The 167,495-nt window shown below is 38.3% G+C and carries 141 protein-coding genes, 3 tRNA genes, 6 rRNA genes, 1 pseudogene and 1 other annotated feature (1 of these 152 only partly in view); of the genes and pseudogenes, 110 read left to right on the top strand and 41 right to left on the bottom strand.

Going from position 1 to position 167,495, the window contains the following annotated elements:
- Positions 1–220: 220 nt before the first annotated feature.
- The 6 genes from ACSYTJ_RS06810 (at position 221) to ACSYTJ_RS06785 (ending at position 6,780) form a co-directional block, all read left to right on the top strand.
- Positions 221–1,796 (top strand): 16S ribosomal RNA (locus ACSYTJ_RS06810).
- 86 nt (positions 1,797–1,882) lie between these two features.
- Positions 1,883–1,956: transfer RNA gene (locus ACSYTJ_RS06805), tRNA-Ile, on the top strand.
- A 39-nt stretch (positions 1,957–1,995) separates the two neighbouring features.
- A tRNA-Ala gene (locus tag ACSYTJ_RS06800) sits at positions 1,996–2,068 on the top strand.
- A 177-nt stretch (positions 2,069–2,245) separates the two neighbouring features.
- Positions 2,246–5,160 (top strand): 23S ribosomal RNA (locus tag ACSYTJ_RS06795).
- Positions 5,161–5,231: 71 nt separating this feature from the next.
- Positions 5,232–5,348 (top strand): 5S ribosomal RNA (rrf, locus tag ACSYTJ_RS06790).
- The 16S, 23S and 5S rRNA genes sit together here with 2 tRNA genes alongside, the layout of an rRNA operon.
- A 157-nt stretch (positions 5,349–5,505) precedes the next feature.
- Positions 5,506–6,780, top strand: coding sequence for a dicarboxylate/amino acid:cation symporter (locus ACSYTJ_RS06785; RefSeq protein ID WP_491716836.1), 1,275 nt, complete (start codon positions 5,506–5,508; stop codon positions 6,778–6,780).
- Positions 6,781–7,313: 533 nt separating this feature from the next.
- On the opposite strand, the gene ACSYTJ_RS06780 is transcribed toward ACSYTJ_RS06785, so the two are convergent.
- From ACSYTJ_RS06780 to zwf, 3 genes are all read right to left on the bottom strand, one after another.
- Positions 7,314–8,858: a multicopper oxidase family protein gene (locus ACSYTJ_RS06780; RefSeq protein WP_491719823.1), complete on the bottom strand. Its 1,545-nt coding sequence runs from the start codon at positions 8,856–8,858 to the stop codon at positions 7,314–7,316.
- 155 nt (positions 8,859–9,013) lie between these two features.
- On the bottom strand, positions 9,014–10,438 hold the full coding sequence (gnd, locus tag ACSYTJ_RS06775) for an NADP-dependent phosphogluconate dehydrogenase (RefSeq protein WP_491716834.1): 1,425 nt from the start codon (positions 10,436–10,438) through the stop codon (positions 9,014–9,016).
- 130 nt (positions 10,439–10,568) lie between these two features.
- On the bottom strand, positions 10,569–12,044 hold the full coding sequence (gene zwf, locus ACSYTJ_RS06770; protein ID WP_491719822.1) for a glucose-6-phosphate dehydrogenase: 1,476 nt from the start codon (positions 12,042–12,044) through the stop codon (positions 10,569–10,571).
- A gap of 269 nt (positions 12,045–12,313) precedes the next feature.
- On the opposite strand from zwf, the gene ACSYTJ_RS06765 reads away from it, so the two are divergent.
- The 3 genes from ACSYTJ_RS06765 to ACSYTJ_RS06755 all read left to right on the top strand — a co-directional run bounded on the left by ACSYTJ_RS06765 (position 12,314) and on the right by ACSYTJ_RS06755 (position 15,630).
- Complete coding sequence (locus ACSYTJ_RS06765; RefSeq protein WP_491716832.1) at positions 12,314–13,078, top strand: Ig-like domain-containing protein; 765 nt, start codon at positions 12,314–12,316, stop codon at positions 13,076–13,078.
- A gap of 85 nt (positions 13,079–13,163) precedes the next feature.
- Positions 13,164–14,339, top strand: coding sequence for an MDR family MFS transporter (locus ACSYTJ_RS06760; protein ID WP_491716831.1), 1,176 nt, complete (start codon positions 13,164–13,166; stop codon positions 14,337–14,339).
- Between the two features lie 49 nt (positions 14,340–14,388).
- Positions 14,389–15,630 carry a zinc ribbon domain-containing protein gene (locus tag ACSYTJ_RS06755; RefSeq protein ID WP_491719821.1) on the top strand — a complete coding sequence of 414 codons (1,242 nt, stop codon included), beginning with the start codon at positions 14,389–14,391 and terminating at the stop codon, positions 15,628–15,630.
- 47 nt (positions 15,631–15,677) lie between these two features.
- Here ACSYTJ_RS06755 and nrdI read toward each other — a convergent pair whose 3' ends face one another.
- The gene (nrdI, locus tag ACSYTJ_RS06750; RefSeq protein WP_491719820.1) at positions 15,678–16,145 is read right to left on the bottom strand and encodes a class Ib ribonucleoside-diphosphate reductase assembly flavoprotein NrdI; all 468 of its coding nucleotides are present in this window, start codon (positions 16,143–16,145) and stop codon (positions 15,678–15,680) included.
- 90 nt (positions 16,146–16,235) lie between these two features.
- Complete coding sequence (locus tag ACSYTJ_RS06745; protein ID WP_491716828.1) at positions 16,236–17,651, bottom strand: hemolysin family protein; 1,416 nt, start codon at positions 17,649–17,651, stop codon at positions 16,236–16,238.
- Positions 17,652–17,868: 217 nt separating this feature from the next.
- Here ACSYTJ_RS06745 and ACSYTJ_RS06740 point away from each other — a divergent pair, with 217 nt between their 5' ends.
- The 4 genes from ACSYTJ_RS06740 to ACSYTJ_RS06725 all read left to right on the top strand — a co-directional run bounded on the left by ACSYTJ_RS06740 (position 17,869) and on the right by ACSYTJ_RS06725 (position 21,009).
- Positions 17,869–18,291, top strand: coding sequence for an Hsp20/alpha crystallin family protein (locus tag ACSYTJ_RS06740; protein WP_491716827.1), 423 nt, complete (start codon positions 17,869–17,871; stop codon positions 18,289–18,291).
- A gap of 172 nt (positions 18,292–18,463) precedes the next feature.
- On the top strand, positions 18,464–19,693 hold the full coding sequence (locus tag ACSYTJ_RS06735) for an ammonium transporter (RefSeq protein WP_491719819.1): 1,230 nt from the start codon (positions 18,464–18,466) through the stop codon (positions 19,691–19,693).
- 86 nt (positions 19,694–19,779) lie between these two features.
- Positions 19,780–20,094: a hypothetical protein gene (locus ACSYTJ_RS06730; protein WP_491716825.1), complete on the top strand. Its 315-nt coding sequence runs from the start codon at positions 19,780–19,782 to the stop codon at positions 20,092–20,094.
- A gap of 114 nt (positions 20,095–20,208) precedes the next feature.
- Positions 20,209–21,009, top strand: a complete 801-nt coding sequence (locus ACSYTJ_RS06725; protein ID WP_491719818.1) for a CPBP family intramembrane glutamic endopeptidase — start codon at positions 20,209–20,211, stop codon at positions 21,007–21,009.
- Positions 21,010–21,056: 47 nt separating this feature from the next.
- Here the strand turns inward: ACSYTJ_RS06725 and ACSYTJ_RS06720 are convergent, their stop codons facing one another.
- Entirely contained in the window at positions 21,057–21,905 is an 849-nt protein-coding gene (locus tag ACSYTJ_RS06720) for an aldo/keto reductase (RefSeq protein WP_491716823.1), read from the bottom strand.
- Between the two features lie 133 nt (positions 21,906–22,038).
- Here ACSYTJ_RS06720 and ACSYTJ_RS06715 point away from each other — a divergent pair, with 133 nt between their 5' ends.
- Both ACSYTJ_RS06715 and ACSYTJ_RS06710 read left to right on the top strand, forming a co-directional pair.
- Entirely contained in the window at positions 22,039–24,387 is a 2,349-nt protein-coding gene (locus ACSYTJ_RS06715) for an HAD-IC family P-type ATPase (protein WP_491719817.1), read from the top strand.
- 155 nt (positions 24,388–24,542) lie between these two features.
- Positions 24,543–25,161, top strand: a pseudogene (locus ACSYTJ_RS06710) (HD domain-containing protein).
- On the opposite strand, the gene ACSYTJ_RS06705 reads toward ACSYTJ_RS06710, so the two are convergent.
- Both ACSYTJ_RS06705 and ybaK read right to left on the bottom strand, forming a co-directional pair.
- Positions 25,158–25,907 carry a hypothetical protein gene (locus ACSYTJ_RS06705; protein ID WP_491719816.1) on the bottom strand — a complete coding sequence of 250 codons (750 nt, stop codon included), beginning with the start codon at positions 25,905–25,907 and terminating at the stop codon, positions 25,158–25,160. The pseudogene ACSYTJ_RS06710 and the gene ACSYTJ_RS06705 sit on opposite strands and share 4 nt — an antisense overlap.
- 1 nt (position 25,908) lies before the next feature.
- Positions 25,909–26,445 (bottom strand): Cys-tRNA(Pro) deacylase, encoded by a 537-nt coding sequence (ybaK, locus tag ACSYTJ_RS06700; RefSeq protein WP_491719815.1) that lies wholly within the window; start codon positions 26,443–26,445, stop codon positions 25,909–25,911.
- Positions 26,446–26,532: 87 nt separating this feature from the next.
- On the opposite strand from ybaK, the gene ACSYTJ_RS06695 reads away from it, so the two are divergent.
- Together ACSYTJ_RS06695 and ACSYTJ_RS06690 are read left to right on the top strand one after the other, a co-directional pair.
- Complete coding sequence (locus tag ACSYTJ_RS06695; protein ID WP_491716818.1) at positions 26,533–27,255, top strand: GntR family transcriptional regulator; 723 nt, start codon at positions 26,533–26,535, stop codon at positions 27,253–27,255.
- Between the two features lie 228 nt (positions 27,256–27,483).
- Complete coding sequence (locus ACSYTJ_RS06690) at positions 27,484–29,883, top strand: phosphoketolase family protein (RefSeq protein WP_491716817.1); 2,400 nt, start codon at positions 27,484–27,486, stop codon at positions 29,881–29,883.
- Between the two features lie 66 nt (positions 29,884–29,949).
- On the opposite strand, the gene ACSYTJ_RS06685 is transcribed toward ACSYTJ_RS06690, so the two are convergent.
- Complete coding sequence (locus ACSYTJ_RS06685; RefSeq protein WP_491719814.1) at positions 29,950–30,816, bottom strand: RluA family pseudouridine synthase; 867 nt, start codon at positions 30,814–30,816, stop codon at positions 29,950–29,952.
- Positions 30,817–30,917: 101 nt separating this feature from the next.
- Here ACSYTJ_RS06685 and ACSYTJ_RS06680 point away from each other — a divergent pair, with 101 nt between their 5' ends.
- Positions 30,918–31,313, top strand: a complete 396-nt coding sequence (locus ACSYTJ_RS06680; protein ID WP_491716815.1) for a hypothetical protein — start codon at positions 30,918–30,920, stop codon at positions 31,311–31,313.
- Between the two features lie 18 nt (positions 31,314–31,331).
- On the top strand, positions 31,332–31,814 hold the full coding sequence (locus tag ACSYTJ_RS06675; RefSeq protein WP_491719813.1) for a hypothetical protein: 483 nt from the start codon (positions 31,332–31,334) through the stop codon (positions 31,812–31,814).
- A gap of 34 nt (positions 31,815–31,848) precedes the next feature.
- On the opposite strand, the gene ACSYTJ_RS06670 is transcribed toward ACSYTJ_RS06675, so the two are convergent.
- Positions 31,849–32,727 carry an SAM-dependent methyltransferase gene (locus tag ACSYTJ_RS06670; RefSeq protein WP_491716813.1) on the bottom strand — a complete coding sequence of 293 codons (879 nt, stop codon included), beginning with the start codon at positions 32,725–32,727 and terminating at the stop codon, positions 31,849–31,851.
- The gene (locus tag ACSYTJ_RS06665) at positions 32,705–33,142 is read right to left on the bottom strand and encodes a helix-turn-helix domain-containing protein (RefSeq protein WP_491719812.1); all 438 of its coding nucleotides are present in this window, start codon (positions 33,140–33,142) and stop codon (positions 32,705–32,707) included. The genes ACSYTJ_RS06670 and ACSYTJ_RS06665 overlap by 23 nt, the downstream gene beginning before the upstream one ends.
- Positions 33,143–33,275: 133 nt before the next feature.
- Between ACSYTJ_RS06665 and ACSYTJ_RS06660 the strand changes: the two genes are divergently transcribed.
- Together ACSYTJ_RS06660 and rny are read left to right on the top strand one after the other, a co-directional pair.
- Positions 33,276–33,959, top strand: a complete 684-nt coding sequence (locus ACSYTJ_RS06660) for a type 1 glutamine amidotransferase (RefSeq protein ID WP_491719811.1) — start codon at positions 33,276–33,278, stop codon at positions 33,957–33,959.
- 51 nt (positions 33,960–34,010) lie between these two features.
- Positions 34,011–35,612 (top strand): ribonuclease Y, encoded by a 1,602-nt coding sequence (rny, locus tag ACSYTJ_RS06655; protein ID WP_491719810.1) that lies wholly within the window; start codon positions 34,011–34,013, stop codon positions 35,610–35,612.
- A 40-nt stretch (positions 35,613–35,652) separates the two neighbouring features.
- On the opposite strand, the gene ACSYTJ_RS06650 is transcribed toward rny, so the two are convergent.
- Positions 35,653–37,206: a bifunctional metallophosphatase/5'-nucleotidase gene (locus ACSYTJ_RS06650; protein WP_491719809.1), complete on the bottom strand. Its 1,554-nt coding sequence runs from the start codon at positions 37,204–37,206 to the stop codon at positions 35,653–35,655.
- Between the two features lie 246 nt (positions 37,207–37,452).
- Between ACSYTJ_RS06650 and spx the strand changes: the two genes are divergently transcribed.
- The gene (gene spx, locus ACSYTJ_RS06645) at positions 37,453–37,851 is read left to right on the top strand and encodes a transcriptional regulator Spx (RefSeq protein WP_260116952.1); all 399 of its coding nucleotides are present in this window, start codon (positions 37,453–37,455) and stop codon (positions 37,849–37,851) included.
- Positions 37,852–37,926: 75 nt separating this feature from the next.
- Positions 37,927–38,730 (top strand): Cof-type HAD-IIB family hydrolase, encoded by an 804-nt coding sequence (locus tag ACSYTJ_RS06640; RefSeq protein WP_491719808.1) that lies wholly within the window; start codon positions 37,927–37,929, stop codon positions 38,728–38,730.
- A 27-nt stretch (positions 38,731–38,757) separates the two neighbouring features.
- On the opposite strand, the gene ACSYTJ_RS06635 is transcribed toward ACSYTJ_RS06640, so the two are convergent.
- Entirely contained in the window at positions 38,758–39,720 is a 963-nt protein-coding gene (locus ACSYTJ_RS06635; RefSeq protein ID WP_491716807.1) for a nucleoside hydrolase, read from the bottom strand.
- Positions 39,721–39,825: 105 nt separating this feature from the next.
- Here ACSYTJ_RS06635 and ACSYTJ_RS06630 point away from each other — a divergent pair, with 105 nt between their 5' ends.
- Positions 39,826–40,902, top strand: coding sequence for a PrsW family intramembrane metalloprotease (locus ACSYTJ_RS06630; protein ID WP_491719807.1), 1,077 nt, complete (start codon positions 39,826–39,828; stop codon positions 40,900–40,902).
- A gap of 89 nt (positions 40,903–40,991) precedes the next feature.
- Entirely contained in the window at positions 40,992–41,645 is a 654-nt protein-coding gene (locus ACSYTJ_RS06625) for a helix-turn-helix domain-containing protein (protein ID WP_491719806.1), read from the top strand.
- Positions 41,646–41,695: 50 nt separating this feature from the next.
- Here ACSYTJ_RS06625 and ACSYTJ_RS06620 read toward each other — a convergent pair whose 3' ends face one another.
- Positions 41,696–42,490, bottom strand: a complete 795-nt coding sequence (locus ACSYTJ_RS06620) for an alpha/beta fold hydrolase (protein WP_491716804.1) — start codon at positions 42,488–42,490, stop codon at positions 41,696–41,698.
- A gap of 98 nt (positions 42,491–42,588) precedes the next feature.
- Between ACSYTJ_RS06620 and ACSYTJ_RS06615 the strand changes: the two genes are divergently transcribed.
- The gene (locus tag ACSYTJ_RS06615; RefSeq protein WP_491719805.1) at positions 42,589–43,578 is read left to right on the top strand and encodes an NAD(P)/FAD-dependent oxidoreductase; all 990 of its coding nucleotides are present in this window, start codon (positions 42,589–42,591) and stop codon (positions 43,576–43,578) included.
- Here the strand turns inward: ACSYTJ_RS06615 and ACSYTJ_RS06610 are convergent.
- Together ACSYTJ_RS06610 and ACSYTJ_RS06605 are read right to left on the bottom strand one after the other, a co-directional pair.
- A complete protein-coding gene (locus tag ACSYTJ_RS06610; RefSeq protein WP_491717264.1) occupies positions 43,575–44,321 on the bottom strand; it encodes a potassium channel family protein in 747 nt (248 codons plus the stop codon). The genes ACSYTJ_RS06615 and ACSYTJ_RS06610 overlap by 4 nt on opposite strands.
- A gap of 74 nt (positions 44,322–44,395) precedes the next feature.
- Positions 44,396–46,531, bottom strand: a complete 2,136-nt coding sequence (locus ACSYTJ_RS06605; protein WP_491716802.1) for an LTA synthase family protein — start codon at positions 46,529–46,531, stop codon at positions 44,396–44,398.
- A 184-nt stretch (positions 46,532–46,715) separates the two neighbouring features.
- Here ACSYTJ_RS06605 and ACSYTJ_RS06600 point away from each other — a divergent pair, with 184 nt between their 5' ends.
- The gene (locus ACSYTJ_RS06600; RefSeq protein ID WP_491716801.1) at positions 46,716–47,000 is read left to right on the top strand and encodes a hypothetical protein; all 285 of its coding nucleotides are present in this window, start codon (positions 46,716–46,718) and stop codon (positions 46,998–47,000) included.
- Positions 47,001–47,030: 30 nt separating this feature from the next.
- Complete coding sequence (locus tag ACSYTJ_RS06595) at positions 47,031–47,687, top strand: histidine phosphatase family protein (protein WP_491716800.1); 657 nt, start codon at positions 47,031–47,033, stop codon at positions 47,685–47,687.
- A gap of 50 nt (positions 47,688–47,737) precedes the next feature.
- On the opposite strand, the gene ACSYTJ_RS06590 is transcribed toward ACSYTJ_RS06595, so the two are convergent.
- A complete protein-coding gene (locus tag ACSYTJ_RS06590; RefSeq protein WP_491719804.1) occupies positions 47,738–48,208 on the bottom strand; it encodes a C40 family peptidase in 471 nt (156 codons plus the stop codon).
- Between the two features lie 232 nt (positions 48,209–48,440).
- Between ACSYTJ_RS06590 and ACSYTJ_RS06585 the strand changes: the two genes are divergently transcribed.
- Complete coding sequence (locus ACSYTJ_RS06585; RefSeq protein WP_491719803.1) at positions 48,441–48,878, top strand: MerR family transcriptional regulator; 438 nt, start codon at positions 48,441–48,443, stop codon at positions 48,876–48,878.
- 55 nt (positions 48,879–48,933) lie between these two features.
- On the opposite strand, the gene ACSYTJ_RS06580 is transcribed toward ACSYTJ_RS06585, so the two are convergent.
- Both ACSYTJ_RS06580 and ACSYTJ_RS06575 read right to left on the bottom strand, forming a co-directional pair.
- Positions 48,934–51,633: an MMPL family transporter gene (locus ACSYTJ_RS06580; RefSeq protein WP_491719802.1), complete on the bottom strand. Its 2,700-nt coding sequence runs from the start codon at positions 51,631–51,633 to the stop codon at positions 48,934–48,936.
- Between the two features lie 20 nt (positions 51,634–51,653).
- Positions 51,654–52,568: a magnesium transporter CorA family protein gene (locus ACSYTJ_RS06575; protein ID WP_491719430.1), complete on the bottom strand. Its 915-nt coding sequence runs from the start codon at positions 52,566–52,568 to the stop codon at positions 51,654–51,656.
- Positions 52,569–52,735: 167 nt separating this feature from the next.
- On the opposite strand from ACSYTJ_RS06575, the gene ACSYTJ_RS06570 reads away from it, so the two are divergent.
- From ACSYTJ_RS06570 to ACSYTJ_RS06530, 9 genes are all read left to right on the top strand, one after another.
- On the top strand, positions 52,736–53,452 hold the full coding sequence (locus ACSYTJ_RS06570) for a glycoside hydrolase family 73 protein (protein WP_491716795.1): 717 nt from the start codon (positions 52,736–52,738) through the stop codon (positions 53,450–53,452).
- A gap of 92 nt (positions 53,453–53,544) precedes the next feature.
- Positions 53,545–54,306 (top strand): TerC family protein, encoded by a 762-nt coding sequence (locus ACSYTJ_RS06565; protein ID WP_491717263.1) that lies wholly within the window; start codon positions 53,545–53,547, stop codon positions 54,304–54,306.
- Positions 54,296–54,619, top strand: coding sequence for a thioredoxin (gene trxA / locus ACSYTJ_RS06560; protein WP_491719801.1), 324 nt, complete (start codon positions 54,296–54,298; stop codon positions 54,617–54,619). Before ACSYTJ_RS06565 ends, trxA begins: the two co-directional genes overlap by 11 nt.
- A 324-nt stretch (positions 54,620–54,943) precedes the next feature.
- Entirely contained in the window at positions 54,944–56,332 is a 1,389-nt protein-coding gene (gene nhaC, locus ACSYTJ_RS06555) for a Na+/H+ antiporter NhaC (protein ID WP_491719800.1), read from the top strand.
- Positions 56,333–56,774: 442 nt separating this feature from the next.
- Entirely contained in the window at positions 56,775–57,443 is a 669-nt protein-coding gene (gene apf, locus ACSYTJ_RS06550; protein WP_491716792.1) for an aggregation-promoting factor, read from the top strand.
- Between the two features lie 141 nt (positions 57,444–57,584).
- Positions 57,585–58,439 (top strand): SDR family oxidoreductase, encoded by an 855-nt coding sequence (locus ACSYTJ_RS06545; protein ID WP_491716791.1) that lies wholly within the window; start codon positions 57,585–57,587, stop codon positions 58,437–58,439.
- Between the two features lie 184 nt (positions 58,440–58,623).
- Complete coding sequence (locus ACSYTJ_RS06540) at positions 58,624–59,370, top strand: hypothetical protein (protein ID WP_491716790.1); 747 nt, start codon at positions 58,624–58,626, stop codon at positions 59,368–59,370.
- Complete coding sequence (locus tag ACSYTJ_RS06535; protein ID WP_491716789.1) at positions 59,363–60,163, top strand: hypothetical protein; 801 nt, start codon at positions 59,363–59,365, stop codon at positions 60,161–60,163. Before ACSYTJ_RS06540 ends, ACSYTJ_RS06535 begins: the two co-directional genes overlap by 8 nt.
- Positions 60,164–60,173: 10 nt before the next feature.
- The gene (locus ACSYTJ_RS06530) at positions 60,174–60,812 is read left to right on the top strand and encodes an ABC transporter ATP-binding protein (protein WP_491719799.1); all 639 of its coding nucleotides are present in this window, start codon (positions 60,174–60,176) and stop codon (positions 60,810–60,812) included.
- Positions 60,813–61,081: 269 nt separating this feature from the next.
- Here ACSYTJ_RS06530 and galE read toward each other — a convergent pair whose 3' ends face one another.
- The gene (gene galE, locus ACSYTJ_RS06525; RefSeq protein WP_491719798.1) at positions 61,082–62,113 is read right to left on the bottom strand and encodes a UDP-glucose 4-epimerase GalE; all 1,032 of its coding nucleotides are present in this window, start codon (positions 62,111–62,113) and stop codon (positions 61,082–61,084) included.
- A 241-nt stretch (positions 62,114–62,354) separates the two neighbouring features.
- On the opposite strand from galE, the gene ACSYTJ_RS06520 reads away from it, so the two are divergent.
- Positions 62,355–62,597, top strand: coding sequence for a type II toxin-antitoxin system Phd/YefM family antitoxin (locus ACSYTJ_RS06520; RefSeq protein ID WP_491719797.1), 243 nt, complete (start codon positions 62,355–62,357; stop codon positions 62,595–62,597).
- 76 nt (positions 62,598–62,673) lie between these two features.
- Here ACSYTJ_RS06520 and ACSYTJ_RS06515 read toward each other — a convergent pair whose 3' ends face one another.
- Positions 62,674–63,633: a GMP reductase gene (locus tag ACSYTJ_RS06515; RefSeq protein ID WP_491719796.1), complete on the bottom strand. Its 960-nt coding sequence runs from the start codon at positions 63,631–63,633 to the stop codon at positions 62,674–62,676.
- A 44-nt stretch (positions 63,634–63,677) separates the two neighbouring features.
- Entirely contained in the window at positions 63,678–64,973 is a 1,296-nt protein-coding gene (locus ACSYTJ_RS06510) for an adenylosuccinate synthase (protein WP_491719795.1), read from the bottom strand.
- Positions 64,974–65,205: 232 nt separating this feature from the next.
- Between ACSYTJ_RS06510 and purB the strand changes: the two genes are divergently transcribed.
- The 7 genes from purB (at position 65,206) to ACSYTJ_RS06475 (ending at position 73,669) form a co-directional block, all read left to right on the top strand.
- Positions 65,206–66,504: an adenylosuccinate lyase gene (gene purB / locus ACSYTJ_RS06505; RefSeq protein WP_491719794.1), complete on the top strand. Its 1,299-nt coding sequence runs from the start codon at positions 65,206–65,208 to the stop codon at positions 66,502–66,504.
- A gap of 114 nt (positions 66,505–66,618) precedes the next feature.
- On the top strand, positions 66,619–67,599 hold the full coding sequence (locus ACSYTJ_RS06500; protein ID WP_491719793.1) for an ABC transporter ATP-binding protein: 981 nt from the start codon (positions 66,619–66,621) through the stop codon (positions 67,597–67,599).
- Positions 67,583–68,353 (top strand): ABC-2 family transporter protein, encoded by a 771-nt coding sequence (locus tag ACSYTJ_RS06495; RefSeq protein ID WP_491719792.1) that lies wholly within the window; start codon positions 67,583–67,585, stop codon positions 68,351–68,353. Before ACSYTJ_RS06500 ends, ACSYTJ_RS06495 begins: the two co-directional genes overlap by 17 nt.
- On the top strand, positions 68,350–69,132 hold the full coding sequence (locus ACSYTJ_RS06490) for an ABC-2 family transporter protein (protein ID WP_491719791.1): 783 nt from the start codon (positions 68,350–68,352) through the stop codon (positions 69,130–69,132). Before ACSYTJ_RS06495 ends, ACSYTJ_RS06490 begins: the two co-directional genes overlap by 4 nt.
- Before the next feature lie 21 nt (positions 69,133–69,153).
- Positions 69,154–69,513 (top strand): nuclear transport factor 2 family protein, encoded by a 360-nt coding sequence (locus tag ACSYTJ_RS06485; RefSeq protein WP_491716778.1) that lies wholly within the window; start codon positions 69,154–69,156, stop codon positions 69,511–69,513.
- A gap of 106 nt (positions 69,514–69,619) precedes the next feature.
- On the top strand, positions 69,620–71,635 hold the full coding sequence (locus tag ACSYTJ_RS06480; protein WP_491719790.1) for a glycoside hydrolase family 68 protein: 2,016 nt from the start codon (positions 69,620–69,622) through the stop codon (positions 71,633–71,635).
- 24 nt (positions 71,636–71,659) lie between these two features.
- Positions 71,660–73,669 (top strand): glycoside hydrolase family protein, encoded by a 2,010-nt coding sequence (locus ACSYTJ_RS06475; protein WP_491719789.1) that lies wholly within the window; start codon positions 71,660–71,662, stop codon positions 73,667–73,669.
- 36 nt (positions 73,670–73,705) lie between these two features.
- Here ACSYTJ_RS06475 and ACSYTJ_RS06470 read toward each other — a convergent pair whose 3' ends face one another.
- Both ACSYTJ_RS06470 and ACSYTJ_RS06465 read right to left on the bottom strand, forming a co-directional pair.
- A complete protein-coding gene (locus ACSYTJ_RS06470) occupies positions 73,706–74,647 on the bottom strand; it encodes an alpha/beta hydrolase (RefSeq protein ID WP_491716775.1) in 942 nt (313 codons plus the stop codon).
- A gap of 21 nt (positions 74,648–74,668) precedes the next feature.
- On the bottom strand, positions 74,669–75,451 hold the full coding sequence (locus ACSYTJ_RS06465) for a tyrosine-protein phosphatase (protein WP_491716774.1): 783 nt from the start codon (positions 75,449–75,451) through the stop codon (positions 74,669–74,671).
- A 179-nt stretch (positions 75,452–75,630) separates the two neighbouring features.
- On the opposite strand from ACSYTJ_RS06465, the gene ACSYTJ_RS06460 reads away from it, so the two are divergent.
- From ACSYTJ_RS06460 to ACSYTJ_RS06445, 4 genes are all read left to right on the top strand, one after another.
- Positions 75,631–76,227, top strand: coding sequence for a TetR/AcrR family transcriptional regulator (locus ACSYTJ_RS06460; RefSeq protein WP_491719788.1), 597 nt, complete (start codon positions 75,631–75,633; stop codon positions 76,225–76,227).
- A 1-nt stretch (position 76,228) separates the two neighbouring features.
- Positions 76,229–77,299, top strand: coding sequence for an ABC transporter permease (locus tag ACSYTJ_RS06455; RefSeq protein WP_491719787.1), 1,071 nt, complete (start codon positions 76,229–76,231; stop codon positions 77,297–77,299).
- Positions 77,300–77,304: 5 nt separating this feature from the next.
- Entirely contained in the window at positions 77,305–78,000 is a 696-nt protein-coding gene (locus ACSYTJ_RS06450) for an ABC transporter ATP-binding protein (RefSeq protein WP_491719786.1), read from the top strand.
- Between the two features lie 81 nt (positions 78,001–78,081).
- Positions 78,082–78,330 carry a hypothetical protein gene (locus tag ACSYTJ_RS06445; RefSeq protein ID WP_491716770.1) on the top strand — a complete coding sequence of 83 codons (249 nt, stop codon included), beginning with the start codon at positions 78,082–78,084 and terminating at the stop codon, positions 78,328–78,330.
- A gap of 37 nt (positions 78,331–78,367) precedes the next feature.
- Here the strand turns inward: ACSYTJ_RS06445 and ACSYTJ_RS06440 are convergent, their stop codons facing one another.
- A complete protein-coding gene (locus ACSYTJ_RS06440; protein WP_491716769.1) occupies positions 78,368–78,757 on the bottom strand; it encodes a hypothetical protein in 390 nt (129 codons plus the stop codon).
- 72 nt (positions 78,758–78,829) lie between these two features.
- Complete coding sequence (gene rlmD, locus ACSYTJ_RS06435; protein WP_491719785.1) at positions 78,830–80,227, bottom strand: 23S rRNA (uracil(1939)-C(5))-methyltransferase RlmD; 1,398 nt, start codon at positions 80,225–80,227, stop codon at positions 78,830–78,832.
- Between the two features lie 125 nt (positions 80,228–80,352).
- Between rlmD and ACSYTJ_RS06430 the strand changes: the two genes are divergently transcribed.
- Positions 80,353–82,470, top strand: a complete 2,118-nt coding sequence (locus tag ACSYTJ_RS06430) for a hypothetical protein (protein ID WP_491719784.1) — start codon at positions 80,353–80,355, stop codon at positions 82,468–82,470.
- 90 nt (positions 82,471–82,560) lie between these two features.
- On the opposite strand, the gene ACSYTJ_RS06425 is transcribed toward ACSYTJ_RS06430, so the two are convergent.
- Both ACSYTJ_RS06425 and ACSYTJ_RS06420 read right to left on the bottom strand, forming a co-directional pair.
- Positions 82,561–83,133, bottom strand: a complete 573-nt coding sequence (locus ACSYTJ_RS06425) for a TetR/AcrR family transcriptional regulator (RefSeq protein ID WP_491719783.1) — start codon at positions 83,131–83,133, stop codon at positions 82,561–82,563.
- A gap of 185 nt (positions 83,134–83,318) precedes the next feature.
- On the bottom strand, positions 83,319–83,762 hold the full coding sequence (locus ACSYTJ_RS06420) for a GNAT family N-acetyltransferase (protein WP_491719782.1): 444 nt from the start codon (positions 83,760–83,762) through the stop codon (positions 83,319–83,321).
- Positions 83,763–84,029: 267 nt separating this feature from the next.
- Here ACSYTJ_RS06420 and ACSYTJ_RS06415 point away from each other — a divergent pair, with 267 nt between their 5' ends.
- Positions 84,030–85,973 carry an ABC transporter ATP-binding protein/permease gene (locus ACSYTJ_RS06415; RefSeq protein ID WP_491719781.1) on the top strand — a complete coding sequence of 648 codons (1,944 nt, stop codon included), beginning with the start codon at positions 84,030–84,032 and terminating at the stop codon, positions 85,971–85,973.
- Positions 85,974–86,015: 42 nt separating this feature from the next.
- On the opposite strand, the gene ACSYTJ_RS06410 is transcribed toward ACSYTJ_RS06415, so the two are convergent.
- Complete coding sequence (locus ACSYTJ_RS06410) at positions 86,016–86,909, bottom strand: LysR family transcriptional regulator (RefSeq protein WP_491719780.1); 894 nt, start codon at positions 86,907–86,909, stop codon at positions 86,016–86,018.
- 18 nt (positions 86,910–86,927) lie between these two features.
- Positions 86,928–87,536 carry an SGNH/GDSL hydrolase family protein gene (locus ACSYTJ_RS06405; protein WP_491716762.1) on the bottom strand — a complete coding sequence of 203 codons (609 nt, stop codon included), beginning with the start codon at positions 87,534–87,536 and terminating at the stop codon, positions 86,928–86,930.
- A gap of 264 nt (positions 87,537–87,800) precedes the next feature.
- Between ACSYTJ_RS06405 and ACSYTJ_RS06400 the strand changes: the two genes are divergently transcribed.
- The 17 genes from ACSYTJ_RS06400 (at position 87,801) to ACSYTJ_RS06320 (ending at position 110,620) form a co-directional block, all read left to right on the top strand.
- Positions 87,801–88,631, top strand: a complete 831-nt coding sequence (locus ACSYTJ_RS06400; RefSeq protein ID WP_491719779.1) for an alkaline phosphatase family protein — start codon at positions 87,801–87,803, stop codon at positions 88,629–88,631.
- A 103-nt stretch (positions 88,632–88,734) separates the two neighbouring features.
- The gene (locus ACSYTJ_RS06395; RefSeq protein ID WP_491716760.1) at positions 88,735–89,988 is read left to right on the top strand and encodes a NupC/NupG family nucleoside CNT transporter; all 1,254 of its coding nucleotides are present in this window, start codon (positions 88,735–88,737) and stop codon (positions 89,986–89,988) included.
- A gap of 143 nt (positions 89,989–90,131) precedes the next feature.
- On the top strand, positions 90,132–90,812 hold the full coding sequence (locus ACSYTJ_RS06390) for a helix-turn-helix domain-containing protein (protein WP_491719778.1): 681 nt from the start codon (positions 90,132–90,134) through the stop codon (positions 90,810–90,812).
- A gap of 140 nt (positions 90,813–90,952) precedes the next feature.
- Positions 90,953–92,374, top strand: coding sequence for a CAP domain-containing protein (locus tag ACSYTJ_RS06385; RefSeq protein WP_491719777.1), 1,422 nt, complete (start codon positions 90,953–90,955; stop codon positions 92,372–92,374).
- Between the two features lie 156 nt (positions 92,375–92,530).
- On the top strand, positions 92,531–94,264 hold the full coding sequence (locus ACSYTJ_RS06380; protein WP_491719776.1) for a hypothetical protein: 1,734 nt from the start codon (positions 92,531–92,533) through the stop codon (positions 94,262–94,264).
- Positions 94,265–94,398: 134 nt separating this feature from the next.
- Entirely contained in the window at positions 94,399–97,044 is a 2,646-nt protein-coding gene (locus tag ACSYTJ_RS06375; protein WP_491719775.1) for a glycoside hydrolase family 70 protein, read from the top strand.
- 12 nt (positions 97,045–97,056) lie between these two features.
- Positions 97,057–101,037 (top strand): glycoside hydrolase family 70 protein, encoded by a 3,981-nt coding sequence (locus ACSYTJ_RS06370; RefSeq protein ID WP_491719774.1) that lies wholly within the window; start codon positions 97,057–97,059, stop codon positions 101,035–101,037.
- Positions 101,038–101,398: 361 nt separating this feature from the next.
- A complete protein-coding gene (gene rsmG / locus ACSYTJ_RS06365) occupies positions 101,399–102,127 on the top strand; it encodes a 16S rRNA (guanine(527)-N(7))-methyltransferase RsmG (protein WP_491716754.1) in 729 nt (242 codons plus the stop codon).
- Positions 102,128–102,141: 14 nt separating this feature from the next.
- Positions 102,142–102,921, top strand: a complete 780-nt coding sequence (locus ACSYTJ_RS06360; protein ID WP_491716753.1) for a ParA family protein — start codon at positions 102,142–102,144, stop codon at positions 102,919–102,921.
- Complete coding sequence (locus tag ACSYTJ_RS06355) at positions 102,911–103,792, top strand: ParB/RepB/Spo0J family partition protein (RefSeq protein ID WP_491716752.1); 882 nt, start codon at positions 102,911–102,913, stop codon at positions 103,790–103,792. The genes ACSYTJ_RS06360 and ACSYTJ_RS06355 overlap by 11 nt, the downstream gene beginning before the upstream one ends.
- A gap of 15 nt (positions 103,793–103,807) precedes the next feature.
- Positions 103,808–103,996 (top strand): DUF951 domain-containing protein, encoded by a 189-nt coding sequence (locus tag ACSYTJ_RS06350; RefSeq protein WP_491716751.1) that lies wholly within the window; start codon positions 103,808–103,810, stop codon positions 103,994–103,996.
- Positions 103,997–104,019: 23 nt separating this feature from the next.
- Positions 104,020–105,120: a redox-regulated ATPase YchF gene (gene ychF / locus ACSYTJ_RS06345; RefSeq protein ID WP_491719773.1), complete on the top strand. Its 1,101-nt coding sequence runs from the start codon at positions 104,020–104,022 to the stop codon at positions 105,118–105,120.
- 15 nt (positions 105,121–105,135) lie between these two features.
- Entirely contained in the window at positions 105,136–105,885 is a 750-nt protein-coding gene (locus ACSYTJ_RS06340; protein WP_491719772.1) for a DUF1129 family protein, read from the top strand.
- 187 nt (positions 105,886–106,072) lie between these two features.
- Entirely contained in the window at positions 106,073–107,212 is a 1,140-nt protein-coding gene (gene guaB, locus ACSYTJ_RS06335; RefSeq protein ID WP_491719771.1) for an IMP dehydrogenase, read from the top strand.
- 201 nt (positions 107,213–107,413) lie between these two features.
- Positions 107,414–108,103: a response regulator transcription factor CroR gene (gene croR, locus ACSYTJ_RS06330; protein WP_491716747.1), complete on the top strand. Its 690-nt coding sequence runs from the start codon at positions 107,414–107,416 to the stop codon at positions 108,101–108,103.
- Positions 108,104–108,122: 19 nt separating this feature from the next.
- The gene (locus ACSYTJ_RS06325; protein ID WP_491716746.1) at positions 108,123–109,346 is read left to right on the top strand and encodes a sensor histidine kinase; all 1,224 of its coding nucleotides are present in this window, start codon (positions 108,123–108,125) and stop codon (positions 109,344–109,346) included.
- A 2-nt stretch (positions 109,347–109,348) separates the two neighbouring features.
- Positions 109,349–110,620, top strand: a complete 1,272-nt coding sequence (locus ACSYTJ_RS06320; RefSeq protein WP_491716745.1) for a D-alanyl-D-alanine carboxypeptidase family protein — start codon at positions 109,349–109,351, stop codon at positions 110,618–110,620.
- A gap of 42 nt (positions 110,621–110,662) precedes the next feature.
- On the opposite strand, the gene ACSYTJ_RS06315 is transcribed toward ACSYTJ_RS06320, so the two are convergent.
- Positions 110,663–111,859, bottom strand: a complete 1,197-nt coding sequence (locus tag ACSYTJ_RS06315) for a class I SAM-dependent methyltransferase (protein ID WP_491716744.1) — start codon at positions 111,857–111,859, stop codon at positions 110,663–110,665.
- Positions 111,860–111,999: 140 nt separating this feature from the next.
- Between ACSYTJ_RS06315 and ACSYTJ_RS06310 the strand changes: the two genes are divergently transcribed.
- From ACSYTJ_RS06310 to ACSYTJ_RS06295, 4 genes are all read left to right on the top strand, one after another.
- A complete protein-coding gene (locus tag ACSYTJ_RS06310; RefSeq protein WP_491719770.1) occupies positions 112,000–112,641 on the top strand; it encodes a hypothetical protein in 642 nt (213 codons plus the stop codon).
- 19 nt (positions 112,642–112,660) lie between these two features.
- Positions 112,661–113,731, top strand: a complete 1,071-nt coding sequence (locus ACSYTJ_RS06305; RefSeq protein WP_491719769.1) for an AI-2E family transporter — start codon at positions 112,661–112,663, stop codon at positions 113,729–113,731.
- Positions 113,732–113,794: 63 nt separating this feature from the next.
- On the top strand, positions 113,795–114,487 hold the full coding sequence (locus tag ACSYTJ_RS06300) for a 2,3-diphosphoglycerate-dependent phosphoglycerate mutase (protein WP_491716741.1): 693 nt from the start codon (positions 113,795–113,797) through the stop codon (positions 114,485–114,487).
- A gap of 83 nt (positions 114,488–114,570) precedes the next feature.
- Positions 114,571–116,292 (top strand): hypothetical protein, encoded by a 1,722-nt coding sequence (locus ACSYTJ_RS06295; RefSeq protein WP_491719768.1) that lies wholly within the window; start codon positions 114,571–114,573, stop codon positions 116,290–116,292.
- A 48-nt stretch (positions 116,293–116,340) separates the two neighbouring features.
- Here the strand turns inward: ACSYTJ_RS06295 and ACSYTJ_RS06290 are convergent, their stop codons facing one another.
- From ACSYTJ_RS06290 to ACSYTJ_RS06280, 3 genes are all read right to left on the bottom strand, one after another.
- Positions 116,341–117,231, bottom strand: a complete 891-nt coding sequence (locus ACSYTJ_RS06290; RefSeq protein WP_491719767.1) for a polysaccharide deacetylase family protein — start codon at positions 117,229–117,231, stop codon at positions 116,341–116,343.
- A gap of 294 nt (positions 117,232–117,525) precedes the next feature.
- On the bottom strand, positions 117,526–118,740 hold the full coding sequence (locus ACSYTJ_RS06285) for a glycosyltransferase (protein WP_491716738.1): 1,215 nt from the start codon (positions 118,738–118,740) through the stop codon (positions 117,526–117,528).
- A 218-nt stretch (positions 118,741–118,958) separates the two neighbouring features.
- Entirely contained in the window at positions 118,959–119,417 is a 459-nt protein-coding gene (locus ACSYTJ_RS06280) for a MerR family transcriptional regulator (protein WP_491716737.1), read from the bottom strand.
- A 182-nt stretch (positions 119,418–119,599) separates the two neighbouring features.
- Between ACSYTJ_RS06280 and ACSYTJ_RS06275 the strand changes: the two genes are divergently transcribed.
- From ACSYTJ_RS06275 to ACSYTJ_RS06245, 7 genes are all read left to right on the top strand, one after another.
- Positions 119,600–121,072: an MDR family MFS transporter gene (locus ACSYTJ_RS06275; RefSeq protein WP_491719766.1), complete on the top strand. Its 1,473-nt coding sequence runs from the start codon at positions 119,600–119,602 to the stop codon at positions 121,070–121,072.
- Positions 121,072–121,872, top strand: a complete 801-nt coding sequence (locus ACSYTJ_RS06270) for a DUF4811 domain-containing protein (protein WP_491719765.1) — start codon at positions 121,072–121,074, stop codon at positions 121,870–121,872. The genes ACSYTJ_RS06275 and ACSYTJ_RS06270 overlap by 1 nt, the downstream gene beginning before the upstream one ends.
- A 49-nt stretch (positions 121,873–121,921) precedes the next feature.
- Positions 121,922–122,120: a binding site (T-box leader), on the top strand.
- Positions 122,121–122,169: 49 nt separating this feature from the next.
- The gene (gene tyrS, locus ACSYTJ_RS06265; RefSeq protein ID WP_491719764.1) at positions 122,170–123,429 is read left to right on the top strand and encodes a tyrosine--tRNA ligase; all 1,260 of its coding nucleotides are present in this window, start codon (positions 122,170–122,172) and stop codon (positions 123,427–123,429) included.
- A 390-nt stretch (positions 123,430–123,819) separates the two neighbouring features.
- A 16S ribosomal RNA gene (locus tag ACSYTJ_RS06260) occupies positions 123,820–125,395 on the top strand.
- A 221-nt stretch (positions 125,396–125,616) separates the two neighbouring features.
- A 23S ribosomal RNA gene (locus tag ACSYTJ_RS06255) occupies positions 125,617–128,533 on the top strand.
- Positions 128,534–128,604: 71 nt separating this feature from the next.
- Positions 128,605–128,721 (top strand): 5S ribosomal RNA (gene rrf, locus ACSYTJ_RS06250).
- Positions 128,722–128,776: 55 nt separating this feature from the next.
- Positions 128,777–128,849: transfer RNA gene (locus ACSYTJ_RS06245), tRNA-Thr, on the top strand.
- A 57-nt stretch (positions 128,850–128,906) separates the two neighbouring features.
- Here ACSYTJ_RS06245 and helD read toward each other — a convergent pair.
- Positions 128,907–131,228 carry an RNA polymerase recycling motor HelD gene (gene helD / locus ACSYTJ_RS06240; protein ID WP_491719763.1) on the bottom strand — a complete coding sequence of 774 codons (2,322 nt, stop codon included), beginning with the start codon at positions 131,226–131,228 and terminating at the stop codon, positions 128,907–128,909.
- A 322-nt stretch (positions 131,229–131,550) separates the two neighbouring features.
- Between helD and trpS the strand changes: the two genes are divergently transcribed.
- The 15 genes from trpS (at position 131,551) to ACSYTJ_RS06165 (ending at position 146,540) form a co-directional block, all read left to right on the top strand.
- The gene (gene trpS, locus ACSYTJ_RS06235; protein WP_491719762.1) at positions 131,551–132,570 is read left to right on the top strand and encodes a tryptophan--tRNA ligase; all 1,020 of its coding nucleotides are present in this window, start codon (positions 131,551–131,553) and stop codon (positions 132,568–132,570) included.
- Positions 132,571–132,609: 39 nt separating this feature from the next.
- Positions 132,610–133,548: a Ppx/GppA phosphatase family protein gene (locus ACSYTJ_RS06230; RefSeq protein ID WP_491716731.1), complete on the top strand. Its 939-nt coding sequence runs from the start codon at positions 132,610–132,612 to the stop codon at positions 133,546–133,548.
- A gap of 55 nt (positions 133,549–133,603) precedes the next feature.
- Positions 133,604–134,857 (top strand): hydroxymethylglutaryl-CoA reductase, degradative, encoded by a 1,254-nt coding sequence (locus ACSYTJ_RS06225; RefSeq protein ID WP_491719761.1) that lies wholly within the window; start codon positions 133,604–133,606, stop codon positions 134,855–134,857.
- A gap of 12 nt (positions 134,858–134,869) precedes the next feature.
- Positions 134,870–135,835 (top strand): IpaB/EvcA family protein, encoded by a 966-nt coding sequence (locus ACSYTJ_RS06220; RefSeq protein WP_491716729.1) that lies wholly within the window; start codon positions 134,870–134,872, stop codon positions 135,833–135,835.
- A gap of 21 nt (positions 135,836–135,856) precedes the next feature.
- Entirely contained in the window at positions 135,857–136,564 is a 708-nt protein-coding gene (locus ACSYTJ_RS06215) for an NAD-dependent protein deacylase (RefSeq protein WP_491716728.1), read from the top strand.
- The gene (locus tag ACSYTJ_RS06210; RefSeq protein WP_491719760.1) at positions 136,564–137,409 is read left to right on the top strand and encodes a DUF72 domain-containing protein; all 846 of its coding nucleotides are present in this window, start codon (positions 136,564–136,566) and stop codon (positions 137,407–137,409) included. Before ACSYTJ_RS06215 ends, ACSYTJ_RS06210 begins: the two co-directional genes overlap by 1 nt.
- 70 nt (positions 137,410–137,479) lie before the next feature.
- The gene (metG, locus tag ACSYTJ_RS06205; protein WP_491716726.1) at positions 137,480–139,510 is read left to right on the top strand and encodes a methionine--tRNA ligase; all 2,031 of its coding nucleotides are present in this window, start codon (positions 137,480–137,482) and stop codon (positions 139,508–139,510) included.
- Between the two features lie 66 nt (positions 139,511–139,576).
- Complete coding sequence (locus tag ACSYTJ_RS06200; protein ID WP_491719759.1) at positions 139,577–140,350, top strand: TatD family hydrolase; 774 nt, start codon at positions 139,577–139,579, stop codon at positions 140,348–140,350.
- Positions 140,350–140,907, top strand: coding sequence for a ribonuclease M5 (gene rnmV / locus ACSYTJ_RS06195; RefSeq protein WP_491719758.1), 558 nt, complete (start codon positions 140,350–140,352; stop codon positions 140,905–140,907). The genes ACSYTJ_RS06200 and rnmV overlap by 1 nt, the downstream gene beginning before the upstream one ends.
- Entirely contained in the window at positions 140,907–141,797 is an 891-nt protein-coding gene (rsmA, locus tag ACSYTJ_RS06190; RefSeq protein ID WP_491719757.1) for a 16S rRNA (adenine(1518)-N(6)/adenine(1519)-N(6))-dimethyltransferase RsmA, read from the top strand. Before rnmV ends, rsmA begins: the two co-directional genes overlap by 1 nt.
- Positions 141,798–141,906: 109 nt before the next feature.
- On the top strand, positions 141,907–142,755 hold the full coding sequence (ispE, locus tag ACSYTJ_RS06185; protein WP_491716722.1) for a 4-(cytidine 5'-diphospho)-2-C-methyl-D-erythritol kinase: 849 nt from the start codon (positions 141,907–141,909) through the stop codon (positions 142,753–142,755).
- Positions 142,756–142,865: 110 nt separating this feature from the next.
- Positions 142,866–143,687 carry a pur operon repressor gene (purR, locus tag ACSYTJ_RS06180; protein ID WP_491716721.1) on the top strand — a complete coding sequence of 274 codons (822 nt, stop codon included), beginning with the start codon at positions 142,866–142,868 and terminating at the stop codon, positions 143,685–143,687.
- A 16-nt stretch (positions 143,688–143,703) separates the two neighbouring features.
- Positions 143,704–145,077 carry a bifunctional UDP-N-acetylglucosamine diphosphorylase/glucosamine-1-phosphate N-acetyltransferase GlmU gene (gene glmU / locus ACSYTJ_RS06175; RefSeq protein WP_491719756.1) on the top strand — a complete coding sequence of 458 codons (1,374 nt, stop codon included), beginning with the start codon at positions 143,704–143,706 and terminating at the stop codon, positions 145,075–145,077.
- 130 nt (positions 145,078–145,207) lie between these two features.
- Complete coding sequence (locus ACSYTJ_RS06170; RefSeq protein ID WP_491716719.1) at positions 145,208–146,167, top strand: ribose-phosphate diphosphokinase; 960 nt, start codon at positions 145,208–145,210, stop codon at positions 146,165–146,167.
- A gap of 19 nt (positions 146,168–146,186) precedes the next feature.
- Entirely contained in the window at positions 146,187–146,540 is a 354-nt protein-coding gene (locus tag ACSYTJ_RS06165) for a DUF3899 domain-containing protein (protein WP_491719755.1), read from the top strand.
- A gap of 42 nt (positions 146,541–146,582) precedes the next feature.
- Here the strand turns inward: ACSYTJ_RS06165 and yidA are convergent, their stop codons facing one another.
- A complete protein-coding gene (yidA, locus tag ACSYTJ_RS06160) occupies positions 146,583–147,398 on the bottom strand; it encodes a sugar-phosphatase (protein ID WP_491716717.1) in 816 nt (271 codons plus the stop codon).
- Between the two features lie 18 nt (positions 147,399–147,416).
- Positions 147,417–148,769, bottom strand: a complete 1,353-nt coding sequence (locus ACSYTJ_RS06155) for an HD domain-containing protein (RefSeq protein ID WP_491719754.1) — start codon at positions 148,767–148,769, stop codon at positions 147,417–147,419.
- Positions 148,770–148,902: 133 nt separating this feature from the next.
- On the opposite strand from ACSYTJ_RS06155, the gene ACSYTJ_RS06150 reads away from it, so the two are divergent.
- The 5 genes from ACSYTJ_RS06150 (at position 148,903) to ACSYTJ_RS06130 (ending at position 153,666) form a co-directional block, all read left to right on the top strand.
- The gene (locus tag ACSYTJ_RS06150) at positions 148,903–149,349 is read left to right on the top strand and encodes a YwiB family protein (RefSeq protein ID WP_491716715.1); all 447 of its coding nucleotides are present in this window, start codon (positions 148,903–148,905) and stop codon (positions 149,347–149,349) included.
- Positions 149,350–149,423: 74 nt separating this feature from the next.
- Complete coding sequence (gene rpoE, locus ACSYTJ_RS06145) at positions 149,424–149,990, top strand: DNA-directed RNA polymerase subunit delta (protein WP_491716714.1); 567 nt, start codon at positions 149,424–149,426, stop codon at positions 149,988–149,990.
- 191 nt (positions 149,991–150,181) lie between these two features.
- Complete coding sequence (gene pyrG, locus ACSYTJ_RS06140) at positions 150,182–151,792, top strand: CTP synthase (RefSeq protein ID WP_491716713.1); 1,611 nt, start codon at positions 150,182–150,184, stop codon at positions 151,790–151,792.
- A gap of 234 nt (positions 151,793–152,026) precedes the next feature.
- Positions 152,027–153,313, top strand: coding sequence for a UDP-N-acetylglucosamine 1-carboxyvinyltransferase (gene murA, locus ACSYTJ_RS06135; RefSeq protein WP_491716712.1), 1,287 nt, complete (start codon positions 152,027–152,029; stop codon positions 153,311–153,313).
- A 104-nt stretch (positions 153,314–153,417) separates the two neighbouring features.
- Complete coding sequence (locus ACSYTJ_RS06130; RefSeq protein ID WP_491716711.1) at positions 153,418–153,666, top strand: type B 50S ribosomal protein L31; 249 nt, start codon at positions 153,418–153,420, stop codon at positions 153,664–153,666.
- A 49-nt stretch (positions 153,667–153,715) separates the two neighbouring features.
- Here the strand turns inward: ACSYTJ_RS06130 and ACSYTJ_RS06125 are convergent, their stop codons facing one another.
- Positions 153,716–154,189, bottom strand: coding sequence for a low molecular weight protein-tyrosine-phosphatase (locus tag ACSYTJ_RS06125; RefSeq protein WP_491716710.1), 474 nt, complete (start codon positions 154,187–154,189; stop codon positions 153,716–153,718).
- A gap of 105 nt (positions 154,190–154,294) precedes the next feature.
- Here ACSYTJ_RS06125 and ACSYTJ_RS06120 point away from each other — a divergent pair, with 105 nt between their 5' ends.
- The 8 genes from ACSYTJ_RS06120 to ACSYTJ_RS06085 all read left to right on the top strand — a co-directional run bounded on the left by ACSYTJ_RS06120 (position 154,295) and on the right by ACSYTJ_RS06085 (position 161,719).
- Complete coding sequence (locus ACSYTJ_RS06120) at positions 154,295–154,876, top strand: LemA family protein (RefSeq protein ID WP_491716709.1); 582 nt, start codon at positions 154,295–154,297, stop codon at positions 154,874–154,876.
- A gap of 8 nt (positions 154,877–154,884) precedes the next feature.
- Entirely contained in the window at positions 154,885–155,778 is an 894-nt protein-coding gene (htpX, locus tag ACSYTJ_RS06115; RefSeq protein ID WP_491719753.1) for a zinc metalloprotease HtpX, read from the top strand.
- Between the two features lie 70 nt (positions 155,779–155,848).
- Positions 155,849–156,634, top strand: a complete 786-nt coding sequence (locus ACSYTJ_RS06110) for a hypothetical protein (RefSeq protein ID WP_491716707.1) — start codon at positions 155,849–155,851, stop codon at positions 156,632–156,634.
- Positions 156,635–156,699: 65 nt separating this feature from the next.
- Positions 156,700–158,079 carry a UDP-N-acetylmuramoyl-tripeptide--D-alanyl-D-alanine ligase gene (locus tag ACSYTJ_RS06105; protein ID WP_491719752.1) on the top strand — a complete coding sequence of 460 codons (1,380 nt, stop codon included), beginning with the start codon at positions 156,700–156,702 and terminating at the stop codon, positions 158,077–158,079.
- Between the two features lie 153 nt (positions 158,080–158,232).
- On the top strand, positions 158,233–159,762 hold the full coding sequence (gene cshA / locus ACSYTJ_RS06100) for a degradosome RNA helicase CshA (protein ID WP_491719751.1): 1,530 nt from the start codon (positions 158,233–158,235) through the stop codon (positions 159,760–159,762).
- A gap of 129 nt (positions 159,763–159,891) precedes the next feature.
- Positions 159,892–161,013, top strand: a complete 1,122-nt coding sequence (gene alr / locus ACSYTJ_RS06095; RefSeq protein WP_491719750.1) for an alanine racemase — start codon at positions 159,892–159,894, stop codon at positions 161,011–161,013.
- 39 nt (positions 161,014–161,052) lie between these two features.
- A complete protein-coding gene (locus ACSYTJ_RS06090) occupies positions 161,053–161,364 on the top strand; it encodes a hypothetical protein (protein ID WP_491716703.1) in 312 nt (103 codons plus the stop codon).
- Positions 161,345–161,719: a type II toxin-antitoxin system PemK/MazF family toxin gene (locus ACSYTJ_RS06085; RefSeq protein WP_491716702.1), complete on the top strand. Its 375-nt coding sequence runs from the start codon at positions 161,345–161,347 to the stop codon at positions 161,717–161,719. Before ACSYTJ_RS06090 ends, ACSYTJ_RS06085 begins: the two co-directional genes overlap by 20 nt.
- A gap of 58 nt (positions 161,720–161,777) precedes the next feature.
- On the opposite strand, the gene cbpA is transcribed toward ACSYTJ_RS06085, so the two are convergent.
- From cbpA to ACSYTJ_RS06070, 3 genes are all read right to left on the bottom strand, one after another.
- Positions 161,778–162,419, bottom strand: coding sequence for a cyclic di-AMP binding protein CbpA (gene cbpA / locus ACSYTJ_RS06080; RefSeq protein WP_491716701.1), 642 nt, complete (start codon positions 162,417–162,419; stop codon positions 161,778–161,780).
- A 4-nt stretch (positions 162,420–162,423) separates the two neighbouring features.
- Positions 162,424–163,833 (bottom strand): hypothetical protein, encoded by a 1,410-nt coding sequence (locus tag ACSYTJ_RS06075; RefSeq protein WP_491719749.1) that lies wholly within the window; start codon positions 163,831–163,833, stop codon positions 162,424–162,426.
- Between the two features lie 231 nt (positions 163,834–164,064).
- Positions 164,065–165,015, bottom strand: coding sequence for an L-lactate dehydrogenase (locus ACSYTJ_RS06070; RefSeq protein WP_491716699.1), 951 nt, complete (start codon positions 165,013–165,015; stop codon positions 164,065–164,067).
- 160 nt (positions 165,016–165,175) lie between these two features.
- Here ACSYTJ_RS06070 and pth point away from each other — a divergent pair, with 160 nt between their 5' ends.
- Positions 165,176–165,733, top strand: coding sequence for an aminoacyl-tRNA hydrolase (gene pth, locus ACSYTJ_RS06065; protein ID WP_491716698.1), 558 nt, complete (start codon positions 165,176–165,178; stop codon positions 165,731–165,733).
- A 21-nt stretch (positions 165,734–165,754) separates the two neighbouring features.
- Positions 165,755–167,495 carry the beginning of a transcription-repair coupling factor gene (gene mfd, locus ACSYTJ_RS06060; protein WP_491719748.1) on the top strand. It continues 1,784 nt past the right edge of the window, so the window shows 1,741 of its 3,525 coding nt (coding positions 1–1,741); its start codon is at positions 165,755–165,757; the stop codon falls past the right edge of the window.

Here is a 167,495-nt window from a genome sequence, read left to right as displayed (position 1 = left end):
TAATTTTAAAAAATCGTTGACATCCAGTTAGCAATTTGATATTATTAAATAGTTGTCGTTAAGAGCGACGCGCAAAAGTAGATCTTTGAAAACTGAACAAAATTATGACAAAAAATGTGTAAGGAACTTCATTTTAAATGAAGTACAAAAAACTTATGCGAAGTCAATTCGCTTTAAAAAGTAACAAAATTAAGAAGAGCTAACGTTAAGCTTTTCATCATAAGATGAGAGTTTGATCCTGGCTCAGGACGAACGTTGGCGGCGTGCCTAATACATGCAAGTCGAACGAACTTCCGTTAATGATAGTTGATGCTTGCATTAACTTGACTTAACATCGAAGTGAGTGGCGAACTGGTGAGTAACACGTAGGTAACTTGCCCTAAAGCGGGGGATAACATTTGGAAACAAGTGCTAATACCGCATAACAACAAAAACCGCATGGTTTTTGTTTAAAAGATGCGTTTGCATCACTTTAGGATGGACCTGCGGCGTATTAGCTTGTTGGTGGGGTAATGGCCTACCAAGGCAATGATACGTAGCCGACCTGAGAGGGTAATCGGCCACAATGGGACTGAGACACGGCCCATACTCCTACGGGAGGCAGCAGTAGGGAATCTTCCACAATGGACGCAAGTCTGATGGAGCAACGCCGCGTGAGTGAAGAAGGGTTTCGGCTCGTAAAACTCTGTTGTTAAAGAAGAACAAGTTTGATAGGAAATGATCAAGCTTTGACGGTATTTAACCAGAAAGTCACGGCTAACTACGTGCCAGCAGCCGCGGTAATACGTAGGTGGCAAACGTTGTCCGGATTTATTGGGCGTAAAGCGAGCGCAGGCGGTTTTTTAAGTCTGATGTGAAAGCCTTCGGCTTAACCGGAGAAGTGCATCGGAAACTGAGAAACTTGAGTGCAGAAGAGGACAGTGGAACTCCATGTGTAGCGGTGAAATGCGTAGATATATGGAAGAACACCAGTGGCGAAGGCGGCTGTCTGGTCTGTAACTGACGCTGAGGCTCGAAAGCATGGGTAGCAAACAGGATTAGATACCCTGGTAGTCCATGCCGTAAACGATGAATGCTAGGTGTTAGAGGGTTTCCGCCCTTTAGTGCCGCAGCTAACGCATTAAGCATTCCGCCTGGGGAGTACGACCGCAAGGTTGAAACTCAAAGGAATTGACGGGGACCCGCACAAGTGGTGGAGCATGTGGTTTAATTCGATGCTACGCGAAGAACCTTACCAGGCCTTGACATCTCCTGCAAAGCTAAGAGATTAGCCGTTCCCTTCGGGGACAGGATGACAGGTGGTGCATGGTTGTCGTCAGCTCGTGTCGTGAGATGTTGGGTTAAGTCCCGCAACGAGCGCAACCCCTATTATTAGTTGCCAGCATTAAGTTGGGCACTCTAGTGAGACTGCCGGTGACAAACCGGAGGAAGGTGGGGACGACGTCAAATCATCATGCCCCTTATGGCCTGGGCTACACACGTGCTACAATGGACGGTACAACGAGTCGCAAAACCGCGAGGTCAAGCTAATCTCTTAAAGCCGTTCTCAGTTCGGATTGCAGGCTGCAACTCGCCTGCATGAAGTTGGAATCACTAGTAATCGTGGATCAGCATGCCACGGTGAATACGTTCCCGGGTCTTGTACACACCGCCCGTCACACCATGAGAGTTAGTAATACCCAAAGTCGGTGCAGTAACCTCTTTTGAGGAGCTAGCCGCCTAAGGTAGGACTGATGATTAGGGTGAAGTCGTAACAAGGTAGCCGTAGGAGAACCTGCGGCTGGATCACCTCCTTTCTAAGGAATAATTCGGAACCTTACACAGTCATAGTTTTGTTTAGTTTTGAGAGGTCTACTCTCAAACTATGGAACCACGCTTCTTTGGGCCTATAGCTCAGTTGGTGAGAGCGCACGCCTGATAAGCGTGAGGTCGATGGTTCGAGTCCATTTAGGCCCATTATTAATCACTTGTTGATTAATTTAATTTAAATGGTATGGGGAATTAGCTCAGCTGGGAGAGCACCTGCTTTGCAAGCAGGAGGTCAGCGGTTCGATCCCGCTATTCTCCATTGACACGTAAGTGTCATAATACTTGGTTCTTTGAAAACTAGATAATATTTTAATTTTTCCAAATTATTGAATTGTATTAAATACAATTTCAACCGAGAACACCGCGTTATTTTGAGTTTTTTAAATTAGTTTTATTCGTATTTACTCAATTAACCAAATACCACTTCGTGGTAATAGGTTAAGTTATTAAGGGCGCATGGTGGATGCCTTGGTACTAGGAGCCGATGAAGGACGGGACTAACGCCGATATGCTTCGGGGAGCTGTACGTAAGCTTTGATCCGGAGATTTCCGAATGGGGAAACCCAATAAATTTAATCGTTTATTATTCAATGACGAATTCATACTCATTGAAAGGCAGACGTGGGGAACTGAAACATCTAAGTACCCACAGGAAGAGAAAGAAAATTCGATTCCCTCAGTAGCGGCGAGCGAACGGGGAACAGCCCAAACCATCGAGTTTACTCGATGGGGTTGTAGGACTGAACATTTGAGTTACCAAAGAATTAGATAGTCGAAAGATCTGGGAAGTTCTGCGACACAAGGTGATAGCCCTGTAGACGAAATCTAATTCCCTCAGTTCAGGATCCTGAGTACGGCAATACACGTGAAACATTGCCGGAATCCGGGAGGACCATCTCCCAAGGCTAAATACTCCCTAGTGACCGATAGTGAACCAGTACCGTGAGGGAAAGGTGAAAAGCACCCCGGAAGGGGAGTGAAATAGTTCCTGAAACCATGTGCCTACAAGCAGTTAGAGCCCGTTAATGGGTGATAGCGTGCCTCTTGCAGAATGAACCGGCGAGTTATGATAACATGCAAGGTTAAGATGAAAAGTCGGAGCCGTAGCGAAAGCGAGTCTGAATAGGGCGATATAGTATGTTGTGATAGACCCGAAACCAGGTGATCTACCCATGTCCAGGCTGAAAGTGTGGTAAAACACACCGGAGGGCCGAACCCGTGTACGTTGAAAAGTGCTGGGATGAGGTGTGGGTAGCGGTGAAATTCCAAACGAACTTGGAGATAGCTGGTTCTCTCCGAAATAGCTTTAGGGTTAGCCTTGGAGTCGAGAATCATGGAGGTAGAGCACTGTTTGGGTGAGGGGCCCGTCTTGGGTTACTAAATTCAGATAAACTCCGAATGCCATTGATTTATATCCAGGAGTCAGACGATGAGTGATAAGATCCACCGTCGAAAGGGGAACAGCCCAGACCACCAATTAAGGTCCCTAAATATATGCTGAGTGGAAAAGGATGTGGAGTTGCATAGACAACTAGGATGTTGGCTCAGAAGCAGCCACCATTTAAAGAGTGCGTAATAGCTCACTAGTCGAGTGATTCTGCGCCGAAAATTTACCGGGGCTAAGCATATTACCGAGATTGTGGACGCAACTATGTTGCGTGATAGGAGAGCGTTCTAAGGGCAATGAAGCTAGACCGTAAGGACTAGTGGAGCGCTTAGAAGTGAGAATGCCGGTATGAGTAGCGAAAGATCAGTGAGAATCTGATCCACCGAATGACTAAGGTTTCCTGGGGAAGGCTCGTCCTCCCAGGGTTAGTCGGGACCTAAGCCGAGGCCGAGAGGCGTAGGCGATGGATAACAGGTTGAGATTCCTGTACTAGTTAACTATGTTTGACCGATGGAAGGACGTAGGAGGCTAAACGTAGCATCCTGTTGGATATGGATGTTCAAGCACTAAGTCAGGTATTGAGTCAAATGCTTAATACCGTGTTGACAAGGTGTGATGAGGACCGAAATTTAGTAGGGAAGTCGTTGATGTCACACTACCGAGAAAAGTTTCTAGTTAGTAGTTAACTACCCGTACCGCAAACCGACACAGGTAGTCGAGGAGAGAATCCTAAGGTGAGCGAGTGAACTCTCGTTAAGGAACTCGGCAAAATGACCCCGTAACTTCGGGAGAAGGGGTGCTGCACTATGTGCAGCCGCAGTGAAAAAGCTCAGGCGACTGTTTATCAAAAACACAGGTTTCTGCAAAATCGTAAGATGAAGTATAGGGGCTGACGCCTGCCCGGTGCTGGAAGGTTAAGTGGATGAGTTAGCTTCGGCGAAGCCCAGAAACGAAGCCCCAGTAAACGGCGGCCGTAACTATAACGGTCCTAAGGTAGCGAAATTCCTTGTCGGGTAAGTTCCGACCCGCACGAAAGGCGTAACGATCTGAGCACTGTCTCAACGAGAGACTCGGTGAAATTGAGATACCTGTGAAGAAGCAGGTTACCCGCGACAGGACGGAAAGACCCCATGGAGCTTTACTGTAACTTGATATTGGGTGTTTGTATAGCTTGTACAGGATAGGTAGGAGCCATAGAAGTCGGGACGCTAGTCTCGATGGAGGCATTGGTGGGATACTACCCTCGCTGTATGAACACTCTAACCCGCACCACTAATCGTGGTGGGAGACAGTGTCTGGTTGGCAGTTTGACTGGGGCGGTCGCCTCCTAAACAGTAACGGAGGCGCCCAAAGGTTCCCTCAGAATGGTTGGAAATCATTCGACGAGTGTAAAGGCAGAAGGGAGCTTGACTGCGAGACATACAGGTCGAGCAGGGACGAAAGTCGGGCTTAGTGATCCGGTGGTACCGTATGGAAGGGCCATCGCTCAACGGATAAAAGCTACCCTGGGGATAACAGGCTTATCTCCCCCAAGAGTTCACATCGACGGGGAGGTTTGGCACCTCGATGTCGGCTCATCGCATCCTGGGGCTGTAGTTGGTCCCAAGGGTTGGGCTGTTCGCCCATTAAAGCGGTACGCGAGCTGGGTTCAGAACGTCGTGAGACAGTTCGGTCCCTATCCGTCGCGGGCGTAGGAAATTTGAGAGGAGCTGCTCTTAGTACGAGAGGACCGGAGTGGACATACCGCTGGTGTACCAGTTGTGCCGCCAGGCGCATCGCTGGGTAGCTATGTATGGATGAGATAAACGCTGAAAGCATCTAAGTGTGAAACCCACCTCGAGATGAGATTTCCCATTCCTTTATGGAAGTAAGACCCCTGAAAGATGATCAGGTAGATAGGCTGGAAGTGGAAGTGCAGTGATGCATGGAGCGGACCAGTACTAATTGGTCGAGGACTTAACCAAGTAAGGTTGTTCTCATGGAAGAATAAGATATTATCTAGTTTTGAGAGAACGAAGTTCTCACAGATAAATAGTGTGGTGATGATGGCCAGAAGGATACACCTGTTCCCATGTCGAACACAGAAGTTAAGCTTTTGAGCGCCAAAAGTAGTTGGGGGATCGCCCCCTGCAAGGATAGGACGTTGCCACGCAAACAAAAAAACATTCGTAATTAATTTTACGGATGTTTTTTATTTGTTTTAATAAATATACAAAAATATCACCTATTTATGATAAAATATAATAAGTCATGCAAATTATAATGATAATAATTTACATATAGTATATTAATATGGGAAGAGGATTTTTATGAAGAGGTTTAAGCTAACGATTGGTTGGCAAATCATGATTGGATTAGTGTTAGGGATTGTATTAGGAATTGTCTTTTACCAGAATCAAACGGCGATTACTACAATGTCTAATATCGGAACGATGTTCATTAATCTGATTCAAATGATTGTGTTGCCGATCGTTCTTTCTTGTTTAACTGTTGGAATTGCCAGTATTGGTGATATTAAAAAGCTAGGGCGAATTGGTGGAAAAACCATCATCTACTTTGAAGTTATGACCACGATTGCAATTGCATTGGGGTTAGTAGTTGCTAATTTTACGCATCCAGGTGACTTTATTAATATTCATGCCTTAAAGGGTGAGGACATTAGTAAGTATGTATCAACTGCCAATGCTGCTAAGGAAAGTGGCGGTTGGGGAACGATTATGAACTTGATTCCAACGAATATTTTTAAATCATTAAGCGATGGCAATATGATGCCAGTAATTGTTTTCTCAGTATTCTTTGGACTAGGAACTGCCGCAATTGGTGAACGTGGTAAGATCATTATTGATTTTCTAACTGCTGTTTCAGAAGTAATGTTTAAGGTTACTAACTGGGTAATGAGTTTAGCACCGATCGGGGTCTGTGCACTGATTGGTGCGACCCTTGCACAAATGGGGGTAGGGGCATTAGCGCCACTTAGTTACTTTGTATTTTTAGCCTATGCGACGATGTTAGTATTTATCTTAGTATTTATGGGATTAGCTGCAAAGCTATTCGGATTTAGCCTTAAAAACCTTTTATTTGTAATTAAAGATGAGATTGTATTAGCATTTTCAACTGCTAGTTCGGAAGCAACATTACCAAGGTTAATTGATAAAATGCAGAAATTCGGGGTTGATAAATCGATTGTTTCATTTGTAATTCCAACTGGATATACATTTAACCTTGATGGATCCGCAATTTATCAATCATTAGCAGTTATTTTTCTTGCCCAAGCCTATAATATTCACTTATCAATTGGCCAACAAATCATGGTGTTATTGGTATTAGTCATTACTTCTAAGGGAATGGCAGGAGTCCCTGGAGCATCATTTGTGGTGTTGCTTGCAACTGTTTCTACAGTTGGGATTCCAGTAACTGGCCTTGCGTTTATTGCTGGAATCGATCGAATTGTTGATATGGGGCGGACCGCAGTTAACGTGGTCGGGAATTCACTTGCTACCGTTATTATTGGAAAGTCTGAAGGAGAATTCAATTCAGAACAGTCCGATAAGTATGTTCAAGAATACTTACCAGTTAAAAATTAAGAACTAAAAAAGCATTCAAACAAAAGTTTGAATGCTTTTTTAGTTTATCAGATAAAATGTAAAATTAAAATTTAGTTTAAAATTAAAATTGTTGTTCAGTACCTCCCCAAATGGTTCCCCATCTAGTAGAGCATCATAAGCAACGTGATTACCTTTTCAATTATAAGTACGTCAATACCTTAGAATAATTGAAGACACCGAGATAATCAACAACAACTAATTTTCCTATAGGACACGCTTCATAATTATTTTAACCATCGATTGCTTGATAATTACTTTTTCAATATGAAAAAGATTGATTAGATTAAAACAATTAAATTAATGTTTTTCGGGAAAATCGGCTGTCATTAATTATCTACCATGAAAACTCCTTGGCGACTTATTAAATGACTTCGACTTTCCCATCATCGACTCACTCGTCGCTCCAGGATCAAATGTTAATTCTGTCATTTTGTCCACCTCCGATTTAGTAATCTTTTCTTTTTTCCATCTTTATTACTATAATATCTTTTCAACGGAATGTCAAACTATTTTTACATTTTCATGTTCATTTTATGGTAAGATTCCATTCCACCTAAATGAAGATCTTCCATCTTAACGCCCCGTTCCTTTGCGAAGGCGCTCATTAATGTATGGTGATCCATTAATGGTTGTGGTAATTCATCTGGATGTTTTGGATCTGGAACTTCAAATTGAAGCATCATCCCACCATCTTCATGTTCAATGATGTGGCAATGGTACATAAACACTCCAACACATGGGAACCAAACTTTAAGACGGACAGTTTCACCAGGATTAACTTCAATCGTATCTTTAAGGCCAAGTTCATTTGGATGAGGAGCTTTACCATCACGAGAAACGACTTTAAATACACATCCATGCATGTGGTAAGGGTGAAGCATCCCACCATCCATATCGTTGGAGTTAGTAACATCCCAGTATTCAACATTGTTCAACTTGGTCTTGGTATCGATCCGACTCATATCAAATTTCTTACCATTAAGGGCAACTGATTCGTCCATTCCAGACATTACAACCTTCCGAATTGGTGCATCAGGGGTTACTTCTGGATCTGGAAGGGTGCTGGTCAGTGTTTCTGGAATTTCAGTATCGTCCTTGGCGAATTCGTGGATTCTAAAACGAACGATTGGAACGTTATCAGAGTATAGGGCGACTTCATCACCTGGCTTGTATTGACCAAAGTCAACAACAAATTCCATTCTTTCAGCACAACCAATTAAAACCTTCGTAAAGTCAACGGGGTGGGGTAACAAGCTACCGTCCCCTGCAATTTGGGTGAATTTCAAATCATCACTAAAGTGGAGTCTCCATTCTCTTCGGTTAGCACCATCAAGAACCCGAAGACGAACCTTTTGGGTAGTAACGTCAAAGTATGGATTGATGGTTCCGTTAATCATTGGGGTTGGTCCAGCAACACCATCTGGATCATAATCAGCTTGGTAATCCCATTGGTTATCTTCGTGGAAACGACGGTCTTGTAAGATCAAAGGAATGTCATCAACACCGTAGTTCCGTGGTAATGGGAGCTTAGCTTCTTCTTCATCCTTAACCACGACAGCGGTAGCTAAACCGTGCCAAACTTGTTCGGCAGTGGATGGACATGGATGGGCGTGCATCCAAAGGGTAGCAGCTGGTTGATCGATATCAAAATCAATTTGTTTGGTTTCACCAGGGTAAACGGGGGTGTGACAACCACCGTCAGCAACCCCAGGAATTACAGAACCATGCCAATGGTATGTAGTTAGTTCTGGTAATTCATTTTTCAATGTAATATGGATATGCTTACCACGTTTGAAAATAATTGTTTTACCAAGAAGGGGAGCATTGTAACCCCACGTCTTGGTCTTTTCCCCTGGTAATAATTGAACTTCACCAGTTTGGGAAACAACGGTGTAGTACATATCAGTATCAGTTTCCTTGTCAGGAGCTAATACTTCAGGAATTTTCAATTTTTGTTGAGGAACTTTAGGTTCTTCTAAAGGAACGTAGCCACCATCTTGGGTGTCATAATCTTCCTTATTGTAAAAATAATCAGTAAATAATTGTCTGTCACTCATTTTGATCATCCTTTCAATTTGGGTTCAACTGTATTTTACACCCTTTGCACTGAAATTTAATTTATAATGCTTATAAATTAAGAAATACTTTAGATAAATGCATAAAAAAAGATCCCATCAGAGATGAGATCTTTTTTAAAATTAATAAATTAATTTTATTGTTCTTTGTACCATGGGTAATGGAAAGTACCTTCACGGTCAACACGCTTGTAAGTGTGAGCACCGAAGTAGTCACGTTGAGCTTGTAGTAAGTTAGCAGGAAGAACTTCAGTTCTGTATGAGTCGTAGTATGATACAGCTGCTGAAAGGGTAGGTACTGGAATACCAGCCTTAGTAGCAAGTGCAACAACTTCACGAGCTGAGTCTTGGTACTTCTTAGCAATGTCAGTGAAGTAAGGGTCTAATAGTAAGTTAGTTAACTTAGGATCCTTTTCAAAGGCATCAGTAATGTTTTGTAGGAATTGTGCACGAATGATACAACCTTCACGCCAGATTTGAGCTAATTCACCAAATTTGAGGGCCCAGTCGTATTCTTCGGAAGCGAAACGTAATTGTTCGAATCCTTGTGCGTAACTCATAACCTTACCGAAGTAAAGTGCTTCACGAACCTTTTCAACAAGTTCCTTCTTGTCAAAGTCTAATTCAAGACCTGGCTTTGGAAGAACCTTAGAAGCAGCAACTCTTTCATCCTTAAGCATTGAGATGAAACGAGCGTAAACTGATTCAGTGATAACTGATTGAGGAACACCTAATGCTAAAGCATCTTCTGAACTCCACTTACCAGTACCCTTGTTAGCACCTTCATCTAAGATTAAGTCAACGATTGGCTTACCTGAACCAAGGTCATCCTTACGGCTTAAGATATCACCAGTGATATCGATTAAGTAACTGTTAAGTTCACCCTTGTTCCATTCTTTGAAGATGTTTGAAAGTTCATCAACATCGATTCCAGCAACGCGACGTAAAATGTCGTAACTTTCGTCGATTAATTGTTCATCACCGTATTCGATACCGTTATGAACCATCTTTACGTAGTGACCTGCACCGTTAGGTCCGATGTAAGCAACACATGGCTTGCCATCTTCGGCCTTAGCAGAGATCTTTTCCAAGATTGGGGCAACTAAGTCATAAGCTGACTTTTGACCACCAGGCATCAATGATGGACCGTGCAATGCACCAAGTTCACCACCTGAAACACCCATTCCGATAAAGTTAATACCAGACTTGTCTAGACGAGCGTTACGAGCCATAGTGTCGTGGAAGTTAGTGTTACCACCATCGATTAAAACATCACCCTTGTCAAGAAGTGGTAATAATTCATCGATAACAGCATCAGTAGCCTTACCAGCTTTAACCATGATAAGAATCCGACGTGGAGTTTCTAGTGACTTAACGAAGTCTTCCACTGAGTAACTTGGAACTAACTTCTTGTCACTGTGGTCCTTCATAACTTCTTCAGTTTTTGCACCAGTACGGTTGTAGATACCTACAGTGTAGCCGCGGCTTTCAATGTTAAGGGCAAGGTTTTTACCCATAACAGCCATCCCAACAACACCAATATTTGCTTTTTGATCAGCCATTGAAATAAACCTTCCTTTATAAAAGAATTCATCAAGTAACGTAAACGCTTACTTTGATATGATTATTTGTTTTAATACAACTCTATTTTAACATTTAGAGCGTTAAAAGTGAATTAACTTATTCAAATCATTAATCTTCAGCTCTGAATGCCCAATTCCGACCGGAACGAGTGAGTAATTCCTCAGCAGACTTAGGACCCATTGTCCCTGGTGTGTAGTTAGGGAAATCAGCCTTAGTGCTGTTCCAAAGCTTTTCGATTTGGTCAACGAACTTCCAAGCTTGACCAACTTCAGCCCAACTAGCGAAGTTAGTGTGGTCACCCTTCATTGCGTCGTTGATTAGTCGTTCGTATGGAAGTGGAACTTCCTTCATTTCATCATCAGTAAGATCATGAGTGAACTTGAAGCTGTCGGTCGTGTAACCTTGGCCAACATGCTTCTTGTTTAATTGCATTTCAAAACCAGAGTCTGGTTCGATCTTAATCGTAATTACACTTGGTACCAATTGAGGATCAGTGCCATTTGCGCGTGCAAAGTCATCCAATGCAGGTTTCTTAAATACAACGTCGATTCGTGCGAACTTATCAGCTAATAGCTTTCCAGTCCGAACGTAGAATGGTACGCCAGCCCAACGATTGTTTTGGAATTCAAGCTTTCCAGCAACGAATGTTTCGGTGTTGGAGTCTTCTGGAACGTTGTCTTCATGACGGTAGTCCTTTTGGTCACCCTTAGAACCGTATTGGCCACGAACAAAGTTTTTAGCAACTTCTTCTTCATCGTAAATATGAAGTGATTGTAATGCCTTAACCTTTTGAGCACGGATTTCAGTATCCTTGTACTTGTTAGGTTCGTCCATTGCCAATAGGCTTAGGATTTGCATGATGTGGTTTTGCACCATATCACGAAGGGCTCCTGAAGTATCGTAGTATCCAGCCCGTTCACCAACCCCCATGTTTTCAGCAAGGGTCACTTGGACGTTATCGATGAATTGGTTGTTCCAAACTGATTCGATCATTGGGTTACCAAAACGAAGGGCGGCGATGTTTTGAACCATTTCCTTCCCTAAGTAATGGTCAATTCTAAATACTTGGTCTTCATCAAAAGCGGAACTCAATGAATCGTTTAGTTCTTGAGCAGATTCAAAGTCGTGTCCGAATGGCTTTTCAATAATGAGGCGGTTAAAACCATTATCTGAGAAAACATCTTGTTGTTTTAAGTTGTTAGCAACTAAGCTAAAGAAACGAGGGGCTAATGAGATGTAGAAAATCCGATTACCCTTTAAGTCGTACTTAGCATCTAATTGATCTGCTAATCCCTTTAATACCTTGTAGTGTTCAGGATTAGTAACATCGTGTGCCTTGTAATAAAAATGACTAGCAAAGTCACTTACTTGTTGATCATTTTCAGCAGCGCCTTTAACTGAATCGGAAACAACGGAACGAAACTTATCATCATCCCATTCTCTTCTACCAGTACCGATTAATGCAAAATGTTCCTTAATTTCTCCCTTTTTATATAAATTGAAAAGGGCAGGATACAACTTCCGTGAAGCTAAGTCACCAGTTGCACCAAAAAGCGTTAGCAAAGCAGTTTGTTCAGTTGCCAATACTGTCACACTCCCTAGATTTAAATTATTAATTCAATATTTATCATACAGAATACACGTTGCTTATTATATACCACATGCAAAATCAAAGAAAGAGTTTACACTAATAATATGTAAACGCTATCTTAAATAATAAGGGGAAGTAAAATTAATTAAATTTACATAATATAAGAACGATTTTGTCATTTTTATATTGCTATTAATTTCTAAAATGATTAATATATAATAAAAGTATATACTAGTCACGAATGACAAAAAGGAGAACCATCATGAAAAAACCATTATTTTTTGCAATTGGCGCACTGTTCCTAGCTTTCTTTGCATTTGGGAATGGCGCAAACGCTGCTAAGGTCAATACTAAAGAACCTTCAATTACAGTGCCAACTGTTACTACTTCAGATAATGAAATCTCAGGAACTGCTACTAAGAACGTCAATGTTTATGTTAAGTTGAATAATAGTAAAAAGGTTGCCTCAACTACCTCTGATAGTAAGGGTAATTACACGATCAAACTTCCTAAAAAGTATGCAGTTAATACTAAACTTTACGTTTATGCTCAGGCATCCAATGCATATAACTACTTTTACCGAATCGTAACTGTTAAGGATGGATCTACGGATACTAGTAGTTCAACCACTAGTTCATCAAGTTCGACTACTAGTAGCTCAACTTCTTCAAGTAGTGTCAATACAGCAAAGGTCAATGAATTAATGGGTAGTTGGAAGTCCAGTGCCAGTGGTAAATACACACAACTCTGGGTATTTAATAATGAAACTGGTTTAAATCAAACCCTATACAAGAGCAAGACCTATGATAGTAAATTGCTTAACAACGCTGTTTTTAACGTTAAAAACGTCAATGGAAATGTAATTACCTTAACTTATCGTGGTAAAGGCATTAAGAAGACCAGTACAATGTACATTCGGTTAGTAAGTAAGAATAAATTCTACTTGGTAACCAGTGATAATAAGTTAGCTAAGGTTAAGTTTGGATCAGCACCGGCTGCTACTTATACGTTCACTAAAATTAAATAATTAATTTTAATCTTTTTGGCCACCCTAGTAAACGCGAGGGTGGTTTTTTGTTAGAATGGGTTTTAACGTGGAATGGGGTGAGATAATGGGAAAGCCAAAAGAAGTTGGAATGAAATCAGTATTGATTTATTCAACGCTTTTAAACGCAGGTTCATCATGTTTGTGGCCGCTAACAACCATGTATATGCACGATTACTTACATCGCTCTTTAACTGAATCCGGGTTGATCTTATTTTTAATGTCAGCCTTTATGATATTAGGAAATTATATTGGTGGGTTCTTATTCGACAACTGGTCGGCTTATAAAACCGCCCTAATCAGTATCTTTATTTCAACGGCATCGATTGTTACGTTGGTCTTCTTTCATGGTTGGCCAATGTTTGCAATTTTATTGCTCATCCATGGACTAGGGGATGGGGGCAGCTTGACCTTGATTAATTCTTACGCCACGACGATTAAGTCGAAAAGTCCTAGGTACGTTTTTAATACCCTCTATATTGGGATGAATATTGGAGTGGTGCTAGGGACTGCGATGGTTGGCTACCTGTTGAAATATGGAGTAACAACTGTGTTCACGGTGACTGCTGGTTTTTATTTGATCTTATTGCTAATGGCGATCAAGCTCTTTAACATTGACTTTACAGGATATGACCATAACCATCAGGTAAAGAACGTTGACGGCCCCAAGGCAAATACGATGCATTTACTGTTGGCAATTTGTTTTCTGATATTCAGTATTTACTTAATTTATGCGATTTGGGGCAGTGTCATGCCGATTCATATGACGCAATTAGGGATGTCTTTTGAGGAGTATAGTTCTATTTGGACGATTAATGGGTTAATGATCATATTCGGCCAAACGATCGTTAGCAAAATTGGACGTAAATTTGAAATTAGTAAACAGATTTCATTTGGAATCTTTATTTTTGGATTAGCCTTTTTATTCTTGGTATTTGATCGTTCTTACCTATCATTTGCATTTACAATTGCATTCCTTACGATTGGAGAAATGATTGGCTTTCCAGATTTACCAGCTTGGATCGATACGTTAGCAAATGACTCGCAAAAGGGGCTTTACCAATCATTCTTTAGTATTTCAATGTCGTTAGGGCGCGCAATCGGTCCGCTTTATGCTGGCGTCTTTGTTGAATATTTAAATTATAATTCACTATTTATCTTTTCATTTGGTTTGATTATATTTGCAATCATAATGGTCTTGATTCGCAATCGAATGCTAAAACAAAATGAGAAATTAAAATAAATATAGTATAATTAGATTATCTATCATTTTTTAGGGGGGAGGTGATTAAATGGCAGCCGAAAAACAGGTTCAATGTCCACGTTGTCAACATTCCAATGATGCTGAAAATCAATTCTGTGATTACTGTGGATTTAACTTAACTGCCTTTTTTAGTAAGGATGAAGAAGCGGAAAATCCGACTCCTGAAGATTTATACGCTTTTCCACAAATGCCATCGCGGCTACAAGAGTACAGTAATAAAACTCATTTAGACCACTCTCATTTAGATACGAAAAGGGTACGTCTAACGTTCAAAACGTTTAAGCATAAAAAACGGTGGGCGTTTGCAGCTGCCATTATTATCTTCGTGGTTGGTGGGTATAGTTATGGTCATTTTTACTACTCTAAGTCGGTTACTCTAAATCGATTGGTAGCAAGCGTTTCCAATGGTGTCCCTGATCATGATTTTGTTTCTAAACGCACTCACCATGATGATACGAAAATGATCGCTGGCTATTTTAAAGCCAATCCCAAATTAGTGGAACATTTAAAAAGTGATTTAGGTTCTGGGAACCATACTAGTGATGGTTTTTTTACATATCAGAAAACGGGGACTCATTTTGGTATTTTTCCTAAATATCAAGTGGTGATTGATAATGACTTGATCGCTCAAAAAACCTATGCGGTGAAAATTAAAACGATGCCATATGCTTTGATCTTATTAAATGGGAAGGTGATGAGCTATGCAGATGCCGATGGAAATTATCATTTAAAGCACCTAACGAGTGCATCGCTCAAAATAAGCGCCAAGTATCATTACGCTAATCGGGGTGTGACCACAAAGCAAATTAAAGTGACCCAAAAGGATGATAATAGTACCATCATGTTGTTCAAAAAGCATTTGCAAAAGCGTTCTGATGGCTCACAACAAGCACAAACCACATTGGCTGCAATGTATGCGAAGGTAGGGCGCTTAAATAACAAGGGTTCTGATGCTGGTAAATTAAGGCATTACTTTGTTGATGGCAAAGATAATCGTTTCTATCAATCAATCTATCAACTCGCTTATTCATTTTATCAACGTCAATTTAAGGCTACATATCGGCCAAGCGTAAGTAGTTTTAAACGCATCGGACGGAATCGATACGTAGTTATTTATAAATTAACCTATCATTTTGATATTGGTGATCAGATTCATATGCAGGTATTTAAAACCACCGCAGTAATGCAAAAAGCACAGCGTGGCTACCAAGTGATTTCAATTATTTCTGATGGAACGCCGATTAAGGATAAGTATTATAAAAAAGATTAGCCCGATTTGGGCTAATCTTTTTTAGCTGACTGCTAAAATATTGATATTTAAAAGTTGCTCTCATTAAGTCGATTTACCATTGTTTGATACACTCTTTTAACATCGACATTGGTGCCCCGTAGCTCATAATCATCAATAAATGGAAAGCCAAAGTCACGAGCGTAACGCTTGGCAGTGAGGCAGTATTGTTCATTAAAGTTTTTATTACCACTGCCGATGACGCCTAGACAACGGGTGCGATTATCTTCATATGCAATGTATTCACCGAGGACGTTAGTCATTAGCTCCTTGACGCCATTATCAATTCCGTTGCCACCATCCAAATATGTGGGGACGAATGCAAAATAAGGCTTTGCTTCAATTGCAAAATCACTCGCATCACTAATTTCTCGTGCCTCAAATAATGGCATTGATTTATTGTTGGTGTGTTGGGTACTTGCGTATTCAGTTAATGATTCCATGAAATTTCTGGTATTACCACTAATTGAAATGAAGAGGGCTTGAATTGGTTCCAATAATATCACGTTCCTAACTTAATTTTGTTGACTGTTAATATTGTATCAAATTAAAAAAACGAACGGGATTGACCGCTCGTTTTTGATATTTTATTTAGCGTTACTTTGATCTGCAGCTTTGGCTTTTGCAGCGGCTGCTTCAGATTCATGCTTTTTAACTTGGTCTAAAGTCGATTTTTGAATCTTAGGTTTGGCTTCGTTCAAGTTCGTAACTTCGAACCAGTTAATGAATGAGTTTTCATAATCCAAAATCTTAAATTCAAAGTTCATGATTTTAATTACTTTGCCAACCTTAAGGTCATCATAATTATCAATGATGAACCCGGCAATTGTAACGATGTCTGACCGATCAAAAGCTTTAATATCAGTATTAAAGTATCTTTCAAAGTCATAGGTCGTTAATCGACCGTTTACTTGGTAGGTCCCCTTAGGTTGCTTAAAAATAAATTCGTTGGTAGCTGGATCGATTTCATCACGGACAGTTCCGAATAATTCTTCGTAGATATCCTTATCGGTAATAATTCCAGAAGTCCCACCGTATTCATCCACCACAACCACGATTGGAGCGCGGTTCTTGATCATTTGTTGAAGAACCTCTGTGATCGGCGTGTTCTCAGAGGTCGTCGTAATATCACGAAGCAGTTTATCAATTCCAATGTTTGGATCAACACGGGATTGCCGAACTAAATCGTAATTATAAACGTACCCTAAGATGCGATCCTTATCACCATTAGCGACCACAGGAATTCGACTGAATTTCATTTGTAGGTACAGGCGCAATGCTTCCTTGACCGTTGCAGTGATGTCTAACACCACTAATTGAGTTCGGTCGACCATGATATCACGAGCAACCTTATCATTAAGATCAAAAGCCCGCCGCATATATAGGTAGTCATTCTTTTCTAGTTCCCCAGATTGAACGGCATTTCTGGATAACATTAGAATTTCGTTTTGTGAATAAGTATCATCGTTTTCATCTGCCATCTTGATCCCCATCATTTTAACTACCGCACCAGCAGAGATGTTAAGTAGCCAAACAAATGGGTAGAACATGGTGTGCAGATAATGAAGTGGTCCGGATACGACATCTAGCATCTGCCGTGGTTTATCAGTACTTAAGTTCTTTGGTACAACTTCAGTAAAGACCACTTCTAAGTAAGTTAGCAATCCAACCCCGATAATAACACTGATTCCCTTTGCTGATGCTTCGCTGATGTGAACTAAATCTAAAACATCAGAAAGCATGTGATCAATAAATGGTTCACCAATCCACCCTAAGATGATTCCAGCAAGTGAAACACCCACTTGAGTGGTTGATAGGTAATCATTAAGATGTGTAACCATGTAAATTTGGCGATCCAACTTTTTTTGATTACCGTTGCCACTAGCTTTATCATCTTCCAATGAACTAAGTCTTGTTTGCACTAATGCAAACTCACTCGCAACGGAAAATGCGGCAAAGAAAAACGTAAATAGAATAATTACTAATTGTATCCCACTAGACAATAAGGTTCCCTCATTTCTGAATCTATAATATATATTTTATTTATATAATATGTTAATTATACAGCTAAACTAGCGATATTAAAATAAATATTGCAGTCTGCTTTTTAGCAGTCTCAATTAACGAGTGCTAAATATTTGAATTCTGAGTTAAAGCGACTATCATAGATAATGTAATCAAGGTTACAAACAATTTAATGACAAAGGGAGTCTTATGATTATGACAAATGATTTAAGAAGTATTGATTCTGCAATTGATCCAATGGATGATTTCTTTGGTAATTTTGGCAAGAGTTTCTTATCTTCTGTGTCAGGTAATCAAATGAAGACTGATGTCGTTGAAAATGATGATAACTATGAAGTGGATTCAGAATTACCAGGTTTTAAGAAAAATGACATTAAGTTAGATTATAATGATGACACACTCAGTGTTCGTGCGGTTCACGATTTGACGAAGGAAGATAATGACAAGGATGGCAACGTCTTACGGCGCGAACGTTCTTCTAGCAATGTTGCGCGTTCCTTCTACCTACCAGGTATCGATGACGAAAAGATTACCGCAAGTTATGATGGTGGAATTTTGAAGATTACGTTACCAAAGCGTGCTAATAATAAAAAGAATACGCATATTGAAATTAAATAATTAATGGTTCAATTAAAATAAGCAGTTAGTCATTATTGGCTAGCTGCTTATTTTTATGTCATAAGAAATAACATTTAAGGCTAGTTTTTAAACATTTGATTAAAAAAGGACTGGTAAATAAAAAAATCAGTGTTATAATATCTAACATAAAGTTAAAAGGATGTGGATTGTGATGAGTTTAGGAAGTACAGTCTTTGTTTTGATTTCTGCAATACTAGTGTTATTAATGACCCCTGGGTTAGCTTTCTTCTATGGTGGATTAGTTTCCAAGAAGAACGTTGTTAATACTATGTTCTTAGTTTTCATCATGACTGGTATGATTGCTATAATGTGGGTGATTTTTGGTTATGGATTTTCATTTGTTGGTAACGGGGCTTTTATTGGTGATTTTAAGCATTTCTTCTTGAGTGGGATTGATTTAAATTCTCTGCAGCCAAGTAAAATTCCAACGGGAGTTTACATGTTATTCCAAATGATGTTTGCGATTATCACTCCTGGATTATTTATTGGTGCGATCGTTGGCAGAACCAAGTTGAAATTTATCTTACTATTTATCTTCTTTTGGTCAATCGTAGTTTACTACCCAATGGTACATATGGTTTGGAGTTCAACTGGATTCTTAGCTAAGATGGGGACTTTAGACTTTGCTGGTGGAACGGTTATTCATATTAATGCTGGGGTGACTGCCTTTGTATTAGCCAAGCTAATTGGTAAGCGTCTTAACTATGGCAAACCATTCCAAGCTTACAGTGTTCCACTAGTTCTAATTGGAACAACATTGCTTTGGATCGGTTGGTATGGATTCAATGCTGGTTCAGCATTAGCAATGAATGATGTTGCAATGCAAGCCGCAGTGACAACGACCGTTGCGACTGCAGCATCGATGATGACTTGGTTCTTATTGGATGTATGGGTAAACAAAAAAGCTAGTTTGATGGGGGTATGTACAGGAACGCTCTGTGGATTAGTTGGAATTACCCCCGCTACTGGGTACGTAACCGTTGCTGGAGCATTTTGGATCGGAATTATCGCAACGATTGCCAGTTTTACGTTCATTACCTACGTTAAACCTAAGATTCAATTGGATGATACCCTCGATGCTTTTGGTTGTCATGGAATTAGTGGGATGGTCGGCAGTATCGCAACTGGATTATTTGCATCTAAGTTAGCGAACCCATCGATTGCTGATAATGGACTATTTTACGGTGGTGGTGCGCACCAAGTATTAGTTCAAATCGGCGCAACGTTGTTCACGATTGTTTTTGTAGCGATTGCTGCTTATGTAATTGCTAAACTTCTTAGTTTTGTAACTCCAATGAGAGCAACCAAGGAAGAAGAAACCAAGGGAATGGATCTCATTGACCATGGCGAAATGGCAGATGACTCTGTTCATACCGAATAAGAAGTAATTTCAGACCGCTAAACAATTATGGTATACTTACTATATGTAGATATTTCAAATTGTTTCTCGGAGGGAGGATTTATTACTTGAAAGTAGACAACTACGTCCCAAAAGATAAGCGCAAACAGGTTTCCGAACAAAAAGTGCGGCGGTTAAAGAACTTAAGTAAGGTAGCAATCGTTACCTGTTCACTTATGTACATCTTTTACTTTCCACAAATCATTGCGAACTTAAACGGGCAACCCGGCTCACCAATTCAATACGCAATTGCGACAATTAATGCTTCGCTATGGGTATACTATGGATGGGCTAAAACTTATCGTGATTGGCCATTGATTATTTCGAATATTCCAGGAGTTATCTTTGGTTTAGTCACCTTTATCACAATTTATATTCATTAATTAAAATGATTCAGTAACTAAATTGGTTACTGGATTTTTTTGATGATTGCAAACGATTTTAAATAAGCATATTCTTGTATTTATCAATTTTATTTTAGGAGTGGTGATTCTTAAATGCGTTCCAAATCGGTCACCTGGCTTTTACTGGTAATTTCAATTGCCTTGTTACCAATATCGTCATATTTATTCGACCTAGTGTTGCCAGTTCGTTTTGGCTATGAATTGAATACTTTTAACATCATGATGCTTTTAGCCCATGAATGGCTTTGGATTATTATCATTTTGGCTTTTAACCATTGGGTAATTAAACAAAGATTATCATTTAAGTTTAGTCGGTTTGACTTTAAAGTCCCATTTATTTTTATAGTCTTGTTGATTTTATTAGCCCTGTTTTCAGAGGTGCTCAGTAATCAGGTGCATCATTCAATCTTAGTGGATTTGTTGATAGCCATATTGGTGGGTTCCGTAGGGCTTTTAGAAGAAACACTTTTTCGGGGGATTATCTTCCCACAGGTATTAGGTACGCTTAAAAACTTGACGAATCGATCTGTTTACATCGCAGTCGTTGTTTCAAGCTTAATGTTCGGCGGCCTTCATGGCTTGAATCTTTTACACCAAAGTATCCCGACAACGTTGGTCCAAATTATTTTCGCAATTGGCATAGGATGTTTTTTATGTGCAATGTACATTCGTTCGGAATCATTGCTGGTGCCGATGCTGATCCATGGATTGTGGGATTTTAACTCTGCATTTGTTACGAGCAGCATTAGTGAAAAAGCAGTGAAGTCATTTATGCAAGAGGGACTGCAATCCTTGATGATATTGGCTATTTTTTCCTCAATTGCTTTTACGATCCTACGTCCTAGCATGTTGAAAACCCACCAAAAGTGGTTAAAACAAATTACTGGGCACTAATTGAAAAACAGCTTAATTAGCAATGATTTGCTAACTAAGCTGTTTTTTTAATGGTATTGGTGTTCTAATTCATATACTAATTCTGGATCGTCACCGGTTCTTTGGTTCTTATTTAATTCGTTAATTAATTTCATTTCGGTATCTGAAAGGGTGAAATCATAAACATCAGCATTTTGTTTTACTCGTTCGGGTTTGTTGGACTTTGGGATAACCGCCACCCCCCGTTGGAGATGCCATCTTAAGATTACTTGGGCAACTGACTTATCATGAGCTGCACCAATCTTAGCAATGACGGGGTCGTTTAAGACTGCCCCACGGCCAAGCGGACTCCATGCTTGGGTTAAAATCCCAGCTTGGTGGTTGAAATCAACCATCGTGGGTTGGCTGAGGTAGGGATGGAGTTCGATTTGGTTCACCACGGGCATTTCACGGGCTTGTGTCTTCAGGAATTCCAAATGGGTACGATGGTAATTACTAACCCCAATTGATTTAATTTTACCAGCGGCCTTAGCATCTTCTAACGCCCGCCAGGTATTGAAAAATTCAGAGTGGATTGGCCAGTGAATCAATACTAAGTCAAGGTAGTTAGTTTGCAGTCTTTGTAGTGATTCGTCAACGGCTTTAAGGGTTGAATCATACCCCTGCTTTGGTTCTGGAATCTTAGTCGTAATAAAAACGTCACTCCGACTTAAACCAACGTTTTTAATTGCCTGACCTAAAACGGCTTCATTGCCATAAAATTGAGCAGTATCGAAAAGCCGATAACCGACTTCATAGGCCATTTTAATAGCGGCATCCATTTCAGCTTGTTCGTTGATTTTATATGTTCCGAATCCCTCCATTGGAATTTCGTTTCCATCACGTAACTTAAAAGTATCCATAATTGAATTATCCATGAAGAAAAAATCCTCCTCTTATTTAATAAGAATATAATAAGACGAATGGTTTTATGATAGCAAACATTTTCACCTCTGCACTAAAGTATTATACAATAGGTATTAGAACTATTATTAGGAAGGGTGGTCATCTATGGCTATCGATTGGCATCAAGTCGATTTTGATCGCGGATTAACCGCAGATCAAGTCAAGGCTAAGGTTGAAGCTGATGAAATTAATCATTCGCCCAAGACGTTAACGAAGAGCGTCTGGCAGATAATTAAAATTAACACATTTACGTTATTTAATTTAATTAATGTTGTTTTAGCAGCTTTTGTTATTTACACAGGGAGTTATAAAAACTTATTATTCCTGGTGGTTGCAGTTATTAATACGGTAATTGGTTCGTTTCAAGAAATTCGTTCGAAACGCCAAATTGATAAGATGACTTTGTTATCGCGTGATAAAACAACGGTGATTCGGGACGGACAAACCGTGACGATTGACCCGAATCAAATTGTGGTCGGGGATGTGATCGAATTAACGCGTGGTAGTCAGGTGCCAGTTGATGGAATCGTCCTCACCACTAGCGCTTTAGAGGTTGATGAATCCCAGATTACTGGTGAGTCGGATTCGATTTCCAAACAACCAGGGGATGAAATCACCTCGGCCAGTTCGGTCGTTAGTGGCAATGCTAAAATGGTTGCTGTTAAGGTAGGGCAGGCTTCGTTCGTTAATCAAATTTCAGCGGTAGCAAAAGATGACGGTGATTCTAACGGTAAGATGTTGAACGCGATTAATCGCATCATTAAGATCTTGACGTTTATCATCATCCCATTAGGGATTATCCTTTTTACTTCCAAAATTTTACGGGGCAGCGATGTTAATAACGCAATTTTAGGAACGGTGGCGGCCGCAACTGGAATGATTCCGGAAGGACTGGTTTTGTTATCATCAATGACGCTTGCGGTTTCTGCAATGAAATTAGCCCACAAACGGGTATTGGTTCGTAACCTCCCCGTAATCGAAACGTTAGCACGGGTCGATACGATTTGCCTTGATAAGACCGGAACCATCACGAGTGGTCAATTAGCGTTTGAAAAATTAGTCCCGTTTACTGGTTATTCAACCAACGCTTTAAAGGAAATGGTTGGTGCTGCTGTCCACAGTATCGGTGATGATAATGAAACTGCGACCGCCTTGAAAGCTGCGATGCCTAATCCTGGTTGGCAGGCGACTGAGGTCCATCCGTTCTCATCGGCTCGAAAGTGGAGTGGTGCATCGTTTAACAATGGTAGTTTTATGGTGGGAGCGCCTCAATTTGTGGTGGATCACCTATCCGATGACCAAGCAGCGCTTGTGAAAAAATATGCGGCCCAGGGCAATCGGGTGCTAGCGATTGCTAAAGCTGATCGCTTTGCAGATGAACGCCCCGTTAATCCGTTAATAATTGGCTTGATCTTGATATCAGATGTGATCAGACCAAATGCTGAACGAACGTTAAAATTTTTTGCATCGCAAGATGTTGATATTAAAGTGATTTCTGGTGATGATCCCGTTACCGTATCGAGCATTGCTAGACGAGTAAAAATTAAGAATGCCGATCGATACATCGATATGTCAACGGTGGGGTCCGATCCTGACTATCAACAATTAACTAAAACATACACTGTTTTTGGACGGGTGACACCCAACCAAAAGCGCGAGTTAATTAAGGGGTATCAAAATGATGGGCATACGGTGGCCATGACTGGAGATGGAGTTAATGACATGCCTGCCTTGAAACAGTCTGACTGTGGAATTGTAATGGCTTCAGGAAGTGAAAGCGCAAAGAGTATTGCAAACTTCGTTTTGATCGACTCGAATTTCGATTCAATGATCGATGTCTTAAAAGAAGGCCGTCGAGTAATCAATAATATCGGAAGTGTGGCCTCGCTTTATTTGATCAAGACGATTTATTCAACGATTCTGACGGTGCTATTTATTTTTGCAACTCATGACTATCCATTCTTACCGATTCAATTGACCCCAATCTCTACGTTCATGATTGGGTTACCTTCGTTCATCTTAGCGTTGGAGCCTAATTACCAACGAGTGACCGACCAATTTACCAAGAAGATTATTGATATTGCAGGCCCAGTGGCAATTAGCATTGTCTTTTACGTGTTAGCAATTTTATTTGCGTCGCGAGAATGGCCGATGGCATATTCGCAAACTTCAACCCTAAGTGTATTAGCAACTGGGGTTTGTTGTTGGATCGCATTACTGATGGTCTCACAACCGCTTAATAAATTTAAGGCACTGGTGGCAGCTGCAACTGGTCTGATCTTCCTATTTACTTTTATGGTAGTTGGTAACTTTTTCTCACTAGTTTCGGTGTTCAATAGTCCACTATGGGTATTTGCTTTGATTATCGTTGTGAGTGCTTATCCACTGATTTTACTAATGCAATGGGTTCGAACACAGTTGGGGATGCTCTTTGATAAATTTAGGACCAATTAGCATCGAACGGTGAATTTAAATCATGATAATTAAAAAAGCAATCCATTTTGCGGCAAATTGCCAACTGGATTGCTTTTAATTTCTAATTGGTATAATTTAGAAAATAAACTATGATAAACTATTGATATTTATTATTGAGAAGGAATGAATAAACAATGGAAACTGCTTTTAATCAAGTTGCGCCATATGTTAAAAATCAGATGCGAAACGATCGGACTGGCCATAGCTTTGACCACGTTGAACGGGTAGTGAACAACGTTCAATCGATCTTGGTGAACGAATCACGTGCAGATGCGCTCGTTGCCCTAACAGCTGCTTATATGCATGATTTAATTGACGATAAACTAGATTGCAATCGTTAAGTCTAAGTTGCAAGAATGGCATTATTCTGGGTCTAAAATTGATGCCATTTTAGATATCATTGAACACATGTCATTTAGTAAAAACCTAGAACATCATTATGAATTAACCGTTGAGGGGCAGATCGTCCAAGATGCCGATCGATTGGATGCCATTGGTGCGGTCGGAATTGCTAGAGCCTTTTACTACGGGGGTCACTTGGGTGAAAAGATGTATGATCCATCCTTAAAACCGCGTTCTCAAATGACGATTGAAGAATATCGAAACCCTACAACGATCGTAAATCATTTTTATGAAAAACTATTGAATATCAAAAATAGTTTAAATACCGATACAGCACGTGAAATGGCACGAGTTCGTCAAAAAGTAATGCAGGAATTCTTGACTGAATTTAAGGTCGAATGGGGGGACTAATGGTTCGTAATAAGGCGAATCAACCCGTTGCTTAATACCGTAACGATCAGTGATAGGCAAAGGACCCCGTTGATAATCATGCTAGTTGTGTGCATCCAATTTAGATAAATTGGGGCAACGCCCAGTAGGGTGGCAAAACTAGATACCACGATGATTAAGATCAAAAGGATGAATAACCCAAATTTAATATTGCTTAAATCATCTGCACTTAGGTCGAATCCACCAATTGCAATAGAACTAGCAACTAATATTAAAACTAATAGCTTCCAGATAGATGAAATTGAAAGAATGCTGATTGGAAATGACCAGTTTGGCAGGGTGGATAAGCTGTTGAGTAGCGCTGGTTCTAATAACCAAGTTGCAATGAATAGGATTGCTGTACAGCCGAAAATGGGCGCAATGCCGATCATGAGGTTACCAAATCGTTGGTAACCACTTTTCGGGTTGAAGGAGTGGTTAACATATCCTAATTTATTATCTTCTGCTCCTCTGGGAACGTGGATTAAGCGAACCCCTGTGATTTTATGACCAAACAAAATTGCAACTATCATGTGACTGAGTTCGTGGATAAAAATCCCTAAGCTACCAAAAAGCACTTGTCCTCGCACCCCATAGCGATTAGCAATTAGCTGTTTGCAGCCATGACTGACTTTTCTTAACGCACAAATAATGATGATGGGAAATATTAATATTTCTACCATCACAATTGCGTTTGTGCTAATTAATAACTGGATAATATCTGTCATGTTAATTTTCCGTTGCGATATCAGCAAATTCTGCATGAACGAGATTTTTTAAATCCACTGCTTCTAATTCTACAGATCTACCAATTTTACCTGAAGAAACAAGGATTTTACCCTGTTTTTCCGCCGAACAATCGATGTAAATCGGGTATTCGAATTTTTCCCAGATCCCGATTGGGGTATTAGCACCGTGTTCATAACCAGTGGTTTTTTCAAGTTCTTTTAATGGCACCATGTTGACCTTTTTATTTCCAGAGACACGGGCGAGTTCTTTTTCGTTGAGATGCTTGTCCAACGGAACGACTCCGACAACAGGGCCGGTCGTCTTACCAGTCAACACAAGGGTCTTGTAAACCCGATGTTCATCAATATCACCATGATTTACGTCAAGTTGAGCAACATCGCCTTGCATGTGGGTCGCAAATTCAAATTGTTTATAGCTAACCTTAGCCTTATCTAGAATTTTTTCAACCAGCGTTTTTTTTAATTTTGATTTTTTAGACACATTAATTACCACCTTTTTATTTATATATTCTAGCATATTGAATTTTCATTTTTAAAAAGCGTTTAATATTCTGTTATACTGAATACAATTATGATTAATTGGACGTTTTCGAGGAGTAGTGAAATGGCAGATTTAGTTTATCACAAAGTGATGCAAGATTTAAAAACGCGAATTAGCCGCAATGAATTTCCCAACAATCGATTACCAGATGAACGTTCTTTGAGTGAATCTTACGGAGTTAGTAGAAGCTCAATCAAACGTGCGTTATCATTTCTGGCTGATCAGGGAATTATTTTCAAAAAGCGGGGCGCAGGAACATTTGTTAATCCCCTTTTTATGAAAGCAAAAACAATTTTTCATTATGATGGTTCTAATATTGGAATCACAGATAGTATGGAAAGTCAGGGAGAATCCCCACAGATCAAGTTACTGGATTTTAAGGTGGTGCCTGCTAGTGAGGATTTACAGCAAGACTTATTTTTAGATGAAGATGATTTTGTTTATGAAATTAAGCGCCTACGTTCTTTTGGTAACCAACCGTTTATGATCGAAACGGGGTACATTCCGATTAGTATTACCCCGAAGTTAACAAAACAGATTGTCTCTGGATCGATTTTTAACTACTTGGAGTCAGAGGTCGGTAAAACGGTGACCAGGTCGTTTATGTCAATTATGGCTGAGCCATCAACTGAGGATGATCAAAAGCTATTGGGACTAAAGCCAAATGAACCCGTTGGAGTTATGGAAGGGATTTTTTTCCTTGATGATGGAACCCCGTTTGAATTTTCTAATATGCGATTACACTATCAATATCTGAAGTATAATACGTTTGTTCAAATCAGTTAAGAAAAGGTTAATAATTATCATAAAAGATTGGACTATTTAACCGTTTTCATTCATAATATACGTAATGATTAAAAGTCGACTTTCAAATTGGTGCGTATCAATTTGCAAAAAGGTTGACTTTTAATTTAAATCTATTATCATAGTGATTGTAAATAAAATTAATCGTATTTGGTTAATTTTATGTTGACGTTAATCTATGTATTTAATTTACTAAAGGAGTGTTATTAAATGGCAGAAAATTTCGATTCCAAAGAATATTTGGAAGAAGTTGACAAGTACTGGCGTGCTGCTAACTACTTATCAGTAGGTCAACTTTACTTGCGTGCCAATCCATTATTAAAGAAGCCTTTGACTTCTGATGATGTTAAAGTTAAACCAATCGGACATTGGGGTACTATTACTTCCCAAACTTTCATTTACGCACATTTAAACCGTGCAATTAAGAAGTACAACCTTAACATGTTCTACATCGAAGGTTCAGGTCATGGTGGCCAAGTTATGGTTTCCAACTCATACCTTGATGGTAGTTACTCAGAAATCTACCCTAACATCTCACAAGATGAAAAGGGTATGGCTAAATTGTTCAAGCAATTCTCATTCCCAGGTGGGGTTGCTTCACATGCTGCTCCTGAAACTCCAGGTTCAATCCACGAAGGTGGGGAACTTGGTTACTCACTTTCACACGGTGTTGGTGCAATCCTTGATAACCCAGACGTTATCGCTGCTACTGAAATCGGTGATGGTGAATTCGAAACTGGTCCATTAGCTGCTGGTTGGTTCTCAAGCAAGTTCATCAACCCAATCACTGATGGTGCCGTTTTACCAATCATTAACTTAAATGGGTTCAAGATTTCAAACCCTACTTTATTAAACCGTATGACTGACGAAGAAATTTCTGATTACTTCAAGGGTCTTGGCTGGAAGGCTACCTTTGTTGAAAATGGTACTGACTTCGACGATCATATGGCTTACCACGAAAAGATGGCTAAGGTATTGGATGCTGCTATTGAAGACATCCAAGCAATCCAAAAGCATGCTCGTGAAAACGAAACTCCTGACCACGTTAAGGAACCTGTATGGCCAGTTATCGTTGTTCGTACTCCTAAGGGTTGGACTGGTCCAAAGAAGAACCTTGAAGGCGAACCAATCGAAAACTCATTCCGTGCTCACCAAGTTCCACTTGACATCTCTGCTGAAAAGATGGAACATGCTGACATGCTTGTTGACTGGTTGAAGTCATACAAGCCAGAAGACTTCTTAAACGATGATGGTACTATCAAGCAAGAAGTTATCGACATGGCACCTAAGGGTGACCAAAGAATGGCTATGAACCCTATCACTAATGGTGGGATCAAGCCAGAACCATTGAAGTTACCTGACTACCGCGACTTTGCCGTTGACGTTAATGCTGAAGGTCACGGTCAACCAGTTGCTCAAGACATGGTTGTATGGTCAAACTGGTTAGGTGAAGTTGTTAAACTTAACCCAACTAACTTCCGTGCATTTGGTCCTGATGAATCAATGTCAAACCGTCTTTACGGTGTGTTTGAAAACACTAACCGTCAATGGATGGAAGAAATTGAAGAACCAAACGATGCTTACATGGCTAACCATGGTCAATTAATTGACTCACAATTATCAGAACACCAAGCTGAAGGTTGGTTAGAAGGTTACGTTCTAACTGGTCGTCATGGATTCTTTGCTACTTACGAATCATTCGGTCGTGTTGTTGACTCAATGTTAACTCAACACTTCAAGTGGTTACGTAAGGCTGCTGAACAAACTTGGCGTAAGCACTACCCATCATTGAACTTTGTTGATACTTCCACTGTATTCCAACAAGATCACAATGGTTACACTCACCAAGATCCAGGTATGCTTACTCACTTGGCTGAAAAGAAGCCTGAATTCATTCGTGAATACTTGCCAGCCGATGCTAATACTTTATTAGCTGTTGGTGACGTTGCATTCAGAAGTTACGAAAAGATTAACTTAATCGTTACTTCAAAGCACCCACGTCCACAATGGTTCTCAATCGAAGAAGCTACCAACCTTGTTAAGGATGGTTTAGGTTACATCGACTGGGCATCTACTGACCAAGGTGAAGAACCTGACGTAGTTATCGCTGCTGCTGGTACTGAACCTACTTGGGAAGCTTTAGCTGCAATTTCATTATTAAACGATGAATTCCCAGAAATGAAGATTCGTTTCATCAACGTTGTTGATTTATTAAGACTTCGTACTCCTGAAAACGACCCTCGTGGTTTGAGCGATGCTAAGTTCGATCAATTGTTCACTACTGACAAGCCAGTGGTATTCGCATTCCACGGCTTCGAAGACATGATCAAGGGTATCTTCTTCGATCGTCACAACCACAACGTTCACGTTCACGGTTACCGTGAAAATGGTGATATTACTACTCCATTTGACATGCGTGTTCTTAACCAACTTGACCGTTACGACCTTGCTAAGGAAGTTGTTAACGACGTTCCAGAATACGCCGTTAAGGGTCAATCATTCGTTCGTCGGATGGAAGACATGGTTGCTAAGCACAATGCTTACATCCGTGATGAAGGTACTGATTTACCAGAAGTTAACGACTGGAAATGGAAGCCTTTAAAGAAGTAATTAATCTTAAACATTAATTGCTGACAAGCAAAAAAGTTCCGAACCTGAATGGGTTCGGAACTTTTTTTACATAATGAAATCATCTGGTATCGGGGCTTCAATTAAATGATGTTGCATTTCAAATGGTTGAATTAAATCTAACCGATATGAATGGAGTTGAAGCGGGCCATTGCTTGTGGGATTATATAATGGATCACCAATCAATGGGTGCCCAATTGCTGCTAAATGGACCCGAATTTGGTGGGTGCGGCCAGTTGCTAGGTGGACTTCCAGCAATGTTTGGTTCGTTCGCTGCTGAATTACTTGATAGTGGGTGATAGCTGAAACGGCGTTTTGACCGTTGACCATGCGCTTTCTTTGATCATTTGGATCCAATCCAATTGGCATTTCAATGGTTCCAGCCATGGTGTTCATTGTTCCTGTAACCCAAGCTAGGTATGTGCGTTTGATTTGTTTCTCACTAATTAAACGGGTCAAAATTGGGACAACGACCGGATTTTTACCAAAGATGATTGCCCCAGATGTTTGTTGATCGAGTCGGTGAATGATATATGGTCGTTGTTGTTTATCAGCTAAGTAGGCTGCCACATGATTAATGGTGGCCCCTGTTTCGCCAGGTTGATTCGGATGCGTTTTATCACCACGCTGTTTGTTGATAACGATTAGATCGTCGGTTTCATAAATTGGTTCTACGCCGGTCGATGAATCGGCAATCGGAATTTGAACGGGTTGAAAGTCAGTGGGCTCAAAGGTTAAGTCCACTTGGTCGCCATCTTCAACTGTAAAATTCATTGGCAGATAACGGTCATTAACCAAAACCCGCTGGGCCCGTCTTAGTTTAAAAATAAGGTGTTTGGGAATTAACAGTTGTTGACTTAATAATTCACGAACTGTGCAAGTTCTCCTTGCGGTTAAATGGTATTGCCAACTCATTCGAAGTCCTCCCGACTAATAAAAATTAGTAATAATAGTTGTTTATGTTAATGGATTGTGGCATTGTTATACTAGATAATGATTCAGAATGGATGGGGAAAATGCAAAATAAAGAGTTGAATATCGGAGCCATATGCTCACTATTTGTGTATATTTTAATTAATGTAGTGATGTGGGTGGGGTCTTCGTTACTTAGCGGAGACGCACTAATTAAAACGGTCCTGATTGCGTGTGTGTTATACTTATTGCCAATTGGACTAGCTTACTTGAAAATTCAATTTGCTTATCATATTTTAGGATTAATAATGATTTTTTACACGCTTAGTTTTATTACATCGGTTACTTTAATTACTGATGGTTCTATTAACATCTGGATTAGAATTATTAACCTCTTGTTTGGAATTTTAGGCATCTTGATTAGTGTTGTGTGGTTTCAAATGGTGTTTAAAAATTCTCAAAAACGAGTTGCTGCTAGGTTAAAACGAAAAAATAAATAGGAAACGGTGAAAATAAAAATGGAAATGGATGTTCAAAAATTTATCGATCAGGTGACTAACGAACAATTTGCTGCTACTAATTTTACAATTAAAAAATCTGCATTGGAAAATGATTTAGCTTCTGTTTTTGCACCAATGCTTAAATTTATTACTGAACAAATTCAAAGCGATCAAATTGCTCAAGCACGTTTAATTGTAGATGATTCTGATATTATTTTTAAGTTGGAAACGGGAATTATCAATTTGCCTTTCAACTATGTAAAAGCAATCAGTAAGATTATGTCAGGAGATGGGGTGCAACCCATTAACGTTTACATGATTGTTGAATCACCAGAAGTTAATCGCTCTAAGCTTAGAATTGATGAACTAGCTTCTGCTAATGAATTTATCGCTGATCAATCTGAAATGTTAAATAAGGTGACCCAATGGGCCCAACTTCAAATTGACAAAATTAATTCTAATGATGAGGCAATCGATACAGATGCCGAGCAGACAAATTAATTTAATAAAAAGACCCCGTCTTAGACAGGGTCTTTTATTTTACAATGTATAACTGATCATGAATCAAATCAAATGGTTGGTGGTGTAAATTAAGTTCTTTGGCTGCCTTCTGATCAGTAAATTCAGCATTTTGCCAGAATTGCTTTGAGTTGGTAGCACCGTTTTTTTCACCAATTACGATTAACTTAATTTTACGTTCAGCTTTACGAATTGCTTGTAACAGCTCCCAGTCAACTGGAACCCCGTCTGGTGACCAACACATGATAATGGTATCAACGGTCGATTCATACTTATGAAAAGCCGTTAGTGCATCTAGTTTTTCGACATTAGTCACTGGATGCTTACCAGTTTCGTTCTCATTGACCCATTCTAAACTATCGGTTGCAATTACGTTTGTATTATTATTCCTGAGCCCCTTTGAAATATAACCGTTGCCAGCCATTACTTCCAACACCGTTTCATTGCCAACGTATTCAGAAATTGCCTTTGTGAATGGAGCTGAAATATAAGCCCACATCCCGTACTGTTCTTCGAGGTAATCACGATAAGAACGTAATTGTTTATCTAGTTTAGGAAGCGCATCTGAATATTGATTCCATAATTGATCGCCCTCATCACTGTCGGCTGGAAATTGTTTATTAACGGTTTGAAAAATGGTATCTTGGATATTATCTGGCAGTAATAAATTAGGCATATCCTGCGGTAGATTGCCAGCACTCAATAGCTGATCACTAATTAACACATTATTGATTAAAAATTTAATTTCACCAAAATCGCTGAATAGGTCAGCATATTGTTTTAATTGTTCAATATAACTAGGCCGATGGGTAACTTGGTTGTTTTTTTTCAGCTTTTTGATTAATTTTTTACGGTTAATGGGTGAACCCTCCTTATTCTTCTGTTTCAGGACCAAAGTCAAGGTTTAATTCTTCTTGGCGGTTATTAGCTTGCTTTTTATCGTTATGATTTTGTTGACCAATCATGTATGCACGAATTAATTCAAAAATCTCGCGCTTATCGTTTCTGGAAAGTGGGTTTTCATCGAATTGTAAGTCGTCTGCACTAATTAATGAACGGGCGATATCTTTGATATTATCGTCGTTTCTTCCAACTAAAAAATCAATGCTGACGTTAAAAAAGGTCGCTAATTTGATTAGTTCTGGAATCGAAGGTGAACGAAGGCCTAGTTCCCATTTGCCCAATTGTGCTTCCGTATTGGGATGGGGCTTAGACTCAAACTGTTTGTTTAAAGCGGCGGCTAATTGGCTCTGGGTCAAATTATGTCCCCGTCTTAAGGCCCGTAGTCTTTGTCCGAAAATAGATAACATAAGATCACTCCTTAGCTGTATTATACAGCCAAAAGTGATTTCTGAATACTAGAACGGGCCAAGTAATCGACCTAATAGCAAATTTTAGTTATAATTATAATGTATGAACTTAAATTTAAAGAGGGTTATTAAAATGAAAATGTTAGTTTTACAACATAATGAGGTAGAAGGGCCTGGATTAATTCAGGATTGGGCCGAAGACAATAACTACGATGTGTTTACGATCCGCCCCGATATGGGAGCACTTGTGAATCGTTTTCGGGTCGACCAATTTGATCTACTAGTCATTATGGGTGGTGGCAACAGTGCTGAAGATAGTGATTCATGGCTTGCTGATGAACGAGATTTAATTCATCGTGCTCATGACGCCCATAAGCCGATCTTTGGGGTTTGTTTGGGAGCTCAACAAATCGCGCTTGCTTTTGGTGGGATGATTGATAACACGATCGTACCTGAAATTGGTTGGTTCCCCGTTCATTCAGATAGCCAAAGCCCACTGGAGTTACCAGAAGAGTTGACCGTTTTGCATTGGCATGGCCAACAATTTACATTGCCTCCCGATGCCAAAAGATTATTTGCTAATCAAATCGATCAAAATCAAGGTTTCATGTTGGGAGATAACATCATCGGGCTTCAGTTCCATTTTGAAATGAAACCAGATATCGTTAGTTCATTAATTGATTTTGACCATGATTTTATTGCCGATACTGACGCTCCCAACCAAGTTCAACAAACGCCTGAACAAATTGGTAGCTTTGAAGTGGCGCCGCAAAACAAGGCTGTCCTTTACCAATTATTGGATTCCATCACAAAATAAATATGTTATCATATTATATAGGATTTTAAAGTAGAAGGGAGGGGATATTTGTTGTACCCATTAGTAGGATTATTAATGCTAGTTGTGGGGGGAATGTGCGGTATCATTGCCAGTAATAAGCAAACAGACAAAAAGTTAGCTGAAGCAAAAAAACAGGCAAGTGATTATTTACAAGCGAAGCGAACCCATATTGAAAACAAAAAGCAACGGATCATTAAGAAAAATCAAGCCCAAACTGCTGATTATGAACAGACCATTTTAGAGGACCTGAACACTCAAAGGGCTGATAATCAGACTAGGGAAGTTCGGATTCGGCAACATGATGAATATCTGAAGCAGCTTAGTAATCGGATTGATGATGATGAAAAACGGTTTAATGAGATGAAAACGCTGAACTCACAAAGCAAGCAAAATGTTAAAAAAACCCAAGCTGCTGCTGATCAGTTGGTTACTAAGCGGCACTTAATTTTAAATCAAAGCAGTCAGCTTGATGATGAGACCGTTAAACGAATCGTTCTTGATAACACTGCTCATGAATTGAAACGGGAAAGTGATATTGAGGTCAAATACCTACGTGAATCCACTGAAACCTACGCAAATCGAATAGCAGATAATATTATTATTGAGGCGATTCAAAGGGGTCCTGAAGATGTACCACGAAGTCACATTGAACGAAGTGTTAACGTTCCAACTGCAGAAATTAAAAATCGCCTGTTAAGTCATGATGAACAACACCTTCGTTTAATTGAATCATTGACTGGGACGCATCTAATGTTTGATCCAGATGATTATTTGATGCTTCATATTGTTACCCATGATCCAATTCGACGCGAGGTAGTTCGTCGGACACTGAATTCACTGATCGTTTCACGTCAAATTAACAATAATAATATTGAAACTCAGGTTAGCAATGCGACTCATGATGTAAATGATGAACTACGTGAAACTGGTGAAGATGTGGTGCTTTCGCTGCATTTAGGGACTATGAATCCTGATTTAATGAAGATTATTGGGCGCTTAAAATTTCGGACCAGTTATGGCCAAAATGTTCTTTACCATTCAATTGAAGTTGCCCAAATTGCGGGGGTCATTGCTAGTGAGTTGGGGTTGAATTCACAGTTAGCTCGTCGTGCTGGGATGTTACACGATATTGGAAAATCAATCGACCATGAAGTTGAGGGCACTCACGTTGAATTAGGGGTCAAACTTGCTGAGACCTATCACGAGGATCCAATTATTGTAAACGCAATTGCTGCTCACCATGGTGATGTTGAGCCAATTAGTTTAATTGCAACCATCATTTCAACCGCTGATGCTATCTCAGGAGCTCGTCCTGGGGCACGAAGTGAATCAGTTGAAGAATATGTTACTAGGCTTAAGAACCTTGAAAAAATTGCAAATACGCAATCTGGTGTTAAAGAAAGTTATGCTATTCAAGCTGGACGAGAAATTAGAATTATCGTTGATCCTAAGAAGTTAAGTGATTCTGATATGGCTAATATGACTAGAAAAGTTCAATCTAAAATTGAAAATGACTTAAGTTACCCAGGTAAAATTAAAGTAACTTCGATTCGGAAGCTAAACGTAGTCCAATACGTTGGTGATATTCCGAACCGTTCAAAACGCAAACGTTACGCAAATGCTTCTAATTAAAAAGACATCATAATCAGTTTTGATTATGATGTCTTTTTAATTACTCAATCACTTTAAAGTTATGATTATTAGTGGCTTGAATGGTGGGATGGTTACGAAGATAATTAGCAATTAGTTGACTCATCATTACTGAATCCTTAGCAATGATCTTATCATTTTGATACATTGGAAAGTGACCACCACCAGAAGCACGGTATTGATTCAATACAATCTTTAACTTTTGATCAGGGCGCACCGGTTGGCCATGGTAAGTTAAATTAATAATGCGATTACCGACGGGATTGCTGACCTTAATCGTGTAGTCGACGCCCTCATACATATCGTAATTATAATGGCGCGCCTTTGGATAAACGAATGCCTCGTTGACTACGATTTGATGGTTTTTAACGGCAAAATACTTCGCACTAATTTCCATGGCAGCTTTTAGGTCCGCTCCGCTGATTTCTAAGACGGCTAATTTATTTGGATAAACATAGTTAGTCATAATATTACGCATGGTAATGGGGTTTTCAAATCCATGGGCTTCGTTATTGAATAGTGCGGTTGCTGAGATATCGACCCCCATCGTTTCCATCTGGACCTTTTGAATAAATTCAATAAAACTAGTTTTATGAATCCTTGCATCGAACGCATCATCGAAATAAAGCGAACCATTAATTTTAGAAAGGGGTTCATCTAACCAGTCGTTCACTCGGTTACTCAACGGCTTAATGTAGTTCTTAATTTCAGCATCGGGTTCATAGTCAGCAGTTTTAATTAGTTGAGCATCGCTATTAATTACTTGATAGCGATCATTGACCTTTTGAATGTCTAATTCGATTTTACCAACGAATTCACCACGATGCCCAGGCTGGGTGATCGGCACGTTAAATAATTTTTCAGCAATTTTACGATGCTGATGGCCCGTCACTAATGCATCAATCCCAGGGACGTCCTTTAGCATCGCATAGCTTTCGTTTTCTGAATCTTCTAGTGGCTCGGTCGCCACGCCCTTACTATTTCGTTCAAATCCACCATGATAAGCAATGATAACAATATCAGCTTTTTGACGGACGATCGGCACGTATTTTTTGGCGGTTTCTGCGACAGAAAGAAACTTGAGCCCAATTATATTTTCGGATGATTCCCACTTGGTTGCACCACGGGTAGTCATTCCAATGATTCCGACATTGACGCCCCCGATGTTTTGGATCGAATACGGGTCGCCCAATATGTGATTTCCTTCACTGTCAACGATGTTAGCGCATAGTATTTTGCGATCAGTGTTTTGAATCGATGTTTGCATATACTTTAATCCATAATTAAATTCATGGTTACCTAACACCCCATAGTCGTAATCAATCATATTAAAGGCGTGGTCAATTTGATCTGGGCCATTTTGTTTTTTGATCTTAGCAATGTAGTAAGCCAATGGGGAACCTTCAAGGTAATCACCATTGTCGATTGTAATGGTATGATCGTTTTCCGTTTGTAATTTGCTAATGCATGAAGCAGCTCTTTCTAACCCGAATGGTTTATCGTTTTGGGCACTGACATAATTAGTAGGTTCGATAAAGCCATGGGTATCGCTAGTTGATAGAATCGTCAATTTCATACATATACCTCCATTACATTAATATTTAGTTAATTAAAATTATAATCGGATTTAACTTTAATGTAAATTTATTTAGTATCTGGTTGCAAAACAATTTATAATGTTTTATTAATTAAGCTGTCGATTATCTTGACTATCTATTAAACTATGATAATATAAAATTGTTATAAGTGAATTTTGTGACTGATTCACATATTTCGCTTATAACCGTCGATATATCCAATACACTTAAAGGAGTGGATGTTCATGTTAAATCTTTATGTAGCACCTAGTAGTGCATCAAGTCGGAAAGCTCGCGCTTGGCTTAAGGAACACGATATTCCTTTTAAGGAACGTAATATCAATTCCAATCCATTGAACGCTGATGAAGTAAAGCAAATTCTTCGTCTAACTGAAAATGGTAGTGAAGATATTATTTCTACTAGATCTAATATCTTTAAGAAGCTAAACTTAAACTTGGATGACTTATCAGTTTCACAATTAATTAAATTGGTTGTGAAATATCCTGATTTAATTAGACGTCCAATCATCTTTGATGATAAACGCCTAGAAGTTGGCTATAACGAAGAAGAAATTCGTCGTTTCCTACCTCGTAAGGTTAGAGAAGCAGAATTGCGTCAATTAGAAGCTCAATTGGGTGCCTAGTTTCGTGATTTGAAAAACCAAGCATTAATTTCTGTGATGAAATTAATGCTTTTTTTGTAATAGGAGAGAATAAACATGATAAAAATGATTGCACTGGATTTAGATGCAACTTTGTTAACAAGTGATAAAACAATTAGTCCCTTTAACACTCAGGTGATACATAGGTTACATGCAGCGGGAATGAAAATCGTAGTTTGTACGGGACGACCAATTAATGTGATTAAGGGTTATCTTGATCAATTGGGGTTAAATCAAGCTGATGACTATACGATTACTTTTAATGGTTCACTAGTAATTAATAATCGGACTAAGGAGCCGATTTTTAAATCAGGGATGCAGAAGGCTGATTTTGAACCCATCTATAAATTTGTTAAACAAAATCATTTACCGTTGAATATTTTAGATTTTGATTCCATTTATGAATTGACCGAGTTGGCACCATCCCAATATTATAAGATCATGAATGCAGATGTAAAATTCATCCCCCAAACGTTTGCAATGTTACCAGATGATCAACAGTATAGTAAGGCGATTATGTCTGATGATCCAGGTGTATTAGATGCGGCCCGCGCTAATTTTGATAATCAGGGGCATTATCATATCGTCCGTTCCCAACCCAATATTTTAGAGTTTTTAGCTCCGTCCATAAATAAAGCCGTTGGCCTAGAGGCTTTACTTAACCATTTTGGGTGGACCTTTGCAGACCTGATGGCTTTCGGGGATGCTGAAAATGATTTAGAAATGCTTTTAGCCGCTGGCATCGGAGTAGCAATGCAAAACGCTCAGCCTAATATAAAGCAAATTGCGAACCAAGTCACTGAATTTGATAATGATCATGATGGGGTCGGTAGATTCTTAAACCAAGCCTTTAATAAATAAATACCGCTATTGCTAGCGGTATTTTAATTACTTGTTATTCTTGAATAGGGTTGTTAAGTAGTTCATGAATGTTTCTAGGTAGCGGTCCGCATCGACTTCGATAGCAGCACTGACTGATGGATTGGGATCATCCAATCTAGTGTTGTCGCCAATGGTGCGGCCGTACTTTTCCTTATCGGTATTCACGATCATGTCAATGTCTAAGGTGCGGACGAACGATGGGTCTTCAGCTACCCCGACAGCAAGTGGATCATGAAGTGAACAACCATCTAAATGCGGGTATAATTCAGCGTAAATATCAATGTAATAATCAACAATATCAGCGAACTTAGCACCAGCATTGGTACCTAAATCACGCCATTGTTGAGTTTCTTTTTTGGTCAGCAGTGTCCGAAGGGTGACATCCAATCCGACCATCGTGTCATGTAGCTTGCTGGTGAAAACTGTGTTAGCTGCTTCTGCATCTTGGTTGATGTTCGCCTCAGCAAATGGCGAAACGTTTCCCTGGACCGTTAAAGCCCCACCCATTAGGGTAACATCGCCAATTAAATCGACAATGCTAGGATCTTTTTCGATTGCTTTGGCAACGTTGGTTAATGCCCCAGTGGGGACAATGACTAAATCCTTGCCATATTTATGAGCTGATTCAATCATAAAGTCCACGGCGCTTTGCTTTTCTGGTTTACGGGTTGGGGTTGGCAATTCAACTTCTCCGATTCCATTTTCACCATGAATATGAGCGCTAACTGGAAGGCGGTCAAAGTGATCGGAATTAACGGGGTGGGCTTCACCAACGAACACGGGAATGTCAGTATGGCCAAGTAGTTCTAAAATTTTCAACGAATTTTCAGCGGCTCCCTCTACGACCAGATTTCCGTATGAGCTAGCCACCCCAATTAGGTCTAATCCAGGAGCAGCAACGGCATAAGCAAGGGCCATCGCATCGTCAATACCAGTATCTAAATCTAAAATTACTTTTTTATTTGTCATAAATCATTCTCCCAATCGATTTGATCATAAAAATTAACTATTAACTGTAATAATACTTTAAATTCATCCTAAACACAAACAAAAAAATAAGAAGGTAGTAAATAAGTGGTAAAAAGCAAACTAATTTCTAATTTTCAGCGCATCATAATGTCAACGACCCTGATGGGGGTGCAACGAAATTACTCACGGATTAAAAACGATCTTAAGGATGAGGCCCACAGGAGTAACCAATTTGTTGAAATTCACCTCTTGCGATTGTTCCAACAGGTGTTTCACCGTCACAGTCGCGATGAAGCCGATCGCATCTTGATTGCGGGGACCAAGTTAACGACACCCTCTTTGGTCAAGGTATCATCCGCGCCCGTTAAGCCCTGGTTATTCTCACGCTTTTTTGCGCTTTTGAGCTTTAGCTTCTTGTTGTTAGTGATCTTAGACCTCGTTTTCGGCAGCACCAAGGCAATCCCAGGTATGATGGTGGTCGGATCACTAGTAGTCCCGTTTTCTTTGTTGATCATGTTTTATGAAATGAATGTTTACCGCAACATTTCGTTGATGCAGGTTAATACGACCCTGCTAATCGGTGGGGTGGCCTCTTTGATCCTAACGATGGTGTTTTACGACGTGATTCCATCGGGGAACGGGGTGTCACTAGCCTCGGCATTTTTAGTCGGCTTGATCGAAGAAACTGCCAAAACAATCATTATCATTACCTTCATTAATCGCTTCAAACTTAATTATATTTTGAATGGCATCTTGATCGGTGCAGCGATTGGGGCGGGATTTGCGATTTTTGAAACCGCTGGTTATTCGAATGAATTTGGGTTGGCAACGATTTTTCTACGCAGTTGGCAGGCCATCGGCACCCATACCATCTGGGCGGCAATTATTGGCGCGGCCGTCATTTTGGGTAAACAACGGCACCATCAATTTACCTTCCACGATGCATTTACTAATCTGCACTTCATTGGCTTTTATTTATTAGCGGTCTTTTTACATGCAATGTGGGATTGGAACATCCCCATTTGGTGGGTCGATGAATTCTACGTTCAAAAAATCGTATTAATTGTGATCGGCTGGTTGGTCATCTTCATTTTGATCGATGCTGGCTTGCGCGAGGTTCGCACCCTGCAGGGGCAACGCATTCGACAACGCTTGAAACGGTCATTTAATAGGGCTAAGTAGCTTAGCAATCGTTAATGTAACGCTAGCTTAGCTTGGCTAACTGAAGAAAAGCAGTAATAATTATAACAAGCGAAAGGGGAGGTGTAATGATGCCGTTTGGCGAAAATATTAAGCAACTTAGAAAGCAGCATTCATTAACGCAGGAACAATTGGGTCAAAAACTCAATGTTTCGCGTAAAACGATTTCCAGTTGGGAAAACCAACGCTCATATCCTGACATCCCAATGCTGCTAAAAATTAGTAGTGATTATGATATCGATTTAAACGCGCTATTACGGAAAAGTAGCGATATCGTAAATAATTATCAAAAACAGGGTGATATGATGAAAAGGACTAACGTTATAAGTAAGATCAGTTATGGGTTAAATATTTGCCTACTATTTTTGTTTTATTTTAATTCCGTTAATTATTGGCATATTCAATTGCCATTTGTAACTTTGTTGTTACTGATTAACGTGATTATATTCAATGTGACCCAAAGTGATTTTCATCCATTAGCTAGTAATAATCAATTAGTGATGATTACAGCGGGCTTGTTCTTGATTTTCCAATTGGGGTTAAGCATCGCTGTAAACCCAAGCCTTTTTTCACTGATTCGCACTAGTTCAATGAGGGCTTATCAACTTGGTGAAATATTTGGATCATTATTGGCAGTGATATCAATGAGCTTTTTGGCGTTATTTAGCTTTTTGATCATTGTATTTGGCTACAGTAAGCCGAAACCATATCAATATAGTAATTAAAAAGAGATGCTAGTCGTAAATTTAACGATTAGCATCTTTTTTGGTTGAAATTATTTTTTGAATCCGAATAAGAATCCAGCAATGTGTTTATCGATCACTGGGTTTTCATGCAGCATTGAGTGTTCAGCACTTAATGGATCACTGCGGTAAAGCCAGAATTGGTATGACTTAACGTGGGGTTTAACTAAATCACCCATTGGTTTCACAATGTCGACTGCTTCTTCAGCATCACTCTTTAAGTTCCAAATTTCTCCAGCGATGTTTAAGACTTCCAAGTTTTTAGGAAGGTTCTTAGGGCCACCCTTGGCATATGGATCGTTAGTTGGGTAATCATTAGCAATCGATACGAACTTAGAAACTACTGGAACGTCCTTTAGGTGGGGATGGTTAACCATGTAGTAATAAGCAATACTTCCACCAGATGAGTGCCCGATTAGGTTAACGTGGGTGATATTGTACTTGTTCTTTAGATACTTCATCACGTTGACCATTTGGTTGCTTTCCTTGTACGGATGGGTATTGTCCTTAAAGACTAATTGGACTAGCGGGTTATCCGCCTCCACTTTTTTATATTGCTTGGCAGTAGAAACCTTACCATCTTTAGAGATATTAATTTTAAGGGTCCGACTGGCAATGTTGTGTTCACTGTATTGTTGAATGAAGTCGTCAGTAGAAACTGCATTACCAGCGAAACCAGGAATGAAGACCGTCGCGGTACGACTTTTATTAACGGCAACATCGTTTAAAACGTTCCCACGGAATTGCCAATTAATAGTAAAACAGAAAATAATTGCTTCAATAAAAAGGATAATTGCAATCCCAATGTGTTTTTTACCAATACGCATGATAAACTTCCTTTACTTATCTTAGGTTTATGACCTATGTTAATATAATATTAACATGATATTATAAAACATTTTAAAAGAAAAGTGGTAATAATAAAATGCAAGATAATCTTTACGATATTACAATCATTGGCGGTGGGCCAATCGGGATGTTTGCCGGTTTTTATGCGGGGTTGAGAAACTTAAGGGTTCAATTAATTGAAAGCTTACCAGAACTGGGTGGACAGCTAAATGCAATTTACCCGGAAAAGACGATTTTAGATGTTGCTGGTTTTACTGGTGTTACTGGTAAACAACTAGTTGAACGGCTCAAAGTGCAGTTAGAAACAATGGATGTGGATGTTAAAACTGGTCAGGCGGTTACGGACTTAAAGAAGCAATCGGATGGATTTGAAATCACAACCACGAGTGCAACTAGTTATTCAAAGACGGTGCTGATTGCGACGGGTGGGGGCTCATTTGAACCTCGTAAATTAGCGGTTGCCGATGTTGATCGCTTTGAAGGAAGCAATATTATTTATAGTATTCAAAACCGAGCTGATTTTAAGGGTAAGACGGTGATTGTTGCAGGTGGGGGGAATTCTGCTGTTGATAATGCATTATTGCTTGAGGACGTTGCTAAACAGGTTTATTTAGTTCACAGACGGAACGACTTTCGGGGCCTAGAACACATGGTCGAGACGCTAAATGCATCTTCAGTTAAGTTGATTACCCCATATTTAATTAAAAAAATATCCGCTCAAGATGATCAAGTGTTAGTAACTGCCAAGAAAATGCGGACAGCTGATGAAACAATTGACATTTTAGCGGATAAAATTTTAGTGAATTATGGATTTATTTCTAGTAATAAGGTTACCAAGGGTTGGGCAATCGATTTAGATGAATCACATCACATGTTCAATGTGGACACAGAGATGGCGACCAGCGTTGCTGGCATCTATGCCGTCGGTGATAGCGCAACCTATGAGGGGAAGGATACGTTAATTGCGACCGGGTTTGGTGAAGTTCCACTTGCGATTAACCATATTGCAAAGTCGCTATATCCTGACCGTCATGAACCCATTCATAGCACATCGATTAGACGTTAATGATGATTACGTTTCTTAGGTTTCTTTTGATTCCGAGAAACGTTTTTTTGATTTTGGTCCAGTTCTTTCCGCATATAGCGGACTTCTTTATTCAGTAGCTCTACTTGTTTCATCAAGCGGTCCAATTTATCTGAAGTTCCTTCATTTTGAGCGTTATTTTTAGTGAAGAAATCGGTGATAGAAGAGGTTAACAAACCGATAAAGCCGACCCCACCAATCATTAAGAAGGCAGCGTCAATTCTGCCGCCAGCAGTTTGGGGAGCAATATCACCATATCCAACGGTAGTGGCAGTTGTGATCGCCCACCACATGGCGGTTTTTAATGGATAATGTTCAAAATGAGAGAAGATAAGTGCCGCAATAATTAAGATAATGATACTGACTGAAAAGATATATATAAAACCAGTATCGTATATAAATTGATGGATCTTTTTGGTTAATTTACCATCCCAACCCAAGTGCCAAAAAATATGGTACCCCCGAATGATTCTAATGACCCGATAAATGCGAAAAAATACGAAAATCGGGTGGCCAGGGATGAGTGAAACTAGGTCCAAACAAGTTGATATGAAAAACCGTTGTTTATTTTGACTAATAACCAGGTTAATAATGTAATCGAGAATAAAGATAATCCAAATTCCATAATAAATCCCCATTATCCAGCCACGGTACAAGTAAATAATTCGTGAATAATCTAAAATTACCATCACGATTGAAGTAATGGCCAAAATGACGATTGCAATATTATAAAATAATTGCCACTTTTGCTTTTTGATTTTAGTAATGATAATTCACTTCCTTAATGATTAACGGGATACTACTTATTTGCATCTGGGTTGGTAACCTTTAGGCGGTTAGAATCAGTTGATTTATGGCTTACTTCTGGTGCATCGGTCTTGTATAAATCAACAGTTGATTTACCACCGTGTTTAGAAAGAACGCTGGTTGATTTTTTGCCCAGTTCTTTTTCAATCTTTTCAGCTTTTTGGAGTCCATTAGCATAGTTATAATCACTAGCATCAACTGCAGTAAAGCCCTTTGGTTTATAGAACCTTAATAGATTTTGTTCGTTTAGGGTATCAGAAAGCGATAGTTCAAGGCCAACTTTATCCTTGATCTTTTGTACCGCTTTGATCTGTGCTTTGTTCAACTTAGCTGGTTCACCTGTTTTATTGTCATAAATGGTACCACTAATGGAAGTGTATTGTGGATCGACCCAATCACGATTTCTAAACGCAACGACTTGATCATGTTTACTTGAGAATAAATCAGTTCCAAATTGAACAAATGGCTTAGAATTAACACCTAAAATGTGAAGGAGTGTCGGTAAGACGTCAATTTCACCACCGTACTTGTGGCTGATGAATCCCTTTTTAGTTCCAGGGATGTTCAACATGAATGGGACCCGCTGCATTTGGGTATTATCGAAGTCATTCCATTTTTCAGGATCATCACTTACCACCTTAGCGAGATTTGCATTTTCAGAATCAGAAATTCCATAGTGGTCACCATAAATCATGATGACCGAATTCTTCAGTAGTCCCGCTTTTTTAAGGTAGGCATAGAATTCCTTAACGGCTTCATCTAGATAGTGGGCGGTCTTGAAGTAGTTATCAACGATCGTATCGCCCGTATCGGTAGTTTTAAAATCATCGTCATTATCTTCGGAATCCAAGGTAAATGGGAAGTGGTTAGTAACTGTAATATACTTCACATAGAATGGCTCTTGTAGGTTTTGTAGATATTTGACCGAGTCTTTGAACAATAATTTATCCTTTAGTCCGTAACCGGTTGATTTATCACCTGAAACATCATAGTAACTAGCGTCAAAGAAATATTGATACCCCATATTCTTGTAGGTATTATTACGGTTCCAGAAACTAGCAACGTTACCATGGAAAACGGCACTGGTGTAGTTACCATTTTGCTTTAGGATCGCAGGAGCAGCTTGGAACGTATTGTCACTGCCGACTTGGGCAAATAAAGATCCTTGGGGGAGACCATAGGTACTAGTTTCTAGCATGTTTTCAGCATCAGATGTTTTCCCTTGGCCCACTTGGTGGAAGAAATTATCAAATGCATAGGTTGATTTACTGTGATAGATCTTGTTTAAAAATGGAGTCACTTCTTGACCATTAATCTTTTTATCAATTAAAAATTGTTGAAAACTTTCCAAGTGAATCACGATTACGTTGCGGCCCTTTGCAATCCCCTTCATTTTAGGGTTTGCTGGGGCGTAGTGTTTACGAGTAAAGTTTAAGACGGTCTTTAATTCTGACTTAGTCGCCATTGCCCTTAAATCTTTTGTATGTTGTGATTTAGCAGCATCATATCCGGTAAATGCATCGATTCCTAAGTATTTAACAATGTAGGTCCGATCAAAGGTTCTAGTAACCAATTGGGGTCGATCCATTTCACCAAGGCTAAGATTGAAAGCAAATAATAATACACCAATTGAAGTCATCATAAAGCCAACCTTGGGGCGTAGTGGACGGTTATCAATTTTAATGACCCTAAAAATTAGTAGTAATAATACTAATACGATATCGATCCAATAAATGAAATCATGGAAATTAGTGAGTGCAAGGGAGCTGCCGCTGAGCCCTTGATTAACCTTTGAATAACCAGTGATCGTATTAATGGTCATAAAATCGGTAAATTCACGGAAATAAATTACGTTCAGGTACAGAAGTAACGTATTTAAAATATCGAGAATAAATAATAATGGATAAAAAATCCGTGATCGTTTAAAATATAGCGCGATTCCAAATATTAAAACGGTAGTAGCAAGTGGGTTAATGATAGCGATAAACATTTCAAAGCCACCTGTAATTCCAAGTTGGAAGTCAACAAAATATGCAACGATTGTTTTGATCCAAAATAAAATAACCAGTAGCCAAAATAAGCCCATTCTAGTATTTAATTTTTTAATGGTTTGTTTAAGAAGTGACAAGATCAAGTCTCCTTTTTTGCATATAACTTATTTAATATTATCAAAATATCTGTTAAATAGCATGATTTGATTACGAAATATTAAAAAAATTAATCTAATCAGTGCGTAAAACACAATATATTGTTATAATAATAGAAGAATGTCCTATATATAGAAATGAGTTAATAGATGAAGGAGGGTTATTGTGGATTTAGCTAAATCAATTACAAATGCTAAGCTTAAGGTTATCAAAAACGATGGCGCTGTAGTTGAATTTCATCCAGATCAATTACGAAATACGTTGAACGAGTTCACTGATAGCCCTGAGGTAATTAAACGTTCTGAAATGTTAATCTTTGCGCAATTATTATCTTATTCCGAGATTAAACAATTTGACTTAAAATGCATTGTTTATAGAACCCTTCGCCAGTTGAGATACTCTAAAATTGCAAATCAATATTATCGAAAGAAACTCGCTCGTGAATTATAATTAAGATTATAATTACGGGGAGATGAAAAAATGGCCTTTAATGTATATATTGTCCGTCATGGACAGACTTATTATAATATTTACAATAAATTACAGGGATGGAGTAATTCACCATTGACCCAAAAGGGAATCGATGGCGCCAAAAAAACTGCTGAAAATCTATCGCAGGTCAATTTTAAAGCTGCTTATTGTAGTGATACTACCAGAGCACAACAAACGGCTGATATCATATTGCGAGCCAACCAGGTATCTAATGCTAAATTGACGGTTTCGCCATTCTTTCGGGAAGAATTTTATGGTTATTTTGAGGGCACTGATATGAATCAAGCGTGGTACCTAGCTGGTGCTCCGCATGGTAAGCCTACTTTTAAATCCATTGTGGAAAGTTCATCAATTGGGCAAGCTAAGGATTATTTGAAAGAAGCAGATCCGTTCCATGATGCTGAAAATAACGAAGAATATTGGCAGCGATTGAATCAGGGCTTGGATCTAATTAAAAACAATGCGCAGTTGCAAAATGATGATAACGTTCTTTTGATAAGCCATGGTAATACCGTTTTAAGCATTGTAGAACGTTTCGGGCATGGTAAATACGATGTGACCGAACGACCTGCAAACGGCAGTATTACTAAATTGAGAATTAGTGATGACGATGCTGAAATTACAGCTTACAATCTAAAACCATAAAAAAAGACGTAACGATTATAATCGTTACGTCTTTTTTGATTAATTAATAATTAATCACCAACACGGCTAGCACCAACAAGGTTCCACCATGAAGCGTGAATGCTTTCCTTGATCACACCGCGATTTTGTGCATCGATCATCTTACCGTTACCGATATACATACCAACGTGAGTGATACTTCTAGCACTTGAACCAAAGAATACTAAATCACCTTTTTTAAGGTTATCAACTGATACTTTTTTGTTTGAGTTATATTGAGCTTGGGCAGTTCTTTGTAAGTTAATGCCCAATGCCTTTTTGTAAACGTACTTAGTAAAACCAGAACAATCAAATGATGATGGTCCAGTAGCACCCCAAACGTATCTAGCACCCATGTGAGTATCTGCTTCACTCAATAGTGAGCTTGCATCATCAGCAGTAGCTGCATGAGCTTGTTTTACTGAAGTGAGTGATGCACCTGCAGTAAAGAGTGTGAATGCGGTTGCGATGCTTACAAAGATTTTTTTCAAATGATTATTCATGACTAAGTTAATTCCTTTCGATTTCTGGTTTTATTATTTATTTATTTATAATGTTTAAATCAACAGTTATAAGATTACCAATTTTATGTTACAGAAATATAACACGGTCTTTGCAAGTCAGTTAAATCATATAACAAGGCTGTAATTTAACTGTGTTTATCATAAATACTAGTTTAATTTCATCATAATATGATAAAGTATTGTTATATATATTCGAATGGAGATAATGCGTATGAATTGCAACCATAAGTTTATTAGCCCCATTGACATCCATAAATTAATTTTTCGAATTGGTGAAGTAAGTAAGATTTGTAATGTGTCGCCACGTCAATTACGTTACTGGGATCAAAAGGGTTTTATTCAATCAAATCGCCATGATGAAAGCAGCTCGCGGGTATACGATTTTCCAAACCTCCTTAGGATTGGTTTGATTAAGGAATTTTTAGATCAAGGATATACCCTTAGGGCTGCTGTAGAACGGACAGATCAGCGTCAAGAAACAATGCGCAAATTACACCGCTTTTTAAACCAAGCTGTTCATGGGATTGAAAATATCGATGGACATACAATGCTTAATTTAGGCTATTTTGATAAACAAAAAAAGAACTATCTTTATGGCTATTTAGATGATAATAACGATCCAGTATATCAAGTCGTGCCGGTGGATTAGGATTAACATAAAAAGACCCCGTAGTAATTTACTACGGGGTCTTTTGGTTTCTAAATTAGTCTTTATTTTTGGTAGTGGGGATTTGTTCAGCTAACTTACTTAATGCGATTGCTAGGATTGGGAAGATAATGTTAAAAATAATCGTTCCATAAACGATGAAGATTCCAGCCTGCCTAATTGCTTGAATATCAACGCTAATCAATGCTAGTCCGACTAAGATTGTAAATCCAGCGAAGTAGCGAATGATTTGTCCTAATGCATCCATCACATCGGCAAGTGATTCGAAGAATGGCAATTCTCGATTGCGATAATGAATTGCAATCCATGCGATTTCTAATAGCGCCACAGTCCCTAAGACGGTGCTACTAATAATTAAGGTTTCCCAACTGGTACGATCAATGCCCATTGCATAACTAGTCGTTAGGTTAGTTAGTTGTAACCCAGTTATTAAACTAAGTGCAAATGCACCTACCCAATAAATCGGGTGTAAGATGGAACGACTAATGATGAATAACACAATTAATGCGAAGAGGGTAATTAAAGTGATACTCATAATGCCGTATTTTGCAAAGTTTGATTTCAGTTCGGTTTGTTGAGCTGGTTGTCCAGCAATTGCAACTTCTGAGTTTTGTAATGGGGTGCCTTGTAACATTACATCGATATTCGTTTGGATATTATCGATCGTTTGAGCAGTTTGCTTAGCGTTAGTCGGATCTGATTGTAGAATCACCGTTATTTTAGTGGTCTTGTTATTGGCACTATTATAGTTATAAAGTGATTGTTGGAAATCAGTATCGGCTAGTTGATTAGGGGTAATGTAATAAACTGCCCCGACGCTACTCTTAGCCAGTCCATCCAAATAATCATAAATTGAATCAAGCTTTTGGTTAACGGCCTTGGTAGCAGTACTAATTCCGTTAAAGATATCTTTAGCTTCTTGCAGTTTGGATGCGTATCGATTGAGCTTAGTGGAAATACTGTCCGTGGAGTTAGCAATTTGTTGGCCCTTTGCTTGAATGGAACTCAAGCTTGAGGCGGCACTTGAAATCGTGTTATTTAAATCATTAACTTCATTTTGATAGTCACGGATGTTGCGAGATGCAGTTCTTCGATTAGCGATACTGGAACGCGATGCCGTTCCCGAAAGTTGACTCGATAACTGACTGTTTTCTGCAATTAACTCACTCGCAGCCGATTTTAATTGGCTAACCGTACTAATTTCAGATGTTAATCCATCCGGATCGATATCCTTTTGGCCCTCATTTGCCTGCTTGATGGTTTGATTTAAGCTAACCTGAGCTTGGTCAATCTTTCTGGTAATACTATTGAGTTGGCTTTGTACATAATATTTATTGATTGGTACCCCACTAGGTTGGGTAACGGAATAAACAGCATTGACGTTATCAACTGACTTTAATTTAGTCGTTAGTGAATCGATTTTTTCAAGATTATCCTGTTGATTCAACGCTTGATTATTATGGATATAGATAGTGATCGGAGTGGCCTTTCCTTGGCTAAAGTGAGCCTGGAGGATGCGTGCCCCGACTGCAGCTTGTTGACTACTTTTAGCATTATCTAAATCACTATAGGTAACGTTATTCCGATAAGAATATGCAAATGGTCCTACAATGTAAGCAACAAGAATGATTCCTACGAATGGTTGCCATAACGATAGGCGCATTAATTGATGCCAGAAACGGTGATTTTCAACATTGATTGGGTTATGGCGTGGCCAAATCAATTCAGGCCCCATCAAACTAGTGAAGATTGGGTTGATCGTAAAGACAGCGACCAGTAGAATCAAGAATACGATTGATAGGGATGCTAGAGCCTTTAATGGGTAGAATGGAACGAAGTAAAGACCAGCAAACCCAATTGCTAAGACTAAACTTACTGTGATAATCGAAGGAGCGACCCGTCCCAATCCACTTGAAGTGGCGTTGAATGAATCCCGATGGCTGCTGTTTTCCTCACTGACTGCCTTAATGATCATAAAATTAAAAATACTGCCTAAAATGATGGTGATCAAAGTAATTAGCAATGGGGTTAATTCTGAAAACAAGAAGTTTTTATGAATGGTTAAATTACCAATCAAGCTAAGTGCAGTTAGCTCTGTGATTAACAGGGTCACTGCTGAAATGACTGGTGCGATGATTGAACGGAAGAAAATCATCATTAATACGATCGCAATTACAAATGCAATCAACATGAATGTTTTAGATGCACTAGCTAATTTTTGAGCGTTGGCATTTTCAATTAAGGCAGGATTAGTAACGTATGTATTTAATCCTGAAACATTCATTTGTTCTTGTAACTTACTAACCAAAGCATTGGATGTTAAATAAGCTTTATCAACAGTTACCTTTACGATCTGAGTGGTTTGATCGTTAGAAAATAATTGTAATTTACCATTAGGACTATTATTAATGGAGCTAATTTGTTTAATGCCAAGGCTGCGATTATTTTGCAATTTGTGAGTGACCGTATCGATTCGATCCTGTTGGTTACTATTGATCTTACCGTTAGGATTATTGTAAACAACATCTAAGGTCGTTGAGTTTGCTAATCCATGGCCCCATGAATTTTGTAATCGTTCAGCCTTCATAACCTGTGATGATTGGTTAAATTTTGGTTGACCATAGTTAGTAATTAAATCTGTAACGTTTGGTAATTTAGCTAGGGCGAAAAAAACAGCTACTAGCCACAAAACAATTACAATTAGCCAATTTTTATTAATTCTTTTTAGTAATTGCACTTAAAAGACTCCTTTTTGTTTTATGAAAAATGTTTGTGGTACATAATCCAAATGAGAACACAGATAATGACGGAAATTAAAATTGAAATGATCCACCCAATTGGTGATTCTGCAAATGGAAGCTTAACGTTCATTCCATAAAACGCAAACACGATATTGGGAACCGATAAAATTAATGAAAAGATTGTTAAGAACTTCATCGTAGCATTTAGGTTACTATCGAGTAGGTTAGAATATGCATCTGCAACTTCACGGGTAACACTGCTTGAGACCTGGGCCATTGAAAGTCCCTGGTTCGCTTCAATGACAATATCTTCTAATCGATCACTTTGAAATTCTGTCAATTGACCCTTTAGGGTTCTTTGGACCGTTGAAAGCATTTCCTGATTTGAAGTGAGCGCCGTAAGAAAATAAACCGTTTTGGTCTGCAGTCCTAACAACTGATTGATTGAATCCCGATTAGCTTGGTGCGTTAAATGGGTTTGAATGTTAGTACGATCTCGATTGGCAGCATTAATATAATCAAAAAATTTAATCGTAATTTGAAACATGGTTTCTAAAATAAGATCAAAAATGAAGTTCGGATCCTTAATATTAGGGTTATTAATAATTGAAGTAATTAGTGGGACCACGTACGCAGTTCTTTTTCTGGTGAAAGTAAACAACATATGGTCGCTAATTAATAAACCAACGGGTTCAATGCTAATGTCACCCTTAAATCGAGGTTGGATTGGCGAATCGTAGATAAATAAACGGTAGTTATTTTCCTCATCGAACTCAACACGGGGTCGCTCATGAATATCCATCGCATAATCTAAGATATCATGTCTAATTTGATAGGTATCACGGAGCTTAGCACGATCTTTTTCATCCGGATTTTCCACTCTTATCCAGTTGAACTTATTATTGACCATCTGGGTTGTTATCAAAATCATCTTTCCTTTATCTTATAATTACCTATTATTATAGTTTATCAAAGTATGGTTTTGGTGTGATTTTTATAAAAAAGTTGAAAAAAAGTAAAATTTTGTTTCCGTTTAGCTAATTTATTACTATAATAAAGGTTGCTGTTTAAAAGCACGATTGATAGAGGGGAAAATAAGTGAATAATAGAAATGATAAAAAGTTTACACCAAGAACTAATCCGTTAAAGCAAAAAAAGGGTCAACTCAGTGATGCTAAGCATAGTAAGAAGCGAGGCAGGGGGATGATTGCGATTTTGATCATTATCGTAATTTTAGCTGTCCTTGTATTCGGATTTGCAGTTAGAAAGATTAGTAATAAGTTAGAAAATAAACAACAACTACAATCACAGTCAAGCAACGTATTGACCTCAGAGCAGATTCAACAGATTAAGCAGCGTAGAACGTTTGCAAAGACAATTGCGGAACCAGCAATAAAGGTTTATCAAAATAACTTTCATGTGCTACCTAGTATTGTAATTGCTCAGGCCATTTTGGAATCCGACTGGGGTAATTCCAAACTGTACCAGGTTGCTAAAAATCCATTTGGAATCAAGGGAACATACAATGGGCAATCGATTTCATATGACACGACTGAGTACGTGAATGGTAAAAAAATTACGGTTGCTGCTCAATTTAGAAAATATCCAACCTTAGAGGCTGCGATTAAGGATCATGATAAATCAATTAAGACTCATTTCATAAAAGAAGAAAACGTTACTAGTTATGTTAAGGCTGCTAATTTATTACAAAAGAATACTTATGCTACTGATCCACAGTATGCTAAAAAGTTAATTAGTGTCATTAAACAATATGATTTGAGTCGTTATGATCTGCAAGCTTTGAATAATAATTAAACTATTAGACTAGCTATTTAGGGATTACTTGTAATATAATTTATTTAGTATTTTGTATATTTTGTTATTAATTAAAAATGAAGGGAAGATCAATGCTGGATATATTGTCTAAAATGTATGGGCCATTCTTTGACCCCCATAACTGGACTTCAGTTATTACATCGGGGAGCGATTGGCTCGTTATACTTTCGTTGGTTTTGATAGAGTGTTTATTATCTGTTGATAATGCGGTGGTATTAGCTGCACAGACGCAGTCGTTACCAACTAAGAAACTCCAAGAAGAGTCACTATTTTATGGAATTTGGGGTTCTTACATCTTTCGGTTCTTAGTGATTGGATTGGGAACGTTCTTGATTCATCTTTGGGAAATCAAGGTAATTGGAAGTTTGTACTTGGTTTATCTGGTTTACAAACATTTCTCAAGCCATGGCAAAAAGAAACAACGGACGCAAAAGACACATTCGACTGATCCAAAGAATCATCGAAAGTTATTTTGGATGGTAGTAATTCAAATTGAAATGATGGACATCGTCTTTTCAGTTGATTCAGTACTAGCTTCATTAGCAGTTTCACCGAACCCAGTGATTGTATTGATTGGTGGGATGATTGGAATCTTATCGATGCGTGGGGTAGCTGAAGTAATTATGATATTAATGAAGAAGATTCCAGAACTAAAGTCAATGGCCTATGTCTTGATTGGAATCATTGCAATTAAGCTATTTATTTCAATTCCTGCAATCGATATTGAAATTCCACCACTACTTTTTAGTGGAATTGTATTATTAACGGTAATCATTACGATGATTATTCATGTTGTTAGAAAGAAACGGGGGCCTGTTAATAATGATCAATAAACTAACCCGTGATAATTTTTCAGAAGGCGTCGCTGCACCATTAACGATCGTTGATTTTTGGGCACCATGGTGTGGGCCCTGTAAGATCATGGATCGAATTATCAAAAACTTAGCAGCCGAATATGGTGACCGCGTTCAATTCGCCAAGTTTAACGTCGATGATAACCAAGATATCGCTGAAAAATATAAGGTCTTTAGCATTCCGACCCTAGTTGTCTTTAAGGATGGTAAGGGTGTTGAAAAGGTCTCTGGTATTTTTCCTGAACCCATGTTAGCCAAATTCATTGAAAAAAAGATTGCAGAGATCAGCTAAAAATTAAATTGACATCCAGATTAAGAAATGCTAATATTTTTAATAAATCAATTAAGAATAATTTAAATTCCATTTAAGTAGAGCATTGTCTGGGGGTCAGGAAGTCGGTGGTTGCTGCGAACCGATCAGGATAATGAATTCGAAATACCGGAATTAAGCGTCGTTATTAATCGGAATTAGATCCGTTACCATCTAATGAGTGAATAGCTACTTTGTTGTGGCTATTAAATCGGGTGGTACCACGGTATAAAAGTCGTCCCAATTACATTAATTTGTAATTGGGACTTTTTGTTTGTTTAAATATAGAAGGGATTTGTTATTGTTATGGAAAAGAAACGACCAACCATTGGATTGAAAGAGGGCATCTTAGTATTATTTGTACTATTATCAATTATGGCTTTCGGAATCATCGGATTAAAGATTAGTCCTGAAGTGCCGATTTTAATGGGGATTATGCTATTAATTTTTTGGGCTAAATTACGAGGCTTTTCATGGGATGATATTCATGAAAGCTTCGTGATTGGAATTAAAAATGGGATTGTACCATTATTTATCTTTCTATTAATTGGCTCATTGATTGGGGTTTGGATTGCTACTGGAATCATCCCAAGTTTAATGGTTTTTGGTTTCAAATTAATTAGCATTCGGTGGTTCTTACCATCAGTATTCGTGGTGTGTGCACTGGTGGGTTCGATCATTGGAAGTGCATTTACCATTATTTCTACTTTAGGGATTGCGTTCATGGGAATTGGCCTAACGATGGGGATCAATCCAGCGATGGTTGCTGGAGCGGTCCTCTCTGGTGCCGTATTTGGTGATAAATCGTCACCACTATCTGCAACGAATAACCTTTCCGCCGCAGTCTCTGATGCGGACTTGATTACCCACATTAAAAACATTATGTGGTCAACTTTACCAGCTAGTATTGTGGCATTCTTTATTTATGCTTTTATGAGTCATGGAAATGGAGAGGCTAACTTGGGCCGTATCCAAGATACCGTGTTAACACTTCATCAAAACTTTACCATTTCATTTTGGGCAGCAATCCCGGTCCTACTGCTTTTTATTTGTTCATGGTCCAAGATTCCAACCATCCCCACTTTATTTATTAACATTATTGTTTCTTCTATTATTGGGATGGTTCAAACTCCTGGGTTGAACCTAGTCAAACTGAATAACGTAATTCAAAGCGGCTACATTGCGCATACACGCAATCCACAGGTTGATGTATTATTGACTCGCGGTGGCATTTCAGGAATGATGGGAACAATGTCATTGATTTTTGTGGCCCTAGCCCTTGGTGGGATTTTAATGCATCTTGGGATTGTAGATGCCGTAATCAAACCATTAACTGACAAACTTGAAACAGAAGGTAATTTAATCACGACTGTGATCGCTACTTGTATCGGGGTCAATATCTTTATTGGTGAACAATACCTATCGATTATTTTACCTGCGAACGCTTTTAAAAAGACGTTTGCTGAAAATAACTTAGCACCAGTGGCATTAAGTCGGGCTCTTGAAGATGGGGGAACGGTTATTAACTATTTAATTCCATGGGGGGTCGCTGGAGCATTTGCTACTAATGCATTAGGGGTTCCTACGATTCACTACCTACCATTTGTATTTGTTAGTTTATTATCACCCGTTTTTTCCATTATTTCAGCTTATACTGGGATTGGAATCAAGCATTTAAAACCCGTTCAAAAATAAATTCAAATGATTTATTAACTAAATATTCCTTTTGAGCGATAGCATGTTGTTAATACTTAGCATGCTATCGTTTTTCATTCTCTCGATAATGATATTTTACATACTATTTACGTAAAATATACAGTTTTTGATTAAGTGTTTTTATTAAAAACTGATTAAATAAGGATTTTAATAAATTTAAAAAGTAGAAATATTACAAAATATGCAAAAATGCATAAATAAAATGTATATTTTAGACTGATTTATAGTCAGCAATGACAATGAAAAAACAACTAATTGTTACAAAACTGTTACAATATTACAAAAACACCCCGTTTATTTAATATTCACGATATTTTGGTGTAACACCTGGTAGGTAGAATACTCACAGTTAATCAAATCAGATTAGCTGTTTTCATGTAAACGATCCAGAAAACGATATCAAGGAAACGATATCCAGATTATGTTTTATATAGAAGGAGAGATTTTTATCTTACGGAATAAGAATTTAAAGAAGGTTTTAGCTTCAACTACTGTTGCTGCTGGATTATTTGTCGCTGGTGTCGGTGCTGTTAATGCCGATGCTTCTACTAAGGTTACTGTTCAATCAGGAGATACTCTTTGGGGTATTGCTCGTCAATATAACGTTGACTTAACAGCCCTAGAACAAGCTAACGATTTAAATGACAACTCAATCATTTACGTTGGTCAAAGATTGAACTTACCAGATAACGGAAACACAACTGCTACTGCAACACAAAGTGCAACTACTCCACAAACTAGTGGTGCTACTCAAAGTAGTTACGCTAACACCCAAGCAAATACTGTTACTACTAGTTCAAGCTACAGTGCTAATACTGCAGCTGCTACTACTAGCAACAACACTGCTGCTACTACCACTACTTCAAGTGACGATGCATCCGCTAAGGCATGGATCGCTAACCGTGAATCTGGTGGTTCATACACTGCTACTAACGGTCAATACGTTGGTAAATATCAATTATCTTCATCATACCTTAACGGTGACTACTCAGCTGCTAACCAAGAAAAGGTTGCTGATTCATACGTAGCTTCTCGTTACGGTTCATGGGCTGCTGCTAAGGCATTCTGGCAAAGCCACGGTTGGTACTAAGATTTAGGACTAATCTAAAATTTAAATTCATTATGAGCGTCGGATCTGATCCGACGCTTTTTTTTGGCTAAAATGCTTGCAGGCTTACAAAAAGTAAGTTAGTATAAAGACATCAATTATATTAATAAGGAGCCACTAACTATGAAATATGGAATTACCGCAGCAACTGGTCATTTTGGTCAAGCCGCATTTAAATCATTAGCAGAATTAGTTGACGCATCAGACATCGTTGCGTTGGTCAGAAACGTTGATAAGGCTAAGGATATTTTTCCAGCGGGGACCGAAATTCGGCCAGCCGATTACACTAAGCCAGAGCAATTGAATGAATCATTTAAGGGAATCGACAAGTTGCTATTTGTTTCTTCCCAACCAGGCCCTGGAATGCCTCGGGACGAACAACATCATAACGTGGTCAACGCTGCTAAGCAAGCTGGGGTTCAATTCATTGCCTACACTAGTTTCCCAGATGCGGACCATGCTGAATCATTTTTGGCTGCAGACCACAAGAAGACTGAACAATGGATCAAGGAATCGGGCATTAAGCATGCTTTCTTGCGTAATAACTGGTACCTACAAAATGATTTAGGGACCATCCAAATGGCCCTTAAAACGGGTAATTTCCCATATTCTGCTGAAGACGGCAAGGTTGGTTGGACCCGCGAAGAAAATTACGCTGCTGGGGCTGCCAAGGTATTAACATTAGATGATCCAAAGGCGGTTTATGAATTCGGTGGTAAGCCAATTTCATACCCACAATTAGTTGACTTCTTGACCGATGGGACTGGCCAAGAAATTTCACCAGTGCCATTGACCGATGATGTTTACAAGCAAGAATTGCTGAAGAGCGGTTTGGATGAACAAACTGCTGGCTTTGTAATCGGGGTTCAAGACCTCATTAAGGCTGGTGAACTAGACGTACCATCAAATGACTTGAATGATGTTTTAGATGGTAAGTTGGAAGCACTACCTGAAGGAATTGCAAAGTTATTGAAATAGATTTTAAATTTAAATCTGAAAAAGCCCGATCCGAAGTGGATTTGGGCTTTTTTGGTATAATTAGACTCTTGTATTATTTTTAATAAATATGATATAGTTCTGATTAGTAATTTATAATGATTTAAAGTAGATTCAAAAGCCTAGGGGCCAAAAATAAATACACTCAACAGTAGGGAGCTGGAGAATGAAATACTTTGTTTTAGAAACTTTCAAGAAAGCAAATTTTATTAATATAATATTTGCAGCACTAATTTTAGTTGCCAGTATTGCTCTGAACGTATTAACTTCTAACACTACTAATAACAACGTTCTATTATTTATCCATGGAGTAACTGGGGTAGGAATCCCCAGTTTTGCAATTATTTTCGTTGTTGTTTTACCTGCATCGTTATCATTATACGAAGATATGAATCATGGCTTTTTACAATTTATTTTAACCAGGATGAATTTTAAAAAGTATTATATCTACAAACTATTATCAGTTGGAATTATCAATGGATTATTGGTAAGCATCATTTTAATGCTTTTTTTATTAGTATCTTTATTTTATAGTCCGCTTCCTGATCATATTTTGAATAATTTTACTGTGGGTGCTTTCAAAGAATTATATCCTAATAATAAGGTCTTATACTCACTTATATTCATTTTTAACAGTTTTGTATTTAGCTTTGTTTTTTCAATTTTGGGATTGGTAACGACCCTTTTTTGGAAGAATAGTTATGCTCCATCAATCATAACCTTTGTTATTTATTTAATCTCAGAACCATTTTTTGGAATCATAAATTTAAACTGGTTAGGGTTTACAAATCTCTTTAATTATTCAGATAACTCTTTAACAACACCGGCTTCAATTTATTCTACGTTTGCATTAATCTTACTTGTTGAAACACTAGTTGGGTATTTTAAATTCAAGGAAATATTGTATGAATAGAAAAAACATAATCATCTATAATATTATAAAACATAAAATTATATACTTAACTGTCTTGATAGTATTATCGCTTTTTATAATAGCTAATTTATTGGGCTACTTGAGTTATCATAATCACTTTTTTGCAATGAACTGGGTACTTTATTCTTTTAGTCAAAAGTTTACTAGTGTTTTTATAATTCCAATTATCTTTATCGTTTTAAATAATTTTTTAATATCAATCCTTGATTCAAATCGGTTTATTTTAATCAGACTTGGGAGTAGGGAACGGATTGTTAATGTAAAAGCAAAAACATTGATTTTAAATGCATTCTTCTTTGTGTTTAGTGTTTTAATTGTTACTTTAATAATTTCGATCTTAATTGGTAATTTCCAACTTACTTGGAATTATCAAATGATTAAATCATTTACTAGATCGTTTGATGGAATTGAACCTTACACCGTTAATCCATTGATTCAAATTTTTATTTCGATGATTTTATTACTAATGTCACTAATTTTCTGGGGAAGTATTAATCAGGTTTTAGTTAGTACTTTTAAAAATCGAGTTATTCCCACATTAATAACTATTTTTTTTATTATGTTACAAGGGAAGATGACTTCGATTCCTGGATTCCCCAAATGGTTAATTAATGTATCACCAGGGAATCATTTGTTGATTTATTCACTTGATTTCCAAATGAGCCAATCTCTTTATTTGGAATTTATAGTTGATCTAGTTTATTGGGTTATTTTAATCGGAATTGTTTTTTATGTTTTTAAATTAATATATCGTCACAAACAGTTTAGCTAGGGGAAAATAAATGAAAAGAATTGAAATTAATAATTTAAGCTTTAGCTTTAAGCATCAATTAATATTTAATCAGGTTTCTTTATCTGTTGAGCAGGGAGAAATTATGGGGATTACTGGCCCCAATGGGGTGGGCAAGAGCGTCTTTTTTAAACTAATTGCAGGATTGTTATTCCCACAGTCGGGAGAAATCATTGTTAATGGGATGAAATTAGATAATAACTCTTTTCCTCATTCCCTGGGTGTAATGATTGAAGATCCTGGATTTATTGATCGGTTGTCTGGATATGATAACTTACAAATGTTAGCTTCAATCAATAATGTTATTGGCGATTCTGAAATTGAGGCAGTTTTAAAATTAGTGGGGCTATGGGATAGCCGAAATAAAAAAACTAAATTTTATTCACTGGGGATGAAGAAAAAACTAGGCATTGCTCAAGCAATTATGGAAAATCCACATGTTATTATTTTAGACGAACCAATGAACGCACTGGACAGCGAGAGTGTATTCAAGATTAAATCAATTATTAAAGATCTTGCTCACAATCAGGGGGCAACCATCTTAATTGCTAGTCATAATCAATCGGATATTAATGATCTATGTGATGTTGTTTATAAAGTGGAAAATCATGATGTTCAACGAATCAATTAAATATTAATTCAAAAAAGACCCTTCAATGACATTCATCATTGAAGGGCCTTTTTCAAACAACGACTGGCTATATTAGCATTAAATCATCATCCTTAGCTAATGATTTAATGCTGTGACATTGCTTTAACAGTGAAATAATTATTTTGAATATGATTTTGGAAAAAAGCCCCCATTTAATAATAATACAGACTATAAAAATGATTTGTATTATCATCATAGGAGCAATTTTTAATATTCTAACTTATTAACTAAGTATACTTTCTTAAAATTTATAGTTTAACACTCGCAAATCCATCAGGATGTTTATGTTGCCAATTCCAAGCATCTTGGCACATTTCGTTTAATTCTTTTGTTTGGTGCCATCCAAGGATTTTATTAGCTTTCGTTGAATCTGCACGAAGTTCTGGTACATCTCCAGGGCGTCGATCAATAACTTCATATGGGATTTTTTTTCCAATTACCTTTTCAAAAGCATGTAATATATCAAATACACTATAGCCATTTCCACTACCAAGATTAAACACTTCAAACCCAGCAGGATTATTAAATAACTTATCTAGGGCATTCATATGTCCTGCGGCCAAATCCATAATATGCACATAGTCCCTAACACATGTTCCATCATGAGTTGGGTAATCTGTACCAAAAACTTTTAATTTTGAAAATTTACCAACGGCAACTTGAGTAATAAATGGTGCCAAATTTTTTGGAACTCCATTAGGTTCTTCACCTAACTCACCACTTGGATGTGCACCAAGTGGATTGAAATAACGCAAACAAATGCAATTAAGTTCTGAATCTGCATTGGCTTCATCGTGCAGTATTGATTCAATTACTTGTTTCGTTTTTCCATAAGGATTGGATTCCTTAAGTGGTTCATCCTCAGTAATTGGAATTACTTCTGGTTTACCATAAACGGTTGCTGAAGAGCTAAATACTAAATTATTGACATGATATTTTTTCATAACCTCAATCAGTCTGATTGTTCCGAATACATTATTATCATAGTATTTGATTGGATTTTCAACAGATTCGCCAACAGCTTTATAACCAGCAAAATGAATAACTGCATCAAAATTATTATGTGAAAAAATAGTACTTAGAGCAGCTTCATCTCTTAAATCAGCTTCAAAAAAATCTACATTTTTTGAGGTTAATTTTTCAATCACTTTATATACTTTTTTATGAGAGTTACTTAAGTTATCAACAATTGTGACATTATATCCATGATCCAGCAAATAAACTGCCGTGTGTGAACCCATATAACCGGTTCCACCGGTAATTAAAATGTTTTTTATCATTAATTTTCACCGTACTTTATCTTATTTTTTAATTTATTTTAATTCGAACTTCTTTTTGATTATTCAATTAGTGATTCTACACCCTATAAGTTGCTTTAATAGGTAATTAGAAATAACTTTAACTTAACTTTATTATTATGTTTTCATTGATGATTGGAACATTATAATTGGTTAGTTAGTAATTTTTGGATTATATTTTTACAAAATGAGGCACAATATAAATTAGTAGGGATGATTAGTGATGGAATCAACAACTTATTCTAACTTTAGTAAACAATTAAAGATGTACATGGATAAAGCAACCGATAGTTTTGGACCGATCACTATTACTCGTAAAGATAATAAAAACGCTGTATTAATTTCTGAAGTTGAATATAACAACATGTTAGAAAATCAATACGTTCTTTGTAATCCTGCTAATTTAAAGTGGCTTGAAAAGGGAAAGTCACAGGTAGATAATGATCAATTAATTACTAAATTATAATTTGAATAAAATAATAAACAATTCCAACCAAAAAAACTGACCAACGCCATTCGGCATTGGTCAGTTTTTTCATATCTTAATCATCTGAGTCTAAAACCACGTAGTTCACAGTCTTGATCGCAGAAATATCCTTGCCACCAGCGTATGAAATTGATGATTGTAAATCTTCTTGCATTTCGCGAAGGGTGTCCTTAATGTCGCCTCGGTAAGGGATCAACATTTGACGGCCTTCAACGTTCTTGTATTCACCCTTTTGGGTGTCAGAAGCAGAACCCCAGTATTGCTTGTATTGCTTACCATCAATGGTAATAACACTACCAGGTGATTGTTCGTGACCCGCAAAGAGGGAACCAATCATGGTCATGGTAGCACCAAAGCGAATTGACTTGGCAATGTCACCATTAGTTCTTAAACCACCATCAGCAATGATTGGCTTTCTAGCAGCCTTTGAACACCACTTGAGGGCGGATAATTGCCAGCCCCCAGTCCCGAAACCGGTCTTTAGCTTAGTGATACAAGCTTTCCCAGGTCCGATTCCGATCTTAGTTGCGTCAGCGCCGGCGTTTTCGATTTCACGAACGGCATCGGGAGTTCCTAAGTTACCAGCAATCAAGAAGGTTGATGGAATCTTTTCCTTGATGTACTTGATCATCTTAATTACATAATCAGAGTGACCATGCGCAACGTCGATGGTGATGTATTCAGGCTTTAGGCCTTCGTTCACTAATTCATCGATAAAGTCGTATTCGCTGTCCTTAATTCCAACACTGATTGATGCGAAAAGTCCCTTGGCTTGCATATCCTTGATGAATTGAGCCCGCTTTTTAGGTTGGAATCTGTGCATTACGTAGAAGTAGTCGTTAGATGCTAACCATTCTGCTAATTCTTCGTTGATTACAGTTTGCATGTTGGCAGGAACGACTGGTAATTTAAAAGTCTTAGGACCGAATTTAACGGTCGTATCGGCATCGTGCCGACTTTTAATAATACATTTACTAGGGATTAATTGGATGTCTTCATAGTCAAATACTCTCATTTGAACGCCTCCATAATTCTAAAAAACAATTGCAACAATAATGATTACTTGTCAGCAGTATCCCATGCATTGATCATGATGTTAGTCGCATCACGGTCGGGACCCACGGCAAAAGTATCAAGTTTGATGCCGACAAGTTCACTGACCCGCTTTAAATAATTCTGAGCATTTACTGGGAGTTCATCGACCGTCTTACACTTGGTGATGTCTTCGTCCCATCCGGGAAGTTCTTCATACACTGGTTCACAGCGTTCAAGAACGGAATTATTAGCAGGGTAGTTTTCAATCACTTCGCCGTCAACCTTGTACTTGGTAGCAATTTTGACGGTCTTTAAACCAGAAAGCACGTCTAAACAGTTCAAGGAAAGATAAGTCAATCCAGAAACCCGTTTAGCATGACGTAAAACAACGGCGTCTAACCAACCGATCCGACGGGGCCGTTTAGTAACGACACCGTATTCATGAGCAATTTCACGAATCCGATCGGCAACTTCATCATGAAGTTCGGTTGGGAATGGACCATCACCAACTCGGGAAGTGTAGGCTTTACAAACCCCGATGACTTCGTTGATCCGACTAGGCCCCACACCAGCACCGACTGCAGCACCACCAGCAATTGGATTGGATGATGTAACAAATGGGTAGGTCCCATGATCGACATCTAACATTACCCCTTGCGCACCTTCGAATAAAACGTGTTTGCCTGCGTCTAAGGCATCGTTGATTAATAATGAAGTATCAACAACGTATTTCTTAATTTGTTGACCATATTCGTAGTATTCATCGAAGATATCATCGAACTTCAATGGTTCTTCGTCGAATAACTTGGTCAAGAATTGGTTTTTAATCTTGAGGGCTTGGTGTAATTTTTCAGCAAAAGTATCCTTATCAATTAAGTCCGCCACTCTAATTCCGATTCGTTCGACCTTATCCATGTAGGCCGGACCGATTCCTTTATTAGTAGTGCCAATTTTTTCGTCTTTGAGCTTTTCTTGCAAGCCGTCGAATAAAATGTGATAAGGCATAATTACATGACTTCTACTGGAGATGCGAAGGTTATCAGTATCAATTCCATTATCATTAAGATATTTCAATTCGCTGAGCAAGGATTTCGGGTTCACAACGACCCCGTTCCCAATTACGCTCAACTTATCATTGAAGAAGATTCCAGAAGGAATTAAGGAAAGGTGGAGTTCTTTCCCGTCGATAACGATAGTGTGACCGGCATTGTCACCACCGGAGTAGCGAACGATCATGTCAGCGCGCTGACTTAAAAAGTCAGTAATCTTTCCCTTTCCTTCGTCTCCCCATTGGCTTCCAACGATAACAATTGATGACATATAAACACCTCGTAGAATTTTTTGGGTTGCTATTAAATTTAAGCAACCTATAAGATTTTACCATTAAAAAAATAAAAATCAAGAACAATGCCCCTTTTTTAAAAAATAAAGTTCGGATTTAATTTAATATTAAACATTTTCAAGAATAATATTCACTTTTTTCCGAAAATTAGCGATTAATGTGGTATAATAATGGCGGAAATCGAAATTTAAATAAAAGGTGATTAAACTAATGATAGATCGATATACACGAAGTGAAATGGGCCAAATCTGGTCTAAGCACAACCAGTTCAAAGCTTGGTTAGAAGTTGAAGTTGCGATTGATGAAGCTTGGTCAAAATTAGGCCACATTCCTGCTGAAGATGTAGAAAAGATTAGAAAGAACGCCAAATTTGATGAAAAGCGGATTTCAGAAATTGAAGCCGTGACCCATCATGATGTCGTTGCATTTACTAGAAATGTATCAGAATCATTAGGACCTGAAAAGAAGTGGGTTCACTTTGGGGTTACCAGTACTGACGTTGTTGATACCTCATATGGACTTCGTTTCAAACAAGCAAACGAAATTTTAAGAAAAGATATTCAAGAATTAATTGACGTGATTGCTAAACAAGCAGTTAAGTACAAGGACACGGTTATGATTGGGCGGACCCACGGGGTGCAAGCCGAACCAACCACCTTTGGGCTTAAGATTGCGCGTTGGTATTCAGAAATGAAGCGGAACCAAAAGCGCTTTGAAGAAACTTCGCGTGAAGTTGAAGCTGGTAAGATTTCTGGTGCCGTTGGAACTTTTGCAAACATTCCTCCATTTGTTGAAGAATACGTTTGTGACAAGTTGGGCATCCGAGCACAAGAAATTTCGAGCCAAATTTTGCCTCGGGACTTACATGCTGATTACGTTGGCACGCTCGCTTTGATCGCCACTAGTTTGGAAGAATTTGCTACTGAAATTCGGGGGCTCCAACGTTCAGAAGTCCACGAAGTTGAAGAACACTTCAATGCTGGGCAAAAGGGATCTTCCGCAATGCCACATAAGCGTAACCCAGTTGGTTCAGAAAACATCTGTGGTTTAGCACGGGTCGTTCGTGGTCACATGGTAACTGCTTATGAAGACGTTCCATTATGGCACGAACGTGATATCTCCCATTCATCTGCTGAACGAATCATCATGCCAGATACCACCATCCTATTGGATTACATGTTACACCGTTTCACTGGCATCTTGAGAGACCTAACCGTCTTCCCAGAACGGATGAAGGCTAACATGCAAATTACCCATGGTTTAATTTACAGCCAACGGGTAATGTTGAAGTTGATCGATAGTGGAATGGCTCGTGAAGCTGCTTATGATTTAGTGCAACCACTAACTGCTAAGTCATGGGACGAAAGCCTTCCATTCAAGGGATTAGTTGAAAACAACAAGGAAATCACTAGTCACCTTTCAAAGGAAGATATTGAAGATGCTTTTGATTACCACTACCACATCCGCCGAGCTGATGAAGTTCTTAAGCGCGTGGGCTTATTAAAATAATCATGATTAACTTAAAACGGCAAGCATATTCGGTTATGCTTGCCGTTTTTGTGTTGAAAAAATTAAAATTAAGTTATAATATTATTAGCTAATTATTAGAAGGGAGGGCCGAATATGTCGTATGTACAGATTAGTGATCTTAGCTACCAGTATAAAATCTTTAATAAAAAGGTGGGGCTAAAAAATAATCTAAGGGACTTCTTTTCACGTAAGTATACTTTGAAATCAGTTTTAAAGGGAATTTCATTTCAAATTGCAAAGGGTGAAAAAGTCGGTTTATTGGGGCCGAACGGTGCGGGAAAATCAACGCTAATTAAGTTAATGACTGGAATCATTCAAACCCAAAATGGGATGATCAAGGTGGCTGGTACCATTCCAGATACTAATAATAATTCCTTTTTGCAAAAAATTGGGGTCGTGATGGGACAAAAGGGTCAATTAAATTGGAATTTGCCAGCGCTTGATACGTTTCGGGTAATTAAATCGATTTATAAAATTGCTGATGATGTATACGACCAGCGATTGAATCAATACTTAAAGATGTTTAATTTGCAAAGCGTAGCCTCCACACCGGTTAGAATACTTTCCTTAGGTGAACGAACCAAGCTAGAGATAATTGCTTCTTTATTACACGGCCCAGAGATTTTAATCTTGGATGAGCCGACATTGGGAATGGACATTGTTAGTCAGTATGCACTTTATGACTTTATAAACCAATTAAATGAATCTAATGGTACAACGGTGCTAATAATTAGTCATCAAATGCAAGATATTAAAGCAATTACAGATCGAATCATGGTTTTATTGGATGGCCAGATTAAATTTAACGGGTCCATTGATAATTTGAAGAGCCTGCAAAAACAAATTGATCCACAAATCGTGGTTAGGGCAAAGGGTGGCAACCCAATTACTAGTTATGAAGATGCTCAAGTTAAGACCGATGTTGATGGTAATTATGTTGTAACTAACTATTCTAATGGGGGCTCCATTACGCTTAACCTGGATCAGATCGATAACGTTAATATTAAACAGCCTTCGCTAGAGGATTCAATTTATCAAATGTTTAGGGGTGGTGAAAGTGAAGTATCTAACTAGTGCTAAGGCTAGTTTCTTAAATTCAATCATTTATCGTTCTAACTTTATCATTTCTTTGTTATCCAGGATTATTCAACTTTCGCTATCTTTTTTTATGTGGAACGCCATTTATAGCACAAGTAACGGGACCATAAACGGCTATAATAAATCAGAAATGTTTAAATACTTACTCCTTACGGGAATGCTATCACTTATTTTTACCTTTGAACCAGTTTTTAAACTATCCGCTAAGGTAAAATCTGGGAACTTAAGCGTCCTTCTTTTAAGGCCAATTAGCATTAATTTGGAAAGCCTTTCTGACTTTGTTGGTTCCAAAGTTATTTTCATTAGTTCCTTTTTATTCATAATGTTAATCTTTTTAGGAATGAACTTATTAACGTTCGGATTACTAATTGGGTATCTAATCATCTCATTACTGCTTTGGCATGAAATGATGTTTATCGTAGGGACGCTGTCATTTTGGGTAATTCAAATGTGGCCATTACGACCAATGATTAATGCTTTTTATTTGTTTTTTGGCGGGCTACTCTTTCCGTTAACGGTTTTACCAGAGACCCTATACCAGTTTTTTCGTTTTTCCCCGATTGCGTTAGTTTCTAGTGACTATATTCAGGCGTTGATCATGGTAAATTCAAATGTAGGAATGCTAATAGAATATGGCATTGTTTCAATATTTTGGTTCGGCATCTTTAAAATTTTTTCCATGCGGTTGTTTAAAAGCGGACTCGCAACGTTTGAGGGGGTGGGGTTATGACGGTTAAGATTTACCTTTCATTAGCACGACAAAGCTTCAAGGAGTTTATAGTTTATCGAACGACCTCTGTTCTAGTTGTGTTATTCGGATTTTTGTTTACCATTATTGAGCTGCTAGCCGGCAAAATTTATTATGGACTGACTGAATCGATCGGCGGGTTGAGCTATCTTCAGTATCAACTTTTGATTATTACCTTGAGTGCGATTACATACACTTACCAATTTTTATTTATTGGCGCCCATGAATCGCTGTCTGAAGATATTATTGAGGGCAATTTAGATTATCCGTTGCTCTACCCGACGAATTCATACTTTTATTACACCCTAAGGAAACTAGATTTCCCCAGTTTGATCAATTTAATGGTTTATTTACCCCTGACGATTTACCTACTAATTAGGTTTGAACCCCAGTCTAGTTATCTTTTGATATTATTGTTCTACGTAGTTAGTGTTTTATTTGTTTTTGCTATCAACCAAATCGTAGTTGAAGTTGCATTTTGGAAGGATAATATGACCGCATTGAACGGGGTTCCAGAATATCTAATTGATGCTTCTAATCGACCAGCAGCAATTTATCCCAAGCCCATCAGAATGATTTTAACCAACTTAATTCCAGTATTACCATTATCCAACGGAATTATTTATTTAAATCAGAATAATATGACGCTTGCTCACTTAGAATCACTATTTGCCCCGTTGATTATAATTACAATTATATTATTATATTTTTCATATTATTTATGGAAAAGGGGCGTTAAACGTTATTTCTCAGCTAATTAATATTTTTAAGGAGGCATCACTATGAACGATATCACCACCGCCATTATTACCAAGTACCGCGAACTATACCAAGCAATGGTAACTAGCAACATCCTATTGTTAAAGCAAATTTTAGCTGATGATTTTGTATTGACCCATATGACCGGAATTAAACAAACGAAACCGGAATGGATAGCAGCAATTGAAGACCATTCAATGACCTATTATTCCCATCAAGAAGAAAGCGTGCGGATCGATGATCAGGGGACTTTAACTTGTCGCAACGTGGTTAGTGCAAAAATTTATGGCATGCGGGGGGATTTCAGTCTTCAAATGCGAATCCGATTTAAACAAGTAGATGGTGAATGGTTAATCAAATCAGCAGTTACGAGCAGCTACTAGTGCATAATTATTAAGATTATTAGCTTTTGGATATATACTGGGAAGCAGTACTTTTTATATGTTAATATAGGTTAGTTAAAAAGTTTAATTAACGGAGATGAACAAGTTGCAAAAAAGAAGTCAACAGGACCGTCGGGGCCATTGGAAATATTGGATTAGTGGCGCCGCGGTTGCACTAGTGGCAATCTTAGTTGCTGGTGGTTTTTATGGTTATCATGAATTAAAGTACTCTACGAATACTTATTACGTCAATAGTTCTGCAATTTTATATACTAAGGCTGATGCTAACAGCACTCCTTTGTCATATTTAGGGCGTAATTCTAAGGTGACGCGCAAGGGGCGTGGCTTTTCTAAATGGATGAAAGTAACTTATAAAAATTCATATGGAACTAAGCACGGTTACATCCAAGGAACTAAATTATCTAAGGTTGGTTTTAAGTACGCTCAAAAGGGAGCCCAATATTATAAGAGTGCAGACTCAGATAAGGCTGCTGGTAAACTTATGGATCATAATGTGTTAGTACAGACTGACGCCACTTCTGGGAAGGTCGTTACTAATTATGATGGCAAGAAAGTTTATGTTGATGCTAGCAAGTTGACTACTAAACCAATTACCTTTAGTGATACCTACGGAACTAATCACTACACTCGGTATAATATGAAGAAAATTCCAGCTGCGGCTAAGGAAACTAAGAATCAAGTTCCTAGCTTCAAAAACGTTGCGATTTCTGATATAACGAATGCGAGAATCACGAATCGACTCCATAAAGATCGAACTGATCAATTGGACGTCTGGGATAGTTGGCCACTTCAAGATGGGAAGGGTAACTTAGTAAATTACAATGGTTATCACGTGGTCTTTGCGATGGCTGATGATCCTACCACTAATAAGGATAACGGGGCTGAATTTGGTGCTGCGATTTACATGTTCTATCAAAAAATCGGGACTGACACCAGCGATATCTCATCATGGTACAACGGCGGGAAAGTATTTACCTCTCGGACAGATGGAAGTGATGGAAAGAGCAAGTATCTGAAACTCCAAACCGATGAATGGTCTGGGTCTTCCGTTCTCCAAGATGATAACCACGTGCGGTTATTCTACACTGCGTTTTCTGGTGCCAAAAAGCATGGTGGAAATGGCCATAACCAACAAGTTTTGGCAACTGCTAAGCTAAAAATAGATGCTACTGGTAATGGATTGAGTATTGATCACAGTGCAACTACTGATCATAAGACGATTTTCTTCGGTGATGGTAAATACTATCAAAATGCAGATCAAACGGTTGGAGAAGCCCTTCAATATACCGCTGATGATTTTACGCTTCGTGATCCCCATTACATTGAAGATAACGGGCATAAATACTTGGTCTTTGAGGGGAATACTGGGACTAAGTTCAGCGGAGCTGCTTATAGTGACAATAATAACTATAATTATGCTAATATTGGTGGCAGCAAGAAGTATCAAAAAAAGGTCCAAAAGAAGTTGGTTAAGAATCGCAATACTTGGAACGGCCTTAGAAATCAATATACAAATGGTGCGTTGGGAATCCTTGAGTTAAACAATAACTACACCGTTAAGAAGGTCATGAAGCCATTGGTGACTTTCAACGGGGTTGATGATGAAACAGAACGACCAAACTTATTTAAGAAGAATGGTAAGTGGTATTTATTCACCGATACCCGTGGGACCCATCTATTGAAGGGGACCATCAGTAGAAAGGGAATCTTTATGCTAGGGTTCGTTGCTGATAAGTTGACAGGTCCATACAAGCCATTGAATGGTGGTAGTGGAGTGGTTCTTTCATCAACTGAATTAAACCCTGATAATAGAAGGTTTACCTACTCTTACTTTGTGATTAATAACCCTGATAGCAATAACTTGGTCGTAACTAGTTATATGACCAAGGCGGGGGATGCAAAGTTACGTGGGGGTCATGCTACATTTGCCCCTAGTTTTATGATCAACATTAATGGTGATACCACAAGTGTGGTCGCAAACTCAATCTTGCCACAGGGGGCCCTTACGGCAAGTACATTTGCCGATACCACGGGTACTAGTGGGACAACGACCAATACGGCGACTAACATGACGAGTCCGTTTTCACAGAGCACTAAGTAATTAACAGTAAGGGTGGGAATTAAAATGAAATTAAAATATCGATATAAGATTAAAAGTAATTTAAAATGGTTAATTTTTTCTGCTTCTACATTCGCATTATTTTCGTTCATTGAAACAGATACTACCTTAACTAGCCCTGCCGCTGCTGATATTATTCCCACGTTTAATTTTGGCCAGAGTGCTGTTCAACTTGCCCAATCACAAGTCAATAGCGCTGCATTTGCTAGCTCTCAGATAGTTGGTCAAGTTGATAAAAAGCAACAAAGTCAATTTAGTGTTTCTGCTAACGCTGCCAATAATACAATTGCGACTGATCCAATGAATGCCGTACCGTTAGGTCAAAATGCTGCCAATTCAATTATTCAATCCGCCACTAACATTGTTAATGGAGTTGTTTTGAAAAAGCAGTTCAATGATTCTTATATTGATTCTGATACTAAGCTTTATAATAATCCAGTTAATGATAACGTTACTGATTCGTTAGTAAGTGATAATACGCAGGTGCAAACTGCTGATTATCTAGTTAAAGATAAGGTTCCTGCGATGTATAATAATAACCTTTATTACGTCAATCAAGATTCAGTTAGCACGATTGAAACAGCATCAAACAACCTGTTAAATAAAAATACTTTTACACAACGTTATCATTACAACATTCCAACTGGATTTATGAATGATATTCAATCAATTATAAAGGTCGGAAATGTTTGGAATATCTACTATCTATCTAATGATCAAAAAAACGTTGATAGTAATACAGAATGGGCATTAGTCCAAACGAAAGATTTTAAGTCGTTTGTTAATCGTGGGATTGCAATTCCACGGAATACTGGTGGATGGGAATCCGTAGCGACTGGTTCCGTAATGATGAATGATCAAAATGGTCATATTGTTAATAAAAATTTGCCATCCAATGCAATGTTGGCGTTCTTTACCGGTTTTACGCAGGGACGCCAGAATGTTTACGAAGCATACTCGGTCGATGGTGGTGTTAATTTTCAACCAGCACAAAACGCGCCTGTAATGACACAGTTTAGTCAAGGCGGTGCGTTTCGTGATCCGAAGGTGCTATGGGATGCAAATAAAAATCAAATCGTAATGTATATTGCTCAGGGTGATTCCAACGGTGGGGGCGATCAGATTCGGACTTTTACTAGTCCAGATGGATCTGCGAACACTTGGAAGGATATTGGCAATAGCGCTTCGTTTAATCCAGCAATGAATGATACAGCCCCTAGTATGTTAGAATGTCCTAACGTAATTCGGAATGTTTATGATTATGATACCCATCAAGAAAAATCAGTCCTACTATTTAGTGGGGATGGTGGTAATAATGGTAAGGGGCTATACTACCAAGTTGGTCATATTAATGATGATGGTTTATTTATTGCGGATAGTAAAACCGTTCGGCGAATCGATAATGGTTCGGATGATTATGCTGCCAACTATGAACCAATGGATTCAGAAGGAAAGCAAATCATTATGATTGGGTGGATTGGTAACTGGAACCGTGGTTATGATAACTTTATGAAAGCCAACAATAATTATCATATTGGTTCGTTTACCCTACCTCGCATTTTAACTTTGCAAAATGGGGTATTAAATGAAAAGGTAGTTGAACCTAATAACAGTCTTTTCTACCATAAGAAAAAAAGTAAGGGTTTAACGCTAACTGGAACTAATACGAGTAGCAAAATTGTGGTGACATTTAAAAAGCCAGTCCAACAAAATGTTTTTTCAATGATTCAAAATGATACTACGACTAATGTAAATGTCTTTTCCAATGGTAAAAATAATCAACAGAATAACGTTACGATTTCGCAACCATTTAGCCAATTGAGTGGGGCAAGCGACTTATCTAATTTATTGGACCATCCTGCACGAAAGTTTATTTTTTACATTGATAAAAGTTCGATTGAGGTTTCAATTCCTGAATTAGGTAAGATTTATACCATTTTAAAGCTTTCAACTGATAATCAACTTCAATTTATTACGCAACATAAAGCAGATATTAAAGCATATCGGTTCAATTAAAAAAATAACCATTCACATTTGTGAATGGTTATTTTTTTAGTTGAAATAGGTTTTTAAAAAATCGCTAACGCGTTTTTGATACTCAACTGGTTTTTTCCAAAAACTTTCAGCATGCTTAGCACCGTTTACAATCCATAGTTGTTTTGGTGAATCAGAAGCGCTGTAATTTTCATATGCCATAAAAGTCGGAACGTAAGTGTCCTCGCTTCCATGAATAATTAAAATTGGTAGGTGATTTTTCTTCAATTGTTTGGTAGTGGAAGCATCATTTAAATAGTATCCCAAACGGCGTTTATTGATCGAACTGACAAGGGCCTCAAAAGGATATTCTGGAAGATTATATCTATATTTTAGTAGGTACTTCAGTTCCGCACGAACGCTTGAGTATCCACAATCGGCAATGATTGCCTCAACTTGATGCGGTAGCTCTGCACCACTCAGCATTGAAACGATTCCAGCTCCCATACTGACTCCGAACAACAAGATTTTACTATCTTCACCAATTTGATTAATTAACTTATCGATCCAAGCGAGGTAGTCCTTTTGATCTAACCAACCAAAGCTGACATATTTACCGGCACTTTCACCATGACCGCGATCATCTGGTAGCAATACGTTAAAGCCCATGTCGTAGTACATTTTAGCGTATCCAGACATGGTCTCACGAGTCCCATTATAACCGTGGGCAATGATAACCGTTTTTTTAGTGGGAGTTTCATTAGGAATGAAATCCGCAACCATGGTTTCGTTTGTATCTGCATCTGAGTTGTACCAAGTTTGTTTTGGAATTTTACGATACCAATTTAAGCAACGGTAATATTCTTTAGCATATGGCAATAGTGTTCTGGATGGGCGTGGCTTTTTGGTTCGCCGTGCCATTCCAATTTTAAAAAAGTATTCACTCAATGCGAAAGTCCCAGCTGCAGCAGCAATTGGAATTCCCAAAATGAATGGTAATTTACTATGCTTTGACATCATTATCCCTCCATAAATAGTGATTTATTTAGTTAGGTATTCATTCCTTAATGTTGCGATATCTTCATCGCTCAATTCAAGGTATTCATGGATAAAGTTATCCATGTTTCCATATAGTTCCTTAATTTTACCCATGGCAGCATTGTAATAATCAATTGATACCGTGTAAAGGGCAGTTATGTTTTCCTTACAGATATTATTAATATCATAACGTTCATACTCTTTAATCTTCTTTTGCACGTATGGAACCATTTGTTTAGCTGATTCTAAATAATTTTCCTTGATATCTTTTTCATCAACGCCTAGCACGAATAATAGCATTACGATGCCCATTCCAGTGCGATCTTTACCTTGTGAACAGTGAATTATTGATCCACCATTTGAGTCTTTTAAAAGAATTTGAAATAACTTACGGTAAGAATTACGTGCAATTGGACTTTCGATTAGGTTTTCATAGACATGTTTCATGTGTAGTTTCCCAACCGTAGGGTCTTCAGAGTAAAGCTCTTTCATTACATCTGCAGTTCGTCTTTCTTTTTGTTCAAAAATGGGGTTTTTAGAATATTTAACGCCCTCTGGGACTAAATCTGGTTCTGAGTCTCTTTCCATCTTTGATCTCAAATCAATATCGTTAGTAATGCCATATTTTTGAAGATAGTTTTGGTCAGCTTGATCTAGCTCCGCTAAATTACCAGATCGAATCACTTTATGCCATTTAGTAGTTCGACCATCCTTGGTAGGATAACCACCAATATCGCGAAAATTATAACCATTTTTGATATCCAACAATCTTTCATTATCTGTCATTATTATTCACTCTTTCGTAATTATCTAAAAATATTCTACTTCCATTCTAAAAGAAATGAATCAAATAAGATACTAATATCATTTGAGAATTAAAAATGTTTATATATTGACACGGTGTCATAGCAATGATAGAATTAAAATCACTAAAAATGACACCGTGTCACTAAGGAGAATTAATCATGCCAACGAAAACATTTATGAATTTAAATGAAACTAAACAAGAATTAGTTTTTAATGCACTATTAAGTGAATTTTCAGAACATAAATTATTAGATGCCCAAGTAGCAAGGATCATTAAGAATTGTGATATTGCACGGGGGTCATTTTATAAATATTTTGATGATATTACGGATAGTTACAATTACGTTTTAAGAAGGGTATTAGATGCCGTTCATTTTGATGTTTTTAAGATGATTAAAAATGAGCATCAAAATACTCTGGATAGTTTTTATCAATCGACTGTTGATTTCATTGCACAGATCAATCAATCTCGATACCGTGATTTTTATCGAATGCACGTTGCGTATAATCAATACAATTTAAAATCACTACCATTTGATTATCATAGTATGAGCATGGATCGTTTGGTAATGATCGTGAACGGTAATTTGATCGATGATGCAAATGTGGTCGCAGTGGTTTATAAAGCGGCGACTGCTGCTAGTCATAATGCAATTCGCTCGATTTTAATCGGTGCTGACGAACAGGTTGAACTAGCTGATTTAAAGACGATGTTGATGATTATAAACCAAGGATTATTAGAAGGGACGCACTAGTATGTTTTTAGGATTAAGGGAAATTAAAAAATATAAATTTAGATATGGATTAATCGGGTTAGTATTAGTCTTGATCGCATATTTAATTTTTGTTCTGACGGGGTTAGCGAATGGATTATCATCTTCGAATCGGTTGGCCATCGATTCTTGGGATGCTCAACAAATTGTATTAAACAATGAAGCAAATGGTTCTTTGACTCAATCCAATTTGACGAAGAAACAAGCTGCTAAATACGACCATGTTACTGGAAGCTCTGCCATCGTTCAATTAAATGCAAACGTTACTAGCAATGGCAATGGTGAAAAGTTAAATACGCAAATCATCGGAATTAATTCTGGGCAACCGATTTATAAGGATTTAAAAATCGAAGCAGGAAGAAAGTTTAAAAATGAGCATGAAGTTGTAGTTGATGACAGTTTGGTTAAAACCAATGGCTATCATATTGGTGAGTGGATCAAGATTGCTAATCGTTCAACACGTTACCAAATTGTGGGGACGACTAATAATGCTAAGTTGAGCATTGCGCCAGTTATTTATGCTAATACTAAGGCTGTTCAAGAAGCTAAATTTGGGAACCAAAACGTTGCAATGGTGAGTGCAATTGTTTTGAAACACTCTGCTAACATTGATAAGGTCAGTGGGACCCAAATGCTTTCAATCGGTGAATTTATTAATAAGCTACCGGGTTATACTGCTCAAAATAATACTTTTAACTTTATGATCGGTTTCTTATTGGTGATCACCCTATTTATTATTGCGATTTTCTTGTATGTTTTAACAATTCAGAAAATTCCATTTTTAGCAGTGATGAAAGTTCAAGGAATTAGCAACTTTTACCTATTAAAAAGCATTGTTTGCCAAGCGTTGATATTAGCAATTGCAGGAATTATAGTTAGCGGTGGATTGACATTTTTAACGGCGTTAGTAATTCCAAGTAGCGTCCCAATTCAATTTAATTTAGGGTGGCTAGGACTGGTGGCATTCGCAATTATTGTGATCACTGCATTGGGGGCCATTATTCCAATGCGAACGGTTGCTAAGATTGATCCTGCAACGGTTATTGGAGGTTAGTGAATATGGAAACAATTAAGCTGCATCAAATTGAAAAAATTTATGGGAACGGTTCAAGTGCAACCAAGGCGCTTCAAGGAATTAATTTTACGGCTGATTCGGGTGAATTGATATCGATTACGGGACCATCTGGATCTGGAAAGAGTACTTTTTTGAAAATCATTGGTGGAATTTTATCGCCAACTAGTGGTCAATTGGATATTGATGGAAATGATTATGGAAAGATGAATAAGCGTCAACAAGGCCAGTTTAGACTAGCGCAGCTCGGTTTTATCCTTCAATCATATAATCTAGTGCCATACTTGACCGTAAGTGAACAATTTGAACTAGTTGATCGCGTTAAACCCAGCGGCAATATGGGTTCAGCTGAATTCAAGCAGCTCTGTGATGATTTATCAATTACTGATTTAATGAACCAATATCCAGATCAATTATCAGGCGGTCAGAAACAACGAGTCGCAATCGCACGGGCAATGTATCCCAACCCTAACATTATTTTAGCTGACGAACCAACCGCCGCATTGGATGGAAAAAGGGCAGTTCAAATCATGACGATTTTTAAGCAAATTGCACATGAGCAACATAAAACGGTGCTATTGATCACCCATGATGCACGGTTAATTAAATACGTTGATCGTAACTACCAAATTGTTGATGGGAAGGGTAGTTTCATAAGCAAGGCGGATCGTTCGTTGATTTAATTGAGAGCTTTTTACTTTATAAATTGATACTAACGGAATAAAATGAAAATTGTATACTATTTAGTTGAGAGGGAATTGATTATGGAAAATTCAGAACGGAAATTAATTCAAGAAATTTTAAATACAGTTGACGTTTTATATGATTTTGAACATACTGATGATGATAATAAGGAATATACACTAGTTCTACATCGTCAAGATAATGACAAACGTCCATTGGAAGAAATTAATTCAGAAATTAAGAAGTATTTCCAAGAAGCTAATTTCACTTATGATGAACAATTGAATCCTAATGAAGGCGTCGATATTCGAGTAGAAATTAAGCGTTAATTAAAATAAAAAGCTGGCCAATTCAATGGTCAGCTTTTTATTTTGTTTTAATATATTTGTGTTTAAATAATAATGCCGCAGAGCGTTCATCGGTTGGAACAAAACCAATATTTGATAGATGCCGACAATACATCCGATTATATAAAAAGCCCCAGATGAAGTGCATAATAATTTCCGTGTATTGATAAGCAAAATCAAGGGGTTTACCAATTATGAGTGCCAGAGTCATTCCCAACGTGACGTTAATGAAAACGATACAACAAAAATTGTACCAATCGCCCCTAAAAATGGCTGGAATAAATTCGAAAATTAATGAAGTATAAGAAAATCCAACTTTACTAATCTTCAGTTCACCAGTGTGCGGATTTTTGAAAGTTGCATAATTCGGTGGAATCGGAATCATTCCATTTCCAAATGGATCCTGCAATGCAAATCCCTACTTTCCTTTTATTTTATAAAATAGCGTAACACTAATTAGCACTTTTTTAAAACAAAGTGTTTACTTACGGGTAAATTTAACGACCGCTTCTACGCGAGCGGTTTGGGGCATCATATCGATTGGTTGAATGAAATCAACGCGGTAGATACGACTTAATGCTACTAGGTCACGGGCCATCGTGGCAGGATTACAAGAAACATAGACGAATTTTTGAGGAGCAACATCCAAAATCGCATCTAATAATGGTTCAGCTAAACCAGTTCTAGGTGGATCAACAATTATTGCATCTGGTGTCCAGCCATCATTGATCCACTCAGGGATTAGATCTTCGGCCTTACCGACGTAGTAATGAGCGTTTTTGATGCCATTAATACCTGCATTTTGATTGGCATCTTCTATGGCTTCTGCAATCGTATCCATTCCACGCACTTCCTTAACGTGCTTAGCAAGCGGCAACCCAATTGTCCCGACTCCAGAATAGGCATCAACTAATCGTTCGTTCCCGTCTAAATCAAGCGCATTGATTGCTACTTCATATAGTTGGGGGGTCATAAATGGATTAAGCTGTAAAAAAGCACGTGCTGATAATTCAAATTCTAATCCACCAATCTTTTCGACAATAAATGGATCGCCAGCAAGGAGGATCGTTTCATCGCCCCATACTAATGGAGTATCGCCTGGGTTTACGTTTTGCATAACTGAGGTTACTTCTGGCAGCTGGAGGGCAATCTTCATTAACATCCGATGCTGTTTAACAAATTTTTGTGTATTAGTAATGAAAACGACCTGCACGTCATCAGTGTGTAATGATGCACGAACAACGACGGTTTTGATAATTCCAGAATGATTAGATTCATCGTATACTGGAATCTCGAGTTCTTGGATCATGTTGACGACTGCTCGCATTACTTTCATTGTGACTGGATATTGGACTGAACACGTTTTTAGATCGACTAGGTCGTGACTACGCGTTTTATATAATCCAGCAATGACCTTGCCATCGCGTTTGCGAATTTGAAATTGGGCCTTATTGCGATAACCATAAGGATCTTTCATCCCCATGGTGTTGTGAATTTTATAACTTTCAAACCCAATTGGTTGGTATTTATAAAGTGATTGTCTAACGATTTCTTTTTTATATCTTAATTGGGCAGGGTATGCCATTGCCTCTAGTTCAAATCCACCCACTGATTCTGCGTAATCATCGCGCGGGGTAACTCGATAGGGGCTAGGGGTAATAATGTTTACGACCTTAGCTCTTAGATAGTGGTGGTAGGTATCGGTAATTTCGATCGTGACCCGTTCCTTAGGTAGGGCTCCTTGGATAAAGACTAATGTCCGTTCAACGTAACCAACAGCTTCACCGTTGACACCCATTCTGTCAAACTCCGGTTTGGTATTTAAAGTAAATTGTTGACCAATTTGAAACTGATCATTAGTATTTTGATAGTTTTTCATTAATGTTTCCTTTCATTACTAATTATTACCATATTATAACATTTAGAATGAAAATAGGATATTTATGAAAGGATGTTGTAAAATATAGATTAATGATTACATATAGGATAGGAGAATTATTTACAATGAATAAATGGGTCAGAATAGGAGCAATCTCTGCAATTTCATTAGGTATATTTGCGTTTGGCTATTCACAACAACATACGAAGGTATCTGCTGCTGAACAATTTTATAGCGTTCCTAATACTAATACTAATATTCAACAAGAAACGAATACTTCCAATGCAATGGCTAGTTATAGCGATAGCTCGATACAAAACGTTGCGACTACCGCACCTAAGGTGACTGTGCCTGCTAAGTATGTTCATACGAAGTTGGATATGAATGTTCAAAATAAAGCGGATAGTTATACTTCTCAAGATGGGAGTACCACTTTTAATACTTATTATTACCTTCCAGAAGGTTTTCACGTTAAGGATACCGAACATGGTAACTACCAAAGTTCAGTTCAGGTCGGCGATAACATCTATGTTGTTGAATCAATGGGAACTGGTACGAATCAGGGGGCCATTGTTCGTTATAATATTAATGATTTGAAGCAAATGGGGGTTTTATCTGATAACGGGAATGGAATTGACTTAGTTTGGAAGGCGTTGAAGTACATTTCACCTTATACTAAGTCGGGAAATAATCATTCTTCGTTGTATGCTAACTATCAATCTTACTTAGATGATGCTAATAGCAACTTAAAGAGTACACAAAACCAGGTGCAAAATGCTAAGGATCAAATGGCTAGTGACCAACAAGAAGTTGATGATTACCAAAAACAAGTTAATAATGATGCTAAATTAGCTAATAAGCAAATCAAAAAGATTCAAACCCAAATAAACAATGCTTATAAAATTGATAAGAAAACCGACAAAAGCACTCCTAAGCCAGTCAAATTGACTTTGGATAATTTTGTGACGACTTTACAAACTGCCAATAGTGCTTATGATGAACGGTTAAACAAGTTGATTGCAAAGGAACAACAAGTTCTACAATCAATGAGCGATTTAAAGGCTGCTTACAAGGGCAAAACCCCTAAAAAGATTACTTTAAAAACAGAAACGGATGTTAATTCCAATAGCTCATCATCCGCTGATGATAGTGATTTAACTGCTGATAGTAGTGCAGATGATACTGCAGCAAGTGCAGCAAATGCATCCAGTGCAGCTAGTTCCAGTGATGACAATAGCAGTGCTGATAGTAGTAATTCATCGAATGTAGCTAGTGATAGTAGCGCTAGTTCTAGTGATTCTAGTAGTACTGATAACAAGACTAAGCTTAAGAAGATTTCTAAGGATGAATATGTAAAGAAGCTCGCTCCACTTACTAAAAAGTTAGCTAAGTTGACTGCTCAAAAGACTGCTATTAAAAATAAAAAAGCTACTAACAATTCATATATTGATCAATTTAAGAATGGTTTTGCTAAGAATTGGATTACTAATACCCAAAACGTCAAGGATGCTAATGACTTAGTGAGTCAAGATCAACAAGCTGTTGATGATGCCAACCAAGCTGTGGTTGATGCTCAAAAGGCAATTGATCAACTATCCCAAAACCAAGTTGATTTTGCTAAGTATTCCGAAATTGCCCATGCTGCTCAAATTAGTCCTTTAATTAATATCGGGCATGGTCAGACACTTTCTTACAATCCAGCTACGAAGAACCTTTACTTGGCGCAAGATGAAACCTCTGGTGATCTAGCTATGAATGGTAGTAACGTAATTACTGAATTGGATTCAAATACCCTACAACCAATTAAACAGTTTAATTTCCAAATGCTACACAATAATTCAAATTATGCATTGCATACTTTAACTTTTGATAACGATGGGAACGCATACTTTGGACGTAAGTCTGGTAAGAAGTATCAAATTTTCAAGGGACAATTAAACGAAACAACTGGTCAGGTTAGCTTTGCTCCAGTTCAACAGACGATCAATTGGGGTGGGACGCATAACCAAGGACTTTCATATAACCCAGTTAATAATCGTTTATACATTGTTTCAGATGATATCATTACTTCAGTTCCAGCTGATAAATTAGGTGCAGGGACCGTTCAACCATCAGATGTTAATTACATTTCCTTTAATACGGGTCGTGAATTTGAAGATTTAACTTTTGATTCACAAGGATATGGTTACCTATTAATGCTTTGGAAACCAGAAATTCTTAAAACAACTACCCCAATTAAATAGCATTAATAAAAAAATTCCGCAATTGCGGAATTTTTTTATTTTAAACTGTTTTTAACTGTAGGGGTTGATCATTATTGCGATAAATAATATTTATCTTAAAATATTATTACTAATTAGAACTGGTTGAATCATTTTTTGAAAAATTTTTAAAAATTCATCAGGGGTTTCTTTGTACCCAGAACGAATCCATTCATAGATGATGGTGGTGGCTAGGCCAAATAATCCTTCGACTACGTATCGCTCAGGGATGGTAATTTTATCCAGAATGTTATTTTCTTTTAATGAGATGCGATTTTGATGCACGGCCCTTTGTAAAAATTGTGATTCATCATTATCGATCAACGTTTTGATGTAGGTACCGTTTTCATAAATTACGTTAATGATTTTTTTATAATAGGCCTGCCATGGGATACTGTTTAGAGTTTCATCTATTGGAAAGTGGTTAGCTTCTTTGTTAATTCGATCGATTAGATCATTTTCAATTTCAGATAATAATGCTGATTGATTAGCATAGTGATTATAAAAAGTAGTGCGATTAACGCCAGCCTCATTAATAATTTCCTTGGTAGTAACATTTTTGAGACCCTTTTGGATGATCAAATTCCAAAAAGCAGCTTTGATTGCATGCTTCGATTTTTTAATTCTTAAATCCTGTTTCCCCATTCAATCAACCCTTTCTCTACTTTAATCAACTTTTGTTTAATAAATGTCGTTTGTATTTTAATTTAAAAGTAATTATACTCTTCTTAATCAACAATAGTTGATTATCTTAACATAATTATTAGTAGCGATTAAAATGCCAAATTAAAAATGGCCAATCCATTGGTGGATTGACCATTCGGGGTTAATTATTTTTCCTTCACCATGAAGATGTGGGGAGTATGGATGTGAGTATATTGCTCACCATGGGCAACAAAGCCGAATTTTTCGTAGAAGTGTTCCTTATCTGCTTGAGCATGGATTTTAACTGGTTCGCCAGGATAGTTTTCAGCGATGGCCTTCATGACATGGTCCATTAAGGCCTTGCCCATTCCAGTCCCACGGGTATCTGGAGTTGTAAGGACTCGACCAAATGAAATGTAGTCTTCTTCACGATAGATTCTTGCATAGGCAACGACTTTATCGTTTTCATCAGTTGCCCAGAGATGAAAGGCATGTTTATCTAATCGATCAATTTCTTGAAAAGCACGGTTTTGTTCAACTACAAATACTTGAACCCGACGTGCGTAAATTTGCCAAATTTCATCGTTCATTAAATGTTCGAATGATTCTAAGTGCCACTTGATTTCCATGTTAATCGCTCCTTATTAATTATCTATTTATATTTAATTTTAATTCTAAAGGTTGTAAAATACAACGAATGTGAAAATTCACGATTTTTATATCGTACACTGATATGCACATTTTTACAAATATAAATTCTAATTTTAGGTCTTTAGATAATTTTAATTCTTTTTTTGAGTTAAATTACTTTTAACGATTGTTATATTTTGATATACTATTGGAAACAAAGTTAACAAACACATTAAAAAAGATTCAATTTTGAGAGGAGAACGCAGATGGCTTTACTTGAATTAAAGGATATTCAAAAGTCCTATTATCTTGGTAAGCAAGAATTCAAAGTCCTGAAGGGGATTAGCCTAGAATTTAACCATGGTGAATTTGTTTCACTACTTGGTGAATCTGGTGGTGGGAAATCCACTTTAATGAATATCATTGGTGGGTTAGACAGTAACTACGAGGGAGACGTTTTACTAAATGGTAATTCGCTCAAACACGATACAGATAAACAATTAGATGAATACCGACGGAAAACAATTGGGTTCATCTTCCAAAACTTTAATTTGATCGGACACATGACGATCTTAGACAACGTGCGGGTCGCTCTTGAAATGAGTGATTTATCCCGTTCTGAACAAAACAAGCGTTCAGAAGACCTATTAAAGCGTGTTGGTTTGGGTGAACACATTCATAAGCACCCCAACCAATTATCAGGTGGTCAAAAGCAACGGGTTGCAATTGCGCGGGCGTTAGCTTCTGATCCAGACATCATCATTGCCGATGAACCAACTGGGGCTTTGGATGCGCAAAATACTGATGAAATTTTGAAGTTGTTGGATGAAATTGCTTCAGAAGGAAAATTAGTGTTGACCGTTACCCACTCCGATAAGGTGGCTGCCTACGGGACCCGTGTGGTTCACATGGCCAGTGGTCAAATTGATAGTGACAAAAAGTTGCGGGATGCTTATAAGACTGAACCATCAAGTGGGATGAAGTTACATCCACTTCATTTGATCGATACGTTCAAGATGGCTTTCCAACAAATGTCATATAATCTAAAGCGAAACCTCTTGATTATCTTCGGGGGTGCGATCGGAATCTTCAGTGTGATTTTCATGCTGGGGCTTGGAAACGGGATTAAAGGTTATATTAACCACCAAATATACGATCAGATTAACCCGAACTCAGTTCAAGTAACGAAGGGGAAGTCTGACAGTGGAACTGACGCATCTGCAATCCTAAAATCTAATGTTACCGATAAGGATATCGATAAGATTAAGGATGTTAAGAACGTTAAGTCGGTTGAAAAGGGTGCCATGGCCGTTAGTCCCCAATTGAGCTACAATGGTAAGACGACGCAAGGTCAAGTGCTTCAGACTTACAATTCGACGATGCTCGATAAGAGTATCAAGAATGGTAGCAAACCGACTGCAAGCAATACCGTATTACTACCAAAGAGTATCGCTCAAAAGATTAAGAGTGACTACAAGTCATTAGTTGGCAAGGAAATTACCCTTTCATTTGCTGCTAGTGGTAAGAATGGTCAACCAGTTCAAATGAGCAAGAAGGTTACTGTAAGTGGGATTTCTGACAGTGCTTCACCAATCATTTCAGTAAGTTACGATACCTTAAAGGGCATCTACAAGGATAATAAGCAAACCCTTAAGACCAACTTTGTGACTGCTAACATCAAGGGTGGGGTTGCAGAAGTGAACCCAACTCAAGATAAGATCAAGGCTTTAAAGGATGCTAATGGTAAGAAGGACTTCCAAATTACTGGTGCCGGTTCAATCGTTTCCACGTTGAACACATACATTAGCTTAGCAGTGAACGTATTGGCTGCAATTGCCGGAATCTCACTACTAGTTTCTGCCATCATGATTATCGTTGTGCTATACATTAGTGTTGCTGAACGGACGAAGGAAATCGGAATTCTCCGTGCTCTCGGGGTTACTAAGGGTAACGTTCGGGGATTATTCTTTAGCGAATCATTACTGCTTGGTTTATTCTCATCCATTTCAGCTACCATCGTAGCCTACTTGATCGAATGGGGGATCAATTCCGCCGCTAGTGGTGCAATTCATTACTCCATCATTCAAATTACGCCTGGAAACGCAATCTTTGGAATCGTAGTCGCAGTGATTATTAACTTACTTGCTGCCCTTCTTCCTGCTGGGCGGGCTGCTAAGCTTGATCCAATTGAAAGTTTAAGTGCTGAATAATTAAATGCAAACTAAAAAAACTGCTCATCATGAGCAGTTTTTTTAGTTTAGAATTCCTGATGGATAATTTTGTTTAATGAAATCCTTAATGTGGTCTAGCATTCTTCTAGTTGCAGGAGTTTTAATTTGAACTGAATTGATAACTAAGTAAATGGTTCGGTAGTATTTTTGGTCAAATGGATATACTTTGACTCCAGTTGGAATATTGGTCAATGCTAGCTTAGGTAAAATCCCCATTCCTAATTTGCTACGGACCATCGCCAGCATTGATTGATCATCAATACTAAATTGTAAGGCGGCATTGGTAACGTGATAGCGATCTAATACTTTTTTCGTATCGCCATAGTAGTCACTACGTTGTAAAATAAAACTTTGATTTTCAACGTCTTCGCTGGTAATGTTTTGCCCGTTTAATGGAATAAAGTCACTGGGGGTAATGCAGTAAATTTGATCTTTAACTAATGGAACCTTAATTAACTTTTCAATGATGGGGTCACACGTAAAACCGATGTCAATCGTGCCTAATTTAGCATTATTACCAATTTCATCGTAGGCATCTTGATCAACTGTAATTAAGATGTCTGGATATTGTTCCCGAAACGAACTAATTATTTGGGGCAGCCAGTTGATACAAACGCTACTAAAGGCACCTAATCTAACGGAACCAGCATTAAGTCCAGTGATGTTAGCAGCTTCTTGCTCTAGGCGTTGTTGAGTATTGATTATATCTTGAATAATCGGCATGACAGCATTGCCATCAGCAGTCAATTTAACCCCAGAACGGTTTCTGATGAACACTGAAAAGCCAAGAAATTTTTCAAGTTGATTGATCGCATGGCTAATTGCTGATGGGGTAACATCTAATAGTTTGGCTGCTTTGTAAAAGCTTTTTTCCTGGACTACGGCGCTAAATGCACGGTATGCAAATGAAATCATATTTGAAAATCCTCCTACCTAAATCAGGTGATTATTGGTGATGAATTTAGCGATATAGTCTGCCATGATACCGTAAGTATTAGCGTTAGGGTGAAGATGAGAATCATGGAGGCGTTCTTGGTAGTTTTCATCAGTCAATAGGTTAGGAGCGATTTTACGCCAATCAAGACAAGCAACTTGATGCTTAACGTATGTTGCAGCGATGCCGTCTTGTAGCTGGTGAAAAGAATAACCGCCAGCTCGAACGATTGAATCAGCGTTTTGATTGAAATCCCAGCGGTTCATCGGCACGATACCAAGTAATTTGGCTTGGGGATTTTTATTTTTGATTTCCTCAACATCGGCACCTAATTCGTTTTCAATCTCCTCAAGTGATGATGACATGTGTGCATAGTCATTAGTACCGTAAAATATAATTACCAAGTCATATTTAGTAAAGTCAACGCTGGACACCCGTGGGGTAAGATCACCATATTGATGGCGGGTGATCATCGCATTGTTCACACCATAGTTATCGACTTCACAATTTAATAATTTACTGAGTTCTTGCGGATAAGTGCCGGAAGTAAGATCGCGGTCACCATCGTATCCATTGGTGATGGAATCACCAAGTGCAAGTATTTTCAAAATGAATCCCCCTTAGAGATAATATTGTCTCTATTATATATTATGAATCCGAAAATGACATTAAATTTAGTGATATAATGTAGTTCCTTGGCAGGGGCAGGCCATTTGGTCGGCACTAATTATGGCATCGATTATTCCAAAATAATTTGGATGATTGGTGCTTTTTTTGATGGTGGCGCTTAAATTCTATTTACTAACAATTAATACACTGCTATAATCGTTATAAAGATTTTAAAGATTCTTAAAGTTTAAGGAGCTATTTAAATGAATTTTCGGCGAATTATCATCATTGATGTGGCTTCACTGGGGATGGGTGAAGCAAGCGATGCCAATCGGTACGATTCAGTTGGTGCTGATACCATTGGACACTTAGATGAACAGTTTACAGATACCTTAAAGTTGCCAACCCTTGAATCGTTGGGATTTGGCAATATTAGATGGGATCATCAATTAAAGACGGTTCCAATGGTTGAGCATCCCAAGGGCTTCTACGGAAAGATGCATGCTGCTGTGGAAGCTAGTCATGCTTCCTCAACGTTGCGAGAAATGTTTGATTATTCCGAACCGCTGCGGGTAGTCAGTATTTTTAATACTTTAGCACGCCAAGGATTCTCAAATGTGTTAATTTCAAGGTTTGTAAACTATCTAGAAAATCAAGATGTTTGTAAACAAGTACAATGTGCTAGTGATGATATTTCATTTGTGGAAGTTCTTTATAACTTAAAGAAGATCGAAGAGGGAATCATATATAATCAGGTTCCAGAATTATCAATTTCAGCGCGAAGTGGTGATGCTAAGGACTATGCCAGCCGCTTAATGATTATTGATAAACAAATTCAATTGCTAATGGATACAATGTTAGATACTGACCTATTGGTCATTACTTCTAGTTTTGCAAAGGATATTACAATTGATCTCCCCACCACTAGGGAGTACTTACCAATCATCTTATACGCAAAGCAGTTTACCGAGGGGCATTCCTTAGGGATTAGAAGAACTTTGGGTGATTTGGCAACAACAATAATGGAAAACTTTACTGATTCCATGAGTAAAGATAAATTTAAACATAGTTTATTACATGAACTAACTAAGTAACCCGCTAATTTGAGAGGAGTGATGTGTGACAAATTGGTGATTTGTTGCTCTGTTTCTTGTTTAGATTTAGTTCTTTATTTATTTACAGAAAGGATCAGTTTTAATGTATCTCTTAATTAACATCCTAGGAATCATTGTATTCCTTGCGATTGCGGTGCTTTTCTCTAAGAACCGTAAAAACATTAACTGGCGTTCAGTTATTACTGTTTTAATCCTCAATTTAGTGATTGCTTTTCTGCTCACTGAATTTACGTGGGGTCGTGAAGCCGTTAAGGCTGCGGCTGATGGTTTTAGTGGCTTAGTTGAAGTTGCTAATGCCGGGATTGGATTTGCGTTACCTAGTTGGCTTGCTTTGAAGACACCTGACTTTGTCACTAGTGCATTACTTCCAATCCTCTTGATCGTTCCGGTTTTCGATATTTTAACCTATATCGGAGTACTACCATTCTTGATCAAGTGGATTGGCCGGGGGCTTTCATTCGTTACTGGTCAACCAAAATTCGAATCATTTTTCTCAGTTGAAATGATGTTCCTTGGTAACACTGAAGCTTTAGCTGTTTCTCAAATTCAGTTGAAGCAAATGAAGGCTAATCGTGATTTAACGATTGCGATGATGTCAATGTCATGTGTTACTGCTTCAATCTTGGGAGCATATGTTCAATTAGTACCTGGTCAATTTGTTTTGACTGCCGTTCCATTGAACATTTTGAATGCGGTAATTATCACTAGTATTTTAAATCCAGTCGAAGTTACACCAGAAGAAGATACAATTGCAAAACTAGGTTCCAGCTCAGACGTTGCAGATGCGACCGCTGAAGCTGCTGATGGTGATTCTGCAAAGGGTCGCGAACCATTCTTTTCATTCTTGGGTGATTCCATCCTTGGCGCTGGGAAGTTAATCTTAATCATTACCGCTAACGTGATTGCATTCGTTGCCTTAGCTGCATTGATCGATAAGCTATTAGGCTTCGTTAACCCATGGCTTTCACTTGAACACGTTTTAGGAATCATCATGTTCCCATTTGCATGGTTAATGGGGCTCGATGTTCACCATGCTTTTGAATTTGCTCAATTTATGGGTAAGAAGTTGGTTACGAACGAATTCGTAATTATGCAACAAATTACTAAGACGATTAATAACCACAGCGTCTTTCCACCTCACTACCAAGCTCAATTGGTTGTATTCATTACTTCATTTGCGAACTTGAGTACTGTTGGGATGATCATCGGTGCATTTAAGGGGATCGTTGATAAGGAACACAACGACTTAATCAGTAAGAACGTTGTTTACTTGCTCCTATCCGGAATCTTAGTTTCACTAATGTCAGCAGGAATTGTTGGTTTATTCGTTTGGTAAGATTACACTAAACATCGAAAGGAAGTCACTACTGACTTCCTTTTTTTATACATAAAATGTTGTTATATCAATGATGTAACACGATAATTGCGTTACATTCAGAAGCTAATTTGCTATCGTGATCTTTGAAAGGAGTGCTTAAATTGGAATTTGCAACGGTATTAAAAAGCAAACGCAAATCGGCTGGGTTAACTCAGCAACAATTAGCCGATCAACTCCACGTGACGAGACAGACTTTATCACGATGGGAAAATAATTTGAGTTATCCGAACTTGGATACGTTGGTCAATCTAGGGGCAATTTTAAACGTGACGTTAGATGAGCTATTGAAGGGGGAAAACAATCTGATGGTTAATCAAATTAGTAATGATGTAAGATCAAAGCAAAAGTATAAATGGTACACGGTAATTTTAGCAAGCGGATTGGGAATGGTTAGTATTTTATTGCTGGGGCTAGGGATTTTAGGTTATGGTCGGGCGACCCAAAATGAATATATCGATGCAGTCAACCCGTTTTTAAAAACTCAGGTTGGTTATGCAACCCTGCCATTAAAGAGTCCAGAACCAATGAAAAAAGTAAGTGCGTATGTATCTGATGATCAATTTGGCGCTGGCAGTTGGCTGAAATTTTATACGGGTGAGTATGGTAAAGAGCAAAGATGGGCAGTTGTGAAGCATAAGGGTTCATACGTTTCGTCCATTCGCTTGATTTCAAAAGCTCAGATTCCAACTTCAATGCGAGAACAAGTTGGCCCGATATACGTGGCCAGAATGAAGGATGAACCTGCAACTTCTAAGCGAGTAGCTTGGTGGCCGTTTGATTAATGATAATTGAAGCACCCGATAATTGTTAAATAAATCTAGCGATTATGGGGTGCTTTTTTATTATTTAATAATTGCTAAAGATTTTTCGTTAATTTATAATTAAATTAACATTTAAAAATTTAAATTTTAGGAGTTATTATATGCTAAATAAATATATTTACAAAAGAGTAGCTATTGCTTTAGCAATATCATTGGGATTAACTAATGTTTTCATTATTAATGCTTCCGCTAAAAGTATCCATCAAGCTAAAGTCATAAGTGATACTGAATTATCTAGTTCAAAAAAGGTTCGAGGGACTAGTGGTAAAATATATTCAAACTATAAGCTTAATAAGGTTATTGGTAACTTAAAAAATTATAAAAACATTACCTTTAAGACTAATCGTCAATTTGTGATTAAAGATAAGAATGGTAAGAGAAGTACATATAACCTAATTAAGAGTAATAAAATTAAGGGGGTCGTTTTAAGTAAGTCAATTAAGTCGATTCAAGCAAAAAAAACACCGACTTCAAATAGTAATAATAGCAAATCAGATGATAATAAAAAGCACAATCAAGTTAATTTATCTGATTACTTTACCAGCGACGAGATAAATCAAATCAATGCATATAAAAGTGAAGCAGCTAATATTAATAATAGTGGTGCTGATGAAAATATTTACACTGAACCTTCACAAGTTAAGAATACTTTTAATCCTGGTCAGTTGAACCCGACGTTCATTAATACTACCGTTAAATGGATTAACTTCTTTAGAAACATGGTGGGGGTTAAACCTTTAAATGAAGATGATTCATGGAGTGCAGATGCTCAATATGGGGCTGCCGGATTAAACATGATTGCCGTTGCGAATAATTACGGTTCGTTCCTAGCCCATGGTTTCGATAATAAATTTAAAACTTCATTTATTAGTGATCAAGATTTCAAAAGAGCATCTGATGCAACCTACTCTAGTAACGTTAATTATAGTTCATACTTTGATGGAGCAACTAAAATTGGTTCAATTCCTTACTCTGTAGTTAATGACTTCCTATCCGATGCCAATAATGATGACCCATCAGATGGACCTGGGCATCGGGAATGGCTAATTGGTAACATTGATAAAGTTGGAGTAGGACAATCTGGGAATTACAGTGACTATAAGATATTTGACGCTAATAATAACTTTAAAGATAATCAAACTACCACTCCAGTTAATTTTCCTGCAAGTGGATTGTTCCCAATTAATTTAATAAAGGATGCAGATTGGACAATTTCACTCCCAATTAATTTTAATAATAATCCTACTATACCAACTGTGACAGTTCACGATAATACCAGTAATAAAGACGTTGCAGTCACTAGTGTTAATATGAATGGAACCGTTGTAAATACCTATGATGGTGGAAGTTCTACATCCTATGGTTTCGGCTTCTTTGGTACTAATTTATGGTTCAAACCAAATAGTGATGACATTAAGGTTAACCACAGCTATACGATTACGGTCAACAATCTCCCTGGTTATTCTTCACCATATACCTACACCACCAAGTTATTTGATTTAGGGATTAAATCAAACGGTTAAATATAAATAGCTACATTAGAAAATGATCTAATGTAGCTATTTTTTTATACATAAAATGCTGATATCACAACGATTTAACATGATAATTGCTAAAAAAACTTAATTATTTTATAATTAAAATAATGATTTTAATATTTTTTATTAGGGAGCTTACATATGAAGAAAAAGAATATTTATAAATTGATTGCAGTAGCAGTAGTAGCAGTCGGCACTTTTGGGGTCTCAAATGCTAGTGCTTTTGCTAAGACTAACCAATCAGCTAAGTTAGTTAAAAAAATTAAATTAGCACATGCAGAAACTGTAAAGGGAAAAAATGGGGTTATTTATTCTAACTATAAATTGAATAAGGTAGTAAGTAACCTTAAGAAACATAAGAACGTTGCCTTTAAAACGAAACAAAAGTATGTGATTAAGGATCAAAAAGGTAAAAAACATACTTATAGTTTGATTAAGCATAAGAAACTTAAGGGCGTTGTGTTAAGTAACAAGCTAAAACTGGTTAAAGTCAAGAAGGCCAAGAAGCATCATAATGCCCATTCTCAAACCACTACTAATGTTAATAGCTTAAGTAATAACACCCCAGCAGTAAGTAGTGACAATAATGGGACTAACAACAATAACAATAATAACGGTTCGCTTCCAACTACTAATCCCGTTACTCCATCAAGTAACCAAAGTAATGGTACTACGAGTTCCGTTTCCTCTAATTCGTCAACCAGTGCCAAAACTGCTAGTTCAACAGCATCTTCAGCATCTAATAGTGCTACTAGCAATGTTTCAAGCGCATCATCTGCATCAAGCTCAAGTGCGAGTTCAGCAACGTCAGCTAATTCATCAGCTAGTTCATCATCTAGTGCTACATCTAGTTCAAATAGTAACAATGCAGGGCAATCAGCCAATTCAGCTAGTGCCAATGAATTAGCTAAATACTTTACGAGCAGTGAAATTAATCAAATTAATACTTACAAGAGTGAGGCAGCTCAAATCGGCAACGGAAACGCAGATGCCGACGTTTATAGTGCGAAACCAAATGTTAATGGGCAATTTAGCACTGGCAAATTAAACCAAAGCTATATTGATAACAGTATTCAATGGATTAACTTCTTCCGAAATATGTTAGGACTATCTTCATTGTCTGAAAATAGTTCATGGAGTCAAGATGCACAATACGGTGCTGCAGGATTAGCGGCACTGAACGTTAGTAACAATACGATTGGGACGATTCAACACGGCTTACCCGCTAGCATCGAACCTAGTTTCGTTAATTCACAAGATTGGCAACATGCTTCTGACGTAACCATGAATAGTAATATTGGATTTCAATTTAGTTATCCGACATCGAATCCCACCCCTTATGACATTGTTTCTGGTTTTTTAAATGATGGGAATAATGGAATTCCACAACTGGGACCAGGGCATCGTGAATGGTTAATTGGCAATATTAGTAGTGTTGGAATTGGTTATGTTTCAACTGATAATAATGGAAATTATTATGATTATAAGGTTTTTGATAATTCAAATGATGGCGAAGTATCTGGAGTCAACACCCCTGTTAACTTCCCAGGGAATGGATTATTCCCATTCGAATTAGTACAAAACACGCCTTGGTCAATTTCAGTTCCTTCTAGTTCATTTAATGCAACGCCAAGCGTTACCATTCACGATAATACCAGTAATGTTGATGTAAACGTTTCAGATGTAAACGCAGCTTCGATCAATTCGGGTTCTGGAACCGCTGGTTACTTTGGCGGCAACGTTTGGTTCACTCCAGATGCCAATGCCATTAAAGTAAATCACAGTTATACAGTTACTGTTAATAACTTACCTGGCTATAGTCAACCATACACCTACACCACTAAGTTATTTAATTTAGGAATTGAAAGTAAATAATTTAATTTAAAGGGTCGTCATCCAAGTTCGCTTGTGATAGACGGCTTTTTTTGTGCAAAGTTTGCACGTATTAACATATTGAGATATTATTAATAAATGTTTAAGATTCAATTGAAAATAAGGATAAATTAATAATGTTTAAGAAAATCATAAGAACTTTTTTAGTGTTAATTACACTGCTTTTAGTTACTGGTACTTGGTTTGCGATTCAGTTCGCACCCAAAGCCATCGCAAGTACAGTGAAATTAACTGATATTAATAGTAATAATCGGGCTTATAATCATTCCACTGCTTCATTCTTTGATACGGCAGAGGGATTTTTAACGCCTGATTCTTGGTACCGACCTAGGAAAATATTGCGTGCGGGGACAACTTGGGTTAAATCAACTTCGTTTGATAAGCGCCCGTTGTTGATGGCTTGGTGGCCAGATAAATCAACGAAAGTTAATTATTTAAACTTTATGAATGGCCGTGGATTTGGGATTACACCTTCATGGCATACGACTGATGAATCAAACCACCAATTAGCGGTCGCTAGCCGTGCAGTTCAAGTTGATATTGAAAAAAAGATCAGCGCAACTGGACGCATCGGTTGGTTAAAAAAATTAATGACTCAATTTATTAATTCGCAATCACAATGGAATATTAAAAGTGAGGGCTATAATCTACAGGATGGTTTTCAAGGAGGCGCGTTACTTTACGGTAATAATAAGGACACGCCCGATGCTAACTCTAAGTATCGCATTATTAATCGTTATCCCAATCAGCAAACTGGTAAGTATAAATATAATGATGATGGCGAATCAGATGGGAATGAATTCTTATTAGCTAACGATGTTGATAACTCAAATCCGGTTGTTCAATCTGAGGATTTGAACTGGGTTTATTACTTGACTCATTTTGGTTCCATCACGCAGCATAATGCCAATGCTAACTTTGATGGCATTCGTTTTGATGCTGTTGATAATGTGGATGCGGACCTATTAAATATTATGTCAGATTACTTTAAGCAGGAATACCATGTGAACCAAAGTGACCAAAATGCCATTGATCACCTTTCCATTCTAGAAGATTGGGCTGGTAAAGATCCTAACTACGTTGAAGATCACGGCAATAATCAACTAACGATGGATGGTGATCAACACTTTGCGATGATTAATTCACTCGCGTTACCAGTAAAGCAACGAATGAATATGCAACATCTAAACGACTATACGATCGTAGCTAATCGTGATAACGATACCGAACAAAATCAAGCGATTCCTAATTATTCATTTATGCGTGCTCATGATAGCGGAGTTCAAGAAATTTTATTTCAAATTATTCAAGATAAGTACAATCATAATTTTGTTGGTGGAAAGGTCGATCCGAAAGATTTGAGCAAGGCCCTAAAGGTTTATGATGCTGATGAACAGTTAACGAATAAAAAATATACGTATTATAATATCCCATCCAGTTATGCATTTATGTTAACGAATAAGGATACGGTGCCGAGAATTTATTATGGCGATATGTATAAGGATGATGGCCAGTTCATGGCAGAAGAATCACCTTATTATGATGCAATTGAGGCAATGCTTGAGGCACGCGTCAAATACGTTGCTGGTGGTCAACAAATGAAAGTGCAAAATGGTTTGTTGACGTCGGTGCGGTTTGGGGATGGTGCTAATAGCATTAATAGTAAGGGGAATTCGTTAACTAGAACCTCTGGAATTGGAGTTGTGATTGGTAACCAACCCCAACTCAAGTTATCTTCACAGGATAAAATCGTTCTTAATATGGGGGCTGCCCACAAGAATCAATATTATCGGTCGGTAATCACACCAACAATCGATGGGGTTAAGGCTTATTTATCAGATGCGGATGCTAAAACGGATGCTAATCCAGTTAAAACTAATGCTAAGGGCCAGTTAATTTTGAATAATAACCAGATTAAGGGGTACAGTAATCCTCAGTTATCTGGCTATCTATCCGTATGGGTGCCAGTAGGGGCAAAGGATAATCAAGACGTTAGAACTAAGGCTAGTTCTAAACATCATGGTGGCAAGCAAACCTTCCGATCTAATAATGCATTGGATTCACAGGTCATTTTTGAGGCGTTCTCTAATTTTCAGCCAATTCCAACTAAAACGAGTGAATATGAAAACGTGGTCTTGCCTAAAAAAGTGAATGATTTTAAAAAATGGGGTATTACTTATATGCAATTACCTCCTCAATATCGCTCCGTTACGGGGAACTCATTCGTTGATGCGACCGTGCAGAATGGCTATGCGTTTAATGATCGTTATGACCTCGGGTTTGGCAGTCCCACTAAGTATGGAACCGCAAGTGAACTAGCCAATACGATTGAAGCATTCCACAGTGTTGGGATTAAGTCGCTTGCTGATTTTGTGCCGAACCAACTTTATGATCTGCCTGGAAAGCAGGTTGTTTCTGCAACGCGGGTCGATATTAACGGTAAAAAGATCAAGGGGACTAAACTATCTAATCGCCTTTATTTAGCGAATGCCCGTAGTTCTAAGAGTAGTTATCAATATCAATATGGTGGGATGTTTTTAAAAACGTTACATCGTCAACATCCGAGCTTGTTTAATGTTAAACAAATTTCGAATGGTAAAAAATTAGTATATAGTAATCCACTACGCATTTGGTCTGCCAAGTATTTGAACGGTAGCAATATCCAGGGACGTGGGATTAATTATATATTAAGAAATTCAGCTACCAAAAAGTATTATATGGTGAAAAATAATCAATTTTATTTACCAGTAGGAATTAAATAGGGGGATTGAATAATGTTTAACGGACAAACCAAAAAACATTATAAAATGTATAAATCAGGTAAGCATTGGGTTACAGCAATGCTGTTCACAGCAACGATGGGGATTTTTTACGCTGATCAAGTTAATGTAAATTCAGTTAAAGCTGATACGCAAAGCAGCGTCAGTGCAACTAGCAGCTCTAGTAGTGCAAATGTTTCAGCGGCGAGCTCTAATGCTAGCATTAGTAGTGCCGCTAGCCAGTCATCAGTGGCACAAAGCAGCGCTAGTATTGATTCTAGTAGTAGTTCTAATTCGTCTAGTAGCACTAGTGATGTTAATACTTCTAGCAGCAACACTAGCTCAAGTTCTAGTAGTAGTTCAGCTGCTGTTGTGAAATCAAATGCAGTTCTTAAGAGTAGTTCATCATCTGCTGATAGTACAACGAGTAAAAATGCTAATAGTACTAGCAAAATTAAAAGCCTTACTAATGCCGATGATGGAACCATTAAACGTTTATTGAAAAAATACAAGGTTACTAATATTAAGAAAAAGAACGGTAAATATTATTATGTTGACACATACGGTGATCCCCATTTGGGCGTTACTGTTCAACTAGGTAATCAAGTTATGTATTTTAATAAGAAAACAGGAGCATTAACTGCTAAGAAAGACCTCCCTATTACCAAAAGTGAGACTGTGAAATCAGATGATTTTACAACGAATAATGCATTTTATAACGTTGACAATGCTAGTATTACAAACGTTAATGGTTATTTGACCCCTGATACCTGGTATCGTCCAAAGAAAATTTTATCAAATGGTGATGATTGGACGGCATCGAATCAAAATGATATGCGCCCACTATTGATGACTTGGTGGCCAAATAAAAAAGTGGAAGCAAATTATCTTAACTTTATGAATAAAAATGGGTTAGGAGTGACACCTTCTTGGCATTCTGCTGGGGATGGGGCCAATAGCTTAAATCAATCTGCTAGACAAGTGCAAGTATCGATTGAAAAGAAGATTAATGCCAACAATGGTGATACAACATGGCTTCATAATCTACTGGATCAATTCATTAAAACACAATCCGAGTGGAATTTCGATAGTGAAGAACGTGGTTCAGATGGGTTACAAGGTGGTCAGTTCTTATACGTTAACGATCCATTAACTAGCGATGCTAATTCTAATTATCGTCTTTTGGATCGGGGCCTTTCAGATCAAAATGGAAAGACCTTGAAGCAAACGATTGCCTCCGGAGGGGACTTTGAATTTCTATTAGGAAATGATATCGATAACTCTAATCCGACCGTTCAGGCTGAAGATCTGAACTGGTTGCACTATGTCATGAATTTGGGGACGATTTTAAAGAATAATCCTAACGGTAATTTTGATGGGGTCAGAGTGGATGCGATTGATGATGTTGACTCTGATTTAATTCAAATTATTGGAAAGTACTTTAATGATGCTTATAAAACTAGTCAATCCGATCAAAATGCTAATAATCATTTAAGCATTTTGGAAGATTGGGATAATTGGATTGATCCATTCTACATGCGCAAGAATGGGAATCCACAAATTACAATGAATCCACAACTGAAAAATGCACTCCAAGAATCCCTTTCAACAGCTGATCCTACCCAAAGGGCCAATCTTGATTTTCTAATTAATGATGGGTTAGCTGATCGTCATGCTGATTGGAATGAGGTCGATGATACGATTCCTAGTTATAGCTTCTTTAGAGCACACGATAACTCTGTTCAAGGAATTGTCGGTCAAATTATTCAAGATAAATTTGATAGTTCTGTCAACCCAGATAATCCATCATCTACGATGCAAATTTTCCAAAAGGCCCTTAAGATTTATGCTGATGACGAATGGAAAACGGATAAAAAATATTCACTTTACAATACCCCAGCTGCCTACGCGCTATTATTGACTGATAAGTCCTTAGTCCCACGGGTTTACTATGGTGATATGTATATGGAAAATAAGCAGTTCATGGAATCCAAATCGCCATACTATGATTCGATCGATGCATTATTGAGGGCGCGGGTTAAATATGCTGCTGGTGGGCAAACATCTAACGTTCAAACAATGGTTGGAGCCCCTTCAATGACTAAGGCTAAGGATAAATATACCGGCGTTTTAACATCAGTTCGTTATGGAAAGGATATTTGGGGTCCTAAAAATGTTAATCCAAATAATAAGAGCGGAATCGCAATTGTTGAATCTAATAACCCTGAATTAAAGCTTTCTAGTAATGATAAAGTCGTTATCAACATGGGGGCTAGTCATAAAAATCAGGCCTTTAGACCATTGTTGAATACGACTAAGACTGGTTTGTCAGTCTTTAATAATGACTCAGATGTTAGTCAGTCCCAGATTAAATATACAAATGCCAAAGGGCAATTAATTCTAACTCGTGCAGATATTAAGGGATATTCCAACCCGCAGGTATCAGGATATCTTTCTGCCTGGGTGCCAATGGGGGCTGCTGATGATCAAGATTCTAGAACAGCTGCTTCCGCTACAAATAAGACCCAAAGCAAGAATGTTAAACAGAGTAGTAACTACGTATCAAATGCTGCTTTGGATTCTAACGTGATTTTTGAGGGCTTCTCTAACTTCCAATCATTCCCAACAACTGATTCACAAAGAGAAAACGTAGTGATTGCAAACAATGCCAACTTATTTAAACAATGGGGAATTACTAGCTTTGAATTTCCACCACAGTATAATTCGACTGAGGGTAATTCATTCCTAGATGAAACATTCCAAAATGGATATGCGTTTAGTGACCGATATGATTTAGGACTAAGTGGTCCGAACAAATATGGAACTGCCGATGAGTTGATTCAAGCGATTCAAGCGTTACATGCAAATGGAATTCAAGCGATGGCTGACTTTGTACCGGATCAAGTATATGACATGCCAAATAAGCAGTTAGTAACGGTTAAGCGGGTTAATAACTATGGCCAAGAATTAATTGGAACCAAGATTACGAACCAATTATACTATTCCAATACAATTGGTAGTGGTAACGACTATCAAGCCCAATATGGTGGCAAGTTCTTGGAAGAACTTCAAAAAATGTATCCAGATTTATTTACTACTAAGCAAATTTCGACGAATAAACCAATCGATCCGAGCGAAAAAATTACAACCTGGAGTGCTAAGTACATTAATGGAACTAACGTCCAAGGAGTTGGGATTGATTATATTTTAAATAATGGGATTACTGGTCAATATTTGAGTATTAATAATTTAAGTACAATGCCTCTACAAATGATGGGCCAATCCTTCAAAACTGGATTTGTTCAAAACGGTAAGAACATTAATTATTACACTTATAGTGGCTACAAGGCTAAGGATACATTTATTAGTTACGATAAAAAGACCTATTATTTTGATGATAATGGAAATATGGTATTTGGTTTGCAAAAAATTAACGGCTCTAAATTCTTCTTCTTACCTGATGGTTCTGAATTAACTAATTCAGTTTATCGTGATAGCAGTGGCAAACAATATTACTTTGGTGCAAATGGTGGGATGTATCATTCAGGATTCTTTACTGATCCAGAACTAGGAAACCCTAGATACTTCTTTGCAAATGGTGTTATGGCTAAGGGTAGAACCCTAGTGAACGGTCAATATCAATATTTTGATCGTGAAAACGGAGACCAGGTTGCTGGCGGCTGGGGTGGAAAGTATTACTATGATGCTAATACTGGTAATGAAGTTCGGAACCAATTCGAAAACATTAATAATAAATGGTATTACCTCAATAAGGATGGCCAAACAACCTCTGGGACGAAAGTGATAAATGGAGTTGAATATCACTTTAATGAAGATGGTGTTCAAACTCGTGGTGCTGTTGTTTTTGGTAAACACGGGGTAAAGAAGTACTATAGTATTAGTGACGGCTCATTAGTTAAGAACAATATTGTGATTTACAAGGGAATTAAATACTCCGCTAACAACAAGGGATATTTAAAAATAATAAAAAAATAGGTTGATTTCAGCCATTTTTCGAAGATACTGATAACTTCAGTATCTTTTTTTATTAAAATTTAAAAAAGTTATTTCTTTCTTTGGATTTTATGTTACAATACTATTCGTGTCGTGATTCAGGGTCACCTTTTGATGGATTAGGTGGACGATGTCATGAATTTGCTTTGTGCGGTGGCTTGCTTAAACTGCATGTACATATTTACCAGTCACAAAGCTTTTAGCCGCTAAAGGTAGGAGCTTATTTTTTTTGCTTAAAGATATCTTTCAATTTATCCAGCACCGTTATTTTATGATAAAATAAAAGTTGACTATCTATAAGTATTAATGGGTAAAGAAATAGAATTATTAATGGAGTAATTAAATGAATCCAGAAGAATTTAAAGCACAATTGGCTCATAATGGAATTGAGTTAACCGATAATCAAATGAAGCAGTTTGATACATACTACCAGCTGTTGGTAGCAACAAATAAAAACGTTAATTTAACAACGATTGTTGATCGAAATGACGTTTATTTAAAGCATTTTTACGATTCTATTACTCCCGCATTTTATTTTAATAAACTGCAAACAGAGCCACTTACTATCTGTGATGTTGGTGCAGGGGCTGGATTTCCATCCTTACCAATGAAAATCGTTTTTCCCCAGTTAAAAGTAACAATCGTAGATTCTTTGAACAAACGGATTAATTTCTTGAATGATTTAGTTGCAAAGCTAGGTCTTACTGATGTTAAGACCGTTCATGCACGTGCCGAAGAGTTTGGCGGTAAAAAGTCTGCTAGTCGGGAGTCATTTGATATTGTTACTGCCCGTGCAGTTGCCCGAATGAGTGTTTTAGCAGAGCTATGCTTGCCACTCGTAAAAGTTGGCGGCAATTTAATTGCACTTAAGGCTGCTAAAGCTGCTAGCGAATTAAGCGTTGGCCAAAAAGCAATTCAGTTACTGGGTGGTAAGTTGACTCAAGACCATGAATTTGAGTTGCCTGTTTCAAATGATGAAAGAAATATTGTGGTGATCGAGAAGGTAAAACCAACCCCAAGTCAGTATCCACGTAAGGCGGGAACGCCAAATAAAAAACCAATTGGGGAATAAAAGGAGGGCTTAAGATGGCATATGTAATCGCATTAGCTAACCAAAAGGGTGGCGTCGGCAAAACAACGACTGCTGTTAATTTGAGTGCAGATTTAGCGTCTTTAGGAAAGCGGGTTTTATTAATTGATGCTGATGCACAGGGAAATGCAACTAGTGGGATTAATATTCAAAAAAAGTCGATTAAAGAAAATCAGCTCCCCACAATGTATGATATTTTAGTTGAAGATGCACCAATTAAAGATGCCGTTATTCATACCGATTATGACCACTTAGATGCAGTCCCTGCGACAATTGATTTATCTGGTGCTGATATTAAGTTAGTTTCTAAAATGGCGCGCGAGACCATTTTAAGAACAGCGATTGCTGAAGTGGAAGATGATTATGATTATATCTTAATCGATTGTCCCCCATCGCTTGGTTTGATTACCGTAAATGCGTTTACCGCTAGTGATTCCATTTTAATCCCAGTTCAAAGTGAGTATTATGCGTTGGAGGGCCTTAGCCAATTGCTAAATACTTTTAATTTAGTTAAAAAGCATTTTAACCCAACCCTTAAAATTGAAGGCATCTTGCTTACGATGTTTGATTCACGCACTAACTTGGGCCGTCAGGTCAATGAGCAAGTTCGCGATTATTTTAAGGATAAGGTTTATGATACTGTAATTCCACGGAATGTCCGACTATCAGAAGCACCTAGTTATGGAAAACCAATTAATGATTATGATCCTAAATCTAAGGGTGCAGTTGTATACATGAAACTTACAAAGGAAGTGTTGGCTGCTCATGGCAAATAAAAAAGGTTTAGGCCGTGGGATTGAAGCGTTATTTTCAGATAATGAAGTTCAATCCGAAGAAACGGTCAATGATATTAAACTGGCGGAATTGGTTCCGAACCCATACCAACCACGGACCAGATTTGATAAGGATGCGCTTAATGATTTGGCAAATTCAATCAAAAAATCAGGCGTATTCCAACCAATTATCGTAAGAAAAGCAGCTAAGAATGGTCAATATGAAATTCTAGCTGGTGAAAGACGTTTTAGAGCATCTGAGATTGCGGGTAAAAAAACAATTCCAGCCATCATTCGGAATGTTACCGATGAAAAGATGATGGAAATTGCGGTTCTTGAAAACTTACAAAGAGAGGACCTAACAGCAATTGAGGAGGCTGAGGCCTATAACACGCTAATGGTGAACTTGAACTTAACGCAAGCTCAAGTTGCTAACCGCCTGGGAAAAAGTCGCTCATACGTTGCTAACTACTTAAGACTGCTTGGATTGCCTAATGAAGTTAAGGCGATGGTGCAAAAAAAGCAGTTATCAATGGGGCAAGCAAGGGCTTTGTTATCAATTAGTGATAAGGCGGAATTGAGAAAATTGGCGAAACGGGTCTATGAGCAGACTTTGACGGTTCGTCAAATCAATCGCGAGATCGAAGAAATGGGCAGTGGCAAGCGTTCTAAAAAGGCAAAGAAGGGCGCTCGTGGTGGTCATAAATCTCCGTTCCTCAGAGCAACTGAAGATCAGCTCCAGGATCGCTTTGGAACCGCTGTTTCAATCAATGGCAATCGTTCTAAACGTGGTCATGGGAAAATAGAGATCGATTACATGTCTAATGACGATTTGAACCGAATTCTAAAAATATTAGATATTAACATTGACTAGATTGGAGTTTTTGCAATGTATGAACTACATGATATTGTTGAAATGAAGAAGCCCCATCCATGCGGTGCGAACCGTTGGGAAATTATTCGGATGGGTGCCGATATTAAAATCAAGTGTACTAATTGCGGTCATATTGTAATGCTTCCCAGACGTCAATTTGATCACAAAATCAAAAAAGTACTTGAAAAACACGAAACAGAATAAACAGAAAGCGAGCGAATTTTTTTATGTCATTAACAGCAGGAATTATTGGGCTGCCTAACGTTGGTAAGTCAACCCTCTTTAACGCAATTACAAATGCCGGAGCAGAAATGGCGAACTACCCATTTGCTACGATCGATCCCAATGTTGGAATGGTGGAAGTACCAGATAAACGATTAGCGCGGATTCAAGAATTGATTCCAGCTAAGAAAATCGTGCCAACTACGTTTGAATTTACCGATATTGCTGGAATTGTTAAGGGTGCTAGTAAGGGTGAAGGACTAGGAAATAAGTTCTTGGAAAACATTCGTCAAGTCGATGCCATCGTTCATGTTGTGCGTGCATTCGATGATGATAATATCACCCACGTTACTGGTAAGGTCGATCCAATTGCTGATATCCAAACGATTAACTTGGAATTAGGGATTGCTGATCTGGATGCTGTTAACAAGCGGTTAGGAAAAGTTGAACGGGCCGCTAAAGGTAAAGATGAAGATGCCCTAGCGGAAAAGGCAGTCTTAGAGAAGATTAAGCCCGTTCTCGAAAATGGTGGCTCAGTGCGTTCAATCGACTTTAACGAAGACGAAGCCAAAATCGTAAAGGGTGAGTTCTTGCTTACCTCAAAGCCAGTCCTTTACGTTGCAAACGTTAGCGAAGATGATATGGCTGATCCCGAAAGTTCAGCATACTTCAAACAAGTGCAAGATTACGCCACTAAGGATGGTGCTCAAGCAATTGGAATTGCTGCTGAAACGGAAGAAGAGATTGCTGAATTAGATGATGATGATAAGCAAACCTTCCTCGAAGCTGAAGGGGTTGAAGAACCTGGCTTAAACAAGTTAATTCGGGCTTCTTATAAGTTATTAGGGCTTGAGACATTCTTTACCGCTGGTGGAAAGGAAACTAAGGCATGGACTTATCTAAAGGGGACGAAGGCACCACAAGCTGCTGGGATTATTCACTCTGACTTTGAACGTGGTTTTATTCGAGCTGAAGTAATGTCATTTGATGACTTAGACCAACTCGGTAGTGAAAGTGCCGTTAAGGAAGCTGGAAAGCTACGGGTCGAAGGAAAAGAATACGTCATGCAAGATGGTGACATTGTTAACTTTAGATTTAACGTTTAATAACGGAGGAATTGAATGAGTAACGATAATCGAAAACGAAATGCAGCCGCTGCTGCACAACAAAAGAAGGCTGCTGCTAAAGTAGAAGAACGTAATGCCTTCGATAACATGGGCTTAACGAAGCGGAATGCCGAGTACATGTTTCGTTTTAAACAGCAATTAGATCGGGTCAATTTACCTGCTGAAAAGAAACAAACGACGGTTGAATCAATGGTCGCTGAATTGGTCAAGGAACAAAAAAGTGGGGCCACCGCTCGGAATCTTTATGGAACGATCGAACAACGAATTGAGTTCATTAAGAATCCACCGCGTGAAAAAGAGGAGTTATTCACTAACTACTGGTCTAACGCCGTTTATAACTTTTTAATTTTTCTGGCTTTGTTCTCAGTGTTATATGGAATCACCCTCTTAATGTCCAAGAATGTTACCGCAGAACAAGCTAAGTCTTCTGGGGTTGCTGTTATCTTAGTTACTTCAGCGATTACTGGGGCACTAATGCCGATTTTCACCCGTCTCTTTGATCCAGCTGTTAAACACACCAGCAAGTGGTATATGCGATTATTAGGGATGCTGTTGCTTGCAATCGTCTGGATTTCTGTGTTCTTTGGCCTGGTATTGATAATTCCAACAGCCATTAATCCAGTCTTGCCAGGGGTGGTTTATATCATTATCGCATTGGTATCTGCTGGGGTATCATTGTGGGTTCGTAAAAATTACAACATTACAACTGGATTGTTCGTTTCTAGAAGGCCAGTTCGTAAATAATCAAAAATTTGACGCTGAATTGTTCGTGAATTCAGCGTTTTTTATTCCAAAAATAAGATAATGATGTGAAAAAGATTAGTTTTTACTTGTTTGATAAAGTTTTGTTTACAAGTATATTTTTTTTTGGTAAATTAGAAACAATATAATTTTACACAGTTGAATATTTATAAAAGGAGCGCTTTAAATTATGTCTAATTGGGATACAAAATTTGCCAAAGAAGGAATCACATTTGATGATGTTTTATTGATACCTGCAGAAAGCCACGTCTTACCGAACGAAGTTGATACCAGTGTCCAATTAGCACCCAATTTAAAGCTAAATGTGCCATTTTTAAGTGCCAGTATGGATACCGTTACTGAACATGAAATGGCCATTACTTTAGCTAATTTAGGTGGATTAGGTGTAATTCACAAGAACATGGTGATCGATGATCAAGCTAAAGAAGTAGAAAAGGTTAAGGCGGTTGAAAAAGACACCAAGCGTTTTCCAAATGCTGCTGTTGACTCAAATAATCATTTACTAGTTGCCGCTGCCGTTGGGGTGACTAGTGATACTTTCAAACGTGCAGAAGCATTGTTAAATGCTGGGGCTGACGCAATCGTTATTGATACTGCGCACGGGCATTCCGCAGGGGTTTTACGGAAGATCAAGGAAATTCGTGATACCTATCCAAAGGCCACTTTAATTGCTGGAAACGTTGCAACTGGCGAAGGAACCAATGCTTTGTTCAGAGCTGGGGTGGATGTAGTTAAGGTCGGAATTGGTCCTGGTTCAATTTGTACCACTAGAATCATTGCCGGAGTTGGGGTTCCTCAACTAACTGCCATTTATGATGCTGCTTCAGTTGCTCGTGAATGGGGCAAGCCAATCATTGCCGATGGTGGAATTAAGTACAGTGGTGATGTTGTTAAAGCAATCGCTGCTGGTGGAAATGCCGTTATGCTAGGAAGTATGTTATCAGGAACTGACGAAGCTCCTGGTAAGGTCTTCGAAGAAAACGGGAAGAAGTACAAGGCATACCGTGGAATGGGAAGTATCGCTGCCATGGAACATGGTTCAAAGGACCGTTACTTCCAAGGTGAAGTGAATGAAGCTCAAAAGCTCGTTCCAGAAGGAATTGAAGCTCGGGTTGAATACAAGGGTAGCGCTAAGGATGTTATCTTCCAGATGGTTGGAGGTTTACATTCTGGAATGGGCTATACCGGAGCTAAGGATATTCAAACCATGATCGATCGCGCTCAATTTGTCAGAATTTCAAATGCTGGACTAATTGAATCGCATCCACATGATGTCCAAATTACAAAGGCAGCTCCTAATTACAAATAAAATAAATAACAAAAAGCTAAGGAATGGGCTTTCTCAATTCCTTAGCTTTTTTTAGATTATAATTAGTATGATAAAATAGAAATGTTAAAGTTTTGTAAATCAAGTAAAATAGTATTAAAGAATAAACCTTAAGAAAATAAATTTGGCTTTAATTTGTTACACTATAATTAATAAAATTATGAAATTAAGGATGATGATATTATGAAAATTTTAGTCGTAGATGACGATAAAGAAATCGCACAATTATTAGAAATTTACATCCGAAACGAAGGATACGAACCAATTTCTGCTTACAACGGTAAGGACGCTCTTTCGGTGTTACGGACTGAAAATGACATTGGTTTGATGATCTTGGATATTATGATGCCAAATATGACTGGAATTGAAGTGCTCAAGGAATTGCGTCGCGATTCTAAGTTACCAGTGATTATCCTATCTGCTAAAACCACCGATATGGATAAAATTCAAGGGTTGATCAGTGGAGCCGATGATTACGTTACTAAGCCTTTTAATCCATTGGAAATCATGGCCAGAGTGCGCTCCCTTCTAAGAAGAAGTCAAGATAAGATGACCAATGATGAACCCGATGTATTAGATATTGGTTCATTAACAATTAATAAGGATTCACATGAAGTAAAAACATCTGATGATAAGGAAATTCAGTTAACGGCACTTGAATTTGGGATTTTATACCTCCTAGCTAGCCATCCTAATCGAGTGTTCTCAGCTGATGAAATTTTTGAACGCGTTTGGAGACAAGAAAGTGTGGTTTCAGCTAAAACCGTGATGGTTCACGTGAGTCATTTGCGTGATAAAATTGAAGAAGCCACTAATGGCGAAAAGGTAATCCAAACCGTTTGGGGTGTTGGATACAAGATTGAAATGAAATAACTAACGGGGATACTTTACATTGAAATTAACAACACGAGAAAAAACGGAGCTGTTTGGTGAAGGGGTAATTACCTTAATCCTACTATTGTTGCTTAATTTGTCGATAATTGTATTATTTAGCCAGGCACTTTTTCATAATCCAGGATTAAAATTTGGGTTTATTACAATTAAGCATTCTATTTTTACTAATCCGGGCGCTCCATTTCAAAATCCGATGGGGCATCCCGCTCCGTGGTGGATGAAACTATTAACGTGGCAGAATATTTTGACAGCATTGATGGGAATCGTGGACCTAGTAGTAATTTACTGGCGACTATTACGGCGCTACCATTTAATTCAATTACGGCATGTAATTGATGAAATTCATTACATTGCTGATGGTCATTTTGATCACCGCATTCCATTTAAAATTAACAGTGAGAATCAAAAGGTTGTTGATAGTGTTAATTCTTTGGTCGATAGTGTAATTGAATCTATGAATGAGGAACGGGCAATTGAGCGTTCTAAGGATGAATTAATTACTAACGTATCCCATGATATTAGAACGCCCCTAACATCGATTATTGGCTACCTAGGGTTAATTGAATCTGGTGGCTATAAGAGTAAGGAAGACCTGCTTAAATATACCCACATTGCTTTTTTTAAGTCTAAGCAGATGAAGTCATTAGCAGATGATTTATTCGAATATTCAAAAGCACGGACATTGCCGACGAATCTCCAAATGAATCGGGTCAACGTTAAACAACTAGTTGAGCAGCTAGCAATAAGTTCTGAACTAGAGGCAGAAAAGAAAAACATTAAAATTATTACTGAATGTAAGGATGATAATCTGTACATCGAAGCTGATGCCGAAAAATTAGGGCGGGTCTTTAATAATTTAATTTCAAATGCGTTGAAATATGGAAAAGACGCTAGACACATTTACCTAAGTGCTTCCCAAATGAATGCCAATGAAGCGGTTATTTCGGTTGCAAACGATGGGGAACCGATCCCTAAGAAATCAATTAACCAAATTTTTGAACGGTTTTACAGGGTTGAAACATCACGAAATAAGGAAACCGGAGGGACCGGACTTGGTTTAGCGATTGTCCAAAACATCGTTGATAGTCATAATGGATTTATTAAAGTTGAATCTAACCGCAAATTAACGAGTTTTGCGATTCATTTGCCAATTCATGCTGATCAACCGTTGAAAAAAACAGGATTTGAAAAATTAAAGTTTACAGATAAGAAGGATAAATAGTTATGAATATTACTCACCGATTTTCTAAAATGATTTTGATGATCGGAATCGTTTTGATGACTTTGGCCTTGCCGATTTCAGCAAGTGCCAGTGCTGTTAAGACAACTGCGCAGCCAGATATTGATGCCACAACTGGAATTGCAATTGATGCGAATACAGGTCAAATGCTATATTCTAAGAACATCAATAAACCAATGGCATTAGCCTCGATGAGTAAATTACTGTCTTTGTATATCGTTAGAAAAGCAATTGCAGAGGGTAAAATTAGCTGGAATCAAAAGGTTCCAGTATCCTCTGCTTTACATAAATTAAGTGTTGATACCACATACGCTAATGCACCGTTAGCTGAGGGAGAACACTATACAGTTAGACAAATTTACCAAGCGTCATTTGAATCAGCTAATGCTGCAATGATGTCATTAGCGAACCTAGTTGGTGGCTCAACGCAGAACTTTACGCTTATGATGCGCAAAACGGCTAAGCAGTTGGGGATTACCGATGCTAAGTTATATACTGCTTGTGGTTTAACCAACGGGGAAGTTGGTAAAGCCCTTGGCATGCCAGATGCTAATGATAACGATGAAAATAAGATGTCTGCGCGTGATATGGCGACCATTGCAAAGCAATTTATTAAACAATTTCCAGATGTTTTAAATAATACTTCCGTTAGTGAGTATACATTAGGGGGCAAGACCCTAAGGAATGGTGACTACATGTTACCAGGGGGAAGTGAGTACGATAAAAACCTACCAGTTCAAGGGCTGAAGACCGGGACTTCTTCTACTTGTGGGGGAAGTTTTATTGGAACGACTAATCGGGATGGACACCGCATTATTACCGTTGTGATGCATGCTTCCAATACGATGCCTACCGATCCTGGTCGCTTTATCCAAACTAAAAAAATTATGAACTATGTTTATGATAATTACCGCTATGTAAGCCTTGCCAACGGCTCAACCACCGCTTATCAAAAAGTTGCGGTTCCCGATGGTAAATCCACTAGCGTTAAAGTTAAAACCAAAGCACAATTTAATTACTGGATTGATAAAAATGAAGCTGGTTCTAATGTAAAATTAAATTTGGACGATAACGTCAAGGACGGTAAGGGGATTAAAGCTCCAGTGAAGGCTAATCAAAAAATTGGGAATTTAACGTTTACCGATTTTAAGACATTAAATAATAAACAATTATCAGTGCCAATGGTAGCTAGCAATTCTGTTGATGAAGCTAACATCTTTGTTCGATTCTGGCGCGGCTTGACTAATCTATTCTAAAAAAAGTGATGATAACATTAATCGTTATCACCACTTTTTTAATTATTTACTTGCTGGCTTGTTTTTATCATCGTACATGTATTCACGAGTCATTGGCAAAGCATGTCCAGATGGTCCCTTTGAGATTAAGTATTGGATAACATCGATATTTCCAGCTTTAAATGATGCGGCACAGGCTTGTAGGTATAAGTCCCACATCCGAATAAAGCGTTCGTCGAATATTTTTTTAACTTCATCCAAGTGCTCATTGAAATTATGATCCCAATGTTCGAGGGTCACTTGATAATGTCTCCGCAAGGTTTCTAAGTCAAAAATTTGCATTCCATTTTCAACAATATGGTCAATATTTTCCGTTAATCCAGGAACATATCCCCCTGGGAAAATGTACTTATTGATCCAACCGTTGTAGGCACCACCTTGTTGTCTGGTGATTCCGTGAATCAACGCCACCCCGTTTGGCTTTAAGTATTTATTAACGTATTTGAAGTATTCACCAAGGTTTTCCTTCCCAACGTGTTCGAACATTCCAACTGAAGTAACGTAGTCAAATTGTTCATCATGATAATCACGGTAGTCACGGAGGTAAACGGTTGCAACATCTTCTAAGCCTTCATCTTGAATCCGCTTTTGAACGTAATCATATTGTTCTTTACTGAGGGTAATTCCAGCAACGGTCAAGCCGAATTCCTTAGCAGCAGTTAGCATTAAGGTTCCCCAACCACAACCAATATCAAGAAGGGTTCTTCCTGGATTAGGATTGAGTTTTTTGATGATGTGTCTAACTTTATTCATCTGTGCTTGTTCCAATGTGTCATCTGGGTTTTCCCAGTAGGCACATGAGTATGTCATTGTTGGATCGAGCCAAATCTTATAAAAGTCGTTTCCAATATCGTAATGACTTTGGACATCCTTCATACTTTCTTTTTCACTGTGTGATTGTTTAGGCAAGAACTTGATGAACTTGCTGTTACGCATGAAACTGCCCGCACTTTCGTAAGCTGAGGTAACTAAATCTTCAATATTACCGTCAATCTCAATTTTGCCATCCATATAAGCTTCACCAAGTGCAATTGAAGCATTTTTGGTAATTTGTCGAATGGGAATTGCTTCCTTAAATGTGATGTGAGCCTGGGGTTCACCTTCACCATAGACTTCACTTTTACCGTCCCAATAAGTTACTTTAACAGGCATATTAAAGCTTCTTTTCAAAAACTGCCGATAAAAAGGTTTTTCTAACATAAATAAACAAATCCTCTCTAGAAATTTAACTATGAATAATATTATACGCTTATTTATTAATTTTTTGGAAGGAATGTATTCTATTTTACTACTGGAAAAATGGTATAATTGAATAAAATAAAGTATAAGAGGGATTAGATATGAAAAAAATATTGGTAGCGATTGTTGCCATTATTGTAGTTGGATTGTTTGGCGGCCTTATGATTAATGGCCATAGTTCCAGTAATCATGAAGCTAATTCATCCATCAGTAAGGGTAATCAGGCAATTCAAAATCGGCAATATCACCAAGCAGTTGTAAATTTTAAGCAGGCATTAGATGCTCAGCCTGATAATCAAGTTGCACTTAAATCGCTTCAGCAGGTACAGACCATTCAAGCTGCTGATACTTTTTATAATGCTCAACACTTTGTAACCGCAATTGCCCAGTATCAAAAAGTAGCTAGTTTGAAGCAGTCATCATTACTGGTACAACGGGCAAACGAACAATTAAAAAATAGTGAAAATTTATTGAACGGTGCAATTGAACTAACGGGCATTTATAACCAATCATTACGGCTTAACCATTCTAAAAAATATGCTCAATCAGCGAAATTATTACAACAAGCATTTACCAATGGCAATTTAAATAATAGCTATTTTAAGAATATTACCGATCGAATTAAAGCGTTAAGAACTGCTAATTCAGCTAAAAAAATGGATCGGGCAGCCGTTACGAATCGCTTAGCAATCCGTCCACAAACCATCAATCAATTAGAGAGTGGACAAGTTCTAAATAACTAATCAGAATAGGAGAATTTGAATGCATTTATGGGATCAATTTATTGAAAACGTGAGATTACGGAGATTGGTGGTGTTATTAGCAATCATTTCCGTCCTCTACTTGGTCCGTGGAATGATGACGATTATTTTACTAACTTTTATATTTACGTTCTTAGTAACCACCATTGTTAATTGGATTTGGAAATACGTTAAAATTCCTAAGTCGTTATTAGTATGTATTATTTATGCTACGATCGTAGTATTAGTATCATGGGCCTTAGCAGTTTATGTTCCCCAAATTATCGAACAAGCAATCATGGGGATTAAATCATTGATTAATTTCTACCAGAGCCCTAATGACATAACTGGACAAGATAGTGAGATTCAGGCTTACATTGCTGATTTTTTGTCTAAGTTTAACGTTGTTTCGTTTCTAAAGGGGAGTGCGAATACTGTCTTTGAATATATTACCAGTATCGGATCAGTCAGTGTTTCAGTTTTTATTTCTTTAATATTGAGTTTCTTTTTTACACTGGAAAGTGATCGAATGGCTACCTTTTCCAAGAAATTTTTGACGAGTAATGTCGGTTGGTTATTCCAAGATATTTATTACTATGCTCAAATTTTCGTTAAGACGTTTGGCGTTGTTTTAGAAGCACAGTTATTTATTGCGATTTGCAATACCATTTTAACGACCATTGTGATGGCAGTAATGGGGTTACCACAACTATTGATACTAGCATTATTAGTGTTTTTCCTTAGTTTAATTCCAGTGGCTGGGGTAATTATTTCATTTATTCCATTATCATTAGTTTGTTACTCTACTGGCGGCATTTACGATGTGATTTATATGATCATTACAATTATAGTGGTTCATGGAATTGAAGCATACGTATTAAACCCAAAGTTTATGTCATCGAGAACTAAGCTACCAATTTTTTATACCTTTGTTGTTTTGATTGTTGGTGAAAAAATTTTTGGTGGCTGGGGATTGATTGTGTCTGTCCCAATTTTTACTTTTATTCTCCATATATTAAATGTGCAACGGGTCGACAATCATCCCAATGATGAAGTAAAAATCATAAAAAAATCTAAATCTACTGAAAAATAATGATAGATGGTGTATCATTGTTATGAATTCTTTAATTATAAAATAGAAAGAGGTTTGGAACTTATGGCAAAATTAGTATTAATTCGTCATGGACAAAGTCAATGGAACCTTTCTAACCAATTTACTGGTTGGGTTGACGTTGATTTAAGTGACAAGGGTGTTGAAGAAGCTAAGAACGCTGGTAAATTATTGAAGGAACACGGTCTAGAATTTGACTATGCATTTACTTCAGTTTTGACCCGTGCGATTAAGACTTTACACTTTGCTTTAGAAGAATCAGACCAACTATGGATTCCTGAAACTAAGACTTGGCGTTTGAACGAACGTCACTATGGTAAGTTACAAGGATTAAACAAGAAGGAAACTGCTGAACAATATGGAGACGAACAAGTTCACATTTGGCGTCGTTCATATGACACTCTTCCTCCACTTCTTCCAGATGACTCTCCATACTCTGCAAAGAAGGACCGTCGTTACGCTGACTTAGATCCAAACTTGATTCCTGCAGGTGAAAACCTCAAGGTTACGCTTGAAAGAGTTATGCCTTTATGGGAAGATCAAATTGCACCTAAGTTATTAGACGGTAAGAATGTAATTATTGCTGCTCACGGTAACTCACTTCGTGCATTAAGCAAGTACATTGAAAGAATCAGCGATGATGACATCATGGACTTAGAAATGAAGACTGGTGAACCAGTTGTTTATGACTTTGACGACAAACTTAAAGTTACTAACAAGACTAAATTAGACGACTAATTTATTATAATTAAGGTAATTGATTTACTATGTCTAAATCAATTGCCTTATTTTTTATACAAATTTTGATAGGGAAGTTGATCATGAAATCACTTAATAACAAAATTAATTGGCGAACTACGTGGCCATACGGAGTCATTTTGGTTATTTCATTATTAGCAATGTTTCCACAATGGTACACTAATGCCGCTTATGTAGGAATCGACTCACTTTTTCATATGAATCGATTCTATGATGCAATGATGCAAATTAAAACTGGTAGCTATAGCTATTTTCAATCATTTTTCGGATTTGGCCAGTCTGGTAGGGTGGTTAACGCCGTCTATGGACCATTATTTGCATATTTTAACGGTTTTTTGCTACTTATTAGCAAAAACTGGGTTAATTATCAGCTAATAAGTTCAGCGTTATTATTCATTATCAGTGGCTGTTTAATGTACCATTTATCAATTAAAAACAACGTTCAGCAGTTATGGGCGCTAGTAATTGCTGGATGTTATATGTTTTCGACCCCCATCTTGTATTGGATCAATGGGCAACAATTTACCGCATGGGGAGCGGCTTTTGTTCCATTAATAATGCTATGTGGAACTGAAATGATTCGCACCAGACGGATTGCTTGGATTAAATTGGCCCTTTCGATGACTTTATTGCTTGAAATTCATAACATTACTAGTGCGATTTGTGCATTAGCGTTAATTCCATTTTTTGTGACAGGGTTGGTTATCACAGATGATCGTAAACAAATGTGGCAATCACTTTTTAAATCAATTGGCCTAACGTTATTGTTGTCATTCAACGTTTGGGGTGGGATGTTAGAACTATTTTCTTCTAATCATTTGTTGCCCGTGCTGCCAGATTTACATTTAGCATCTGATTCTTTGTTTGCCCCCAACGGCACCACTAGGCTTCAGTACAGTACGCTGTTTTTATTTGTAATTGCAATCTTATACCTAATTATTAGATGGAAGCATATTGATTTAACTACTCGGGTTATTATTCTGAATGGAACATTTTTTCTATGGATTCCGACCTTCCTTTTTCCGTGGACATTGCTATCTAAGCTAATCCCAGCGGTGGACTCCGTGATTCAAAATCCGATTCGGTTTTTAGTGATCCCGTACGTTTTATTATATTTGGCGATTGGAATCCTGCTTTCTGATAAAAGCATCAATTGGTCTCGTTATGTAATTGGGGGCATAACGATTTTACTAATGCTACTTGTGATGTATAAAGACTTTAGTCATGTTTTAAGTAAGAGTCGTTACTTTAATTCACACAAAGTAATCATTAGTACTCGTAAAACGATTATTAGAACGTCCGATCCGAATAGATTACGTTCAGCATTGCGTTCTGATGATCCGCAAAGAATTTTGCAGTTGGTAATTAAGGCAACCCCAGATTATATGCCAGTGAAGCAAAAAATTTCAGTATTTGAATATCAAAAATTTAGTCCATATATCAAGTATCGTAAATCAATTATCAATCCGAATATAAATCATAATCATCAGGTTAAAAACGGTATAATGACTGTTAAGTGGACAAATAAGAGTAATCATACTCAACCCCATAAATTAGCAGTTGTTAAATACGCCCACTCAATCATAAAACTAAATGGGAAACAGTTAAAAACCGTTAAGACTGATTCGATCGGAGCGATCACTGTAAATGGAAAACCAGGAGTTAATCATTTAACGATTCAATACCAAAGTGCTGGTTGGTTTAGAGGCCTTATTTGGGTTTCAATCATTGGCTGGATCGGTTTAATTGGTTATGGCATTAAAAGGTTGATTAAACGCTCTTAAGAGCAAATAAAAAGGTGTGCTAGAATTTAATCTAGCGCACCTTTTATTTTATTTGGTTGAGAACCATTTTTGAATACTTGGCCAAGAATCATTATTAATGATCATTCTTGGGGTGTACATTAAATTAGTCTTGTCGTTTACAATTCCAGTATTCAATGTAGCGATCCATTGGAGATTTTGAGAGTTTAAGAAATTAGTTGTTTTATCGGTTCCACCACCATAAGGATAGGCAAATGAAGTTCCGAATTGTCCCGTTTTTTCATGCATAATTCGTTGACTAGTGATAAAGTCACGTTTGAAGTGATTAAATTCGTCCGGTCTTTGAATAATTGGGATTAATCCACGGGTTAGGTAGTGCATATTGTTAGTATGCAATTCTAGACTTTGTAAGTTACCGGCTTTTTTCTTGGCTTTTAAAATATTTTTCCAAGTAGCGAACTTAGATCCTTCACGATAACGACCTGTGTTTCCGGTAACAATGAAAGTGGTGAACGGGAATTTATATTTTTCCATTACTGGCATTGCATTTTCAATGGTTGAACGGTCAATATCGTCGAAGGTTAGGACGGCATATTTACCCTTAATTGGTTCTTGATTACTAACCATTTCATACATTTTTTGACCGCTAATGACCTTAATTCCATGATCTTTAAGAAACTTCATTTGTTTCTTGAAATCAGTTGTAGTAACTGCAAAGTCATGGAGTTGTGAGTTATCAGATAGTGATTTAACAACATTAACCCCTAAATCATCATTAATAATTCGATGATAACAAAAAACTAAAATCCCATTTTTTTGTGAAGCAGCTTGTGCTTTTAATGCATAGTTAGTGTTTTCACCCTTATCGTATTGAACCGTTCTGTGAATCGTTAATGACATTCCAAGAACGATTAGGATTGCAATAATCCAAACAATAATTTTACGAGTTCTTCGTGTCATTTTTTAGATTCCTCCGCATTTTTTTTAATCTATAAAAGCTAAAAATAATAGTTCCAATTCCAAAAAATAAAATTGTATATAGTAGCCCAAAGTAAAATCCGTAGTCTAAGTTAAGAAGTAAGTAGTAAGTAACTAGATTATCTGTGTATAAATCAAAGATAAATCCGTAGTTAACGTAGAAAATAAATAGCACCGCTGACCATAGAGCCGCAAATAAACAAAAATTCCAAATTCTTCTTTTAATACTGATCTTTTTACGAATTACGAAATTATATTGTGGTTTATTTTCCAATTTTAGCGCCCCCGATCCGGACTACGCCATGTTCCAACATGTTCTGGGTCTAAGAAGAATGAAATCATAGCATAGATACAGCTGATCAAATTAATGATCCAATAATACATAATGTAAGCAGGGATTAGTAAGAAGTCCCCCCAACTCATAAATGTTGCCTTCTTTGAGAAAGAAAAACTGATTAAGAACTGGGTGAAACTGACCATTAGCATGAATAGTAAAATATTACCATCAAGGGTCAAATTGCGATCCAAAATAAATGTAAGGATGTAGGTAATTGTACTTAGCATTGTAACCACTGCCCACGTGTTACTTACGATTGTTTCAGATAGTAAAAACTTTTCGCTAAAACTACCATGAATCAACATATCACGGTTACCAGCTAGTACTTCTAAACCACCACGCGCCCATCGCTGTCTTTGTTTGATTAGGTTTCGAACGCTTTCTGGAACTAAAATCCAACAAATAATATTGGGGTTATATAATACTTCCCAGTGGTTACGATATAATCGCCATGTAATATCAATATCTTCGGTCATGACCTTCGTGTTCCAACCATTAACCGATTCAACGGCTGTTTTTCTAAAACCAACAATAACTCCTGAAACGGTAGTGATCTTACCAGTTAAGAATGATTCTGCACGCTTAATGATATCGATAACACCGATGTATTCCAGTAATTGAAGGCGGCCCAAAATAGTAGTTCGATTTCTAACAACTGGTTTTCCAGCAACGGCACCAGCCTTAGGGTTATTATTTAAAGTTTTAACAACGTACGAAAGTGAGTCTGGATCTAAAACAGAATCAGAGTCAATTCCCAATAGGTATTCTCCACGAGCAGCTTTCAGCCCTTGGTTCATAGCATTTGCTTTTCCCTGGTTAACGGGGATGGCAACGATTTGGATATTAAATTGTGATTTGTATTGGTCCTGTAATCGATGCATTATTTCTAAAGTATCATCTGAACTTTTATCATCGATCAATACAATTTCATAATTTTTATAGGTTAAGTTAGCAAGTGACTTAACCGCTTCTTCCAGGGTATCATGCTCGTTGTGAGCAGGTACTAATATTGAAACCAACGGTTTACGATCGGAATCGTTATCTTGAGTATGATGAAGTGTCCACTCCTTGAAGATACAACCAACGATCCATACGACTGACACCATTACGGGGTATCCGAATATAAAATCGCTAATCATTTTACTGAACCACATAAATTGTTTTCCTCCTTGAAAACTGGGAAGGTAATCTTCCCGACGAAAGATTTGCATTGGGATTTAAGCAAATATAAATTCGAGCTTATCGCAACAAATTTATTATTGCATAATCCTTTTTATCATACCATATTTTAGATTGCTTATCGCTTGGAATCACATAATTTTATGAATGAAAAAACTTCCAATTATGAAAACAATAAATTGGAAGTTTTAAATTAATTATTATTTTTAATATAAGCCTTAATTTCATCTCCATCATCAACAAAGTAAATTGATTTGGAAGGATCGTCGTTTAAACATCCCATATTGATTGCGGGTTTATCATCAACAGTTCCGATTTCTTTGATGCGGTTCTTTAGCATGCGGGCGATGACGATGTTGTAATTAGTAAAATTACTGGCTTTATCAGCAGCGGCATTGAGAGTGAAACCTGATTCTAAATATGATTTGATTAGTTCGATTTTCATGAGGGTGTGGTAAGAATATTTGCGATTCTGATTTTTAGAACACTTTTTGGATCGAATGTACCCACATTTTTCCCAGTAGCGTAATTTACTCTGGGGGATATCAGTGTAGCTTGCGATTTCACCGATGCCAAACAGAAAGTCTTCGCGTTTGAATAGGTTAAAGATTCTGCTTTTGACTTCTTTAAATGTATCGTCTTCTCTATCCATGATTAATGAGCTCCCTTTCTAACTTAATTAAAATCAACTTTAATAATATATAATGATTATATAACATATAAACCCATTGTCAATTTAGTTGACAAAATAAAATGCTAGTGCTAAATTAGATAGTGAAGAAAGTAATATTTGATATCTATTTTATTTATTAATTAGAAAGAAGGAATGTTCTAATGGATAAGCCGTTAGATCAAAAGGGAAACCCATATAGTAGAACTCTACTTGTGTTGTTCCTTTTAATTGGTACTTTTTGTACCGTGTTAAACCAAACGCTATTGGCGACTGCATATCCAAAGCTAATGGATGTGTTTAACATTGATACTTCCACAGTTCAATGGTTGACCAGTGGTTTTTTGATGGTCAATGGGATTTTGATTCCCGTTACCGCTTGGTTATCCAGTCGTTTTAATACCAAGTGGCTTTACATTTCAGCAATGGTGATCTTTGAAGTTGGAACGGTAATGTGTTTCGCTGCGCCAAACTTTGCGACATTATTGTCAGGGCGTTTAATTCAAGCCGTTGGGGTTGGAATTTCAATGCCAATGCTACAAACGATCATGTTATCGATTTTCCCACCTGAAAAGCGGGGGACTGCAATGGGGCTATCCGGAGTTGTAATTGGATTAGCACCTGCTATTGGTCCGACTGTTTCTGGTTGGATTATTGTGAATGCGCAATGGCGTGATCTCTTTGGGATGATCATTCCAATTATGGCATTTGTGATTATCGGTAGTTTATTTGCCATGAAGCCAATCTTACCAACTAGCAAGACGAAGCTCGATTTCCCTTCATTACTATTATCAACGATTGGTTTTGGGAGTGCGCTATACGCATTTTCATCCGTTGGTGATAAGGGATGGGGTAGCGCCGTTGTTATCTCCACGTTAGTTATTGGAGTCATCTTTGTGATTGCATTCATTCTGCGTGAATTCAAGACTAGTAATCCATTGGTGAATTTAAACGTATTTAAATCCAAACAATTTACAATTGGCTCAATAATTGGAGCCCTTGCAATGATGTCTTTGATTGGGTTTGAAATGATTCTCCCATTGTATTTACAAATCGTTCGTGGCTACAACGCGTTTCATTCCGGACTAACGCTATTAGCCGGAGCAATGATGATTGGGGTATTGAGTCCATTTACTGGTCGAATCTTCGATAAGTATGGGGCTCGTTACTTAGGAATTAGTGGTTTCTTACTATTAACAATTGGAACGATTCCATTCTTCTTCTTAACTACTGATATGCCAATCATGTACGTGGTAGTGATTTACGCCATCCGTTCTTGTGGGATCGCAATGTCAATGATGACGATTACTACCTATAGTATGAATGCGTTAGATGTTAGTATGATGAATCATGGGACTGCTGCAAATAATACGTTACGGCAAATCGCTAGTTCAATTGCCACTGCGGTAATGACTTCCGTTTTGACCAACGTTACTAATAATGCCAAACCAGCCCATCATTTACTAACTGTTGACCCATTACAATACAAAGATAAAATGCTAAATGCTGTGTTGAGTGGTTATCATTCCGCTTTCTTAGTTGCATTTATCTTTGGTTTGATCGGGTTAGCATTCACGTTCATGCTGAAAAAGGGTAAAAGTATTCCAGAAGCTAAGGTTGAAGGAGGTCGTCAATAATGATTATTATTCTATTAGTGATCGTTGCGATCCTATTCTTCATCTCTTGGAATTTATTAGTAGGCAAGCAACCACTTCATTTGATTTTAAATATTATCTTTACTGCATTGTTGATTGGTGTAATGTTCTTATCAGTTGCCAACTTTAAGTACCACTATGGGATGCATAAGGTGGCTTCTACCGATACTACTACTAAGGTTGCTTCCTTATCACCTAGTCTTAATTTAGTTGTTGACCAACCAGTTGGCCAAAGTAATAGTAAGGATAAGGCGATTGTATACAAGAGCGGTAGTGCTAAGAAGACGGTTAAACCGGATACTGACGTTACTAACGTAGTAGTGAAAAGTAGTAACTTAAAGCACGCTAAGTTAGTGACCAAGACAGTTCGTTGGGAATACAAGAATAGCTTTGAAAGATTTATGTATGGATTAGCACAAAAGTCATCTGTTTATCATAAGACCAACACACTCTACGTACCAAAGGATTGGTTAGTGCTAAATGCTAAACAGGTCAAGGCATTGCCAACCATCATGAAGCAAGAACAAGCGAAATTGCAAAAGCAATCCGGCGCTTCCCAAGCCCAACAACAAGCAGCATTACAGCAACAAGTGCAAGCATACGTTCAAAAAGAACTGACTTTAGCTGAAAAGGAAGATCCTTCAATGAATGCTGGTGAAAAAGAAGCAGTCGTTAAACAAGCTACTGCTACCGGTAAGAAGAAGGTCGAAGCTGAAGCAAAAGCAGCTGCACTTAAAAAGTTATTACCATCAGTCCAAGCTCAATTGGACAAAATTAAGTAATTAGTTTATTGACAAAACAGCAGTTGGTTATTATGATATTGGTAATTAAACAAATGCTGAGAAGTAGTTCTAGTATCAAATGAATTTGAGAATTCAGAAACTTAGCGGGGCTGTGAGCTAAGCAATTCATTTGAGAAATTACACCTATGGAGCGTGCATATTTGCCGAGTCATTTCGTTATTAATGGTTAGAGTGATCATTATAAATGATAACTTGGGTGGTACCGCGGAACTATTTTCGTCCCCTATGGCTTATTAAGCTGTAGGGGATTTTTTGTTATCTTAAGGAGGAAATGAAATGGATATTATCGATGATTTAAAGTGGCGTGGCGCCATTAATCAACAAACGGATGCAGAAGGTTTGAACGAACTAGTTAATGAAAATAAAATCGGACTATACGCTGGAATTGACCCAACTGGTGACAGTATGCACATTGGGCATTTAATTCCATTCATGATCTTAAAGCGTTTTCAATTAGCGGGACACCATCCAGTGATCTTAGTGGGTGGGGCAACCGGTTCAATTGGTGATCCTAGTGGTAAAAAGGCTGAAAGAAAGCTACAAACGATGGACCAAGTTAAACATAATGAAGAAGCCTTAACTAAGCAAATGACCAAGCTATTTGGCCAAGACGGTAGTTTTACGATTGTTAATAACTATGATTGGCTTTCCAAGTTCACGCTACTAGACTTTCTTCGTGATTACGGAAAGGTATTCAACGTGAATACGATGTTGAATAAGGAAGTCGTTGCTAGTCGTTTGGATGCTGGGATTTCATTTACTGAATTCACCTACCAAATTTTACAATCGATGGACTTCTTACATCTCTTTAAGAACAACGACGTACAACTTGAAATTGGTGGTTCTGATCAATGGGGGAACATTACCTCTGGAACTGACCTGATCCACAAGATGGAAGGCGCCGATGCGAAGGTATACGGGCTTACGATTCCATTGATGCTTAAGTCTGATGGAACTAAGTTTGGTAAGACTGCAGGTGGAGCAGTTTGGTTAGATCCTGAAAAGACAACTCCATACGAATTTTACCAATTCTGGATCAATCAAGATGATCGGGATGTTGTGAAGTACTTGAAGTACTTTACGTTCCTTAGTCATGAAGAGATTGAAGAGTTGGCTGAAAAGGTGAAAACAGAACCTAAGAAACGCGAAGCCCAAAGAAGATTGGCTGAAGAAGTTACTAAGTTCGTCCATGGTGAAAAGGCAGTTGAAGAAGCTGAAAATATCACCAAAGCTTTATTTACAAATGGAATCAAGAATTTAACCGTAAGTGAAGTTGAACAAGGTTTTAAGAACATGCCAAGTGTCGACGTTAGTTCTGAACCAAATGATATTATTCAATGGTTAGTTGATGATACTAAAATTGAACCATCAAGAAGACAAGCTAGGGAAGATGTCAAAAATGGTGCGATCAGAATTAATGGTGAAAAGGTTGATGATGTTGAAGCAGTAATTAACCCGAACGATAATTTTGATGGTAAATTCGTAGTTGTTAGAAAAGGTAAAAAGCGTTACTACTTAGCACGAGTTACTAAGTAGGATTTTGATTAATGGGCCATGGTTAATAATTTAGCCATGGCCCATTTTTTATTTAGCAAAGTCATTTCAAATTAATTTTATTTTTTATGTTGACATTAAAGTTTGAACGCGGTATATTATTACTTGCGTTATTCATTTCGACTAACAACTTTCAAAAGTTGTTCAAAATTAATTTTAAAAAATCGTTGACATCCAGTTAGCAATTTGATATTATTAAATAGTTGTCGTTAAGAGCGACGCGCAAAAGTAGATCTTTGAAAACTGAACAAAATTATGACAAAAAATGTGTAAGGAACTTCATTTTAAATGAAGTACAAAAAACTTATGCGAAGTCAATTCGCTTTAAAAAGTAACAAATATTAAGAAGAGCTAACGTTAAGCTTTTCATCATAAGATGAGAGTTTGATCCTGGCTCAGGACGAACGTTGGCGGCGTGCCTAATACATGCAAGTCGAACGAACTTCCGTTAATGATAGTTGATGCTTGCATTAACTTGACTTAACATCGAAGTGAGTGGCGAACTGGTGAGTAACACGTAGGTAACTTGCCCTAAAGCGGGGGATAACATTTGGAAACAAGTGCTAATACCGCATAACAACAAAAACCGCATGGTTTTTGTTTGAAAGATGCGTTTGCATCACTTTAGGATGGACCTGCGGCGTATTAGCTTGTTGGTGGGGTAATGGCCTACCAAGGCAATGATACGTAGCCGACCTGAGAGGGTAATCGGCCACAATGGGACTGAGACACGGCCCATACTCCTACGGGAGGCAGCAGTAGGGAATCTTCCACAATGGACGCAAGTCTGATGGAGCAACGCCGCGTGAGTGAAGAAGGGTTTCGGCTCGTAAAACTCTGTTGTTAAAGAAGAACAAGTTTGATAGGAAATGATCAAGCTTTGACGGTATTTAACCAGAAAGTCACGGCTAACTACGTGCCAGCAGCCGCGGTAATACGTAGGTGGCAAACGTTGTCCGGATTTATTGGGCGTAAAGCGAGCGCAGGCGGTTTTTTAAGTCTGATGTGAAAGCCTTCGGCTTAACCGGAGAAGTGCATCGGAAACTGAGAAACTTGAGTGCAGAAGAGGACAGTGGAACTCCATGTGTAGCGGTGAAATGCGTAGATATATGGAAGAACACCAGTGGCGAAGGCGGCTGTCTGGTCTGTAACTGACGCTGAGGCTCGAAAGCATGGGTAGCAAACAGGATTAGATACCCTGGTAGTCCATGCCGTAAACGATGAATGCTAGGTGTTAGAGGGTTTCCGCCCTTTAGTGCCGCAGCTAACGCATTAAGCATTCCGCCTGGGGAGTACGACCGCAAGGTTGAAACTCAAAGGAATTGACGGGGACCCGCACAAGTGGTGGAGCATGTGGTTTAATTCGATGCTACGCGAAGAACCTTACCAGGCCTTGACATCTCCTGCAAAGTTAAGAGATTAGCCGTTCCCTTCGGGGACAGGATGACAGGTGGTGCATGGTTGTCGTCAGCTCGTGTCGTGAGATGTTGGGTTAAGTCCCGCAACGAGCGCAACCCCTATTATTAGTTGCCAGCATTAAGTTGGGCACTCTAGTGAGACTGCCGGTGACAAACCGGAGGAAGGTGGGGACGACGTCAAATCATCATGCCCCTTATGGCCTGGGCTACACACGTGCTACAATGGACGGTACAACGAGTTGCGAAACCGCGAGGTCAAGCTAATCTCTTAAAGCCGTTCTCAGTTCGGATTGCAGGCTGCAACTCGCCTGCATGAAGTTGGAATCACTAGTAATCGTGGATCAGCATGCCACGGTGAATACGTTCCCGGGTCTTGTACACACCGCCCGTCACACCATGAGAGTTAGTAATACCCAAAGTCGGTGCAGTAACCTCTTTTGAGGAGCTAGCCGCCTAAGGTAGGACTGATGATTAGGGTGAAGTCGTAACAAGGTAGCCGTAGGAGAACCTGCGGCTGGATCACCTCCTTTCTAAGGAATAATTCGGAACCTTGCACAGTCATAGTTTTGTTTAGTTTTGAGAGGTCTACTCTCAAACTTGGTTCTTTGAAAACTAGATAATATTTTAATTTTTCCAAATTATTGAATTGTATTAAATACAATTTCAACCGAGAACACCGCGTTATTTTGAGTTTTTTAAATTAGTTTTATTCGTATTTACTCAATTAACCAAATACCACTACGTGGTAATAGGTTAAGTTATTAAGGGCGCATGGTGGATGCCTTGGTACTAGGAGCCGATGAAGGACGGGACTAACGCCGATATGCTTCGGGGAGCTGTACGTAAGCTTTGATCCGGAGATTTCCGAATGGGGAAACCCAATAAATTTAATCGTTTATTATTCAATGACGAATTCATACTCATTGAAAGGCAGACGTGGGGAACTGAAACATCTAAGTACCCACAGGAAGAGAAAGAAAATTCGATTCCCTCAGTAGCGGCGAGCGAACGGGGAACAGCCCAAACCATCGAGTTTACTCGATGGGGTTGTAGGACTGAACATTTGAGTTACCAAAGAATTAGATAGTCGAAAGATCTGGGAAGTTCTGCGACACAAGGTGATAGCCCTGTAGACGAAATCTAATTCCCTCAGTTCAGGATCCTGAGTACGGCAATACACGTGAAACATTGCCGGAATCCGGGAGGACCATCTCCCAAGGCTAAATACTCCCTAGTGACCGATAGTGAACCAGTACCGTGAGGGAAAGGTGAAAAGCACCCCTGGAAGGGGAGTGAAATAGTTCCTGAAACCATGTGCCTACAAGCAGTTAGAGCCCGTTAATGGGTGATAGCGTGCCTCTTGCAGAATGAACCGGCGAGTTATGATAACATGCAAGGTTAAGATGAAAAGTCGGAGCCGTAGCGAAAGCGAGTCTGAATAGGGCGCCATAGTATGTTGTGATAGACCCGAAACCAGGTGATCTACCCATGTCCAGGCTGAAAGTGTGGTAAAACACACCGGAGGGCCGAACCCGTGTACGTTGAAAAGTGCTGGGATGAGGTGTGGGTAGCGGTGAAATTCCAAACGAACTTGGAGATAGCTGGTTCTCTCCGAAATAGCTTTAGGGTTAGCCTTGGAGTCGAGAATCATGGAGGTAGAGCACTGTTTGGGTGAGGGGCCCGTCTTGGGTTACTAAATTCAGATAAACTCCGAATGCCATTGATTTATATCCAGGAGTCAGACGATGAGTGATAAGATCCACCGTCGAAAGGGGAACAGCCCAGACCACCAATTAAGGTCCCTAAATATATGCTGAGTGGAAAAGGATGTGGAGTTGCATAGACAACTAGGATGTTGGCTCAGAAGCAGCCACCATTTAAAGAGTGCGTAATAGCTCACTAGTCGAGTGATTCTGCGCCGAAAATTTACCGGGGCTAAGCATATTACCGAGATTGTGGACGCAACTTATGTTGCGTGATAGGAGAGCGTTCTAAGGGCAATGAAGCCAGACCGTAAGGACTGGTGGAGCGCTTAGAAGTGAGAATGCCGGTATGAGTAGCGAAAGATCAGTGAGAATCTGATCCACCGAATGACTAAGGTTTCCTGGGGAAGGCTCGTCCTCCCAGGGTTAGTCGGGACCTAAGCCGAGGCCGAGAGGCGTAGGCGATGGATAACAGGTTGAGATTCCTGTACTAGTTAACTATGTTTGACCGATGGAAGGACGTAGGAGGCTAAACGTAGCATCCTGTTGGATATGGATGTTCAAGCACTAAGTCAGGTGTTGAGTCAAATGCTTAATACCGTATTGACAAGGTGTGATGAGGACCGAAATTTAGTAGGGAAGTCGTTGATGTCACACTACCGAGAAAAGTTTCTAGTTAGTAGTTAACTACCCGTACCGCAAACCGACACAGGTAGTCGAGGAGAGAATCCTAAGGTGAGCGAGTGAACTCTCGTTAAGGAACTCGGCAAAATGACCCCGTAACTTCGGGAGAAGGGGTGCTGCACTACGTGCAGCCGCAGTGAAAAAGCTCAGGCGACTGTTTATCAAAAACACAGGTTTCTGCAAAATCGTAAGATGAAGTATAGGGGCTGACGCCTGCCCGGTGCTGGAAGGTTAAGTGGATGAGTTAGCTTCGGCGAAGCCCAGAAACGAAGCCCCAGTAAACGGCGGCCGTAACTATAACGGTCCTAAGGTAGCGAAATTCCTTGTCGGGTAAGTTCCGACCCGCACGAAAGGCGTAACGATCTGAGCACTGTCTCAACGAGAGACTCGGTGAAATTGAGATACCTGTGAAGAAGCAGGTTACCCGCGACAGGACGGAAAGACCCCATGGAGCTTTACTGTAACTTGATATTGGGTGTTTGTATAGCTTGTACAGGATAGGTAGGAGCCATAGAAGTCGGGACGCTAGTCTCGATGGAGGCATTGGTGGGATACTACCCTCGCTGTATGAACACTCTAACCCGCACCACTAATCGTGGTGGGAGACAGTGTCTGGTTGGCAGTTTGACTGGGGCGGTCGCCTCCTAAACAGTAACGGAGGCGCCCAAAGGTTCCCTCAGAATGGTTGGAAATCATTCGACGAGTGTAAAGGCAGAAGGGAGCTTGACTGCGAGACATACAGGTCGAGCAGGGACGAAAGTCGGGCTTAGTGATCCGGTGGTACCGTATGGAAGGGCCATCGCTCAACGGATAAAAGCTACCCTGGGGATAACAGGCTTATCTCCCCCAAGAGTTCACATCGACGGGGAGGTTTGGCACCTCGATGTCGGCTCATCGCATCCTGGGGCTGTAGTTGGTCCCAAGGGTTGGGCTGTTCGCCCATTAAAGCGGTACGCGAGCTGGGTTCAGAACGTCGTGAGACAGTTCGGTCCCTATCCGTCGCGGGCGTAGGAAATTTGAGAGGAGCTGCTCTTAGTACGAGAGGACCGGAGTGGACATACCGCTGGTGTACCAGTTGTGCCGCCAGGCGCATCGCTGGGTAGCTATGTATGGATGAGATAAACGCTGAAAGCATCTAAGTGTGAAACCCACCTCGAGATGAGATTTCCCATTCCTTTATGGAAGTAAGACCCCTGAAAGATGATCAGGTAGATAGGCTGGAAGTGGAAGTGCAGTGATGCATGGAGCGGACTAGTACTAATTGGTCGAGGACTTAACCAAGTAAGGTTGTTCTCACGGAAGAATAAAATATTATCTAGTTTTGAGAGAACGAAGTTCTCACAGATAAATAGTGTGGTGATGATGGCCAGAAGGATACACCTGTTCCCATGTCGAACACAGAAGTTAAGCTTTTGAGCGCCAAAAGTAGTTGGGGGATCGCCCCCTGCAAGGATAGGACGTTGCCACGCAAACAAAAAAGATCTCCGTTTTTTACGAAGGTCTTTTTTATTTTAATATTTAAATGCCGTTTTAGCTCAGGAGGTAGAGCGTTTCCATGGTAAGGAAGAGGTCCCGGGTTCAAATCCCGGAAACGGCTTTAATTAAAAACTGCCGTCCCTACTAACTCTTAGTGGGGACGGCAGTTTTTTTAATATTAGCTATGTGAGCTTAATTGATGGTCAATTTTAAATACTTCTTTCGGGACTTTGGATTTTGTAATTAGCGAGCTAACTGCACCAACACTGATTAAGATTAAGTTATGCATTGCTCTTGTTGAAATCGTGTAAAGCGTTCCAATTAAATCAGTGCTATTAAAGTTATCATTAGAAATATTCCAACCGATTACTGAATCAAATTCTAATCCCTTTGCCAAATAGACGGGCAAAATAATTACTCCCTTCGGTAAGGTGCGATCAGCATCATCTAGAATATTAGTTTTAAAACTATGGTATAGATTGTGGTTGATAAACTTAGCATCATTCATATTTTTAGTGATAATAGCAACAGTTCCATTATCAGCTAATTGTTTTTTAACGGATGATTTTAAACTTGCTAATGCTTCTTGATCATTGTATCTAACAATGATTTCAGGAAGTGGTCCTTGACGATTAAATGCTTCAATTTCATTTCCATCTGGTAATAATGACTTAGCAAATGTTGTGATTTGATAAGTCGATCGATAGGATTTACGTAACGTTATGAGCCTAGAATGATTAGTGCCAAACGCATCGTTAAGTTTATTTAGCAGTTCTTTAGGGGATTCAACTTCTTTAAATAAAGCTTGTTCACTGTCACCAATTAGGTTAAATTTGGCATTTGAAAATATAAATCGCAAGTAAATTAATTGAGCAATTGAGTAGTCCTGCATTTCATCGATAAACAAATATTTAATTGCACGATTTCTACCTTCACCTGTAATTAAATCACGTAGATATAGGAGCGGTGCAGCATTTTCCAAACCTAATTTATGATTTTCTAAGTCTTCTGAAAACTTCTTAATAGAGGCTTGCCATTCTTTATTATCGATATTTGCAGGAAGCGCTAAGTTATTTAGAAAATCGACATATTGAATATATGGATCAAAAAAATTATTATTAAAAATTGCATCATAAATAATTCGGTATTCACGTTTAACGATTTTCTGTGCTAGAAAATCCCGTTCGTCATCTTGGCTTTGGAATTCACGGAGCTGCTTTCCCTTCATCATGGTTCGAATCTGTTCTTCACTTAAAACTTCTAGTTCATCATTTACCCATGGATCGTGGATTGAAGTTTTAATTCTTCTTTTTAAAGTTCTGATAAGTTGGTTTTTAGTTTTTAAGATTCTTTGTGATGTGTGCATACTCTTTGGGTATTGTTCATAAATTGCGCGAATATCTTCAGCAGTAAAGAATGGATTGCCCCTAAATAAAATTGAACTAAATTGAATTTGATCGGCTGAAATATCAGAAACATAATCTGATAACGCATTCATGAATTTATCACTATCTTTATACTGATGAATCTGTTGTTGGGAATTACTTAATGATTGTTGATTTTCGTAACGATCAAAAATTGATTGAACTTTTAATCCCTCAAATCGATGGTTAAAAAATTCAGCAAGCGTAACTTGTCGCATGTTGCGTTCCCCTAAACTAGGTAGCACATCTGAAATGTAGTGACTAAACAGTTTATTGGGTGAAAGTAACACGATTTGATCTGCCACTAGCGAACTTCTGCTGTGGTAAAGTAGGAATGCAATTCTTTGGAGGATTGCTGATGTTTTTCCTGATCCAGCGACCCCTTGGACAACTAATAGGTCACTAGTCGTATCCCTAATAATATCGTTTTGTTCACTTTGAATCGTAGCAACGATATTTTGCATTGTCTCATCATTTTGTTCACCTAATGCATGTTGAAGCATTTCATCGCCAACGGTTTCATTAGTATCGAACAGATTATCAATTTTGCCATTTTTAATTTGAAATTGACGCTTTTTTATTAATTCGGTTGAGAAACGCCCCGCAGGAGTAGTGTAGCTAACCTTGCCCAGGGTTCCATTATAATAGATGCTAGAAATAGGAGCCCGCCAATCATAGATTAAAAAATTTTGATTATCATCAACAAATGATGCTGTCCCAATGTAAAGTTTTTCTGGTTTTGTATCACCATCATCAAGAATATCAATGCGCCCAAAATAGGGAGAATTTTCTAAATCCTTTAACGTGTTTAAGTGTCGTTTGATGATTGCTTCATTTTCAATATCTCGGTTAACTAATCCTCTTTGTTGTTGTAGTTCAGCACTCGTTTCAATTCGATCGTCAACTTCAAAGTAGTTAACAGACGTATTGGCACTATAATTTTGCTGAACATTTTCAGTTTCTTGGTGAGCTCTATTTAAATCAACTTTAGTTTTTTGAATTCGTTTCGTAATTTTTTTAACAATTGATTCAACACGGGCTTCCTCTTTTTCATATTCACCGGGTTCCAAGATCATTCCTCCATTTCTTCAAATTCTTTTCAACGTGCAATAATTTTAGGTTTAAAATGCTTAAATGTCAATTAAACTCACTTTGACATTAAATTAGTAATCAATTAAAATATTAGATGATTATAAATGTTAAAAAAGTAGTTGCCCCACCTTCAGAGAGATCATAGATGCTGAGAATGATTAGGGGAAATGAAATGGTTGAATGGGTTCCTCCTTATCGGAAAGAGTGGCGGGTTTTAACTCTCGCAACATAGGTGGTACCACGTTAAAGGCGTCCTATTGGATATTCATCCAGTAGCACGCCTTTTTTTAGAAAGGATGATTTATGATGACAGAAAAAAAGGTAATTTTAACTGGTGATCGCCCAACCGGCAAGTTACACATTGGACACTATGTTGGTTCTCTTAGAAATCGGGTTGCTTTACAAAACTCAGGTGAATATGACACCTATCTATTAATTGCAGATATGCAAGCGTTAACCGATAACGCTCGTGATCCAGAAAAAATTCAACACAGTTTACTTCAAGTGGCACTGGACTACTTAGCAGTTGGCATTGACCCTAAGAAATCTACCATTTGTGTTCAGTCACAATTACCAGCGTTAGATGAATTGACGATGCACTACTTAAATCTAGTTACAGTTTCACGGTTAAACCGTAACCCAACTGTTAAAACCGAAATTAAACAAAAAAACTTCGGCCAAAGTGTGCCAGCTGGTTTCTTCATCTATCCAGTAAGCCAAGCTGCTGATATCACTGCCTTTAAGGCTAATACAGTTCCAGTTGGAGCTGATCAAGAACCAATGCTTGAACAAACTCGTGAAATCGTGCGTTCATTTAATTCAATTTATAAACAGGATATTTTAGTTGAACCAGAAGGCTACTTCCCACCAAAAGAAATGGGACGGATTCCTGGACTGGATGGTAATGCTAAGATGAGTAAATCACTTGGTAACGCCATTTACCTGGCAGATGACCCAGACACGATTCAAAAGAAGGTTATGTCCATGTATACTGACCCGAACCATATTCATGTGGAAGACCCTGGAAAAGTTGAAGGCAATACCGTCTTCACCTACTTAGATATTTTTGCAAAGGATCAAGACCATGTTAGTGAATTAAAGGAACAATATAGACATGGTGGACTTGGTGATGTAAAGATTAAGCGTTACTTGAACGAGGTCCTTCAAGCAGAACTAGAACCAATTCGGACACGTAGAGAAGAATTCGCAAAGGATCCCACTGCGGTTTATGATATTTTAAAGGCAGGGAGTGAACGGGCCCAAGCGGTTACTAATCAAACCCTTCAAGAAGTTCGGGATGCAATTGGGATTAATTACTTTAAATAATCACTGAACTAAAACATTATTTAAAGAAGGGTGTTTAAATTGGAAAATTTTGTAATTCTAGATATTGGTTCCAATTCAGTGAGAATGGCCATTAATCAAATTGAAAATGATGGATCATATCATGAAATTAAAAGATTAAAAAATGATAGTCGACTATCCGAAGGGATGGGTCGAGAAAAAATGTTGAGACCAGCAGCGATTAAGCGGACAATTAATGCGTTACAAAATTTCCAAAATGTTTATAAGGGATACCCAAATGCGCATGTGAAAGTCATTGCTACTGCTGCGGTCCGCCAAGCTAATAATCAAGATACATTTTTAAAACAGGTTCGTGATACCCTTGGTTTGCGGGTTAAAATTTTATCTGGAAATCAGGAAGCTTATTATGACTATTTAGGGGTTGTAAACAACATCAAGGAGTCTAATTATATTTTAGTTGATATTGGTGGGGCCAGTATGGAGTTAGTACTAGTTCAAAACCATAAAAAAAAGAATTTAATTAGCCTTCCAATGGGAGCGGTAAGTATTTCAGAACATTACCATTTAAATAGTTATATTAAATCATCTGATTTATTCAAAGCAGAGTGTTATATCCAACAAGAACTACATCGAGTTTTCTGGCTGAAATGGGCTTATCACTATCCATTAGTCTTACTTGGTGGCGCAACTAGGGCGTTGGCAAGAATCAATCAGCACCACCAGCACCTAAATCGTTCGCACCGCTTAAATCGCTATCAATTAAGGCAATCACAGGTTTTAAAAACATTCGAGCTATTGATCGCAAAGGATAATGCACAACGCAAACAGATTTCAGGGTTAGAGTCCGATCGTGCCGATATTATCGTTGGTGGATTATTACCATTGGTCTCGATTATTAACAGAATTAATTCTAAGCAGGTCATCTTTGCTGATAGCGGGGTCCGTGAGGGATTAATTAATGAATATTTACGCCACATGAAATCAAACCAAAAACATTAGTTGTTTTAAATGCTCCTGATTGTGGGGAGCAATTGCAAAGGTGGAAGCTTTATTTATGGATAATATATTTAAACATTTTTATCGTAAATCATATGCTGATAGGTTATCAGTTGTTGGGGAGTACGCATCTTTAGATGAAAACGCACGGTCATTGATTAAGGATCATGTAAACGATACTGATGCCCACCTAATCGAAAACTATCTTACTGATTATTCGTTACCTGAAGGCGTAGGGGTTAATTTAATGGTCAATGGCGTTGAGCATGCCATTCCCATGGTGACTGAAGAACCATCTGTAGTCGCGGCCGTCAGCAACGGGGCACGGATGCTCAGAAAGAATGGGATCTCGGCAACAGTAATTAATCGGGAATTGATTGGTCAGGTAATTTTGCATAAACCTAGCTCAGCGCTGTTGGAATGGATTGAAAATCATAAGGGGAATTTGATTGCCCTAGCTGATTCAGCCCACCCGAGCATTAGTAATTATGGTGGTGGGGCTACCGAAGTTACCGTGCGAGCATTGGATAAGGATGATTATTCGATTGATCTGAGCGTTAATGTATCTGAAGCGATGGGTGCAAACATTATTAATTCGATGTTAGAACAACTGGGTGCAACCATCAATGAACAACAACCCGGAGTTGTTTTAATGCAAATCTTATCCAATTATGCGACAAAAAGTTTGGTCAAAGTAACTGGCCGAATTGACTTTGATCAATTAGGTGCCCCCGGGATGACGGGACAAGAAGTTGCTGTTAGAATTGGTTTAGCTAGCCATATTGCCCAAATTGACCCATATCGCGCAACGACCCATAACAAGGGCATTATGAACGGAATCGACGCAGTAACGATTGCAATGGGTAATGATTGGCGTGCAATTGAAAGTGGGATTCATGCCTATGCAGCAAAAGATGGACAGTACCGCGGATTAAGCCACTGGAAGATTATTAATAACCAACTAGTTGGCGAGATGGTTGTTCCAATGCCTGTTGGTTTCGTTGGTGGGGCGACTAAGGTCTTTCCACTTGTTCAGATTAATAAGTCCATTGCTAAGGTTAAAAATGCACGTGAGTTAATGCAGTTAATTGCAGCAACTGGTTTGGCACAGAATTTAGCTGCCCTGAAGGCAATCGTGACGGATGGAATCCAAAAGGGGCATATGGCACTGCAATTAAATTCATTAGCAATTAGCGCTGGGGCTACTCCATCGGAAATTGCGCCAGTTGTAAAAAAATTAAGAACCATTAAGAACGTTGGAATTGAAGATGCTCGTTCAATTATTCAACAAATCAGAAAATCTAATAAGTGAGGTTGAAATTACTTGGAACCAGAAGATATTAATTTAAATGAACAGACCCAAAGTTTGATCAACGTTGTGAATCAATTTTTTCCTGGTAAGATCGAGGTTCAATTTATTGGTCGCCTACAATCAGGATATGTAAGACATGATCAAGCACAAGTAGTTCAGGAAGGTAAAAATATTTATGTACAAATTTCAGATTTATCTGCTCCTAACTACACGGCTTCACATGAATTGTTGCACTTGTTAATGACTTTACGGGGCTTTCCCCAGATTTTTTTCTCATTAACTACTGGTAATCCAGAATTAGATGATCAATTGCAAGCAATGGGAACTGAATTATTTGATATTGTTTCTCACTTTGTTGTTGTTTCAGAACAACGCAAACATGAATTGATCAATGCTGATATTGAAGCTATGTATCTAAAGGGAATTAAGGAAACCATCAAACCAGAACCTAAGGAACTGGATGATGAAATGTCATTAAGATTACTAACCCTTTTGGATGCAATGGTCTTTTACGGAGATCATTTCGATACAGTTGTTGACGAATTGAAGCATGATTATCCAGTTTCACTAGCTGCTGCTCAAAAAATTTATAAACAGATTACTGTTAAGCCAACTGATTCACCATTTGGCTTGCGTAGAAACGTTGTTAAATTATTCAGATTGTTTGATGATCAATTAAAGGCGTGGGGTTTACCACCATTAAATAATAAGGACTTTACAACGATTACCAGTGTGCTTTCAGAACGCCAATTAAACCTTAAAGTAAATCAAATGTTTGAAATTTTTCATTCTGAACTGCACGAAAAGGTCACCAATCGAAGAGCCTACGTTGGCTTTAGTAAGGTCGATGATCAAAATTCATTTGTTGTTCCATCACCAACAGGGATGGATGATAGTCCAGCTTATTTTAAACGACTTTACAATTTAAGCGTCAAAGACTTGTTCAAGGAACTTAAAATGCCATTTATTATTCGTTAATTAATTTGGGGGGCGTCAAATATGGATGCAGATGTTCAAAGGGTATTTGATCAATCGCAGCGAATTGTTTTTTTAACTGGGGCGGGGGTATCAACTCCTTCTGGGATTCCAGATTATCGTTCTAAAAATGGGTTATATGAACAGGATAACGATGGACGACCCGCTGAATACTATTTAAGTCATGCTTGTTTGCAAAATGAGCCTGATAAATTTTATTCGTTTGTGAAAAATAATATGTACTACCCAGATGCAAAACCCAATGCAATTCATGAAAAGCAGGCGGCGTTAACGAATCAGGACCGTGCTAGCATCATTACACAAAACGTCGATAATTTGTATAACGTTGCACATGCCACCCACCTAATTGAATTTCATGGTAATTTATATGATGTTACTTGCCAAAAGTGTCATCAATCAGTTGATTGGCATGAATATTTGAATAGTCCGATTCATAAGGATTGTGGCGGTGTATTACGTCCTGGAATTGTTTTGTATGATGAAGGATTGGATCCAGATAGGGTTCAAAACAGTGTTGATTTAATGTCTAAAAGCGACTTGATCGTAATTGTAGGGACTTCAATGCGTGTCTACCCATTTGCAGGGCTACTTCAGTATCGCAACCCCAGTGCACCGGTTATCGCAATCAATCAAGAAAAACTAGACTTAGGGATTCCCTTGAAGATGATTCAAGGGGATGCGGTTAAATTCTTTAAGGAGCTGCGAGTTTAATGATTACAATTGGTTTAACAACGTGGTCTGATCATCCCTTGTTTTCTAATACTAATCAACCACCGAAGTTAAATGAGTATGCGAGTTTTTTACCGACCGTTGAAGTTGATACTCCATTTTATGCGATTCCCAAAATTACCACAGTTGATAATTGGATTAAACAAGTCCCTAGTCAGTTTCAATTTGTGGTGAAGGCGAATCGTTTGATGACTCAACATGACTTAAAAAGTCCAGATGCGGTTTCTTTACCAACTCGTTGGCAGGTTTTTACTGAATTTAATGCAATGATTAAGCCATTGGTTGAATCCCACCAGCTAAAGACGGTTTTATTTCAATTTCCGCCCTTTTTTAAGGTCAGTGATGAAAACCTTGCCTACTTAGCAAGCATTCCTAACCACCTCCCTGGGTTGCCGATTACGGTCGAGTTTCGGCATCCTTCTTGGTATCAAAATCCATTTATTAATCGGCTGTTTCACGGCTTAAAGCAATTGCATTTGACATTGGCCATTGTGGATGAGCCCCATAATCTAAATGATGGCGTCCCATTCGTTCCACTAATTACTAACCCAAATTTAGTATTTATTCGGCTTCATGGGCGCAATGCAGAAGGCTGGTTCAATCAAGGCCGAGATTGGCGCAAGCGCAGGACTTTGTATCATTATAATGATCATGAACTAGCTGGTTTAGCGAATATCGTTCGTGATTTAGATTCCCAAGTAAGAGAAGTATGTATTATTTTTAATAACAATTCTGGCAAAGATGCGGCCCCCAATGCCTTAAAGTTACAATCCTTATTAGGGCTACATTTTACTGGATTAGCACCAAAACAACTAGATTTATTTTAAAGCACGGCAGTTATGCTATAATGAAAAATAATTAACTAGCGGCTGCCGCTTCAGAAAGGGAGCATCATCTATGGCAAAACCAACTTATTATATTACCACTCCAATATATTATCCATCTGGTAAATTACACATCGGAAATTCATACACAACGATTGCGTGTGACGCATTAGCTCGTTTCAAACGTTACACGGGGTATGACGTTTTTTACCTAACTGGAACTGATGAACACGGACTCAAAATTGAACAAAAAGCAGAAAAATTAGGGATGGAGCCCAAGGCTTACGTTGATAAAATGGCCGATGGCATTAAGCAGCTTTGGAAGACCCTTGATATCTCAAACACCAAGTTCATTAGAACGACTGATGATTACCATGTTGCAGCTGTTCAAAAGATTTTCCAAAAATTACAAGATAATGGGGATATTTACCTTGGTGAATACACTGGTTGGTACTCCGTATCTGATGAAGAATACTTCACTGAATCCCAATTATCCGAGGTTTACAAGGATGATGATGGTAATGTAACTGGTGGAAAGGCACCAAGCGGTCACGAAGTCCAATTGGTTCACGAACCATGTTACTTCTTTAAGATGAGTAAATACGCTGATTGGTTACTTCAATACTATCGTGATCATCCAGATTTCATTGAACCATCAGCGCGGATGAATGAAATGATCAATAACTTCATCAAGCCAGGCCTTGAAGACCTTGCCGTTTCACGGACTTCATTTAAATGGGGGGTTCCTGTTAAGAGTGATCCTAAGCACGTCGTTTATGTTTGGATCGATGCCTTGACTAACTATATCACTGCCCTGGGTTACGGTTCTGATGATGATTCATTATTTAAGAAGTACTGGCCCGCTGACGTTCAAATGGTAGGGAAGGAAATCGTTCGTTTCCATACGATTTACTGGCCAATTATCTTACATGCATTGGGATTAGAACTACCTAAGCACGTAATTGGCCACGGTTGGCTATTAATGAAGAACGGTAAAATGTCCAAGTCTAAGGGCAACGTTATTTATCCAGAAACATTGGTCGAACGTTACGGGCTAGACGCTACGCGTTACTACCTCCTTCGTTCCATGCCTTATGGAAACGATGGGGTCTTTACGCCAGAAGACTTCGTTGATCGGGTCAACTATGACCTTGCCAATGACCTAGGAAACTTATTGAATCGGACAGTTGCGATGATCAACAAGTACGAAGGCGGGACCGTCCCAGAATTTAAGTCAGCAGTGACAGAATTTGACCAACCTTTGGAACAAGTCGCAACCGAATCGATTACCGAGTTCAAGGAAAAAATGAATTCCGTTCACTTTGCCGATGCACTAGCTGCAGTTTGGAAGTTAGTAGCTGCAACCAATAAGTACATTGACCAAACTGAACCATGGTCGTTAGCCAAAAGCGATGCTGCTGCTGATAAGGATCAATTAGACTCCGTGATGGCCCACTTGGCCGCTAGTTTACGGGTAATTGCCTTCTTGGTTAGTCCAATCATGACACAAGCTCCTAAAAAGATTGCTGAACAACTTGGCTTGCCAAGCGATTCGTTCGACTTAACGAACTTGAATATCGCTGATTTACCAGCAAACACCCAGGTAATCAAGAAGGGTGTTCCAATCTTCCCACGGCTTGATGTGGAAGCTGAAGTTGAATTTATCAAGGGGCAAATGACCAAGTCTGATAAAACGAAGGGGCGGGCAGCCCAAAAGGCTGCTGCTGAAGGCAGTTTCGACCCAGATACGACTGAATTAACGTTAACTAAAAAAGCAATTCGTTACGAAGCCTTTGATAAGGTCGAATTAAAGGTTGCTGAAGTGGTTGCAGTCCAACCCGTTGAAGGTTCGGATAAGCTATTGAAGTTCAAATTAGATGCGGGTGATCAAGGATATCGGCAAATCCTTTCAGGAATTGCACAGTGGTACCCAGATTACGAAAAATTAGTTGGTAAGAAACTAATTGCCGTATCGAACTTAAAGCCTCGTAAAATGCGTGGTGAAGTCAGTCAGGGAATGTTACTTTCCGTTGAACACAAGGATGGTTCAATTGAATTAGCGACCCTTCCTGAAAGCTTCGAAAACGGGGCTACTTTAGAATAATGAAAACCCTAAATTAGCCATTCAATCAATTTGATTAATGGCTAATTTCGTTTTGGAGGAGATTTTATGAAGATTTTTGATTCCCATACCCACTTGAATGATGATATTTTATATCCCGATGCTAAGCAATACATCGACCATGCCCAAAGGTTAGGGGTAGTTAAGATGGCAATCGTTGGTTCTGATCAACATTTAAATCGCTTAGCAATTGAATTAGCCCACCAATACGATAATTTATATGCAATCGTTGGCTACCATCCAGAATCGGCCAATGACTTTGATGAAGCTGCCGAAGCGGAGTTGATCGAACAAATTAAGGATCCAAAGGTCATTGCCGTTGGTGAAATCGGCCTTGATTACCACCAAAACGTAGTGAAGCAAAGCACCCAACGCCGTGTTTTCAAACGCCAAATTGAAATTGCAAAGGATGCAGGGCTGCCAATTTCTGTTCATAATCGGGATGCGTTCAAAGATACCTACGATATTATTAAATCAACCGATGTCAGTGCGACCCATGGAATCGTGCACAGCTTTAATGGTGATCCTGAATGGGCACAGAAGTTTATCGACTTGGGGATGTTACTATCATTTAGTGGGGTTGCCAGCTTTAAAAAGACCCGTGAAATCCATGAAGCTGCTGCTAAAGCCCCACTGGATAAAATCCTAGTGGAAACTGATGCTCCATATTTAGCACCAGAGCCATACCGTGGAAAGCAAAATGAACCTGGCTATACACTCTATACAGTCGAAGCAATTGCTAGGTATCGCGATACGACTCCAGACGTAGTTGCTGATGCAACTTACCGTAATACGTTACGCTTGTTCGGAATCGAGGAATAATGAAAAAAATTAAAGAAGTAATTGTGGTGGAAGGTAAAGATGATACTACCCGCATTAAGATGGCTGTGAACGCTGATACCTTAGAGACTAGGGGCTCAGCCATTGATGATGCAACGATTGCATTGATCAAAAAGATTGCTGAACAACGGGGAATCATCATCTTTACTGATCCTGATTTTTCTGGTGAACGAATTCGAAAGATCGTTGCCAAAGCGGTTCCAGATGCTAAGCATGCCTTCATCAAGCGCAATTTAGCAACCCCTAATCATCACCATGGCTCGTTGGGCGTCGAACATGCCTCTATGGATACGATTAGAGAGGCGCTTGCGAATCTGTATACTGAAAATCCAACCGCAGAGCCGCTGATTCCAGAACGTGTGTTATTGGAATATAACCTATTAGGGGGACCAGGAGCCAAGCAACGACGGCAAAAGTTATGTGATATTTTGAACATCGGATATGTAAACGGGAAGCGACTCGGAAAACGACTGCAAATGTTTTCAATCACCCCCCAACAATTTGATGCCGCAATGAAGCAAATCAAGGAGGATCAATAATGACAGAAACACCAGCAATTGGGAGCCCAGCCAGAACTCAGGCGATATTGAATCGTTACCACCTTTCTGCAAAGAAAAGTTTGGGACAAAATTTTCTGACCGATTTAAATATTTTAGTCGGGATTGTGGATGCCGCAGAAATCACAAAGGAAGATAATGTAATTGAAATTGGACCTGGAATTGGGTCTTTAACTGAGCAATTGGCCAAGCGGGCGAATAAGGTCGTTGCATACGAATTAGACCAAAATTTATTACCAGTTCTAGATGATACTTTACATCAATATGATAACGTTAAAATCATTAATCAAGATATTTTAAAGGCAAACTTGCCAGAGATGATCGATCAAGAGTTTGGTAGCAACGAACATGTCAAGGTGGTTGCCAATTTGCCATATTACATTACTACTCCAATTATTTTAAGTTTATTAAAGGGCCCGATTGACTTTTCTAAAATTGTGGTGATGATGCAAAAGGAAGTTGCCGATCGATTATGCGCCAAAACAGGTGTGAAGGCATATAGCTCCCTTTCTGTAATTGTGCAATATCTGCATCGGGTGACAGTGCCAATGCAGGTTTCTAGAAAATCATTCATCCCATCACCGAACGTGGATTCCGCAATCGTAACATTAACTAGTTATGACCATCGAAATGATCAAGCATTCAATGATAAGTCATTCATGGGTTTTGTTCGCGGGTGTTTTGCTCATCGTCGTAAGACGTTATGGAATAATTTACAAAGTGTTTTTGGGAAGCGTCCAGAAATAAAGGAGCAGGTCAAAAAAGGTTTGGCAGAATTAGACATTGATCCAGGCGTTCGCCCCGAAAGATTAACGGTGAGTGACTTTGTGAAACTTGCTAATACCTACCATAAAATTGGCATTTTAAAATAACCTAATTAGCAACTATTAATTAAAATAGTTGCTTTTTTAGTCCACTGACTTTTCATTGATTTTTTAGTATAATGAAAAATAAATAAATTAGATGATTGGAGGGGTGGACTTGAAAATCGTAGAAAAAGCGCCTGCTAAAATCAATTTAGGGCTAGATACACCTTACATCCATCAAGATGGGTTACCAGAGTGGAAAATGGTTATGACTTCGATTGATTTAGCGGATTACGTAGAGATTAGCACTAATAAAAGTGGTAAGATCGTTGTGGAATCTGATAGTGTTTTTATTCCTAATGATCAACGTAACCTTGCTTATCAGGCGGCGTTGCTGATTACAAAGCAGTTTAATATTCAGGATGGAATTGAAATTAAAATTATTAAGCATATTCCGATTGCTGCAGGTTTGGGAGGCGGATCATCTGATGCCGCTGCCGTTTTAAGGGGCTTAAATAAACTTTATCAACTGGGGCTTAATAATTCAGAATTAGCATTGATTGGACTGCGGGTTGATTCTGACGTTCCTTACTGTATTTATAGTCAAACGGCTAAAGTAACTGGTCGCGGTGAAGTCATCGAACTAATGCCTAAGCTGCCTTCAATGTGGGTAATTTTAGTCAAACCGCGGGTGAGTGTCTCAACGCCTAAAATTTTGCAAGAGATTAATTATGATCGGTTGATTCATCCGAATATCGATAAATTAATATTATTTGCAAAGCGGGGGGACTTGACCGGAATCACCGCTAACATGGGAAATGTTTTAGAATCAATTTCAGCGGGGCACTATCCAGAAATTTTAGAAATCAAGAATCGCTTAATGAGCTTCGGTGCGGACGGTTCTCAAATGAGTGGAACTGGGCCGACGGTGTTTGCAGTGTGCCATAAATATAGCCGTGCGAAACGGATTTTAAACAGCATTCGCGGTTTTTGTAACGAAGCGTACCTAGTTAGACCTTTATAATATTACTTACATTCATATATTAATTTACGAAAAAGTTGAGTAAAACACGAACTTTTATGCTAAAATTTGATTGATAGGAAAATTTGTTATTTATTATAGAGGTGAAAGATTTGAAGGTCAGACGAAGTAATCGATTGATTGATATGACTAAATATCTTTTAGATCGACCACATACTCTTATTCCCCTGACTTTTTTTGTGGACCGTTATGGTTCTGCAAAGTCTTCCATTAGTGAAGACCTAGGAATATTAAAGCAAACTTTTAAAGAGCGTGGAATTGGAATTGTTGATACGGTTCCTGGAGCAGCTGGTGGAACTAAGTTTTTACCATCGATTCCAGCAGCAGAGGCACAATCGTTCGTTAACGACTTAAAGGATGCATTAAATGATGATAGTAGGTATTTAGCCGGTGGCTATATTTATATGTCTGATGTATTGAGCTATCCTGATACGCTTAGAACGATCGGCCGAATAATGGCAACTAAATATACTGATCAAAAGATCGATGCGGTATTGACAGTCGCAACTAAGGGAATTCCAATCGCCCAAAGCATTGCTAGTAATTTAAACGTTCCATTCGTGGTTGCGCAACATGACTCCAAAATCACAGATGGTTCGACGATTAGTGTTAATTATGTATCTGGTTCTAATAATAATGTCAAAAAAATGGTATTATCTAAACGGAGCCTAAAGGCTAATTCCAGAGTATTGATCGTTGATGACTACCTTAAGGGTGGTGGCACTGTCAATGGACTAGCTACTTTGGCTCGTGAGTTTAATTGTGAAGTAGCTGGGATTTCGGTCCTAGCTGAGGAAAATTATGATCGGAATGAGTTTGCTGATCAACAATATGTGTCATTAGTCAAAGTTGATATTGCAAAACATATTACAGTATCAGACGGGAACTTCTTAACGACCGTCTTTAATCAATAATAGGAGGATCAATTTAATGGCATTAAGAAACACAATTATTCTAGCTGCTGGTAAGGGAACTAGAATGAAATCAAAATTATATAAGGTCCTACATCGCATTTGTGGTCGGACAATGGTTGACCATGTCTTGACGCAAGTTGAAAAGACTAATATGGACAACGTTGTGACCGTGGTTGGTTATGGTGCTGAAGATGTTGAACGGGAATTAGGCGACCGTACCAAATACGTTGTTCAAAAAAAGCAACTAGGGACTGGGGATGCCGTGATTAAGGCCGAACCCTTATTGGCAGACCTTGAAGGGACTACGATGGTGGTAAGTGGTGACACCCCGCTATTCACTAGTGAAACCTTTGAAAAGCTTTTTAAATATCATGAAGAAAAGCAGGCTGCCGTTACCATCTTGACTTCCAAGGCTCCCGACCCAACTGGTTATGGTAGAATTGTGCGTAATGATTTGGGGATTGTTGAAAAAATTGTTGAACAAAAGGATGCTTCGAAGGAAGAGCAGGCGATCAACGAAATCAACACTGGGGTATATGTTTTTGATAATCAAGCTTTATTTGACTCCCTCCACAAGATTAACAACGATAATGCACAGGGCGAGTATTACTTGACTGATGTAATTGAAATTTTGAAAAACGCTGGCAAAATTATTGCAGCTTATCAAATGGCTGACTTTAGTGAATCGATGGGGGTTAACGATCGAATTGCACTATCTAAAGCAACGAAAGTGATGCAGAAGAGAATTAATCGCTACCACATGACTGAAGGGGTTTCCATTATTAATCCTGATGATACCTATATTGATGTTGATGTTAAGATTGGTTCAGATACGGTTATCGAACCCGGGGTCCAAATTCATGGTAAGACGACGATTGGATCAAATTGTCGAATTGGGGCCCATTCTGAAATCACTGATTGCGTTCTTCACGATAATATTCATGTGATTTCATCATATCTTCAGGAATCAGAAATGCTAGATAATTCTAATATTGGCCCTTACAGCCATTTAAGACCAGGCTCTCTAATTGGTGAGCATGTTCACCTAGGTAACTTTGTAGAGGTTAAAAAAGCCCAAATTGATGAAGGTACGAAGGTAGGGCACCTAACTTACGTTGGAAATGCTCATTTAGGGAAGAACATCAATGTTGGATGTGGGGTTATTTTTGCCAACTATGACGGTAAAAATAAACACAACGTTACCGTTGGGGATGCATCGTTTATCGGTAGTAACTCCAATTTAATCGCCCCTGTGACCATTGCTGATCACTCCTTTATTGCCGCTGGTTCGACCATCACTGATGATGTAAATGAATATGATATGGCAATTGCACGGGCAAGACAAACTAATAAACCCGGTTATTATAAAAAGTTACCTTACAATGGATAGTGAATAAATTCACGTAACATTGTATGATAATGTGGGATTTTAGTGTAAAATAGTAAGTAACAAGAGTAAAACATGCCTGTTTTATTTGAAATGATAATCAATATGAATGGATTTTTAGATGGAGGAACTCATGGCTGAACAAAAAATCGATCCTAATTTTAAACTTTTTGCTTTAAGTTCAAATCGCCCATTGGCAAAGAAGATTGCTGATGATATGGGAATTGAATTGGGGAAGGCAAACGTTAATCATTTTAGCGACGGTGAAATTCAAATTCAAATCGAAGAAAGTATTCGTGGGGATGATGTCTACATCATCCAATCTACTTCAGAACCGGTAAATGATAATTTGATGGAGCTTTTGATTATGGCCGATGCGCTTAAGCGGGCCAGTGCAAGAACGATTAACGTCGTAATTCCTTACTATGGTTACGCGCGTCAGGATCGCAAGGCACAATCAAGAGAACCAATTACAGCTAAATTAGTTGCTGATATCTTACAAACTGCAGGGGTTAGTCGGGTGGTTTCACTTGATTTACACGCTGCTCAAATTCAAGGCTTCTTTAACATTCCAGTTGATCACCTAATGGCAGCACCGCTGTTAGCTGACTTCTTCTTAAAAGAAGGTTTCGATTCAAACACGGTTGTTGTTTCGCCAGACCATGGTGGAGTAGTCCGAGCACGAAAGTTAGCTGAATGTCTAAAGGCACCAATTGCCATTATTGATAAACGGCGGCCCAAGGCCAACGTTGCTAAGATTATGAACATTATTGGTGATGTTGAAGGAAAAACCTGTTTAATGGTTGATGACATGATTGATACTGCAGGGACGATTACCCTTGGTGCACAGGCCCTAATTGATGCTGGTGCTAAGGAAGTATATGCTTGTTGTACCCATCCAGTCTTATCCGGCCCAGCAATTGAAAGAATTGAGAAATCACCAATCAAGCAATTGGTGGTTACTGATTCGATTCAATTAAAGCCTGAACAAAAAATTAGCAAAATTAACCAAATTACAATTGCAAAATTAATGGCGAATGCAATTACTAGAATTCACCAAAATAAAGCCTTAAGTCCACTATTCAAGGCCTAAAATGATGAAGCAGTTAATATTGCGCTTTAAAGTGGCGTTATTGGTAATCATTATTACGGTTTTCATTGCTTTAATTTCGTTAATGATTAATTCTAGGACCGTAATTTTTACCATAAGTAACTTCTATTTTATGGTGGGATTGTTATTTTTAGTGTTTGCAGCGTTTATTATGCTATTAGGTGGACATTTGTTTACCGGCTGGCATCGAGTTCGGCGTCGTGGTGACGATGCTGAGTTACCAGATGAACAGGTGCCTGCTAGAAAGGTGGGCCGTTTAAAAAACGCCCCCATCAAGGTTAGTCGTGCTGCTAGTTACTGCTTACAAATTGCACTGCCAATGATAATCATGAGTATTTTAATTACACTAATTTAAAAAAGCTGACCAGATTGGTCAGCTTTTTTTTATTTAGTGGATTTATTCGGGATTGTTAACGAATTTATTGATTGCATAGGCAACCCCATGGTCAACGTTAGTCTTAGTAACGAATTGAGCTGCTTGTTTATTATCTTCAATCGCGTTACCCATGGCGACGCCTAGCCCTGCGAATTTAATCATTGAAAGGTCATTGCCTTGATCACCAATTGCCATCACATTTTCTGGCTTTAAGTTGAGTTTGTTGCTTAGTTCCTTCAGTGCATTTCCCTTACTGATTTGCTTATTCAAAAATTCCAAAAAGAATGGTTCGGTTTGAACAACGTATAGTTTATCACTAATGGCTGCTGGAATATTTGCTTTGGCATGCGTAATTTTATCAGGAGTACTTACGAACATTGACTTAGTAATGGTCAATTCTGGTTTGATATCTTCAGGATTTCTAACCTTAATTGGCAGTCTAACGATTGAACTTTCGTAAACTGTGTATTGGCTTAGGTCATGATTAAAAGCATAAATGGCTTCGGGCGTTTCAATTTGGTAATTAACGTCTAACTTACGGCCCAGTGCTTCGGTATCAACGAAATCATCATAGGTAATGGTGTGGTTAGTAATGACCTTACCATTAGCATCTTGAATTGTGGAACCATTGAACGTGATTGCATATTCATCTGCTCCAGAAATGGATAGTTCCTCAAGGTATTTTTCAACCCCTGAAATGGGACGGCCAGTACAAAGGACGACCTTGATTCCCTTTTCACGAGCAGCAGCAATCGCCTGTTTGGTAGGTTCTTGGAGGACCTTTTCATCGTCAACAAGGGTTCCGTCAATGTCAATTGCAATTAATTTAATATCCATAATTTTTTATTCCTCACTTTAAATAACGTGGTCGTTTTTAATGTATTTTCTAAATTGTTCTTGTTTCTGTAAAAATAAATCAGTTTGTTCGCCATCATTTTTAAGAAATTCACGGGGGAAGAAGAAACGATCCTCACCAACCGTTTTATTGGTAATCACTTTGACGAGCTCACTAACATTTGACAAATCAATGAGACTATCATCACGATTAATTAACTGAATCCGATTATCGTTAATCCCGCGCTTCGTATCATAGGAGTCATAGGGCAAGTTATAACTATTATCGATGCCAGTGTAATATTTAACGTCGTATCCACAATCACTTACTAACGAGCGCAGCTGATCGATGGTTGTGATGTCGCTTTTTTGGTATTTAACCGATTTAAATGGTTTGCGGTTAATGAAGCGATCCGCTAAATCCTTTAAAATCGGATCATCAGCGTGTTGCCAATGGATGAAATAGGTGTTTAAAACGCCGTCGTCCAATTCCAAGTAGTCCGATAGGTTGAAGCTATCCTTATTAAAGAATGGTATTAACTGGTATGGAACCATTTCAGGTTTCATTTTCCCAGCTTCATATAGATCCTTAGCACGTTGGAGGAGATGGTTTAAAATGACCTCCATTGAACGTGAGACCGGATGGAAATAAACTTGTAGATACATCTGCATCCGACCAATAATGTAATCTTCGATCGTATGCATCCCATTCATATCAAAGCAAATCCCCCCAGAATACGGGCGCATGATTCTTAAAATGCGCGTAAGATCAAAGTTACCATAACTGGTCCCGGTGCTATAAGAATCACGGAGTAAATAGTCCATTCGATCGGCATCGCATTGACTGGAGATCATTTGGACGACCTGCTTATTAGGATATGATTTATCGATTACGCTGGCCACTTTTTTGGGAAAATCTTTGTCGACCTTGTGCAAAACTTTGTTGACTTCTGTATTTGGATTGGTAATGATATTACGAGTGATTTTTTCGTGGTCAGTTTTGAAAATGTGTTCAAACGTGTGTGAATATGCACCATGACCAATATCATGCAGTAAAGCTGCACAAAGAGCGACTAGCCTTTGTGAATCATCATCCCATAATCCATCGTTAGGATTTTGGGATGGGAAATTACGTTGAAAGTTATCACAAATCCGTCTGGCAATTTCATAAACGCCCAGCGAGTGGGTAAATCTGGAATGCTCAGCACCGTGAAAAGTGAATGATGATGTTCCTAGTTGTTTAATCCTGCGCAATCTTTGAAATTCCGGAGTGTTAATTAGGTCCAAAATCACTTGATGGCGTACATAGATATAGTTATGAACTGGATCGCGAAAAACCTTTTCGCGTGGCAGTAATTTGTTAGCGTATGACATGCTGTACTCCCCCAAGTTTTTAAATCAAATGTTTATAATATTATTATAACTAAAATTCAGTTTCGTGACTATTAAATGAGTGCAATTTACTTTTTCATAAGTATAATTAAAAGTAGGATAACTTTATTTAGGGGTGATAAAAATTAGAGATACAGACGTACAAGATGTCACGATTCATCTGGAGACGAGCGTAAGTCAAGCTGGTGACCATTCAGATTTTGTATACGATGTACAAGGACAACTAGCACGAGTTGGGATGTCCTTTTATTTAAGGTATAAAGAAGATGATCCTAAAACGGGTAAGCAAGTCCCAGTAACATTTAAACTAGATGATAACGGGGAAGTGCGGTTAACACGTGCAGCTGAAAATCGCCTCCAGGTTCGTTTTGAACAGGGACAAAAACACACGGCGCGTTATAGTACCCCCTATGGACTAATGAGTATGGATGCTGAAACAGTGCAATTATCATATCAATATTTAGATAATCCCGCTCACGGGAGCCTGCAAGTTGATTATCGGCTATATTCAGGGGAAAACTTACTTGGTGACTATAAGATTAGGTTGCAATTTAACGCCTAGACGAGTAACATAAAGTAGTATATGTATAAAGCGATTAATACGATTTGAAAGTGTTTGAAAGGACGTGCACCAATTTGGAATTAAAAGCCTTAGAAGGTAAAAACAAAAAAGAACTCTCAATGATTGAAGTTGCACACGCAATTTTAGCTCAACACGGTGATGTTATGTCATTTGCTGATTTAGCTAATGAGATTCAAAAATACCTTGGTGATTCAGATGAAGAAATCAGAAACCGCTTAGTTCAGTTCTACACTGATTTAAACGTTGATGGTAGTTTCATCTCATTAGGTGATAACCTTTGGGGCCTTCGGACTTGGTATCCATACGAATCAATTGATGAAGCAACTGTTCATCCAGAAGACGAAGATGAAGAACGCCCAAAGAAGAAGCGTCGGAAGGTAAATGCATTTTTAGCTGATGCAGATGACGATGACGATGTTATCGATTACGATGATGATGATCCTGAAGATCAAGATGATTTTGATGGTGATGATGATAATGACGATGAAGATCATGATTTAGATGATATTGACGAAGAAAACCCAATCGATGATGAAGATAGTAATGATGTTCCAGATGATATCGACCTTCATGATACCGATGTTGACGATGATGATGATTCAGACGAAAGTAAAAAATAATTTTTTTGCTTGACTATAATCTTAAATATGGGTAGTATATTGTTTGGGCTCCTTACGAGTAGTTCGTAAGGAATTGATCGATTATATTATGTAGTAAATAAGCTCCCTGTTCCATGGAATGGGGAGTCTTTTTATTTTTTATTGTTGTTTTTAAATGTATCCCTAAATCATTAGAAAAAGGAGAAATTCAATTGACTAAGTATATTTTTGTAACTGGTGGAGTTGTTTCCTCACTTGGTAAAGGTATTGTTTCAGCATCGATTGGTCGACTATTGAAGAATAGAGGCCTTAAGGTGACGATTCAAAAGTTTGATCCATACATTAATGTGGATCCAGGAACCATGAGTCCTTACCAACATGGTGAAGTGTTTGTCACCAATGATGGTACTGAAACTGACCTTGATTTAGGTCATTACGAACGTTTTATTGATATTAACTTAAATAAATATTCAAACGTTACGACTGGAAAGATTTATTCAGAAGTACTGGAAAAAGAACGGCGTGGGGATTACCTTGGTGCAACCGTTCAAGTAATTCCACACATTACGAACATGATTAAGGAAAAAATCAAGCGGGCTGCTGATATTTCAGATGCAGACGTTGTGATTACTGAAATTGGTGGAACTGTTGGTGATATCGAATCCCAACCATTCTTGGAAGCCATTCGGGAAATGAAGACTGAAATGGGTGCCAATAACGTCTTTTACATTCATACGACTTTGATTCCATACCTACATGCTGCTGGTGAAATGAAGACAAAGCCTACTCAACACAGTGTTAAGGAATTACGGGGATTAGGGATTCAACCAAACCTATTGGTAGTACGAGCTGAACATCCAGTGACCGACTCAATGAAGAAGAAGATTTCATTGTTCTGTGACGTTAAACCAGAAGCGGTTGTTGAATCAATTGACGCTAAGTCTCTCTATTCTGTTCCATTGAGCTTGCAAGCTCAACACATGGATGATCAAATCCTTGAACACTTTGGAATCGAAGCTCCAGAAGCAGATATGACGAAGTGGCGCGAACTAGAACACAAGGCGCTGAACTTAAAGAACGAAGTGAACATCACATTAGTTGGAAAGTATGTATCACTACACGATGCTTACATTTCAGTTGCTGAAGCTTTACATCATGCTGGATATCCAGTGGATGCCAAAATCAACTTGAAGATGGTGGCTGCTGCTGATATTACCGATGATAACGTTGCTGAAATGCTTGCAGGCGCTGATGGTGTAATCGTACCCGGTGGTTTCGGCCGTCGTGGAGTTGAAGGAATGATCAGAGCCGTTAAGTACGTGCGTGAAAATGACATCCCATTCCTCGGGGTTTGTCTTGGAATGCAAGTAGCAAGTATCGAATTTGCTCGTGATGTGGCTGGCTTTGCTGATGCTAACACCACTGAAATCGATCCAGATACTAAGCATAACGTAATTGATATTATGGCTGATCAATCTGATATCGAAGAATTGGGTGGGACCCAAAGACTAGGGGCATACCCATGTAAGATTAAGCCAGGAACGGTTACCGCTGCTGCTTATGATAATAAAGAAGAAATTTCAGAACGGCACAGACACCGTTATGAATTTAATAACAAGTTTAGAAAAGACTTAGAAGCAAAGGGCTTAGTATTCTCGGGAACATCTCCTGATAACCACTTGGTCGAAGTAATTGAAGTTCCAGAAAACAAGTTCTTCGTTGCTGCTCAATACCATCCAGAGTTCTTATCCAGACCAAATCGGCCAGAAGGATTATTCAAAGCCTTTGTTGCAGCTGCGAATAAACAACATGGCAATGCGTAAACTAATAAGCTAAATTGATTCAATAAAAAAGACATTTTTTATGAGATTATTTCATAAAACTTAGTCTTTTTTATTTTACATTTGCTAATAAATTCACAAAATGGATATAAAAAATGATATAATTTATTGTCAGTGATTAAATTTTATATCACGACTGATTTTTCATTTGGTGAATGGCATAGTGACCATTTAAAACCAGTGTTAATGATTAAAATTAAGCGAGGAAATGCAATAATGAGTGAAATGATTATTCATGGGGGGCATAGACTCTCAGGAGAGGTAACTATTGGCGGTGCGAAGAATAGTACAGTTGCAATCATTCCGGCATCAATTTTAGCTGATTCACCAGTTCAATTGGACATGGTTCCTAATATCCTGGATGTTAAGAATCTAATGTTACTTTTAGAGTCAATGAATGTCCATTCGGAATTTGTTGACGGGGTATTAACGATTGATCCGACCGATATTAAACAATCACCGCTCCCAAGTAGGGCAATCAAGAGTTTGCGGGCTTCTTATTATTTTATGGGGGCGTTGTTAGGTCGCTTTAACCGTGCGGAATTAACTTTTCCCGGTGGTGATAACATTGGACCACGGCCAATCGATCAACATATTAAGGCTTTCAAGGCCCTAGGTGCAATCGTTGATGAAAAAGAAGATGGCACAATTAAGATTGAAGCTGGTCCGAACGGCTTACATGGGGCGCCCATTTTTTTGGATGTCGTCTCAGTCGGGGCTACAATTAATGCGATCTTAGCTTCTGTACGGGCACAGGGGACCACTACGATTTGGAATGCTGCTAAGGAACCAGAAATTATCGATGTTGTTACATTCTTAAATAACATGGGGGCTAAAATTCGGGGTGCAGGCACCGATGTGATTAGAATCGATGGGGTCGATAATTTAGTTGCTAAAAATACCCACACGATTATTCCTGATCGGATTGAAGCGGGGACTTATTTATCAATGGCCGCGGTAATTGGTGATGGCGTTTTAGTTAATAATGTAATTCCAGAACATTTGGAATCGTTTATTGCTAAGTTAACTGAGATGGGCGTCAAATTAGATACTAACGAAGATAGTATCTATGTTCATCGATGTGATGATTTTGAACCGATTAAGATCAAGACGTTGCCATTCCCAGGCTTTGCAACTGATCTACAACAGCCAATTACGCCGTTGTTATTAAAAGCGAATGGCGATAGTATCATTGTTGATACCATTTATCCTGAACGGACAAGGCATGTTGCTGAATTAGTTAAAATGGGTGCACACATTAAGGTAAATGAAGATGACCATATCATCATCGTTAGCCCCACCACTGAGCTAACGGGAGCGGTCGTTGATGCTGGTGAAATTAGGGCTGGAGCGGCTGCGATGATTTCAGGGCTGATGGCAAATGGCATTACAAAGATCACTAACGCTGATAATATTTTGCGTGGTTATGATAACGTAATTGATAAGTTGACCAATTTACATGCACAGGTTGAATTAATCAATAATACTAATTTAATAAAATAAAAAAAGATTGATTGAACGATTATTTGGTGTTAATATAATAACTATCGACTAATCGATAATCTCTGTTTTCAGAAAGATTTCAGGGCAAAGGAGCGATATATATAATGAAAAAAGGAATTCATCCAGATTACCACAAGGTTGTATTTAAGGATTCAAGTACTGGTTTCAGTTTCTTAACTGGTTCCACTGCTACTTCCGATCAAACCGTTGAATGGGAAGATGGTAACACTTACCCATTGATTCTTGTGGAAATCTCATCAGATTCACACCCATTCTACACTGGACGTCAAAAGTTCACTCAAGCAGATGGTGCTGTGGACCGTTTCAACAAGCGTTACGGTTTAAACAAGTAATTATATTAATAATTACGCAAAAGAGTTCGTCATTCGACGAACTCTTTTTTTATTGAATTCCATTATCTTTTTTGATTTTATCTAACCAAGCGGGCATCGCTTCAGCTAAAACATCATAGGTATAGTCAAACTTATGGGTATACCAGGGGTCTGGAATCGCAGTCCCCCTTTTTTCTGGGAAGATGTCTAGGCAAAGATGAATCTTAGACTGACAATCAGCTGGTGCCATGGACTTTAAATCGATCACGTTTTGATGATCCATGGTAATAATGTAGTCAGCCCACTCAAAATCAGCCGTGGTAATTTGATGCGAATACAAATCGTGCCAATCGAAGCCGTGGTTTGTCAAAGTTTGAATTGTCCCTGGTTGGGGGTGGTTACCCTGTTCCTCATCGCTAGTTGCCGCTGATTTTACCTGGATGTGGTTGGTCAGTCCTTGTTTTTGAACTAATTTTTTAAAGATAACTTCTGCCATTGGTGAACGACAAACGTTTCCTAGGCAGACAAATAAAACGTTAACCATTGTGAATCCCCCTAAATTATATTTGAATTGATTATAATTATTATAGCTAATTTAGATTGTTTTTGTTATGATTAATACGAAATTAACAGAATGGAGATATTTAAGATGGGAATTATTATTACAGTTATCGTGATTGCAATTTTAGTATTTGCGTACATTTTAATCTACAACGGGCTCGTACGTTCCAGAACCTACGTAGACGAATCGTGGAGTCAAATTGATGTTCAATTGAAACGGCGGAACGACTTGATTCCAAATTTAATCTCTACTGCTAAGGGATATGCTAATTATGAACAAGAAACTTTGGCTAAGGTAACCGAATTAAGAAATCAAATGATTTCAATTGATGGGAATGTTGATCGTGATAAGTTAATGCAGGTATCCGATCAATTATCAGGAACTTTGAAATCAATGTTTGCAGTTGCTGAAAATTATCCAGACTTAAAAGCAGACACTCATTTTCAAGAATTGATGGAAGAATTAACGAATACTGAAAATAAAATTGCTTATTCTAGACAGTTATATAATTCAACGGTCGCTAAGTATGATATGCAAATTAATAGTTTTCCTACTAATCTAATTGCAGGCATTCACCACTTTACTAAGCGTGATTATCTAGAAGTGCCAGAATCAGAAAAACAAGCTCCTAAAGTTAACTTTGATGAATTTAAGGGCTTTAATAAGTAGGCGTCCAGATGTTATACGAACAAATTGCGAAGAACAAACGAAAAACGATCTATGTTTTATTTGGGTTTATTTTATTACTATTAGCCGTTGGGGCAGCCGTGGGTATTTTATTCTTTAGAAATCCAATCGTGGGTATGGTGATTGCTTTTGTTGTTGGCCTGGTTTATTCATTGATCATGATTAACCAATCGATCGATATTGTGATGATGATGAATCATGGTCAAGAAATAACAGATGAACATCAATCCCCAGAATTATGGCATATTGTTTCTGATATGGCATTAGTTGCAAGAATTCCAATGCCACGGTTATTTATCATTAATGATGATAGTCCGAATGCGTTTGCAACTGGAAATAATCCTAAAAAAGCTGCTGTGGCGGTTACGACTGGCCTATTAGCGATTTTAAATCGCGAGGAACTAGAGGGTGTGATTGGCCACGAGGTCTCTCACATTCGGAACTATGACATTCGAGTATCAACGATTGGATTAGCACTATCAGCTGCAATTTCAATTATTGTTGATTTTGGAATGCGTTCCCTTTGGTTTGGTGGTGGCCGACGGAATGATAATGAAAAGGATAATGGAATCATTGAAATCATTGCATCCGTTGTGATCATTATTTTAGGACCAATCGCTGCTAGCATTGCTCAAATGGCTTTATCACGGAATCGAGAATATTTAGCCGATGCTTCTGGGGTCGAATTAACCAGAAATCCGTTGGGGTTAATTAACGCCTTGAAGAAAATTTCAGGTGGGCAACCAATGCACGATATTAATTCAAATAGTGCAGGATTATATATCGAAGATCCATACCATGGAAAGCATCGATTTTCTTTTTCCCGCCTTTTTGATACTCATCCACCGATTGAATCGCGTATTCAAAGATTGGAGAAAATGTAATTAGCATGTTTCAATTGATTTAAAAAGTAGTACAATTGAATAGTTAAATATTTGGGAAAGTGTGGTTGTAATGCGGGATAACTTTATTTACATCGACGCTAATTTAGTAAGAAACATGACGATTACTAGGGGAATCGATTCCGCAGATTTTGTAAATGGACTAGCAAACGTTCCGAGTAATATTATTTTATTGAATGATGATCGTAAAAATGCAAATAGCTATAATGCACACGCTAAGTTTAGCACGATTACTGGAAGTGGAGCGGTGCGTGATTACTTACTTAATAAACAGATTACAGATAAAAAAATTATTGATTTTCATTCCAATGATGATTTAAATGTTCTGCTGGATAGCGAGATTGCAAATTTACTTTATCTGGGACATATGACATATCCAATGAATAGCCCGTTTTCTTCTAAATTGCGTAATAATTATATTTATATTCTTTTGAAATCTGATTTTGTAAAGGTTTTTTATCGGCAGTTTTCTAAGTTCAACCATGTTTTAGAAATTAGTCTGAAGCGGCACCTTAGGGAAATGCATAGTGGAAGAAGAATGTTTGTAAGACCATTGGTAATTAAGGATATTGATGAAATGGTCCTAACTAAAATTATTAAATTAAGTAGTGAGGGATTAGTAGTTGCTTTTGACCAATCTTTTGAGCAACAACGGCAATATAATATCCCATTATTGATGGAAAAGTATCCAGAAAAACAGAGTACATGGTATACTAAACATGATATATATCAGAATGCTGTTTCGATTGGGACACTAAAGTATCTAATCTATGAACAAAAATGGCAACTTCACATTGATGAAGATAAATTACCAAATAATTTTATTTTTGAAGATTAATTGCATTCTGGTTGTTAGAAACACCAGAATGTTTTTTATTTGATAGCTTAATGGGGTTAAAAAATATGAAAATGAGTTTAGCTGAAATTGCTAAGGCTGTATCAGCAGAAAATGACGTTACCAAATTTGCTAACGTTGAATTAACGAGTGTATCTTTCGATAGTCGAGAATTGAAATCGGGAGCATTATTTGTGCCGCTTGTTGGTGATCAAGATGGCCATCGGTTTGTTAATAGTGCCATTATCAATGGTGCGAGTGCCACATTTTGGGCGAGCGATCACGATGGTATGCCGACTGATTTTCCAATTATTGTAGTACCCGATCCGTTGAAGGCGCTCCAGGATTTAAGCCAGTACTACTTAAACAAAATTAATCCGAAGGTGATTGCCGTTACAGGGAGCAACGGTAAGACTACAACTAAGGATATGGTTGCTTCAATTTTAGCGACTAATTTTAACGTTACCAAGACGCATGCTAATTTTAATAATGAGATCGGAGTTCCGATTACCGTGCTTTCAATGGAGGCTAATACAGAAGTATTGGTGGTTGAAATGGGGATGGATCGCCCTGGTCAATTAGACTTCTTAAGTCGGTTGGTCCAACCTGATGTTGCGATTATTACGATGATTGGTGAAGCCCACATCGAGTTTTTTGGGACCCGTGATAAGATTGCCGATGCCAAAATAGAAATTTTACACGGACTAAAAGAAGATGGGACGTTTATTTATGATGGTGATGAACCGCTCTTAAAGCAGCGTGCGGCCCAATTTAATTTTAATGAATTAACTTTCGGACGCAACGGAGTTAACGATATTTATCCAACTGAAATTAGTGACCAAACTACTCAAACGAGTTTTGTTACTAATAAATGGCAAGATTTTTCATTCACAATCCCAATGATTGGTGAATACAATGTTAATAATGCCCTAGCTGCTGTCTTAACTGGTTCATTATTTCAAATTAGACCTGAATCAATTCGGAAGGGTTTAAAAAACGTTAACCTAACTGCTAATCGAACCGAATGGATTAGGGGAAAACGTGGTGAATTAATTTTAAGTGATGTCTATAACTCTAACCCTACTGCCGTTAAGGAGGTTTTAAAAGCGTTTGATGAAGTTAAAACTACTGGGCGGCGGATTGCGGTGTTAGGCGACATGTTAGAATTAGGGGCGCAGTCAAAAGCAATGCATGAGTCACTTGCTGACTATTTAAATCCATCTTTAATTCCAGAAGTATTTTTAATTGGAACTGATATGGCAGCGTTACGCGATAAATTAATTGGCAAGTACGCTTCTGATCGAATTCATTATTATGAAGCCGATCAAATTAAGCAAGGTGCTTTAGAACTAGAAAAAATAATTACTGCTGATGATGTGTTATTACTTAAGGCTAGTCATGGAATTCATCTGGAGATAATCTTAAATATTCTGACTGATCAGCATTAATATTGTTGCTTAATTAAAGAAAAAGGATTATTATTATTTAGATATACAACTTTACTAATAGATTTATTGATTTTGAATCAGCTTTTGGGTGTTTGACGGAAACGGATTTTTCTTAGCTCACTAGTAATTTTCGAAATCATAGGAGGAAATTTTTTGAAATTTAGAGATTTAGGTTTATCACAAGGCCTATTAACAGCCGTTGAAAAAGCAGGTTTTACCGAAGCTACCCCTATCCAATCGGATACGATTCCTTTGATTCTTGAAGGCCATGATGTGTTGGGTCAAGCCCAAACGGGGACTGGTAAAACAGCTGCATTTTCCTTACCAATTTTGGACAAGATTGATTTAGAAGATTCAAATGTCCAAGCATTAGTCGTATCACCAACGCGAGAATTAGCAATCCAAACCCAACGCGAAATGAATCGTTTTGGTAGGGTAGAAGGCGCTAAGGTTCAAGCAGTTTATGGTGGTGCAGATATTCGTCAACAAATTAGAAATCTTAAAAAGCATCCACAAGTTGTGGTTGGAACTCCTGGACGGATTTTAGACCATATTAATAGACGGACTTTAAAACTAGGGAATGTTAAATTCTTAGTTCTTGATGAAGCTGATGATATGTTAGATATGGGATTTTTAGATGATATTGAAAGTATCATCAAAGCCCTTCCTACTGAACGTCAAACGCTCTTATTCTCAGCTACGATGCCAGATAAAATTAAGCGGGTTGGGGTTCAATTTATGAATCAACCTAAGCAAGTTAAAATCAAAGCCAAGGAATTGACTACCGACTTAGTTGATCAATTCTACGTTCGTTCTAAAGAAGCTGAGAAGTTTGACTTAATGACACGCTTCTTTGATGTTCAAGCACCAAAGGTAACGATCGTCTTTTGTCGGACTAAGCGTCGAGTGGACGAAGTTTCCCGTGGCTTAATTGCATGTGGGTATCCAGCTGCTGGATTACACGGTGATTTAACTCAAAAGCGGCGTTCACAAATCATGCGTGAATTTCGTGATGGCAAAATTTCAATCTTAGTTGCAACTGATGTTGCTGCACGTGGGATCGATGTTAGTGGAGTTACGCATGTTTATAACTACGATATTCCACAAGACCCAGAAAGTTACGTTCACCGAATCGGTCGGACTGGTCGGGCCGGTAAGCATGGGGTATCACTTACTTTTGTTGAACCCAATGAAAAGGACTACCTTCGTGAAGTTGAAAAATTAACCAAGGTTAGAATGTTACCACTTAAGCCTCCTTCGGAAACCGAAGCATTAAACGGTCAATTAGGTGCTGTTAAGGGTGAATTGGCTAGCATGATTGAAAAGACCGATATGGATAAATTTTCAGCAACCGCAGATGAATTGCTAGAAAAATATTCTGCTAAGGAATTAGTATCCGTATTGCTCAGTAAGATGACTAGAAGTCAGGTAAAGGTACGAATTACTCCAGAACGGCCATTACCAAACAAGAAACGACGCTTTAGTCATGGTCGTCGTTATAGCGGTCATGGCGGTGGTCGCGGCGGAAATCGTAATTACGGTGGCGGTAGCCGTCGTTTTAATGGTCGTGGTGGAAACCGTCGTAATGATCGTAACCATGGTCGAAGCAATGATCGACGTGGTAATGATAACCATCGCTCAAACGGAAATGGCAAGTCATTTACAATCAAACAACGCGATTAATTTAATGATTTTAAAAGAATAAGATATTAATAAGAAATAGGAATGATGGATTATAAATCTACGTTCCTATTTTTTATTATATGATTTAATGCTAAAATAGACTATAAATTATATTTGAGGGTGCAGATTATGAGTGTTGGATTTCATCGAAACGCTAGCCTAGTAATTGATAGGCAGGCAATTTTTCAGAATATTCACAGTGAGGTCAAGCGATTAGCTAACGGGACTGAAATGTTTATGGTTGTTAAGGCCAATGGATATGGACATGGGGCGGTTGAAGTTGCTAAAATTGCTAAATCTGCGGGTGCAACTGGCTTTTGTGTTGCCATCTTGGATGAAGCAATTGATTTACGTTCGGCTGGGTTTACGGAACCAATCTTGGTTCTTGGGGTTACAAGACCCGAAGATGTTTTATTGGCCGCTACTTATAATATTGCGATTACGTTACCTTCAAATGAATGGCTTAACGAGGCAATTCAAGTTTTAGCACAGCAGCCTAGTGCGCCCCGATTAAATGTTCACATCGCCTTAGATACTGGAATGGGTAGAATTGGTTTTCAGTCGATCGATGAAATGAATGCAGCAGTCGCTGTGGTCAACACAAATGCATCATTGATTAATATTGAGGGGATTTTTACCCATTTTTCAACTGCTGATTCTAATGATGAAAGATACTTTAGACTACAAGTAGATCGTTTCAAACGCTTCCTTAAAGCTCTTCCCAAGCGACCACGTTATGTTCATGTTTCAAATTCTGCGACTAGTTTATGGCATCAAGAATGTAACGGGAACATGATTCGTTTTGGGGTAGCTGGATATGGTCTAAATCCTTCTGGGACTGAAATCAAACCGCCATATAAATTATTGCCAGCCTTAAGTTTGTTTTCTGAGGTGGTCCATTGTAAATTAGTTCCAGCTGGTCGCTCAATCGGATACGGAGCCACATATACAACGGATGAAGAGCAATGGATTGGGACGGTCCCAGTGGGGTATGCTGATGGGTATGTAAGATCGTTACAAAATTTTCACGTATTGGTTAACGGTCAGTTTTGCCCAATCGTTGGTAGGATCTGCATGGATCAATTTATGATTAAGTTGCCCGAACGGGTTAAGTTGGGAACTAAGGTGACCCTAGTTGGAAAAGATGGAGAAAATATAATCTCATTGGAATCAATAGCTCAATTTTGTGATACAATTCATTATGAAGTTGCTTGTTTATTCCAAGAGCGACTACCAAGAGTATATATTTAGTGATTGTTTCAATTAATATTATAATAAGGGGTATTTATTATGCCATTTATTTTGTGTGAACGTTTTTTAGTTAGAACGTCTAAACTAATTTTGATCAATGAAATTAGAAATAACCAAACTAATTATAGAACGTTTTCTGTATTAGTTAATCCTGAATATAACTATTCCCCATATTTTCAGGAATTAATATATGGATATATCTTTATGGGGAATTTAAATAAGGATATCGTTAAAGAGTTTATGCCCTCTGAGGATTGTGCGGCAAGAACTATTAATGAATATTTAGTGAAACACAAATTCGTTAATAATATAAAGGAGGGGTATATCAGAAATGGCCAAGACAGATGTTAAACGTGGTGATATTTTTTATGCTGATTTATCTCCGGTCGTCGGTTCCGAACAAGGAGGGGTCAGACCTGTATTGATAATCCAAAACAATATTGGAAATCATTACAGTCCGACTGTCATTGTAGCCGCAATCACTGCACGGATTTCTAAACCTAAAATGCCCACCCATGTGGGGATAAAGGCAAGTCAATCGGATATTGAGAAGGATTCGGTAATATTACTGGAACAAATTCGAACGATTGATAAGCAGCGGCTTAACGACCGAGTTGCTCATTTAAATAAATATCTAATGAAAAAAGTTGATACTGCTTTAGAGTTAAGCATTGGATTATCTTCAAAAGTGAATGATAAAAAGTAGTATACATAACCAAAAAGATTCGTAAATGAATTCATCATTTACGAATCTTTTTAGTTGGTTATTGCATGCTATTTAGATTTTCAATTTCTGGGACCTTGAAGCCACGCTTGTTAAGGGTGGTAATGACCTTATTGAGTAATTCCTTATCCACATCTGATGGTAGGGTGAACATGGTCCGATGGACTAATTCGCCTTCCTGGACATCTAGGGAGATTACACTAGCAATGCTCGTAAACTTAGAAATGGTTCTGGCCATTTTTTCTAAATCACCACGTTCGCCAGTTGATACAACCGTAATTACGTAACTACCAACGTTAACGTTCCAGGACTGAGAAAGCATGTCCATTAAGCGATTATGGGTTAAAATTCCGTAAAATGAATTTTGTTCATCCAGAACTGCAATGTATGGTAGATCCTTAATTGAGAAGAAAACGTTGAAAAATGAGGCGTTAACGCTAATGAACTTAGTCGAATTTTTAATCAAATGGGTAACGGGAAGGTTCATATCTCCGCCCCGTGACTTATGACGATATAAATGCATCTTATAAATGTTACCACGGAAAAGGGTGCCTGTTTCATCTAAAATTGGCACACAGCGAAAGTCCTTTTCTTCTAAAATTTGTAACGCTTCTGCCAACGTATTGTTTTCAGTGACCATTGTTAAACCATTTTTAGGTTTAACTAGAGATTTTAATAACATAAAATCAGCTCCTTAATTCATATAGTAAGTATGTCATTTTGTGATTTTGGAAAACTGCACGGCGCTTTGCAACTAGATGATATGCTTTGGTAAAGTATTCATCTGGATGGTTTGGTGAATCCCAAATTGTTTCACCAGCAAGAAGTGTGAAAATTACAAAATGAGCTTTATGATTATTTAAAATATAATTTTGGGTGCGCATCAACGGTTTAAAACCCTTCAAATTCAGTTTAGCAAAGTATTTAGTCGGGGGCAATGTTCCAGACGCTGTATATACCCCTACGTCTAGATTATTATAATTTAAAATAGTGCGGTCGTTACTGCGATCGATAATTTTAGCAAATTCAATTTGAAATGGGATGGTTGATTTTTGGTTGGTACTAATTGATTGGTTGTGTGGAAATAAGATCGTGTTGCGATAAATTTGATTGGTAATGAAGATTGATCCAATTGCAATTACCATTACGATAATGCTTAACTGCTTTTGATTATCAAAGCTGTGTTCAGCAAAGAAAGTTAGAAGACTGGCAATTCCCATTGACAAAAAGATCATGAAAACGCCTAATCCAACGAAGTAATAACGATAACTGTGTTGATTACCAACGATCATGATCACTTCAAACATAATTCCAGTTAATATAATTACTTTGGGGAACCATTTGAACTTAGTTGCACAGATAAAGTAACCAATGCTTAAGCAAAATAGCGTCGTAATGGTCATGGTTCGCCAATTTTTGATGATGAAATCCGTAATTGTATATATTATTTGAACTGATAAAAATTTACTGTGGGGGTAATACTTAAAGTTAGCAAAGAAATAAATTTTAAATAAATCTCCTAAAGCCCCCATGATTCCATAAAAAACAATAATTGGGATGGAAACAGTTAAAAAACCAGCGATACTAAAGGTAACTTTACGTAACAGCTCATGCCATTCCCTTTTAAAAATGGCGTTCAGACCAATCCAAACGAAAAATGCGACCCATGGTAATACCAGGCTGAACTTGGTCCAAAAGACTAATGATAATGCCACTCCTTGGCCAAACAATTGCAAGTTACTTTCTGATTTTCCGTTATTCTTTAAAACGATGTAGATTAAACTAAGCACCAGGGGCATGATCAAACTTTCTGGTAATTCACCGTTTTCAAAGAAGTAGTCGTTAAAAACGATCGGCAGTAATGTAAAACTACTGGCATATGCAATCGGCTTGCTAAATTTAAGGTTGATGATTTTATAACTTAAGATTAAATCAAATAGGACCGTGATTGCTTCAAATAGATATACACCAATAAATGTCCGATAGCTAATTAAAGCTGCAAATGAATTCATTAAGTATATTAACGGCCCTCTTTGATCGAACAGATCACGATACGGCATCAAACCATGCCATAGCCCCTTACCAACTGTAAACATGGTATTACCGTCCCATGAATTGTTAAATGCAAATAGGGGGGAAGTGGTGGTGACAAATGCGGTAATTATTAAACTTAATATTGCGGTTAGGATAATTAAAGGCCAACCGAGTTTTTGATTGATTTGCCGTTTCATAGTTAATTGTTCGGGAACTCCCGCAAACCTTCTTTCTAATAAAAAATAACCACACTCAACGGAGTGCGGTTATTTTAAATGTTTAAAATTGGTGGATTAGTTTAATGAATCCATACCCTTTTTAGCCATTTCCTTCAAAGTTTCAGCGGATGCTGACATCTTTTTAGCTTCATCAGCACTCAATGGGACTTCGAGAACCTTAGCAACACCAGATGCGTTAATAACGGCAGGAGTTCCGATGTAAATATCGTTTAATCCGTATTCACCGTTCATTGGAGCACCAATTGGTAATACTGAGTTTTCATCCCGTAGGATGGCACGAGAAATTCTCATTAATGCGGTTGCAACACCGTAGAAGGTAGCACCCTTCTTGTTAATGATCGTGTAAGCCTTGTCACGAGTTTCTTGTTCTAATTTAAGAAGATCGTCCTTGCTTACGCCATTTTCCTTAGCCACGTCAAGTAATGGACGACTACCAACTTCTGCTTCATCAATGGCAGCAAATTCGGAGTCACCATGTTCACCCATGATGTATGCGTGAACATCAGCTGGGTTGATACCCAACTTCTTACCAACAGCAACTTGGAAACGGGTGGTATCTAGTGAAGTACCTGAACCAACAACCTTTTCCTTTGGAAAACCTGATAATTTTTGAGTAGCGTAAGTTAACACATCAACTGGGTTAGCAGCTACTAAGAAAATACCATCAAATCCTGAATCAACAACTGGTTTAACAATTGATGAAAGGATCTTGATGTTTTTGCTTACTAAGTCAAGACGAGTTTCGCCTGGCTTTTGAGGAGCACCAGCAGTAATAACTACTAGGTCAGCATCCTTACAATCAGCATAATCGCCAGAGTAGATCTTCTTTGGAGCAGTGAAAACTTGAGCGTCTTCAAGGTCTAAAGCGTCTCCTTCTGTACGATCCTTAACAATATCAATAATGACGAATTCTTCAGCGATTCCTTGTTGCATCATAGCAAATGCGTATGATGAACCAACCGCACCGTCACCGACTAAAGCAACTTTTTGGTGTTTTAATGCCAAAATAATCATCCCTTCAAAAGAATTTTGATTTTAATGCTTCCAGAGGTAATTATAGCATAATTAAACTTAAGTTGATAACGAAGAGGACACCTTTAATTATATTAAAGTGATATTTTGCTATAATAGATAGAAATAGATAAAAATAGGAGTGCAATTAAAAATGAAAATGATCGTTGGATTAGGAAACATTGGACCCCAATACGATGGGACTCGTCATAACACTGGCTTTGCAGTTTTAGACCAATTTGCTGCTGACCACGGAATTGAATTTACCACTCGTAAGATGGATGCTAAGTTAGGCTCCACGATGATCGATGGTGAAAAGGTCTTATTAGTGGAACCAACCACCTTTATGAACGAATCGGGCCGTGCAGTTGGTCCATTGATGAAATTTTATAAACTAGATATTGAAGACTTAATCGTTGTATATGATGATATGGACCTGCCAGTTGGTAAGATTAGACTAAGGACCCATGGTGCTGCAGGTGGTCATAATGGGATTAAGAGCTTAATTGCCCATTTAGGAACTAATCAATTTAATCGGATCAGAGTCGGTACGGATCATCCCAAGTTACAAAGCGTTGTTGACTATGTATTGGGGAAGTTTACTGATGAACAACTCCCTGATTTTAAGACCGCTTGTGACCATTCAGTAGCCGCTTTGAACGATTGGGTAGGTGGCGAAGCGTTCGATAAACTTGAAAATAAATATAATTAAAGTGTTGAAAGGACCCTTTGAATGAAACTAAGTCAGTTTTTTACTTCGATTCCCCAATTTAAAACAATTACTGACAACTTAAAGCCTGCCACCCGTCAACTAATTACGGGGATGTCAGGCTCAGCCAAAACATTGTTACTATCGATTTTAATGCAGCGGATTAACCACCCGATCTTGTTAGTAGTGGATAATCTACATCATATGACCCAAGTTGCGGATGATTTCACTAACTTGCTATCTGAAAATCAGGTGTTTGAATTTCCAGCAGAGGAATTGATCGCAGCTGAAGCAGCGACTAGTTCCCCGCAGTATCGTTCGCAACGGGTGCGGGCGCTGCATGCCCTTCAGACCGACCAACCGTGCGTAGTTGTGACATCTATGTCAGGAATCCGCAGAATGTTGCCGACTCCGAAGGATTTCTCAGCAAACCAGTTTGCAATTGAAGTCGGGGCAGAAATTGAATTAGCCGAGATGCAGGCAAAATTATTTCGGCTAGGATACCGCAAAACGCGGATGGTCGCTGCTCCTGGTGAGTTTGCGGTTCGTGGTTCGATTGTTGATATTTATCCACTCAATTCTGAATACCCAATTCGAATTGATTTTTTTGATACCGAAGTGGATTCACTTCGCTATTTTGATGTCTCCACACAGAGTAGTATTCAAAACCTTGAACAATTTAAGGTGCTTCCTGCAACCGATTTTATCCTGAATGCCGATCAATTAAAAAATGGTCCCGAGCTTTTGCAAAGCCACTTAAACCGCTCGACTGGGCAGATGAAGGATCGACGCGTTGCTGAAGCGATGACCGATTATTTGCAACCGATCATTGATGAATTTAAAGAGGGGATCATTGATGATCAATTAATCTTGTTTGCTAACTACCTGTTCAAGACACCTACGTCGATTTTCGACTACGTTCCAGCTGATGGGGTCATCGTTTGTGATGACTATAATCGGTTATTAGAGTCAGAACAGGAACTACTGGGCGATGAACAGCAGTGGGCGGCCGATAAGTTATTGAATGGTGAAATCTTTAGCGACCAAAAGTTCGGCCACGACTTTAAAAAGACTTTCAAAGCTGCTAAGCAAGCAGAACTAATGTTTTCGCGGTTCCAACGGGGATTGAATGGTTTGAAATTAACCCAGTTGATTGAAATTACAGTTCAACCAATGCAGAAATTCTATGGGCAAATTCCACTACTTAAGACCGAGATGAATCGCTGGTTGAAGCAAAAAGAAACCGTTATCATTATGGTCCGTGATAAGGCCCAAATGGCTAAACTAGCGAACACGATGGAAGACTTTGCAATTCATGCGACCCAAACCGATTGGGATAACATCATTGCAAATCAAGTTCAATTGATTCCAGAGCGGTTGAACAACGGCTTCGAGTTGCCGTTTGCGAACTTGGCGTTGATTACCGAAGCGGAGATGTTCAATCACGTTACGAAGCGCCGCGCCAAACGCCAGACCTTTTCGAATGCGGAGCGGATCAAGAGTTACGTTGATCTAAAACCTGGTGATTACGTTGTGCATGTCAACCACGGGATTGGCCGTTATGAAGGTATGAAGACGATGGAAGTCGATGGTAAACATCAAGACTACATGACGATTACCTATCGTGATAATGCCCAACTCTTCATTCCTGTGACACAGTTAAATTTGATTCAAAAATACGTTTCATCGGAAGATAAACGTCCGCGGATCAATAAACTTGGTGGGACCGAATGGGCCAAGACCAAAAGTAAGGTTGCCAGCAAGA

The sequence above is a fragment of the Nicoliella sp. ESL1113 genome (assembly GCF_058509245.1).
Note: the sequence above shows the minus strand (reverse complement) of the source record. Positions and strands in the feature narration are given on the sequence as shown.

Excerpts from the sequence above, each read along its gene's own strand:
- ACSYTJ_RS06785 (WP_491716836.1), top strand. The coding sequence starts at position 5,506 with ATGAAGAGGTTTAAGCTAACGATTGGTTGGCAAATCATGATTGGATTA.
- ACSYTJ_RS06780 (WP_491719823.1), bottom strand. The coding sequence starts at position 8,858 with ATGAGTGACAGACAATTATTTACTGATTATTTTTACAATAAGGAAGAT.
- gnd (WP_491716834.1), bottom strand. The coding sequence starts at position 10,438 with ATGGCTGATCAAAAAGCAAATATTGGTGTTGTTGGGATGGCTGTTATG.
- ACSYTJ_RS06765 (WP_491716832.1), top strand. The coding sequence starts at position 12,314 with ATGAAAAAACCATTATTTTTTGCAATTGGCGCACTGTTCCTAGCTTTC.
- ACSYTJ_RS06760 (WP_491716831.1), top strand. The coding sequence starts at position 13,164 with ATGGGAAAGCCAAAAGAAGTTGGAATGAAATCAGTATTGATTTATTCA.
- ACSYTJ_RS06755 (WP_491719821.1), top strand. The coding sequence starts at position 14,389 with ATGGCAGCCGAAAAACAGGTTCAATGTCCACGTTGTCAACATTCCAAT.
- ACSYTJ_RS06740 (WP_491716827.1), top strand. The coding sequence starts at position 17,869 with ATGACAAATGATTTAAGAAGTATTGATTCTGCAATTGATCCAATGGAT.
- ACSYTJ_RS06735 (WP_491719819.1), top strand. The coding sequence starts at position 18,464 with ATGAGTTTAGGAAGTACAGTCTTTGTTTTGATTTCTGCAATACTAGTG.
- ACSYTJ_RS06725 (WP_491719818.1), top strand. The coding sequence starts at position 20,209 with ATGCGTTCCAAATCGGTCACCTGGCTTTTACTGGTAATTTCAATTGCC.
- ACSYTJ_RS06720 (WP_491716823.1), bottom strand. The coding sequence starts at position 21,905 with ATGGATAATTCAATTATGGATACTTTTAAGTTACGTGATGGAAACGAA.
- ACSYTJ_RS06715 (WP_491719817.1), top strand. The coding sequence starts at position 22,039 with ATGGCTATCGATTGGCATCAAGTCGATTTTGATCGCGGATTAACCGCA.
- ACSYTJ_RS06705 (WP_491719816.1), bottom strand. The coding sequence starts at position 25,907 with ATGACAGATATTATCCAGTTATTAATTAGCACAAACGCAATTGTGATG.
- ybaK (WP_491719815.1), bottom strand. The coding sequence starts at position 26,445 with ATGCTAGAATATATAAATAAAAAGGTGGTAATTAATGTGTCTAAAAAA.
- ACSYTJ_RS06695 (WP_491716818.1), top strand. The coding sequence starts at position 26,533 with ATGGCAGATTTAGTTTATCACAAAGTGATGCAAGATTTAAAAACGCGA.
- ACSYTJ_RS06690 (WP_491716817.1), top strand. The coding sequence starts at position 27,484 with ATGGCAGAAAATTTCGATTCCAAAGAATATTTGGAAGAAGTTGACAAG.
- ACSYTJ_RS06685 (WP_491719814.1), bottom strand. The coding sequence starts at position 30,816 with ATGAGTTGGCAATACCATTTAACCGCAAGGAGAACTTGCACAGTTCGT.
- ACSYTJ_RS06680 (WP_491716815.1), top strand. The coding sequence starts at position 30,918 with ATGCAAAATAAAGAGTTGAATATCGGAGCCATATGCTCACTATTTGTG.
- ACSYTJ_RS06675 (WP_491719813.1), top strand. The coding sequence starts at position 31,332 with ATGGAAATGGATGTTCAAAAATTTATCGATCAGGTGACTAACGAACAA.
- ACSYTJ_RS06665 (WP_491719812.1), bottom strand. The coding sequence starts at position 33,142 with ATGTTATCTATTTTCGGACAAAGACTACGGGCCTTAAGACGGGGACAT.
- ACSYTJ_RS06660 (WP_491719811.1), top strand. The coding sequence starts at position 33,276 with ATGAAAATGTTAGTTTTACAACATAATGAGGTAGAAGGGCCTGGATTA.
- ACSYTJ_RS06650 (WP_491719809.1), bottom strand. The coding sequence starts at position 37,206 with ATGAAATTGACGATTCTATCAACTAGCGATACCCATGGCTTTATCGAA.
- spx (WP_260116952.1), top strand. The coding sequence starts at position 37,453 with ATGTTAAATCTTTATGTAGCACCTAGTAGTGCATCAAGTCGGAAAGCT.
- ACSYTJ_RS06640 (WP_491719808.1), top strand. The coding sequence starts at position 37,927 with ATGATAAAAATGATTGCACTGGATTTAGATGCAACTTTGTTAACAAGT.
- ACSYTJ_RS06635 (WP_491716807.1), bottom strand. The coding sequence starts at position 39,720 with ATGACAAATAAAAAAGTAATTTTAGATTTAGATACTGGTATTGACGAT.
- ACSYTJ_RS06625 (WP_491719806.1), top strand. The coding sequence starts at position 40,992 with ATGCCGTTTGGCGAAAATATTAAGCAACTTAGAAAGCAGCATTCATTA.
- ACSYTJ_RS06620 (WP_491716804.1), bottom strand. The coding sequence starts at position 42,490 with ATGCGTATTGGTAAAAAACACATTGGGATTGCAATTATCCTTTTTATT.
- ACSYTJ_RS06615 (WP_491719805.1), top strand. The coding sequence starts at position 42,589 with ATGCAAGATAATCTTTACGATATTACAATCATTGGCGGTGGGCCAATC.
- ACSYTJ_RS06595 (WP_491716800.1), top strand. The coding sequence starts at position 47,031 with ATGGCCTTTAATGTATATATTGTCCGTCATGGACAGACTTATTATAAT.
- ACSYTJ_RS06590 (WP_491719804.1), bottom strand. The coding sequence starts at position 48,208 with ATGAATAATCATTTGAAAAAAATCTTTGTAAGCATCGCAACCGCATTC.
- ACSYTJ_RS06585 (WP_491719803.1), top strand. The coding sequence starts at position 48,441 with ATGAATTGCAACCATAAGTTTATTAGCCCCATTGACATCCATAAATTA.
- ACSYTJ_RS06575 (WP_491719430.1), bottom strand. The coding sequence starts at position 52,568 with ATGATTTTGATAACAACCCAGATGGTCAATAATAAGTTCAACTGGATA.
- ACSYTJ_RS06565 (WP_491717263.1), top strand. The coding sequence starts at position 53,545 with ATGCTGGATATATTGTCTAAAATGTATGGGCCATTCTTTGACCCCCAT.
- trxA (WP_491719801.1), top strand. The coding sequence starts at position 54,296 with ATGATCAATAAACTAACCCGTGATAATTTTTCAGAAGGCGTCGCTGCA.
- nhaC (WP_491719800.1), top strand. The coding sequence starts at position 54,944 with ATGGAAAAGAAACGACCAACCATTGGATTGAAAGAGGGCATCTTAGTA.
- apf (WP_491716792.1), top strand. The coding sequence starts at position 56,775 with ATGTTTTATATAGAAGGAGAGATTTTTATCTTACGGAATAAGAATTTA.
- ACSYTJ_RS06545 (WP_491716791.1), top strand. The coding sequence starts at position 57,585 with ATGAAATATGGAATTACCGCAGCAACTGGTCATTTTGGTCAAGCCGCA.
- ACSYTJ_RS06540 (WP_491716790.1), top strand. The coding sequence starts at position 58,624 with ATGAAATACTTTGTTTTAGAAACTTTCAAGAAAGCAAATTTTATTAAT.
- ACSYTJ_RS06535 (WP_491716789.1), top strand. The coding sequence starts at position 59,363 with ATGAATAGAAAAAACATAATCATCTATAATATTATAAAACATAAAATT.
- ACSYTJ_RS06530 (WP_491719799.1), top strand. The coding sequence starts at position 60,174 with ATGAAAAGAATTGAAATTAATAATTTAAGCTTTAGCTTTAAGCATCAA.
- galE (WP_491719798.1), bottom strand. The coding sequence starts at position 62,113 with ATGATAAAAAACATTTTAATTACCGGTGGAACCGGTTATATGGGTTCA.
- ACSYTJ_RS06520 (WP_491719797.1), top strand. The coding sequence starts at position 62,355 with ATGGAATCAACAACTTATTCTAACTTTAGTAAACAATTAAAGATGTAC.
- ACSYTJ_RS06515 (WP_491719796.1), bottom strand. The coding sequence starts at position 63,633 with ATGAGAGTATTTGACTATGAAGACATCCAATTAATCCCTAGTAAATGT.
- ACSYTJ_RS06510 (WP_491719795.1), bottom strand. The coding sequence starts at position 64,973 with ATGTCATCAATTGTTATCGTTGGAAGCCAATGGGGAGACGAAGGAAAG.
- purB (WP_491719794.1), top strand. The coding sequence starts at position 65,206 with ATGATAGATCGATATACACGAAGTGAAATGGGCCAAATCTGGTCTAAG.
- ACSYTJ_RS06500 (WP_491719793.1), top strand. The coding sequence starts at position 66,619 with ATGTCGTATGTACAGATTAGTGATCTTAGCTACCAGTATAAAATCTTT.
- ACSYTJ_RS06490 (WP_491719791.1), top strand. The coding sequence starts at position 68,350 with ATGACGGTTAAGATTTACCTTTCATTAGCACGACAAAGCTTCAAGGAG.
- ACSYTJ_RS06485 (WP_491716778.1), top strand. The coding sequence starts at position 69,154 with ATGAACGATATCACCACCGCCATTATTACCAAGTACCGCGAACTATAC.
- ACSYTJ_RS06475 (WP_491719789.1), top strand. The coding sequence starts at position 71,660 with ATGAAATTAAAATATCGATATAAGATTAAAAGTAATTTAAAATGGTTA.
- ACSYTJ_RS06470 (WP_491716775.1), bottom strand. The coding sequence starts at position 74,647 with ATGATGTCAAAGCATAGTAAATTACCATTCATTTTGGGAATTCCAATT.
- ACSYTJ_RS06465 (WP_491716774.1), bottom strand. The coding sequence starts at position 75,451 with ATGACAGATAATGAAAGATTGTTGGATATCAAAAATGGTTATAATTTT.
- ACSYTJ_RS06460 (WP_491719788.1), top strand. The coding sequence starts at position 75,631 with ATGCCAACGAAAACATTTATGAATTTAAATGAAACTAAACAAGAATTA.
- ACSYTJ_RS06455 (WP_491719787.1), top strand. The coding sequence starts at position 76,229 with ATGTTTTTAGGATTAAGGGAAATTAAAAAATATAAATTTAGATATGGA.
- ACSYTJ_RS06450 (WP_491719786.1), top strand. The coding sequence starts at position 77,305 with ATGGAAACAATTAAGCTGCATCAAATTGAAAAAATTTATGGGAACGGT.
- ACSYTJ_RS06445 (WP_491716770.1), top strand. The coding sequence starts at position 78,082 with ATGGAAAATTCAGAACGGAAATTAATTCAAGAAATTTTAAATACAGTT.
- rlmD (WP_491719785.1), bottom strand. The coding sequence starts at position 80,227 with ATGAAAAACTATCAAAATACTAATGATCAGTTTCAAATTGGTCAACAA.
- ACSYTJ_RS06430 (WP_491719784.1), top strand. The coding sequence starts at position 80,353 with ATGAATAAATGGGTCAGAATAGGAGCAATCTCTGCAATTTCATTAGGT.
- ACSYTJ_RS06425 (WP_491719783.1), bottom strand. The coding sequence starts at position 83,133 with ATGGGGAAACAGGATTTAAGAATTAAAAAATCGAAGCATGCAATCAAA.
- ACSYTJ_RS06420 (WP_491719782.1), bottom strand. The coding sequence starts at position 83,762 with ATGGAAATCAAGTGGCACTTAGAATCATTCGAACATTTAATGAACGAT.
- ACSYTJ_RS06415 (WP_491719781.1), top strand. The coding sequence starts at position 84,030 with ATGGCTTTACTTGAATTAAAGGATATTCAAAAGTCCTATTATCTTGGT.
- ACSYTJ_RS06410 (WP_491719780.1), bottom strand. The coding sequence starts at position 86,909 with ATGATTTCATTTGCATACCGTGCATTTAGCGCCGTAGTCCAGGAAAAA.
- ACSYTJ_RS06400 (WP_491719779.1), top strand. The coding sequence starts at position 87,801 with ATGAATTTTCGGCGAATTATCATCATTGATGTGGCTTCACTGGGGATG.
- ACSYTJ_RS06395 (WP_491716760.1), top strand. The coding sequence starts at position 88,735 with ATGTATCTCTTAATTAACATCCTAGGAATCATTGTATTCCTTGCGATT.
- ACSYTJ_RS06385 (WP_491719777.1), top strand. The coding sequence starts at position 90,953 with ATGCTAAATAAATATATTTACAAAAGAGTAGCTATTGCTTTAGCAATA.
- ACSYTJ_RS06380 (WP_491719776.1), top strand. The coding sequence starts at position 92,531 with ATGAAGAAAAAGAATATTTATAAATTGATTGCAGTAGCAGTAGTAGCA.
- ACSYTJ_RS06375 (WP_491719775.1), top strand. The coding sequence starts at position 94,399 with ATGTTTAAGAAAATCATAAGAACTTTTTTAGTGTTAATTACACTGCTT.
- ACSYTJ_RS06370 (WP_491719774.1), top strand. The coding sequence starts at position 97,057 with ATGTTTAACGGACAAACCAAAAAACATTATAAAATGTATAAATCAGGT.
- rsmG (WP_491716754.1), top strand. The coding sequence starts at position 101,399 with ATGAATCCAGAAGAATTTAAAGCACAATTGGCTCATAATGGAATTGAG.
- ACSYTJ_RS06360 (WP_491716753.1), top strand. The coding sequence starts at position 102,142 with ATGGCATATGTAATCGCATTAGCTAACCAAAAGGGTGGCGTCGGCAAA.
- ACSYTJ_RS06355 (WP_491716752.1), top strand. The coding sequence starts at position 102,911 with ATGGCAAATAAAAAAGGTTTAGGCCGTGGGATTGAAGCGTTATTTTCA.
- ACSYTJ_RS06350 (WP_491716751.1), top strand. The coding sequence starts at position 103,808 with ATGTATGAACTACATGATATTGTTGAAATGAAGAAGCCCCATCCATGC.
- ychF (WP_491719773.1), top strand. The coding sequence starts at position 104,020 with ATGTCATTAACAGCAGGAATTATTGGGCTGCCTAACGTTGGTAAGTCA.
- ACSYTJ_RS06340 (WP_491719772.1), top strand. The coding sequence starts at position 105,136 with ATGAGTAACGATAATCGAAAACGAAATGCAGCCGCTGCTGCACAACAA.
- guaB (WP_491719771.1), top strand. The coding sequence starts at position 106,073 with ATGTCTAATTGGGATACAAAATTTGCCAAAGAAGGAATCACATTTGAT.
- croR (WP_491716747.1), top strand. The coding sequence starts at position 107,414 with ATGAAAATTTTAGTCGTAGATGACGATAAAGAAATCGCACAATTATTA.
- ACSYTJ_RS06320 (WP_491716745.1), top strand. The coding sequence starts at position 109,349 with ATGAATATTACTCACCGATTTTCTAAAATGATTTTGATGATCGGAATC.
- ACSYTJ_RS06315 (WP_491716744.1), bottom strand. The coding sequence starts at position 111,859 with ATGTTAGAAAAACCTTTTTATCGGCAGTTTTTGAAAAGAAGCTTTAAT.
- ACSYTJ_RS06310 (WP_491719770.1), top strand. The coding sequence starts at position 112,000 with ATGAAAAAAATATTGGTAGCGATTGTTGCCATTATTGTAGTTGGATTG.
- ACSYTJ_RS06305 (WP_491719769.1), top strand. The coding sequence starts at position 112,661 with ATGCATTTATGGGATCAATTTATTGAAAACGTGAGATTACGGAGATTG.
- ACSYTJ_RS06300 (WP_491716741.1), top strand. The coding sequence starts at position 113,795 with ATGGCAAAATTAGTATTAATTCGTCATGGACAAAGTCAATGGAACCTT.
- ACSYTJ_RS06295 (WP_491719768.1), top strand. The coding sequence starts at position 114,571 with ATGAAATCACTTAATAACAAAATTAATTGGCGAACTACGTGGCCATAC.
- ACSYTJ_RS06290 (WP_491719767.1), bottom strand. The coding sequence starts at position 117,231 with ATGACACGAAGAACTCGTAAAATTATTGTTTGGATTATTGCAATCCTA.
- ACSYTJ_RS06285 (WP_491716738.1), bottom strand. The coding sequence starts at position 118,740 with ATGTGGTTCAGTAAAATGATTAGCGATTTTATATTCGGATACCCCGTA.
- ACSYTJ_RS06280 (WP_491716737.1), bottom strand. The coding sequence starts at position 119,417 with ATGGATAGAGAAGACGATACATTTAAAGAAGTCAAAAGCAGAATCTTT.
- ACSYTJ_RS06275 (WP_491719766.1), top strand. The coding sequence starts at position 119,600 with ATGGATAAGCCGTTAGATCAAAAGGGAAACCCATATAGTAGAACTCTA.
- ACSYTJ_RS06270 (WP_491719765.1), top strand. The coding sequence starts at position 121,072 with ATGATTATTATTCTATTAGTGATCGTTGCGATCCTATTCTTCATCTCT.
- tyrS (WP_491719764.1), top strand. The coding sequence starts at position 122,170 with ATGGATATTATCGATGATTTAAAGTGGCGTGGCGCCATTAATCAACAA.
- helD (WP_491719763.1), bottom strand. The coding sequence starts at position 131,228 with ATGATCTTGGAACCCGGTGAATATGAAAAAGAGGAAGCCCGTGTTGAA.
- trpS (WP_491719762.1), top strand. The coding sequence starts at position 131,551 with ATGACAGAAAAAAAGGTAATTTTAACTGGTGATCGCCCAACCGGCAAG.
- ACSYTJ_RS06225 (WP_491719761.1), top strand. The coding sequence starts at position 133,604 with ATGGATAATATATTTAAACATTTTTATCGTAAATCATATGCTGATAGG.
- ACSYTJ_RS06215 (WP_491716728.1), top strand. The coding sequence starts at position 135,857 with ATGGATGCAGATGTTCAAAGGGTATTTGATCAATCGCAGCGAATTGTT.
- ACSYTJ_RS06210 (WP_491719760.1), top strand. The coding sequence starts at position 136,564 with ATGATTACAATTGGTTTAACAACGTGGTCTGATCATCCCTTGTTTTCT.
- metG (WP_491716726.1), top strand. The coding sequence starts at position 137,480 with ATGGCAAAACCAACTTATTATATTACCACTCCAATATATTATCCATCT.
- ACSYTJ_RS06200 (WP_491719759.1), top strand. The coding sequence starts at position 139,577 with ATGAAGATTTTTGATTCCCATACCCACTTGAATGATGATATTTTATAT.
- rnmV (WP_491719758.1), top strand. The coding sequence starts at position 140,350 with ATGAAAAAAATTAAAGAAGTAATTGTGGTGGAAGGTAAAGATGATACT.
- rsmA (WP_491719757.1), top strand. The coding sequence starts at position 140,907 with ATGACAGAAACACCAGCAATTGGGAGCCCAGCCAGAACTCAGGCGATA.
- glmU (WP_491719756.1), top strand. The coding sequence starts at position 143,704 with ATGGCATTAAGAAACACAATTATTCTAGCTGCTGGTAAGGGAACTAGA.
- ACSYTJ_RS06170 (WP_491716719.1), top strand. The coding sequence starts at position 145,208 with ATGGCTGAACAAAAAATCGATCCTAATTTTAAACTTTTTGCTTTAAGT.
- yidA (WP_491716717.1), bottom strand. The coding sequence starts at position 147,398 with ATGGATATTAAATTAATTGCAATTGACATTGACGGAACCCTTGTTGAC.
- ACSYTJ_RS06155 (WP_491719754.1), bottom strand. The coding sequence starts at position 148,769 with ATGTCATACGCTAACAAATTACTGCCACGCGAAAAGGTTTTTCGCGAT.
- murA (WP_491716712.1), top strand. The coding sequence starts at position 152,027 with ATGAGTGAAATGATTATTCATGGGGGGCATAGACTCTCAGGAGAGGTA.
- ACSYTJ_RS06130 (WP_491716711.1), top strand. The coding sequence starts at position 153,418 with ATGAAAAAAGGAATTCATCCAGATTACCACAAGGTTGTATTTAAGGAT.
- ACSYTJ_RS06125 (WP_491716710.1), bottom strand. The coding sequence starts at position 154,189 with ATGGTTAACGTTTTATTTGTCTGCCTAGGAAACGTTTGTCGTTCACCA.
- ACSYTJ_RS06120 (WP_491716709.1), top strand. The coding sequence starts at position 154,295 with ATGGGAATTATTATTACAGTTATCGTGATTGCAATTTTAGTATTTGCG.
- htpX (WP_491719753.1), top strand. The coding sequence starts at position 154,885 with ATGTTATACGAACAAATTGCGAAGAACAAACGAAAAACGATCTATGTT.
- ACSYTJ_RS06110 (WP_491716707.1), top strand. The coding sequence starts at position 155,849 with ATGCGGGATAACTTTATTTACATCGACGCTAATTTAGTAAGAAACATG.
- ACSYTJ_RS06105 (WP_491719752.1), top strand. The coding sequence starts at position 156,700 with ATGAAAATGAGTTTAGCTGAAATTGCTAAGGCTGTATCAGCAGAAAAT.
- alr (WP_491719750.1), top strand. The coding sequence starts at position 159,892 with ATGAGTGTTGGATTTCATCGAAACGCTAGCCTAGTAATTGATAGGCAG.
- ACSYTJ_RS06090 (WP_491716703.1), top strand. The coding sequence starts at position 161,053 with ATGCCATTTATTTTGTGTGAACGTTTTTTAGTTAGAACGTCTAAACTA.
- ACSYTJ_RS06085 (WP_491716702.1), top strand. The coding sequence starts at position 161,345 with ATGGCCAAGACAGATGTTAAACGTGGTGATATTTTTTATGCTGATTTA.
- cbpA (WP_491716701.1), bottom strand. The coding sequence starts at position 162,419 with ATGTTATTAAAATCTCTAGTTAAACCTAAAAATGGTTTAACAATGGTC.
- ACSYTJ_RS06075 (WP_491719749.1), bottom strand. The coding sequence starts at position 163,833 with ATGTTTACAGTTGGTAAGGGGCTATGGCATGGTTTGATGCCGTATCGT.
- pth (WP_491716698.1), top strand. The coding sequence starts at position 165,176 with ATGAAAATGATCGTTGGATTAGGAAACATTGGACCCCAATACGATGGG.